At 42.0% G+C, this 185,094-nt stretch carries 171 protein-coding genes, 8 tRNA genes, 1 rRNA gene and 1 pseudogene (1 of these 181 cut by a window edge); 71 read left to right on the top strand and 110 right to left on the bottom strand.

Features of this window, described 5'->3' with window-relative positions; genetic code table 11:
- The 4 genes from E0H87_RS06195 to E0H87_RS06210 all read left to right on the top strand — a co-directional run.
- Nucleotides 1-847, top strand: the 3' portion of a protein-coding gene (locus tag E0H87_RS06195; RefSeq protein ID WP_131322797.1) for a long-chain-acyl-CoA synthetase. The gene continues 995 nt to the left of window position 1, outside the view; the window shows 847 of its 1,842 coding nt (coding positions 996-1,842); the start codon falls outside the window, past its left edge; its stop codon occupies nucleotides 845-847.
- A 133-nt stretch (nucleotides 848-980) separates the two neighbouring features.
- Nucleotides 981-1,056 (top strand) — tRNA-Lys (locus E0H87_RS06200).
- A gap of 18 nt (nucleotides 1,057-1,074) precedes the next feature.
- Nucleotides 1,075-1,150 (top strand) — tRNA-Lys (locus tag E0H87_RS06205).
- 48 nt (nucleotides 1,151-1,198) lie between these two features.
- Nucleotides 1,199-1,274, top strand: a tRNA-Lys gene (locus E0H87_RS06210).
- 102 nt (nucleotides 1,275-1,376) lie between these two features.
- On the opposite strand, the gene E0H87_RS06215 is transcribed toward E0H87_RS06210, so the two are convergent.
- On the bottom strand, nucleotides 1,377-2,030 hold the full coding sequence (locus E0H87_RS06215) for a hypothetical protein (RefSeq protein ID WP_131322798.1): 654 nt from the start codon (nucleotides 2,028-2,030) through the stop codon (nucleotides 1,377-1,379).
- 293 nt (nucleotides 2,031-2,323) lie between these two features.
- Here E0H87_RS06215 and E0H87_RS06220 point away from each other — a divergent pair, with 293 nt between their 5' ends.
- Nucleotides 2,324-2,590 (top strand): PspC domain-containing protein, encoded by a 267-nt coding sequence (locus E0H87_RS06220; RefSeq protein ID WP_131322799.1) that lies wholly within the window; start codon nucleotides 2,324-2,326, stop codon nucleotides 2,588-2,590.
- 86 nt (nucleotides 2,591-2,676) lie between these two features.
- Here the strand turns inward: E0H87_RS06220 and E0H87_RS06225 are convergent, their stop codons facing one another.
- Entirely contained in the window at nucleotides 2,677-3,786 is a 1,110-nt protein-coding gene (locus tag E0H87_RS06225; protein ID WP_131322800.1) for an HPP family protein, read from the bottom strand.
- A 118-nt stretch (nucleotides 3,787-3,904) separates the two neighbouring features.
- Nucleotides 3,905-4,318 carry a lysozyme inhibitor LprI family protein gene (locus E0H87_RS06230; protein WP_131322801.1) on the bottom strand — a complete coding sequence of 138 codons (414 nt, stop codon included), beginning with the start codon at nucleotides 4,316-4,318 and terminating at the stop codon, nucleotides 3,905-3,907.
- Between the two features lie 144 nt (nucleotides 4,319-4,462).
- Between E0H87_RS06230 and E0H87_RS16150 the strand changes: the two genes are divergently transcribed.
- From E0H87_RS16150 to E0H87_RS06265, 7 genes are all read left to right on the top strand, one after another.
- On the top strand, nucleotides 4,463-5,932 hold the full coding sequence (locus tag E0H87_RS16150) for a hypothetical protein (protein WP_227547316.1): 1,470 nt from the start codon (nucleotides 4,463-4,465) through the stop codon (nucleotides 5,930-5,932).
- A 128-nt stretch (nucleotides 5,933-6,060) separates the two neighbouring features.
- Nucleotides 6,061-7,050: a glycine--tRNA ligase subunit alpha gene (gene glyQ / locus E0H87_RS06240; protein WP_131322802.1), complete on the top strand. Its 990-nt coding sequence runs from the start codon at nucleotides 6,061-6,063 to the stop codon at nucleotides 7,048-7,050.
- Nucleotides 7,050-9,119, top strand: a complete 2,070-nt coding sequence (gene glyS / locus E0H87_RS06245) for a glycine--tRNA ligase subunit beta (RefSeq protein ID WP_131322803.1) — start codon at nucleotides 7,050-7,052, stop codon at nucleotides 9,117-9,119. The genes glyQ and glyS overlap by 1 nt, the downstream gene beginning before the upstream one ends.
- Nucleotides 9,120-9,193: 74 nt before the next feature.
- Complete coding sequence (locus E0H87_RS06250) at nucleotides 9,194-10,030, top strand: OST-HTH/LOTUS domain-containing protein (protein WP_131322804.1); 837 nt, start codon at nucleotides 9,194-9,196, stop codon at nucleotides 10,028-10,030.
- Between the two features lie 209 nt (nucleotides 10,031-10,239).
- The gene (locus E0H87_RS06255) at nucleotides 10,240-10,629 is read left to right on the top strand and encodes a hypothetical protein (protein WP_131322805.1); all 390 of its coding nucleotides are present in this window, start codon (nucleotides 10,240-10,242) and stop codon (nucleotides 10,627-10,629) included.
- Nucleotides 10,630-10,940: 311 nt separating this feature from the next.
- Nucleotides 10,941-11,549 (top strand): hypothetical protein, encoded by a 609-nt coding sequence (locus E0H87_RS06260; protein WP_131322806.1) that lies wholly within the window; start codon nucleotides 10,941-10,943, stop codon nucleotides 11,547-11,549.
- Between the two features lie 187 nt (nucleotides 11,550-11,736).
- Nucleotides 11,737-12,165, top strand: coding sequence for a hypothetical protein (locus tag E0H87_RS06265; RefSeq protein ID WP_131322807.1), 429 nt, complete (start codon nucleotides 11,737-11,739; stop codon nucleotides 12,163-12,165).
- A 90-nt stretch (nucleotides 12,166-12,255) separates the two neighbouring features.
- Here E0H87_RS06265 and E0H87_RS06270 read toward each other — a convergent pair whose 3' ends face one another.
- The 3 genes from E0H87_RS06270 to E0H87_RS06280 form a co-directional block, all read right to left on the bottom strand.
- Nucleotides 12,256-13,209: a 2-hydroxyacid dehydrogenase gene (locus E0H87_RS06270; RefSeq protein WP_131322808.1), complete on the bottom strand. Its 954-nt coding sequence runs from the start codon at nucleotides 13,207-13,209 to the stop codon at nucleotides 12,256-12,258.
- A 98-nt stretch (nucleotides 13,210-13,307) separates the two neighbouring features.
- Nucleotides 13,308-13,505: a hypothetical protein gene (locus E0H87_RS06275; RefSeq protein WP_131322809.1), complete on the bottom strand. Its 198-nt coding sequence runs from the start codon at nucleotides 13,503-13,505 to the stop codon at nucleotides 13,308-13,310.
- 124 nt (nucleotides 13,506-13,629) lie between these two features.
- Nucleotides 13,630-14,913 (bottom strand): hypothetical protein, encoded by a 1,284-nt coding sequence (locus E0H87_RS06280; protein WP_131322810.1) that lies wholly within the window; start codon nucleotides 14,911-14,913, stop codon nucleotides 13,630-13,632.
- Nucleotides 14,914-15,191: 278 nt separating this feature from the next.
- Between E0H87_RS06280 and E0H87_RS06285 the strand changes: the two genes are divergently transcribed.
- Both E0H87_RS06285 and E0H87_RS06290 read left to right on the top strand, forming a co-directional pair.
- Nucleotides 15,192-15,980: a class I SAM-dependent methyltransferase gene (locus E0H87_RS06285; RefSeq protein ID WP_131322811.1), complete on the top strand. Its 789-nt coding sequence runs from the start codon at nucleotides 15,192-15,194 to the stop codon at nucleotides 15,978-15,980.
- A gap of 10 nt (nucleotides 15,981-15,990) precedes the next feature.
- A complete protein-coding gene (locus tag E0H87_RS06290) occupies nucleotides 15,991-16,542 on the top strand; it encodes a hypothetical protein (RefSeq protein ID WP_131322812.1) in 552 nt (183 codons plus the stop codon).
- Between the two features lie 92 nt (nucleotides 16,543-16,634).
- On the opposite strand, the gene E0H87_RS06295 is transcribed toward E0H87_RS06290, so the two are convergent.
- From E0H87_RS06295 to E0H87_RS06305, 3 genes are read right to left on the bottom strand one after another with little or no spacing between them, the layout of a single operon-like run.
- Nucleotides 16,635-17,042, bottom strand: a complete 408-nt coding sequence (locus E0H87_RS06295) for a GFA family protein (RefSeq protein WP_131322813.1) — start codon at nucleotides 17,040-17,042, stop codon at nucleotides 16,635-16,637.
- Nucleotides 17,043-17,095: 53 nt separating this feature from the next.
- Nucleotides 17,096-18,295 carry a TIGR03862 family flavoprotein gene (locus tag E0H87_RS06300; protein ID WP_131322814.1) on the bottom strand — a complete coding sequence of 400 codons (1,200 nt, stop codon included), beginning with the start codon at nucleotides 18,293-18,295 and terminating at the stop codon, nucleotides 17,096-17,098.
- 3 nt (nucleotides 18,296-18,298) lie between these two features.
- Nucleotides 18,299-18,967: an SAM-dependent methyltransferase gene (locus E0H87_RS06305; protein ID WP_171458351.1), complete on the bottom strand. Its 669-nt coding sequence runs from the start codon at nucleotides 18,965-18,967 to the stop codon at nucleotides 18,299-18,301.
- A gap of 83 nt (nucleotides 18,968-19,050) precedes the next feature.
- Here E0H87_RS06305 and E0H87_RS06310 point away from each other — a divergent pair, with 83 nt between their 5' ends.
- The 3 genes from E0H87_RS06310 to E0H87_RS06320 all read left to right on the top strand — a co-directional run bounded on the left by E0H87_RS06310 (nucleotide 19,051) and on the right by E0H87_RS06320 (nucleotide 20,102).
- Entirely contained in the window at nucleotides 19,051-19,224 is a 174-nt protein-coding gene (locus E0H87_RS06310) for a DNA gyrase inhibitor YacG (RefSeq protein WP_131322816.1), read from the top strand.
- A 161-nt stretch (nucleotides 19,225-19,385) separates the two neighbouring features.
- Nucleotides 19,386-19,568, top strand: a complete 183-nt coding sequence (locus E0H87_RS06315) for a hypothetical protein (RefSeq protein ID WP_131322817.1) — start codon at nucleotides 19,386-19,388, stop codon at nucleotides 19,566-19,568.
- Between the two features lie 351 nt (nucleotides 19,569-19,919).
- Nucleotides 19,920-20,102 carry a hypothetical protein gene (locus E0H87_RS06320; RefSeq protein WP_131322818.1) on the top strand — a complete coding sequence of 61 codons (183 nt, stop codon included), beginning with the start codon at nucleotides 19,920-19,922 and terminating at the stop codon, nucleotides 20,100-20,102.
- A gap of 146 nt (nucleotides 20,103-20,248) precedes the next feature.
- Here the strand turns inward: E0H87_RS06320 and E0H87_RS06325 are convergent, their stop codons facing one another.
- The 5 genes from E0H87_RS06325 to E0H87_RS06345 all read right to left on the bottom strand — a co-directional run bounded on the left by E0H87_RS06325 (nucleotide 20,249) and on the right by E0H87_RS06345 (nucleotide 24,660).
- Nucleotides 20,249-20,893, bottom strand: a complete 645-nt coding sequence (locus E0H87_RS06325; RefSeq protein ID WP_131322819.1) for an MBL fold metallo-hydrolase — start codon at nucleotides 20,891-20,893, stop codon at nucleotides 20,249-20,251.
- A 15-nt stretch (nucleotides 20,894-20,908) separates the two neighbouring features.
- Complete coding sequence (gene hemH, locus E0H87_RS06330; protein WP_131322820.1) at nucleotides 20,909-21,922, bottom strand: ferrochelatase; 1,014 nt, start codon at nucleotides 21,920-21,922, stop codon at nucleotides 20,909-20,911.
- A gap of 81 nt (nucleotides 21,923-22,003) precedes the next feature.
- Entirely contained in the window at nucleotides 22,004-23,017 is a 1,014-nt protein-coding gene (locus tag E0H87_RS06335; RefSeq protein WP_131322821.1) for a DUF4062 domain-containing protein, read from the bottom strand.
- Nucleotides 23,018-23,126: 109 nt separating this feature from the next.
- Nucleotides 23,127-24,002, bottom strand: a complete 876-nt coding sequence (gene murI, locus E0H87_RS06340) for a glutamate racemase (RefSeq protein WP_131322822.1) — start codon at nucleotides 24,000-24,002, stop codon at nucleotides 23,127-23,129.
- Nucleotides 24,003-24,048: 46 nt separating this feature from the next.
- Nucleotides 24,049-24,660, bottom strand: coding sequence for a DUF1285 domain-containing protein (locus E0H87_RS06345; RefSeq protein ID WP_131322823.1), 612 nt, complete (start codon nucleotides 24,658-24,660; stop codon nucleotides 24,049-24,051).
- Nucleotides 24,661-24,848: 188 nt separating this feature from the next.
- Here E0H87_RS06345 and E0H87_RS06350 point away from each other — a divergent pair, with 188 nt between their 5' ends.
- Nucleotides 24,849-26,561 carry an electron transfer flavoprotein-ubiquinone oxidoreductase gene (locus tag E0H87_RS06350; RefSeq protein ID WP_131322824.1) on the top strand — a complete coding sequence of 571 codons (1,713 nt, stop codon included), beginning with the start codon at nucleotides 24,849-24,851 and terminating at the stop codon, nucleotides 26,559-26,561.
- Between the two features lie 44 nt (nucleotides 26,562-26,605).
- On the opposite strand, the gene E0H87_RS06355 is transcribed toward E0H87_RS06350, so the two are convergent.
- On the bottom strand, nucleotides 26,606-27,133 hold the full coding sequence (locus tag E0H87_RS06355) for a hypothetical protein (RefSeq protein ID WP_131322825.1): 528 nt from the start codon (nucleotides 27,131-27,133) through the stop codon (nucleotides 26,606-26,608).
- Between the two features lie 81 nt (nucleotides 27,134-27,214).
- A complete protein-coding gene (gene tusA, locus E0H87_RS06360) occupies nucleotides 27,215-27,472 on the bottom strand; it encodes a sulfurtransferase TusA (protein WP_131322826.1) in 258 nt (85 codons plus the stop codon).
- 245 nt (nucleotides 27,473-27,717) lie between these two features.
- Between tusA and E0H87_RS06365 the strand changes: the two genes are divergently transcribed.
- Entirely contained in the window at nucleotides 27,718-28,557 is an 840-nt protein-coding gene (locus E0H87_RS06365) for an HlyC/CorC family transporter (RefSeq protein ID WP_131264064.1), read from the top strand.
- Nucleotides 28,554-30,113: an apolipoprotein N-acyltransferase gene (gene lnt / locus E0H87_RS06370; RefSeq protein WP_131322827.1), complete on the top strand. Its 1,560-nt coding sequence runs from the start codon at nucleotides 28,554-28,556 to the stop codon at nucleotides 30,111-30,113. Before E0H87_RS06365 ends, lnt begins: the two co-directional genes overlap by 4 nt.
- Nucleotides 30,114-30,185: 72 nt before the next feature.
- On the opposite strand, the gene E0H87_RS06375 is transcribed toward lnt, so the two are convergent.
- From E0H87_RS06375 to gspF, 3 genes are all read right to left on the bottom strand, one after another.
- Nucleotides 30,186-30,530 (bottom strand): hypothetical protein, encoded by a 345-nt coding sequence (locus tag E0H87_RS06375; protein ID WP_131322828.1) that lies wholly within the window; start codon nucleotides 30,528-30,530, stop codon nucleotides 30,186-30,188.
- Between the two features lie 275 nt (nucleotides 30,531-30,805).
- Entirely contained in the window at nucleotides 30,806-31,243 is a 438-nt protein-coding gene (gene gspG / locus E0H87_RS06380; RefSeq protein ID WP_131322829.1) for a type II secretion system major pseudopilin GspG, read from the bottom strand.
- Between the two features lie 31 nt (nucleotides 31,244-31,274).
- A complete protein-coding gene (gspF, locus tag E0H87_RS06385) occupies nucleotides 31,275-32,480 on the bottom strand; it encodes a type II secretion system inner membrane protein GspF (RefSeq protein ID WP_131322830.1) in 1,206 nt (401 codons plus the stop codon).
- Nucleotides 32,481-32,631: 151 nt separating this feature from the next.
- On the opposite strand from gspF, the gene E0H87_RS06390 reads away from it, so the two are divergent.
- From E0H87_RS06390 to E0H87_RS06420, 7 genes are all read left to right on the top strand, one after another.
- Nucleotides 32,632-34,854, top strand: a complete 2,223-nt coding sequence (locus E0H87_RS06390) for a primosomal protein N' (protein ID WP_131322831.1) — start codon at nucleotides 32,632-32,634, stop codon at nucleotides 34,852-34,854.
- 55 nt (nucleotides 34,855-34,909) lie between these two features.
- On the top strand, nucleotides 34,910-36,751 hold the full coding sequence (locus E0H87_RS06395) for a monovalent cation:proton antiporter-2 (CPA2) family protein (protein WP_131322832.1): 1,842 nt from the start codon (nucleotides 34,910-34,912) through the stop codon (nucleotides 36,749-36,751).
- A gap of 50 nt (nucleotides 36,752-36,801) precedes the next feature.
- On the top strand, nucleotides 36,802-37,677 hold the full coding sequence (gene hslO, locus E0H87_RS06400) for an Hsp33 family molecular chaperone HslO (protein ID WP_131322833.1): 876 nt from the start codon (nucleotides 36,802-36,804) through the stop codon (nucleotides 37,675-37,677).
- Nucleotides 37,678-37,973: 296 nt separating this feature from the next.
- Entirely contained in the window at nucleotides 37,974-38,438 is a 465-nt protein-coding gene (locus E0H87_RS06405; RefSeq protein ID WP_131322834.1) for a DUF2147 domain-containing protein, read from the top strand.
- Between the two features lie 153 nt (nucleotides 38,439-38,591).
- The gene (locus E0H87_RS06410; RefSeq protein WP_131322835.1) at nucleotides 38,592-39,548 is read left to right on the top strand and encodes a DnaJ C-terminal domain-containing protein; all 957 of its coding nucleotides are present in this window, start codon (nucleotides 38,592-38,594) and stop codon (nucleotides 39,546-39,548) included.
- A gap of 10 nt (nucleotides 39,549-39,558) precedes the next feature.
- Nucleotides 39,559-39,897 (top strand): chaperone modulator CbpM, encoded by a 339-nt coding sequence (locus E0H87_RS06415; RefSeq protein ID WP_131322836.1) that lies wholly within the window; start codon nucleotides 39,559-39,561, stop codon nucleotides 39,895-39,897.
- 89 nt (nucleotides 39,898-39,986) lie between these two features.
- A complete protein-coding gene (locus E0H87_RS06420) occupies nucleotides 39,987-40,247 on the top strand; it encodes a YdcH family protein (RefSeq protein ID WP_131322837.1) in 261 nt (86 codons plus the stop codon).
- Nucleotides 40,248-40,354: 107 nt separating this feature from the next.
- On the opposite strand, the gene E0H87_RS06425 is transcribed toward E0H87_RS06420, so the two are convergent.
- The 6 genes from E0H87_RS06425 to E0H87_RS06450 all read right to left on the bottom strand — a co-directional run bounded on the left by E0H87_RS06425 (nucleotide 40,355) and on the right by E0H87_RS06450 (nucleotide 54,703).
- Nucleotides 40,355-41,590, bottom strand: a complete 1,236-nt coding sequence (locus E0H87_RS06425; RefSeq protein ID WP_131322838.1) for a magnesium transporter CorA family protein — start codon at nucleotides 41,588-41,590, stop codon at nucleotides 40,355-40,357.
- A gap of 197 nt (nucleotides 41,591-41,787) precedes the next feature.
- Entirely contained in the window at nucleotides 41,788-43,875 is a 2,088-nt protein-coding gene (gene pnp, locus E0H87_RS06430) for a polyribonucleotide nucleotidyltransferase (protein WP_171458352.1), read from the bottom strand.
- 255 nt (nucleotides 43,876-44,130) lie between these two features.
- Nucleotides 44,131-44,400: a 30S ribosomal protein S15 gene (gene rpsO / locus E0H87_RS06435; protein WP_004656162.1), complete on the bottom strand. Its 270-nt coding sequence runs from the start codon at nucleotides 44,398-44,400 to the stop codon at nucleotides 44,131-44,133.
- Nucleotides 44,401-45,486: 1,086 nt separating this feature from the next.
- Nucleotides 45,487-47,235 (bottom strand): exodeoxyribonuclease V subunit alpha, encoded by a 1,749-nt coding sequence (recD, locus tag E0H87_RS06440; RefSeq protein ID WP_205677741.1) that lies wholly within the window; start codon nucleotides 47,233-47,235, stop codon nucleotides 45,487-45,489.
- Between the two features lie 41 nt (nucleotides 47,236-47,276).
- Nucleotides 47,277-51,014: a UvrD-helicase domain-containing protein gene (locus E0H87_RS06445; RefSeq protein ID WP_131322841.1), complete on the bottom strand. Its 3,738-nt coding sequence runs from the start codon at nucleotides 51,012-51,014 to the stop codon at nucleotides 47,277-47,279.
- Entirely contained in the window at nucleotides 51,014-54,703 is a 3,690-nt protein-coding gene (locus E0H87_RS06450) for an exodeoxyribonuclease V subunit gamma (protein WP_131322842.1), read from the bottom strand. The genes E0H87_RS06445 and E0H87_RS06450 overlap by 1 nt, the downstream gene beginning before the upstream one ends.
- 178 nt (nucleotides 54,704-54,881) lie before the next feature.
- Here E0H87_RS06450 and E0H87_RS06455 point away from each other — a divergent pair, with 178 nt between their 5' ends.
- Nucleotides 54,882-55,388, top strand: coding sequence for a hypothetical protein (locus E0H87_RS06455; RefSeq protein WP_131322843.1), 507 nt, complete (start codon nucleotides 54,882-54,884; stop codon nucleotides 55,386-55,388).
- Nucleotides 55,389-55,427: 39 nt separating this feature from the next.
- Here E0H87_RS06455 and E0H87_RS06460 read toward each other — a convergent pair whose 3' ends face one another.
- Nucleotides 55,428-56,846: a phosphate--AMP phosphotransferase gene (locus E0H87_RS06460; protein WP_131322844.1), complete on the bottom strand. Its 1,419-nt coding sequence runs from the start codon at nucleotides 56,844-56,846 to the stop codon at nucleotides 55,428-55,430.
- Nucleotides 56,847-57,056: 210 nt separating this feature from the next.
- Here E0H87_RS06460 and E0H87_RS06465 point away from each other — a divergent pair, with 210 nt between their 5' ends.
- The 14 genes from E0H87_RS06465 (at nucleotide 57,057) to E0H87_RS06530 (ending at nucleotide 72,825) form a co-directional block, all read left to right on the top strand.
- Nucleotides 57,057-57,761, top strand: coding sequence for an FFLEELY motif protein (locus tag E0H87_RS06465; protein ID WP_131322845.1), 705 nt, complete (start codon nucleotides 57,057-57,059; stop codon nucleotides 57,759-57,761).
- Nucleotides 57,762-57,928: 167 nt separating this feature from the next.
- On the top strand, nucleotides 57,929-58,873 hold the full coding sequence (ubiE, locus tag E0H87_RS06470) for a bifunctional demethylmenaquinone methyltransferase/2-methoxy-6-polyprenyl-1,4-benzoquinol methylase UbiE (RefSeq protein ID WP_131322846.1): 945 nt from the start codon (nucleotides 57,929-57,931) through the stop codon (nucleotides 58,871-58,873).
- A 22-nt stretch (nucleotides 58,874-58,895) separates the two neighbouring features.
- A complete protein-coding gene (locus tag E0H87_RS06475) occupies nucleotides 58,896-59,564 on the top strand; it encodes an SCP2 domain-containing protein (RefSeq protein WP_131322847.1) in 669 nt (222 codons plus the stop codon).
- Nucleotides 59,565-59,582: 18 nt separating this feature from the next.
- Entirely contained in the window at nucleotides 59,583-61,202 is a 1,620-nt protein-coding gene (locus E0H87_RS06480) for an ABC1 kinase family protein (RefSeq protein ID WP_044740587.1), read from the top strand.
- Nucleotides 61,203-61,372: 170 nt separating this feature from the next.
- Nucleotides 61,373-62,455, top strand: coding sequence for a patatin-like phospholipase family protein (locus E0H87_RS06485; protein WP_131322848.1), 1,083 nt, complete (start codon nucleotides 61,373-61,375; stop codon nucleotides 62,453-62,455).
- 175 nt (nucleotides 62,456-62,630) lie between these two features.
- Nucleotides 62,631-63,416, top strand: a complete 786-nt coding sequence (gene hisIE, locus E0H87_RS06490; RefSeq protein ID WP_131322849.1) for a bifunctional phosphoribosyl-AMP cyclohydrolase/phosphoribosyl-ATP diphosphatase HisIE — start codon at nucleotides 62,631-62,633, stop codon at nucleotides 63,414-63,416.
- A gap of 14 nt (nucleotides 63,417-63,430) precedes the next feature.
- Complete coding sequence (locus E0H87_RS06495) at nucleotides 63,431-64,936, top strand: UvrD-helicase domain-containing protein (RefSeq protein ID WP_131322850.1); 1,506 nt, start codon at nucleotides 63,431-63,433, stop codon at nucleotides 64,934-64,936.
- A gap of 24 nt (nucleotides 64,937-64,960) precedes the next feature.
- Nucleotides 64,961-66,340, top strand: a complete 1,380-nt coding sequence (locus E0H87_RS06500; protein ID WP_131322851.1) for an AAA family ATPase — start codon at nucleotides 64,961-64,963, stop codon at nucleotides 66,338-66,340.
- A 295-nt stretch (nucleotides 66,341-66,635) separates the two neighbouring features.
- On the top strand, nucleotides 66,636-69,476 hold the full coding sequence (locus E0H87_RS06505; protein ID WP_131322852.1) for a monovalent cation/H+ antiporter subunit A: 2,841 nt from the start codon (nucleotides 66,636-66,638) through the stop codon (nucleotides 69,474-69,476).
- Nucleotide 69,477: 1 nt separating this feature from the next.
- Nucleotides 69,478-69,843, top strand: a complete 366-nt coding sequence (locus tag E0H87_RS06510) for a Na+/H+ antiporter subunit C (RefSeq protein WP_016168388.1) — start codon at nucleotides 69,478-69,480, stop codon at nucleotides 69,841-69,843.
- Nucleotides 69,843-71,654, top strand: a complete 1,812-nt coding sequence (locus tag E0H87_RS06515) for a monovalent cation/H+ antiporter subunit D (RefSeq protein ID WP_131322853.1) — start codon at nucleotides 69,843-69,845, stop codon at nucleotides 71,652-71,654. Before E0H87_RS06510 ends, E0H87_RS06515 begins: the two co-directional genes overlap by 1 nt.
- A 2-nt stretch (nucleotides 71,655-71,656) precedes the next feature.
- On the top strand, nucleotides 71,657-72,178 hold the full coding sequence (locus tag E0H87_RS06520; RefSeq protein ID WP_131322854.1) for a Na+/H+ antiporter subunit E: 522 nt from the start codon (nucleotides 71,657-71,659) through the stop codon (nucleotides 72,176-72,178).
- Complete coding sequence (locus E0H87_RS06525; protein WP_044740593.1) at nucleotides 72,175-72,450, top strand: monovalent cation/H+ antiporter subunit F; 276 nt, start codon at nucleotides 72,175-72,177, stop codon at nucleotides 72,448-72,450. The genes E0H87_RS06520 and E0H87_RS06525 overlap by 4 nt, the downstream gene beginning before the upstream one ends.
- Nucleotides 72,451-72,462: 12 nt before the next feature.
- Entirely contained in the window at nucleotides 72,463-72,825 is a 363-nt protein-coding gene (locus tag E0H87_RS06530; RefSeq protein ID WP_131322855.1) for a Na+/H+ antiporter subunit G, read from the top strand.
- 63 nt (nucleotides 72,826-72,888) lie between these two features.
- Here E0H87_RS06530 and E0H87_RS06535 read toward each other — a convergent pair whose 3' ends face one another.
- From E0H87_RS06535 to tpiA, 10 genes are all read right to left on the bottom strand, one after another.
- Nucleotides 72,889-73,293, bottom strand: a complete 405-nt coding sequence (locus tag E0H87_RS06535) for a ribosome-binding factor A (protein ID WP_116758767.1) — start codon at nucleotides 73,291-73,293, stop codon at nucleotides 72,889-72,891.
- Nucleotides 73,293-75,986: a translation initiation factor IF-2 gene (infB, locus tag E0H87_RS06540; RefSeq protein WP_131322856.1), complete on the bottom strand. Its 2,694-nt coding sequence runs from the start codon at nucleotides 75,984-75,986 to the stop codon at nucleotides 73,293-73,295. The genes E0H87_RS06535 and infB overlap by 1 nt, the downstream gene beginning before the upstream one ends.
- Nucleotides 75,987-75,996: 10 nt before the next feature.
- Nucleotides 75,997-77,481 carry a transcription termination factor NusA gene (gene nusA, locus E0H87_RS06545; RefSeq protein ID WP_131322857.1) on the bottom strand — a complete coding sequence of 495 codons (1,485 nt, stop codon included), beginning with the start codon at nucleotides 77,479-77,481 and terminating at the stop codon, nucleotides 75,997-75,999.
- 35 nt (nucleotides 77,482-77,516) lie between these two features.
- The gene (rimP, locus tag E0H87_RS06550; protein ID WP_131322858.1) at nucleotides 77,517-78,041 is read right to left on the bottom strand and encodes a ribosome maturation factor RimP; all 525 of its coding nucleotides are present in this window, start codon (nucleotides 78,039-78,041) and stop codon (nucleotides 77,517-77,519) included.
- 204 nt (nucleotides 78,042-78,245) lie between these two features.
- A tRNA-Met gene (locus E0H87_RS06555) sits at nucleotides 78,246-78,322 on the bottom strand.
- A gap of 89 nt (nucleotides 78,323-78,411) precedes the next feature.
- Nucleotides 78,412-78,488 (bottom strand) — tRNA-Met (locus E0H87_RS06560).
- A gap of 71 nt (nucleotides 78,489-78,559) precedes the next feature.
- Nucleotides 78,560-78,636: transfer RNA gene (locus E0H87_RS06565), tRNA-Met, on the bottom strand.
- Between the two features lie 48 nt (nucleotides 78,637-78,684).
- Nucleotides 78,685-78,769: transfer RNA gene (locus tag E0H87_RS06570), tRNA-Leu, on the bottom strand.
- A gap of 53 nt (nucleotides 78,770-78,822) precedes the next feature.
- On the bottom strand, nucleotides 78,823-79,152 hold the full coding sequence (gene secG / locus E0H87_RS06575; protein WP_016168397.1) for a preprotein translocase subunit SecG: 330 nt from the start codon (nucleotides 79,150-79,152) through the stop codon (nucleotides 78,823-78,825).
- Between the two features lie 13 nt (nucleotides 79,153-79,165).
- Nucleotides 79,166-79,957, bottom strand: coding sequence for a triose-phosphate isomerase (gene tpiA / locus E0H87_RS06580; protein ID WP_131322859.1), 792 nt, complete (start codon nucleotides 79,955-79,957; stop codon nucleotides 79,166-79,168).
- Between the two features lie 280 nt (nucleotides 79,958-80,237).
- On the opposite strand from tpiA, the gene pilB reads away from it, so the two are divergent.
- From pilB to coaE, 4 genes are read left to right on the top strand one after another with little or no spacing between them, the layout of a single operon-like run.
- Nucleotides 80,238-81,944: a type IV-A pilus assembly ATPase PilB gene (pilB, locus tag E0H87_RS06585; protein WP_131322860.1), complete on the top strand. Its 1,707-nt coding sequence runs from the start codon at nucleotides 80,238-80,240 to the stop codon at nucleotides 81,942-81,944.
- Between the two features lie 28 nt (nucleotides 81,945-81,972).
- The gene (locus E0H87_RS06590) at nucleotides 81,973-83,202 is read left to right on the top strand and encodes a type II secretion system F family protein (RefSeq protein WP_131322861.1); all 1,230 of its coding nucleotides are present in this window, start codon (nucleotides 81,973-81,975) and stop codon (nucleotides 83,200-83,202) included.
- 2 nt (nucleotides 83,203-83,204) lie between these two features.
- Nucleotides 83,205-84,080 (top strand): prepilin peptidase, encoded by an 876-nt coding sequence (locus tag E0H87_RS06595; protein WP_131322862.1) that lies wholly within the window; start codon nucleotides 83,205-83,207, stop codon nucleotides 84,078-84,080.
- A gap of 2 nt (nucleotides 84,081-84,082) precedes the next feature.
- Nucleotides 84,083-84,700, top strand: a complete 618-nt coding sequence (gene coaE, locus E0H87_RS06600) for a dephospho-CoA kinase (RefSeq protein WP_131322863.1) — start codon at nucleotides 84,083-84,085, stop codon at nucleotides 84,698-84,700.
- Here coaE and E0H87_RS06605 read toward each other — a convergent pair.
- The 3 genes from E0H87_RS06605 to E0H87_RS06615 all read right to left on the bottom strand — a co-directional run bounded on the left by E0H87_RS06605 (nucleotide 84,697) and on the right by E0H87_RS06615 (nucleotide 86,861).
- Nucleotides 84,697-85,611 carry a DMT family transporter gene (locus tag E0H87_RS06605; RefSeq protein ID WP_413773113.1) on the bottom strand — a complete coding sequence of 305 codons (915 nt, stop codon included), beginning with the start codon at nucleotides 85,609-85,611 and terminating at the stop codon, nucleotides 84,697-84,699. The two genes, coaE and E0H87_RS06605, sit on opposite strands and share 4 nt — an antisense overlap.
- 37 nt (nucleotides 85,612-85,648) lie before the next feature.
- On the bottom strand, nucleotides 85,649-86,401 hold the full coding sequence (rlmB, locus tag E0H87_RS06610; protein WP_131264103.1) for a 23S rRNA (guanosine(2251)-2'-O)-methyltransferase RlmB: 753 nt from the start codon (nucleotides 86,399-86,401) through the stop codon (nucleotides 85,649-85,651).
- 136 nt (nucleotides 86,402-86,537) lie between these two features.
- Entirely contained in the window at nucleotides 86,538-86,861 is a 324-nt protein-coding gene (locus tag E0H87_RS06615) for a pyrimidine/purine nucleoside phosphorylase (protein WP_016168405.1), read from the bottom strand.
- Between the two features lie 329 nt (nucleotides 86,862-87,190).
- Here E0H87_RS06615 and recN point away from each other — a divergent pair, with 329 nt between their 5' ends.
- From recN to ruvX, 3 genes are all read left to right on the top strand, one after another.
- Complete coding sequence (gene recN / locus E0H87_RS06620) at nucleotides 87,191-88,852, top strand: DNA repair protein RecN (protein WP_131322865.1); 1,662 nt, start codon at nucleotides 87,191-87,193, stop codon at nucleotides 88,850-88,852.
- Between the two features lie 112 nt (nucleotides 88,853-88,964).
- Nucleotides 88,965-89,519 carry a YqgE/AlgH family protein gene (locus E0H87_RS06625; protein WP_131322866.1) on the top strand — a complete coding sequence of 185 codons (555 nt, stop codon included), beginning with the start codon at nucleotides 88,965-88,967 and terminating at the stop codon, nucleotides 89,517-89,519.
- On the top strand, nucleotides 89,512-89,955 hold the full coding sequence (gene ruvX, locus E0H87_RS06630; protein ID WP_131264105.1) for a Holliday junction resolvase RuvX: 444 nt from the start codon (nucleotides 89,512-89,514) through the stop codon (nucleotides 89,953-89,955). Before E0H87_RS06625 ends, ruvX begins: the two co-directional genes overlap by 8 nt.
- Nucleotides 89,956-90,000: 45 nt before the next feature.
- Here ruvX and E0H87_RS06635 read toward each other — a convergent pair whose 3' ends face one another.
- From E0H87_RS06635 to E0H87_RS06645, 3 genes are read right to left on the bottom strand one after another with little or no spacing between them, the layout of a single operon-like run.
- A complete protein-coding gene (locus tag E0H87_RS06635; protein ID WP_131322867.1) occupies nucleotides 90,001-91,005 on the bottom strand; it encodes an HlyD family secretion protein in 1,005 nt (334 codons plus the stop codon).
- A gap of 38 nt (nucleotides 91,006-91,043) precedes the next feature.
- Nucleotides 91,044-91,253: a DUF1656 domain-containing protein gene (locus E0H87_RS06640; protein WP_131322868.1), complete on the bottom strand. Its 210-nt coding sequence runs from the start codon at nucleotides 91,251-91,253 to the stop codon at nucleotides 91,044-91,046.
- Between the two features lies 1 nt (nucleotide 91,254).
- A complete protein-coding gene (locus tag E0H87_RS06645; RefSeq protein ID WP_165493941.1) occupies nucleotides 91,255-93,342 on the bottom strand; it encodes an FUSC family protein in 2,088 nt (695 codons plus the stop codon).
- Between the two features lie 437 nt (nucleotides 93,343-93,779).
- Here E0H87_RS06645 and E0H87_RS06650 point away from each other — a divergent pair, with 437 nt between their 5' ends.
- Nucleotides 93,780-94,559 (top strand): IclR family transcriptional regulator, encoded by a 780-nt coding sequence (locus E0H87_RS06650; protein ID WP_131322869.1) that lies wholly within the window; start codon nucleotides 93,780-93,782, stop codon nucleotides 94,557-94,559.
- A gap of 258 nt (nucleotides 94,560-94,817) precedes the next feature.
- On the opposite strand, the gene pgsA is transcribed toward E0H87_RS06650, so the two are convergent.
- The 4 genes from pgsA to E0H87_RS06670 all read right to left on the bottom strand — a co-directional run bounded on the left by pgsA (nucleotide 94,818) and on the right by E0H87_RS06670 (nucleotide 98,735).
- Nucleotides 94,818-95,405 carry a CDP-diacylglycerol--glycerol-3-phosphate 3-phosphatidyltransferase gene (pgsA, locus tag E0H87_RS06655; RefSeq protein WP_131322870.1) on the bottom strand — a complete coding sequence of 196 codons (588 nt, stop codon included), beginning with the start codon at nucleotides 95,403-95,405 and terminating at the stop codon, nucleotides 94,818-94,820.
- A 108-nt stretch (nucleotides 95,406-95,513) separates the two neighbouring features.
- Entirely contained in the window at nucleotides 95,514-96,308 is a 795-nt protein-coding gene (locus E0H87_RS06660; RefSeq protein ID WP_131322871.1) for a thioesterase family protein, read from the bottom strand.
- Between the two features lie 107 nt (nucleotides 96,309-96,415).
- Complete coding sequence (uvrC, locus tag E0H87_RS06665) at nucleotides 96,416-98,215, bottom strand: excinuclease ABC subunit UvrC (protein ID WP_131322872.1); 1,800 nt, start codon at nucleotides 98,213-98,215, stop codon at nucleotides 96,416-96,418.
- A gap of 139 nt (nucleotides 98,216-98,354) precedes the next feature.
- Nucleotides 98,355-98,735 carry a winged helix-turn-helix transcriptional regulator gene (locus tag E0H87_RS06670; protein ID WP_131322873.1) on the bottom strand — a complete coding sequence of 127 codons (381 nt, stop codon included), beginning with the start codon at nucleotides 98,733-98,735 and terminating at the stop codon, nucleotides 98,355-98,357.
- 104 nt (nucleotides 98,736-98,839) lie between these two features.
- On the opposite strand from E0H87_RS06670, the gene E0H87_RS06675 reads away from it, so the two are divergent.
- Nucleotides 98,840-99,841: a zinc-binding alcohol dehydrogenase family protein gene (locus tag E0H87_RS06675; protein ID WP_131322874.1), complete on the top strand. Its 1,002-nt coding sequence runs from the start codon at nucleotides 98,840-98,842 to the stop codon at nucleotides 99,839-99,841.
- 67 nt (nucleotides 99,842-99,908) lie between these two features.
- On the opposite strand, the gene E0H87_RS06680 is transcribed toward E0H87_RS06675, so the two are convergent.
- From E0H87_RS06680 to E0H87_RS06690, 3 genes and pseudogenes are all read right to left on the bottom strand, one after another.
- Nucleotides 99,909-100,331 (bottom strand): PH domain-containing protein, encoded by a 423-nt coding sequence (locus E0H87_RS06680; protein WP_131322875.1) that lies wholly within the window; start codon nucleotides 100,329-100,331, stop codon nucleotides 99,909-99,911.
- A gap of 112 nt (nucleotides 100,332-100,443) precedes the next feature.
- Nucleotides 100,444-100,581: pseudogene (locus E0H87_RS06685) on the bottom strand (lipid A hydroxylase LpxO); the annotation flags it as partial.
- 226 nt (nucleotides 100,582-100,807) lie between these two features.
- The gene (locus tag E0H87_RS06690; RefSeq protein ID WP_131322876.1) at nucleotides 100,808-101,785 is read right to left on the bottom strand and encodes a hypothetical protein; all 978 of its coding nucleotides are present in this window, start codon (nucleotides 101,783-101,785) and stop codon (nucleotides 100,808-100,810) included.
- Nucleotides 101,786-102,235: 450 nt separating this feature from the next.
- Here E0H87_RS06690 and fadB point away from each other — a divergent pair, with 450 nt between their 5' ends.
- From fadB to E0H87_RS06710, 4 genes are all read left to right on the top strand, one after another.
- Nucleotides 102,236-104,389 (top strand): fatty acid oxidation complex subunit alpha FadB, encoded by a 2,154-nt coding sequence (fadB, locus tag E0H87_RS06695; RefSeq protein ID WP_131322877.1) that lies wholly within the window; start codon nucleotides 102,236-102,238, stop codon nucleotides 104,387-104,389.
- Nucleotides 104,390-104,401: 12 nt separating this feature from the next.
- Nucleotides 104,402-105,574, top strand: a complete 1,173-nt coding sequence (gene fadA, locus E0H87_RS06700; RefSeq protein ID WP_016168423.1) for an acetyl-CoA C-acyltransferase FadA — start codon at nucleotides 104,402-104,404, stop codon at nucleotides 105,572-105,574.
- Between the two features lie 116 nt (nucleotides 105,575-105,690).
- On the top strand, nucleotides 105,691-107,193 hold the full coding sequence (locus E0H87_RS06705; RefSeq protein WP_264757383.1) for an ATP-binding protein: 1,503 nt from the start codon (nucleotides 105,691-105,693) through the stop codon (nucleotides 107,191-107,193).
- Between the two features lie 409 nt (nucleotides 107,194-107,602).
- Nucleotides 107,603-108,301, top strand: a complete 699-nt coding sequence (locus tag E0H87_RS06710; RefSeq protein ID WP_131322878.1) for a hypothetical protein — start codon at nucleotides 107,603-107,605, stop codon at nucleotides 108,299-108,301.
- Nucleotides 108,302-108,360: 59 nt separating this feature from the next.
- On the opposite strand, the gene E0H87_RS06715 is transcribed toward E0H87_RS06710, so the two are convergent.
- The 3 genes from E0H87_RS06715 to E0H87_RS06725 all read right to left on the bottom strand — a co-directional run bounded on the left by E0H87_RS06715 (nucleotide 108,361) and on the right by E0H87_RS06725 (nucleotide 110,140).
- The gene (locus E0H87_RS06715) at nucleotides 108,361-108,633 is read right to left on the bottom strand and encodes a hypothetical protein (RefSeq protein ID WP_131322879.1); all 273 of its coding nucleotides are present in this window, start codon (nucleotides 108,631-108,633) and stop codon (nucleotides 108,361-108,363) included.
- 92 nt (nucleotides 108,634-108,725) lie between these two features.
- Nucleotides 108,726-109,478: a hypothetical protein gene (locus E0H87_RS06720; protein ID WP_131322880.1), complete on the bottom strand. Its 753-nt coding sequence runs from the start codon at nucleotides 109,476-109,478 to the stop codon at nucleotides 108,726-108,728.
- 146 nt (nucleotides 109,479-109,624) lie between these two features.
- The gene (locus tag E0H87_RS06725) at nucleotides 109,625-110,140 is read right to left on the bottom strand and encodes a hypothetical protein (protein WP_227547318.1); all 516 of its coding nucleotides are present in this window, start codon (nucleotides 110,138-110,140) and stop codon (nucleotides 109,625-109,627) included.
- 235 nt (nucleotides 110,141-110,375) lie between these two features.
- Here E0H87_RS06725 and E0H87_RS06730 point away from each other — a divergent pair, with 235 nt between their 5' ends.
- The 6 genes from E0H87_RS06730 (at nucleotide 110,376) to E0H87_RS06755 (ending at nucleotide 115,211) form a co-directional block, all read left to right on the top strand.
- On the top strand, nucleotides 110,376-111,086 hold the full coding sequence (locus E0H87_RS06730; protein ID WP_131322881.1) for a DsbA family oxidoreductase: 711 nt from the start codon (nucleotides 110,376-110,378) through the stop codon (nucleotides 111,084-111,086).
- 260 nt (nucleotides 111,087-111,346) lie between these two features.
- Nucleotides 111,347-111,580, top strand: coding sequence for a hypothetical protein (locus E0H87_RS06735; RefSeq protein ID WP_131322882.1), 234 nt, complete (start codon nucleotides 111,347-111,349; stop codon nucleotides 111,578-111,580).
- Between the two features lie 228 nt (nucleotides 111,581-111,808).
- Nucleotides 111,809-111,991 carry a hypothetical protein gene (locus tag E0H87_RS06740; protein ID WP_131322883.1) on the top strand — a complete coding sequence of 61 codons (183 nt, stop codon included), beginning with the start codon at nucleotides 111,809-111,811 and terminating at the stop codon, nucleotides 111,989-111,991.
- 304 nt (nucleotides 111,992-112,295) lie between these two features.
- Nucleotides 112,296-112,475: a hypothetical protein gene (locus E0H87_RS06745; RefSeq protein WP_116758830.1), complete on the top strand. Its 180-nt coding sequence runs from the start codon at nucleotides 112,296-112,298 to the stop codon at nucleotides 112,473-112,475.
- Nucleotides 112,476-112,484: 9 nt separating this feature from the next.
- Entirely contained in the window at nucleotides 112,485-113,987 is a 1,503-nt protein-coding gene (locus E0H87_RS06750) for a hypothetical protein (RefSeq protein WP_131322884.1), read from the top strand.
- An 87-nt stretch (nucleotides 113,988-114,074) separates the two neighbouring features.
- A complete protein-coding gene (locus E0H87_RS06755; RefSeq protein ID WP_413773109.1) occupies nucleotides 114,075-115,211 on the top strand; it encodes a hypothetical protein in 1,137 nt (378 codons plus the stop codon).
- A 92-nt stretch (nucleotides 115,212-115,303) separates the two neighbouring features.
- Here E0H87_RS06755 and htpG read toward each other — a convergent pair whose 3' ends face one another.
- From htpG to E0H87_RS06780, 5 genes are all read right to left on the bottom strand, one after another.
- A complete protein-coding gene (gene htpG / locus E0H87_RS06760; protein ID WP_131322885.1) occupies nucleotides 115,304-117,223 on the bottom strand; it encodes a molecular chaperone HtpG in 1,920 nt (639 codons plus the stop codon).
- 110 nt (nucleotides 117,224-117,333) lie between these two features.
- Nucleotides 117,334-117,678: a lysozyme inhibitor LprI family protein gene (locus E0H87_RS06765; protein ID WP_131322886.1), complete on the bottom strand. Its 345-nt coding sequence runs from the start codon at nucleotides 117,676-117,678 to the stop codon at nucleotides 117,334-117,336.
- A 174-nt stretch (nucleotides 117,679-117,852) separates the two neighbouring features.
- Entirely contained in the window at nucleotides 117,853-118,458 is a 606-nt protein-coding gene (locus E0H87_RS06770) for an OmpW/AlkL family protein (protein ID WP_131322887.1), read from the bottom strand.
- Nucleotides 118,459-118,763: 305 nt separating this feature from the next.
- A complete protein-coding gene (locus tag E0H87_RS06775; RefSeq protein ID WP_131322888.1) occupies nucleotides 118,764-120,131 on the bottom strand; it encodes a Na+/H+ antiporter family protein in 1,368 nt (455 codons plus the stop codon).
- Between the two features lie 108 nt (nucleotides 120,132-120,239).
- Nucleotides 120,240-121,118, bottom strand: a complete 879-nt coding sequence (locus tag E0H87_RS06780) for an alpha/beta fold hydrolase (RefSeq protein WP_131322889.1) — start codon at nucleotides 121,116-121,118, stop codon at nucleotides 120,240-120,242.
- Nucleotides 121,119-121,241: 123 nt separating this feature from the next.
- Here E0H87_RS06780 and E0H87_RS06785 point away from each other — a divergent pair, with 123 nt between their 5' ends.
- Nucleotides 121,242-121,727 (top strand): DUF4442 domain-containing protein, encoded by a 486-nt coding sequence (locus tag E0H87_RS06785; protein ID WP_131322890.1) that lies wholly within the window; start codon nucleotides 121,242-121,244, stop codon nucleotides 121,725-121,727.
- Between the two features lie 58 nt (nucleotides 121,728-121,785).
- Here the strand turns inward: E0H87_RS06785 and E0H87_RS06790 are convergent, their stop codons facing one another.
- The 18 genes from E0H87_RS06790 to E0H87_RS06870 form a co-directional block, all read right to left on the bottom strand.
- Complete coding sequence (locus E0H87_RS06790) at nucleotides 121,786-122,145, bottom strand: DNA transfer protein p32 (RefSeq protein ID WP_131322891.1); 360 nt, start codon at nucleotides 122,143-122,145, stop codon at nucleotides 121,786-121,788.
- A 137-nt stretch (nucleotides 122,146-122,282) separates the two neighbouring features.
- Nucleotides 122,283-122,555: a hypothetical protein gene (locus E0H87_RS16160; RefSeq protein WP_227547319.1), complete on the bottom strand. Its 273-nt coding sequence runs from the start codon at nucleotides 122,553-122,555 to the stop codon at nucleotides 122,283-122,285.
- Nucleotides 122,552-122,821 carry a hypothetical protein gene (locus E0H87_RS16165; protein WP_227547320.1) on the bottom strand — a complete coding sequence of 90 codons (270 nt, stop codon included), beginning with the start codon at nucleotides 122,819-122,821 and terminating at the stop codon, nucleotides 122,552-122,554. Before E0H87_RS16165 ends, E0H87_RS16160 begins: the two co-directional genes overlap by 4 nt.
- Before the next feature lie 126 nt (nucleotides 122,822-122,947).
- Nucleotides 122,948-123,415 carry a hypothetical protein gene (locus tag E0H87_RS06800; RefSeq protein WP_227547321.1) on the bottom strand — a complete coding sequence of 156 codons (468 nt, stop codon included), beginning with the start codon at nucleotides 123,413-123,415 and terminating at the stop codon, nucleotides 122,948-122,950.
- A gap of 175 nt (nucleotides 123,416-123,590) precedes the next feature.
- Nucleotides 123,591-127,790, bottom strand: coding sequence for a DNA-directed RNA polymerase subunit beta' (gene rpoC / locus E0H87_RS06805; protein WP_131322892.1), 4,200 nt, complete (start codon nucleotides 127,788-127,790; stop codon nucleotides 123,591-123,593).
- Between the two features lie 156 nt (nucleotides 127,791-127,946).
- Nucleotides 127,947-132,035 (bottom strand): DNA-directed RNA polymerase subunit beta, encoded by a 4,089-nt coding sequence (rpoB, locus tag E0H87_RS06810; RefSeq protein WP_131322893.1) that lies wholly within the window; start codon nucleotides 132,033-132,035, stop codon nucleotides 127,947-127,949.
- A gap of 306 nt (nucleotides 132,036-132,341) precedes the next feature.
- Entirely contained in the window at nucleotides 132,342-132,707 is a 366-nt protein-coding gene (rplL, locus tag E0H87_RS06815; RefSeq protein ID WP_131322894.1) for a 50S ribosomal protein L7/L12, read from the bottom strand.
- A gap of 42 nt (nucleotides 132,708-132,749) precedes the next feature.
- Nucleotides 132,750-133,256 carry a 50S ribosomal protein L10 gene (gene rplJ / locus E0H87_RS06820; protein ID WP_131322895.1) on the bottom strand — a complete coding sequence of 169 codons (507 nt, stop codon included), beginning with the start codon at nucleotides 133,254-133,256 and terminating at the stop codon, nucleotides 132,750-132,752.
- Nucleotides 133,257-133,556: 300 nt separating this feature from the next.
- Nucleotides 133,557-134,252 carry a 50S ribosomal protein L1 gene (gene rplA, locus E0H87_RS06825; protein WP_100242784.1) on the bottom strand — a complete coding sequence of 232 codons (696 nt, stop codon included), beginning with the start codon at nucleotides 134,250-134,252 and terminating at the stop codon, nucleotides 133,557-133,559.
- A gap of 3 nt (nucleotides 134,253-134,255) precedes the next feature.
- Entirely contained in the window at nucleotides 134,256-134,684 is a 429-nt protein-coding gene (rplK, locus tag E0H87_RS06830; RefSeq protein ID WP_004637639.1) for a 50S ribosomal protein L11, read from the bottom strand.
- Between the two features lie 116 nt (nucleotides 134,685-134,800).
- Nucleotides 134,801-135,334, bottom strand: a complete 534-nt coding sequence (gene nusG / locus E0H87_RS06835) for a transcription termination/antitermination protein NusG (RefSeq protein ID WP_116758815.1) — start codon at nucleotides 135,332-135,334, stop codon at nucleotides 134,801-134,803.
- Between the two features lie 7 nt (nucleotides 135,335-135,341).
- Complete coding sequence (gene secE / locus E0H87_RS06840; RefSeq protein ID WP_131322896.1) at nucleotides 135,342-135,782, bottom strand: preprotein translocase subunit SecE; 441 nt, start codon at nucleotides 135,780-135,782, stop codon at nucleotides 135,342-135,344.
- Between the two features lie 75 nt (nucleotides 135,783-135,857).
- Nucleotides 135,858-135,933 (bottom strand) — tRNA-Trp (locus E0H87_RS06845).
- A gap of 49 nt (nucleotides 135,934-135,982) precedes the next feature.
- Nucleotides 135,983-137,173 (bottom strand): elongation factor Tu, encoded by a 1,191-nt coding sequence (gene tuf / locus E0H87_RS06850; protein ID WP_131262925.1) that lies wholly within the window; start codon nucleotides 137,171-137,173, stop codon nucleotides 135,983-135,985.
- 94 nt (nucleotides 137,174-137,267) lie between these two features.
- Complete coding sequence (fusA, locus tag E0H87_RS06855) at nucleotides 137,268-139,406, bottom strand: elongation factor G (RefSeq protein WP_131322897.1); 2,139 nt, start codon at nucleotides 139,404-139,406, stop codon at nucleotides 137,268-137,270.
- 129 nt (nucleotides 139,407-139,535) lie between these two features.
- The gene (gene rpsG / locus E0H87_RS06860; protein ID WP_016167282.1) at nucleotides 139,536-140,006 is read right to left on the bottom strand and encodes a 30S ribosomal protein S7; all 471 of its coding nucleotides are present in this window, start codon (nucleotides 140,004-140,006) and stop codon (nucleotides 139,536-139,538) included.
- Between the two features lie 177 nt (nucleotides 140,007-140,183).
- Nucleotides 140,184-140,558 carry a 30S ribosomal protein S12 gene (gene rpsL / locus E0H87_RS06865; protein WP_002050319.1) on the bottom strand — a complete coding sequence of 125 codons (375 nt, stop codon included), beginning with the start codon at nucleotides 140,556-140,558 and terminating at the stop codon, nucleotides 140,184-140,186.
- A gap of 154 nt (nucleotides 140,559-140,712) precedes the next feature.
- Nucleotides 140,713-142,158, bottom strand: coding sequence for an EcsC family protein (locus E0H87_RS06870; RefSeq protein ID WP_131322898.1), 1,446 nt, complete (start codon nucleotides 142,156-142,158; stop codon nucleotides 140,713-140,715).
- Nucleotides 142,159-142,429: 271 nt separating this feature from the next.
- Here E0H87_RS06870 and E0H87_RS06875 point away from each other — a divergent pair, with 271 nt between their 5' ends.
- Nucleotides 142,430-143,659 carry a beta-ketoacyl synthase N-terminal-like domain-containing protein gene (locus E0H87_RS06875; protein ID WP_131322899.1) on the top strand — a complete coding sequence of 410 codons (1,230 nt, stop codon included), beginning with the start codon at nucleotides 142,430-142,432 and terminating at the stop codon, nucleotides 143,657-143,659.
- 76 nt (nucleotides 143,660-143,735) lie between these two features.
- On the top strand, nucleotides 143,736-144,188 hold the full coding sequence (gene hemJ / locus E0H87_RS06880) for a protoporphyrinogen oxidase HemJ (RefSeq protein WP_016167285.1): 453 nt from the start codon (nucleotides 143,736-143,738) through the stop codon (nucleotides 144,186-144,188).
- Between the two features lie 83 nt (nucleotides 144,189-144,271).
- Here hemJ and E0H87_RS06885 read toward each other — a convergent pair whose 3' ends face one another.
- The 5 genes from E0H87_RS06885 to E0H87_RS06905 form a co-directional block, all read right to left on the bottom strand.
- Nucleotides 144,272-145,375, bottom strand: coding sequence for an acyltransferase family protein (locus tag E0H87_RS06885; RefSeq protein ID WP_131322900.1), 1,104 nt, complete (start codon nucleotides 145,373-145,375; stop codon nucleotides 144,272-144,274).
- A gap of 193 nt (nucleotides 145,376-145,568) precedes the next feature.
- Nucleotides 145,569-146,999: an amino acid permease gene (locus E0H87_RS06890; protein ID WP_165493945.1), complete on the bottom strand. Its 1,431-nt coding sequence runs from the start codon at nucleotides 146,997-146,999 to the stop codon at nucleotides 145,569-145,571.
- 186 nt (nucleotides 147,000-147,185) lie between these two features.
- Complete coding sequence (locus E0H87_RS06895; RefSeq protein ID WP_131322902.1) at nucleotides 147,186-147,545, bottom strand: RidA family protein; 360 nt, start codon at nucleotides 147,543-147,545, stop codon at nucleotides 147,186-147,188.
- Between the two features lie 10 nt (nucleotides 147,546-147,555).
- Nucleotides 147,556-148,659, bottom strand: a complete 1,104-nt coding sequence (gene alr / locus E0H87_RS06900) for an alanine racemase (RefSeq protein WP_131322903.1) — start codon at nucleotides 148,657-148,659, stop codon at nucleotides 147,556-147,558.
- A 44-nt stretch (nucleotides 148,660-148,703) separates the two neighbouring features.
- Entirely contained in the window at nucleotides 148,704-149,963 is a 1,260-nt protein-coding gene (locus E0H87_RS06905) for a D-amino acid dehydrogenase (protein ID WP_131322904.1), read from the bottom strand.
- Between the two features lie 140 nt (nucleotides 149,964-150,103).
- Between E0H87_RS06905 and E0H87_RS06910 the strand changes: the two genes are divergently transcribed.
- Together E0H87_RS06910 and E0H87_RS06915 are read left to right on the top strand one after the other, a co-directional pair.
- Entirely contained in the window at nucleotides 150,104-150,568 is a 465-nt protein-coding gene (locus E0H87_RS06910) for an Lrp/AsnC ligand binding domain-containing protein (RefSeq protein ID WP_100242952.1), read from the top strand.
- Between the two features lie 86 nt (nucleotides 150,569-150,654).
- Complete coding sequence (locus E0H87_RS06915; RefSeq protein ID WP_131322905.1) at nucleotides 150,655-151,398, top strand: sporulation protein; 744 nt, start codon at nucleotides 150,655-150,657, stop codon at nucleotides 151,396-151,398.
- A gap of 59 nt (nucleotides 151,399-151,457) precedes the next feature.
- Here E0H87_RS06915 and E0H87_RS06920 read toward each other — a convergent pair whose 3' ends face one another.
- Entirely contained in the window at nucleotides 151,458-152,102 is a 645-nt protein-coding gene (locus E0H87_RS06920) for an HAD-IA family hydrolase (RefSeq protein WP_131322906.1), read from the bottom strand.
- Nucleotides 152,103-152,184: 82 nt separating this feature from the next.
- On the opposite strand from E0H87_RS06920, the gene E0H87_RS06925 reads away from it, so the two are divergent.
- Complete coding sequence (locus E0H87_RS06925) at nucleotides 152,185-152,952, top strand: hydroxymethylpyrimidine/phosphomethylpyrimidine kinase (RefSeq protein WP_131322907.1); 768 nt, start codon at nucleotides 152,185-152,187, stop codon at nucleotides 152,950-152,952.
- A 55-nt stretch (nucleotides 152,953-153,007) separates the two neighbouring features.
- Here the strand turns inward: E0H87_RS06925 and E0H87_RS06930 are convergent, their stop codons facing one another.
- From E0H87_RS06930 to rpe, 8 genes are all read right to left on the bottom strand, one after another.
- Nucleotides 153,008-153,661 (bottom strand): nuclease-related domain-containing protein, encoded by a 654-nt coding sequence (locus E0H87_RS06930; RefSeq protein ID WP_131322908.1) that lies wholly within the window; start codon nucleotides 153,659-153,661, stop codon nucleotides 153,008-153,010.
- Between the two features lie 37 nt (nucleotides 153,662-153,698).
- Nucleotides 153,699-154,181, bottom strand: a complete 483-nt coding sequence (locus E0H87_RS06935; RefSeq protein ID WP_131322909.1) for a methylated-DNA--[protein]-cysteine S-methyltransferase — start codon at nucleotides 154,179-154,181, stop codon at nucleotides 153,699-153,701.
- 40 nt (nucleotides 154,182-154,221) lie between these two features.
- Nucleotides 154,222-154,539 carry a DMT family transporter gene (locus E0H87_RS06940; protein WP_131322910.1) on the bottom strand — a complete coding sequence of 106 codons (318 nt, stop codon included), beginning with the start codon at nucleotides 154,537-154,539 and terminating at the stop codon, nucleotides 154,222-154,224.
- A gap of 253 nt (nucleotides 154,540-154,792) precedes the next feature.
- Entirely contained in the window at nucleotides 154,793-155,800 is a 1,008-nt protein-coding gene (locus E0H87_RS06945) for a copper resistance protein B (RefSeq protein WP_131322911.1), read from the bottom strand.
- Nucleotides 155,787-156,092, bottom strand: a complete 306-nt coding sequence (locus tag E0H87_RS06950) for a hypothetical protein (RefSeq protein ID WP_131322912.1) — start codon at nucleotides 156,090-156,092, stop codon at nucleotides 155,787-155,789. Before E0H87_RS06950 ends, E0H87_RS06945 begins: the two co-directional genes overlap by 14 nt.
- Nucleotides 156,079-158,217 carry a multicopper oxidase domain-containing protein gene (locus tag E0H87_RS06955; protein ID WP_131322913.1) on the bottom strand — a complete coding sequence of 713 codons (2,139 nt, stop codon included), beginning with the start codon at nucleotides 158,215-158,217 and terminating at the stop codon, nucleotides 156,079-156,081. Before E0H87_RS06955 ends, E0H87_RS06950 begins: the two co-directional genes overlap by 14 nt.
- A gap of 49 nt (nucleotides 158,218-158,266) precedes the next feature.
- A complete protein-coding gene (locus E0H87_RS06960) occupies nucleotides 158,267-158,668 on the bottom strand; it encodes a hypothetical protein (RefSeq protein WP_131322914.1) in 402 nt (133 codons plus the stop codon).
- Between the two features lie 453 nt (nucleotides 158,669-159,121).
- On the bottom strand, nucleotides 159,122-159,808 hold the full coding sequence (rpe, locus tag E0H87_RS06965; protein WP_131322915.1) for a ribulose-phosphate 3-epimerase: 687 nt from the start codon (nucleotides 159,806-159,808) through the stop codon (nucleotides 159,122-159,124).
- Nucleotides 159,809-159,965: 157 nt separating this feature from the next.
- Here rpe and E0H87_RS06970 point away from each other — a divergent pair, with 157 nt between their 5' ends.
- Nucleotides 159,966-160,241, top strand: coding sequence for a DUF2218 domain-containing protein (locus E0H87_RS06970; protein ID WP_131322916.1), 276 nt, complete (start codon nucleotides 159,966-159,968; stop codon nucleotides 160,239-160,241).
- Nucleotides 160,242-160,265: 24 nt separating this feature from the next.
- Here E0H87_RS06970 and fghA read toward each other — a convergent pair whose 3' ends face one another.
- From fghA to E0H87_RS07005, 7 genes are all read right to left on the bottom strand, one after another.
- Nucleotides 160,266-161,102, bottom strand: coding sequence for an S-formylglutathione hydrolase (gene fghA, locus E0H87_RS06975; RefSeq protein WP_131322917.1), 837 nt, complete (start codon nucleotides 161,100-161,102; stop codon nucleotides 160,266-160,268).
- 13 nt (nucleotides 161,103-161,115) lie between these two features.
- Nucleotides 161,116-162,525, bottom strand: coding sequence for a C13 family peptidase (locus E0H87_RS06980; protein ID WP_131322918.1), 1,410 nt, complete (start codon nucleotides 162,523-162,525; stop codon nucleotides 161,116-161,118).
- A gap of 117 nt (nucleotides 162,526-162,642) precedes the next feature.
- On the bottom strand, nucleotides 162,643-163,455 hold the full coding sequence (locus E0H87_RS06985; RefSeq protein WP_171458344.1) for a class I SAM-dependent methyltransferase: 813 nt from the start codon (nucleotides 163,453-163,455) through the stop codon (nucleotides 162,643-162,645).
- Nucleotides 163,455-164,276, bottom strand: a complete 822-nt coding sequence (locus E0H87_RS06990; RefSeq protein WP_131322920.1) for an undecaprenyl-diphosphate phosphatase — start codon at nucleotides 164,274-164,276, stop codon at nucleotides 163,455-163,457. Before E0H87_RS06990 ends, E0H87_RS06985 begins: the two co-directional genes overlap by 1 nt.
- Nucleotides 164,277-164,284: 8 nt before the next feature.
- On the bottom strand, nucleotides 164,285-164,953 hold the full coding sequence (gene tsaB, locus E0H87_RS06995; RefSeq protein ID WP_131322921.1) for a tRNA (adenosine(37)-N6)-threonylcarbamoyltransferase complex dimerization subunit type 1 TsaB: 669 nt from the start codon (nucleotides 164,951-164,953) through the stop codon (nucleotides 164,285-164,287).
- Nucleotides 164,954-165,086: 133 nt separating this feature from the next.
- A complete protein-coding gene (locus E0H87_RS07000; RefSeq protein WP_131322922.1) occupies nucleotides 165,087-165,617 on the bottom strand; it encodes a gamma carbonic anhydrase family protein in 531 nt (176 codons plus the stop codon).
- A 2-nt stretch (nucleotides 165,618-165,619) separates the two neighbouring features.
- Entirely contained in the window at nucleotides 165,620-166,249 is a 630-nt protein-coding gene (locus tag E0H87_RS07005; protein ID WP_131322923.1) for an NUDIX hydrolase, read from the bottom strand.
- Between the two features lie 122 nt (nucleotides 166,250-166,371).
- On the opposite strand from E0H87_RS07005, the gene E0H87_RS07010 reads away from it, so the two are divergent.
- The gene (locus E0H87_RS07010) at nucleotides 166,372-166,920 is read left to right on the top strand and encodes an NUDIX hydrolase (protein ID WP_131322952.1); all 549 of its coding nucleotides are present in this window, start codon (nucleotides 166,372-166,374) and stop codon (nucleotides 166,918-166,920) included.
- Between the two features lie 72 nt (nucleotides 166,921-166,992).
- Here the strand turns inward: E0H87_RS07010 and E0H87_RS07015 are convergent, their stop codons facing one another.
- From E0H87_RS07015 to E0H87_RS07040, 6 genes are all read right to left on the bottom strand, one after another.
- Nucleotides 166,993-168,921, bottom strand: a complete 1,929-nt coding sequence (locus E0H87_RS07015) for a hypothetical protein (RefSeq protein WP_131322924.1) — start codon at nucleotides 168,919-168,921, stop codon at nucleotides 166,993-166,995.
- A 22-nt stretch (nucleotides 168,922-168,943) separates the two neighbouring features.
- Nucleotides 168,944-170,302: a putative pilus assembly protein FilE gene (gene filE, locus E0H87_RS07020; protein ID WP_165493942.1), complete on the bottom strand. Its 1,359-nt coding sequence runs from the start codon at nucleotides 170,300-170,302 to the stop codon at nucleotides 168,944-168,946.
- A gap of 32 nt (nucleotides 170,303-170,334) precedes the next feature.
- Nucleotides 170,335-171,999 carry an OmpP1/FadL family transporter gene (locus E0H87_RS07025; RefSeq protein ID WP_131322926.1) on the bottom strand — a complete coding sequence of 555 codons (1,665 nt, stop codon included), beginning with the start codon at nucleotides 171,997-171,999 and terminating at the stop codon, nucleotides 170,335-170,337.
- A gap of 12 nt (nucleotides 172,000-172,011) precedes the next feature.
- Nucleotides 172,012-173,109, bottom strand: coding sequence for a hypothetical protein (locus tag E0H87_RS07030; protein ID WP_131322927.1), 1,098 nt, complete (start codon nucleotides 173,107-173,109; stop codon nucleotides 172,012-172,014).
- A 43-nt stretch (nucleotides 173,110-173,152) separates the two neighbouring features.
- Nucleotides 173,153-173,986 (bottom strand): C39 family peptidase, encoded by an 834-nt coding sequence (locus tag E0H87_RS07035; protein WP_131322953.1) that lies wholly within the window; start codon nucleotides 173,984-173,986, stop codon nucleotides 173,153-173,155.
- Nucleotides 173,987-174,186: 200 nt separating this feature from the next.
- Nucleotides 174,187-175,170, bottom strand: a complete 984-nt coding sequence (locus E0H87_RS07040) for a DUF6160 family protein (protein WP_131322928.1) — start codon at nucleotides 175,168-175,170, stop codon at nucleotides 174,187-174,189.
- Between the two features lie 258 nt (nucleotides 175,171-175,428).
- On the opposite strand from E0H87_RS07040, the gene pabB reads away from it, so the two are divergent.
- Entirely contained in the window at nucleotides 175,429-176,766 is a 1,338-nt protein-coding gene (pabB, locus tag E0H87_RS07045) for an aminodeoxychorismate synthase component I (RefSeq protein WP_131322929.1), read from the top strand.
- On the opposite strand, the gene hisC is transcribed toward pabB, so the two are convergent.
- The gene (hisC, locus tag E0H87_RS07050) at nucleotides 176,763-177,854 is read right to left on the bottom strand and encodes a histidinol-phosphate transaminase (RefSeq protein ID WP_131322930.1); all 1,092 of its coding nucleotides are present in this window, start codon (nucleotides 177,852-177,854) and stop codon (nucleotides 176,763-176,765) included. The genes pabB and hisC overlap by 4 nt on opposite strands.
- 154 nt (nucleotides 177,855-178,008) lie before the next feature.
- On the bottom strand, nucleotides 178,009-179,310 hold the full coding sequence (gene hisD, locus E0H87_RS07055) for a histidinol dehydrogenase (protein WP_165493946.1): 1,302 nt from the start codon (nucleotides 179,308-179,310) through the stop codon (nucleotides 178,009-178,011).
- Nucleotides 179,311-179,433: 123 nt separating this feature from the next.
- On the opposite strand from hisD, the gene E0H87_RS07060 reads away from it, so the two are divergent.
- A complete protein-coding gene (locus E0H87_RS07060; RefSeq protein ID WP_227547322.1) occupies nucleotides 179,434-179,829 on the top strand; it encodes a nuclear transport factor 2 family protein in 396 nt (131 codons plus the stop codon).
- 73 nt (nucleotides 179,830-179,902) lie between these two features.
- Here E0H87_RS07060 and hisG read toward each other — a convergent pair whose 3' ends face one another.
- From hisG to rrf, 6 genes are all read right to left on the bottom strand, one after another.
- Nucleotides 179,903-180,604 (bottom strand): ATP phosphoribosyltransferase, encoded by a 702-nt coding sequence (gene hisG, locus E0H87_RS07065; protein ID WP_131322932.1) that lies wholly within the window; start codon nucleotides 180,602-180,604, stop codon nucleotides 179,903-179,905.
- A complete protein-coding gene (gene murA / locus E0H87_RS07070) occupies nucleotides 180,601-181,860 on the bottom strand; it encodes a UDP-N-acetylglucosamine 1-carboxyvinyltransferase (RefSeq protein ID WP_131322933.1) in 1,260 nt (419 codons plus the stop codon). Before murA ends, hisG begins: the two co-directional genes overlap by 4 nt.
- A 6-nt stretch (nucleotides 181,861-181,866) precedes the next feature.
- Nucleotides 181,867-182,118: a BolA family iron metabolism protein IbaG gene (gene ibaG / locus E0H87_RS07075; protein ID WP_016167324.1), complete on the bottom strand. Its 252-nt coding sequence runs from the start codon at nucleotides 182,116-182,118 to the stop codon at nucleotides 181,867-181,869.
- 139 nt (nucleotides 182,119-182,257) lie between these two features.
- The gene (hpf, locus tag E0H87_RS07080) at nucleotides 182,258-182,590 is read right to left on the bottom strand and encodes a ribosome hibernation-promoting factor, HPF/YfiA family (protein WP_131322934.1); all 333 of its coding nucleotides are present in this window, start codon (nucleotides 182,588-182,590) and stop codon (nucleotides 182,258-182,260) included.
- Nucleotides 182,591-182,759: 169 nt separating this feature from the next.
- Nucleotides 182,760-184,211, bottom strand: coding sequence for an RNA polymerase factor sigma-54 (locus E0H87_RS07085; protein WP_131322935.1), 1,452 nt, complete (start codon nucleotides 184,209-184,211; stop codon nucleotides 182,760-182,762).
- A gap of 690 nt (nucleotides 184,212-184,901) precedes the next feature.
- A 5S ribosomal RNA gene (rrf, locus tag E0H87_RS07090) occupies nucleotides 184,902-185,016 on the bottom strand.
- Between the last annotated feature and the right edge of the window lie 78 nt (nucleotides 185,017-185,094).

Raw genomic sequence — 185,094 nt, forward strand, 5'->3', positions numbered from 1 at the left:
AATGATTGGCAATGGCATGCGCCCGAATATCTGGGACAAATTTAAACAACGTTTTGGTGTAGAAGAAGTGCTCGAACTCTATGCATCCAGTGAAGGTAACGTTGGCTTTAGCAATGTATTTAATTTCGACAACACCGTCGGATTTTCCCCAACACCGTATGCCATTGTTCAATTCGACAAAGAAAAGAATGAACCAATTCGTGATGCAAACGGTTGGTGTCAAAAAGTGAGTAAAGGCGAAGTCGGTCTATTGATCGGTAAAATTACCCGTCGCTCCCCTTTTGATGGCTATACCGACCCTGAAAAAAACAAGTCCGTAATTATGCCGAATGTGTTTAAACATGGTGATGCCTACTTTAACACGGGTGATTTAGTCCGTGATATTGGCTTCCGCCATGCACAGTTTGTGGACCGCCTTGGCGATACCTTCCGCTGGAAAGGAGAAAATGTCTCGACCACCGAAGTTGAGAACATGTTGTGCGAATATCCCAAAATTGCTGAAGCTGTGGTGTATGGCGTGGAAATTCCACACACCAACGGACGTGCAGGGATGGCTGCCATTACCTTGGCAGAACAAGCTCAACTGAATGAACAAGACTTACACGCCATGCTCAGTTGCTTCAAGAAGAGCTTACCAGCCTATGCCATCCCTGTGTTCTTACGTGTTCAAAAACAAGTAGAAACCACAGGCACCTTTAAATATCAGAAGAGCAAGCTGAAAGAGCAAGCCTTCAATCCAGAAAAAACCAATGAGCAAATTTTAGTCTTGCTGCCCAATAGCAACGCCTATTGCGATATGAGTACTGAAATTTACAGCAATATTCAACAGTACCAATATCGCTTCTAAACTGAAATTCTGGCAATTTTTTGCATAAAATCAGGCAAAGTTGTTGTATTTATAATCAAACATCAACAACTTTGCGATTTTTCTCTTGCGCTCGTTCGATATCTTGCTACAATACGCTCCATCAAAACGAGATGGGTCGTTAGCTCAGTTGGTAGAGCAGCGGACTTTTAATCCGTTGGTCCCGCGTTCGAGTCGCGGACGACCCACCACTTATTTTGATTCCTGATGGGTCGTTAGCTCAGTTGGTAGAGCAGCGGACTTTTAATCCGTTGGTCCCGCGTTCGAGTCGCGGACGACCCACCATCTTTAAGCTTTATCAAAAAGCTGTCATAATGTGAAAGCATTCTAAATGGGTCGTTAGCTCAGTTGGTAGAGCAGCGGACTTTTAATCCGTTGGTCCCGCGTTCGAGTCGCGGACGACCCACCATTTACTGCAAAATTTCTTATAATATCTCTTTCAATACACTTCTATTGAGCTGTTTCAGCTTTAGACTTTCTTCAGGTCTTCTCATCTCAACTTGATATCAAGTTATTTATCTCGAATTAAACGATACGCTTGTGTAGGCATCGGATAGCCCGCTGCAAATAAATGCTGATTCATTTGATTGTCCAAATCTAAAGTTTGATCCAAATCTAAAATAAGATGATGCTGCTCATCGACCCGATAATAAAATTCCGCCCCCTCTTCTAAATGCACCACCAATTCAGCATCTTCTGGGTTCACTGACCACGTATCACGTCGATAAGTCCGAATATTGCTGTCTTCAGCCATTTTTTCACTAAACAGCTTGCCCGTGTAAACAATACTCCGATAAGCAGAACCATCGGCAGCCAAAGTCAAAATATATTCCGCCGAACCTTCGGAACATTGCACGAAGTCATCTTTACAGGAAATCTTGACATGATAACGCCCGACATAAGGGGCTTGCTCATCGACTAAATTTTGTTGCACTGTTGATGCCGACTCGTTGGGCATACTGGCCTGCCCCGCCAGTTCTGTGAGTTTTTTGCCTGACTGTGGCGGCAAATTGGCAGCAGATGCGGACTGTCCTTCAGCAGCAGATGCCGTTTCATTTGGAGTAGTTGAGCGACCACACGCCGCCAAAATGAGACTGGCCCATAAACAACCCAATAGCACCCCACCGAACTTCGGATGAAGTCTTACACTTTTCCATTTCATCACGTTAATACACAATCCACATTCATTTGACCGAACACCCAGAGGGTAAAAAAATGTTATCGCGTCATTTATCCTTAAATTCAGCAATAGCATTGCAAGTGCCTGTATTTACTTATCAAAAATAAAAGCATCTGTAAATTTGATCACATTTTATGTAGTGCACGGCTGAACGCCTATGTTTATTTACATAACTTAACTATTTTGGTGCTGGCTTTGCTTTAAAAATTGAATTACATCACCATTTATTTAGTATGAGATTACAAAATATCTCTCATTCAATTTTTAAGGAGACCTGAATGGCCAATGTTGGTTTATATCGTTCGAATCGCCAAAATATAATTGCAGGTGTTATGGGCGGTATTGCTGAACGTTTTGGTTGGAACGCAAATTTATTAAGAATTATCTTCTTTTTAGTTTCCGTCATGAGCGCCGCCTTTCCAGGCATTCTGGTGTATTTGGTTTTATGGTTGGTCATTCCTAAACGTCAGGATGACAGTTATTCAAATACATCGAATTACCAGCGCCCTATGCGGACTGTGAATAACAACAAGACGCCATTATAGGTTTTAAGCAACATCATTTGACCTACCGTTTTGGTCGCTACGGCTTTTTCCCCAAAGAGTCGTAGCTTTTTTTATTTTTACTTCCTCTATTTTTGATTTTTCAATTGAATTAATTGCTGGTTCAATGCCGCAATCATATCTGCACGACTAATCATTCCCACCAGTTGTTGCTGCTCAACCACAGGAATATAGTTAAACGAACGCTCAACAAAATAGGGCACCAAATCCTGTATCGGCTGATTTGGCTGTACCGTCACCACTTGTCGGTTCATAATCTGTTTCACCTGATGTTCCCAACTGGCTTTTGGGTCGGCAGCACGTTTAAACCACTCCACCACTTCATACAGCGCTAAAGTACCTACCAACTGCCGAGCGTCATTGACCACAGGCAAACTCATCAAATTAATCTGCTTGAATTTATCTAAAGCCAGATGAATATCATCCTGCTCATTCAACATCAGTACATCTTTAGACATCAGGTCTTTGCAGGTTAGTTCATTCACTGCACGTGCATTGGCAATTTCTTGTGCCTTAAGAATAATCTTTTGTAAGTCATATTCACTGATGTCGAGTAATTGCGGCTGATGCTCCAATACATTGTGAATATCTTGCGGCTGAATGGTGACTTTTTGAGTCGGGGTCGGATCGGTGGAACGTGAGTTGAGCTGTGCTGTTTGCGGATATTTGCGTCCCAACATTCGGTTAAAGATAATCGCAATTACCAATAGCAATAATGAATTCAATAACACAGGATAAGCAATAAAAGCGTAACCTAGCTCATGCACACTTTTACCACCCAACACCGCAGTAATCGCGACTGCACCACTGGGTGGATGTAAGGAATCTGTAGTCATCATCAAAAAGATCGACAACGCTACAGCAATACTAAAAGCTTCGGTTAAATTCGGCAGATACAGGGCGCAAGTGACGCCTATAAAGCCCGCCAAAGTATTGCCAACAATCATATTCCATGGCTGCGCCAAAGGACTGGCAGGTACAGCAAACAGCAATACCGAAGAGGCACCCATTGGGGCGATATACCACGCATTGATATCTCCTAGTACCCACCAACTCATCAGGGAGGACAATGCCAGACCTAACAACGCCCCTAAGCCACAGAGCAATCGTTCCTTTAACGGTAACACTTTAAAATTCGGCTTTAAGGTATTTAACCACTCAAACTGGGTCTGAAACACGATTATCCTTCTTTCTTATATGTAGGCTGTGCAAAATTATACGCGGACTGACCTAATAAGGTGCATTTATTTTATATCTTATAATCATCAGCATTTCTGATTGCCACATTGGCCCAATTTAGTTGACGTAGTGCTGCAACTGTAGCACTCGATCGGCATATTGCTCCATCGGGCAATACGCATACATTGGTGAACCAATATACTGTCCTGCATTATCACACTCTTGATCGACATAGGCTTTCCACAAACGCTGTGATTTCAAAATCGCTTGATAGCGTTCAGGCTGCTGCCATTCAGCACTTTGCACCCGAATTTGATCGAGTAATGCCACAATTTGCTTTTCATAACCTTGCTTGGCTTGATCCGCGCAAATTTGTACTACGCTATTGTTAATCCCTGCCAGTTGCTGTTCTTGAATAGTTTGCTCAACACAATCGTTATATGGATCAGATTCAGTCATCGGTTGCTGGGCACATGCCAATCCTATAGAGCCAAGAACCAATAAACTGGTGGATAGAATAAATTTCAGCATACTGGGCTGCTTTTGTTGTTATGAATGGTTGTCAATATAACAAAGAAAAACTTAAGAATTGATTCAGTAAGTTAAAAATATAATTAGATGTAAATCTAAAAACTATAATCTAAAATATGCTCAACTTTACAACCAGAAACATCAATGAAAGAAAATCAACGCGAAGAGCTTTTAAAACATTTAGCTGCGTCTCTACAAGATGCAAAAAAGGAAGGTGGAGCAATTTTACTGGTTGGTGCAGGTATTTCTGTTTCCGCAGGTATTCCACCCGCACAAAAGCTCATGCAAATTGCGATTGAAAACTTTCCTAATTACTTTACAGAAGAAGAACAACGGCTTGCTCAAGAAGATTTAAGCCAACTTCAATACAATAGCATTATGACCAAGCTTTCTAATGTTAAAAGAAAAGAACTATTTAAATGGTTTATTGAAGGTAATAAAGATAAAGGCATTCAAAAAGCAAAACTCAATTTTGCTCATATCGCAATTGCCGAACTTTTAAAACAAGGCTATTTCAGTCGTATTCTCACGGTTAACTTTGACCCTTTACTTATCAATGCTTGCTATATGGTCGGGATGTATCCTCTTCCTGCAATCTATGATATTGGTTCTGTGGATCGTATTAATCCAGAGCTTTTTAACGATCCATGTATCATTTATCTTAATGGACAACATGTAGGGCAAGTACAAAGAAACACTACAAATCAATTAACGCAGCATGACCCCATTTTACAAAAAGTCGTACATTCAACGGGTTGCACCAAAACATGGATTGTTGCAGGTTATAGTGGTGAAAATGATCCTCTTATGACCGCTCTTAAGGAGCTACGCCCTTATAGTAATTGGTTATATTGGCTTGAATATAATGATCAAATTTTACAAAATGAAAGTCATCAATTTTTAGAGACTGATGAAGAGTGTAAAGTCATTTATGCATGTGATGCTGATGAAACTTTTATGGAGATTACTGAAAATTTAAAATGTAGTTTAGATTTCATAGAAAAACCTTATAAAGAATTAGAAATGTACCTAAAGGAAATTAATTTTAATTCTGCAACATATTCAAAAGGGAGAATTTATAAAATTTTGATAGGTAAATATATAGATATCCTATCCAATGATGAGAATATTAAAAAACTTCAAGACATAAAAAAAACAGAAATTATATTAAATAATACTATGGGGTTTATGGCGCAATTTGTGCTAGATGATGATTTAACAATAGAAGCTTTAGATGAAGGTATCGCCTTTTTAAAAACTCAATATTCAGAAAATCAAATTATTGATATTTTAGAAGCTTTTTGTATGGGGCTATGCAAAAAATTTGAAATTTTAAAAGATACTAACACCCTTAAAGAAGAGATCGCATTTGCACTATCTGAAGCGCAACTGCACAAAACTAAAAGTGCAACTTTACACGCTCAGATTATTCGATTGCATTCCATCGTTGGTGAATTCGATTCAGCAATAACTGAATTAACCTTATTTCCTGTTTCGGAAGCATTAGAGCGCAAACCTTTCTTTTTAAATAATAATGAAATGCGTCAACTGAGTGTATTTTCACAATTTAAGAGTTGGTATTCGTCTACATTTAATGAAATTTATCCACATTAAGAGGCGAAGGCTATCATGTATGCTCAAATTTCTACCTTAGAAAGGTAGTTGTGCTATACCCTTTGCCACTCCCCTGCAAAATCCTTATACTTAGGGGCAATTTTTCTCTAATTTTTAATGGATGCACCATGAGTCGCGCCATATCGCATATTGATACATTTCAAGGCTTAATTCTTGCCTTACAAAACTACTGGGCTGAACAGGGTTGTGTGATTTTACAACCCTATGACATGGAAATGGGTGCAGGGACATTCCACACAGCAACCTTCCTTCGCGCTTTAGGGCCAGAAACTTGGAACGCGGCTTATGTACAACCATCACGTCGCCCGAAAGATGGCCGTTATGGGGAAAACCCGAACCGTCTACAGCATTACTACCAGTTCCAAGTGGTGTTAAAACCAAACCCAGATAACATTCAACAACTTTACCTCGACTCGCTTAAAGCGATTGGGATTGACCCGCTGGTACATGACATTCGTTTTGTCGAAGACAACTGGGAATCTCCAACACTCGGCGCTTGGGGCTTAGGTTGGGAAGTTTGGCTCAACGGTATGGAAGTCACTCAGTTTACTTATTTCCAACAAGTCGGTGGTGTTGAATGTTACCCTGTAACAGGCGAAATCACTTACGGTCTTGAACGTTTGGCTATGTACCTACAAGGTGTCGATTCTGTTTACGATCTTGTTTGGACCAAAGGTCAATTCGGTACTGTGACTTATGGTGATGTATTCCATCAAAACGAAGTTGAGCAATCAACGTATAACTTTGAATATGCCAACGTTGAAAAAATGTTTGAATTGTTCGATTTCTATGAAGCGGAAGCAACGCGCTTAATGGAAGCGGAACTTCCACTTCCTGCCTACGAACAAGTGATTAAAGCATCACACAGCTTTAACTTGCTCGATGCGCGTGGCGCGATTTCTGTGACTGAACGTCAACGTTATATTTTACGTGTACGTACTTTGGCACGCTCAATTGCGCAAAGTTATGTGGCTGCACGTGCCAAGCTTGGCTTCCCGATGGCAGAACCACATTTACGTGATGAAGTTTTAGCTCAATTGAAAGCTCAGGTTGAAGCAGAAGCAGCTCAAGCAGAAAAAACAGCGGAGAACAAATAATGTCTAAACATACCGTTTTATTTGAACTTGGCTGTGAAGAACTTCCCCCAAAAAGCTTAAAAACTTTACGTGATGCCTTACAAGCTGAAACGATTAAAGGCTTAAAAGATGCAGGCTTAGCCTTCGATACGATTGAAGCTTATGCAGCACCGCGTCGTTTGGCATTGAAAATTATCAATGTCGATGGCGCTCAAGCTGATACTCAAAAACGTTTCGACGGCCCTGCGGTACAAGCTGCTTATGATGCTGAAGGTAAACCAACCAAAGCACTTGAAGGCTTTATGCGTGGTCAAGGCATTACAGCAGATCAAGTTTCAACTTTCCAAGCAGGTAAAGTTGAAAAAGTTTGCTATCTAAAAGATGTACAAGGTCAAAGCCTTGAAGCACTCTTGCCACAAATTTTACAAACTGCTTTAGACAATCTTCCAATTGCAAAACGTATGCGTTCTGCGGCGAGCCGTACTGAATTCGTTCGACCTGTAAAATGGGTAGTGTTGCTTAAAGACAACGAGGTTGTTGATGCAACCATTCAAGATCACAAAGCAAGCAATGTCACTTATGGTCACCGCTTCCATGCACCTGAAGCAATTACTTTAGCCAATGCCGATGCCTACTTAGATGCACTTCGCGCTGCAAAAGTTGTGGCGAATTTTGAAGAACGCCAGGCGATGATTGATCAACAAGTCAAAGCACTTGCAGATGAAGTGAATGCGATTGCGATCGTGCCTGCGGATCTTCGTGATGAAGTGACCGCATTGGTTGAATGGCCAGTTGCGCTTCGTGCCAGCTTTGAAGAACGCTTCCTTGCTGTGCCTCAAGAAGCTTTAATTACCACAATGCAGGACAACCAAAAGTATTTCTGCTTGGTAAATGCGGACAATAAATTACAACCTTACTTCATTACCGTTTCCAATATTGAGTCGAAAGATCCGACGCAAATTATTGAGGGTAATGAAAAAGTGGTACGTCCACGTTTGTCTGATGCTGAATTCTTCTTCTTACAAGACCAAAAGCAACCGCTTGCATCTCGTAAAGAAAAATTAGCAAACATGGTATTCCAAGCACAATTGGGTACGCTTTGGAACAAATCTGAACGTATTGCCAAATTGGCGGTAGCCCTTGCGCCAATTACAGGTGCAACCGTTGCCGATGCTGAAAAAGCTGCATTACTTGCTAAATGCGACTTAACCTCAGAGCTTGTAGGTGAATTCCCAGAACTTCAAGGTATTGCAGGGACTTACTATGCACGCATTGAAGGCGAAAACACTGAAGTTTCTGAAGCTTTAGGTGAGCAGTATCTTCCGAAATTCGCTGGTGATGTTTTACCAAAAACCAAAACAGGTACAACCATTGCCCTTGCAGATCGTTTAGACACGCTCACAGGTATTTTCGGTATTGGTCAAGCACCGACTGGTTCTAAAGACCCGTTTGCTTTACGTCGTTCTGCGATTGGTATTTTGCGTTTAGTGACTGAAAACAACCTTGATGTTTCAATTGAAGAACTGATTAAGTTGGCTTTGGCGGCTTATGGCGATGTGTTGAAAGATCACGACAAAACTTTGGCAGATGCTGTTGCGTTCCTTGAAGGTCGTTACCGTGCAAAATATGAAGACCAAGGCGTTGCTGTTGATGTGATTCAAGCCGTTCAAGCGCTTTCTCCTAAATCACCACTTGATTTTGATAAGCGTGTCAATGCAGTCAACCACTTCCGTAACTTGCCTGAAGCGGCTGCTTTGGCTGCCGCGAATAAGCGTGTTGCCAACATTCTTGCAAAAGAAGCAACTCCTGAAGGAAGCGTTGTTGAAGCGAAATTGGTTGAAGATGCGGAGAAAGCATTATTCGCAGAACTTCAAGCGATTACCCCAGTGGTTGAACCATTATTGGCTGCAAAAGACTACACCGAAGCACTGTCTAAATTGGCTGCCCTTCGTGCACCAATTGATGCCTTCTTTGATGGTGTGATGGTTATGGCGGATGATGCTGAATTGAAAGCCAACCGTTTACGTTTACTGGCGCAGTTACGTGGCTTGTTTACCAGTGTTGCAGATATTTCAGTGTTGCAGCATTAAGCTTTAATTGGTTGTAAATTAATGAGAACCCCGCTATAAATTAGTGGGGTTTTTATTATTCATTAGAAATAACAATGCAAAGTACTGAAGAATTAAGAGATAAAATATTTTTACTACTTGGGAAGCACTTAATTCGCTTTCAGACTGTAGAAATGAGATTAAAGTCTTTACTAAAGCTCAATCGTACTATCATCTTTGAAAATAAAAATTCCCCATTAGTTATCGAACCACCTGTTAGAAATCAAACTTTAGGTGGATTAAGCACAAAAGCTTTAAATTCTCTGTTTCTGCTTGATTCTGTTGAAGAAGATCAGCTTATTAAAGAAGAGGCAAATACATTACGTATTGATATGAAAGTTTCATTTAATTTATCTGAAAATAAACATCTAGAACTTAACTCCCAACTACAAGAGTTTGTAGCAGATCGCAATCTGCTAACACACCACTTTCAAGAAAAATTCAATTTATCCAAACTAGCTGAATGCCAACAAGCTATAGATTTTTTATTAGAATTAGAAAAAAAGCATAAACCATTTCTAGATCGATTTGAACAATATTTCTTGACGGCACAAAAAGGTATAGATACCCAAATATCTTTCATGCAATCTAATCTATTTAAAACTCATTTTATTTTTCCTAGTGATGAGATTTATAAAGAAATTCAAATATTAATCAATAACAATACAAAAAATAATGGATGGATTTCTCTTACAACAATAGCTTCATCAATTAGTAAAAAATTTCCAGATGCTAATAAAAAAATCAAAATTGAATACGGCTTTAAGAATCTTCATGATTTAGTACTAAATAGCGGTATATTTTTACTTAAAATTGAACCAACGACAAAAGGGGAAAAAATATTGATCCACTTAAATCATGGAGAAAAAACTTTCGAAGTGATTGAGAATTAATTTTCCAACTATTTCTTCACTTTCTAATTTATTAAACAAAGAAATTTTAAACTTCTCCCAAAGTGGAGTTTTTATATAACTAAACTTATTTAAATCCCTTATAAAACTTAGCTCTTCTGAGTTTATACATAAAATGGCAGAACTATAGCCAATCTAAATTCAATTCCCTATACTCAAACCAACAACACTCAACAAGAAAGAACGTTAATATGAAATTAAAAACACTTTTACTTACGGGCTTCACTTGCGCAGCACTTACAGCATGTACTTCATCTCCTAAAATTCCACAATTGGAAACAGGCGTACTACAAGAAGTTCAAAACTTAGATGTATATCCAAACACAACCGACAATAAAGCCAAACTGACCAAATTTGTAGACAAATGCATCATCGAATTTACGGGGAACTTAGACGGCAACAAAGTCGTCGAACAATGGTCATTTAGAGGCAATACCCTCATTACAGGTGGTACAGCAACCTTCGCCAAAGATGGCACCAGTCAAGCCAGCAATTTCGACCTGAACAATGCCCAAGTCCAACAAAACTTTATTAAATTACGTAAAAACTTCGCCAAAGATGCCGTTGCGCAATGTAACTAAGTGGCACGTAGGTTTTACGTCAAAAAGGCGTAAAACCTATAAAAAATACTGTAAAATACAGAATAATAAATTCATTTCCTACATCCTTCTCTACACTTGCATGATTTTGCCAATGTGAACAAAAGGCCGTATTTAGATACATCAATACTCTCTAGTAGGCTTCTATCTCTACAATCTTGTAGCAAGTGTTAAGCTGCTGTATTGAACTGTGTAAGTTTCATCTCAAACACCAAAATACCTATTGAATCTGTTTATGATGGCTCACATTCATTACCCGCAATATAGGGTATCGTCACAGAGGAATATCCAACATGAACATGATAAAAACAGCATTAATGACTACTGCATTTTTTGCTTCTGCTTCGGTCTTTGCCAACGTGGCAGTCAATGGACAGGTTAATACTTCCGCCGAAGCACAAGCTAATCCTCACGGCGTATTACACAATATTCATGAAGGAGTCACAACTTCTGCCAAAAAAGTTGGCAATGGTTTAAGTACAGCGACAGAAAACGTGGGACATGGCATTCAACATAGCTCAACCCAAGTTGGACAGGGACTGAATACAGCATCGCAACATGTAGGACAAGGCATAGAAAAAGGTGCCGAGCAAACCAAATCTGCCAGTAAAACTGCATGGAACAACACTAAACAGTTCAGCGCAAAACAAGTGAAAAATGCACATCAAACCACGCATAAAGCCAAAGACTACAGTACAGAAAAAGCCAAAAGAACCCAAAACTATGTAGGGCACAAAGTGCAGCAAGGCAAAGCTACGACTCAACACACTTTGAACAAGAGTAAAACAGCATTAACCACACCTGCACAGGCTGATGTGAATGCACAAGTGGGCGTACATACCCCGATTGCCAAAACACAGCTTGGCATTTCATCACAAACCACAGTGAACACAGCAAAATAATGCGATCCATCCGTTGATCTAGACACATTTTTAAACCAAGCTGTGCTTGAGCACGCAATGAAAATTCTTGACGTTCGCTGGGATACAGCAGAAGATGAAGTATCCCATCGAGAGTGGCACTATAGAAAACATCTCAGCCTACAGCGTGTTTTCTGCATCATAGTGAACAGCAATAGAGGACAAGTGCATGCAGTTGATGAAAGCAGTTTTAATTTCCAGTACAGTGTTTGTGGCTATGACTCTATCTGCCCATGCAGCAGAAAGCAGCAAGAAAAAAGGCTATGGAGATAACCCGAATATTTTTGAAGTACTGGGACAAAAAACCTTAGATACCGCCCAAGATGCTGCCAATGCAGTAGATCGCGGCACACAAAAAGGCATTGCCAAAGTCAAACCGAAAGTCGCTGAAACTTGGAATGAAACCAAAATCTATAGTGAAGAACAGACGGAAATCGCCAAAGAAAACTCTCAAAAAGCGGCTGCCACGGTCAATAAAAAATGGCATGAAGCCAAAGCCAGTGTTTTAGGTGATCCCAACAGTCCACCAGCACCGATCGAATCCCACCCATTGAGTCAATCCAGCACAACACCTGCTCAGAATGGACAACTGAACTAAAGCAGACCATTTTTTAACGATAAAAAAGCGCAGCCTACCAACTGCGCTTTTTTTCATCTTTCGAGTTGGATATGCATATCCAACTCATCTTCACGCCACCTGACGAATAGGCTGCCCTTGCTGAAAGGCTATAACATTTTCCACCATCTGCTGCACAATGCGCTGTCGTGCATCAACACTGCCCCATGCACTGTGCGGCGTGATAATTAAATTCGGAATATCTGCTGCCAATAGCACATTACCCTCTTTCGGTGGTTCTACCGTTAATACATCGGTTGCAGCACCTGCAATATATCCTTCACGCAAAGCTTGAGCCAATGCCGCTTCATCGACAATCCCCCCACGTGCGCAGTTAATTAGAAAGGCGCTGGCTTTCATCCGTTCAAATTCATCCGTACTGATTAAGTTACGGGTAGAATCGGTTAGTGGACAATGTAACGTGAGAAAATCGACTTGTGGCAATAATTCAGCCAAAGGCAAACGGCCTTCGCGTTGTGGGCGATCTGGCAACGCCGCAATCAAGACGCGCATATCAAAGGCGTGTGCCAATTTGGCCACGGCCTGCCCTAGCTCACCATAACCGACAATACCCAAGGTTTTACCCGCCAATTCCACAATCGGGAAATCCAACAGACAGAACTGTTTGGCGTTATTCCATACACCCTGCTTCACCGCATGGTCATATTTTAATAATGAAGTTGCCAATGCCAACATCAGCGCCAAGGTGTGTTGTGCTACCGCCGAAGTCCCATACCCCTGACAGTTACACACCACAACGCCTTGTGCTTTGGCTTGAACTAGATCGACATTATTGGTGCCCGTGGCGGAGATTAAAATCAGTTTTAACTGTGGGCATTGCTGCATCACTTGTGCAGAAATCTGTACTTTATTGGTGATAATGACCTGTGCATCTTGCACGCGTTGTAGTACCTGATCAGTTGATGTTGCAGGATATAAAATCAGCTCATCAAAAGCGGCAGTTAACAGTCTCAAATCCAAATCGTGCTGATCTAAAGATTCCACATCTAAAAATACTGCCCTCATTCCCTGCTCCTGCTGTGCTTGCTCATGAATTGTCTACAGTTCATTAAAAGTCAAAGCAGGTTTTGGTTCAAGACATACACCGTAAAAAGAAAAATCCACTATTTTGCGGATTCTTTTATACATTCACGGACAGACAATCGAATTTGCTGATAGACATAACTCGCAAGCATCATTAGCACCACTACACCACTGACAAAGATGATGGCTGCCAAATCAAAGCCTTGATTAATGAGATAAATCAAACTGAGAATCAGTGTGGTAGACAAAAGTACAGCAGGTATAAATATCCTATTCATACAACCTGACCTTAAGTGAGAAATAAAAAAGAGTGGATAATTTTTACCCACTCTTTCGATCTTAACGCAATCTGGTTAAAAATCAAGCCATGTAAATCAAATAAGATTCACCTAATTTTCAGGCTTATTCTGCCTCTTCCGATTCTTCGGGTTGAGTCATAAACTTGGCAGTTTCAGGCGTATCTTCCACAAAATCATTGCCGCCATATTCATCACTGCTAAGGTTAAACTGCTTGTAACTCAACAAATAATAATCACTATATTTTTTTAACACCAACGGATGCATTCCCGCAGACAATTCATCCTGCTCTTTGAACAGTTTCATCACATGGCGGTCGTTCATGGCAATCACATAGCGTTCATCGTTCAGGCTAATCTGTACCAGCCCTGTGCCTTTGGCAAAAATTGGAATCAGGAACTTATGGTTCAGGTTAATCGCATTTTGCGCATAGCTTTCAATTTTCTGGCTAATCATGTTAAACACCAGACCATGCCCAAAACTGTCGAGCAACTGACTGTTACTTTCCTGCGGCAGATTGACCTGAATACCCAGTTTCAACAGATCTTGTTCACTGACCTGACGGTTACTGAGTAACTGACGAATAATGCTTTGTTTTAGTTTGACATCAAAGAACTGGCTATCCAACTGCATATCATTATTTCTGAGAATTTTACCCAGTGAACGACGATGATGCGGCAACAGGGTTTCAATTACTTTACGGTAATAAAACTTACTGCCTTTTTTCACCTGACGAATTTTTTGATAGAAATAAACACTGTCAAATTCGCGGGTTAGAAAATCTTTCAACAGTTCGGAGCTTGCCAATACGGCAATCGCATCATGGCCTGTAAATGGCAAGTTCAGCACTTTAATTTCTGGAATAACCTGTTCCAATTCAACAAAGTGCGCGCGGTCTTCTGGGCAGTAAGGGTCATAGACCACAATATATTCACAATCCGCGGCAATATCCTGTGGCTGAACCTGCATATCGGCATTGAGTTCTGCATGGTAAAACATGTTATAGCGGCTGTCTTCAATCACCTCAGGGTCAATTGAATATTGCGGCACCAAAGACACCACACGGCTTAAACCCAAGAGCTTGGAATATTTAATCGCAGCATAACCGCCCATTGAACCGCCATAACCAATGCGTTTTTGAAACGGCGCAATCACGTCTTCAATGGCAAGTAACAGATTGTGCATGGACTCCGCAGGAAACCATGATTTTTCTTTAGGCATAATGCCAATGACATTAAACTCAAATTTGGCTAATGATTTTTCCGCATTGATTGCAAGTCCTTTGGCACGAGTAATTAAGTCACCAAAAGAAAAAACTAACTCGTCAGACGAACCTTTTAAAAAAATAGCGCGAATTTGTTCGTCTTCAAAAATAATGTGTTTATCCATGTCCACACCGAAACAAATCGGCCCTAATTTTTTGTATCAATAAAATTTCATAGACCAGCTATTTATTACGCTGTCTATGTAGGAGAATGTGTCGATCTCATCTGAATCACAATCAACAACAAAATAAATCTACGGCATCACAAATCCGTGGCAACATTTTAACGTATGCTTCAACAGATGTATGTATTAGAAAAACAAGTCCTGCCAACGCTTGCTAAGATCACTCGGAAAGGACTATGTTATTTTATAGATGCACAGCAGATAAAAAAGCGCAAAATATGACACAATCACTTCATCCTGCCGCACAACAAGGTTTCAGTTCTGCCGCTGAACTTTATCAACAAGTCCGTCCAAATTATCCACAACAAATCGTGACTTGGTTACAACAACAATTAAATTTAGATGCGCAATCAGCAGTGGTCGACTTGGGTTCAGGCACAGGAAAATTTCTCCCTTATCTGCAACAGGTGACACCCCATATCATTGCCGTCGAACCAATTGCAGAAATGCTGGCACAATTACAGCAAGCCTATCCCCAGATTTCTACCTTACACGCCAGCAGTGATCAGTTATCCATTGAATCAGAAAGTATCGATGCTGTTATTTGTGCGCAATCTTTTCACTGGTTTGCCAATATTGATAGCCTGAATGAAATTTATCGGATCTTAAAACCTAGAGGTCAACTGGGCTTGGTCTGGAACCAACGGGATATTCAAGTGGATTGGGTCAAAGCATTGGCAGATGTGCTCGAACCGCTCGAAGGCAATACACCTCGTTTTCATAGCGGACAATGGCAACACGCCTTTGAACAGCAATGTTTATTCGAGTTCGATCAAGTCAAAACATTTCAGCAACGCCACATTGGACGCGTCGAAGACGTTGTGTCTGGACGGTTGCTCTCGACCAGTTTTATTGCCGCAATGCCAATCAAGCAACAACAGCAATTAAAAATGCAGTTTGAACAGATTGTTGCCGATTACACAGGCAAGACCGCACAGGATGAAATTGCGTTTCCTTATTTAACCCACGCCTATAACTTTAAGAAAACAGCACCAAATACTCTTTAGGATAACTAACATGAAGCACTTTAAAGCTTATTTGCTCCCACTGCTCTGTAGCACCCTGCTATTCACCGCATGCAGCAAAAACAATGAAAATGATGCCCCTGATCCTTCAGAAGATCGGATGATGCAGGAACTGGAATCTTCACCGATTAAGGAGTTTCCAAAAACTGCGAATGATCAACATGACATTTCACTTCTGGTCGATTATGACCGTCGTTTTAGTGAGATGAGTGATGCCATGGAAGATGAACTGATTAAAATGCGCGACAATGGCAGCCTCACCGATGAATTTGCCCGTAGCCGCAAGCAGGACAATATCCAATCGGCATTAACCATGCTGAAAGCGCTAGATTTAAAAACCGAACAAGGTCGCTATATTCAAGGATTAATGGCGCAATATTGGGAAAACCAAGCCAAGTTAATCAATCAAAATAGCAAGGCTTCACAAGATATTCCCAACTCCACACCCGACAACATTAAAGGCTTGGGTGAATTCTTGCATGCACAAGAACAATTGGATCATTGGGAGGCGCAATATGAACCAGCCGAGAAAAGTAAGTCTTAACTGAGATTTTCTGTACAGCAAGTTAACTATTTAAACTAAAAAACCAGATGTAACGATGTTGTCATCTGGTTTTTTTAACACTACAAATGAATTTAAGGACGTTCACTGTATTGTGGCAATTCATCCTGAATGCTGTCCCATTCTGCTTTAGAATCGACAAAAATATGCATCGTCGGTTTTTGCGTTAATGTGGTATCCAACGTGCCAAGGCGTAAGCGATAATATTCAGGTGTATCCGTTTTAATACTCATAATCGGCGAACCGCACTCACTGCAAAAGCAACGCTGTGTGGTTGCAGTCGACTGATAAGCTTTCAGGAATTGTTCACCTTGCACAATCTGAAAATCTGTTTTCTTAATTGGGGCATTGGTGGCAAAAGCTGTACCATTGGCTTTACGGCAACGTTGGCAGTGACACTGGACAATATCGCCAATTTCACCTCTCACTTCATAACGAATTGCACCGCATAAACAGCTTCCAGCATAACAATGTTGTGACATCAGTTCAGCCCTCTGAATGAAAGAGTTTTAAACTAGCATGTCTATCTCTGGCTTTACATCGCTTTTTCATGTGAAGCCAAATATTCATGTACCCCTTCACCTGCGGCACGTCCTGTCGCGAAACACGCGGTTAAGAGATAGCCGCCTGTGGGTGCATCCCAATCTAGCATTTCACCACAACAAAAAATCTGTGGTTGTTGCTGTAACTGCAAATGACTGGTTAAAGCTTCACGTTTCACACCACCTGCACAACTAATAGCTTCTTCAATGGGACGAAAACGGGTTAAAGGAATCGGCAACTGCTTAATTTGCTGTGCCAATTTTTCAGGGTCATGCCAATCTGCTTTCTGCACCAACTCACGAACTAAACTGGCCTTTGCTGCGTCTAACCCCGCTTTACGCCAAACATTGCTTAAAGACTGTTTCTTGCTCGGTTGTAATTTTTTTACCAATTGTGCATGACTCAGCTCAGGCAATAAATCAAGCACCAACTGCATTTTAGATTGCTGTCTTAAAGCTCGCCCCAGTTTATAAATCAGCCCACTTTCCAAGCCATAATGAGTGATGACAATATCGCCCTGACTCTTTTCCGCAGCATCGACCCAAGCAATAACCCGCTTCAACGGTTGCCCAAACACAGTTTGCATAAAGGCAGACCATTCTCGTTCAACCCCAGCATTACTGGCTTGAAATGGATTTAATTGTTCTGGCGCGAGCCATTGCTGCCACTGTCCATCACTGCCCAGTTGCGGCCAGGAGACGGCGCCACACGCCAGCACAATGACATCAAAGTCTTCACTAAATTCACGTTGCTGGAGCAAATCTTTAATTTTTACCGTATGAGACTGTATCCCTAAACACGAATGTCGGTAATGAAATTGTACGCCCTGCTCGGTTAAACGTTTTAACCATGCTCGGAGTAAGGGCGCTGCTTTCATTTCCTTCGGAAAAATACGCCCTGAAGACCCGATATAGGATGCGACCCCTAAATCCTGCATCCAATTTTGAATCCAACTTGCATCCCAACGGCGGATCCAATTTTCAAGCCATTCGAACTGATCATAACGCTGAATAAATTGCTCAAACGGCTCAGCATGTGAAATATTCAGCCCTGTCTTCCCTGCCATTAAAAACTTGCGCGCAGCAGACGGTTTCTGTTCATAGACATGTACATCATAATCCCACTGGCTTAACACCTCGGCAGCCATTAGGCCCGCAGGACCTGCACCGATAATCGCAATTCTTTTTTTCATGACTTATGCATCACTTTGTGCATCGGCAGAATTTGGTTTAGGCATATTTACCCCTGCCAAAGCCTGAAAATCATCAAAGCGCGTGCGGTAATACTCGGGTTTTTGAATCAATAATTGCTGACATAATTCACCACGCTCCAAATATTTAATCTCAAAATGAGTCCGTGCTGAATCAGAAACAATGACCTCTTTCACATAAGGCAGTTTCCAAACCTCTTGTAGTTGTTGTTCTGCTTCGGCGATGTATTCTGGAATATTACTGGCTAAAGTAATCTGACCGCCCACTTGTAGTCGGGACAACAGTAATTCGAAAAATGGCATATTCAACCAGCGCTGCGCAGGGTTATGCGGCTCTGGATTCGGATATAAAATAAAGAATTGCTGAACTTGTTGTGGGGCTAAGGCATGCACAACCCAAGGTAAGGCATCGGCATGCACCGTCTGTAAATTTGTCTGCCCTTCCAGTTGATGCTGTTTTTGCATCGCCACAAACTTCTCACGCGTGCGTTCTATGGCAATCAACTTGCTTTCAGGATGCTCACGAGTAAACAACAAAGCATGCTTGCCTTTACCCGCACCAATTTCTACACAAATTGGTGCTGAATCAATCATGATAAAATCACGTGGGGCATGCATGTACTGTGCTTGAAATTGACGAATCGGCATAATCAGATCAAACTAAGGAAAATCTGCGCCAGTCTAACACTGCACAAAGTTTTGACCAAATCTTCCTACCTATTTCACTGGAGCCTCTTATGCCGAAGACCTTTGCTTGCCCGCGTTGTGGTAAACCTTCAACTTGGGAAGGCAATCCATATCGACCATTTTGCTCTGAGCGTTGCAAGCTGATTGATTTAGGTGCTTGGGCAAGTGACGAATATCAATTACCCACTGAAGATGCGCCACAGGCAGAAAACTCAGAAGAATAAGGTTTTATTTTTACAATTCATCATAACGACATACAAATCATTAATTATTTTATACATGATTATTATTTGCACAGGTGCCTTTTTGGCACCATAATATAAATAATGAGAATCATTCTATTCTTTTTTTTATATTGTGCTGTGTCCTATTTTGAGAATTTCCCATGAAAGAATTAGCCTTAAAAATATTCTTCTATCTTTCTATTGTCTTTACATTGTGTAGTTTTATACTGGCAATTTACGCACAAGATCTTATGTTTGTTGGAATTGGGGTTTTACTGGCAATTGCAGCCATTTTATTGGGTTTAGAAAGCAAGCAATTTTCTGCAAATCCATTTCGAAAATAGCCCTTATACAGTTCATTACTCACGGATGGTCTGATTCAATATTACAGCCTAATGTCCAATCAAAAATTTAGGCTGTATATCTCATTTTTAAAATTTAAGTCAATTTTCTTCATCTCAACAGGGTGATGATGCCATTTGATTGATCGTGCCACTTGATTGAGCAAAGACTATGCTTAGTTGAAGAATTCATCCTACTGCCTCAAAATTTAACAAATAAATGCATCACAGTTATCATTTTTTTAATATTTATCTAGATTTTCCCAAAAACTCTCCTATAATTCATAAACTTTTACGCATCAAGTAACAATTTGTTAAGTTTGCTGCATTTTTGAAACATTGTGGAATCCTCCCATGAAAGAATTGGCTTTAAAGTTTTTTTTCTATCTCCTTATCGTTTTAACTTTATGTGCAGTGACGCTAAGCCTATTCACTCATGACATGATGATCATGGGCGTGGGCATTCTACTGGCAATTGCAACCCTTCTACTTGGTCTCGAGAAAAAACAATACAAAATAGATCCGTTTAGAAATTAATGCGCTTCGATGTACCGAACATATAAAAAATGGGAGTAAATAACTCCCATTTTTTATCCATACAATTGAATCGATACACCATTCAACCACATTGCATTTTACGCGGATGTTCTCTTTGATTCGCCCATCATCCCCTGTGCAGAAAATTAGCCTGCTTGACTTGCCACAAAAGGATTATGTTGTTTTTCAAAACCAATTGTGCTGAGAGGACCATGCCCAGAAATAAATTGCGTTTCATCAGGTAAGCTAAAACATTCGCGCTGAATTGAATCGATTAACTGTTGGTGATTGCCGCGTGGGAAATCTGTACGCCCAATCGAGCCTTTAAACAATACATCCCCTGTCCACAACAAACCATAGTCTGCGTTATAGAACATGACATGCCCAGGCGTATGACCGGGTGCAAAACGGACTTCAAAGCTTTGCTCGCCCAAGTGCAATGTTTCTCCACCTTCTAGCCACTGTGTCACTTCAACTTTTTCGGGAATTGGAAAACCATAACGTTCGGAGACCTCTTGGAGCATATCTAGCCAAAATTGATCTTCCTTATGTGGACCAATGACCGGGACGCTCCAAATGCGACTCAAAGTACCCACTGCACCCGCATGGTCTAAATGCCCATGCGTTAACCACAACGCTTTTACCGTTAACCCCAATGCTTCAACTTCTGCCTGTAATTTCTCAGGTTCACCCCCTGCATCAATCAGGACGGCTTCTTTGCTTTCAGAATCCCAAAGAATAGAACAGTTCTGCTGAAATGCAGTCACAGGTACAATTTTTACTTGAAGCATAATCTCAGGTCTCTGTTAGGCAAATGCTAATGTTTGTTTTAAACCATCAAGATTAGCTTGCAATAAGCACAAGAGCAATTGTAGATGGTCTTCACGTGTATTCAAGGCAGGAATATACGCATATTGCTCACCACCCAATGATAAAAATAATTCAGCATTTTGAATGGCAAGTTCTTCTAAAGTTTCTAGGCAATCGGCAGAAAATGCAGGACTCATAATCTGTATTGACTTAATCCCTTGTGCAGCCCAATCTTGTAATAATTGATCCGTATACGGCTTGACCCATTCCTGCTTACCAAAACGTGACTGGAAACTAATGGCCCATTCTTCATCGGTTAAATCCAAAGCCTGAGCCAATAATTGGGCTGTTTTTCGACAACGGTCTGCATAAGGATCTCCCTTATCAGCATAAGGCTGCGGAATGCCATGGAATGACATCAAGAGCTTTTCCGCGCGACCATGTTCTGCCCAATATTCTTTCACACTTTGGGCTAAAGACTGGATATACAAAGGATGCTGATAATAATCACGCACAATCGAAAGACCGGGCAAATTACGCTGTTTCTGCATCCACTGAGCCAATAAATCATATAAAGGGGCTGTCGAAGTCGCAGAATACTGCGGAAAAAGTGGCAATAAAATAATATGATCTTGCGGATTTCGGGTCATTTCTTCAAGCACCGCGTCCATTCCAGGTTGACCATAGCTCATAGCAGGAACCACGTTTAACTCAAACTCTGGATACGCTTTCGTTAAGGTCGCTCGAACTTGTTCTACCTGCGCCAATAAAATTTCACGCATGGGAGAATCTGCGGACCACACACTGGCATAAGCGTGTGCGACACGTTTCGGACGAAACGGTAAAATAAATAACCGTAAAATGATTTGCCATAATGGCTTTGGAATTTCAATCACACGTGGATCAGAAAGAAACTGTTGTAAAAACTTTCTGACCGCAGGTGCAGTGGGTGCATCGGGAGTACCCAAATTGGCTAAAATAACGGTGATTTTTGCTTTTTCCGCAAGCATGAGTTGACCTTCATTTCCAATTCAACCCACCCACTTTAACAACTTTTCAATGAAATGAAATACGAATAAATACAATTATTTCTATAGAGAAACACGATTATCCGAAAGCAAATGACTTTCTATTAAATGATGCCCTTTCTGAGTTAATTTCCATAACATGCGTTGGCGATCATCTCGTCCAGCTGGACTAATCCATTCGTTTTGACGCATCTGTATTTTAATATTATGTAATGCACGAATATTGATTTGTGCACGTGCAACCGCATGTGCACGAGGCATTTCGATGCGTGCATCGGCCAATCCAATCTCATTTAAATATTCATTCATACGTTTAGAAAAATATTCTTCGGGTGTTGGATTTAAAAAGGTACTGCCCAATACTGCCAAGAGTTGTGCCCATGTGAGGGTTTTCTGAATCTTAAGCTCTTTAAAATTGCCATCCTGATAAGCATGGACACGATATTCAAAACTAAAGGCTTCATTCATTGCCACTTTCGGCAAGGTTAAAAATGGGTCAACTTCACGTGTGCCTAAATCGCGTTCTAGCTGACTAATTTTGGCTTTAAGACGATCAATTTCATCATGTAATTTTTGTGTATTTTGTGGTCGCACCCACCCCGTGGTTGGATAACGTTCCAACATTTGCGTCATATTCAAACGCACGGCCATTTCTAAGTCGCGCAAAGTCCGATACGTAAAGACCTGATCAACTTCTTGCTGTAACAGTTTACGAAACTCATTAAATTTTTCTTTTAGTTCTGGTTTTTGGTCATGTAAAACAGGATCACGCGAGGCAGGGTCTTCATGCATAAAGACAATAATAGGTTTTTGCTTGGTCACAGCATAAATATATTCCAGATGCATATAGCCCACACCAGAAACCGACTGTTCGCCATATTGGCTGCCCAAAAGTATAATCACATAATCACAATCATCAATTTGACGGCGTGCAAAAGCGGTGCTTAAGGGTGTTCTTTGCTCCAGTCCCCAAGAAAAAAAACCCATGCCCACTAAGGTTTGAGACAAAATCATGCGCTCTGGCTGCATATCTGCCCCAGAAGTCGAAATAAATACCTGATAACGCTTATCGATCATTGGTTATCCTCACCTTTTCTTCTGCATACCGCAATCAAAGTCTTACAGTATGACAACCCCAATTTTTAATATTGATACTCAAGTTCTAAAACGGATTATTGTTCTGCATTTATTTCATGACAATATTGGCAATGCTCCAACTCAAATCAGGTTGCATCAGATGTTGCACAATCGGTTCTAAATGCTTGGCATTATTTCCACTGACATAACATGCTATGCGTGGTAAACCATCCTTCCGTCTCTGTTCAAATAATAACTCATTTTTTAACAAAATACGGGATGTTTGACGAGCAACGGCATATCCAGAGTCAATTAATGTCATTTTTTGCCCAAAAATTGACTCAATTGCAGGCTTTAAGAACGGATAATGCGTACATCCCAATACCAAATAGTCCGCACCCTGATCGACTACGGGTTGTAAAATGCGTTTTAAGGTATCTAAGCAGGCAGAACTCATTTGCTGACCACTTTCAACAAAAGGCACTAGCTCTAAACACGTCACGGCTAAAACATTCACCTGAGAAGGGATAGCAAAGCGCTGTACTACCTCATTAATTAACTTGCCACGAAATGTCGCAGGTGTTGCCAACACTGCAACGGTTTTACTTTGGCTTTGCAGCACCGCAGGCTTTAACGCAGGAACCAAACCAATAATCGGGAAATCTTCCCCATAATGCTCACGTAAATAATCCAGACTAAAAGCCGAAGCGGTATTACAAGCAACCACAGCAATTTTACAGCCTTGTCGATACAACCACTCAATCGCACGTGCCGTCAGTTCACGAATTTCCTGATCCTCACGTGGACCATAAGGCACATTCGCGGTATCAGCAAAATAGACAATGCGTTCATTCGGTAAATAGCGTGCAATTTCCTGTGCCACCGATAAGCCACCAATACCTGAATCAAAAATTCCAATAGGGGCATCTGATTGCGCTTTTGGCATGGGATCAACTAAGGGGTAAATCGGATGAATGGCTGTCATAACACACTATTTACAAAGAAAGACCAGAATGAACAAAGCTTAAACCTCAGGTGCCCAATTGCAAGTGAAAATCGCCACTTTGTAGGCTTAAAATGGTATCACCTTGCTCATTTTCAAGCAGTTCCCCCATTTCAATGAGATGAAAAAAGGCTGAACGCTGAATTAAGGCATTGATTCCAAAGCGCACATGCACATATGGGCGCAAAGCACCTGCAAATTCACGCATAAAAATGGGATGTTCAGCATCCACAATAATCAGATCATCATTGGTTGTGGTGAATTGAATATATTTTTTGCCTGCAATGACTGTAGAGTCAACTTGATTGACGAACAAGGGCTCATCTTCAACCTCGATTTCAATTTGCTCTACAGGTGTCTTTAAATAAAACCGCCCCTCTTCTTTCCAAAGCACACTAGAGAACAAGTCTAGTAAGGACTGGCGCTTAATCAATTGACCTTCGTGCCACCATTCTCCGTTAGCTAAAACCTTCAAATCCATTCTGCCACAATGCTTTGGCTGCCATTGCGCTAAAGGAGGGATTGACCTTTTGTGACCGCCCTGTGCACTTTTTAAGTATTGTGCAATACTCATTAAGTTTTTATCATCATTTTTCGCTGTATTATTCGTCGGATTGTTGGAATTAGTTTGATTTACCATGAATTAATGCCTACATGACGTAAAAATATTATGATTCAGCCAATTGGCTAGACCACGGTTTAAAACTATACTAGCCCACAATATATAAAGGCATGATAATCCAGTTGTGCTGACTATTTAAGAACACTCATGGCAGCACTGTAAAGAGTCATACAGTTGCCACCTTTAAGTAATATGAGGAGTCCTACATGGAACACATCGAACGTGAATCGATGGAGTTTGACGTCGTTATCGTAGGCGCAGGCCCTGCAGGTCTTTCTGCTGCGATCAAAATTCGTCAACTTGCGATTGAAAACAACTTATCTGATTTATCCGTTTGTGTGGTAGAAAAGGGCTCCGAAGTCGGTGCGCATATTCTTTCAGGTGCTGTACTAGAACCACGTGCAATTAACGAATTATTCCCGAATTGGAAAGAAGAAGGTGCGCCTTTAAATGTTCCTGTAACGGAAGATAAAACCTATTTCTTGATGTCGCCTGAAAAAGCACAAGAAGCACCGCACTGGATGGTTCCTAAAACCATGCACAATGACGGCAACTATGTAATTTCACTGGGCAACGTCGTTCGCTGGTTAGGTCAAAAAGCCGAAGAACTTGAAGTTTCGATTTTCCCGGGCTTTGCCGCATCAGAAGTGCTTTACCATGCAGATGGTACGGTAAAAGGTATTCAAACCGGTGACATGGGCATTGGTAAAGATGGTGAACCTACCCATAACTTTACTCCAGGCTATGAACTGCATGCCAAATACACCATTTTTGCTGAAGGCTGTCGTGGTCATTTAGGTAAGCGTTTGATCGCCAAATTTGATTTGGACAAAGATGCAGACCCACAGCACTACGGTATCGGCATTAAAGAACTTTGGGAAATCGATCCTGCAAAACACAAACCTGGTTTGGTGATGCACGGTGCTGGTTGGCCTTTAAGTGAAACAGGTTCTTCTGGTGGTTGGTGGTTATACCACGCCGAAAACAACCAAGTGACTTTGGGCATGATCGTGGATTTATCTTACGAAAACCCACATATGTACCCATTTGCAGAAATGCAACGCTGGAAAACTCACCCACTGGTGAAACAGTATTTGGAAGGTGGCAAACGCATTTCTTATGGCGCACGTGCCGTGGTAAAAGGTGGTTTCAACTCTTTGCCTAAATTCACTTTCCCGGGTGGCTCTTTAATTGGTGATGATGCAGGCTTCCTCAACTTCGCCAAAATTAAAGGCTCACATACTGCCATGAAATCAGGTATGTTGTGTGGCGAAGCAGTATTTGAAGCAATTGCGGCTGGCGTTAAAAAAGGTGGTGATCTTGCGATTGCCCGTGTAACCGAAGGTGAAGACTTCTTCGCCAAAGAACTCACAGCTTATACTGAAAAATTCAACAACAGCTGGTTAAAAGAAGAGTTATACAACGCGCGTAACTTTGGTCCAGCGATGCATAAATTTGGCACGTTCGGCGGTGGTGCATTTAACTTCATCGACCAAAACGTATTTAAAGTGCCATTTACACTGCACGACTTAGTACCTGACTTCAGCACATTAAAAACCGTTGATGCAGCAACAGTTAAGCCTAACTATCCAAAACCAGATGGCAAATTGACTTTTGACCGTTTGTCATCAGTGTTCGTTTCAAACACTGTGCATGAAGAAAACCAGCCTGCACATTTGAAACTGACCGATGCATCAATTCCTGTGAACGTGAACTTACCTAAATGGGATGAGCCTGCTCAGCGCTACTGCCCTGCAGGTGTTTACGAAATCATGGAAAATGATGACGGTTCAAAACGTTTCCAAATTAACGCTGCGAACTGTGTTCATTGCAAAACTTGCGATATTAAAGATCCATCACAGAACATCACTTGGGTAACGCCAGAAGGTGGCGGTGGTCCGAACTATCCAAATATGTAATGTATAATCCATAAAAAATCCCCTCCCTATGAGGGGATTTTTTATTAAAACATATCCGATTTTTGACTCAACACCATAACTGTTGGCCCGATGGCTGTATGTTCCGCACCATAGTCCTGATGAATCTCTATTCGATAATCATCACATTGATAGGTGTATTTATTCTTTTCTTGCACCCAACCTTTTTGGGCAACTTTAAATTTTTTGAGAATTCTACTTTTAAAAAGTTCCAGATCGGTCGCATAGCTTGCGATTGGCCCGTCCAGAAAGCTTAAACTAAATGAAGTGATCATTTTCGTATCTGGATCATAACGAATATGCTGAACCCAACTCACGCCTGTTTTTTTAATCTGATCGTCAGTTCCATCGGCAAACTCTAATTGGTAATTATTTCCCCCTAACACCACGGGTTTGGCTGTAGGGTGGAGCTTTTGAAATGCACTGATGCTTTGCCCAACCTTTAAACCTGCAACATTCATGGTTTGTATAGGAATTTCACAGGGTTTTGCCCACACGATTGCGCCCGATAAGGCAAAAATAACAACTCCTAAGCATTGAAATATACTTTTCATTTTCATGTCCTAAAATGAGCTGTATTTATTGTTTTAAACTCATATTATTAGGCTCAATTTTAAGATTCTAATGCTTAAACCTTAGCCCTTTTTCACCAAATAATGAAACTCTTTATTGCCATTTTCGTCTAAGCGTTCTTCTTGCAACAACAGCTCATGCCCCAAATGCATACAAAATTTAGGAATATCCCACGAAGTCGAATTATCTGTTGCAAATACCTCTACCACATCCCCAGATTTAGATTTACGAATGGCTTGATGCAACATCATCACAGGTTCAGGACAACGTAATCCACGGGTATTTAATTGCAGGGTCGGGGTAACAGAGAATTCAGACATCTAGGCACTCTTCATAAATTTTCAGCGCTATTCTAACATAAACTCGAAATGACACAGCAGCGCCTCCCCCGCTTATCTGTTTAACAAGCTAAACATAAACGTGGAGTTTAAAGTTTAAACCGATTTAGTTCAGTAAAAGATGACGATAACATTCATATTTTGCAGTACTTTTTGCATAGACATCTGCATTTTCTAAGGTATGATGAAAATAATTTTTTTCATATCTAGAGTCTTTAGGAAAGATCATGCACGATGAATCCAGCCCGTCGTGGGGCATGCGTGGCTTAAGAAAGTGGTTAGGAACTGCACCAGAAACTCGCGACGAATTGCTCAAACTCGTACAAGATTCACGTCGTTTTTTAGAGCCAGATACGGTTGCGATGCTTGAAGGTGTATTCGATCTTCCTGCGACTAAAATCCGCGAAGTCATGACGCCGCGCACAGCCATGATCAGCCTGCAAGAAGATGATGAATTACTCGATATTTTGCATGTCTTGATTGAATCAGCGCACTCACGTTTTCCTGTGTTTTCGTCAGATCAACCCGATAATGTGGTCGGCATTTTGTTGGCGAAAGATTTACTGCCTTTTTTGACCGAAAAAGCCAGCAAAGTCGATATTCGTGTGTTGATGCGTCAGCCTTTGTTTGTGCCAGAAAGTGCACGCTCTGACCAAGTGTTACGTATGCTGAAAAACACCCAAACGCATATTGCTGTGGTGATTGATGAATATGGCACCACATCAGGTTTGGTTACACTCGAAGATATTCTGGAAGAGATTGTGGGTGAGATTGAAGATGAACACGACATGGTCGATGAAGAAGCTTCCTATATTGTGCCTGATGATGACCCGAAAACGGCTAATACGTGGTTAGTTCAAGCACTTACACCAATCGAACACTTTAACAATCTTTTAGATGCTGATTTTCCTGATGATGAAGTAGAAACTATGGGCGGTTTATTGCTTCAAGAAATTGGTTTAGTGAGCGATTTACAAGGTCAAGTGATTGAAATTGGCGATTGGGAATTTACCATTGTAGAAGCAGATGCACGTACTATTCATCTGATTCGAGCTGTCCTTAAATGAGAACATACTTTCATGCGCTGTTGACGTCTTCACAACAACAAAAACAGCTACCCATGATTTTACCTTTTATTATTTCCCTTTGCTCGGGTGCCATGTTGAGTTTTTCCTTGGCACCTTATTATTATTGGTGGATTGCCCTACTTTCCCCCGCCTTACTTTATGCCTGCTTGCGTCAGCGTTCAGCTAAACAAGCATTCTTCATTGGCTGGGGTTATGGTTTTGGGTTATGGTTTGTCGGCGCTTTTTGGCTCTACACCTCCATCCATGTCTACGGCGATACCAGTGCCGTGCTCAGTGTACTCATGATTGCCATCATGGCACTGGTCATGGGTCTCTTCACTGCACTACAAACTTGGATATATCGCAGATTTTTCCCTGAAACACCTTTAACCTTTGCCCCACTTTGGGTATTTTTTGAATGGGCGAAAACTTGGGTATTTACAGGTTTTCCTTGGTTGTTTGTCGGCTATGCGTTTACCGAACGCTTCCTCGACGGCTATGCTCCATTGTTTGGCGTATTCGGGGTATCTTTCGTCGTCATCATTCTGGCCTGTGCGCTAGTCGAGATCTTAAATAAACGCCTATTCTGGTTGGTTCCTTCTCTGATTTTACTGCTCGGGGCTTGGGGGGCTGCACAACTACAGTTTGTTCAACCCAAAAATGAAAAATCTCTTTCGGTTTCTCTGATTCAAGGCAATATTCCGCAAGACTTGAAATGGCTCACCGAATACCAAACCCAAACCTTAATGATTTATGCAGGACTCAGTCGTAGTGAATGGGGACGTGATTTAATCGTTTGGCCAGAATCATCTATTCCAATGTTCCAAACCGACATTCAGCCATTTTTGGATGCCATGAAAGTTCAAGCGCAAAAAACGGGCACGGGATGGGTCACAGGAATTCCTTATTGGGATTTAAAAGCATCTCAGCAACAAGGCAGCTCGATGTTTTATAACAGCATCATGGCTTTGGGCAGCCAATCCGAAGGACTCTATAAAAAGCAACGTCTGGTGCCTTTTGGTGAATATATTCCCTTATCAGGTATGTTGAGTTGGGTCTTACCTGCCTTACAAAATGACCCCGCTATGAGCGGTTTCTCACGTGGGGCATCCGATCAGCAACCCTTACACATTAAACAACATAACTTAGCGGCAGCAATTTGCTATGAAGTGGCGTATCCGAATCTGACGCGACGGAATGCCAGCAACAGTGACTTCCTTGTGACCGTTTCCAATGATGCATGGTTTACAGGTACGGCAGGCCCTTGGCAACATCTGCAAATGGTGCAAATGCGTGCCAAAGAGAATGGGCGTTGGTTTATTCGTGCCACCAATACGGGCATCACAGCTTTTATTGATCATCAAGGGCATATTGTACGCCAAGCACCGATTGATCAACGCACAGTACTACGCGGGGACTTACCTGCAATGCAAGGTCAGACACTCTACAATCGTCTAAGCGACTGGCCAATCCTCGGATTTTCAGCGCTACTTTTAATTATGGGTTGGTTTTTCCGACCACGAAAAGTTGATGTCTCATTTAAAAGCAGACGCTAATAAAAAGGGAGATTTTGAAATCTCCCTTTTTTTATTCTGAAGTTTAATCAAACTCCAGAAATCTAGAATCGATTAAAACATGGATGTAAACTGACTGGCGAAATAAGCCACCAAGCTAGATAAAAACAGCATCGGCACATAACGATAAACAGAAAATATTTTTTGTTCAATGACAGAATGGAGACTTTGAGACTGCCAGACGGTTGCTTTGAGCGCACTCATAAAACATACCACTAACCACGCACTCATAACACTCAAGGCAAAAAAGCCAATCATAATCTGGCTACTGCCTTCGGTACCTTGCCATAAAGTCACTGCCCCATTCATCATCGGCAATACTGTTAAAATCAATAGAACAGATTTCAGCATCGCCCAATGAAATTGGGTGATTTCATCTGATAAAACGAATGCTTTCATTCTATTCCCCATCACATTTTTGTTCTTAAAATCATTATGCTAGGTTTTTTTTAAATAAAAAGTTTATTTATCTACATACTTGACAAATTTTGTAAACATTACGGTTAGGAATAATTATTATTATAACTCTCAAAAACCATTTATTATATTTATTTGTTTCAATTCAAATACTTGTATTTAAATATATAAATAAGAAAGATTATCACTTTATCTTTAATTGAAGTACTCAATTATATAAAGTGATAATTTTCATCGATTAACTTAGGCGATATTGCTTAAGGCTGATAATAAATATCGGCATCAGTCCCTTCACCACCTTCTTTACCATCGGCACCAAATGAATATAAATCGAAAGCGCGCCCTTCAGCACCCGGGCTAATATACTGAATATCATTTTCCCAACTGTCTTTTGGATAGCCACCTTTAACATAGCCCCCTTGCATCCAGTTTTTTGCCGACGCAGGTTGATTCACTAATGCATCTAAACCGCCATCTTGCATTGATGGGTATTTACCGTTATCTAATTTATATTGATCCAGTGCACCCGCAACCCCTTTTAAGGTAATCACCGTGGTGTCCACTTTGGCTTTCTCACCACGTCCCATGACATTCGGTACAATCAGCGCAGCCAGCACCCCTAAAATAACAATCACTACCATCACTTCAATTAAAGTAAAACCCGATTGTTTGGTTTGATATTTATTCACTTGCATTCAACCACTCACTTTTCAATCTTTATATTCTTTAAATCATATTGTTCATATTAACGATCGGCAGCATCACTGCAATCACAATCACCAATACAATACTGGCCATTAACACCAACATGAGCGGTTCGAGTAATGCCAATAACGTCGAAATTAGGGTTGTGACTTCTCGATCTTGCATGGTAGCAGCACGCTCCAACATGCGATCTAACTCACCTGAGGCTTCGCCACTTTTGATCATTTGTACCATCATCGGGGGGAAATAACCACTGCGCTCCAGTTGGGTTGCCAAATTGCTCCCTTCTGTGACTTTTTCAGCCGCCAAATCCACCGAATCACGAATCACCCAGTTACTACTGACCGCAGCACCAATGCGCAATGCATCTACCAGTGGTACACCCGACTTGGTTAAAATAGATAACGTACTTGCAAGGCGTGCAGAATTAATACCACGCGATAACTTACCAAATAATGGCAATTTGAGTGTTAAACGATCAAAAGCATAATGTCCTGCTGTACTCTTTAAAAACCGTAAAAGAAATACAATCCCCAACACGATTACAATGATTAAAAAAGGCCAAGCCACACGAATAAAGGCACTGGCTTTCATCAAGGCAACTGTAATCCAAGGGAGAGCATCTTTATTTTGATCGAAGGTTTTGACAATATCGGGAACCACGTAGGTCATCAAGCCCATCACAATCGCAAAAGACATTAGCATTAAAATAATTGGGTAGATCATGGCACCTTGAATTTTCTTTTGCATAGCAAAGCGATTCTCGGTGTAATCTGCCAATTGCTCCAAAATCAAATCCAGATGTCCAGAACGCTCACCTGCCGCAATTGTTGCACGATAAAGTTCGGGAAAACGCCCAGATTGCTGCAAAGCATTGGCTAAAGAGTGTCCTTCTAAAACCTTGGAGCGAACCGACGCAATTAATTGTTGCACATGGGCTTTTTCACTTTGTTTGGCAACGGCTCGCAAAGCTTCTTCCAGTGGAATTGCCGCAGCCACCAACACTGACAATTGACGGGTAAAAAGAGCTAAATCATAGGCAGTAATATTTTTTTGAAACCAGCGCGATCCTTGCTGCTTGGCTTTATGTTCTACAGGATCGACGCTAATCGGGATAAGCGATTTCTCACGTAGCTGCTGACGTATTTGTCGTGCCGAATCACCTTCTAGCACGCCTTTTTGCTGCTTCCCTAAAGCATCAATGGCGGTAAATTGATATGCAGGCATTGTAATGCTCTAATTTTCCAAAATTTCCTTCAGCGCTGTTGCGTCTGACCCCTAAAATCATTCATATTCTTCAATATAAATTGATTTGCACACTCTAACATAACTCAAGACTTCACACGACGAACATTCAGCTGGAACCTTTGACCCTTTTATGCCAAATACAGTACCGCCCCCTTTCGTACCTTATCGGATTCGCGTAGCCGTTCCAGCCCATGTTTATGACTGTTTCGACTATCAGATTTCCGCAGAGGATTATGCGCAGGCGAAGGTCGGAGCACGTGTTGCTGTGCCCTTTGGATCACGAAGTCTGATTGGTGTGATCATAGAAAAGCTTACACCCGACACACCCGAGAACCCCAAGTTCAAGCTAAAACCCATTCAAGCTTTGCTAGATGACGATGCCATTCTAGACAGTAAAGTTTTAACTTTGTTGACATGGGCAGCACAATATTATCAATTTCCGATTGGTGAAGTGGTACAAAGCGCTTTACCCACCTTATTACGTCAAGGCAAACCATATGACCTGTTGGCCCACATGTGGCGACTACTTGACCCACATGCAGATGAAAAAGTTAAACGTTCTGAAAAACAACAACATGCCTATAAAATTTTAAAATTACACCCCGCGGGTACAGCAGAGAATATTCTGAATTTAGCGGGCATTGAAACCGCTACGTTAAAAGCTTTGGAAAAGAAAGGCATCTGTGAGGCTTATTTAGAACAAAAAGATTTTAGCCCGCAAGCCCTGAGTTTGGCGCAAATGCCTCTGACCGCCAACCCCGATCAAAAGCATGCCATTCAGCAGGTGCTGAAATCACTCTCGTCTTATCATGCCTATTTACTGGATGGTTTAACGGGCAGTGGCAAGACTGAAGTTTACTTGCAAATCATGTATGAGGTACTGAAACAAGGTAAACAAGTGTTGGTGTTGGTACCTGAAATTGGTTTGACCCCCCAAACGATTAGTCGCTTTCAATCGCGTTTTCACTGTCATATTGCCCTGCTGCATTCGGGACTGACGGATGCCAAACGCTTGCAAGCATGGCAAAGTGCGCAAATGGGCAAAGCCTCGATTATTTTAGGCACGCGTTCTGCCATTTATACCCCATTGCACAATTTAGGCTTAATCATTTTAGATGAAGAGCATGATCTGTCTTTTAAACAGCAAGAAGGTTTTCGCTATCATGCACGTGATGTAGCGCTCTATCGCGCGCATTTGGAAAACTGCCCGATTATTTTGGGTTCAGCAACGCCGAGCATGGAAAGCTATGCACTGGCCGACCAAGGCAAACTGACCCGACTAGAATTAAATGAACGTGCAGGCACGGCATTGTTGCCTAAGTTGCACATCTTAGATTTAAAAGTCGGGCGCAAACAGCATGGTTTTAGTCAGTTTCTGCTGGATGAAATGCACAAACGTCTGGCGCGCAAAGAACAGGTGCTGATTTTTCTTAATCGACGCGGTTATGCCCCTGTACTGATTTGTGAAAGTTGTGCTTGGCAAGCAAAATGTCCGCATTGTGATGCCAACTTTACCCTACATACTCAGCCCTATCAGCATTTGCATTGTCATCATTGTGGCACCATTCATCGCATGCCAGACCATTGCCCACAATGTCATCATACTGAACTCAAACCGATTGGTATGGGCACCGCCAAAGTTGAAGAAAGTCTAAACGAACTCTTTCCAGAATTTGAGGTCATTCGGGTCGATCGAGACTCTACCAGCCGTGTCGGTAGCTGGCAAAAAATTTATGATCGCATTCAAAAAAGCGAGCCGATTATTTTACTCGGCACGCAAATGCTCGCCAAAGGGCATCATTTTCCTTATGTGTCTTTGGTGGCGATTTTGGACATTGATTCAGGCTTACTCAGTGTCGATTTTCGTGCACCAGAACGTACCGCCCAACTCATTGTTCAAGTGGCGGGACGCGCAGGTCGTGGTGAGAAAAAAGGCGATGTCTATTTACAAACCCTACGCCCAGAACACCCGTTATTGCACACTTTAGTGGATGGTGATTATCGACAATTTGCTCGCCAGACCTTAAAGGAACGACAACAGGCATTGTTCCCACCCTATCGTTATGCTGCCCTAATTCGCTGCGAGTCGAAAAGTCAGGAACAAAATCAGCAGTATCTGACTGAACATGCACAACAACTTCGTCAGATTGCAGAACTCAACATCGATATCTGGGGGCCTATTCCCGCCCCGATGGAACGTAAAGCAGGTCGTTATCAAGCGCATATGGTGTTATTTTCCCAAGATCGAGCACGTTTGCACTATTATTTGAGGGCATGGTGGCAAAACATGTTGCAGCACAAACCTGCCAGCATGAAACTTAGTCTGGATATCGACCCTCAGGAATTGAGTTGAGTCTAAACCAGTACTTCAGCAATTCATCACAACTTTTTAATTTCAGGACAGATGCATGTCGTTATTGTTGCAAATCACGCTTTTTTTAGGTGCAGCGCTGATGGTGGTGCCACTACTGAAACGATTCGGCATTGCTACAGTCTTGGGTTATTTAATCACAGGGATTCTCTTGGGACCTCATGTGCTGAACATTGCCAATGATCCCGAAGCCATTCAACAACTCGCTGAATTTGGCGTCATTCTCTTGATGTTTTTAATTGGTTTAGAACTACGACCACAACGACTCTGGAATTTACGTCAATCTATTTTTGTGATGGGTAGCGCCCAAGTCGGCATCACGGCGCTCGTCATTGGCTGCATTCTCTTATTGGTGTTGCAACAAGGTATTGCTGCCAGTTTAGTGATTGGCAGTGCACTCGCCTTGTCGTCCACCGCCTTCGTATTACAGCTGCTCACAGAAAAGCAGCAACTGAATACCAGTTATGGACAGCAGTCTTTCTCAATTTTATTGTTTCAAGACATCGCGGCGATTCCTCTGATTGCTGTAATTCCGTTGCTGGCAGGTGTGGAATCAACGCATTATGGTATCGCTTATTTTGCTGCCATTGTGGCGGCATTTACAGGACTGTTCCTTTTTAGCCGTTATTTAATTCGACCATTTTTCCGCTTTGTAGCAAAAACAGGTGCGCATGAACTGATCACCGCAGTGGGCTTATTTATTGTTTTAGCCGTGGTGATGTTGATGGATCTACTCAATATCAGCACCACACTAGGTGCATTCTTAACGGGAGTATTATTGGCAGATTCTGAATTCCGACATGAACTGGAAGCCAGTATTGCACCGTTTAAAGGACTGCTACTGGGTCTATTTTTTATGACGGTGGGTATGCTGACCCCGATTCATATTTTATGGCAACAACCGCTCTTCATTTTGGCAGGCGCAGTGCTGTTATTGCTCATCAAATTTACACTTTTAACTGCTATCGCACGCTATTATCAGGTCTCTTGGCCCAATAGCTTGCTGCTTGCCAGTTGTTTGGCACAGGGCGGAGAATTTGCCTTCGTGGTGTTTAGCGTGGCGCAAAATGAACAGCTGATTACTGAAGCGATTATCGCACCTATCAGCCTGATCGTGATTATCTCCATGATGTTGACGCCGATTTTGTATTGGATTGTGCGTAAAGGCATTGTGCCGCGTCTTACGCCTGTTACAGTCCCTGAATATGATGACATTCCTGAACAACAACCCGCCATGATTATTGCGGGCTTTGGTCGGTTCGGACAAATTATTGCTCGTGTCGCGCATTTACAACATCAAAAATTTACCGCCATCGACAGTAATTTAGAAAAAGTCGATTTTGTGCGCAACTATGGTGGTCATTTGTATTATGGCGATGCCACCCACCCTGATATTTTAAGAGCCGCAGGGATTGAACAGGCCAAGGTGTTTATTTTAGCCATTGATGACATTGAAGACTCGATGAATGTGGCACGGCATATCCGCCTGAATTACCCTGAGTTACAGTTATTAGTCAGAGCACGAGATCGACATCATGTACACTTATTACGTGACTTGGGTGTGCAGCATATTTGGCGAGAAACCTATTTATCTTCACTCGGCATGGCATATAAAGCCTTGCGTGACTTAGGCATTAGCGAAAGCGATGCCCAAAAAAGTATTGAGTTATTTCGCGATTATGATGAACAGCTCTTGGCACAGCAACAACGCGTCTATACCGACGAACAAAAGGTATATGAATCGCACCGCAACGCCCTTGCTGAGCTGGAACATTTGTTTGAACGTGATACAGAAATTCGAACAGTCGAGACAGGCGTAAATTTACAACGTAGTTTAGATTCTACCCGAATAGATGTAACACGAGATGAAGCAAATTGACTTGTGTTTTACAATATTGCCACCATTAAAGCAGGGTTTTGGAGAAAATTATGTCTGATATACGTCAACGCTTTTATATTGAAGATTGCCCTGTTCGTGGTGAAGTCGTTCATCTGGAAGAAACCTTACAAACGATTCTTGCCCAACGTGACTATGCTCAAGCCGTACAAATTTTACTGGGTGAAATGCTCAGCGCAACCGCTTTGCTTGCCAGCACGCTGAAAATTAAAGGGCGTATCAGCTTACAAATTCAAGCCTCTGGAACATTTAAATGGGCCATGGCGGAATGTAACCATTTAGGTGAAGTTCGTGCCTTAGCCGATTATGAAGAAGACCCGCGCTTCCAAGCAGCCACTGACAGCAGTACAGTGCTGAAAGCGCTCAGTAACCCCATTCTTTTTATTAATATTGAACCTGAATTTGGTGAGCGTTATCAAGGGATTGTACCGCTGGATCAAACAACCCTAGCGGGCTGCTTAATGCAGTATTATGACCTTTCTGCTCAAATTCCTACTCGGATTGTTTTGGCCAGTACAGCACAACGTTCGGGTGGTTTACTCATTCAATTGTTACCGCGCATTAATGAAGAAGAACAGCAACGTGTCGATGAAGATTTATGGCCACGTCTGACCATGCTCACGGAAACATTAAAAGCGGATGAACTCACTCAATTAGCGGCCAATGAAATTTTGTATCGTTTGTACAATGAAGAAGACGTTCGCCTACCTGAGATTGAGCAACTCAAGTTTGGTTGTACCTGTTCTAAAGAACGCTGTGCCAATGCTTTACAACAAATTGGTGTAGAAGCAGTCCGCGAAACCCTAGAACACCAAAATCCAATTACCATGGATTGCCAATTCTGTAATACCCAATATCAGTTCACGGCCGAAGAAGCCCTTGGTTTATTTGGCGAACATTTAAGTTAAACCTTCATCAACCATCTCTCTGCCTGTGGTTATACCTCTTTGATAGCCAACAGGCAGTTGCTCCACTGTCTAATAAGAAAGCCCGAAGAACATTCCATGTCCACTTGCTATGCCAAAGCACCGATTTCCGTGCGCTTGGAATAAGATGACATATTCAACGTATAAAAAGATACGCTAAAATTGCGTGACGAAGATAACAATTTTTTTGTTGAACTGCGTCTCTTCATGATAATAAATCCATCATTTTAATATGTGATTCATTCCAACTTAACTGATATACACTGAGGTAATCTCTCATGGGAACTCGCTTTCTTTCCCGTACGGTTTTCATTACAACTTTGCTGTGCAGTACTTACAGCTTAGCAAACACTGACCCCCTGATTGGCAAATGGAAAACCGTGGATGATCGTACTGGCCACTCACTGGCAGATGTGATCATCAGTAAAAACCAGCACAATGTCTACAGCGCACAAGTGATCGAAATACGCCCATTGTCTGGCAAAGAGAAACTGATTACTTGCCAAAAATGTACAGGCCATTTAAAAAATCAACCAATGATTGGCTTAACCATTTTATCGGGGTTAAAGAAAAATCCTGAAAAACACAACGAATATATTGAAGGCAAATTTCTTGATCCACTTTCAGGACAGCACTATGTTTCGGAAGCACATTTAGTTCAGGAAGCCAGATATCTGCAAGTTCGTGCTCAAGAGACCGACTCCTCGAATGTGCGCCTGATGACATGGATTAAAGTCCAATAAAATTAAAGCCAAACGACGCCAAGCAAAAAGCCCTCTGTGGGCTTTTTCTTATTGTTATGATTTGAAACAAATACGAACAGTTCTACACTACTTCCCACTTTCCGAAAGACAGCATAATATTGATTAAAATATCAGCGATTTTATTCAACGCGTATGTCTAAAAACTATTATGAGATTCTGGGAGTTTCACGCGATGCTCCTTCTGACCAAATTAAAAAAGCCTATCGAAAGCTGGCGCGAAAGTACCATCCCGATCTGAGCAAAGAAAGCGATGCTGAAGCCCGTATGCAAGAAATCAACGTTGCATACGACACCCTGAGTAATGAAGAAAAGAAAAAAGAATATGACTTTATCTTAGATCATCCTGAAGGTTTTTCAGGATTTGGGGGACAGGCGGGTGCATCTGGATTTGATGATGCTCAATTTTATCGACAAGGATTTAACCAAGGCAATTCATCCGATTTTGCAGGCTTTGAAGACCTATTTGGTCGCTTTGGAACAGGTTTTGGAGGAGGAAATTATCAATACAAACAACGACAACAATCTTTTCGAGGTGAAGATCAACATGCCAAGCTGGAGATTGACTTAGCTGTTGCCTTTCATGGTACTTCTCAACAAATTACGCTGCAAATTCCAAGCATAAATGCCTATGGTGAACCTGAAGTCCAACGTAAAACCCTAGAAGTCAAAATTCCGAAAGGGATGAAAGAAGGACAACAAATTCGCTTGGCAGGTCAAGGACAAACAGGTGTTCGTGGTGGTGAAAATGGTGATTTGTATATCGAAATCTACTACAAGGATACCGCACAATACCGCGTTGAAGGGGCAGATATCTATTACACCCTGCCTGTGACCCCATGGGAAGCTGCATTAGGGCAACAAATTGAGTTACTCACACCTGCGGGCACGAAAGTGCAGGTGAACCTCCCAAAAAATGCCAAAACAGGACAACAATTGCGTTTAAAAAATCAAGGGATTCCCAATAAAACAGCAGGACATTTATTTTTAATTCTAAACATTGTGAATCCACCTGCACACAACGCTGAGCAAGAACAAGCTTACCGCGCTTTTGCTGAAGCCTTTAAGCAGTTTAAGCCTCGACAACTTTAAGGAGAACGCTATGACAACTATTCATTATCGAGAAATTATTTGCGACGGTTATAGCACCGCAGAGATCGTCGATGAACATCGTAGTTTCGATTTAAAACATTTTGCCGAAGCCTGTGGTCAAAGCCCAGAATGGGTTTTACAACTGTTGGAATACGATATTTTACCCACACGCCCAGAAGAGCGGATTCATCAATTCTTTGGTGAAGATGTCTCACGTGCGCGTAAAGCCTATCGTTTACAACGTGATTTTGATGCCAGTTTTTCGGCAGTCGCGATGATGCTGGATCTCATTGATGAAGTACAACAATTACGTCGCCAAGTTCGGCATGCGCATATACAAGAATCATAAACCCTTTATATAGCCCGTTCCTTGAGATTGAAACATCATAGAACGGGTTGCTGTTCTTTTATCATTAACTTGAGAGAAATACGGTTACTATGAACACAAAAGAATGTAATAAGAAAGTGAAACTCATGTTCCCTGAGCATCGTGAAATTATTCCTCAATTACGTCAGGATAATCCACATTTTGCGAAAATTTTCGAAGAACATGCGGTGCTGGATCAGGAAATTTGTCGACGCGAACTTAATCCTATATCTCGTATCAATGATGATATTGAAGCTTTAAAACGTAAAAAACTTCGTCTCAAGGATGAGATTTATCGTTTACTGCAATATCATGTGAACTCACAAGTCTAAGTGACTCATGACGCCATTAAAATAAAATCAGATCGCACTTTTTGGCTCTATAAAGCATATAAAATGAAGATGTCAGTTTCATGACATCTTCTTGTATTTTCTGGTGATTATTTTAATTTTGTCAGTTTTTCCACCTCTTTTAAGGTCACTTTAACGCCTTGCTTAATTGGCTCGTAATCCAAGAACCAGAGCAAGCCCACATGCTGGTCTTGATGTTGCTGTGCCAACATATCAATCACGCTTTTTTCTCCACGTCCCACCAAATGACGACGATAGAAATACAATATGAGCCAAACGGTCGTGATCAACATCACCATCAACATTAACCAGAATCCGATTGGAGATTTTAATCCTGGTATAAATTCAAAATTCATACCATATATCCCTGTCAGTAGCGTTAATGGTGCGAAAATTGCAGTAATAATTGCCAGAATTCGCATATTTTCATTGGTTTGGTTAGCAATCGCTGAAAAATGTAATTCTATTGCTGCCTGTACTGCACTGCGTAAACGTGTCGTATGCTTTTGAATCCGCTCCACATGACTGACCAAATCATCGGTACGCACCAACACAATATCGCGTTTTTCGGAGCGCTTTTTAGCTTTTAAGTGGGAATAATTTTCCACGATTTCATCGCGTAATTCTTGCAACACCTCTATTTGCTCTTCACACAAATTTTCAATTTGCTGAAATGCCATGTTTTCTTGCAGCAACTGATTCCATTTGGTAAAACGTCGGTGTCCTTGTAATAACTCTTGTTGCCAATATTCCACACGTCGGGTCAGCGGAACTCGCAAATCTAAATAACCATCGACCATGGCATTGAGTAAACGTAAAGCTAAATCTAAAGGGCTATGCGACAGTTTACGGGGTTTGTTTTGCTCATCCAAAGCACGTGCTGCAATTGAATCTATCCGTTCAATATACTGCTCGATAATTTGATTTCCTTGCTCCCGCACCGTAATCAAGACTTGTGATGTCAAGATAAAACTAATCGGAGTCGTAGATAGCCCAAAAAAACGCTCATGCTGCTCTAAAGCTTGTTCACCAGTCTGAATCTTGTCATCTGGCGTAATCAGTTTTCGAAAAATAAGCAGGTCATAATCTGCCATCGCATCGAAAGCACACGGATGCTCTAGATTCAAAATATCTTTGACATGGAATTCATTTAGACTCACCCCTGCCATTTCAAATATTTGACTTTGCCAGTGTTCGGCATGATTGACGACATCTTCGCGGGTACTATCAATCCAGATAAATTCAGGCTCAACATCATCCAATGCCTGCTGTTGTACGTAAATATAAGCATCCGTGGGATGTTGATAAAAATAGTAGCTTTGCATCTATCCTGTCACTCTATTCCGTCAATCTTGTTGTTAAATTCATGGGATTGAGTGTAATGCATTCTGCTTAGGATGTTCATTTTTATCGCAATTTCACCACAAACTTTATCTCTTTATACCGCTCTTAAATAAAAAGTGTACGCATAAAAAAAGCCCACTCAGTAGAGCAGGCTTTTTATTAAAAGATGATCAAAGCATTAAACTTGTTCAACATCTTTCATGGTTAACTTGATACGACCACGGTTGTCGACATCAGCAACTTGTACTCTTACTTCTTGACCTTCAGATAACACGTCTGCAACATTGGCAATACGCTCATTTGAAATTTGTGAAATGTGAAGTAAGCCATCAGTACCCGGTAAGATATTTACAAATGCACCGAATTCAACAATACGAATCACTTTACCTGTGTAAATTGTGCCTGGTTCAACTTCAGCAGTTAAGGCTTGGATTTTCGCAATTGCTGCTTGAGCTGCTGCTTTCGTTTCACCAAACACACGAACTGTACCGTTATCTTCGATATCAATTGCCGCTTTAGTTTCTTCAGTAATCGCACGGATGGTTGCACCACCTTTACCAATCACATCACGAATCTTGTCTGGATTGATGTTGATGACTTGGAACGTTGGTGCGTGCATTGAAATTTCAGGGCGAGCACGTGAAATCACTTGGTTCATTTCGTTCAAAATGTGCATACGACCAGCATAAGCTTGGTTCAATGCAGATTCCATGATCTCTTCAGTGATCCCTTCAATTTTGATGTCCATTTGAAGTGCAGTAATACCGTTGGCAGAACCCGCAACTTTAAAGTCCATATCACCAAGATGGTCTTCATCACCCAAGATGTCAGAAAGAACCGCGAAACGTTCGCCTTCTTTCACTAGACCCATCGCGATACCAGCAACTGGTGCTTTCAATGGAACACCTGCATCCATAAGTGATAATGAAGCACCACATACAGAAGCCATTGAAGATGAACCGTTCGATTCAGTAATATCCGATACAATACGAATCACGTACGGGAAGCGGTCAGCCGCTGGAAGAACAGCTTGTACACCACGACGCGCCAAACGACCGTGACCAATTTCACGACGCTTAGGACCAGATTCACGACCTGTTTCACCTACAGAGTATGCAGGGAAGTTATAGTGCAACATGAAGTTGTCAGTTTTAGTACCTGCAAGCGTATCAACCATCAACGCATCACGAGTATTACCCAAAGTTGTTGTTACCAACGCCTGAGTTTCACCACGTGTGAACAATGCAGAACCGTGTGCACGGCCTAATACGCCTACTTGTACATCAATGGCACGGACAGTTTTGGTGTCACGGCCATCAATACGCGGCTTACCAGACAAGATGTTGTCACGTACAGTACGGTATTTAAGATCTTCGAATAATTCGTTCACTTCGTCAGCAATGCCAGTTTCGTCATTTTCTGGAACGAATTGAGCAACAGCTTCTGCATAAAGTGCATCAAGCGCTGCATAACGGTCTTGCTTAACCGCAATTGTGTACGCTTCAGAGATTTTCGCTTCGAAAGCTTCTTTCAATTTACCCAGAAGTTCTTCGTTTTTAGCTGGAGCAACCCAAGTTGACTCAACCGCACCCGCAGCAGCAGCAAATTCTTTAATCGCTTGAATTGCAATTTGCATTTCGTCATGACCGAACAGCACTGCACCTAACATTTGGTCTTCTGAAAGTTCTTTCGCTTCAGACTCAACCATAAGAACAGCAGATTCTGTACCCGCAACAACAAGATCAAGATCACTTTCTTTCAACTGTTCGTTGTTTGGGTTAAGAATATATTCACCGTTGATTAAACCAACACGTGCGCCACCAATTGGACCACGGAACGGTGTGCCAGCAATAGACATCGCAGCAGATGTACCTAACATTGCCGCAATATCAGCTTCCATGGTTTTATCAGAAGAAATAACTGTTGCAGTTACTTGAATTTCGTTGAAATAACCTTCTGGGAACAATGGACGAATTGGACGGTCAATCAAACGTGAAATTAAAGTTTCAGCTTCAGACGCACGACCTTCACGCTTGCCATAACCACCTGGGATACGACCCGCAGCATATTGTTTTTCTTGATAGTTAACAGTTAGTGGGAAGAAATCTTGACCCGCTTTTGCTTTAGGCTGTGCAACAACTGCAACTAAAACAGTCACGCCACCCATTGTAACCACAACAGTGTTTGCTTGACGTGCAACACGACCCGTTTCAAGTACGACATTGTACTGACCGTATTGGAATTCTTTACGAATAATATTAAACATAGACATGTATTTTTTTCCTAGTTCTTGTGAACAGCTATTCTAGTGGAGACCCCTAAGGTTTGGCATTCACAACCAAAAGCTTGCGCAAATGACAAAGCTTAGAAGCCGACCTCACTAGACACACTATTTTCAAACACAAAGAAGGAGCGAAACATTCGCCCCTTCCCCATTATCTAGACATAGCTAGATATACTTTAGTTTTCAGTAATACAGCATTGAACATGCAATAATCCGAAAATAAAAGTTTCAATCGAATTAACGACGTAAACCTAAAGCACCGATCAAAGCAACATAACGGCCGTGATCTTTACCATTTAGGTAGTCAAGTAACTTACGACGTTGGTTAACCATACGGATCAGACCGCGACGGCTATGATGGTCGTGTTTGTGCTCTTTAAAGTGACCTTGTAAGTCATTAATTTGAGCAGTTAAAAGCGCTACTTGAACTTCTGGTGAACCAGTGTCGTTTTCAGCACGAGCAAATTTAGCGATGATTTCTGCGCGATCTGTGTTTGTTAAAGCCATTCGATTTCTCCGAGATGCTTATAAGTTACATTTGATACAAATCAAATTGATTCTTCAAAACCAATTTGACTGCCGTGCATCACTACAGCAAGTCCGATATTTTAAGGGAAAATGAGGATGATTGCAAAATATGCACACTATTTAAATTTACTAAACAAAAAAGAAGCTGATTTTGGGCTTCAAGCATTCAATCTGGTATGAAATGTCATTCCTCACCAGATTGAACCTTAAAAAATGAATATTGGATCACATTTTTAATAAGTTTTAACTGTGAAAGATACATTTACCGACTATATAAAATGCAAAATCTCAGCAATCCACTTTTTAAGCCACAATACACAGCCTCGTACCCATTCAATCATGCATATTTATTCAAATCATAAAATGCCATCAACAAGCTCTCCTCATTGTATGCAACAAGCGGCACATCGGGCTTCAACACATCTAATAATGTGATTTGATTCTCACTAAGCACAACTTAATACCTGTTGTGTCATGGTTTAAATATTCAAACTTTTGATACTTTTTGCAAACTATAAAACATGTTCCAACAGAAAGAAAAAAGCCCAAGCAAAACTTGGGCTTTTTTCATTGCGCTGTAGTTCTTATATTTATTGTTATATTTGTTTTAGTTATTGCGCATAATGCGCTTATTGTGACAAACAGTCCTTGTTTTCACTTGATGTCCTTATGTGTAATATTTTGCCACAATAAAATCAGAAGACTAGAGGTGTTTTTCCCAACACAGTGTACGTTTTTACGTACATGAGGTTACATCAGCAGAAATGAAGGCTATGAGAAAAAATGCATTGTCGAAAACAAAACGCTAGGCGATAAAAAAGCCCTGTAGTCTCTCCCAAAACTACAAGGCTTAGCGGCTGTAAGTTTCCTCTTTCACCTACTTCACTGTAAGTTCGCTGTCCTATTCCGACTTTGTTCTTATCCTTTTGCGATTATGGCTCAACGTTCCGTGTTGTGCTCTTTATGTGAACTCATCTTCTCAGAAACCATATGAAAGCTCTATGCGCAAATATCTTGAATCAATGTAAGCTTTTTCGTACAAAGCATCCCATTATGTAGTACAAGTTAATAATCCAGAATACCTTTTATTTTTTCTAAAACTCCACTCACTCGAGTCGTCCTTTTAGACAACGCTTGAGCCAAAGCCTGAGGGTCTGCTAATAAACTCACCACCGTTTTAGCACGCGTAATTGCGGTATACAGCAGTTCCTGACTCAATAAGTTTTGCGCTTGTGCATCCAAAACCACTGCCGTATGAGTAAACTCTGAACCTTGTGATTTATGAATAGTCAAGGCAAATGCCGTTTCTATACTTTTAGGCAAACGAGTTGCCAGTACCCATTTTTCTAAACTTGGGAAATAGACTTCAAATTGAGACTGCCCTTGACGTTGCCTTTTAAAACAAATGCCAATATCTCCGTTAGACAATCCTAATTGATAGTCATTGTAAGTCATCATCACGGGGCGCCCGACATACCAATCCCCTTGTTTGGTGGTATAGCGACTGAGTTCATTCAGTAAGCGTTGCTCCATCTGCTGATTAAGCTGCTTTAAACCAAATGCGCCATGTCGAATGGCGGTGAGAATACGGTAATCATCAAAAACCTGAATCACATGTTGAAGAGAAGCCTCTGGATCTTCCGCAATCAAATGCGTTTTCAATACTTCTATATAATGCTGATAGCCCAACATCAGTTGATCGTAATATTGCTCTGATGTGGGATGCACTTGAGCAAAGTACTCCAGTTGTAATACATTCGGCATCTTGGCTAAAAGTGGCACAGTTTGAATTTCAGTGGGTGATACTACCTGTTGGTGAAATTGTTCCAGCAATGCTTGGGAGGATATGCCTGCTGGTGGCTGCTGAATAAATGCTGCCATTTGCCCAATTAAGGCCTCACCATCAAAGCGTCGACTGGTCTTTAAATGTACCCGATTCTCTTGCAAAGCATTCACTTGCTGTAAATCTGCCAATACCGCCCCAACATCAACCGAAGCCAATTGATTGGCATCTCCCAGTAAAATCAGTCGAGCTTGGTTGGGCACGGCAGCAAGCAACATACTGGCAAGATTCAAATCCAACATCGAGGCTTCATCCACCACAATTACATCATAGGGTAATGGTTGTTCAGCATCATAGCGTGGACGTGCAGAATGCCCCAAACCTAACAAGCGATGCAGTGTGACGGGGTTTAATTGTTTTAAAGCGGGAGTAACCAGAGGCTGCAATATTTCATCATTTAAGGCATTTTGCAGCGCTTCTTTCATACGTTGTGCAGCCTTACCTGTTGGTGCTGCCATCGCAATGCGTAAATTTGGTAAGGACTGATTCAATGCGGCAATAATGCGTGCCAAAGTGTACGTTTTACCTGTACCTGGTCCGCCTGTAATAATATTTAAGGCTTGCTGACACACCATGCTTAATGCCTGCTGTTGATGTTCATCACTCAGCAAACTCAAGTAAGCCTGAGGATCAACTACGGGAACGGTTTGTTGTTTTAACCTCGCCACGTGCCGTGCCAAAGTATCTTCCTGTTTCCAGTAACGATACAGATATAAATACTGGGTGTCATAAATGAAAGGTGCAACTCGATGTGCCACCTCATTTTCACTGATGGCCAAATGACCCAAATTATGCACCGCATCAGATTCTAACAATACGCAACTGTTGCCCTGTAACATCGCTTCTAATACGGACTGTATAACGGCATCTGCCTGTGGGTTTGGCGTTGCACTAAAAGGAGGCTGCTGAAGATATTGGCTCCACGATTTAATCCATTCAGCATTCAATTGCTGTTCCTGCTTGTTTTCCACACAGTTATCCTCAAAGTTATCCACAGCTTAATTCATTGTTTTTACATCACAGCCAGAGGTGTTGCTGCACTTTTATAAACATGCTCTTCAGCAAAATAGCCCAATAATGCATCTAAACGCAGTATAAATTCTGCCTCAGGGCACCAATAGTTGACCCCATATTGTGCATTACCCCACATACCACGCAAATACAGATAACTTGCACCGCCTAAATGTTTTTCAATGTCGTAATCTTCTAACTGCACTTGTAAGTAACGATGTAATGCCACCAAATACAGCCCCGCCTGCAACCAGTAACTGGCATGGGACATGCTTTCTTGTAGCTTTGTCGGCGTGTAATCCTCCACATTGGCCCCCAAAAAATTACTCTTATAATCGGCAATCTGGTAACGCTGCCCATCGAAATAAACCAAATCGATAGAGCCTGTTAAATAGCGTGCCGAATTTGCCATATTCAGTTCTGGCATATAAATGCCATATTCGACATATAAATCCTGTATGCGTTTAATCGCCAAGACATGATTCGATAAGGCCAAATAAAAGGGAAATTCTGCCAGATGAGACTCTGCACTCAACTGATTTAGACAAAACTGTTGATGCAATGGTGTCGAGAGTACCTGTCCCAGCCATTCGGTCATCCATGCCAATAGCTGTTCTTCATCTAATTGCTGAAAATCTTGCTGATATTTGTCACACAACGCCTGCCACAAACTTGGATAATCATTTTTAAAGCGACGGCGCACTTCGATTTTCCAGTCCTGTTGCTGTTGAAAATCAATGTGTTCAAAGATTTCATGCAAAAAATTACCCGCCAAAGTCCCCATCGGAAATTGACGTTGAATCCAGTTTAATGATTGAGTAATTTCTTCAGTTGACTCAATCACATCCAGATTGATTTCATCTGCGGCACTTTGTCGTTGTTCACGCTGTACCGCGAGTGCATCGAGTGCCTGCTGCCGACTCAAATGCTGCGCCAATGCACTAAAACTGGTTTTTGCACGCGGATAAAAACGTTGCATTGGAAATTCTGCGGCATACAGTTCAGGAATGTGCTGATCTTGCGTACGTTTCAATACTGTAGGACATTCGGTTAATACTGCTTCATCGACACTGTGTGGATGCTGAAAAACCTGTGCAGCATGTCCACGCCAAAATGCCAAGCCCGTGGTCGATTTACTGGCCTGATCTTGCAATATGGCATAAACCCGATGACTGGCACGAGTCAGTGCCACATACCATAGCCGATGTTGTTCTGCTTCTGCCCGTGCATTGTGCTGTTGAACTGCAACTTCATCTAAAAGGTGCTTATCATTCACCGCAATCACGCGCTGTGTTTCGAGCTGGCCTGTCACGGGATCCGGCAACTGTTGCGTGGAGAAATTCAGGGTCTTGTTCATTTCCCGAAAATCTTTATCGGCTCCTAACAGGAACACCAGTTTAAACTCTAAGCCTTTGGATTGGTGAATGGTCATCAACTGTACGCCAGCTTCATTCGACAGTTTACGTTCCAGTTCCCATTCACGCTCACTCGGTGCTTGAATCTGTCTAAGATACCAGTGATATAACGCCTGTGGCCCCTGAAATTGCTCACTGTGCTGGCTCAGCAATTCGGTTAAATGGCGTAAGTTCACCACACAGCGTTCGTTGTCACGACTTTGGCTTGCCACTAGATTTGACCATGCTTTAAACAGGTTCAAGGCATATTGCCACGCACTCAAAAAGCCCGTGTTAAACCACATTTCCCGAATGTAATCAAAATCTTCAATAAACTGACTCAATCCTTCGGGGCGTTGTTCCAATTCTATCAATTGACTCAGTTGGAAGTTCAGTAAGCGAGTGAGCAATGCCCGTTTGACCTTGGCTTCATCATAAGGATGCATGATTGCGGTCAAAATGGCCGCCACGTCCTGAGCAATTGGACTATCAAATACGCTGCGTTTGGAAGGACGGTTGACGCGAATCCCCAAACATTCTAATTCATATTGCACCTTATCTAGTCCATCATGGCTTTTGGATAAAATTGCAATATCATTTTCATCAATGCCACGGTTGCCTGTGGCTTCTGCCAAATACAACTGCTGCTGAATGCCTTGATTCAGCAAATCACGGATTTTCCATGCCACTTGAATAAATTCATCTTTTTTGTCTTGCAGCATCAACCAGCGCAAAGGCTGATGATTGTTGCCTTGTGCATCGACCAAGATCGGATGCGGTCGTGGTCCTGCCTCAACGGTGCTATATTCAACCTCTTCGCCCAATTGGATTTGACGTTGGAATAAAGCATCGACCACCGTAACCAATTCAGGTACAGAACGATGATTGTATTTCAGACTGTACAGTCGGCCTTGCTTACTCAGTACATCGGCACGCGCTTTGTTATAGGTCAGCATATCGCCGCCACGGAAACCATAAATGGCCTGTTTCGGATCCCCCACCATAATCATGCAACCTTTGGCATAATGTCCTGCATCACGCCAGATGCGTGCCAGCATATTGTCCTGATCTTGATTGGTATCCTGAAACTCATCCACCAAAATTAGGGGATAACGGGCTTGAACAAAACGAGCAAAGCGTGCGCCTTGTGCATCTTGCAAGGCATCGGCCAAGGTACGAATTTGCTGTGCAAAGGTGGTTTGGCCCTTTTGCTGCAAGATTTGCGGCAAACGTTTTTTCACTTCCGAGGCCAAATAGAACTGCAAATAGCTGTCCAGTGTTTCTAGATCAAAACTGAGTTGATCTAGGCTTTGCATAAAAGCCGTCAATTCACAAATCAAGGGATGCTGTTGAAATCCCTGTAAGACCTCATCGGGGCATTTATTCAAAACTTTATGGGTCGCATCGCTCAGATTTTTCAGGGTTTCGGCATATAAAGGTGCGAATAAGGCATAAGTCCCTTGTTGCTTTAACACCTGTAACAGTTCAGGCAGCTTGATCGTCAAGAGTTGCTGTAATTTGTTGTCATCACGCCATTTCTTGGCCAGTAATTTAAAATGGGTTCCTTCGGCAGAATAATAGTCTGCCAATTCAGTGATACAACTCCAATCCAGTCCCAATAAATGTTCGACTTGACGATTAAAGCCCTCCACATCGACTTCTGGAGCAGCCACTGCCTGAAAATGTGCGGAAGCAAAATTTAGGCTGTTTTCCACCACCGCCACATAAGCCTGTTGCGACTTTAATTTTTTATTCAGCAGCAGATAGTCCAAAATATTTTGTGGTTGCTGCTGAATCCATTCACGCAGTACGTCGTGAATCAATTGCTGAGTGTATTGTTTGGCATCATCGGTAATTTCTACCCGCTCAATTTTGCCACTTTCAAAGGCAAATTCACGTAGCAACTTCTGGCTAAAACTATCTAAGGTTCCAACAAAGAGTTCATCCAGTTGATCAATCACCAATTTCAGTCGTTCACGTGCATAGTCCACACGTGGCGCATAATCCTGTAAAACTTTTTGATATAAAGGATCAGATTCTGCCGCGATTTTCTGTTGCAGCTCCGATTGCGTCAGGCTTTGACAGGTCTCAAAGTAACGCAAAGTATCGACCAAACGACTGCGAATCCGTCCCTTCAATTCTGCCGCTGCGGCACGGGTAAAGGTGGTCGCAATCACCTGATTCGGCAAATAATCCCCCAAGAAAATCCGTACCATTAAACTGGACAAGGTAAAGGTTTTACCTGTACCAGCCGAAGCTTCGATCCAGTGCAGCCCTTTAAACTGCATATCCACAATTGGATGATAAGAAATTGAAGCAGGCGGAGTTGAAGTGGTCATCTGCATTATTCCTTGATCAACTGTTGATATTGAAAAATGGGGGCATACAACGTATAGGCATATTGCTGGCAGGCTTGAGCCAGCAAAGCCGTGCTGTCTTGCTGTTGCAAAATAAACTGCCAATCGCGATGTTGAGCACTGGCTTCATTTTCTAACACGGAAAAACCTGCAAAACGCCCATCATCCTGCCAATCTTTTACCACGCTGTCCCAGTCTTTGATCTGCGGTCTACCCTGCTCATCGGGTTGCCATTCCAGTTGTTTGCCTTTTTCTGCGACTTTAAATAATAAAGCTGCGGGTAAAACCACGGGCTGCATCTGGCCGTGTTGCCACATTTCAAACCACGTGGCCAAATATTGCTGCGCTTGGTTAGAAGAAATCCCCTGACACAGCACGGTCTGATCACTAAACACCACCAAGCGTGTTAAGTCCTGCCCAGCATCACCTAAATTTTCATGTGCCAGCCAAAATAAATATTCCAACCAGAGCTGCACCCGTCGTTTGGCACGTGCACTTGACGCTTCTAAACTGACCCATTGCTGTGTAGGCTGAGTCGGAACAGTGATTTGGAACTGAATATTTGCACTCATATTCCAAAGCTGTTGGGTGATGGCGGTGGCTGTTTCTGCATAACGTTGCAAACGTGCTTGTAATTGCTGTTGTTCAATCACGCTGATTTGCCATGCAGCTTGCTGCATTTTCCCGACAGGCAACTGATCCAATAACAGTTCAGGCTGGGTTGTTTGCCCTTGCTGTTGTAAGAAATTTCGGACTGCATAACGCCCCAAACCGTCTAAAACCAAGGGTTCAACTTCATCGGGCAGGTTTTCAGGTTTTAAGTTTTCTACCCCAAGGTTTTTTAAATATAAACGTGCAGGGAAACAAACATCCTGAATCCATTGTCGACTTTGAATACTGACAAAATCATTGGATGCAGCCATATAAAGCGTATCTTGCCAAGCCTGACGCTGCCCCGTGGGAGCTGCAATCTGCTGCGCCACTCGATACCAATGATCCTGAAAACGCATAGGTTTTTCCTGAGTAAAACCTAAAACATCAAAAGGTTGTAAAGGATGAACTTGATACAAGGAATGCAATTGTGCAGGTATCTCTAAGCCCTGTAAATCTGGACGGGTCGCTTCTCCCCCATCGACTTTTTGGGTAATCAAAGCCAAATATTGAATCAACTCTTGCACGGCAGTGGAAGGTTCACGCACTTCGCCATCATTGACATCAAAACCTTTATAAAATAACCACAAGTTTTGCTGTGCCAATAACAACGCATCCAAGAAAGCCCCCTGATCATCTTCTAAACGAGAACGATCGCCCAATTGCGGTTTCAGGATATCCATCAAATCAAACGGTAAGTGCTGATTGCGACTTGGGAATTTACCGCTATCCAAATTCAACATCACAATTAGACGATAAGGAATCGGACGAATCTGCCCCAACTGGCTAAAAGTGATCTGTCCAGTGGGTTCCGCCTGATCGAGCTGTGCATCTAAAGTGGCTTGAATTTCATCCAATAAATACGTTAAGGGTAAGCTTAATTGATCTAGTCCATACTGGTCTTGCCCCTCATAGAAGTTGGACAAAGTCAGCATACGCTCTTGTTTTTTAATAATTTGTGCAACACTTGCCAACACATCTACACCAGCTTGCTCAAACTCTGCCACTTCCTGCATTAAAGTTTTGAGCCACTGTTCTACGCGCTTTGGCTGCTGCTGTTCATGTGCCAACAACCAGTCACGACGTGCATCTAAATCCTGATAAATCTGAATCAATTTGGCAATCAATTCAAAATCACTCGGCATGACTTCTGCAAAACTAAGGGTATGATCAAATAAGGTATGTTCAGGAATAGCAATACCAATGGCCAAGCGGTCTAAGGCAAATTTAAAGCTAAAGCGATAATCCTGATCACCTTTCGTTAGACTCAAAGCCAAATGTTGCGCATCCAAGCCTCGCTTAAAGCCTGCTTGCTCCAGCAGTTCCAACATGCGTTCGACCCTATTCATGTCTAAGCCATAGCATTGCTGTGTGGCTGCCAAGCTCAACCAGTCGGCAAAATCATCTAAGCGAAAACGCCCTTGCGTCAGTTGTATACGGCCCAATACCGCACGCCATGCATTGGCGGCATCCAATTGGGTCACGCCTGCAATTTTCACAGGCAGATAAATACTGTCTTGGCTAATCCGTGTTTGTGCATTCGGCATGATGCGCTCGGCCTCGCGCTCCCGTGCAGGTGGTGCAAAAATGCTCCGAATATGCGGCTCAATGTCTTTTAAATTGGGACTTAATACCAAAATATCGCTAGGGCGGCGTGGCTGCTCCTTGCTGCCTTGTGCCAACCATGCAATCAGTTGTTCTTTCAGCACTTCCAGTTGACGCAAAGTGGAATGACAGACATGCACCTGAATTGAATCATCTTGTGCATCCAACACAAATTGATGTTGTTCTGGCTCAACCAAATACAAAATATCAGATTGGACTTTGCCCAATAAAGTAGCTGGATATTCATCCACAAATACATCTGCCCAAACCCCATCTTCCCCCGAAGAAAGTCCAGATAACAACGAAAAATGATCTCGCGCTTGCTTACCAAAACGGGTTAATAATGGATGACGTGACTCACGAATTTCAGCATTAAAATGCAGGGTAAAATCCTGAAAGAATCGTTGAATTTCGGCATCACTGGCCTGCGGATTTTTTGCAATAAAACGTTCTTTCACCCGCAAGTCATACCGCGCTTTCCAGTTCGGATCGACACTATCTGCCCAGTATTCCTGCGACGGGTTATAGTGCAACAGATACACATCAATATATTGCCCTAAGCGCTGTAAAAACTGTAACTGACTCGGTGGTAAATCCAGCAAGGTAAACACCACCAAGGGCTGTGGCAGCTTTTTCAGTGCCGCTGCATTCGGTTCCTCCACATTGCCTAGCGTCTGCCAAAATGCCGCATCAATCTGCTGCATGTCCATAAAATCTTGATGAAACACCACCTGCCACAGCCAACGCTGCCATGCTTCCAATTCATACGCTTGATTCAGCGTAAATGCCGAAATTTCAGTATTGGTCTGGAAGAACATCTGCTCGATCGGCAATGCTTGATTATTGCCCCATCGTTGTAACCAGTTGGTCGGACAGGAACATTGGTTGCTTGGACAATTTTTCTGGCAATGCCCTCGGTATTCCATGTAATGACTAAATAATTTAGACACCTGCTCGGCAACCCAATACAACATGCGCTGCTTTTTCAGTTGTTTTTCAATGCCCTGTTCAAGTTGGTCGGCACTGGCATAAATGCGTTGCACAATAGGAGTTAGTGGATGTTTGGCGTCTAAAGAACAATGTTCAGGCTGGATATAACCGAGCAAAGCCTGATAGACCCGCCATTTAATAATCATGCGTGGAATATTGGCTTTACGTACCTGCTCTTTGTCTTGATCCAGCACCCACTGATAGGCTGACCATTGAAAACCACGAATTCGATGATGAAACTGAGTGTTGGCACTAATGCCTTTTTGCTCGGCCAATTGCTGGGTCAGCCAAACTTCAACCGCAGGTGATGGCACAATAAAATGCTGGGTTTTTAACACCTGTAAAGCATGACTGCTCTGCGATTTTACCGTTTTTAACATGGCCTGTAACAAAACATCAATCCGTTGACTCTGAATCACGTGAATGGCCATGAATATTTTTTCTCCAACGATAAATGAACGGCAATCTACAAAAGCATAAAGATTATTGACTATACTTCATGTACTGTCTATGTCACGTTATAATCGAACTTCGATTTAAAAATGACTTTGAAAATCGAAGCTTAAAGATGCTTCAATATAAAAATGGATACAAGGTTTAGAGTACACAATGAAAATAGACAACATTCCCGATTCAATTGATGCCTCGTTAAATCTAGAACAAATACGGGCTGAATGCTTAGAAATGGTACAAAAACGTGCCTATGTTTCTGCGGGTGCAGCTGTTATCCCCGTCCCTTTTTTGGATGTCGTGATTGATGTCGGAATTTTGTCACAACTGATTCCCGAAATTAGTGCTCGCTTTGGTTTGGCACCCGAACAAATCAGTGTTTTCGATTTAGAAACCAAACAGATTCACTGGCATGAACTGCGTAAACGTGGTTTTGAGTTTTCTGGTTTAGTCGTGGCACGTACTGCTGTGAAAAACTCAATACACAATGTCGCCTCCAAAATGATTACCAAACAAGTCAGTAAATATATTCCTCTGGGCGGTCAGTTGGTCGCGGCAAGTCTCGGCTATTTTGTCATGAAAAAAGTGGCTGAGGCGCATGTAGAAGACTGCTACAAATTGGCTAAATCTATTCAGCAAAAGCAAAACCTACAAGCACTTGCTTAAAGATAGGTTCCGCCTAAATCCGATTGCTCAAAGCCATTTTTAATCGGCTTTGAGTTGCTTCAAAATACTTCTTAAAATTTCCAGTCGCGCACTGTATTTGTCATCATTGGCAATAATGTACCACGGTGCATAATCGGTATTGGTACGTTCAAACATATCCGCAGCAGCATGCAAATATTCATCCCACTTTTCCCGATTTCGCCAATCCTCTGGGGTAATTTTAAAGCGCTTATGTGGCGTTTTTTCTCGTTCTTTAAAGCGCGCATATTGCTCATCTTTACTGATCGAGAGCCATATTTTTACCACCACAGTTTGACTATCACTTAAATCCTTTTCAAAACGGTTAATTTCTTCAAAAGCGCGCTGCCACTCCACATCACTGGCAAAGCCTTCAACCCGCTCCACCAAGACTCGTCCATACCAAGTCCGATCAAAAATACTAATCCGCTCATTGGGTTGTATTTTGTTCCAGAAACGCCACAAATATGGATGACGCAATTCATATTTTTCGGGCGCAGCAATACTATAAATTTCATATTCGCGCGGGTCTAAACTTTTGACAATCCGTTTAATCGCGCCGCCTTTACCTGCGGCATCCATCCCTTCTAAGGCAATAATCACATTGCGTTCTCCAAAACGTAACGCATCTGCCACTTTACGGGTCAGCTTATCCAGCTCGAGCTTATATTCATTCTTATCGATTTTTTCCACAGGCGGCTGTTCTAGCATCACGGGAATATCCGCTTGCTTCCATTTATGCTGTGCCGATTTCACATGCTCTGGGCAGTGTTCTAAGGCTCTTAAAACATGTTTGGCAAATTGTTGATCACGCGATTTTTCATCTTCACAATCAATAATGATCCAATCTTCGGTAAAGCGTTGCCGTAATTTTTGTAAGCGATCATATTGTTTTTTATTGCGCCAGTTTAAACCATGCAATTTATGCCAGTGCAATTCACTGGCATCCATGTCATCCAAACGCTTCTGCAAAGACTTCCAAGACAAATCAAACCAGATTTTAATCACATCCACATGGTTGTTTTTTAAGTCTTGCTCATAGGCACGCATATTGTCGACATATTCATCATAGAGCGTTTCATCTAAGGGCTGTGACACATGCAAAGCCGTCGTGAGTAAATCTCCGTACCAATTCCCAAACATCACGGCAATTTGCCCTTCGGCAGGAATAAAGCGTGCATAAGGCTGCCAAAACGGCTGAGTATTGTTAAACATCACAGGGGCATCCGCTTTCACCCGTAAATAACGCGGATCCATCCATTCGCGGAGTTGTTTTACCGCCTCGCCTTTACCCGCCAGCTCAATACCACTAACTAACACCAAAACACTTTTGGCATTCGGCTGATCTTGAGTATCTTTTAAGGCGTATTGTGCATCGATTAAATCAAGCGACAGTTGATCCTCATCAGCCAAGGCTGGTTCTAGTTGTTCTTTTACCATAAGTTTCCGCCTTAAATTTCACATTATTTTTTCAATATTTTAAGCCATCATTTTGTTTCAGTATAAAACAAGCGGAATAGGCATTTTGACAGATCTTTGTATAATTTCATGACAAATTGGCTGATTTTCATGCCATATTCGATCATTTTGTCATAGCGAGAACGTGCAACAAGCTCTAAGATTTGCACACGTTTCAAATCGAGATAGCACATGTCTAAACTTGCGGTACTAGATGAATTACTAGAGCAGTACGATCAATTGCAATATCACAATAATGCTGAGCTATTTCAACGTCTGCAAGATGTGCAAATGTGGCAAAAACATCGCATGCAACGTACTCATCAACAGCACTTTGCAGTAAAAAACAACCAATTGATGGCGCAGTACTTTTTGAACCGTTTGTACGGTGGCCCCGACTTTGATGCTTTGGCCAAACAAATTGCACGCATGATGAAATATGTGCATAAAGCAGAGAAACTCATTCCAGACAATGCAATTAAAACAGGAACCGCAGGGGTTGAATTGGCCATTCTCGCAGTCCAGTTAGATGAACATGTCGCACGACAACTGTTAGAAGACTATGCTCCGAATACACCACTCACTGATGAAATGATGCGTCTTAGCTACCTTAAACTCGATCAAGGACAACCACGTTTACATCAACTGGAACTGCTCGATCAACTGGGTGCCAGCCTCGACAAATATATGCGCTCATTTGTGGTCTATACTGCGTTCAAAATGTGTAAAGGTGTGGCTTACAAACACCATTTCGATGTGATGTATGAGTTTATGCAGGACGGTTTTTTGGCGATGAAACCCTTAAAATCAGCGGAACAATTTGTCAAAGATTTCACCAAAATCGAACGACAAATTATTGGTAAAGTGCACGCAGGTGATCTGCATCCCTTTCAGTAAAACTGTCTCTACAGCAGGCTAAAATCTTGCGCGAACATGCCGCGCAAGGGTTTTTTTCTGTATATTATTCATAACAATTGCATGATGATTACTGTACATCGGCTGAGAATCTGTCATCATGCTTGCACTGCAACATTAACCCTATTTTTATGTTAGGAGTGACTTGAATGTCTAATGAAAATCAAACGCCTACCCCTACACCTGAGTCGGCTCAACAAACAGACAAAGTCAGCCCCTTCCTAAACAGCCCACTTCCTGAGGGTATCCCTCAAGGGCAGCAACAATCATTACAACAACAATTAACGGATACACCAGTCAGCGGTACAGTACCAAAATACAATCTGCCACGCGGGGCCAACACAGGCAACGTCGGTGCAACCACCCATTTCGGTTATCAAACTGTCAGCAGTGAAGATAAAGCACAGAAAGTTGCAGAAGTATTCCATTCAGTGGCTAGCAAATACGACATTATGAATGACTTGATGTCATTCGGTATTCACCGCTTATGGAAGCGTTTTGCTATCAACATGTCAGGTGTGCGTCGTGGTCAACACGTGCTAGACATTGCTGGTGGTACAGGTGACTTGGCTAAAGTGTTTAGTCGTGAAGTAGGACCTACGGGCCATGTCGTGCTTTCAGATATTAATGAATCGATGTTGAACGTCGGTCGTGATCGTCTGATTGATGCAGGCTGTACCAATGTCGACTTCGTTTTGGCGAATGCTGAAACTCTAGAACCTTTTGCCGATAACAGCTTTGACCTGCTCACCATCAGCTTTGGTTTACGTAACGTAACGGATAAAGATGCTGCACTGGCAGCGATGTATCGTGTACTTAAGCCAGGTGGTCGCCTACTGGTCTTAGAATTCTCTAAACCTGTGTTTGAGCCATTCTCAAAACTCTACGATTTGTATTCTTTCACTGCATTGCCAATCATGGGCAAAATTATTGCCAATGACTCAGAAAGCTATAAATACTTGGCTGAATCGATCCGTATGCATCCTGACCAACGTACCCTGAAAGGTATGATGGAACAGGCTGGCTTCCAGAACTGTGATTACCATAACCTGACAGGCGGTATCGTGGCTGTACACCGTGGTTTTAAACTCTAAACGGACTGGTGAAGGTTAAGCTATGTGGTCAATTCTGGCACTTGGTGCAGTTGAACGCTTGATTCACCATGTGATTGATCTGGATGCCATCACGCGCATTCAGCTCAATCAACTGCAAGGTAAAATGTTGCGTGTGGTACTCGATTCTCCGCAACTCTCGGTCGATGTATTCTTTGATCAAGACAAAGTTCGGCTTGAACCGACTGTCACAGGTCAGGCTGAGCGTCCGTCCATTTTTGAACAACGCCCGTTTGATCCGCAACACACCACCACCGCAGCAACAGCAACCTTACAGGTTAAAAATGTGGTGGAATTGCTGAAGTTATTTTTGGCGGAAGATGTAGGCACCATTCCTGTACAAGGTGATTACCATTTACTGCAAGATATTCAAAAGATTATGCAACAGGCTGAACCTGATTTAGCTGCGCATCTCAGTCCTTGGATTGGCCCTGCCTTGGCACATGAACTGGGTAAAATTCAACTTGCGCCCAAACATCTTAAGCGCTCCTTACAAAGCCATTTATTCTTTGCCGAAGATGCACTCAAAGAAGATTCAGGCCTATTTGCTGCCCGTTGGCAAATGGATGACCTGCAACAAGACACCCGTCTTTTGAATCAAAACCTTGACCGTGCAGAAGCCAAAATCCAACAACTGCAACGTCAAATCGATGCACTTCCAGACTCTATTTAAATTTAGGTAATACACTTTATGATTCCGCACGTTTCACGTTTACTCGAACTTTGGCGTATTGCTGCGCACTATAGACTCGACACGTTGTTTCCTGCGGAAGAATTACCTGAGAAGGCACGTCATGCCTTAGCCTTTATTCGTATGCACCCTGCGGCATGGTCGAGTAAAGAACGTAAAAATCCACTTAAACTCAAGCAAGCCCTCGAAGACATGGGGCCGTTGGCGATTAAGCTCGGACAGTTACTCTCGACGCGTCGTGACTTGATTCCACCTGAAGTCTTGGCGCAACTGGTGTTATTACAAGATCGAGTGAAACCATTCAGCACCGATGTCGCAAAAACACGCATTCAGCAATCGCTGAAAGCCGATGTTGCCACTTTGTTCAGCCGTTTTGATGAACAGCCGCTTGCTGCTGCTTCAATTGCACAAGTCCATACTGCTGCCCTGCATGATGGGCGTGAGGTCGTGGTGAAAGTCACCCGTCCTGATATCCGCAGCCAAATTCTGCAAGATTTTGAAATTTTAGAATGGCTCGGTGCGACTTTAGAAAAACGCCTCGAAGCTGCACGTGCGCTACATTTATCTGAAATTATTCAGGATTATCGTCAAATTATCCTGAATGAACTGGATTTAACTCTAGAAGCAGACAATACCCGTCGTATGCGTCATTACTTCACGGGTTCAAGCATGATGTATGTGCCTGAAGTCTATATGGACAGCAAAGAAGTGATGGTGGCCGAACGCATTACAGGCGTGCCAATTTCTGACACGGCGACTTTTGACCGTCTGGGTATGGATCGTAAAGATTTGTCAGAGAAAGGTTTAACCATCTTCTTTACCCAAGTGTTCCGCGACAACTTTTTCCATGCGGATATGCATCCAGGCAACGTGTTTGTCGAGACCATCAACCCAAGCAATCCACGCTTTATTGCACTGGACTGTGCGATTATGGGCGAGCTGTCTAAACACGACCAAATGACCGTTGCGCGCATGTTACTGGCGGTCATGAACAGTGACTTCATGCAACTGATTCAAATTGTGCATCAAGCCGGCTGGATTCCACCGGGCACCGACCAAGATGCCTTGGCACGTGAAATGCGCCGCACGGTCGGACCTATGGTCTCGAAGCCGATGCATGAGTTAGACTTTGCGGGCATTCTGATTCAGGTCATGGATATTGCACGCCGTTTCCATTTAGAAATTCCACCGCAACTCATGCTCTTACTCAAAACATTGGTACACGTGGAAGGCTTAGGCACTGACCTGTACCCAGAATTAGACATTTGGAGCTTGGCAAAACCAATCCTCACCGATTGGATCAAAGCCCAAATGAATCCACAAAAAAATCTGAAAGAACTCGGACAGAAAATTCCTGATTTACTGTTAGGTGCACAGGATTTTCCAACGCTGTTGGTCGATAGCTTAAATGGCCTAAAAAATCAGTCGGCTTGGAATGCGAAACAGCTCAATGAACTGCAAAGCCTGCGCCTACAAATGGAACACCAACAAAAGCGTAGCTGGATTTTCGGCAGCTTGATGGCCATTTTCCTCTCGATTGCAATTATTGCCCCATGGTACATCTCGATTATCTTAATTGCCTGTGCCAGCCTATTGTCAATTTGGCGTCTGTTTAAATAATTTTGTCGATAAAACATACTGTGGATAGCCCAAGAGTTATCCACAGTTTTGTGCATTTTTAACTCACACCTCTAAAGTGACTACCAAGTCACCTAAAGTTTTTCCCCGCCATTGAGCCTACAGACAGAACTTTTAAACTGAATGCACATTTGTATATTTATGATTGCACCATGGTTCAAATTCTTGAAAAGCGCTCTCCCGCCCTGAATATTCGTGCTGGTCATCTTGCTCGCCAACTCATACAACAACAAGGCTTACATGCCCAACAGGTTGATATTCTACCGGGTGCTGCAGGCGGTCCCAAAGGTATAGGCTTGACAGGACTTGATCAGGCGATTTTTGGCAGTTTCTTACCACAAGCTCCACAACGCCGCTTTTTGGTCGGCTCTTCAGTCGGTGCATGGCGTTTTGCAGGGATTTTAGCGCAAGGTGAAAAGCTTGGGCCTGAGCAATTGGCAGAGCTTTACATTCATTTGCCTTTTCATCACAAAATGAAAATTGCCGATATCGAAAAAATTTCACGCGAGATGTTGGCTGGAATTTTAAATCAGCAAACGCAAAAATTGGTTGATCATCCCGATTATCACCTCACCATCATTGCCACGAAAGCCGAACATTTATTCCAAAGTGATCAACGACTGGCACTGTATGGCTCTTTACTGGGGATTGTCGGCAGTAATGCCATTGCACGTCAGCATTTAAATCTTTTTATGCAACGAGTCATCTGCCAACCGAAAAATTTCCCGCAATTTAAAATCAAAGACGATAGTTTTAAAACCCATTATCTCAACTTCAATCCAGACAATGTTGCCGACTGGCTCATGGCATCAGGTTCCATTCCCGGTGTTACGCCTGCAGTAAAAAATATCCGTGATGCGCCACAAGGGGCTTATCGTGATGGGGGGTTGATTGACTATCACATCGATTTACCCTTTGAAAGCCAAGGCATTGTGCTCTATCCGCATTTCAGTGACAGCATTACTCCGGGTTGGTTCGACAAGATGTTTAAATCGCGTAAATCCAATCCGACCCATCAAGCACGCACCCTGCTGATTTCTCCTTCACAGGAATATCTGGCACGTTTACCCTTAGGTCGTTTACCTGATCGTAAGGATTTCACCCTCAAAGGCATGGAGCCACAACGCCGTATTCAACTCTGGAAACAGTGTGTAGCGGAAAGCCAACGCTTGGGCGATGAGTTCTTGGAGTTGGTGGAAAAACAGCGCTTTGCTGAAGTGATGCAAGAGCTTTAATTAGCTTAGGATGCAGCATGAACCCAGCCTCCAAGTTCATGTTGCTGCACATCCACTGACTAAATTGCTGAAAGATAATTCACACAAATCCAGCCTGATCACCTACACTATAGCCTGATGTTTTTCGCATCAACTTGAATATTCTTTTCGATTAACTGATTTTGGTGAAGTCCCTATGAACAACGTGCGCTGGCTCGATGAAGTAAAATTTAACGAACAAGGTTTAGTCCCTGCCATTGCACAGCATCATCAAACAGGACGTGTGCTGATGGTCGCATGGATGAACCGCGAAGCCTTGGCACTCACTGCTGAAAAAAATCAGGCGGTTTATTTTTCCCGTTCACGCAATAAGCTGTGGCACAAAGGTGAAGAATCGGGACATTTTCAAACCGTGCATGAAATTCGCCTCGATTGCGATGCCGATGTCATTGTTTTGCAAATTGAACAACATGGCGGTATTGCCTGCCATACAGGTCGTGAATCGTGTTTTTACCGCAAACTCACCCCACAAGGCTGGGAAATTGTGGATGCGCAAATTAAAGATCCAAGCCAGATTTATGCGGCTGAAAAATCCAGCAATCCACATACCATTGCCATGAATGCATCCAATGCACAATCGGAGCAGGTTGAAGTGCTGTCTTACCTTGGTCAAATGATGACTGAGCGTAAAACTTCAGATCCAGACTCATCTTATGTGGCAAAGCTCTATCATAAAGGTCTCAATAAAATTCTAGAAAAAATCGGTGAAGAAGGCGTTGAAACAATTCTTGCCGCAAAAGAATTTCAATTGGTCGCCAATGAAGACAATAAAAATGATTTGATTTATGAAGTGGCAGATTTATGGTTCCATACCATTGTGATGTTGGGTCATTTTGACTTAGATCCACAACTGGTGTTGAATGAATTGGCACGACGCCAAGGACTCTCAGGTTTGGTCGAAAAAGCCAACCGTAGCCACTAAAGCGCTCTTTGCCTGTGTCAAATCAACATCAGAAACCGAGCGCAACCTATGAGCAGGCGACTGCCATTGATAACGCGCGTCTGGGGCAATCCTTTAAAGTGATTGCCTATGCCGGCACAGGTAAAACCACCACCTTACAAATGATCAGTGATGCCATGCCACACCGACGTGGCATGTATCTGGCGTTTAACAAAGCCATTGCCAGCGAAGCACAGCAGAAATTTCACTCCAATGTGGATTGCCGCACCTTCCATTCACTGGCATTTCGCAGTGTTCCACGTGGAATCACCGACAAACTGCGTTTACCCCGACTCAGCCCCAGCTTCATTGCCAAAGAGTATCGGCTAGAACCGATTACCTTAAGACGTATGATGGGCGGACGCTATGAAAAATACGTGCTGATGCCGAGTCGACTTGCCAGTTTAGTTGCCAATGCTGTGAGTTATTTCTGCTCCACCAGTTCGCAATACCCTGCACCGCGACATCTGCAGGCGCCCAACTGGCTTCATCCCGATGATATCGACAGCTTACAAAAGCATCTTTATCCTGCGGTAGAACGTCGTTGGCTAGAATCGATTGACCAAAATCATCAGGCTGGGATCGGACATGATGTTTATCTAAAACTGTGGGCCCTGTCTGAACCGAATATTCCTACCGACTACGTGCTATTCGACGAAGCACAAGATGCCGATCCGTTAATGTTAGGCATCTTATTACGTCAGAAAAATACGCAAGTGATTTATGTCGGTGATGCACATCAACAAATTTACGCTTGGCGCGGTGCGATCAACGCCATGCAACAACTTCCTTTACCCGAATCGCGCCTCACCACTTCATTTCGCTTTGGTGAGAGCATCGCCCACAATGCCAATGCGATTTTGGGTGCGCTCAATGAAAAAGTGCCGCTGTTGGGCAATCCACGACTGAATTCTCAAGTGGTGAATAAACCGCATACCAAAATGCGGGATGCCATTTTATGTCGGACCAATGCTCGTGCCATGGAACTGTTGCTTTCAGGGTTGGTACATGGCGATAAAGTCAGTCTACAAGCCGACCATGTCAAACTGAATCGTTTTGTCGATGCTGCCAGCATGTTGAAACAAGGCAAACGTGTCACTGATGTGCCTGAACTGGCTTGGTTTAACTCTTGGCACGATGTGCATGAATACTGCGAAACCAATGAAGGCAGTGACATCAAACCTTTGGTGAAATTGGTGGATGATCATGGCACCGATCCGCTTAAACGCGCTTTAGCCAAAATTACCCCCATTGAACAAGCCGACTATATTATTTCCACGGCGCACAAAGCCAAAGGGCTAGAATGGGACCGTGTGCACATCGAAGATGATTACCAATTTAAGCTGACTGAGCAAGATCATAAAATTAGTGACGAAGAGTTAAGATTGCTGTATGTCGCCTGCACTCGTGCTAAAGTAAGTCTAAATATTCACCATATTTACGACTTGATGCAACAACTGAAAAATAGGATGCCTGTCTCATTACGCCAATCGGCAGGCTAGCCATTGCTCGTATGCGGGGCTTATATGAAAATCGAATCGTTACAGCTCAAACACACCAATCTGTTTGCCAATTTACAGCTTCAGTTTCATTATCATGATCAACCGATCACCCTAATTTTAGGCGATCAAGCCACAGGCAAAACCAGCATTCTCAAACATGCTTATCAAGCCTTAACTTGGTTTTCTGCCCGTTACAAAGATTTGCGTAGTGCGGGTGTAGTGATGTTGGATCAAGATATCCTGCATAGTCGCCTACAGTCTAAGGTTCAGATTTGTGTCGAAATTCCTAGCGATATTGGCACCCTCGCAGAGTCTGAAACAGTACAACCTGAAATGTCCAACCGTTGTAGTTGGCAACTGTATAAAACGCTCAATCCACAAGGCATTGGACTGAGTAAAGCAGATACATTACAACTCGAACAATTGGTCCAGCTTTATCATCAAGCCCTACAACAAGATCCGATGCAAGGGTTGCCCTTAATTGCTTATTACCCTGCTGAACGCTTTGTCAATGAAATCAATTTACTGAGCAAGAACAATCCGATTGTATTTCAGGCCGGATATGCCTATGACGTAGCAGCCATTCCCTTTACCACCTTTAGCCGTTTCTTTGAATGGTTCCGTGAAATTAGTGATCTGGAAAATGCTCAGACGGCGCAATTGTTTCAACAGCTGATGCGCGATAAATTGCATTTAGGTCAACACTTACAACCCGAAAATATCCCGAATAGCTTATTTCAAGCCCATGCACAACTCCATGCCCCTTGCTTAAAAGCACTTAAAGAAAGTCTGAGTATTGTCTTACCTGAACTGAATGATATTTTCGTACAATATCAGCCCAAGCTACAATTGATGGTGACCTATCAAGGCAAGACCATGCAATTTCAACAGCTTTCCAGCAGTCAAAAAAACTGGATTGCATTGATTGGTGATATTGTGCGGCGCATGTGCTTACTCAATCCTTTAAGCCTCTATCCTTGCTTGGAAGGCGATGGCATCTTACTCATCGATGCGATTGATGAGCAGCTAGATCAGCAACATTGCAGTCAGATTTTGCAACAGTTACATCAGGCCTTTCCGCGACTACAAATTATCGCAACAGGGAACCGTACAGAACTCCTCGAAAATGCAGCTACCTATCAATGTCTGCAACTTTCTGCGCACGGTATACACGACATCGTACTGCAACCCTTCCAACAACAATTCGATCAGATTTATGCCGAACTGAGTCAAATCTCACTCTCGGGTTCAACTGAACTTGAGCCATTGTCTGACGAACCCGCAATCTCCGCAGCACAGCAGTTGTATACACAAATTCAACAACTCTCCCCAGAAGCACAAGCAGAGTTTCAACAACTTTGGCAACAAGAACATGACTCCTCTTTTCAGGATCCATCGTCCTAGTTTTCTGGCAACTGAATAGGTTATAAAGTTCAATTTCGCATTCAAAACGGATAATTCGATCGGTGTGTACGAAAAGGTTTGATGTTGTTTTGTTCATGTAATAAGATCAGATTTATTCAGCTTTTTTATAGTAAAATTTTGTTTTGCTATAGTTTTCAAGTTGCGCAACACAACTTGTTTTTCGCTTTTTTTATTTTCTTTACGGCTTTCAAGATTGAATTTTTTGGATATCTCTTTGCTGTCCTGTAATCCTTGAAAGATAAGATTCACCCATAGGTTTCGACCTATCACGACAATGGATACAAGTGTGCTACCAATTATTATCTTGTTACCGTTAGTACTGGGCACAACCCTTGTCTCGTGGCTGAAAAATTTTTCGCGCGGGGTAACGGCTTTCGGGGCTATCGGAGTCAGTCTAAGTAGTTTAATTCTGTTACTGACTCAAGCAAAGCAGGTCTTTCATGGCGAAGTCATTACTCAAAGTTGGTCTTGGTTACCACAACTGGGCATTGATCTCAGTTTCCGTCTGGACGCCTTAGGTCTACTTTTCTCTTTGCTGATCACTGGTATCGGCACGCTCATTTTTATTTACGCCTACTATTACCTTAGCCCTAAAAACTCATTGAGCAAACTCTATTTGTTGCTGATGTTGTTTATGGCGGCAATGTTGGGTATCTCTCTTTCCAATAATTTAATTTTGCTGTTAATTTTTTGGGAACTGACCAGCATCTCTTCTTTCCTCTTGGTCGGCTACTGGAGCAACTATGATGTTGCACAACGTGGCTCACGTATGGCACTCACCATTACGGGGATGGGGGGCTTAGCGATGCTGGGGGGCTTCATTTTACTGGGACAAATTACAGGGACTTATCAAATTGACCAGATTCTGACCATGTCAGAACATATTCAAAATCATGCCTTATTTACCCCGACCTTATTACTGATTTTACTCGGTGCCTTTACCAAAAGTGCGCAGTTCCCCTTCCACTTCTGGCTCCCGAATGCCATGGCTGCACCAACACCCGTGTCAGCTTATCTGCATTCGGCCACAATGGTGAAGGCGGGAATTTTCTTGCTGGCACGCTTACTCCCAATCTTTGCAGGTGCTGCGCTTTATCACAATATTGTGACCTTTGTTGGCTTATTTACTTTGTGTATGGCGGCATTCTTCGCCATTTTCAAAGAAGACCTGAAAGGGCTTCTGGCCTACTCGACCATCAGTCATCTGGGTTTAATCGTTTGCCTATTGGGTATTGGCTCGCCATTGGCTGTCGCTGCTGCAATTTTCCATATCATCAACCATGCCACCTTTAAGGCAGCGCTGTTTATGATTGCAGGTATTGTTGATCACGAAACAGGAACACGCGACTTACGTAAATTAAGTGGCGTATGGCAATTATTGCCGTTCTCAGCCACCCTTACTATGGTCACCGCAGCGGCTATGGCGGGTGTTCCACTGACCAATGGTTTCTTGTCTAAAGAAATGTTCTTTACTGAATTATTGGCAAACTTGAGTGGTCCAACACTGGTATTGTCGGCAATTGTTGCGACCTTGGCTGGTATTTTTGCAGTTGCTTATTCAGTACGTTTGGTACATGGCGTGTTTTTTGACGGTCCACTCGGTGAACAAGTTCCCAATAAAGATGGACATGAACCGCCTATCGGCATGCGTGCGCCAGCAATTCTCTTGGCCATTCTGTGTATTGTGGTGGGCATTTTCCCTGCGCTCACTGTTGAACAAATTGTTAATAGTACAGCGCGTGCGAGCACCCAGTTACATGACTTTTCAGGAACTCATTTAGCCATCTGGCATGGTTTTAATCTGCCTTTAGTGATGAGTTTAATTGCTCTAGTCGGTGGTTTAAGCTTTTACTTCGTTCTCGCAAAGAACCGTAAAATTCGCAGTATTGATTTAGATCTTGCCTTAGGCGCTTTTCAAGGCAAACTCTTGTTTGAATCTTTCCTCAAGCACTTGCTCCTTAAATCGCGCAAGATTAAACGCAAAACAGAAACAGGCTCCTTACAAACTTACCTGCTCTGGATTGTAGCGTTTAGTATTGTCTTAGTGGCTGTTCCTCTGATGGGGCAAGGGCTGACCACAGGTACCCGTGAGCTCACCCATGCGCCTATGCTGGCGATTGTACTGTGGCTATTATTGTTCTCTGCCTGTTGGATGATGCTTTGGTTCCACCATGAACGCATTAAAGCTGTGCTGATTAGTGGTGCCATCGGTTTAGTTGTCACCATGGTATTTGTCACTTTGTCTGCACCAGATTTGGCCCTAACGCAAATTACTGTGGATGTTGTGACCACTGTGTTGCTGCTCATGAGTTTATCGCTCTTACCTCAGCTTACACCTTATGAATCCAGTCAAGCACGTCGTTGGCGCGATGCCATTCTTTCTATTGTCGGTGGACTTGGCATTGGTTGGATCACTTGGCTGATTCTGACACGTGACCATAATTCGATTTCTTGGTTCTTCTTACAACAGTCTATTCCACTGGGTGGTGGTTCAAACGTCGTTAACGTAATTCTGGTCGATTTCCGTGGTTTCGATACCTTCGGTGAAATTACGGTATTGGGTATTGCTGGTATCGGCACACTCTGTCTAATGGATGGTATGCGTGCACATGGCACCAGCACCACCCAAGGCTTAACTTATCGCTTTAACCCCTCCCCTTTAATGCTTCGTATTGCATCTTCGTGGATTTTACCGCTGGCTTTGGTCATCAGTTTGTATATTTTCCTACGTGGACATAATGAACCGGGCGGTGGCTTTATTGCAGGCTTAATTACCGCATTGGCATTGATTATTCAATACATTGCCTTAGGTCAAGATCAAGCTGAACAACTGCTTCGCGCCAAATCTGGACGTTTATACGAAATCTGGATCGGTTCAGGTCTAAGCATTGCAGGATTAACCGCAATTGCTGCATGGTTCTGGGGACGTCCGTTCCTGACCAGTGCACACATCTACGTTTCACCGCCCTTTTTAGGTGAAATGCACTTGGCTTCTGCCGCTGCATTTGATGTTGGGGTCTATGTCACCGTGGTGGGCGCAACCATGCTGATGATTTCAGTTTTGGGTGACTCACGCCACTCAAGCATGTCTGGTCCATTACCAAAGGGGAAATAATATGATTAGTCTAGAATTTCTTATTGCCTCTGCGATTGGACTGTTAGTTTCAACGGGTATCTATCTGATTCTGCGTGCGCGTACCTTTCCTGTGGTACTTGGCCTAGCCATGATTGGCTATGCCGTAAACGTGTTCTTGTTTGCGATGGGGCGAGTCCAAATCAACTCGCCTGCGGTATTAACCGAAGCCTCCAAGTCCACGGACCCATTGCCACAAGCTCTGGTTTTAACAGCCATTGTGATTGGTTTTGCCACCACCGCCTTTATTGTACAACTGGCTTTACGCAGCCGTTATGAATCAGGGACCGACCACGTTGACTCAAAAGAAGAAATTAGTCTTGTTGACCCACGCGAGGATGAGCCTTAATGCATAACTTCATCCAATTTTGGGCAGAACATACACCAATTTTCAGCATCATTATTCCTGCATTTACCAGCTTTCTTCTGGTTTTACTGGGCAATCCGGGTTCAGGTTCACTTGCCTACGACTGGCGTCAACCTTGGCGTCGTGGCATCAGTCTCATTTCTGCTTTACTGGGATGTGCGACAGCAATCTGCTATTTAATGGTGGCCAGTCATGGTCAAATCAGTAGTTATAACCTGAGTGAGTGGACAGCACCCTTCGGGATCGTTTTGGTTTTAGACCAACTCTCGGCCTTAATGCTGGTATTAACCTATGCACTTGCAGTCCCCGTTTTGTGGTTTGCGAGCCGCGAATGGGATACCCGTGGTCGCTATTTCCATGCCATGTTCCATTTCTTATTGATGGGATTATGCGGAGCATTCCTCACAGGCGACTTATTTAACCTGTTTGTGTTCTTTGAAATTCTCCTGATGGCGTCTTATGTGTTGCTCTTGCATGGACAAGGTAAAGCACGCTTTCAGCTCGGCATTCACTACGTCACCATCAACCTATTGGCCTCTGCACTGTTCCTGATTGGTCTGGGCATGATTTATGGTAGCGTCGGCAGTTTGAATATGGCAGATGTCGCACGCTTGCTGCCAAGCTTACAACCTGATGAGCATAAATTGGCTGTAGCAGGTGGGCTATTGTTATTTGTGGTATTTGGCATTAAAGCCGCAATGTTACCTGTCGGCTTCTGGTTACCCAAAACCTATGCCGTAGCCACTACCCCTGTTGCCGCCATTTTCACCATCATGACCAAAGTCGGCATTTATGCGATTTTACGGGTCAATGGTACGGTGTTTGATGACGCCCTAAGTCAATCCATTCTACAAAATTGGTTATTGCCTATCGGTTTAATCACTTCGCTCTATGGTGCGATTGGTGCGATTGGTACGGAACGCCTACGCCGCTTTGTCGGTTTTATGGTGTTGTCTTCCATTGGAACCTTACTCATCGCGATTGCCATGTTTAATACCCAAGCGTGGTCAGCAACGCTTTATTATTTGGTACATAGCACGCTGATTGCAGCCGCTTTTTATCTGCTTTGTGGCTGGATTACCTCGCAACGTGGTGTTTACAAGGATCATTTAAAAATCGCACCACAGATGAAACAGCATCATGTGCTTTCGATTTGCTATTTCCTCATTGCCTTAATGATGGCGGGATTACCCCCATTCAGCGGCTTTCTTGGCAAGGTATTTATTCTTCAAGCCACGGCAAATGAACCTTATCAAGGTATTGTGATTACAGTGATTCTGGTTGTAAGTTTGCTCAGTATTCTCGCATTTACTCGTGTGGGTTTTATTCTGTTCTGGCGTGCCAGCAAGCCCGAAGAAATTGCACATATTGATGCCGAATATACAGCTTACCAAGCAACCCCAGAACAAGCGCCACCACGTAACGATCGCACCATCTATATCTTATTGGCAGGTCTGATTGGCTACATGGTCGCGGCAGGACCTATACAGCAATATACTCAGAATACTGCATTACAAATTCAAAATAATGCCTTGTATGAAGCGGCGATATTGAAGAAGGATGAGCTGAATCAAGTCATTAGTGTGCAACCATTTGATCCTGAAAATTTACCCGAAACCAAATATGGGGGGGAAGAACTCGATCCAAATGCACATCTCATTCCATATACCATCAGTGAAGATACTTTGTCTGGTGAGCACATTTCACCGTACAAGTTACGTCAGATTCAAGAACAACAGACCCATGAAGTGTTGATTCCTGATGATGCTCAACTTAAACCCGTGGAGCCGTAATGATGCAAAAAAAATCTTTTCTTCATCGCTGGCTCCCGCATCCGTTTGTTTCGGTTCTGGTTGCAATCACTTGGGTGATGCTGGCACATAGTTTCGATATCGCAACTTTAGTCATGGCAAGCTTGCTCGCTGTGTTTATTCCGCGCTTAGTACAACCCTTTATCCAGCAAACGCCCAATATCCACTGGAAGGCAGCCATTAAGCTATTTTTTGTTGTACTTTGGGATATTGTGATCTCCAATATTCGGATTGCCAAGTTGGTTTTGGGTCCAATGGATCAATTGCATCCTAAATGGTATCGCGTACCTTTAGACACCCAACATGATGAAGTCAATAGCTTACTGGCGATGATCATTACCACCACACCCGGTACAGTGTCAGCGGGCATCGATCAAGATCGTGGTGATATTTTGGTCCATGCATTAAGTTCGGATAATACCGAAATTGATATTCAAGACATCAAAAACCGTTATGAAAAACCATTAATGGAAATCTTCCACGTCAATTCAGGAGATGCCACATGACCGTTCTGCCCTATGCTTTAGGCATCTGTATGGTGGCGATCACACTTTCGATGATGATGTGCTTGGGTCGCCTGATTATTGGACCATCTATTGTGGATCGACTGTTGGCTTTAGATACCTTGTTCTTGAATGCAACTTGTCTCATTGTCGTACTTGGCATCTATTGGAGTACCACCTCTTTATTTGAAGGTGCACTACTGGTCGCTATGCTTGGGTTTGTATCTACTGTGGCCTTGGCACGCTACTTTACCTCTGGTCATGTCATCGATTAAGGAGCACATCACATGCAATTACTCATGGAAATACTGGTTTCTATTTTCTTGCTGATTGGTGCATTCTTCATGTTGGTCGGGGGAATAGGCATGATTCGCCTCCCCGATTTATTTATGCGTTTGCATGCACCGACCAAATCGAGCACTTTAGGTTTAGGAAGCTTTCTGATTGCCGCTATGATCTTCTCGGCTTTTCAGGGAAGAATTGGTTTTGCAGAAATTTTATTAACTCTTTTAGCATTCATTACCGCACCTGTATCGGCCAACTTGATGGCGCAAGCAGCACTTCATCTGCGCTTACGTTCAATGAGTGGTGATGTACCCGAAGCATTGAATCGACCGTTACCATGGCAACGACAACGTCGTCGTGAATAAATCATACGCATTAAAAAAGCCACCCTAAGGTGGCTTTTTTATCACTCAATGTAGACCTTGAGCTTATTCATCATCTTGTTTTGCTTCAGCAGCAGGTAAATCCTTCACTGCTTCTGCAATCAGACCAAACATATAGTTACCATAAGCATTGGTCTTGTCATAATGAAAACGCAAACGTGGCGTAATACGTGTCTTAATACGACGACCCAATTCATGGCGTAAGAAACCAGATGCCTTGTTTAGTACATCTAAAGTTTCTTTATTTGCCACTGCACTTTGCTCATCGCCAAGCTCACGTCCCATCACGGTGACATAGACTTCTGCATAGCCTAAATCTGGGCTGACCTTCACCGCTGAGATGGTCACAAGACCACCTAAGCGTGGATCTTTCAGCTCTTGGCGGATTAACTCAGACAACTCACGTTGTACGGTATCTGCCATTCGCTTAAGACGCTGACTACCCGCCATTAAAGACTCCGTTTAATCAGTTGAACATCATAGACTTCGATCTTATCTTTGACTTTGATGTCTTTATAACCTTTCACCGCAAGACCACATTCCATACCAGCACGAACGTCTTCAACCACTTCTTTATAACGACGAAGAGATTCGAGCTCGCCTTGGAACACAACCACGTCATCACGTAATACGCGAATCGGTTTATTACGGTGTAACATACCCTCAAGTACCATACAGCCTGCTGCTGCACCAAACTTACTTGAGTGGAACACTTCACGTACTTCAGCCACACCTAGAATCGTTTCACGGTGTTCTGGCGCAAGCTTACCGCTCATCGCTGCTTTCACATCATCAATCAATTGATAGATGATTGAGTAGTAACGAATATCGATACCATCTGCATCAGCTTTTTGACGCGCAGTGTTGTCTGCACGGACGTTAAAGCCAAGCAATACGGCTTCAGAAGATTCAGCCAATGTTACGTCAGACTCAGTGATTGCACCTACGCCTGAACCAATGATACGGACTTTCACTTCATCTGTTGCAAGTTCAGCAAGCGCAACATGTAATGCTTCCAACGTACCACGTACGTCAGTTTTCAATACCACATTAACGATAGGCACATCTTTCTTGCCCATAGACGCCATGATATTTTCAAGACGCATTGCACTTTGACGCTCAAGACGCTTTTGACGCTCACGATCCATACGCGCATCGGCAACTTCACGTGCTTTCTTCTCATCACTAACAACAAGAACTTCATCACCAGCCATTGGCGCTTCTGGTAGACCTAAGATTTCCACTGGAATCGAAGGACCTGCAGATTGAATACGTTTACCATTTTCATCCGTCATTGCACGAACGCGACCGTAAGATGCACCTGCAAGAACAAGGTCACCTACTTTCAATGTACCGTTTTGAACAAGGATAGACGTTACCGCACCACGGCTATTGTCAACACGTGCTTCAATAACAACACCTTGTGCAGCACCTTCTTCAGATGCTTTCAACTCAAGCAATTCAGCTTGGATTGAAATAAGATCTAGAAGCTCATCGATCCCTTGACCAGAATGTGCTGAAACCATTGCTACAGGTACATCACCGCCCCATTGTTCAGGCACGATTTCTTTTACTGTCAATTCGTTCAATACGCGATCTGGATCAGCAGATTCTTTATCCATCTTGTTGATTGCAACAATGATTGGTGTACCCGCTGCACGTGCATGATCAATTGCTTCCGCAGTTTGTGGCATTACACCATCATCTGCTGCTACAACAAGAACCACGATATCAGTCGCTTTCGCACCACGTGAACGCATTGCAGTAAATGCAGCATGTCCAGGAGTATCAAGGAAAGTGATCATACCTTTTTCAGTTGTAACGTGGTAAGCACCGATATGCTGTGTGATACCGCCCGCTTCGCCTTGAGCAACTTTTGCACGACGAATACGGTCAAGAAGCGATGTTTTACCATGGTCAACGTGACCCATGATTGTCACCACTGGTGCACGAGTAGATTGAACACCACGCGCGCCTTCAGCCGCTTCAAGTAAGTTATCTTCCGCTTGCGTATCAGATACAAGAACAGGGTTATGACCCATTTCTTCTACAATCAAGGCAGCAATTTCTTGCTCAATTGCTTGGTTCTGAGTAACCAGCTCACCCATTTTCATGAGTGACTTAATTACTTCACGTACTTTAATCGCCATTTTTGCTGCAAGATCTGCAACAACAATGGTTGAACCAATTTCAACATCATAAACTTGCTTTTTAACAGGTTTTTCAAAACCATGTTTATTTGCAGTACTGGTTTTCAAACCACGTTTATGCGAGTTATCACGGAAAGATTGCTCTTCGCCACGACGACCACCTTTCTTCGGTGCGCGCGCACCTGGTGTATTGGTTCCACGTTTGATATCGCGGTCTTCTTTCGCAAATGAGTCTTCATAAGCTTGACCAACGAGACCCGCAGCAAGTGGAGAATCATCCACTACACGAATGGTCGCTGTTGCATCTTCGTTTGAATACTTAGATGCCATTTGACGCATTTGTTCAAGTGTACGCTGCTGCGCTTCTTCAGCTGCTTTACGACGTGCAGCTTCTTCAGTCGCCTTAAGTTGTGCTGCCTGAGCTTCACGTGCTTTCTTTTGCTCAGGAGTTTCAATCACTTTAATTTGTGCTTTAACTACTGGCTTGTTGGTTGATTTACGCTTCACCACAACAGCCGCTTTAGCTGTTTCTTGCTTGGTGGTTTCTTGCTTTGCAGCAGCACGCATCGCTTCTAAGTTCGCAGCAGCTTTGTTTGCTACTGGACTTTCAGCTGTTGCTTTAGGTTCAGCAGTCGTACGTGTCTGTTGGCCAGCTTGTGCTTTCGCTAAAGCTTCTGCTTTGATTTGTTCAGGATCAGGCTTCGTAAATGTATGCTTCTTGCGAACTTCCACATTAATGGTTTTTGCCTTACCTGAGGTACTTGCTACTTTAGCAGTACCTGTAGTTTTACGTTTCAACGTGATTTGTCCTGCTTGCCCTACGTCCTGACCATGAACTTTCTTCAAATGGTTAACGAGGGTATCTTGTTGTTCAGTAGAAATAATGTCGTCAGCTTTACGTTGCGGTAAACCTGCATCGCGAACCTGCTCTAGGAGCTTGTCTACAGGACGTCCTACGCTGAGTGCTAACTCTTGAATCGACTTGTCCGTCATATATTACCTCCTAGTTAAACCATGATTCACGCGCTTTCATAATCAATTGACCCGCTTGTTCAGCCCCTAAACCTTCAATATCTGAGATATCGTCAGTCGCTTGGTCTGCCAAGTCATCAATAGTCACTACTCCGCGTGCAGCCAATGCATACGCGATTTCTTGTGTCATTCCTTCCATTGCAAGAAGTTCAGCACTTGGATCTTGGATGTTTTCTTGCTGTTGTAATGCATCTGCCAATGCCACTTCTTTGGCACGACTTTGCAACAATTCAACAGTTTCAGCATCCAACTCAATTTCATCAAATGTTTCAGCTGGGACATAAGCAATTTCTTCAAGAGAAGTAAAGCCCATCTCCACCAACGCCATTGCTAAATCTTCTTCAATATCTAGACGTGATACAAATAAGTCTAGGTATTGTTGTGCTTCATTTTGCTGACGTGCATGATACTCTTCTTCAAGCATCATGTTCAGTTTATAACCGGTCAGTTCAGAAGCCAAACGTACGTTTTGACCTTGAGAACCAATCGCACGCGCAAGTTGATCGCTGGTTGCGAAAATAATATCCGCAGTACGCTCTTCTTCATCAATCACGATACCAGATACATCCGCTGGCTCTAGTGCGCTTGCAATGTATTGTGCTGGATCATCAGACCACACCACCACATCAATGCGCTCACCATTCAATTCCTGCTGAACTGCTTGAATACGCGTACCACGCATACCAATACAAGCACCTACAGGATCAATACGATGGTCATTGGTTTTCACAGCGATTTTAGCACGAACACCTGGTTGACGCGCTGCAGCTTTAATCTCGATGATTTCTTCAGAAATTTCAGGAATTTCTTTTTTCATCAAAGCCATCAGCATTTCAGGCTTAGCACGTGACAATTGTAGTTGCGCACCACGGCCTTCACGATTTACGTTAAACAAAATCGCATTCACGCGTTGTTTTGGACGTAAAATTTCTTTTGCGATCATTTCTTCACGCGCAAGATATGCTTCAGCATTATCACCAAGGTCAATAATGAAACCATCTTTGGTTTGCTTTTTCACTTCACCGTAAATTAGCTCACCGACTTTAGATTCATAAGCATCAGCAACTAAAGCACGCTCAGCTTCACGAATCTTCTGTACGATTACTTGTTTGGCAATTTGCGCTGCAATACGACCGAAGTCAATTGAAGGCACTTCCAACTCACGAATGTCACCAATTGACCATTTCGCAGGATCGACATCTGAAATTGCATCTTGGCATGCTGGCATTTCATGATCTTCATCAGCAACCACTTCCCATTGACGGAAAGTACTATAGTCACCAGTTTTACGATCAATCTCTACACGAAGCTGAGCTTCTTCAGAGTTGGTTCCTTCGTAAAATTTCTTTTTCGTCGCAGCAACAAGCGCTTGTTCTAAGGCTTCGAAAATCGCTTCACGAGGTACACCTTTTTCATTACTAACCGTTTCAACGACGGTAAGAATTTCACGTGCCATAAGCCACCTATTCGTTCAGATTCTTATAAATTAAATTAATCTTGATAAACCAGATTTGCTTTGTCGATATTGTTGCTATCAATTTCAAGCACTTGTTGCTTTTCCACTTCAACCTGAATCATTTCATTTTCCAGATCTACAGCAACTAACTTGGCTTGGAATTTGCGACGATTTTCAACCGCACTGATCAGGCGTAATGCAACTAGTTGACCAATATATGCCGGCATCTGCTCCAATTGGAAAAATGGACGATCCCAACCTGGAGACGACACTTCAAGTGCATACTCGCCAGAAATTGGGTCATGAACATCAAGCATAGCACCCACTTGTTGAGTGACACGCACACAGTCTTGTACGCCAATACCACGGCCAAGCTCAAGCTCACCGTCTTCATTCATCATTGGTTCTACATTTTCATCAACAGTTTTGTCAATATAGATACGCAATAACGAACGTTTGCCCTGAGGGATAAATTCAATCCCCCATAAATCTACATTACAAGCTTGCACCGCAGGAGCGATTAAATCTTGGAGTGCTTGGGTTTTATTTGATAACTTCATTTACTCTCGTCATTTTGTGCGATTCAATGGCCGTGTTGACCGATAAAACAGACCTACTATAGTGAAGCATGACTATTTGACCAATTGATGTCGACACTACACGATAGCCAATAAAAAAGGGCGTAATCGCCCCAATTATTGCACAGAAAATTAATATCCACTGTGCAAAAAGGCCCACTTTGTTGTGAGCCTCTTTTAGAAACTTGGTAGCGGGAGCTGGATTTGAACCAACGACCTTCGGGTTATGAGCCCGACGAGCTACCAGACTGCTCCATCCCGCATCAACGTGCAAAAATTATATACAAATTTGAAATATTTTTCAATCTAAATACTTCACACTTGTTCTGATTTAGTTGCACCTAAATCAAATTGGTAGCGGGAGCTGGATTTGAACCAACGACCTTCGGGTTATGAGCCCGACGAGCTACCAGACTGCTCCATCCCGCAACAAAACGCAAAATTTCTTAATTTAACTACTTAAATTACTTATTTTAGTTTGCTTCTAAAATAAGGTTGATTGGTAGCGGGAGCTGGATTTGAACCAACGACCTTCGGGTTATGAGCCCGACGAGCTACCAGACTGCTCCATCCCGCATCAACAGATTTGCCGCATACACCAACTTAATCTTCTGGATTCATAAGTTGGTGCGGAAGGGGGGACTTGAACCCCCACGCCCGAAAGCACTACCACCTCAAGGTAGCGTGTCTACCAATTCCACCACCACCGCAGCTGTGACGCATTCTAGTAGCATCGCCACAAAAAAGAAAGGATTAATTCTAATTATTCGCTCGTTTTAGGTGCAGCTGGCGAAGTTTCACCCGAATTGGTTGTTGCGGGTGCTGTCGTCTGTACAGATTTCAAGCTATATGCTTCTGTAGTTTGCTGTTTTGCAAATACTGCCAGCGTTAAACTGGTAATAAAGAACAAGGCCGTCAAAATCGCAGTTAAACGTGTTAAGAAGTTACCTGAACCTGACGCACCAAAAACTGTTGCAGCACCGCCACCACCAAAAGAGGCACCCGCATCTGCGCCCTTACCATGCTGTACAAGAATCAAGCCGATCATTAACACGGCAAGAATAATATGCACCACCAGCACAAAAGTATGCATGATGAACTCCTCGTTATTTTGTATGCGCAAAGGCCTGAGCAATTTGATAAAAAGATGCAGCATTCAAAGATGCTCCACCCACTAAGGCGCCATTAATATCTGGACAGGCCGCTAACTCTACTGCATTTTCTGGCTTAACACTACCACCATATAAAATTGGCATTGTGCCACCTAATGTGGTGAGCTGTTTTAAACCTTCACGAATTTTAGCATGCATGTTTTGCGCATCTTCTGGTGATGCAGTCTTACCTGTACCAATGGCCCAAATTGGCTCATAAGCAATCACGATCTGCTGCCACTGTTCTGCTGTAACACAACTTGCAATATCACAAATCTGTTGTAATACCACTTGATCAGCTTGACCATTCTCTCGCTGCTCAAGGCTTTCGCCCACACAATAAATGACAGTCAAACCTTCAGCCAATGCGTGTTTTACTTTTTCGCGAATGACTGGTGGATGATCACCAAAAAATTCACGGCGCTCAGAGTGACCAATTAACACATGTTCAATCGCGCTATCTTTTAATAAAGTCGCACTCACTTCACCCGTATACGCCCCTGTTCCCGCCATACGAGAAACATCTTGCGCAACCACATGAACTGTACGGCTCGCTTGTTTTAATTCGTCTTTTACTAAATGGAGTGCGATTGAAATTGGTGCAACGGCTAAATGACATTGCGCTTGAGAAATTTCATTCTTATTCAATAATTCTTTAAATTCATTTATAAGTTGTTTGGCATTCACCTGCATTGGATTCATTTTCCAATTACCTACAACCCAAGGCGTGATCGTCGAATCCGACATACTTAACCCATTCACAAAACAATTGATTTAAACGGCGACATTCTACACGGAATTCCCGATTGAGAAGATAATTTTCTTGACAGTTTAGTATTAACTTCACTTTTTTATATTTTTTTCAGTCATTAAAATGGCAAAAAAAATCAGTTTCATTAGACTGGTTCATGCTTTTCATGAATAGTTGGCGAAACACAACACTTTCAGATATGGTATTTTTATACAACAAAAGTATAATTTTACAATACCAATTATAAACAATTTAATTGAAGTAGGCATTAAGCGAATGACAGCACTACAAGGTTCTCCACGATTTACAGGTTTTATTCGCCGTTTGGTCGAAGATGGGATCGTTTCTACTGAAAACATGCAGGCTGCAGTTAACAGTGCAAGAAAATCAAACCAAGATATTGTTCCTTATCTGATAGAAAACCTAAAACTCAAACCAATTGTCATTGCCGAAAAAATTTCTGAAGAGTTTGGTGAACCCTTATTTGATCTTTCGACTTATGACTCTGCCCATATTTTAAGAGATGTGGTTGAAGACAAACTGATTACCAAATTCCGCGTTTTACCGATTCTCCGACGTGGACATCAACTCTTTGTAGCCACCAGCAATCCAACCCATATGGATGCCATGGATGCTATGCGCTTCAACAGCAAGCTTAGTATTGAAGCGATTATTGTTGAACATGACAAATTAGAAAAAATTATTGAACAAAATTATGCCGAAGAAAGCACCTTCGAGTTTGATGATGACTTTGAATTGCACGTCCATGAAGAGCATACCGACCCAGAAGACAATGAGGATCAACCTCAAGAAGATGAAGCCCCGATTGTTAAATATATCAATAAATTATTGATTGATGCGATACGCATGGGAGCATCCGATTTACATTTCGAGCCATATGAAAAAGTCTATCGTGTACGCTACCGTGTGGATGGTGTTTTACGCCAGATTGCTACACCTCCATTACAGTTAGCCAACCGCCTTGCTTCGCGTTTAAAAGTCATGTCTCAAATGGACATTGCTGAAAAACGTGTTCCTCAAGATGGTCGTATTAAACTTAAAATATCAAAATCTAAAGCCATCGATTTTCGTGTCAACTCACTGCCAACCCTTTTTGGTGAAAAAATTGTACTGCGTATTTTAGATCCTTCGAGTGCAATGCTAGGGATTGATGCGCTAGGTTATGAACCTGAACAAAAAGCCTTATTTATGGAAGCGCTGGAAAAACCACAAGGGATGCTGCTCATCACAGGCCCCACAGGTTCAGGTAAAACGGTTTCTCTCTATACTGGTCTGAATATCCTGAACAAGGAAGATACCAATATTTCAACAGCCGAAGATCCCGTCGAAATTAACTTGGAAGGTATTAATCAGGTTAACGTGAACAATAAAGTCGGTCTGACTTTCTCCGCGGCATTAAAGTCTTTTTTACGACAAGATCCTGATATTGTCATGGTCGGTGAGATTCGAGACTTGGAAACGGCTGAAATTGCGATTAAAGCCGCGCAAACGGGTCATATGGTGATGTCTACCCTACATACCAATAGCGCACCAGAGACATTGACGCGTTTAAGAAATATGGGCGTCCCTTCCTTTAATATTGCAACCTCTGTAAACTTAGTGATTGCACAACGACTCGCTCGACGACTTTGTCCACAATGTAAAGTGCCTGCTGAAGTACCCAAAAATAGTTTGTTAGAAATGGGCTTTAGCGAACAACAGATACAGCAACCCGATTTTAAAATTTTTCAACCTGTGGGTTGTTCAGAATGTCGAGAAGGCTATAAAGGGCGTGTGGGCATCTATGAAGTAATGAAAGTTACATCTGAAATATCCAAAATTATTATGGAAGATGGTAATGCAATTCAAATTGCAGAAGCATCGGCAAAATTGGGGTTTAATAATTTACGTATTTCAGGTTTAAAGAAGGTCATGCAAGGGGTAACTTCACTACAAGAAGTCAATCGCGTGACCAGCGAATAAAGTATGTATTTAAAATAAGGATAAACGCATGGCTGTCAAAAAAGCACAGATGATGCCAACCTTCAGTTATGAAGGAGTTGACCGCAAAGGGGCAAAAATTAAAGGGGAACTCCCTGCACGGAATATGGCTTTGGCTAAAGTCACATTACGTAAGCAAGGGGTCGCAATTAAAACCATTCGGGAAAAGCGTAAGAATATTCTTGAAGGGTTATTAAAAAAGAAAGTCAGCACACTGGATATCACCATTTTCACCCGCCAATTGGCCACCATGATGAAAGCAGGTGTACCTTTGGTGCAAAGCTTTGAAATTGTGGCAGAGGGCTTGGAAAACCCGTCAATGCGAGAGGTGGTTTTGGGCATTAAAGGCGAAGTAGAAGGTGGGAATACCTTTGCTGGTGCGCTAAAAAAATACCCCCAGTACTTTGACAATTTATTTTGCTCTTTGGTCGAATCAGGTGAACAATCAGGTGCGCTTGAAACCATGCTGGATCGTGTCGCAATTTATAAAGAAAAAAGCGAACTCCTAAAACAGAAAATCAAAAAAGCCATGAAATATCCTATTGCTGTTATTGTCGTTGCAGTAATTGTGACTATAATTCTAATGGTCAAAGTAGTTCCAGTATTCCAAGATCTCTTTAGTTCATTTGGTGCCGACTTACCCGCTTTTACTAAAATGGTGGTGAATATGTCGGAATGGATGCAGAAATACTGGTTTATCTTCATTATTACTGTTGGTATCTTAATTTCACTATTTCTTGAAGTAAAAAAGCGGAGTAAAAAATTCCGCGACTTTTTAGATAAAGCGGCATTAAAGGCACCTATTTTTGGTGATCTGGTTTATAAAGCCATTATCGCGCGTTACAGCCGCACTTTGGCCACCACCTTTGCTGCCGGCGTTCCACTGATCGATGCTTTAGAATCGACTGCTGGAGCAACCAATAACGTGGTCTATGAGCAAGCAGTGCTTAAAATCCGAGATGATGTTGCGACTGGACAACAATTGCAGTTTGCTATGCGGGTCACGAATAAATTTCCTGCGATGGCGGTACAGATGGTTGCCATTGGTGAAGAATCAGGTGCACTAGATGCCATGCTAGATAAAGTCGCGACGCACTATGAAAATGAAGTCGATAATGCCGTCGATGGCTTAACCTCAATGATGGAACCCTTAATCATGGCGATTCTTGGGGTCCTTGTCGGTGGTCTGGTCATTGCTATGTATCTTCCAATCTTCCAAATGGGTTCTGTGGTCGGCTAAAAATGTTTTTAAATTTTCTCCAAGAATCAATAATCTATTTATATCAAAACTCAACTGCACTCTATGTCGCGGTTGGGATTTTTAGTTTATGTATTGGTAGTTTTTTAAATGTTGTCATCTACCGTACCCCAAAAATGATGGAACAAGAGTGGCGTCAAGACTGTCAACTACTCTTACATCCTGAACAAGCCATTTTGGATGAGAAAAAACTCAGTCTCAGCCAGCCCGCTTCAACCTGCCCAAAATGTAACAAATCCATTCATTGGTATCAGAATATCCCTATCATTAGCTGGTTAGCATTACGTGGAAAATGCGGCACCTGTAGCAACCCAATCAGTATTCGCTATCCTTTGGTTGAATTACTGACTGCCATTTGTGCTTTAACAGTGGTCGCGGTCTATGGTCCAACCCTTCAGATGCTGTTTGGTTTGATTCTCACCTATACTCTAATTGCACTGACTTTTATCGATTTTGATACCCAGCTTTTACCTGACCGTTACACGCTGCCATTGGCAGCTTTAGGGCTAGGCATTAACAGCTACTCCATTTATACCTCCCCAAGCGTTGCTATTTGGGGCTATATTATTGGTTTTCTTTGTCTTTGGATCGTGTATTACCTGTTTAAAATTATTACAGGTAAAGAAGGCATGGGCTATGGCGACTTTAAATTGCTAGCTGCTTTAGGGGCTTGGATGGGTCCTTTGATGCTGCCCTTAATCATACTGCTGTCTTCACTGGTCGGTGCAATCATCGGCATCATTCTTCTTAAAATTCGTAAAGAAAATCAACCTTTTGCTTTTGGCCCCTATATTGCGATTGCAGGCTGGGTTGCCTTTTTATGGGGTGAACAAATTATGAAAGTTTATTTAGGACAATAAGCATGCAAGACCCTTTTATTCTCGGTCTTACAGGTGGGATTGGCAGTGGAAAATCTGCTGCCAGCCATTGGTTTGAAACACAAGGTATTCAAGTGGTCGATGCCGATATTGTGGCCCGTGAAGTGGTCGAACCCGATCAGCCTGCCTTACATGCCATTCATGCCGCTTTTGGTGACTGGGTACTGGATAAAACAGGTGCACTGAATCGCAAAGCATTGCGTGAGCATATCTTTCAACATGCTGATGCACGTAAAATCCTAGAAAGCATTACCCACCCTGCTATTCGACAATCGATTCTTCAGCAATTGCAAGCGGCTACCAGTCCTTATGTAATTCTGGTCTCTCCTCTCTTGCTTGAAACCAATCAACATGAGTTGACTGATCATGTCTTGTTGATTGATGCTTCAGAAGACTTACAGATTGAACGTGCCAGCCAACGCGATCGACAAAGTATTCAGCAGATTCAACACATTATTCAAGCACAAATGCCACGAAAGCAAAAGCAACAGCTCGCCCATGATATTGTGCTCAATGATGGTCATCTCAACCATCTTTATGCACATCTTGAACCTTTACATCAAAAGTATTTAAGCATAGCACAGCAAAAGAAGTCGGTTTAAGATGACTTTTTTTGCTGATCAAGCTGCGCTTGTAATGAATCTTTACGCAACCAGCGCCACGGCTGCAAAGCCCCGATTCCCATGCCTAGCAAGCCACAGATAATCGCCAAACTTAATGATTCATGTAACAAAGGCACTGCCAAAATTGCCGCAATAAATGGCGCCAAAGTTACAATACTACCTGCCTTAAAAGCACCTAATCGCTTGATTGCTTCCACATAAGTTAACGTAGCAACAATCACCACAAAAATGCCATGAAAAAGCGTTTGTAATACCAAATGCATCGGCTCTGGTTGATCCAGATGTTTCGGTAAAAATAACAGATAAATGGGCAAATAGATGATGGCAGACCAAATCGCCACACTCGCCATAGAATGCCAAGCGGAAAGTTTCCACTGACGTAATAGAACAGTAAAAATTCCCCACCAGATTGCACTCAACAGAAACAGCAAGTCACCAAAACCAAAAGCAATTCCAGTTTCCTGATACATCAGATAAGACATTGAACCAATTGCGGTCAGCATAATAGCCAGACTCAACCACGTATGACGATCAAAAGGATGTTTAAACAGTACATACGCTGCGATTGCAGTACAGAGGGGTAAACAGCCATTCAAGAAAATGGCCGCATGTGCCGCAGGAACATAATGAAATGCGCTATACGATGTCAGGCAATACGCCACACCACCGATAAGTGCCAAAATGATCGGTTGTTTATGCCATAAAAAAGCCGTGTCTTTTTTATAAATGAGAATGGGCGTTAATATACAAAAAGCCAATGCAAAACGCAGTGCGGTGATATCCCACGCACTGATATGCCATTGTGCACTTAAGCGAGAAGTCAAAGTAAATCCGCCCCAAATGCACATGGTAATGGCAACAAACAAATAGCCTTGGGAGCGGTGTGAAATCATCTTTACAACAATATGTTCAGCAATAAAAAGTGAATTAAACGCTTTGGCGTTGACGGCATGCTTCGTAAAGCGCCATACCTGTCGCCACACTTACATTCAAGCTTTGTAAGTTACCCGCCATTGGAATATAGACAGTTTGATCACATTGAGACTGAGTAATTGGACGTAAGCCTGTATCTTCAGCCCCCATCACCACACATACTGCGGTTCCAGTAAAATCGAACTGCTGTAATGGCAAGGCTTTTTCATCCAACATGGTCCCCACTACACGCACGTTAAATTCATCTTTAATTTGCGCTAAAGTCCGTGCCAAATTGGTCACTTGGATAAATTTAACTTTTTCAGCACCACCCGCTGCAACTTTACGTGCGGTCGGGGTCAAACTTGCAGAACGATCACGCGGCACAATCACGGCTTCAACCCCCATGGCGGCCGCAGTACGGATACATGCGCCAAGATTATGCGGATCGGTGACTTGGTCTAAACCCAGCAATAAACAATTTGGTGATTGTTTCAGTAAGGCCTCTAGATCTTTTTCATTGAAAACTGGATTAGGACGGACAGCGGCCACTACCCCTTGGTGAAAGGGCAAGCCAGCCATTTTTTCTAACCGATCTCGACCCGTTTGTTGCACACTAATACCAAAAGGTTCAGCCAACTCAAGTACGCGCTTTAAACGCTGATCATCACGCCCTTTTAAGGTGAACAAAGTCAGAACACGTTCAGGCTCCAATTCTAAGAGCGACTCTACCGAATGAACGCCATAATAATATTCAGGTTTTGCCATGAACAACCTCGAGTAAGCAGAAAGACAGGAAAAAATACAAAAAAGAAAATCCTGCAAAGTTGCCTTTACAGGATTTTAACTTAAGCCATAGTTTAACTGATTTTGGTTAAAATAGCTTTGCTTATCCGTTCTAGACTTAGCCTTCTAAATGGCACACATAGTCTAAAACTTCATCTGTTTCGATTTTAAAACGGCTATTGCCAGGTACATAAAAAGATTGTCCTGCACGGAACAATTCACTTTCTTCGCTATCTGCAATTTTGACACGGCACTCACCCGAAATAATTTCCATACGCTCAGGCACATGTGTTTCAAACGTTAAGGCTTGTTCAGTTGGAAGAATAACGCCTAGGGTTTTTTTGGTTCCATCTTCAAATTGAACGGTATGACTAATACATAACCCACCAAAGTAAACGTTCGATTTTTTAATAACTGATACATGATCAAACTGAGCTGACATGCGTATTCTCCAGATGATGCGCATAAATATCTTAATGATTGATGTAGTTTAAATAGGCAATCGCAACTAATCAATCGGTGTTTATCTGTAAACAGCATTTTTCCTAGAAAACCTAGCGTCACACTTTTACAGCCCCATTTTTAACTGAAAAAGTGTATATGATTGGCGCTTGAGACTCAAATTGCTTTAGTCTTAAATCTTTACTATGCAATTGAAAAATTTACGCTAATATAGAATCCAACACAGTTTCAGCATCGTCTGTAACTTGTGATAATTAAAAAATTTGACTATCTTACAGAAACCAAACTTTTCGCAGCTTGGACGCGTTTATGCTGACACATTTAACTCTCATCAATTTTGCCTTAGCTGATCACTTAGCCATTGATATTGATCAAGGTTTTAATGTTCTTACGGGTGAAACTGGTGCAGGAAAATCATTATTACTAGATGCGCTTTCAGCCAGCTTAGGCGAGCGCACAGACACCAATTATGTACGCTATGGTGCAGATAAGGCCGATATTACTGCTGTGTTTAGTTATGCACAGCATAGTCCTGAAGCCGCTTGGTTACAGCAACATGAGTTAGATGATGATTCAGGTGAAATTCATTTAAGACGTGTCATCTTTGCTACAGGTCGCAGCAAAGCTTGGATTAATGGCCGCCCAAGTAGTTTGTCCGAACTCAAAGAGTTAGGGCGACTTCTGGTTCAACTCTATAGTCAGCATAGTCAACAGCAACTTTTAGAGCCGCCTTATCCTAAACACTGGCTCGATCGTTACAGTAATTTTGCTCAACCTGCACAGCAAGTTAAAGAAGCTTATTCAGATTGGCTCCACACGATTCGCCAGCATCAAGCGGCTCTCGATGCCCAAGCCAGCCGCAAACAACGCATTGGAACACTTGAATTACAACTCGAAGAATTAGAAGACGTGGTTCAATTGGCCTATAAAGAGATTGAACAGGAGTTCGATCGACTCAGTCATCATGAACACATCATGCAAGATTGCAGTTATGCCTTAAATGCACTGGATGAAGCCGAGCAGAATATTAATCAAGAGTTGTCTGGACTGATTCGTCGCTTAGAATCCCATGCAGGGCGTAGTGAACAATTGGCAGAAATACATAACTCTATTCTAAATGCGCAAAGTGAATTGGACGATGCAACCGCAAATTTACGCCAGTTCATAGACCGTCAAAGCTATGACCCTGAGCGCATGGAAGAATTAAATACCCAACTTGAAATGTTCCATCGTTTTTCCCGTAAATACCGTACACAACCTGAAGCCTTAAATCAGGAATACCAAAGCTGGCAGGCAGAATTAGCACAGTTACATGCCCTAGAAGACCCTGAAACTTTAGCGGAACAAGTCGAACTGGCACATCAAGACTTTTTAAATAAAGCCCAGCACTTAGATGAAATTCGTCGTGCGGCAGCAACACCATTGGCCAAACAATTAACCGAACAAGTCAAGCAACTGGCGCTGCCCGAGGCACATTTTGAGTTTAAATTTGAACCGCTAGAACACGCTTCTGCTGATGGATTGAGCTTTATCCAATTACTCTTCACTGCCAATAAAGGCATTCCTGCACAACCTCTGGCACGTGTGGCATCAGGCGGTGAACTCTCGCGTATTGCTCTCGTGATGCAAGTCATGAATGCCGAGAAAACCGAAGCTGAAGTTTTGGTCTTTGATGAAATTGATGTCGGAATTAGTGGTGGCACTGCGGAAATTGTGGGTCGCCTACTGGCTGATTTAGCCCAACATGTACAAATTCTCTGTATTACCCATCAAGCACAAGTAGCAGCACAATCGGATCAGCATTTACTCGTCAAAAAACAACAAACCGATCCTGCCAGCAGCACCATTATTTCACTAGAAGAACCGCAGCGAATTTTGGAATTGGCACGTATGACAGGTGGGGTTGAAATTAGTGAAACCACGCTACAACACGCCAAACAACTGCGACAATTAAAATTCCAGCCCGTATAAATTTAAGCTCGAAGCTGTAAAAAAAGATTGGTGAATAGCGCAAAGTCTTGTAAGTTGAACATATACGGACTGTAGTTGTCACATAGATGACTTTTTAAGGAGAAATGCTTAGGTGACCAAACAATATCTCACGCATCGTTGTCTGATTGCTCCGCCAGAAATGAACGATGAGCTTTTTGCTCATACCGTCATTTATTTGGCTCGACATGATGATGAAGGCGCGCAAGGCATTATTATCAATCGACCTTCTGGCATTTCCGTAAAAGAATTACTTAATGATCTAGAAATTGATGCTGATCATGTGCATCCGCATGATGTGCTACAGGGAGGTCCTTTACGCCCAGAAGCAGGTTTTGTGTTGCATACCGGACAACCGACTTGGCATTCATCTATTGCCGTGGGAGAAAACGTCTGTATCACGACGTCTAAAGATATTTTGGATGCGATTGCACATAACGAAGGTGTGGGACGTTATCAAATTGCCTTAGGGTATGCCAGTTGGGCAAAACACCAACTGGAAGATGAAATTGCGCGTGGTGACTGGCTCATTTGTGATGCTGATATGGATTTGATTTTTAACTTGCCTTATGGTGACCGTTGGGACGCAGCGTATAAAAAAATGGGCGTCGACCGTAATTGGTTATCTTCAGAGATTGGTCATGCCTGATTTATCTCAACCACAATTAATCATGGCTTTTGACTTCGGCACACAAAAAATGGGGATGGCTGTCGGACAGTCTATTATTTCCAGTGCCAATCCACTGGCTTTATTTCCCATGAAAGATGGTATTCCTCATTGGGACAATTTACTTAAATTGGTCAAACAGCATCAACCGAACTTATTTTTAGTCGGCTTGCCATTGAATATGGACGATAGTGAATCGGAGCTTTCAACCCGTGCACGCAAATTTGCTCGTCGTTTACGCCATCAAACCAATATTGAAACCTTGATGGTGGATGAGCGCCTGACCACCCGCGAAGCACGCGATGAATTGGATCATTATCAAGCACAAGGACGCGGAAAAAAACTTTCTGCCGATAGTCTTGCCGCTGCATTACTGATCGAAAGTTGGTATCGCCACCCTGAAGGGGTACAGCCTTAATACTTGATCTGGAAAAGGATAAATATCCTTTTCCATGCTCTTCTTCTATTGCTTGGTTTGAATATGAATGGTTGCGGTTCGACCTGCGACAAAAGCCAACTGGTTTTTCGGCATTTCATCTAACACAATTTTCACAGGTACCCGCTGCGCCAGACGCACCCAAGTAAAGGTTGGATTTACATTGGCCAACAAGGTCGAACTATTCGAACGCTCACGGTCTTCAATGCCCGAAGCAATCCCCTGCACATGACCTTTGATTTTCTGATCATCGCCCATTAACTGAATCGTGGCAGGATCGCCAATTTGAATATGGTTCAATTTGGTTTCTTCAAAATAACCCACCACATACAGTTGTTGACGATTCACTAGGGCAGCAACAGCATCCCCTGTTTTAACATAATTACCCACTTGTAAACTAAAGTTAGATAAGCTTCCATCGGCGGGAGCAAGCACCTCAGAACGGCTCAAATTGAGCTGTGCCAAATGTAAATTACTGTTGGCCACTTCAATTAATGCTTTTTGTTGCACAATATTGGCTTTGGCTTGTTCAATGGCGGCCAACATTTGCTCATGCTCGGCATGTGATTGATCACGCGCTGCAAACATTTGATCCTGTTCTTGTTTCGAAATTGCCCCTTCCATTAAATTGCCATAACGACTGGCATTTTTATCTGCCAAATTGGCATTGGCTTGCGACTTAATCACATTGGCTTTGGCTTGAGCCAATGCTGCTTCTGCCTCTGCCAAACTTGCATGGGCTTTTGCTAAATCTGATTTGGCTTGCTCTACATCCAGTGCCTGACGTGCGACATCAATTTTAAATAGCACCTGTCCTTTTTTAACGCTTTGATTATCTTCAACCAAAACCTGAGTCACTAAACCAGAAACGTCCGAAGATACTTGCATAACATCGCCTCTGACACGGCCATCACGTGTCCAAGGTGCTGAATTATAATAATTCCATAAATGCACCACCACGTAGATCGCTGCCAGCAACATCACGGCTGTAACGATGGGGCGTATTACTTTACGTGTATCCAAGGTATTCATTTCTGTTTCCTCTTAACTAATTCAATCATTTGTATGGCCTAAATACCCCAAAACACCAAAAACACTTCATGTACGCCCATTAACAAAATGATATAGAGGCAAATATTGAAGACACCTGGCAATGCGGCCCAACCTTTATCCAGCCATGGATTGGTAAAGATTGAAACGCATTTAAAAATTAAAAACGCAGCAATAGCTTGTATCAAGAACACTGGGATATAAATTCCATAAGCATTTAACTCACCCATCTCAAGCTCCTGTCACTGTCGCACGTGGCATTTTCGCTGAGGGTGGCTCATGGAAAATACTGCTGCGGATATTGTTGATATTCATTTTGACCCGCATACAAAAATCCGCATTCGCTTCATCTTGCAAACTTTGCTCTACTTTCAGCAAGTCATCAAAAACCTGCTGTTTTAATACTTCAGGTAAAATCTGTTGTTTTTCTTGCACCCAAAAGGCTTGTTCTAAGCTGTTCTGTAGGGCCATACAAGCCTGTTGTAGATTCACATTAATGTTTGGATTTTGAACGAATTCAGCCAGTCGACTCAAATTGATGGCGGCACTGGTTTCAATCAATGCCATATTCATGGCCTGTTTGAGCTGCTCGGACTGAACCAACTTAGTATTCAACACACCAATACGGTCGAGCATACTGCGCAAATGAATTCGGAATTCAACCCCATACGGAATAAACAAAGCTTCGCGCATAGCACGGTAATGTAAAGTCAAAATGCGGCTGGCGCTGGTCTCTGGCGACATGGCGCGAATAAAATAAATGGCAAAAATCGAGATAATGGGACCCATCACACCCGCCAAAGCTGTATCAATGAGTAAGACAGCATCGGTACTATAACGATTTTGCAAATTTAAACTCATAATGAAGTTAATCAACATTGGCAATGCCAACCCCATTAAAGGCGGATTTGGCAACATACTCAGCAAGTACAACGATAACGGCGCCAATACAAATGCCAACTGCCAGAATTCATGTACTTCGGGCATAATCACAAAAGCATAGAACATGGTAATGATTGCCGCATAGACTGAACCACGAATAAACAAGCGCAACGCAGGTACAGGGTTGTCTAAGCCTGACAAAATACACACCGTAACTGCGGTCAACTGCGCCATCATATAGCCCGCATGCCAACCGCTATAAATCCAAAGCAAAAATGAAATTATCGTGGCAATCACTGCCGCCACCGCACTACGTGCCGCGACACCATGATCCCGATGTAAACTTGGATACGATGTGGTTAAAGTGACAATTTGTTCTGGAATACGCTTATCACCTTGCTGAATCAACTCCCATAAACATTTGATGGTCACTACATTTTCTACAAAATGGCGAATGTCCATTTTCAAGGCATGTAAAATGATCTGCTGTTCAGCCGTCGCCAATGTTGATAAAGCAGAGAAATCTTGCTCAAAACTGTCTGGTAGTTTTTTGAGTTGATCCACTTGCACATGGTGCTGTGCCTGTAAAAACTGTAATACATGCTCATGTAGCAGCGGTAAAACTTGCCGATAACGGATATCTATTTGATCTAGCTGTGCAACCCGCTCAGACATGGCCACCAAGTTGGCAACCGTCATACTCACCTGATGCAATAATTCTTGTAATGATTTGGTCATGCCTTGTAGGGCACTCCGTTCATAACTTAGATGTACCGCCAGAGCATGAATATCCGAAGTATCACGGGTAATTGCCGCCAACAATTGGGTATAGCGATGGCTGTGTTCTGGATCGGTTAAAATACTGCGGAAAACTTGGCGGGTATCATCCAAAGTCTTTTGCACTCGCTTTTGCACCAAAGTACCTAAATGCACTGGAAATAAAGTACTCGATACCACCGCACTACATAAGACGGCAACTGAAATTTCCAATATTCGTCCCAAAGCCATATCAAACACGCTATGGGTACTAATACTATTAATGGAGCTACACACCACCATGACCGTGGTATAACCTGCCAACATAAACACATAGCTACGCGGCGTGCGGTCTAATAAGGAGATATACAGACATAACCCCACCCACCCTGCGAGAACCAGTGTAAAAAAGATCGGAAGATCAATAAATTGCGGCGTCAGCACAATGGCGACAATCCCGCCAATTAGCGTACCCAAAATGCGATAGACTGCCTTAGACGACACCATACCTGCATAGGGATGTGCCACAATAATCACGGTACCTGCTGCCCACATGGGATAGGTCAGGTCGAGTGAAAATGCAATAAAAAGTGCCAAGAGCATCGCAACAAATGTTTTAACGGCAAAAACCATATCCATACGACTTGGACGAAATGCCAAAATCGGCTTAATTAACAACATCGCCCCATCCTTTAGACGAAATTAAATGGATCATCTTTTTCAAAGTCACACCAATGTCGACAATATTAATATGCAAACGCTGTCCAATCCGCTGAATTACGGTAACAGAAGATATTCATGAAATGAGAGGGCAGGTTTTGACGCAGGAGAAACGTCACCGCTGCAATTCAAGCGTAAATTTTGAATCGCAAAATTTACAGTGAGAAATTCAATATGGCTATTTTGCTAACAACTTGACTAAAAGTCAAACAAAATATCTTATTATGATAATTTGATTTATTATTTTGAATTTTTTGTGGAGTTTAATTAACCAAATTATCGACTGATCTCTAATTTAGACTCTTCCGTCGTTTTATTACAAAAGCCCTGCATGCCTCACAACAATTTGTTATAACATTACTTTAAATGTCTTTTTCTTTTTGACGTTGTGGCTTCTTATGACACTTTCTAGTTTTGGTAAAATTCTTACCGTTTTAGATCTATTTTCAGTATCTCGCCCGATCATTAATGTCGATATCATTAGTGAAGAACTTGGCCTTTCCAAACCAACCAGCTATCGCTATTTAAAAGAATTGGTTTCTGCTGAACTGTTACAGCGCCTCAGTGGTACTTCTGGCGACTATACCCTCGGCTCAAAAATTGCCGTTTTAGATTATATCTCGCACAAATCTGATCCTTTAATTCAAATCAGTATTCCGTTCATGAAAGAAATTGCTGAACGAACAGAATTTTGCTGTCTATTGACGCATTTAAATCATGATTCTTGTATCGACTTGCATCATGAAGTCACCAAAGGAGTGACTTTATTGTCCTATGGTCGAGGCTGCCCTCGTCCTGTTTATGTCGGTTCTTCTCCAAAAACCATCATTTCGCATTTATCCAAGCAAGGCATTTTAGATTATTATCAACGTTTTTCTACACAACTGGCGGAAGTTGGATTTGCTCAGAATGACCAAGAATTTCTGAATAAAATGAAAAAAATCAAGAAACAAGGTTATTATTTCTCGAATGGTGAAGTCGATCCGAATGTATCGGGTCTGTCTGTTCCAATCAAGTTTTCCAGTAAAGAACCGCCGTTGGCTTTGACCGTACTCGGCTCCAGAAAACGGTTTGAATTTGTGAATTTAGACAAACTGATTGAAGTCTTACATAGCAATGCCGCCTTGATTGAACAACAATTCATTGCTTTATCGACTCAGACCGCATCTGAAGTGTAAGTTATGTCACGTATACAAGAATTGAACAAAGCAATTTAGCTTTTATGGTTGATAAAGCCAATCTATTCTCATAATATGATTATAGTTCTTCAGCGGCTTTATGTTTCCATGACGTATTGCATGCTCTATTCTCCTCAGTGTTAAAAAGCTCAAGTAATGTCTTGGGCTTTTTAATGCGTGAATCCTTCTGCGCTATACTCTTTTCCAATTTTCAGGCATAAAAAAACTCCACATTTGGAGTTTTTTGAATCTGACCGATTAAGGCTGCTTTAAATACGGCCACGCCGCTTTTAAATAAATGAACATTGACCATAAAGTCAGTCCGACAGCGGTATACAGTAGTAAATAAGCCAAGGTTTCTAAGGGTTGCCAATTGAGTAAAAACACTGAAATCGCAATCATTTGAAAGGCTGTTTTGTATTTTCCTACGGTCGAGACAGCCACATTGGTCCGTGCTCCAAGCTCCGCCATCCACTCTCTTAATGCAGACACCGTAATCTCACGTGAAATAATCACAATTGCCGCAAATGCCATTGAAATTGAGGGCTGCCATTGCACCAACACAATTAATGCCGCTGCAACCATCAGCTTATCTGCCACTGGATCAAGAAACCGACCAAATGCAGATGTCTGATTTAAAGTTCTTGCCAGATAACCATCAAACCAATCTGTTATCGCAGCAAGGACAAAAATTGCAGTCAGAATAATATGCCGTGTTAAGCCGCCATCATGGCCTGCCACACCAATGCTAGGTGGCCAATAGGCAATTAATAAAAATACAGGAATCAAGGCGATACGCGCCAAGGTCAAGATATTTGGAATATTCAGGATTCGACCTGCTGTCATAGACACCGCCAACTTTTCCCCTTTGAGAGCGATGATTCTATGGTTCAAACGAACACATTTAACTCATCGTATTTAGCGCCACTTTATACGAATTGAGGTACAGTGTCACTAGGCAAACACGGTAACTGTCTGTCTAGAAATCGCAATTAAGCGATTTTTTTCATCCCACAAATGTGCATATTCCGTGGCATAACCTTCTGCTGCATAGTCGGTGAATACTTTATATTTAAACCAATCATGCAAATTTTGCTGTAATGGATTGACATAAGTCACATGCCACGTCAAAGAACTGGCAGGTGCGAGTGTCTTAAACAGCGGTAAAACCCCAGGTGGCCAAATATCAAAAAGCGTCATTAGATCGGCTACTCCAAAAGCACGGTCTGTATGCTTTTCAGGATGAAACCGACACCAACCGCCAAAGTCGCTTTGTGCACTGTTGGTACAGGGTGTCTCCCCTTCCGCCCAACGTACATCAAACTGCTGATAACACTGCGGAAACTGAGCATTGAGTTGCATGCTTTGTAATTGTTGAGGAGCGATATAATTTGGTGCGGTGCGTTCTTGGCGCACATGAATTTCAGAAGATCGAGCTGCGCCAAAACTGGCAATTAAAATACTTTGTACTGCATCATCTTGCCATAAGCGGACTTCAATGGTGGTCACTGACTTACCCTGACGTAAAATCTCGGCGGTCAGTCGTGCTGTTCCTTGTTGTACAGGTCCAACAAAAGTAACACTGGTACTGAGCAAGCGTTTAGAACTATCGGCAATACTCACCAAGGCCTTTTGCATCATTAAGCCTGCAATGACTCCACCGTAAATGGTTCGCCCCTGTAACCAACCTGTCGGGATTTCAATCCATTCATTCTGCTCAAGTGCTTGATACACAGCTAACAGTGTCATGCCTGTCTCTTATTTTATCCTTAGGAAAATATTGTTCACCATGTATTCGCATTTGTGAATGCCTTATGACTCATGCGTCACTGAGCATTTTTGCTATTTACTGCGAGTTATTCATGCAGAATCTTATAAATGGTGCGTGCCATAACTTCCCCTAAACCGGGCACGAGCATCAGTTCATTTTCTGAAGCTTTCAGTACCCCTTGAATACCCCCAAAATGAGTCAGTAAGTCACGACGACGTTTTGGCCCCAACCCCGGAATAACCTCTAAGATAGAAGAACCCCGCTTCTTATCTCGTTTAGCACGATGTTTGGTAATGGCAAAACGATGGGCTTCATCACGCACTTGCTGAATTAAATGTAGAGCCTTGTGATCCTCGGGCAATTGGATTTTAGTGCCATCCGTAAAATGTAGAGTTTCCAGTCCGGGTTTTCGTCCCTCACCTTTCGATACCCCCACCATAAAGGCATCTAGCTCCAAGTCCTGCATCACTTGCATGGCCATATTTAATTGCCCTTTGCCCCCATCAATCAGCAATAAATCTGGAAGCATGGCTTTTTTATAACGGCGAGTCAGCGCTTGGCGCATTGCTGCATAATCATCGCCTTCGGTAATATCCTGAATCGAAAACTGACGGTAATCGCGTTTTCGCGCGCCACCCGCATCGAACACCACACAAGAAGCAACCGTCGCTTCACCCATGGTATGTGAAATATCAAAGCATTCAATCCGATCGACCGGGCGACCGACCACCTGCTCAAGTTGATGAAAACGCTCATTTAACTCTAAATGATTGGCAAGTTTGCCTTTAATGGCATGTTGCACATTCATCTGTGCCAGCTCTAACCATTCTGCACGCGTTTCCCGCACATTGTGTTTAACTTGAATTTTCTTTTCAAATTGCTGATGTAGTGCTTCTTCTAATTGTTTTCGATCAGGAACTTCAACATTTACAATCAATTCCGTTGGAACTTCATCCGCCACTTGGAAATAGAAGTTCGCCATAAAGTCTGACAACATTTGTCCTAGATCATCACCCAACATATCAGGAAAATAAGCTTTTCCGCCCAGCATTTTGCCGTTGCGGACATGCATAATCTGTACGCAAGTCACACCTGCTTGATAGGCAATAGCCAGAATATCGGCTTCGCCTTTGACTTTATAAATTGCTTGCTGTGCTTGAACATCACGTAAAAGTGCCATTCGATCACGATAAAATACGGCTTTTTCAAACTCCAAAGCTTCAGCCGCTGCTTCCATTTTCTGAATCAACTCCTGATTCAGTTCTTTGGTATCGCCTTGTAAAAAGCGAATCGAGTTTTGCACATCTTCCTGATAATCTTCAGGACTAATCAAACCGACACAGGGCGCAGTACAACGTTTAATTTGGTATTGCAAACATGGGCGCTTACGTTGTGAGAAATAGCTATTTTCACATTGGCGTACATTAAATAATTTTTGTAAAACCAGTAAGGTATCTCGCGCATTATATGCACTCGGATAAGGCCCAAAAAACTTGCCAATTTGATGCTTACCCTTACCACGTCCACTGGCAATGCGCGGATAAGGTTTGTCAGCCGAAATAAAGATATAGACATAGGATTTATCATCGCGCAGCATAATATTGTACGGCGGACGATGCAGTTTAATCAGGTTTTGCTCAAGCAATAAGGCTTCAGTTTCAGACCGAACCACCAAGGTTTCAATATCATAAATCCGCGCCACTAAAGCCTGCGTTTTAGGATGTTCAATAGTTTTAACGAAATAACTCGACACCCGATTCTTCAGATTTTTGGCTTTGCCGACATACAGCAATTCCCCCTCTTTACCCAACATCCGATAAACACCGGGCAAGGTGGTCATATTGGCCAGAATCTTTTCGATATGTTCGCGGGCGTTTTCGTTCACAGTGGGTTAAAACCTTGGAAAGTTATTCAATGATGTGGATGTGCGAAGGGGCTTTTTCAAGCCAGTCAATCAAATCGTTTGATCGACAATTTTATTCTGATGATTTTAGAGCAATACAGTGGGCTTAAAGTTACAAATCTCAAGTTGGCTCTACAGCTTGAGGTTGTAACATGACTTGTCCATACAAATCCATGTGCCCATCTCCCCAAGCTTTTAGCGCCAATAAAATCTCACGTAAGCTCATGCCTAAAGGCGTCAAACTATATTCCACTTTTGGCGGAACTTGTGGATAGACTTCACGATGAATAATTCCATCCTCTTCCAGCTCACGCAGTTGATTGGTCAGCATGCGTTGGGTGACATTGGGAATCCGTTTACGAATTTCACCAAAACGTAAGGTATGCTCGGTCAATAAATGCCATAGAATGATACTTTTCCACTTGCCATCTAAAATGCCAATTGCAGCCTCAACCGCACAGCCTGGACTGCAATTAAAGCGAGAGTGCTTTGCTTTACTCATTTCAATAGTATCCTTTTCTACACTATATGCAGAATTTAACCGTATATACCAAATTTAAAACTACGTTAAGATTTTAATCATAAACCCAATTTGAGATTAAAAATATGAAAGCTGTTGGATATTTACAGGCAGGTACTGCCGAGCAATTACAAGATATTGAACTCCCAACGCCCACTCCAAAAAACCGTGAAGTCTTGGTGGCAGTCAAAGCCGTTTCGGTGAATCCCGTCGATTGTAAAATCCGCACCCGCGTTGCACCCGAACAGGGACAATATAAAATTTTGGGTTGGGATGCCGCAGGCGAAGTGGTCGACGTTGGTCCAGAAGTAGAACACTTTAAAGTGGGCGATCAGGTTTGGTATGCAGGCGACTTGACCAAAGCAGGCACCAATGCGGAATTTCATGTGGTCGATGAACGAATTATCAGCTTAAAACCGCAGAACCTATCTTTTGCTGAAGCGGCAGCATTGCCACTGACCGCCATTACTGCTTGGGAAATGTTGTTCGACCGTCTACAAGTGCAACAGCATGATCACCCACATGAATCCATTTTGATTATTGGCGGTGCAGGAGGTGTCGGCTCCATGGCCATTCAACTGCTCAAAGCCAAAACCCAATTGCAAGTGATTGCCACGGCATCTCGTGCAGAAACACAGGCATGGGTAAAACAGTTAGGTGCGGATATCGTACTTGACCATCGTCAATCCTTGGTTGAGCAACTACAGGCACACAATATAACGGCGCCACGTTACGTATTTTCCACCACGCACACAGGCAGTTATCTTAGCCAGATTGCTGAACTGATTGCGCCACAAGGTCGGTTTGGTCTAATTGATGATCCTGAACAGTTGGATATTAACCTGTTTAAACGTAAATCAATTTCAGTACATTGGGAGTTTATGTTTACCCGCTCTATGTTCCAAACTGCGGATATGACAGCACAATCGCATCTGCTGCAACAGGTCGCGCAACTGATTGAAACAGGAAAAATCAAAACCACCCTCAATCAGGTCATGGGCAGTATCAATGCGGAGAGTATCCGTCAAGCCCACCATGCGATTGAATCAGAACGGACGCAAGGTAAATTGGTGCTTGAAGGTTTTTAAATACTAAAAAAGCCCGCTGTCTAGCTGATGAAAGCGGGCTTTTTATGCGATTCAACCAGAGACCGATTTAACTGATCGACTGCTGTGCCTGTTGCAAAGCAAGCGTAAAAGCCTGTTTATCTTTGGGTGAAATTAAAATGAATTTGGCTTTGCCCTGTTTTTGATAATCAATTCGAAGACGATCCAAAGAAAGTGCAGGTGAAGACACTGAATTATTGCTGGGACTAATTTTTTGAATGGCAGATAAGGGAATTTTCCAAGTCAAAAACATACTGGTAATGACCAATTGCTCCGCTTCAATCCGATACTGTGTATTCCACACAGGCCACCACAATACCGCAATGGTCAACACATAAGTGAACGTATGCACAGGATATTGTGCCATGTTTCCTTTGGCATACATGGTCAATAACAATTGAAGCAATAAGCCCGTCATGGCAATGATAAAGCCTAAAATCCACCAATCTTTTTTTGAACGAAATTTTTGCATAATATTCCCCATTTGTTCTTATCTTACACAAAAAATAGCAAACTGTAAGAGCAAGTGCCCACGACTTTCAGACCTGAAAAACGTCCCGCAGGACCTTCTGGTTTAGCAAGGTTTAGACTACGTAAGGACGTACAAAAATTAGGAAAAAAATACCGAGCATCAGGAACCATTTCAAGAAATAGTACAATTTGCGATGGGTTTTCTTTAAGGCTTTGGCCTTTAACCGAGCTTGATAGACTGTTCCAAGGCTGATGGATGTACAGCACCATCCCACTTCAGATAAAAGCGCTTCCAACCTGTTTTAAAAAACGAGTAAACCCAAGACCATCCACTTCATCATACAGCACTCATTTCATTGCTTTTGAGGGTCACATCTGACGACGTGCCCCCTGGGGCTAGACCTCAATTTGGCAAATTTAATCCAAAAATTCATGCCAGTATCTGATCAATGCCATCTGAACGGTCTCCCCCACACATTATCGAATGAAGTTGAAAGTCGCCAATTTGTCTGCTGCAACTTTGTTATAGATAAAACAGCCTCGTTCCAAACTGGCAATCGTGAGTTGGGATGTTCTGAGCTGTTCGGGATGATCTTGATAAACATCATAGGCAATGCTGTCTTTTTCAAATTGAATTTGATTCTTTGCCGTCCATTCATTGGCACTATTCAAATTGGCAGCATAAACCTGATCATTGAATTGCACTTTGCTTAAACCTGAAATTTCCTGTCCTGTCGCTGTACTGAAAAGCACGCTCCAATCTAAGTGAGTTGCCCATTGCCCTGTTGCGTGTTCTAGACCCAGCTTAGGCCAATTTTTTTGTGCAAAATTGGCGGTCGACTGGTTTTGCGCTTGAACCTGAGCAAAGGTTTGTGATTCTGCACGATCGGTTTGAAAGCTAAAATAAGGTTGATTATTCTTCGTGGAGATCAAACGGTAACAGGTACTGCCTTGTGGGAATTTTTCTGCACCATGTGAAGCTAAAAAGATTCTTGCATTGGCATATGGACTTTGAGTGTCAAAACGTAAGTCGCGATAGCCTGGCATGACTGTATCAAAGACGTTTTTTCCACTGAGTGCGACCTGTTCGAATTTCCAGTCTGTTTTCAAATTGGCAATTAAATTTAAAGTCCAGTGTGACATTGAATGCACATCAATATCCGCTTGATAGCGCTGAGATGGCTCATACACGGCTTGTTGAGTCACAATATATTGATTCAATGGCTGACGACTGTCAGCGGTGACAATTTTTCTATTTTGTAATTCAAAATGGGAAGCAGTAAACGCATCGCCTTTGTCATCAAAATAATACTGGATGCGATAGTATTTTGTGCCATTGGCAGTGTCTTCAGTTGCAGGTTTGAAGCTACCAGCGCCATCTCCACCCCCTCCACAAGCACTGAGCAACAATGCGATTAAAGATAACAGCAACAAATGTTTATTTTTTAAAGTCATAATATTTTCTTTTTTGAATGGTTGTTAAAATAAAACCCGAACAAATTTTAACTTTTCTTAACAGATAATCAAGTCATATAAAATAAAGTTCTCTTCTTTATCATTAGTGGAAACATCCAAAATACAATTGACTTTTTTGACACAAATAGCATAGTGATGGACGGTGGTTTTTTATTCTCCATCAAGTACAACAAAAGCATTAGCAGTACAATTTTTGTATAAAAAACAGATGCATTTTATTGAACAATTTTAAGTACGGTTTTCACCTCAATAATTTTTGCTGTAAATGAAATTAAAATTGATGACCATTGCGTCACTGCTTGATACAACTTGTTATGTTCTTTTTGGATATAGTTATCGTAAGATTAGCGAAGCATTTTCGTGCGCAGAACAAGCGAACACGCTTCAAAACATCAACTTAGAAGTCCTCCAAAATAAAGGAGATCAGGCATGATCCACGCTGGCAATGCCATTACCGTCCAAATGCTTTCGGACGGAATTGCAGAATTCCGCTTTGACTTACAAGGTGAGTCGGTCAACAAATTTAACCGTGCAACGATTGAAGATTTTAAAGCGGCTATTGCTGCTGTAAAAGCAGACAGTTCAGTAAAAGGTTTAGTTGTTACTTCAGGTAAATCGACATTCATCGTTGGCGCAGACATCACCGAGTTTGGTGAAAATTTCGCGCAAGGTGAACAAGCGATTATCGACTGGGCAATGCCTGTACATGACATCTTCAATAGCTTTGAAGATTTAGATATTCCTAAAGTTGCTGCAATCAATGGTATGGCATTGGGCGGTGGTTTTGAAATGTGTTTAGTCTGTGACTACCGTGTCATGTCTGAACAAGCACAAGTTGGCTTACCAGAAATCAAACTCGGGATCTTCCCTGGTTTCGGTGGTACAGTTCGTTTAAGCCGCGTGATTGGTATCGACAATGCGGTTGAATGGATGGCGATGGCTGCGCCGAAAAAACCTGCTGCTGCACTCAAAGATGGTGCTGTAGATGCGGTTGTAACGGCTGATAAACTTCAAGATGCTGCTGTTGATTTAGTTAAACAAGCACTTGCTGGTCGCGTAGACTGGAAAGCAAAACGTCAAGAAAAAATTGACCCAGTCAAGCTCAACCAACTTGAACAAATGATGGCGTTCAACTCGGCGAAAGGTGCGGTCCTTGCAAAAGCAAACCCTGCTCAATACCCTGCGCCTAAACTTCTACTTGACTCATTACAAGCAGGTGCAAGCCTTTCACGTAATGAAGCTCTTCAAGCTGAAGCAGCTGGTTTTGCAAAAGCAGCGATTACACCACAAGCAAATGCGTTAATTGGTCTATTCATTAATGACCAAGTGGTGAAGAAAACTTCGAAGAAATATGAAAAAGGTGCGCACCCTGTCAACCAAGCGGCTGTATTAGGCGCGGGTATCATGGGTGGTGGTATTGCTTACCAAGCGGCAAGCAAAGGCACACCTATTATCATGAAAGACATTGGTAATCCACAACTTGCTTTGGGTATGAAAGAAGCCAATGGCTTACTGACCAAACAAGTTGAACGTAAGAAGATGAAACCTGCGCAAATGGGTGAAACTCTTGCGCGCATCCGTCCAACTTTAAGCTATGACGAGTTTAAAGAAGTGGACATCGTGATTGAAGCGGTAACAGAGAACCCTAAAGTGAAGGGTATCGTACTGGCTGAAACTGAGAAACACGTTCGTGAAAACACGATCATTGCTTCAAATACTTCAACGATTTCAATCACACGTTTGGCTGAAAACCTACAACGTCCTGAAAACTTCGTGGGTATGCACTTCTTTAACCCAGTACACATGATGCCGTTGGTAGAAGTGATCCGTGGTGAGAAGACTTCTGCTGAAGCGATTGCGACCACTGTAGTTCTTGCTCAGAAAATGGGTAAAACTCCAATCGTTGTGAACGACTGCCCAGGTTTCCTTGTCAACCGCGTATTGTTCCCTTACTTCGGTGCATTCGACCTTCTATTGAAAGACGGTGCTGACTTCCAACAAGTCGACAAAGTGATGGAAAAATTCGGCTGGCCTATGGGTCCTGCTTACCTCATCGACGTTGTTGGTATCGACACGGGCGTTCACGGTGCAGAAGTGATGGCGGAAGGTTTCCCTGACCGTATGAAGCCAGATTTCAAAGGCGCGACTTTAACCATGTACGAAAACAAACGTCTTGGCCAAAAGAACGATGTTGGTTTCTACAAATACGAGCTTGACCGTAAAGGCAAAAAAGCCAAAGTGGTTGATCCAACTGCATACGAGCTGGTTGCTTCTGTTGCGACTGCGGAAAAACATGAATTTGATGCTCAAGAAATCATTGACCGTATGATGCTTGCTTTCTGTAACGAAACTGTTCGTTGCCTAGAAGACAACATCGTAGCGACTGCTTCTGAAGCAGACATGGCGATGATTATGGGTGTAGGTTTCCCTCCATTCCGTGGTGGTCCATGCCGTTACATCGACCAAACAGGTGTTGCTGAATACGTTGCACTTTGCGACAAATATGCACACTTAGGTAAGGCTTATGAAGCGCCACAAATGTTGCGTGACATGGCTGCTAACAACAAAAAATTCTACGGTTAAGGAGCAACGTGAATGGCTACTTTAAATCCACGTGACGTTGTCATCGTTGATGGCGTACGTTCAGCAATGGGTAAAACCAAAAACGGTATGTTCCGCAATGTACGTGCCGACAGCTTATCTGCTGAATTGGTTCGTGCACTCGTTGCTCGTAACCAGTTTGACACCAATGAAGTTGAAGACCTGATCTGGGGCTGTGTAAACCAGACTTTAGAACAAGGTATGAACATTGGCCGTAACATTGGTTTATTGGCTGACCTTCCAAAAACTGTGGCAGGTCAAACGGTTAACCGTCTTTGTGGTTCATCTATGCAAGCGCTTCACACGGCTGCTGCACAGATTGCTACCAACCAAGGTGATATCTTCATCATCGGTGGTGTAGAACACATGGGTCACGTAGGCATGATGCACGGCATCGACCTGAATCCAGAAGCATCTAAACACTATGCAAAAGCATCTAACATGATGGGCTTAACTGCCGAGATGTTAGGTCGTATGAATGGCATTAGCCGTGAAGAACAAGATGCGTTTGGTGTTGAATCTCACCGCCGCGCTTGGGCTGCAACGCAAGAAGGTCGTTTCAAAAACGAAATCGTGGGTGTTGAAGGTCACGATGCAAATGGTTTTAAAATCCTGTGCGACATCGACGAAGTGATTCGTCCAGATGCCAACCTTGAAGCATTCAAAGCATTGAAACCAGTTTTCGATCCTAAAGGTGGTTCAGTAACAGCAGCAACATCTTCAGCTTTGTCTGACGGTGCATCTGCAATGTTATTGATGTCTGCTGAACGTGCCCTTGCTTTAGGTCTTAAGCCACGTGCTGTAATTCGCTCTATGGCAGTTGCAGGTTGTGATGCTGCAATCATGGGTTATGGTCCTGTACCTGCGACTCAAAAAGCGTTGAAACGCGCTGGTTTAACGATGGCTGATATTCAAACCATCGAGTTAAACGAAGCATTTGCAGCTCAAGGCTTATCAGTAATGAAAGGCTTAGGCGTGTATGACAAGCAAGACATCATTAACTTAAATGGTGGTGCGATTGCATTGGGTCACCCATTGGGCTGTTCAGGTGCGCGTATTACCACGACGTTGTTAAACGTGATGGAACAACAAGATACACAAATTGGTCTTGCGACCATGTGTATTGGTCTTGGTCAAGGTATCGCGACAATTATCGAACGTGTTTAATGTTTAATTAAATACTGAGATGAGAAGAAACCCCGCTTATTGCGGGGTTTCTTTTAACAGAATAAAAAAAGTACAATGCAGTTAAATATCAAATTTTAAAATACAATATGACTTATATGGAAAAATCACAGGATTTTTTAATTAGCTTAGTAAATGAATTAAGAAAAATGCCTCGTGAAACTACATGGTTAGAATTCAAAGAGAATATTTCTGAACCTGAACGTATTGGCAAATATATTTCCGCTCTTTCTAATTCTGCTACTTTAGCGAACAAAAGTAATGGATATCTAATATGGGGAATTCACGATGAAAATCATGAAATAGTTGGTACTTCTTTTAAACCACATCTAGCCAAAAAAGGTAATCAAGATTTAGAAAGTTGGTTGATGCAACAATGTAGTCCAAAAATATATTTTAAGTTTTATGAAGTTAGTATCCCAGTTACACATGAACATGAACATGAACATGAACATGAAATTATCGAAAAAAAAGTAGTGATCCTAGAAATTCCTCAGGCACAAAATCAACCTACCTCATTCAATGGTCAACAGTACATCCGTATTTCATCAAATGTGAAACCACTAGATCAATATCCTGAACATGAAAAAAACTTATGGCTATGCTTTGATAAAACACCATTCGAACAGCAAATCGCAGCCCACGATTTAAGAGCTTCTGAATTATTCAATTTAATTGATTATGCTGGATTCTTTGATTTAATTTCATATCCATTACCAACTAATCATGACAGCATTCTGCACCAGTTGGAATCAGAAGGTTTAATTATCAAAAATGAAAGTGGAAATTGGGATATTAAAAATTTAGGTGCAATATTATTTGCCAAGTCATTAAACAAGTTCTCTCATCTAAAAAGGAAAGCTATCCGAGTAATTCAATATGCTGGAAACAACCGCATTCAAACAATTAAAGAGCAAAGTGGTGACAAAGGTTATGCCATAGGATTTGAGGGACTTATTTCATATGTAGATAACCTTTTACCTCAAAATGAAGTCATCGGAAAGGCTCTAAGACGCGAAGTAAGTATGTACCCTGAATTATCAATACGTGAGTTAATAGCTAATGCCATCATCCATCAGGATTTCACTATTTCAGGTATGGGTACGACAATTGAGATATTCAAAGATAGAATTGAAATTACCAATCCTGGAAATCCCCTTGTAAGTATTGATCGCCTGCTCGATAGTCCACCTCAATCGCGAAATGAAAACATTGCATCCTTAATGAGAAGAATTGGTATCTGTGAAGAACGTGGTAGTGGTATTGACAAAGTTGTACATGAAACAGAATTTTTTCAACTGCCACCGCCACTTTTCGAAAATTTTGACAATGCTACTAGGATCGTACTATTTGCACATAAAGAATTTAAAGAAATGGATACTCAAGAAAAAATTCGTGCATGCTACTTACATGCTTGTCTCAAATATGTTCAGAGAGACTATCTTACAAATGCAAGCTTACGGGATCGATTCAAAATTGAAGCTCAAAACAGTGCTATTGCATCTAGAATAATCAAAGATACCTTAGAAATAGGTCTTATTAAACCTTTCGATCCAGAGCAAGGAAGAAAACATGCTCGCTATATTCCCCATTGGGCGTAATCTAACTCAAAAAGTAGTGATTTTTATTTGATAGAAATCATCACCAACTCAAGTTTTTATTTTTTTACAATATAAATCATACACTTGCTTTTTGATGGTTATTTGATGAGTTAAACCGTCTTTTATTACAAATTGCTATTTATCTTTAGCATCTAAAAAAAATATTTGATGATTTTCTTATAGATGCTTTTTGATCGTTATTTGATAGATAGTTTCTAAAAGAAAAGAACCAACTTATTCTTACAGCCTACCTACTTAAAAATGTAAACTTATTTCTATCTATTTTTCTGTTAGATTAGTTTTCTCATTTTTTAGAAAAAAGCTTTTACAATCATTTGAATCTTTTAATGATAGGCTTAACAACAATAAAAAATTTGCTTTATAACTTCTTCATAATTCGGAGTGACGGATGTTTTCATCACCAGTAAAAACCATCATCAGTGCAGGCATCTTAGCGACACTTTTCACAGGTTGCGCCACCAAAACCCTGATGACCAAAGACAATAAAACCTATACCCGCTCCAACAAAGTCACTTTAGTTGAAGACCAAGTGGTTGCATTCGGTAAACCCGCTCAAGCACTCACCACCCTACCTGCCAACAGCTTGGTCATTGCGGGACAAAAAAATAGTTATATATTGACCCAAGGCGGGACTCAGTTTGTCGCACTGATCACGAAACTAGACCCCAAAAATATTCAAATGACCAAAGAACTCAGTTTCTATTCAGAGAAAAATGATGGTCATTTCACAGGTACACTGCCACTGTCTTATGTCAAACTCAAAGAAGACATCAGTAAAAAAGACCTCGAATTCTTTATCGAAAATGGCGCAAAGGAGTGTTCAACTTATAGTGATGAACGCATGAAGGCGCAACGCTTCTGTTTCGACGTTGCTTTGGCTGGTGTGGTCTACCCTGCTGCGAACAATTTGGCATCGTTAAAAGCCTTGAGTAAGCCTTATCAGGTCAGCATTTATAGCTATCAAGAGGAAAGCTACAAATCAAAATCGGGACTCAATCCTTTTGAAAAACTGGTGTTACTGCCTTTTGCTGTCGCAATCGATGTCGTCAGCCTGCCATTCCAAGCAGCCGAAAAAATCTTTGATTAGTGTTAGAAAAACTAGAAGTCCATATTCAATGGATGGACTTCTAAAATTGATGCCAGCGGCTAAGCCAGTAACTCTGCCATCAACCATGCCATGTATTTTTCTTGGTCCATAAAATCGGGAGCACTGCCCGTATCCAAACTGTAATACTGCCGATTAAACTCAATCACAATTTGTTCGGTATGGTGCCAGTCTTCAATTAAATGGAAATGTTGGCTAAAGAAAAAACGGTTTTTACCCCAGTTACTCAAACTTTCCAGTTTGGGATAGGCTTTATTTTGTAAAAATTCCACATATACCTGTTGAATATCATCAAAGACCTGAATGGTTTTCATTGCTGTACCTGCTTTAAATCTGATGCGTAAAGGTGTTCAACAGTTCTAACTTAACGCAATCATTTTAAAGTTATATGACACTGATCTCGTGTTTATTCATGCTTTTGTTCCAGCGCCTTTTGATTTTTCTGCTGGATCTGTTTCATCTGTGCATTCAGTTTTAACACCTCTTGATACAACGTATTAAATTGTTTTAATGCTGCATCATCATAAAACATGAAGGTATTATTTTTGCTCTGCCAACGGTTATTTTTTAACACCAAAAAAATCTGATCGGCTTTTTCAAGCACTTGTTTTTCTATTTCAAATAACGCTAAAGCCTCATTTTTCTTATCACTTTCCCGCAAATTTTCTGCCAGTTGATGGCGATAACGCGATTGAATCGGCAGTTGTTTCGCTTGCTCTAAGGCATTTTGTTGCGCTTGTTCAATCTTGACCTGATACTCTGTTGCCAAGGCGTGTGCTTGCTGCAACATCAAGTCGGTTTCTTGATAATTCTGTTTTTTGTCCTTATTCAAGCGCTCAATATTTAAAAATTCATCCCAATGAATCGCTTTTAACTCACGCAAATAAGCATTACGCGCTTCGGCACTTTGAATCATCTGGCTCAAAACAAAACTGGCCATCACCTCATAATCACCCTGTAAGCGTGTATCGGTCACATCGACGTCTATGGGCTTGTTCCAGTCTTTGGCTTGGGCGTAAATTAAATCGGTTTTTTCGTACAGCACCTTTTGATATTGTTCGAGTTGTATCGCTTCTTTTTGTTGCGCATGATATTGATAAAATAATCCACCAAATACAGCGGCAGTGGCTAATCCTAAAACCAGAAAGATACGTGGCATAGTCCGCTCCGACTCCCCTTTGCATCTATCATAGCAAACAACAGAACATGCTGAATATTTCATCATGTTATTACGCTTACAAAATCATGATGTACTGCAAATTCAAGTAACAATAACAATGCTTTAGCTTTAAAATATTGAAGGTTTTATTTTGTAGTGGGTGCTCGGGGTAACTGCGTATTCGGTTGATTCCCTTGCATAAAATTATAATCGACTTGCCCAATAGAAATTTGTTCACGCACAATTTGGACATTTTTCGCATTCCGATCAATCCCAAAAGGTTGCAACATAATATACAGCCCCTCAGTCGGGTCAGATGACTGTAAACCCGCGGCAATATTTAACACATGCTCGCGCAATAATGGGGGCAATGACCCTAAATCTGGTGTTGCAGCAGGGGCTAAAATATCTAGATTATGCACGAGAGTCGGATCCACCACAAAAGACTGCGTATCATCCTGTAATTGCATCATCCGATGCTGTAACGCCTTACGAATATTTTCATCTTGCTGATAAGGAATGACACCTGATTCTGCACGTAGTTCTGACTCCGCCATGACTTTAAATGTCGGTAAACTCACGATTTCACCGTTGGCTTGAACACCCGTCGGCATCAAAACCAAAGTCAAAGGAAGTGCAGTAAGATATTTCCACAAATTCATAAAACCATCCCAAAATTAGAGATATATCAGGATTATGTAATACATAACCCAGACCGTATTGTATATTTTCCAGCCACATCCAGTTTGGTTGTCAGATAAACGGTCATTTGTGAATGAAAGCGCACGATGCCCATTACATGTAACACAACGCTTTTTTTCATCTCATTTGCTTTAAATTCTAGGAATCATCCCCATCATTTTCTGAATTGCTACTGTTACTTTTTAGAGAAATTACATGCGTGTTGATATTTGGTCCGATGTCGTTTGTCCATTTTGCTATATCGGAAAAAAACGTTTAGAAGCTGCAGCGGAGCAAGCTGGTGTAGAACTGGAAGTGCATTGGCACAGTTTTGAACTTGATCCAGACGCCCCAACACGCCAAGAAATTTCAAATTCTGAGCGTTTGGCACAAAAATATGGTCGTACTCTTGCCGAAGTCGAAGACATGCAACGCAATATTGCCACTATGGCAGCAGCAGAAGGGATTGAGTTTAATTGGGAAAATGCCAATTCTGGCAATACCTTCAATGCACACCGTATTATCCACTTGGCGCAAAGCAAAGGTTTGGGTTCAGAAGCCAAAGAAGCCTTCTTCTACAGCTATATGACTCAAGGTTTGCCGATTGGTGAGCGTGAAACCATTGAAGATGTTGCTGCGCGTATCGGACTAAATCCTGTTGAAGTCGATGACGTACTCAATTCAGATGAATACGCCGACTTTGTTAAATTCGATCAAGAAGTGGCACGTGATCAACTCCAAGTGACGGGCGTACCTTTCTTTGTGTTTGATCAGCGCGTTGCTTTAGCTGGTGCACAACCACGCGAAGTTTTCTTACAAGTTTTAGAAAAAGCGATGGAAACAGCACATGATACAGATACAGCGCCTGACGCAAATCAATGTGATGTTAATGGACAATGTGATCCAGCATCAGAACAACCGAAATAAGTATTCCACAGTTTAACTGCTTCGGTTTTCAAAGCCTCCTGAGTGCAAACTTTGGAGGCTTTTTTTTGCCATAAATAAAGCGCCTTGCCTAAAAAAACGGATCCGACTGAATCCATACGCAGTACACATTTTCATCAACAATCAACACAATTCGCCTGCATAAAGCCAGCTATCAGTACACAGGAACATGACAATCCTTACAGAACACTGGGATAGGCTAGAACAGTAAGTGACTTATCCAACTTTGACATGAGGTTTATATGAATCATCAAGCTCCTCCAAATCAAATGATTGACTCCCCCGCTACACAAGATTTTTCCCGAGCCAGATCAACCCAGACAAAAAGAAAATCTCGCATCTCTCCCGCCTTTGCAGGTGCCGTGATGGGTGCAATTGCAGGACGATTTCTCCCCAAACTCAGCCCTTTTTCTGGTGCTGTTCTCGGTATTATGAGTGCAAAAATGTATCAAAAGCGGCAGTCTCAACACCGTTAAATGGTTTATTTTTCACCATTTTTTCACAAGCACAAGATTGTCTTAACCGTTAAGGCAATCTTAGAGTAATAACTCTATTACATTGATTTAGAACAATAATTTGACTGCACGTTCATCTTTTTTCTGGATAAAATACATCACTTTTTGATCATTTTTTGATATTATTAATTTGCTTATTTTTTCTCCTTATCCATTTTGGATATTCTCTCTGTTATCAAGGTGATTTTTATGTCAATCATGAAATCTATTTTGGCTATTGCCGCATTTGCTATTTCTGCTCAAGTTTCTGCTCAAGTGGTTTTTGTACCAAATTTCCCTGTGCAAGATGATGTAAAAACACAAACCTCAACAGCAACACCAACTGAACATATTGCTCAAGATGCCTCTGCGCCAGCAAAAGATGCTGCCTAAGACTGAGTTGTTTATATGCTAAAAAACAGCCCTCAAGCGGGCTGTTTTTTTATGGCTGAGATCTGCATAAACGTTTAAAACAACACGTAAAAATGTTCAAACCCTTCCTCTTTTTCAACAGCAGGTGTCGTTGTAGTGCGGTTAAAATGAATTGTTACGAATATTTTTAATCAAAAATTTTAAATAAATGTCATATTCGCCTAGAAATGCGTCAAAGATGACAAAAATTTTCATGTTTTTTTCTTATAAATCCATATAATCAAGTGATCTAGATGCATTAATCGAGGAATTTGATTTTATGTACATGCAAGATATTCAAGCCCTGATTCAAGGAACCGTTCCCCCTCAAGCAATTAATTTGGATGAATTGATTGCTATGGCAGAACGCTATCCTCAACACACGTCTACAGAATATAAATTATTAGAAATAGCGGCCAATATTGTTTTGGCAAGTTATTTGGAAAAGGCTCAACAGCATCTATAAAGACTGTCTATGAATGTTTTAGAAAAAGCCCATTTAGCCAAGGAATTACAAGGTCTTATTCATGGCTTAGACCAGCGGCCTTTGTCATTTTATGAAATTGCTAAATCAAAATGCCGTATTAAAGAAATCTTTTTACGTTGTGATGAGCCGATTTTTAAAAAGCAAATTCTGAATTTTAAATGCCATATGCATCCCGAGCATGCAGCAGATGAATTTGCTAAACATTCATTGTATAGACAAACCTTTCGAGGCGTATTTCTGCATGATCATGCCTTAGAGCACGCCCTTGAACAACATCCGAACATGGGATGGGCCATTTTATATCGCGCAAATATGGGCTTTCAACTCTGGTATATCCCAGCCCCACATCGTACCGCGCTCATCAGTGACTGGAGTGGGCTTGAACAAAATTATGCTTGGATGCTAGAACAACAAGAAATCTATGCGGCATTAAAAACGGATGCTGAGCTGAATCAACTGTCCGTTGAAACGGCTAAAAATTTTAAAACCAGTAAAAAAAGCGCTGTTTCATTTGCTAGTTCTAAAAAAGCGGAAAGCATAATTGCATCAAACACAGCCCCTAGCCCCTTTTCTTTTGAACCACTCACGCTACAGCAAAATTTGACCGTCTCAACCGACCCAATTCAAGCTCTGGAGTCAGATTCACCAAGTCTCACAATCAACATGCTTGAATTAAGCCCTAAAGAAGAGGATGCAGCGCCCTCGTTGCGTTCGACCAATGTAGCAGCAGTGACTTCACTCCCTAAAGCAGCCACTCTGCCGCTCAAATCCAATCATCTATTGCCACAAGTGGTTGAGCTTGGACAGTGGAAATGTCGTTTAAGCGCATTACAATTCCCTCAAGCACAAGAGTCAGAGCTTTGTAGTTTAACGCTAGAAAATATTCCTGAGATCATGCCTCTACTTGAGATTATTATCTCGGCTTCACAACTAGAACAGTATATCAATCAACCTGTTTATTTAGCCGAGCAAATCAATGCTCAAGGACGCTTTGTTAAATTTGTTGTGATTTTAGGCGCAGAAGATCAATTACATGCCATACGCCTCGGCAATATTGTCAGCCAGCATTATGCCTATGAGCTTACCGCACTCAAGCTTCTGCCAAATGAGCAATCCCTCAAACAATGTAAGAATGCAGAGCAATTTTTTGAACTGTATAGCGAACAAGCCGAATTAGTCTGGCGCACTGAAACCTATCAACCGTTTATTCCTGCAAAATGCATTCAAAAGCATAAATTAATTGCATTTGAAGAAACCTCAGCCAACTACACAACCCCGATTATCTTGCTGAAAGAACGTCAGAAAATTCGTGTCATTCATGGTCAGGCCCGACTACAACTATCACGTGAAGAACCCGCTTATCCTTATATTCTCTTAGATCGTAATCAGGGCGTGTCATGGCAATTAATCCAAAGGATTATTCAAACGCTACCACAACCCATTTCGGCTTCAAAATTGCATGATGCCATTCAAATCCATATTGGCCATTAATTTATTTTATTTTGTAGCAAAAGCTTGATTTTCATCCCTAAAATTTACCAAACTGGTGAAGTAAATTTAGAATAAAAGATCATGATAATGCCTACAATGAGAAAAACTTTTACCCAGCCACTTGTGTTGATGGTTGCCTTGGGGATGGGGCATACCTCAAGCTGGGCAAATACCAGTGACACACAAGAAATTTCCCCAGCGCCCCCTTATACCATCGAACAAGCACCTACCCCAGAAGATAGCGTGTTCTATACGATTCCACGTTGGGTCGATTCAGCCCCAACAGTGCTACCAGAACAATCCGATGAACAAATTGTGCCTTTAACGGTAGTCACAGAAAATCAGACTTGGGTCGATCGTCAACAGAAGCGCATTCGTAACTGGGCGGATGATACCTCTCAGAACATTGATGGTTGGTTTGGTGAGAAAAATACCGACACCCCAGCTTCTGCCACTTTAAGGGTACTGATTGATAACCGTTGGAACAGATATGATGAATACGACGTTAAACCTCGTATTCGCGGTAAGATCAATTTGCCCAACTTAGAAAAAAAACTCAGTCTGGTCTTTGGTGATGACTCACTCGATAACGAGTTGGCCAACAACGTGGCCATTACCAATGAAAACCCACCTAGCCCAGACAATGACAAAGCTTATGATCGTCGCCAAAACCGAGATGCCAATAGCTCATTGGCTTTACGTTGGTCGGATATTTCCAAACGACTGCCATTTGCAACCGATGTTGACGTCGGGGTACGTTCGGGAGATGACATTTATCTTCGTTTGAAAGCCAAAAAGGATTGGGCGCTAGAAAATGACTTTTTCTTCCATGCTGAACAGATTTACCGTTATGGCGTAGACAGTGAAAATTATTTAAGAACCAACTTAGAGCTGACCCATGCACGTCCTCATGAAGCTTTTTTAAGTGACCAGTTTAGCTTGACCTATGCCGATATGCAGAAAGATGACTTGAATTGGGACAACTATGCCTTCCGCCAACATCAATTCTTCCAAGGCAATCAGTTTAACTACGGGCTTTACACGGGTGGATATTTAGATAATTCAGATTTACGCTTAAATAGCTGGGGACCTTTTATTTCTTGGCGGCAACCCCTATGGCGTGAGTGGTTTTATGTGCAAACCGATATCAATTATTACAATGATCATCGTGCCGATCGTAGCCACTTTTTCAGTACCCTACTCCGTTTAGAAGCACTCTTTTAACCCCATTGTGGATAACTTCGCGTTTATCCACATCTGTTGATCAATAAAAAAGGCAACCTATAATAGGTTGCCTTTTTACATCAGCTCTTGCCTTATTTTAGTAACAACTGATTAATACGCTTCACATATTCCACTGGATTTTCAGGTAACCCACCTTCTGCAATCACGGCTTGATCAAAGATCACATTGGCAAGGTCTTCAAAATGGCTGGTGCCATCAAGTTTTTTCACCAATGGATGTTCAGGGTTAATTTCCAGAATTGGTTTACTTTCAGGGACGGTCTGACCCGCTTGTTTCAACATACGGATAAGTTGTGGTGAAAGCTCACCTTCACTGGTCACTAAACACGCTGGTGAATCAACTAAACGTGTGGTCACACGAACTTCTTTGGTTTTCGTTTTTAAGGCATCCGACAATTTATCCACGACAGGTTTAAATTGCTCAGCAGCCGCTTCAAGTGCTTTCTTCTCTTCGGCATCTTGCAAATCGCCTAAATCCACTGCACCTTTAGACACGTTTTGCATTGGCGTACCATCGAAGTCTTGGACAAAATTCATGGCCCATTCATCTACTCGGTCAGCCATCAATAATACTTCAATGCCTTTTTTCTTAAACAGCTCTAATTGTGGCGAGTTCTTCGCAGCATTTAAACTGTCCGCGGTCACATAGTAAATGGCTTTCTGCCCTTCTTTCATGCGTGCTTTATAGTCTGCTAAAGAGGTGCTAATGTCATCATTCGTTGAAGTCGCAAAACGTAATAACTTTAAGATACGCTCACGGTTACCAAAATCTTCACCCAAACCTTCTTTCAAAACTGAACCAAATTCAGCATAGAAAGTTTTGAATTTCTCTTGGTCTTGCTCATCTTCCGATTTCGCCAGAGCATCCAACACGGTCAAAATACGGCGCGCATTACCTTCACGAATGGTTCGAACATCACGGCTTTCTTGTAACAGTTCACGGCTGACATTCAGCGGTAAATCTGCACTATCCACCACACCTTGCACAAAGCGGAGATAATTTGGAATTAAATTATCTGCATCGTCCATAATAAAGACACGCTTCACATACAGCTTGATACCAGCTTTAGCCTCACGAGTGAAAATATCGTGCGGTGCCTTGCTTGGAATGTACAGTAATTGCGTATATTCGGTACTACCTTCGACACGGTTATGTGCCCATGCCAATGGAGCGTCAAAATCATGACTCAAGTTCTTATAAAACTCGATATATTGCTCTTCAGTGACTTCATTTTTACTGCGTGTCCATAAAGCACTGGCCGAGTTAATCGCTTCCCATTCATCCGTTTTGACCATCTGACCGCCTTTCGGTGTTTCACCTTCGGCTACTTCTTCTTCTTGCCAAACCTCTTTTTGCATTTCAATTGGCAAGCTAATATGGTCGGAATATTTGTTAATGATTTGCTTAACTTTATAGCTTTCTAAATAGTCTAAAGCATCTTCACGTAAGTGCAGAATAATGTCTGTACCACGAGTTGCTTTTTCAATTTGCTTAACTTCAAAGTCACCTGTACCACCACTGATCCAGCGTACCGCTTCTTGCTCAGGCGCACCCGCATGACGTGATTCAACTGTAATCTTATCCGCGACAATAAAGCCCGAATAAAAACCGACACCAAACTGACCAATTAACTGTGCATCGGCTTTTTGATCACCTGTCAGTTTTGACATAAAGTCCTTGGTACCCGACTTGGCAATCGTTCCAAGGTTATCAATTGCTTCTTGTTCAGTCAGACCAATACCATTATCAGAAATCGTCAGTGTTTTTTGTTCTTTATCTAAAATGACCCGCACATGTAAATTCGGGTCATTTTCATAAAACTCAGGGTGGTTAATACCTTCAAAACGCAGTTTATCGCAGGCATCAGACGCATTCGAAATTAACTCACGCAAAAAGATTTCTGGGTTTGAATAAAGTGAGTGGGTCACCAAATGGAGTAATTGCGCTACTTCCGCTTGAAAGCTATGTTTTTGTGTATTGTGTTCGCTCATATAACGTTCCTCGAATTCATGCACACAGTGTTTTTATCGGATGCTTAATGAATTGGAGTGACTCGATGATTTTTCAATAGCAATTGAATTTTTTTTCAACATTTGCGCATTTAGTAAGGTCCGCGTTGATAGATCTGCTGTAAATATAAATCCAAACGTTGCTGACGCATCGCATACACATCCGTTAAACAACGCAGGTTATCCCGACATTGGTCACGTAAACGCAGCCATTTCACCTGTTCATCCTGAATCACAGAACGGGTTCCCATGGGCACCAACCGCTTTAAAATATTATAGCTGGTCGCCATTTTCACATCGGCATCATTCAAGTTTAATTGATGGCAAATCTTATGCTCTGTCACGGTTTCAGCACGTGTACAATCAAAGCTAGCAGCATAACCAGCCACGTTAAACAATGCAGTCATCACCAATACTATTATTTTTAAAATCCGCATGTTGAATTACTCTATTTTTTATTCAATTTAAACAAAATCAGTAACATAAAGTGTAATCTTTTGCGTCTACATGGTGAAAGATTGTTGCTTGCTCTAGAGCCGAACAAAACAATAAAAAAACCCCATCAAATGATGAGGTTTTAGCGCTGTTATTATTCTTGTTATTTTTATTACTTAGAATTTATAGCTATAACCGATGGTATAAACTATTGGATCGATATTTAAATCAAATTTATTTTTCCCTACCGCCTGAGCAGTCGCATCGTCCAATGTAACTTCTGGGCTTAAATCAGCATAACGCACATCTAAATATACACCCCAATTTTTCGCATCTGCTGGTTGGAAATTAAAACCAATCTGACCTGCAAAGCCATAATCGTTTTTAACGTCTTTTGCGACACCTTCTTCATCCCAAGCAATAAATGCTGTTCCACCTACCCCAATATAGGGTGTGAAACGGGTTGAATTTTTAAAGTTATATTTTGCAGTAATGGTTGGTGGTAAGTGTTTTACACTCGCCACTTTGCTGCCATTTAAAAGCACATCATGATTAAATGGGGTTGCCAATAATAATTCAGCAGAAATAGGAGAATCACCAAAGAAATATTCAATAGAAGGCGTAAAACCAAACTCGTGATCTGCTTCCACTAAAAGACCTGGTGCTAAAGTTGAATCACCTGTTGGAGAAAGAACTGAAGCTCCTACTTTTGCCTGCCAGCCACCTGCCATCGCAGATGCCGAAATCCCCATTAATGCAATAAGAGCAGCTTGTTTTAACATAATAAACCAACCTTTTTATAATAAGAAACTTAACGCTTAATTAATATTAAACAAGACCATTATTAATATGCAAGACCCATTAATTAATATAAATTGAATTTATTTTTAAACACATGATTAATATAAATATTTATTTTAAATTGACCAATATGGTTGGTATTTAAAACCAACCATATTAATCAGATATTTATTATTATATTCAGAGTATATTACTCAAGTTTTTAATATAACCATATTTATTAATATATTTTAAATACACCTTTTAATCTATTAAAATAAAATAGATTAAAATACTCAGCATTTAATTAAAGTACCATTGCGGCAATCCAACCAAAGACCAATAAAGGAATATTAAAATGAATAAATGTTGGCACTACACTATCGCGCATGTGATCGTGTTGACCATCCATATTTAAACCTGAAGTTGGGCCTAGTGTTGAATCTGATGCGGGTGAGCCTGCATCACCAAGCGCAGCAGCAGTTCCAATAATCGCAATCGTCGCGGATGGACTGAAACCAAACTGAAGACATAATGGAACATAGATAATCGCTAAAATCGGCACAGTCGAGAAAGAGGAACCAATCCCCAAGGTAATCAACAAACCAATCAACAGCATAAGGAAGGCGGCAAGGGCTTTACTGTTACCAATCCATTCAACAGATGCTTCAACCAAGGCAGGAACCTGATTGGTCGCTTCAATCACTGCTGCAAAACCTTGTGCTGCAATCATAATAAAACCAATCAAAGCCATCATCCGCATACCGCTAATGATCACATCATCCGCTTCTTTCCACTTGAAAATGCCCGCGCAGCTTAAAATGGCTACCCCAACCAGACCCGCAAGGATCATAGAGTCTGAATATAACTGCACTGCTAGAGTCGCAAGCACGGCAAATGCTGCCATCCACAAGGTAAATTGAGCGATTTGTGGCTTACCATCATGGTTCTGATTTACATCAATTGAAATACGGTGAAGGGTATTGCCGACTTCTAAATCTTCATATACACGCGGTTTTCGATAGCTAAAAAAGACTGCGGTTAATAAGCCCAAGAACATACCTGCCACAGGAATAATCATCGCATGTGGAATTTGCTCATTGGTGATGGAAAAACCGTAAGGCTTACCAAAGGTATTGATGTTATGTGCCAAAATGTCATTTAAGAAAATAGCACCGAAGCCGACAGGCAAACACATATAAGTTGCCACGAGACCAAAAGTCAGCAAACAAGCGACTGCGCGACGGTCTAAATTTAAGTGGTTAAATACACTCAATAGCGGTGGAATCAATACTGGAATAAACGCGATATGTACAGGAATCAAGTTCTGTGAAAAAACTGCTGCTAAAGCCACGGTAAAAAAGATCACATATTTCACTTTGGTTTGTGCTTTGTGATCTGCTTCATTTTTCACCGTTTTAATTAATTTATAGGCCAGTAAATCAGGTAAACCTGAACGAGCCAAAGCCAATGCAAATGCCCCTAAGATGCCATAAGCCAAAGCAATTTTTGCCCCGCCTCCTAGCCCATTGTTAAAAGCATCCAGTGTACCTTGCAAGCCTAAACCAGCCAACAAACCTCCTGTAACTGCACCAGTAACCAATGCAAATACCACAGGAACACGAGCTAAAGACAGTCCGAACATGACTGTAATAGCAGCAATAATCGCGAACATAACACACAAGTATGAGAAAAAAAGAAGCATTCTATCAGAGTTAAAACTGAAAATTACTTCTCTTTCTTCTCTTGGTCTAGGAACACGCTTGGCAAAGCAAGTGACAGTTTAACTAGCGAGTTGATTACGTTCGATAAAGCGCTGAATATACGAAGCCACTTGTTCAGGCTGACTCAAAATCGCCCAATGGTTGGCATCTAAATCGACCCGTTGGAAATCTGGACTCCACTTTGGCATTTCATCAATCAGTGCTGGGCTGACAAAATTATCCTTCTTCAACACAATGGCTTGTACTGCACATTGAGCAAAGCGTTGTCGCGGCTGAGTCAGTCTGGGTAGAAAGTTCGCCCGATACAGCCCCACGCCATACTGACCATCTTTGGCAATATGCGTATTTAATGGCAAGTCCTGAGTATGTTCCAACTTTTGTAGCACGCGTCCCCAATACTGCGGTTTAAAGAAACGCCAAACCGTAGGCGCCACGAGTGGGAGATGAAATGCCATGATGTACCATGACTTGCCCAGTTGTTTCAAAAACTGTTGTGGTTGTGTCTTAAATTGCTCACGCATCCAAAATGCAGCGTGATCTAAACACGGACCAGAAATCGTGGTATAGGATAAAATCCGCGGCCCGAAGTGCTGATCCGTCACCGATTCCCAAGATTGTATAGAGCCCCAATCATGCGCCGCCAGATGAAAATCACGCTGAGGCAGTACACTGTCGACCACCGCCTGCAAATCTGCCGAGAGTTGTGGCAAAGCATAAGCCTGAATCGATTTGGGTACAGAAGATTGCCCTGCTCCACGCACATCATAGCTAATAATATAAAATTGGTTGACCAATAACTGGATTACAGGCTCCCATACTTCCTGATTATCAGGATAACCATGCACCAAAACCAAGGCTGGATTGTGTACTTCCCCCCATGCTTTTACATAAAGGCGCTGATGATCTGTGGTTGTTACCCATTGGGTTTGGACTTGCATATTGTCTTTCCTTTTTGTTTTATCGTAATTTTTCTACAATCAGACGAGCTACCGTCGCTTCATTTGCTTTTTTTGGATGTCAGGTTAAGATGAGATCAGACTCTAAGAAAAATATTTTGCATCATGAGTATTCTCAAAAGATTACAAGGCATTCCAGCCATCACTAAATTTATCCTGAATCATTACGCTCCTTATCGGGGTGCTGGCATTCAGGTCGAAAAGATCGATTTTCCGAACTACCATATTCGGGTCAAAATGCCCCTGACACGCAAGAACCAAAATATTGTTGGGGTACATTTTGGTGGCAGTCTTTATTCGATGATTGATCCATTCTACATGTTGTTGCTGATGCATCACCTTGGCTCAAAATACATCGTCTGGGACAAAGCTGCCAAGATTCAGTTTTTATCCCCTGGACGTGGTACAGTCTATGCCGATATCCGAATTGATGCAGCCGAAATTAAACACATTAAAACGCTGGCAGAGGACTATTCTCCAGTCAATCGTATTTATCAGTTAAGTATTTATGATGAAACTGGAGTGCGCATTGCTGAAGTCGAAAAAACGGTCTACATTCGCCGTAAAAAATCCAAACCCGATTTAAAATAAAAAAGGTGCCTCATTCAGCACCTTTTTTCAACGCTCAAAATTTCAAATCAAACATCGACTATCGCTTATTATTTTCTATTGCAGCGCCAGCACCACCGCCAATTGCCCCACCAATTGCAGCACCTGCATCACCACCAAATACCGACTTACCAATCACGGCACCGACACCTGCACCGACACCACTATAGGTTGCATTCTTGGTCGAACCATTTTGGGATTTACTTCCTACCGCGGCACCTGCACCTGCACCAAGAGCAGCACCCGTACTGCCACCTACACGACTACCAACACCACCACCCACAGCACCACCTAAGGCCGCTGCACCTACGCGCTGCTCTGATGTCGACATATTGCTACATCCTGTGAAAAAGAATGCAGAAACTGTTGCAATAATGGCTAAATTCATCAATTTTTTCATGAGTGTATCTCCATGTTCTATTTGTCCTAGCATTAACTGTATAAAAGTATTAAGGAGCGAAGATGAAGTTTTATGTAAAAATCCCCATAAAATTACGAAGATTTTGTAACCGCAGGACTAACAAAGTCTAGCTCATACTACTCATTCTTAATGACCACTACATCTTTAGTGGTTTTGCCATCATTTTGAATTACAGCATGGGTTGCACTCTTACTATGTTCAGGATTTTTAATTTGATTCATTTTCAAGTTCTTCTGTACAGGCGCTTGCCCTTTTTTAAACTCAACTCCAGAAGCATCTAGTTGCTTTCCTTCAGCAACCACTTCACCCTCTCTTATCACTTTTGAATCTACTTCAATTTTTGAAGTCGGCACAATGACACTGCCTTTTTGCACCATAGGTGCTTTCATTTTTCATCAGAAAATTCAGCCTTGTCATCCACAATCACCACATCGCGTGCAACAACATCTTTACCCTTATTCGTCACTTCAAAAATGGTGGCATTCACGGTACGAACAGGCGCTCTACCCGGCATGGTTCGAATCACTTGGGTTTTTACAATAGGGACTACCGCTTTATCTTCAATCACAATGGCATTGGGCATGGGTGCTGCAAATGATGAACTCGCTGCCATCACCCCAAATACGCTTAAAATCATTTTTTTATTAAAATTCATATTGTTAAACCTTGTACTTAATTATAGATTTACGTTTAAGCATAAAACTTTATGCCTTTTGTTATGTGATTTTTTTTAGTCATTCTGCTTCAAAGTGTAAAAGAGCCATCCAAAGATGCCCCATACTTATTCTGTTGGATCTCTATTTTTCTTTAATGAAATAATAAGCCCATACACTGCCATAAAAATCATTAACTGACTGAATAGCAAAAAAGAACTAAAAAATAACTCCCCAAAAACAATACCAAGTTTATATTGATACAAGTTTTGGAATAGATAACCATTTCGGCTCAAACCCACTGTCATATCTAGTTTCGAAAAATGCCATTGCATCATCAAAAAGCTAAAATAAATAAATCCAATGCTGAATGTGCTTAGGATTAGACCATCCCAAAACTTAAATTGTGTGATTTTGGGAATACGATCCCGTTCTTCTCGCCAAATCATCCAGAATAAAATGATGGCCCAAATTGTGCTAAATACAGAAAAATACGCAGCAACAGTTACCGTATAAAAAGGGAATGGTCCAGATGCTCCAGTCTGAATTTTTAGTTTTTGTGTGATGAATTCTAAAATAGCATGTTGCCAATGCATTTCAGGCTGTGGGGCCAAAAAGATCATGCCCAATACTGGAACAAACATCACGATCAATAAAATAATGAAAATCTGTCGAATTTGAATCACCATTTCTAATATGTATAGATTTGATTCTGATCAGTATATAAAAAAGCCACCCGAAGGTGGCTTTTTATGAGAGCTTAAGGACTAATTACAGACCGTTAAACTCATCGTTAAATGCTTGGCTAAGCGCTTGGTCTACGTCAGAGAAATCATTGTGAAGCTCAATCTCTGCAGCTTCTGCTTCTTGACGACGACGCTCTAAGTGATACGCCAAACCTGTACCTGCAGGGATCAAACGCCCCACAACAACGTTCTCTTTCAAACCACGTAAATCATCTTCTTTACCTGTTACAGCCGCTTCAGTTAACACACGTGTTGTTTCCTGGAACGATGCAGCAGAGATGAACGAGTCAGTAGAAAGCGATGCTTTGGTAATACCCATCAACTGGCGTTCAAACTTCGCTGGGAACTTATTCTGTGCAAGCACAGCTTGGTTTTCACCCATAACACGGATGTAATCCACTTGTTCGCCTTTGATGAAGCTCGTATCACCACCATCAGTGATATCAACTTTACGCAACATTTGACGTACGATGACTTCAATGTGCTTGTCGTTGATTTTTACACCTTGCAGACGGTAAACGTCTTGAACTTCGTTCACGATGTAGTTGGTCAACGCAACTTCGCCTTTCAAGCGTAAGATGTCATGTGGGTTTTGTGGACCGTCAGAAACAGTCTCACCACGGTTCACATGTTCACCTTCGAACACGTTCATGGTACGCCATTTTGGAATCAGTTCTTCGTAGATCTCAGAACCATCATCTGGTGTAATCACTAAACGGTTCTTACCTTTAGTCTCTTTACCAAAGCTTACAACACCTGAAATTTCAGCAAGAATTGCATGTTCTTTCGGTTTACGTGCTTCGAACAAGTCAGCTACACGCGGTAGACCACCGGTAATATCACGCGTACGTGAAGTTTCTTGAGGTACACGACCAATTACATCACCCACACCAATTGTTTCGCCATCACGGACAGAAAGAATGGTGTTTTGTGGTAGGAAGTAGAACTGCTCACCACCATCAGTCGTATCAAGAACAACCGCAGGACGTAAATCTTTACCAGACGCAGGACGTGCTGTAACAGGCAAGATTTCAACCGTCGTCATACCTGTTGCATCATCCGTCTTAGATGTTGCTGTTACACCGTCAGCGATTTGGCTGAAACGGATTTTACCTGCAACTTCTGTAACGAGTGGATGTGTATGTGGATCCCAAGTCGCTACGATACCACCCGCTTCAACAGCTTCGCCATCTTTCAACAAGATTGACGCACCGTATGGCAGTTTATAACGCTCACGCTCACGACCTAAGTCATCTGCAATACCGATTTCACCTGAACGTGAAACAGAGACCAAGTGACCTTTGGCATGTTGTACAGTTTTCACATTATGGAAACGTACAGTACCTTTGTTACGAACTTGTACACTGTTTGCCGCAGAAGTTCGGCTCGCTGCACCACCCACGTGGAAGGTACGCATCGTTAACTGTGTACCTGGCTCACCAATCGATTGAGCAGCCATTACACCTACAGATTCACCTGGGTTCACCAAGTGACCGCGTGCCAAGTCACGACCATAACATTTCGCACACACGCCAAATGTAGATTCACAGTTTACAACCGAACGAACTTTAACTTCATCGACACCCGCTTCTTCAAGGAAGTTCGCAAGTTTTTCGTCAATTAAAGTGTTACGTGGCAGGATAACGTCGTCAGAACCCGCTTTCTTCACGTCTTCTGCAACTACACGACCCAATACTCGAGTACCTAAGTTCTCGATTACGTCACCGCCTTGAATGAACGGAGTCATCACAAGACCGCCCAACGTACCACAATCAGGTTCAGTAATAACTAAATCTTGTGCTACATCTACCAGACGACGTGTTAAGTAACCAGAGTTCGCCGTTTTCAATGCTGTATCGGCCAAACCTTTACGTGCACCGTGCGTCGAAATAAAGTACTGAAGTACCGTTAAGCCTTCACGGAAGTTCGCCTTAATTGGCGTTTCAATGATCGAGCCATCCGGTTTTGCCATCAAACCACGCATACCCGCTAACTGACGAATCTGAGCTGCCGAACCACGGGCACCTGAGTCAGACATCATATAGATCGAGTTGAATGATTTTTGCTTCTCATCTTCACCCTGTTTATTTTTCACAGTGGTGTAAGACAAGTTGTCCATCATCGCTTTCGCAACTTGGTCATTGGTACGTGCCCAAATATCGACTACTTTGTTATAGCGCTCACCCGCTGTTACAAAGCCTTGTTCGAACTGTTGTTCGATTTCACGAACTTCAGTTTCCGCTTTATCGATAATCACTTGCTTCGTTGGTGGAATAACCATGTCTTCCATACCAACAGATACGCCTGAACGTGTCGCTTGACGGAAACCAAGGTACATCAACTGGTCAGCAAAGATAACAGTATCTTTTAGACCCAATTTACGGTAGCAAGAGTTGATTAACTTCGAGATGTTTTTCTTAGTCATCTCAACGTTAATTTGTTGGAAATCCATACCTTCAGGAACAACTTCCCAAAGTAAGCAACGACCCGGTGTTGTATCTACAACGATGGTTTGCTGTTCACGGTTACCATTTTCATCAATGACAGTTTGGTGTACACGTGCTTTAACGCGAGCGTGTAATGCAACCTGACCAGTCGCCAATGCACGGTTAACTTCATGCGTATCCGCAAACACCATGCCTTCACCTTTGGCATTGATTGCATCACGCGTGATGTAATACAAGCCCAAGACAACGTCCTGAGAAGGTACGATGATTGGCTCACCGTTTGCAGGTGACAAGATGTTGTTGGTTGACATCATTAACGCACGAGCTTCTAACTGAGCTTCAAGTGTTAATGGTACGTGTACCGCCATTTGGTCACCATCGAAGTCGGCGTTAAACGCAGCACAGACGAGCGGATGTAAACGGATTGCCTTACCTTCAATTAGGATCGGTTCAAATGCTTGAAGACCCAAACGGTGAAGTGTTGGTGCACGGTTCAACATCACTGGATGTTGACGAATTACCGATGCAAGAACGTCCCAAACTTCTGGAGTCTCGCGCTCAACCATTTTCTTCGCAGCTTTAATGGTGGTTGCTTGGCCAGATGCTTGTAATTTTGCGAAAATAAACGGCTTGAATAATTCTAGTGCCATTTTCTTCGGAAGACCACATTGGTGCAAACGTAAGTTAGGACCTACCGTAATTACCGAACGACCCGAGTAGTCAACACGCTTACCAAGTAAGTTTTGACGGAAACGACCTTGTTTACCTTTGATCATGTCTGCCAAAGATTTCAATGGGCGTTTGTTCGAACCTGTAATTGCACGACCACGACGACCGTTATCAAGCAACGCATCTACAGACTCTTGTAACATACGTTTTTCGTTACGTACGATGATGTCTGGTGCAGCAAGGTCAAGAAGACGCTTCAAACGGTTGTTACGGTTAATCACACGACGATAAAGATCGTTCAAATCAGAAGTCGCGAAACGGCCACCTTCAAGTGGAACCAACGGACGAAGATCTGGTGGAAGTACTGGAAGTACGTTCATCACCATCCATTCTGGTTTGTTGTTCGACTCTTTGAATGCTTCCATCAATTTCAAGCGTTTAGATGCTTTTTTCAACTTCGTTTCAGAAGTTGTTTGTGGAATTTCTTCACGAAGACGAGAAATCTCAGCTTCAAGATCGATGTCTTTCAACAAATCTTGAACCGCTTCCGCACCCATTTTTGCAGTGAATTCATCACCGTGTTCTTCTAACGCATTGAAGTATTCTTCATCGTTAAGAAGTTGGTATTTCTCAAATGGAGTCATACCTGGGTCAGTTACTACATAAGATTCGAAATACAATACACGTTCGATATCACGTAGCGTCATATCAAGAAGCAAACCGATACGGCTTGGTAATGATTTCAAGAACCAGATGTGTGCAACTGGAGAAGCCAATTCGATGTGACCCATACGCTCACGACGAACTTTCGCAGTTGTTACTTCAACGCCACATTTTTCACAAATGACGCCTTTGTATTTCATACGCTTGTATTTACCACACAAGCATTCGTAATCTTTGACTGGACCAAAGATTTTGGCACAGAATAAACCATCACGTTCTGGCTTGAACGTACGATAGTTAATTGTCTCAGGCTTTTTCACTTCACCGTGAGACCATGACTTAATCATTTCTGGTGACGCAAGACCAATACGGATGCGATCAAACTCAACTGGAGCATGACCGTCTGAGTCCGTCTTTTTGCGCATGATATCGAGCAAGTCTTTCAATTTTTTTCTCCGTGTGTCGAGGAGATTTTCACTTCTCGACTGGGTCACAAATATTGTTTTTTCACTGAATAGGGAATCTCAAAAAATCCCCCTAAGTCCCCCTTTACTAAGGGGGACTTCTCCCCTCTTTCTTAAAGAGGGGTCGGGGGAGATTTCTTAGTCACCATTTTTCAGTTCAATGTTGATACCTAAAGAACGGATCTCTTTGGTCAATACGTTGAACGATTCAGGCATACCTGGATCCATATAATGGTTACCATCTACAATGTTCTTATAGATACGAGTACGACCTTCAACGTCATCCGATTTCACAGTAAGCATTTCTTGTAGTGTATAAGCTGCGCCATACGCTTCAAGTGCCCAGACCTCCATCTCACCGAAACGCTGACCACCGAACTGAGCTTTACCGCCCAATGGCTGTTGCGTTACTAATGAGTAAGAACCTGTAGAACGTGCATGCATTTTGTCGTCAACCAAGTGGTTCAACTTGAGCATGTACATATAACCTACAGTAACAGGACGGTCGAAACGTTCACCTGTACGTCCATCATACAATACGGTTTGACCCGAGCGTGGAATTTCAGCCAGCTCTAGCAACTCTTTGATTTGGCTTTCTTCAGCACCATCAAATACAGGTGTTGCTAAAGGTACACCAGCACGTAAATTACCTGCCAATACCAAGATTTCATCATCAGTTAAGCTGTCTAAATCTTCTTGCTGACCGCCCACTTTGTTGTAGATCTTGTCAAGGAAAACACGTAGCTCTGCAATTTCACGCTGTTGTTTGAGCATCTTATCAATTTGCTCACCCAAACCTTTCGCAGCCATACCCAAGTGAGTTTCAAGAATCTGACCCACGTTCATACGTGACGGTACACCCAATGGGTTCAATACGATATCGACTGGTACACCATTGGCATCATGCGGCATGTCTTCAACTGGTAAGATGTTAGACACAACACCCTTGTTACCATGACGACCCGCCATCTTATCACCCGGCTGGATACGACGTTTAACCGCAAGGTAAACCTTCACAACTTTCAATACGCCAGTTGTAAGTTCATCACCTGTAGAAAGTTTGCGTTTTTTCTCAGCAAATTTCTCGTCAATTTCGAAGCTTTTCTCTTTCAAGAACACTTGAATTTGGGTTAAACGTTCAGCAATCGCTTCATCGCTTGGTTGGATTTCAAGTAAATCAACCAGCTCTAAACCAGACAACATATCTTCAGACAGTTTGTCGCCACGCTTAGTACCGCCACCGCCATTCGACTCTTGATTGCTTAACAAGCGAACAATACGTTCACGAGCTGCTTCTTCGAAGATTTTGTATTCTTCTTTCAAGTCTTTACGGTAAGCATCTAATTGCGCCTTTTCAATTGCTTGCGCACGTTCGTCTTTTTCAAGACCGTCACGTGTAAACACTTGAACGTCAATCACTGTACCTTTGGTACCAGATGGAACACGTAAAGAAGAGTCTTTAACGTCAGCCGCTTTTTCACCAAAAATTGCACGAAGCAGTTTTTCTTCTGGGGTTAATTGCGTTTCACCTTTAGGCGTTACTTTACCTACAAGGATGTCACCCGCAGCAACTTCAGCACCGATATATACGATACCTGATTCATCGAGCTTAGATAGTGCAGCTTCACCCACGTTCGGGATATCCGCAGTAATTTCTTCAGCACCCAATTTGGTATCACGTGCAACACACGATAATTCTTGGATATGAATCGAGGTTAAACGATCTTCTTGAAGGACACGCTCAGAAAGCAAGATCGAGTCTTCATAGTTATAACCGTTCCAGGTCATGAACGCGACGCGCATGTTTTGACCTAGCGCAAGTTCACCACCATCAGTCGATGGACCGTCAGCCAATACATCACCACGAGCAACTTTGTCACCCATGCGAACAACAACGTTTTGGTTGATACATGTATTTTGGTTAGAACGTGTATATTTGATCAGGTTGTAGATATCTACACCCGCTTCACCCGCGATCATCTCTTCTTCGTTTACACGAATCACGATACGAGAAGCATCAACGTATTCAATCGCACCACCACGGTTTGCGATAACACACACACCAGAATCACGCGCTACGTTTGCTTCCATCCCTGTACCAACAAGCGGTTTATCCGCCAATAATGTTGGAACAGCCTGACGTTGCATGTTCGAACCCATTAATGCACGGTTCGCATCATCGTGTTCAAGGAACGGAATCAATGACGCTGCAACAGATACAACCTGCTGAGCAGATACATCCATATGCGTCACTTTTTCAGGCGGCATACGCACGAAATCACCTTGGTGACGTACAGAAACAAATTCTTCAGTCAAGTGATTGTCTGCATCAACTGCAGAGTCGGCTTGTGCAATGACGGTGCCTACTTCTTCAATCGCAGATAAGTATTCAACTTCATCCGTTACGCGACCATCAACAACTTTACGGTATGGAGTTTCCAAGAAACCGAAGTTATTACATTTTGCATAAACAGATAGCGAGTTGATCAAACCAATGTTTGGACCTTCAGGCGTTTCAATCGGACATACACGACCATAGTGAGTTTGATGTACGTCACGTACTTCAAAGCCCGCACGTTCACGTGTCAAACCACCAGGACCAAGTGCAGATACACGACGTTTGTGTGTAATCTCAGACAATGGGTTGTTTTGATCCATGAACTGAGACAATTGGCTTGAACCAAAGAATTCTTTGATTGCTGCCGCAACTGGTTTCGCATTGATTAAATCTTGCGGAGACAAGTTGTCTGCTTCTGCTTGGCTTAAACGTTCTTTTACAGCACGTTCAACACGAACCAAACCAACACGGAATTGGTTTTCTGTCATTTCACCAACAGAACGAACACGACGGTTACCCAAGTGGTCAATATCATCCACTTCGCCTTTACCGTTACGAATTTCAACCAATGTTTTTAATACATCAGTGATATCGCTGTTCGAAAGAATACCTTCAACTTCACGTGACTTCTGGTCAGTTCCCACTTCGTAAGGACGACCCAAACGACGGTTGAACTTCATACGACCTACTGGCGATAAATCATAACGCTCAGAAGAGAAGAACAAGTTATTGAATAGATTTTCAGCTGCTTCTTTCGTTGGTGGCTCACCTGGACGCATAACTTTGTAGATTTCAACAAGCGCTTCTTCACGACCCGTTGTTGTATCTGCACGCAAAGAATCCGCAATGAATGAACCACGGTCGATGTCATTCGTGAACAGAATATTGAACTGTTTCACGCCGCCTTCAGCCAATTTCACCATGATTTCATGGCTTAATAAGGTGTTCGCAGCAATGACTTCGCCATCACGTAAAGTGATATCTTCAGCAGTGATACGCTCATACAAGTATTCATCTGGAACAGACAGCTTAGTTAAGCCTGAAGCTTCCATTTGACGTACATGACGTGCGTTAATACGTTTACCTTGCTCAACAATCACTTTACCTTCATTATCGGTAATGTCGAATTGTGCCATTTCGCCACGCAGACGTTCTGGAACAAGGTCAATTTGGTAGCTACCCATATCTAAATAGACAGGTACTTTCTCGTAGAACAAGTCTAGAATTTGTTCGTTGCTATAATCCAATGCACGAAGCACCACAGTCGCAAGCAATTTACGACGACGGTCAATACGTACATAGACTAAATCTTTCGCATCAAACTCAAAGTCTAACCATGAACCACGGTAAGGAATAATACGTGCTGAATAAAGCACTTTACCGCTAGAATGAGTTTTACCTTTATCATGATCAAAGAACACGCCAGGGGAACGGTGTAACTGAGATACGATTACACGCTCAGTACCATTAATAACGAATGTCCCGTTATCCGTCATGAGTGGCATTTCACCCATGTACACTTCTTGCTCACGCACGTCTTTGATTGATTTCGTTTCACGATCTTTAATGATCAAACGAATTTTTACACGCATTGGCGCCGCATAAGTTGAACCACGTAAAATACATTCACGCACGTCAAACTCTGGCTTACCAAGGCTATACTCAACAAATTCTAGAGCAGCATTGCCAGAATAACTTTCTATAGGAAAAACTGAACGAAATGCGGCTTGGAGACCGATATCTTCGCGGTTTTTTGGTGATTTGCCATCTTGCAAGAACGTTCTGTACGAGTCGACTTGAATCGCGAGCAAGTACGGAGCATCCATAACACTAGGCAATTTACCAAAATTCTTACGGATCCGTTTCTTTTCGGTATATGAGTATGCCATCTGGAGTCCTCGGAAAGTAAACTAAACCCGCCTGCAGAACGGGTTTAGAAGGAATTACGCAGGCCGATATGGCCACCACTGTTTACAAATGCTGCAATTTTTAGTGGTATTAAAACGCTTAACAATATTTTTTGAATGGAAAAATATTGGTAAGCGTTTAAAATTTGTCTTTATTGTTTAAATTCGATGATTTTTAAATCAATCAAATTAAAGTCGAGCCGATTATTGTAACGCAAAAAGGCTGATGACCCAAGAGCCATCAGCCATTTTGTGGAGCCGATTATAAAAAATCGACTCCTCTTAAGATTACTTAAGAGTAACTGTAGCACCAGCTTCTTCAAGTTTCTTCTTAAGTTCTTCGCCTTCTTCTTTAGACACGCCTTCTTTAAGAACAGCAGGAGCGCCTTCAACCATATCTTTAGCTTCTTTAAGACCAAGGCCAGTAGCTTCACGAACTGCTTTAATTACAGCAACTTTGTTAGCACCGAAAGAAGTCAACTCTACGTTGAATTCAGTTTGTTCTTCAACAGCAGCAGCAGCAGGACCTGCAGCTACAGCTACAGCAGCAGCAGACACGTTGAATTTTTCTTCGAAAGCAGAAATAAGTTCAACAAGTTCAAGAACAGTTTTTTCAGCAACTGCGTTTAAGATTTCTTCGTTTGTTAAAGCCATGAGAATAACTCCAAATGGATATTGAATGGTGTGGAAATAGGATTAAGCCGCTTCTGACTCGTTTTTCTCTTGAAGCGCTGTAAGTAAGCGACCCAATTTCGAAATAGGAGCTTGAAGAACAGACGCAAGCATAGTAAGCGCTTTTTCTTGGTTCGGAAGGTTTGCGATAACGCTAACTTCAGCACCTTGATAAACTTTGCCATCAAAGGCAGCAGCTTTAAGTTCAAATGCTTTATTAGTTTTTGCAAATTCTTCGAACAAGCGTGCAGCTGCACCCATGTCATCTTCAGAAGTTGAGAAACCGAGAATGGTTGGGCCAACAAGGTCGTCGTTCAAGATATCAAATTGAGTATCTTGAAGAGCGCGTTTAGCTAAAGTATTACGCACGATACGTGTAGTAACACCCAACTTACGAGCTTCAACACGAAGTTGTGTTAATTGCTCTACGCTTGAACCTTGATAGTTAGCCACAACAACAGAAAACGCTTTAGCAGCAACTTCGCTTACTTCAGCAACAATCTGTTTTTTGTCTTCGATAAGAAGAGCCATTGTAAAACCTCCTAACGGTGATTTATGCACCCATACAGGCACACCCCAATTCGTAAGCCCTTTCAGACTTACACGCGGAGGAGGAAATAAATCACACCACCGCGTCTACTCAGACTGGACTATTAAGAGAAAAGCATAAAACTCCCCTCGCCTGAGGTCTTTGACGCTGATAAATATACATTTATCAATTCAAAGTTTGCCTAAGTTCACAAGAACACCAAAACTGGTTTTTCTTGTGTAATATTTGAAGCAATGCTTCAAATATTACTCAGGGCTTTAAAATTCTGTCTAAGTAAAAACTTAGTTAGAAACGTTGTTTACATCAACAACAAGACCAGGACCCATAGTAGAGCTCAAAGTGATCTTTTTGATGTATACGCCTTTAGAAGTTGCAGGCTTTAACTTTTTCAAGTCTGCAATCAAAGTTTCAACGTTTTGGCGGACAGCTTCAGCAGAGAAATCTACTTGACCGATCGCAGCATGGATAATACCCGCTTTGTCAACACGGTAGCGTGCTTGACCAGCTTTCGCATTTTTAACTGCACCAGCAACGTCTGGAGTTACAGTACCCACTTTCGGGTTTGGCATCAAACCACGTGGACCAAGGATTGTACCTAACTTACCTACAACGCGCATTGCATCTGGAGCAGCAATTACTACGTCAAAGTCAAGGTTACCTTGTTGAATGCTTTCAGCCAAGTCATCAAAACCAACGATGTCAGCGCCTTCAGCTTTAGCAGCTTCAGCAGCAGCGCCTTGAGCAAACACAGCTACACGTACAGTTTTACCAGTACCTGCAGGAAGTGTAGTCGCACCACGAACAACTTGGTCAGATTTACGAGGGTCAACACCTAGGTTTACCGCAACATCCAAAGATTCTTTGAATTTCGCAGCAGGAAGACCAGCAAGAACTGCTACAGCTTCTTCCAAAGTGTAAACTTTGTTTGCTTCAATAGCAGCAGCAATGGCTTTTTGACGTTTAGTTAACTTTGCCATGTCTTATAGCTCCACTTCCAAGCCCATAGAACGTGCAGAACCAGCAATGGTACGAACACGTGCGTCTAAATCAGCACCAGTTAAATCTGGTTCTTTAGTAGTCGCAATTTCTTCTAATTGAGCACGAGTCAACTTACCAACTTTAGTTTTGTTAGGTACAGATGAACCCTTTTGAATACCAGCAGCTTTCTTAAGAAGAATAGATGCAGGTGGAGTTTTCATGATGAATGTGAACGACTTGTCGTTGTACACAGTGATCACGACTGGAATTGGTAAACCAACTTCAAGTTTTTGTGTCGCAGCATTGAATTCTTTACAGAATGCCATGATGTTAACACCACGTTGACCCAATGCAGGACCAATCGGTGGAGATGGATTCGCTTTACCAGCTGGAACTTGCAGCTTGATATAGCCGTCAATCTTCTTAGCCATTTCAAATTACCTCTGGGTACAAACGCCTTTGACAGCTCCCCAATATTTCATGCAGTGATAACCACTACAACAACAATGCCCGATTAAATAAATCGGGCGTTTTTAACCAATCCAGATTAAATTGTTTTTTCGACTTGGCGAAATTCCAATTCAACTTGCGTTGGTCGATTAAATACATTAATCGTCAACGTTAAACGTGACTTCTCGTATAGAACTTCTTCCACCACGCCTTTAAAATCGGTGAATGGACCGTCAATTACGAGTAATTCTTCACCTGGCTCAAACATCGTCTTAGGACGAGGTGCTTCACCAGTATTACGTACACGCGCAAGAATCGCGTCTGCTTCTTTTTGCGTAATTGGTGCAGGTTTTTCCGCCGTACCACCAATAAAACCTAAAACTTTAGGACATTCTTTAACAATGTGCCAAGTCTCATCATTCATTTCCATTTCAACTAACACATAGCCAGGAAAGAATTTACGCTCAGACTTACGTTTCTTACCATCCTTCATTTCTACCACTTCTTCGGTAGGAACAAGAACTTCACCAAAGCTATCGGCTACAGCGCTACGCTGGATTCGATCATTAAGTGAACGCATCACCTGTTTTTCATAGCCTGAGTAGGCATGAATAATGTACCAACGTTTCATAGCTCTCTTACCCGATAATAAACTTCATAAACCAGCCCAAAATATAGTCAAAACACCACAATAAAATGGATGCTACAACGACTACAGCAAGAACCTGCCACGATGTGGTCACCGTCTCTTGCTTGGTTGGCCATGTGACACGACGCAATTCAATGCGCGCATCTTTTAGCAAACGAACAAAGCCTTTGCCTTGATGGGTGGCGTATAATAAACCTAAAGCCACAATGATACAAGACAAAATTACACCAACACGCACCCAAATATTATTTGCTGGTGCCCAATATGCTGGCAAATGCTGATTCACCATGGTTGCACCAATAATTAAAATTAATGCAATAATCCATAGCACAACATCTAATGGTGAGCCAGAACTAACAACTTCAGCAGAATTATTTCTTTGAGGGATTGGCGCGTCGCTTAATGCGTCACGCGATTTATCATTCGACATTTTTTTACTCGTCGTAGAATTCGCGATTTATTATATGACTAGTTTAGCCAGCATCAAGCTCTTTTGCGAAAAAAGTGGCAGGCCAGGAGGGACTCGAACCCCCAACATTCGGTTTTGGAGACCGACGCTCTACCAATTGAACTACTAGCCTGCAGTGTAAGTCGAGAATCGAAATTCTCGACTTAAAACTTGTGTACCTATTATGCAGTTACTTTCGCAACAACACCAGCACCAACTGTACGACCACCTTCACGGATCGCAAAACGTAGACCTGGGTCCATTGCGATTGGGTGGATTAATTCTACTGACATTTCAACGTTGTCACCTGGCATTACCATTTCAACGCCGTCTTGTAATTGGATTGCGCCAGTTACGTCAGTCGTACGGAAATAGAATTGTGGACGGTAACCGTTAAGGAATGGAGTATGACGACCACCCTCTTCTTTAGAAAGTACGTATACTTCTGCGTCGAATTTAGTGTGCGGCTTGATTGTACCTGGTTTAGCAAGTACTTGACCACGTTGTACGTCTTCACGCTTAGTACCACGAAGAAGAACACCACAGTTCTCGCCCGCACGACCTTCGTCAAGAAGTTTACGGAACATTTCAACGCCAGTAACTGTAGTTGTTTGAGTATCACGGATACCAACGATTTCAACTGATTCGCCTACTTTCACAATACCAGCTTCTACACGACCAGTTACTACTGTACCACGGCCAGAAATAGAGAATACGTCTTCGATTGGCATTAAGAATGCTTTATCGATAGCACGTTCTGGTTCTGGAATGTAAGAGTCAAGCGCTTCAACAAGAGCAAGAACTGAAGACTCACCGTACTGACCAGCATCACCATTAAGCGCAGCAAGAGCAGAACCACGGATAACTGGAGTGTCATCACCTGGGAAGTCATAAGTAGAAAGAAGTTCACGAACTTCCATTTCTACTAATTCAAGTAATTCTTCGTCATCAACAAGGTCGCATTTGTTTAAGAATACGATGATGTAAGGTACACCAACCTGACGTGAAAGAAGGATGTGTTCACGAGTTTGTGGCATTGGACCATCAGTCGCAGCACACACAAGGATCGCGCCGTCCATCTGAGCAGCACCAGTAATCATGTTTTTAACATAATCGGCGTGGCCCGGGCAGTCTACGTGCGCGTAGTGACGGATTGGAGAATCGTATTCTACGTGTGAAGTATTAATTGTAATACCACGTGCTTTTTCTTCAGGAGCAGAGTCGATTTGTGAGTAATCTTTCGCTTCACCGCCGTAAGTTTTTGCACAAATAGTTGCAATCGCAGCAGTTAAAGTAGTTTTACCATGGTCAACGTGACCGATTGTGCCCACGTTCACGTGTGGCTTATTACGTTCAAACTTAGCCTTAGCCATTTGATTTTCCTTTTTAAACTACTCATGCAGGATCGCTGCATGAGCAACTGGTTATTAACTAAAAAATTAGTTTGGGCTTATAGTAATCGAAAGATTACTCGTCGTCACCTTTTTTACCGCCAGACTGGAATTTAGAAATAATGCCTTCCGCCACGTTACGTGGAGTTTCAGCATATTTAGCAAATTCCATAGAATATGTCGCACGACCTTGAGACATAGAACGCATTTGAGTCGCGTAACCAAACATCTCAGCAAGTGGTACTTCAGCTTTAATTGCTTTCGTTCCACCAGGAAGATCGTCCATACCTTGAACCATACCACGACGACGGTTTAAGTCACCCATGATATCGCCCATGTAGTCTTCTGGAGTTTCTACTTCAACTTTCATGATTGGTTCAAGCAAGATAGGATCTGCTTTCATGAAACCATCACGGAATGCGTAAGAACCCGCCATTTTGAACGATAATTCGTCAGAGTCGACATCGTGGTAAGAACCGTCGAATAATGTCGCTTTGATACCCACAACAGGGTAACCAGCCAATACACCATTCTTCATACGTTCTTGAATACCTTTATCAACTGCACCGAAGAATTCTTTAGGTACAGTACCACCTACAACTTCTTCAGCGAATTGGTATTCTTTACCAGCTTCTTCAACATCCATAGGCTCTAAACGAACATATACATGACCGAATTTACCTTTACCACCAGTTTGACGAACGAACTTACCTTCTTGCTCAACAGTCTTTTTGATTGTTTCGCGGTAAGCAACCATTGGTTTACCAATGTTCGCTTCAACACCGAATTCACGCTTCATACGGTCAACGATGATGTCAAGGTGAAGCTCACCCATACCAGCAATAATTGTTTGACCAGATTCTTCATCTGTACGAACGCGGAATGATGGATCTTCTTTTGCCAAACGACCTAAAGCAATTGACATTTTTTCTTGGTCAGCTTTAGTTTTTGGTTCAACAGCCAATGAAATTACTGGCTCTGGGAATTCCATACGCTCAAGTGTAATGATGTTTTTCTCATCACATAATGTATCACCCGTTGTAACGTCTTTAAGACCTACGCACGCTGCGATATCACCTGCACGGATTTCATCAAGATCTTGACGTTCGTTCGCATGCATTTGCACGATACGACCAATACGCTCACGCTTAGACTTCACTGGGTTATAAACTGGGTCACCTTGTTTAAGAACACCAGAGTAAACACGTACGAATGTTAAGTTACCTACGAATTTGTCGTTCATGATTTTGAACGCTAACGCAGAGAACGGTGCTTCGTCAGATGCTTCACGAGATGCTTTAGTTTCAGCTTTATCGTCAAGAACACCTTCAATCGCTTTAACTTCTGTAGGAGAAGGTAAGAATTGAATTACTGCATCCAACATACGTTGAACACCTTTGTTCTTGAATGCAGAACCACAAAGCATTACTTGAATTTCAGATGCTAGTGTACGAGCACGAAGACCAGCGATGATTTCTTCTTTAGAAAGATCACCTTCTTCTAGGTACTTGTCCATTAACTCTTCAGATGCTTCAGCCGCAGCTTCAACCATCTTAGTACGCCATTCGTTAGCAGTATCAACGAGGTCAGCTGGGATGTCGCCATATTCGAACTTCATACCTTGAGACGCTTCGTCCCAGATAATCGCTTTCATTTCGATAAGGTCTACAACACCTGCAAACGTATCTTCTGCACCAATTGGCACAACGATAGGTACAGGATTACCACCTAGACGAGTTTTAACTTGCTCAACAGCACGGAAGAAGTTTGCACCAGTACGGTCCATCTTGTTCACGAATGCTAAACGAGGCACTTTATATTTGTTTGCCTGACGCCATACAGTTTCAGACTGAGGTTGTACACCACCTACCGCACAGTAAACCATGCACGCACCGTCAAGAACACGCATAGAACGTTCAACTTCGATTGTGAAGTCTACGTGTCCCGGTGTATCGATTACGTTGATACGGTGTTGTGGGAATTGGCTACTCATACCTGACCAGAAACAAGTTGTCGCAGCAGAAGTAATGGTAATACCACGTTCTTGCTCTTGTTCCATCCAGTCCATTGTTGCTGCACCATCGTGTACTTCACCAATTTTGTGAGATACACCTGTGTAGAACAAAATACGTTCAGTCGTAGTTGTTTTACCTGCGTCAATGTGCGCAGAGATACCAATGTTACGGTAACGAGAAATTGGGGTTTGACGAGCCATGATTTCTAGCATTCCTAAATTTTGTTGTTAAAACAGGACGCTTTAAGCTGCTTAGCAACTTAAAGCGATTTGATGACAATTATGTGAAACATAATTGTCATTGTCCTGATTAAGGCCTGTTTTATCCGCTTAGAAACGGTAGTGAGAGAAGGCTTTGTTGGCTTCAGCCATACGGTGCACATCTTCACGTTTTTTAACAGCTGCGCCTTTACCTTCAGCTGCATCAAGCAACTCACCAGCAAGACGTAAAGCCATAGTTTTTTCAGAACGCTTAGCAGCAGCATCTACTAACCAACGCATAGCCAAGGCAGTACGACGGGATGGGCGCACTTCCATAGGTACTTGATAAGTAGCACCACCAACACGGCGTGCTTTTACTTCGACCATAGGACGAACTTTTTCAAGAGTAGTCTCGAAAAATTCAACTGGGTCTACTTTGTTTTTTTCTTGAACGCGGTCTAAAGCACCGTAAACGATACTTTCAGCAATAGATTTTTTACCATCTTGCATTACGTGGTTCATGAATTTAGCGATTGTTTGGCTACTGAACTTAGGATCCGGAAGGATTTCACGAGCAGCAACTACGCGACGTCTTGGCATTTTAAACTACCTATAGATATGACACTTCAGGTTAATCCAGCAGTGGTACAAAGTGTCGTGTACCTTCGCTGGCCTTACTACACGTCGCTTGAATTTCACAAAATAAATGCAGAAATCAGACAAGCGAGACGATAAAGGATTGCAGTTCTAATGAACTAAGATTTTAATCTCGAAAGATTATTTCTTAGGACGTTTAGTACCGTATTTAGAACGTGACTGGTTACGATCTTTCACACCAGCACAGTCTAAAGAACCACGAACGGTATGGTAACGTACACCTGGTAAGTCTTTAACACGACCACCACGGATAAGAACAACACTGTGCTCTTGTAAGTTATGACCTTCACCACCGATGTAGCTAGAAACTTCAAAACCTGAAGTTAAGCGAACACGGCAAACTTTACGCATTGCTGAGTTAGGTTTTTTAGGTGTAGTCGTGTAAACACGTGTACAAACACCACGACGTTGTGGACAAGCCTTCAACGCAGGAACTTTAGATTTTTCAACTAAAGTCGTACGACCCTTGCGGATCAACTGATTTGTTGTTGCCATATGGCAATTCTCCCGTTAATAAAAAGCCCCAAAAAATACTACTTTTTGAGGGCATGCAATTGTAAGTCAAGATGCAAAAATGGTCAACATTCGAGAACGCTCTATCCGCAAACCATCTTGCTTTTCTTGACGTTTTTTGAACAATTTTCGGGATTTATTTTTCATTGGGCGGAATTGGCTTTTTTGTAACCCTTTTGGTAGGGACCTTCCGTGGACGCTTTGCAGCCACTGTTGGCTCTGCCAAAGGGTTTTCAATTTGTTCCGAAACACCATCTACAATAACCTCTATAACATCACTATTTAAGGTTAATGCTGGCTGTTGAAGCTTTACTTCTGCCTGTGGTTCGACCAAATGATCCGCCAGTTTTTCTAAGCCCTGCTCAATTTGCTGTTGTTGCTCAGCTTCATGGTTTGGTTTTGGTGTGGTTTTTTTTCTTACGCTAACTTTGGTAATATTTTTATTATTTTCCAGTGTGGCCTCAGCAACAGCATTGATGGCCTCTGCCTCAAGCAAACTGGGTTGAACCGTTTCGGTAAAGAGTTTTGGTGTGGCTTGAGACAATAAAGCCAATGATCGCTCATAAGCAGTAACCACCGAGAGTTCGAGGTCTTTATGTTGCTGGATATATTGGCGTGCTTGAGCAAAAACCACTTGTGCTTTTTGATTGACATCTTCAATAAGCTTCCAACTATATACCGCACTTAAAGTCGCACTGGCCACAGGCGTCAATTTATCGAGGAAACTATAGTTCGGGACTTTATTCATCCAAGACCATTTATAATCGCCCTGTTCATTGTGCAGCCATTTTTTCAGCATTTCAATGTCATTGCTGGAGCCCAATAAATATTGCAACTGCCCAACGTCGTGTGTTTGCAACATTTTAGACACGGTTTTAATTGCCATTAATAAAGCTTGCTTCTCGGCAATCAGTCCTAAATCAATCTGTTTGAAAATAAATTGGATTATCTCTTGTTCAGTATCCTTATTCAGCTCAAAGCCATAAGATCGCCCGACCTGATAAATGGTTCTCAATGACAAAATTAAAGACAATGGAATATCTACACTGGAGCCGATGGTTCCCGTTGCCCCTGTAAGCAAGCCTTGTAAAGATGCAATCCATTTATTTTGCTCTGCTAAGGCTTGACTGATCCGTTTAGAACGATCGATATCTTGCGTTAAAGTTTCCAGATCACGTACACCAGCCTGATCTAAAACGTCATCGATAGAACTAATATCTGAACTAAAAGCATTCAGTTTTTCAAAAAAATAGTCAGTAATTTTGTCGGTATATTGTGGTGCAACTAAATTTGCCACATTATTCACTTTGGAATAATGTCGCCCTAAAAGTTGTCGGGAAACTTGCGGAAAATGTTCTCGTAAAATTTGCTGTGCATCTTGATATTTTTTGGTCTCAAAAGCTGATTTAGAATGCGCTTTCCCTTCAATAAACGCTGAATTTCCCGCACCTTGCGGATAAGCTGCAACAGAGCCTGGTGCAACATGTTGCAAAACATCTATTCTAGTTTGGCTGAGCTTTTTAGCCACTCCAAAGGCATTTGAGAGGAATCCTGTTGATTGTTTATTATTAGCTTCTGTCATTCTTGACCCTTCTTGTTCAATTCTTTCATTTCTCGCTAAATACTAGGTATAGTCTAAGTTTATCTCAACATCAAACTGTTTCTTTTAGTTAAGAACTTCGCCTAAATTCACTTTTTTCCTTTCTTCCAAATACGCATCATATTTGCCATAAGAATTCAAAAATCTTTCTGCTATCATGATTGCAAATCAAACATATGAAGACTTGTAGCATAAAGGCTCTCCCCTGACTGCATACAGTCATGCAAAATATCACCATATAAGGGATCTTTAGATGAAACGTGTTGTAATTACGGGTATGGGCATCAACTCATGTATCGGTAACACTTTAGAAGCTGTCACTCATTCATTGCAAAACGGGATTTCTGGAACACGTTTTAACCCAATTTATGCTGAACTTAATTTCAAAAGTCACATCAGCGCAGCAGCAGAGCAAGATTTCGATCACATTGACCGTAAATTAAAACGTTTTATGGGCGTATGTGCAATGTATGCATATAACGCCGCAGTTGCTGCGGTAGAAAATGCAGGTCTAACTGCTGAGCAAATTGGTGGCAATCCGCGCTACGGTATTGCAGGTGGTTCTGGTGGTGGTTCAACTGCTTCTGTGATTGAAATGAAAGAATTGCTCGACACCAAAGGTGCGCGTAAAGTTGGTCCTTTCTTCGTACCACGTAACATGTCGAACACCATCACTGCGAACGTCGGTGTTGCTTTTAAAATGCAAGGTGTTGCACACACGATTACTAGCGCATGCGCAACGTCTGCTGATGCAATTGGTTATGCCTACAACCTAATTCAATTGGGTAAACAAGACTTAATGCTTGCTGGTGGTGGTGAAGAAGATCACTGGTCACAAAGTTTATTGTTTGATGCGATGGGCGCACTGTGCTCAAAATATAACGACACACCTGAAACAGCTTCACGCCCATATTCAGCAGACCGTGATGGTTTTGTGATTGCAGGTGGTGGCGGTTTCGTGGTGCTTGAATCACTTGAACACGCTCAAGCACGTGGTGCCAACATTTTAGCTGAAGTGGTGGGCTATGCTGCAAACAGTGACGGTGCAGACATGGTTGCTCCATCAGGTGAAGGTGCAACACGTTGCGTACTCATGGCACTTGAAGAAGCGAAACAGCATGGCGTAGACAAGATTGACTATGTGAATACGCATGGTACGTCGACACCTGCGGGTGATGTGACTGAATTGTTGGCAATGGAACGCGCATTTGGTGAAGGTCAAGTCCCTCCTCTCAGCTCAACCAAGTCAATGACTGGTCACAGCTTAGGTGCTGCTGGCGTACAAGAAGCAATTTATTCTGTATTGATGATGCAAAATGACTTTATTGCACCAAACATCAACGTGACTGAACTGGATGAAGGCGCAAAACCATTTGATATCGTGCTTGAAAAACGTGACGCAAAATTGAATACTGTGATGAGTAACAGTTTCGGTTTTGGCGGTGTAAATGCTTGTCTCATTTTCAAAAAATGGGAAAGTTAATTTAAGAAATCTTGATCATTCATTGCTGATGCAGTGAATGATCAACTTTCCACACTGCCCTTAAAAGGGTGAATTGATGGATGCTCCTTCTGATGCTTTCCTTTGGGTAAAAGCATTACATATCATTGCAGTCGTTTGTTGGTTCGCTGCGCTCTTCTACCTCCCTCGTTTATATGTCTATCACGCCATGAGCGATGATGCAGTCAGTCATCAGCGTTTTGAAGTGATGGAACGCAAGTTGTACCGCGGCATTATGTGGCCCGCGATGATTGCTACGCTTATTACGGCACATTTTTTGGTGGATTGGGGCGATGCGACACGTCATTACCATGAAGCATTGTGGTTTTACCTGAAAGTCGGCTTAGTTGGTCTATTGGTGATTTACCATTTTGTCTGCGGTTATTACCGTAAAAAGCTTATTGGCAATGCACATTATAAATCCCACAAGTTCTGGCGCTTTTTTAATGAAATGCCGACTTTGATTTTATTTGCTGTGGTGATTTTAGTCGTGGTGAAACCGACGTTTTAAAATCCGTGAAATGAAAAGCCCTGATTAGTTCAGGGCTTTTTTATATCTATAAAAATCAACAGCACATCCAAAAATTAGAGCTATCAGCATATCCAAGCTTGACGTATTTTTATATTGAGCGGAGTCGAATAATATTTCTCAATCGCCCAACTTAAAATAAACACTGCGATAAAATAAACAGGCAACAGCATCAGCTTTTCAGCCGCTAAAGTTTCTTTTGGGAAATACACCACTTTCATTAAACCCAAAACAATTAGGTGAAACAAATACATTTCATAGCTACGCTGTCCAATCCAGACCAAACTCCGTGCAGCATATGAGAAAGGTTCACCTTTCGGGTCTTGGGTAAAACAAAATATGAGTAACGCCGTAAGTAGCGCAAAGATGCTGATACCCCATGTACTCACCTCTTTGATTGGTGCATAAAAATATAAAGCGGTCATCAAAAATACCGTCACTGCAACAATCACTTTTGGATTGTAAATGGCACCTTTAAAATGCTGTGCATACATTGCGGTGAGGCAGCCAATCGCAATTCCATCAAAACTAGAAAAGTAGTGATACAGATAAGCACCGCTTTCCTCTGCAAAATGTAGCGCGCGAAAATAAGGTGCATACGCGATGATAAGGAGCAGAAAAACAATAAACCCTTTACCTCGACCAAGCACTAAACACAGTATAGGAAAGGCTAAATAAAAGACCTCTTCTACGGATAAAGACCACAGAACACCCAAGGCATAATTGACCCAGCCGTATTCAATAATCAATATGTTCATCCAAAAACTAAAAGCAGAAAGGACGGTCACAGCATATGGTACGTCCACATCATTCGGTGCCTGATTCATGAATGGTCTGAGTCCCAAAGCCCCAAGTATCGTAACCATGAGCACCAGCAACACTAAGCACGGCATAATTCGGGCAATACGACGGATATAAAAATCTTTCAGATTAATCTGCGCCAAAGAACCACTGCGTTGCAAGGTATGCTGGGTAATCAAAAATCCTGAAATCACAAAAAATATGGTCACACCATAGTTGCCATTTCTTGCAATCAAAGTACTTAAGCTTTCGCCCGCGATCGGGATACCTAGAAACGTATCGTATAATTTATACGGAATATTGAAATGGTGAATCAGCACCAAAAGGATGGACACTCCGCGCAGGATGTCGATTTTATAATTACGCATAGACCGTTGTTAGAATTTTAAAGTGCCTTATTAAAAGTTAAACCCTCTGATTTAAATAGCTTTTATACATAAACTCATACAATTATATAACACTTCATTAGAATCCATTTATTTAGCTCAAACAAAAAGAAAGCCCTGCTGATCATGATGCGGGGCTTTCTCTCAAATATTGCCAGTGAAGGATGCGTTTTACTTAGCCATCGAGTTGCTGTTCTAACAGACGTTTTTTCGCACGCGGTAAATACAACACGCGATAAGTAATGGCCAAAATAATGAGCCAAATTGGACTAATGATTAAGGCACGTAAAGTATCCGGTTCTAAGCTTAAAATAACCAAAGTAAAGAATAAGAAAATCAATACCACATAGGACATCCACACCCCACCTGGCATTTTAAATTTCGATTGTGCATGTAATTCAGGGCGTAGTTTACGGTAGCGTAAGTAGCACACCATAATGAGTCCCCAAATACTGATAAATAGAATTACACACAACGAACTTGCCAAGGTGAATGCTTCTACAGTATTCGGAACGAAATACTGTAATGCTGCGCCTGCCATAATAAAGAGACATGAAAACAACAAGCCTTTGGCAGGTACAGCTCGGCTAGATAATTCACCCAATCCTTTTGGTGCCTGACCACCTTGAGATAAACCGTACAACATACGGCTGGTCGAGAACACGCCACTATTCATTGATGACATCACCGAAGATAACACCACCAAGTTCATAATCACTGCTGCACCGCCAATCCCTGCATGTAAAAACAGGCTGACGAATGGGCTTTGATCCGCTGGAATTTCATTCCATGGTGTTACTGACATGACAATAAATAACGCCAACACATAGAATAGAATGATTCGGGTTGGAATAGCATTCACGGCTTTGGGTAAGTTCTTTTCTGGATCTTTCGCTTCAGCAGCCATTGTTCCAATTAATTCCACCCCTACAAACGCAAAGAGTGCAATTTGGAAGCCTGCCAAGAAGCCACTGGCGCCTTTCGGGAACATACCACCATGTGCCCAGACATTGCTAAAGCTAGCAACTGAGCCTTGCGGTGCTTGGAAATGACTGAACACCATAAAGCCACCAATCACAATCAAGCCTAAAATGGCGAGAATTTTGATTAATGCAAACCAAAATTCAATTTCACCAAAGAGCTTGACGGTTAAAAGATTCAGTCCAAGGACAAACAATACGCAACCTGCACTAATCAGCGCCTGCCCTATGGGCGTAAACGCCATATCGGGCGGTAACCAGAAATTCAGATAATTGATAATCGCCGCAAGGTCAGCAATACCGACCAAGACCCAACCGAGCCAATACGACCAACCGATATAATAGCCTGCCGCAGGACCAATTAAATCGTGTGCCATATCGATGAAAGATTTGTAATGCAAATTGGACAGTAGAATTTCGCCTAATGCACGCATCAGGAAAAAGAACATACCACCAATAATCATGTAGATAATTAAAATTGAAGGTCCAGCGAGGGAGATAGTTTTCCCTGAACCCATAAATAAACCTGTACCAATAGCTCCGCCAATTGCAATCAATTGTAAATGACGATTAGAGAGCTTGCGTTGCAACTCATGGGTTGCTTGTTCAGCTTTTGGCTCACGCATTGTGGTCATAACTCAACATCCTTTTTTAATTCCTTTACATGACTTCACCCAGATCTAGCTCCTCTCGAGCAATAAGATTGATCTAGGGTCAAGCCCTTATCCTTAACAAAGTAATCCTTAACCTTCTTAGTTAATCAGTTGATCACTTTGCTCATGACTTACATCCTCCATTCCATGGATGAATACTTACTTTTGTGCCGCAATGACTGCAATTTCGATGAGCCATTTTGGATTGACCAAATCGGCTTGAATCGTGGCACGTGCAGGCGTTGCATGGTCTTTGAACCAATCAATCCAAATTTCATTCACCACTGAAAAATCCGATAAGTCTTTCAGAAAAAGCTGTGCTGAAAGAATACGACTTTTATCACTATTGGCTTGTGCCAAAAGTTGATCAATGGTGTTTAATACATCTTGAGTTTGTCCTGTAATATCCAAATCAGGATTTTTAGGCACCTGACCTGATAAATACACCACGTTGTTAAAAACTGTCACGGCGCTCATTACAGGGGTGGTATTGAAGCGTTGAATATCCTGTTGTGACATGATTAATTCCTTATTCCTGAATTGAAAAATTGACTCGTGCAGTCACTGCACACATCAGTTCATAACCAATCGTTCCCGAAGTGGCTGCAACCTCATCAATCGGTAACACAGTTCCAGAACTCGATTGACCCCATAACACCACTTCACTGCCTATTTGCGCATCGGGAATTGGATCAAGGTCAACGGCAAGCATGTCCATGCTGACACGGCCTAAAGTACGGGTACGAATGGAGTTCACCAACACAGGTGTGCCTGTCGGTGAGATGCGTTGATAACCATCGGCATAGCCACATGCCACAATACCCACACGCATAGGTCGGTCTGTGACAAAACTAGAGCCATAGCCAATACTGTCATTTGGATTTAACTGTTGAATCGAGATGATTTCACTGCGCAAACTCATACTCGGTTGTAGATTCCAGTCTTGAATGGTATGACTTGGAAAATCTGGAGAACTGCCATACAGCATGATGCCACTGCGCGCATAATCGGAACGCAACTGGGTAGAATATCTTAAAATTGCGGCACTATTACTGACCGAACAAGGCCCCGGATACTGTTGCAAAATTTGTTGGAACACTTGATGCTGATATTCAATCCCAGATTGCCCCTGACGCTCACCATCGGCATCAGAGAAATGCATCATGTGCACCAATTCTTTGACCGAAGCTAAATCCTTCAGTTTTTTCCACGCGCCGACATAGTGTTCTGGTGTGAACCCTAAACGATTCATGCCATTGTTCATTTTTAAGAACACTTTGAATTGTGCTGCAACGGGAAACTGTTGTAACCATTGAATTTGCAATTCATTATGCACGGTAAAATTCAATTGATACTGTGCACAATCATATAAATCTTGCGGCGAGAAAATACCTTCCAGTAACAGGATTTCCCCTGTCCAGCCCAAAGCACGAATACGCTTGGCTTCTTCAATATCAAGCAATGCAAAACCATCAGCAGATTTAAATGCCTGATATACGCGCTCAACGCCATGCCCGTAGGCATTGGCTTTGACCACAGCAAAAACTTGACTGTCTGGCATTGCGGCACGCGCAATCGCCAGATTATGTTTGAGTGCGGATAGATGAATCACCGCAGTAATTGGACGTGGCATAACCCTTCTTCCCTAAAGTTCAAACAACTCCCTAAATTCAGGAATTATGCTGCACTTAAATAACGTGCAATCGATAGTCCATCAATGCTGATGTCTGGTTTATGGTTCATCACCAAGTCACTGATTAGCTTGCCTGAACCACATGCCATGGTCCAACCTAAGGTGCCATGTCCTGTGTTCAAGAACAGATTTTTAAAGCGTGTTGCGCCAATAATTGGCGTACTGTCTGGAGTCATTGGGCGTAAGCCAGTCCAGAACGTTGCATTCGGTAAATCACCGCCTGGGAATAAATCTTTGGTGACCATTTCTAATGTGCCACGGCGGTCATCATTCAATTTCAAGTTGAAACCACTTAGCTCTGCCATACCACCCACACGGATACGTTGATCAAAACGGGTAATCGCAATTTTGTAAGTTTCATCGAGTACAGTTGATTGTGGTGCAAACGCAGGGTCAACAATTGGCACTGTCAGTGAATACCCTTTGACTGGATAAACAGGTAAATTCAATTCAAGTGGTTTTAAGAAATCACGTGAATAACTACCAAAAGCCAACACATAACGGTCAGCCGTCAACACTTGACCATTCACCACGACGCCTTTAATTTCGTCACCTTCAACCACTAAACGCTCGACATTTTGGTTAAACAGGAAATTCACACCCTTAGCTTTAGCAATCTCTGCAAGTGAATTGGTGAACTTATAGCAATCGCCCGTTTCGTCATTCGGCAAATGTAAACCACCGACCAATTTATCTTTGGCAAAACCTAACGCTGGCTCTACGCGAGCTAAGTCATCTTTCAATAACAATTCATGTGGCACGCCACACTCTTTTAAGACTTGAATATCACGTTGCACCGCTTCTAATTGCGCTTCATTACGGAATACCTGTAATGTACCTTTTGAGCGGTTTTCATAGCTAATACCCGTATCTTTACGTAATTCACGTAAACAATCACGGCTGTATTCCGCTACACGGGTCATACGTTCTTTGTTGACTGCATAACTTTGTGGATTACAGTTTTTCAGCATTTGTGCCATCCACTGTAACTGCCACATGCTGCCATCCATATTGATTGCTAATGGCGCATGATGCTGAAACATCCACTTGACCGCTTTAAACGGAATGCCAGGTGCTGCCCAAGGGGTCGAATACCCTGGCGAGATTTGCCCTGCATTACCAAAACTTGTTTCCTCTGCTGGACCTGCTTGGCGGTCCAATACAGTTACTTCTGCTCCCTGCTGCGCAAGATAATATGCACTTGCTACACCAATTACACCACTACCTAGAACGATTACGCGCATTTCCTTTCTCTCACTGCTTCACCAGTTTATTTAACTAGTATATTTCCACATCAATAGTGAATTTGACTGATTTAACAGGTATAGTTGAGATATATTCATGCCATTTTCACTAAATAAAGGCTAAAAACAGAGAAAAACATATGCGTAAATTAGACCGTGTAGATCGCCTGATTTTGGATATTCTGCAAATGGAAGGGCGAATTGCGATTAGTGAACTGGCTTCTCGGGTCAATTTATCTACCACGCCTTGTTCAGAACGAGTCAAGCGACTGGAACGCGACGGCATTATCACGGGCTATCACGCGCGGCTTAATCCTGCACTGGTCGATCGAAATTTACTGGTATTTTTAGAGATTAAACTCTCGGCCAAGTCGGGAGATGTTTTTGATCAAGTCGCACGAGATTTGGTCGAAATTCCTGAAGTTTTGGAATGTCACTTAATTTCGGGTGAGTTCGATTATTTGGTCAAAGCACGCTTAAAAGAAATGAGTGCTTACCGCCGTTTACTGGGTGATTTACTCAAAAAACTGCCCTCATCTGCTTCATCGCATAGTTATATTGTGATGGAAGAAATTAAGGAAACGTTGTATTTAGACATGCGTTAAATTTTCGCTAGACCATGCTACTCTCGAATGCATTTTGAATTACTGAACATCCTTCATCATTATTTATTTTTTGGAATTTTTACATCATGTTGAATAAACTTATGTCGAGCTTAGGTCTACAAGGCATTCAGGTAGATACCCGCATCCATAACAATCAACTAGAAGCAGGGCAAGTTCTGAATGGCGAAGTGATTTTTACTGGCGCATCTTCCAATAAAAACATTAATGGCATGTATTTAAAATTAATGACCACAGCCGAAGTCGAATCGAACGACTCAGAGTACAATACAAATCTGACGATTGCGGAATGGCATATTAGTGGCGCATTTGAATTACAAGCCAACCAGACCCACACCTTCCCGTTCTCAATTCAATTGCCCTTTGAAACACCGTTGACCGATCTGGCTTGTCGCAGCAATAAAACCAGAGTTTGGCTGCATACTTATTTAGATGTAGATTGGGGGCTGGATGCCACCGATAAAGACTATCTACAGATTAGCCCGACGCCAACCATGCATAGCTTTATTCAAGCCATGCAACAATGTGGTTTTCACTTGGTGACTGCCGATGTTGAAAAAGGGCAACTGCGTGGCAATGGGTTTTACTCGACCCTCGGCTGTTATCAAGAGCTAGAGTTTAAACCTGCGCAGTTCTTTAGTGGCATCAATGAAATTGAAGTGTCCTTTGTGGCAGAACAGCATCAAACTCACGTGTTATTAGAAGTGGATCGTAAATTTAGAGGCGATGGCTTTAAAAGTTTTAGCATTCCACATCAACATTCCAATCCCACAGCTTTAGCCAATGAAATCCGCAGAACATTAGGCATATAAAACCAAGCACTTCACTTTTCAACAAGGGAAAGTGAGGTGCTTAATGGATCAATGCTTGATTAAATCAGGTTCAGCAAATCGGCAAAACGTTGAATTCGAGCTTTAGGTTGAGCTGCATCAAGCTCAACCATAGAGCCATAACCATATTCTACGGCAATGGTTTCAATGCCATTGCTACGTGCGCCGAAAATATCATGTTCTCGGTCACCCACCATCAAACATTCTTCAGGCTGAAGCTGTTCTTGTTCAAGAATATAAGCAATTAAATCCCCTTTATTGGTTCGTTCGCCATTTAGCTCACTGCCATAGGGATATTCAAAATACTGTAATAAATCAAAATGATCTAAAATCTGACGTGCATAAACTTCAGGTTTTGCCGTTGCCAAAAACAATCGATAACCTTTATTTTTTAATGCATCTAAAGTTTGTGCAACATCTTCAAACACGTGATTTTCAAATAAACCTGTGACCGAGAAACGCTCGCGATAACCCAATAAGGCTTGATCCGCCAAAACATCATGTGGCTCAACATTTAAAATTTTAGCCAAGGATGCTTTCAGCGGTGGACCGATAATCCAGTCAATATTTTCTGACTCAGGAATGGGGTGCCCCACTTTTGCCAAACCATAACGTGCAGAAGTGGTAATCCCGACTTTGGGATCTGTCAGTGTTCCATCTAAATCAATCAAGATATTCTTAATCATTGTCCAACCCAATAAATTACGCTCGAGACTTCGCTCAAAGTTGCCTATACTATCGCAAATCTCATGAATGAAGGAAATGTACATGCGCCCGACTGTACTGTGCTTTTCGGGTTTAGACCCTTCTGGCGGTGCTGGCTTACAAGCGGATATTGAAGCGATTGGTCAAAGTGGTGCGCATGCCGCAATTGCATGTACCGCACTGACCATTCAAAACTCACAACAAGTCTTTGGCTTTGAGGCAACCTCCAAAGAGTTGCTTTTGGCTCAAGCACATGCCGTGGTGGGTGACCTCCCCATTCAGTGCGTGAAGTCTGGCATGCTCGGCACCACCGACAATATTGCAGCGCTAGCTGAGTTTTTACGTGAACATCCAGAATATCGTTATGTGCTTGACCCTGTTTTGGTTGCCAATAGCGGTGGTTCTTTGGGTGATCAAGCGACACTAGTCAAAGCCTTTGTTGAACTCATTCCATTGGCGACTATTCTTACCCCGAATACGGTTGAACTGCGTGCTTTAACGGGCGAACAAGACTTGGAAGCTGCCACGCAGAAATTGTTTGCCATGGGTGCAAAAGCGGTTTTGGTGAAAGGTGGGCATGAAGATACTGCCGACTATATTCGCAATGCCTTATATATTGATGGGGAATTTGTGGCTGAAAGCCATTGTCCTCGTTTGGCAGGTGAATATCATGGTTCGGGCTGTTCTCTCGCGAGTTTTATTGCTGGTCGTCTCGCGATGGGCGATGAGTTAAAAATTGCGGTGCAACATGCAGAAACGTGGTTATTTGGCGTATTAAAACAAGCTGAAACACCCGTGCCGAATGGACAGAAAATTCCAAAACGATTCTAAGTTTTCGCTTTAATCTATAAAACCCACAGTTCAAGCAAGCGCTGTGGGTTTATTTTTATTCACTGTGTTTGAGCTTTAAATTTTCAATATGTTGCCGATTGGTTTTCCACGACTTTTCGAGTACTTCTTTTTCAATCCGCAATTGAATCCGTTTTAACTTCATTGGCGGAATCGTTACTTCTTGAAAATTTTTCACATAATCCGTCCAACCTGCCCCACGAAAAACATGCTGTGGCATCTGGGTTTTAAATTCGCAATCTGGCATAAATACCACCAGAGAATGAATGAACTGAGGCTCAACAATATCCGATAACACCGCTTCTAACACCTTTTGGTGTTTATAGTTTTGATGTAATGGATTTTGAAACTTAAAACTCTTTTTATAAATTTTCTGTGTCCACATTTTTTGATGCTGACTTCCAAAAATCCAGCCTTTATAGTTTTTGGTTTCAATCACAAAAATACCAAAAGGACTCAGCAAAATATGATCAATTTGTGTGGTCTGGTTTTGCTCATCTGGTAAAGTACAATCATTAAGTAGTGTATAACGATCTTGATCTAAATAAAGTTTGGCATGAGCTGCAACGGCAAACTCCCCCATTTTTCCTTTTAAATAAGGTTTAAATGCTTTGATGATGCCTATAACGATAAATAGCAATAATATCCACCAAAATGTGGACAGTAGTGGCGCGAAAATCTGTGAAATCATTTTTGACTAAATATTATAAAGAATTAAGTCATCAAGTTTATTGAAGTTGTTCTATTTTTAAAAGAATCTCTTTATTGTCTAAACCACCTGCAAAGCCCACCAATTTACCGCTTGAACCAATGACCCGATGACACGGTGCAATAATGGAAATTGGATTTTTACCATTGGCTGCTCCCACAGCACGTACCGCTTTGGGATTGCCCAATTGTTCTGCAATGTCTTTATAACTGCGAGTTTCACCAAAGGGAATATTCAATAAAGCTTGCCAAACCTGCTTCTGAAATTCAGTGCCTTCAAAATCTAAAGGCAGATCAAACTGCTGTCGGGTACCTGCAAAATATTGCATTAATTGCTGTTGCGTTTGCAGCAAGATCGGGTGATCGAGCTGTTCCACCAATTCTGCCAAACGAACCCGTTTTGGATTTTCATTTTCCCAAAGTACTGCAACCAACGCGGTATCATGCGCAACTAATTTCAACTGCCCAACAGGAGAAGCCATATACATAAATGCAAGTTTCATTGTCTGCTCCTGCGGTATTTAGAAATAAAAAGAAGACTGATTATGAAGATGAAAGCTTCATTAATACAAGCCCTGAAATAATTAAGATGGCGGCAAGCATCCGCATAGCGGTTGCAGGCTCACCTAAAATAAAAATGCCCACCAGAAAAGAACCGATTGCACCAATTCCTGTCCAAATTGTATATGCCGTTCCCAAGGGTAAAGTGCGCATCGCATACGCCAATAATGCAAAGCTTAAGATCATAAAAATGAGGGTGATAATACTCGGACCAATTCGACTAAAGCCTTCTGACAGCTTCATGGAATATGCCCAGACGATTTCAAAAATACCCGCAAAAATAAGTACAATCCAAGCCATGACGACCTCCAAATTTAAATCAAAAATCAGGTCGTCCTGAGGAATTTTCTTGGTGCATCTTTAGAGTTTAAGCACCAAGGGAGGTCGTTCCTCCTTATATTTCTCCAAAATTATACTGGATGTAGCGCTTTTATGGTGCAAAACCATAATGCAATAACATTAAATACACCTATAAAAAATAAGGCTTTAAAACCGAAGTTTTAAAAGCCTTATGAATTTATTAAACTGAATAAAACGCGAGTAAACTCAAATCTTAGAACTTAAAACGAATGCCTGCACCATAGAGCCAGCCTTTTTCAGAGCCACTTTCAATTTGCCAAGGTGTTGCGTCTTTGCCTTTTGAATATTCATAAGCCATATCGATATAAGGCATGACCTTTTTGCTTATTTCATAACGGGTTTCCAAACCCGCCGTCACATTACTCAAGCCTGTTTTTTGGGCATATTTAGAATCATCACTAAACACAAGATCTACATCTAAGTAAGGTTTGAAAATCAGTTTTTGTGTCAGCAACAAATCTCGTTCTGTTTCCAGACTAAAGCCTGAATACTGGTCTGCACCTGCATATAAATAGGCATCTGTTTCAAAGAAATACGGCGCCAAACCATGTAAACCAATTACGGCATCCAGTTTTTCTTCCGTATCTTTACGATGCTGATCTAACTCGACCTTTTCTACACGGTAACGTGTACCGATTTGTGCATCCCAAAAGTCTGAAATCATACGACTATAGAGTGTCTTTACCTCATATTCAGCCGCATGTGACTCATGCTTATCCAAATGCGCTTTAATAAAGAGTTTATTTTCATCTGTACCAATACGGGTTTCAAATTCAGATTTTAAAGTGCCTTTCCCCTCTTCATTCAACAACCACTTATTATCCACAGTCGTGACTGCATAAATCTGAGCACCATGTTCTGCACGATGATCATGTCCTGAATGCTTGTTTTCAGATGGTTCTTCTTTCCCCTGAACTTGTTGATGGTGTGAATGATCTGTTGATTGTGACGCTTGTACTGGTTTGACAGAATCAGGAGCTGAAGTCATGCCAGAAGATGCCGTTTGCTGCATGCTGGAATGATCCATACTCGGCATATTATGCTGCATTTGAGAATGATCCATTTCAGCCTGCTGACCCTGTGATTCAGTTTGCTGCTGATGCACGGTAGGGTCTTGCTGTGCTTGTGCTAAGGTCAACTGACTCAGCAACAACAAAGAACCCGCCAGAACAGTCTGTGGAAATACATTAATGCTGCGCATGTTGATCTCCCTGCTGTTCAGTGTTGGCTTGTTTCTTTTTAGCATCGCGGGATTCTTTTTTTGAAGATGGTTCTTTCGAACTGACGGGCATTGCCATCTGCTGCATGTTGGAATGATCCATATTGTGCATTTCATGCTGCATTTGAGAATGATCCATCTCAGCGTGATGACCCTCTAATTCAGTCATGGACTGATGTGCAGCATGTGCCTGTTGTTCTTGTGCGAAAGCCACTTGGCTCAATAATAATGAACTGAGGAGAACAATTTTCGGCAATAAATTAGTGATGTGCATGTTGATCTCCTTGTTGTTCTGTATTTGAGTTTTGATCTTTAGAAAGGTTAGTTTTTGATATCGGCGTTGTTGATACTTTCCCATCTGTTACATTGGCAACAATTAATTTATTCATCATGCCTGCGCTCATGTGGTACAGCAAATGGCAATGAATCGCCCATTCGCCCAATTCATCGGCGGTTAAGAGTACCGTGACCGTTTTTGCGGGGGGCACAACAATAGTATGTTTATTTGGCATATCGACCGCTGCTTGCCCATTTTCTAATTGCATAAACATGCCATGCAAATGCATCGGGTGCGCCATCATACTGTCATTGATAAATTTAATTCGGATACGCTCGCCATACTTCACTTTCAGTGGCTCTGCATCACTAAATTTTTTCCCGTTGATTGTCCACATATAGCGTTCCATAGTGCCGCCTAAACGAATCACCAATTCACTGCTTGCTTCACGGGTATCTGGCTGTGGAGTTAATGATTTTAAATCACTATATTGCAAGGCCTTATCACCTGCTGGCGTAGAAGCATTTGCCCAACCGTCAACCACAGCATTATTTTGAGTCGATGTCATCTGTTGATGCTGTGAATGATCCATACCTTGCATTTCTGCTTGGTTCATTTTCGAATGATCCATACCTTGCATTTCTGCTTGATTCATCTTCGAATGATCCATACCTTGCATCTCGGCGTGATTCATCATTGAATGGTCCATGCCTTGCATCTCGGCGTGATTCATCATTGAATGATCCATACTTTGCATTTCCGTGTGGTTCATTTTCGAATGATCCATACCTTGCATCTCAGCATGATTCATCTCCGAATGATCCATACCTTGCATTTCCGTATGATTCATCTTTGAATGGTCCATACCTTGCATTTCTGCGTGATTCATCATCGAATGATCCATGCCCTGCATCTCTGCATGATTCATCATCGAATGATCCATACCTTGCATTTCTGCATGATTCATCATCGAATGATCCATGCTCTGCATTGCTGCATGATTCATCTTCGAATGATCCATACTGGAAGATTGATCACCACTACCATGTCCCATATCGGCCATATTCAACAAGGCGCGCGGTCGAGCTTGTGGCATCTGTATGGCTGGCTTCACAGCAGCAAGTTCATTCTGCAAGGTCCCAATGGCAAAACCAGAACGATCTATGGATTCAGCTTCAATTTGATAATGCGCTTGTTTTGGCTCAACAATTACATCGTAAGTTTCAGCCGTTCCAATACGAAATTCATCGACATTCACAGGCTGAACGGGTTGACCATCCGCACTGACTACCGTCATTTTTAAGTTCGGAATCCGCACGTCAAAAAAGGACATGGCAGAGGCATTAATGAAGCGTAAACGGACTTTTTCATTCGGCTTAAACAGTCCAGTCCAGTTTTGTTCAGGCGTTTTACCATTGACCAAAAAGGTATAACCCGTCACATCGGACAGATCTGTTTTCAACATCCGCATCTGATTCCACATTTTACGATCAGACCATGTGGCTTTCAGTCCATCACGTTGAGTTTGCTGCCAAACATTCCCCAAAGTCTCACGTTGGTTTTGATAATATTCAGCAGAAATTTTTAAATTTTTCTGAATTTGATCGCTTTTTTGTTCATGAAAATCTGACAGCATGACCACATAATCACGTTCAGCTTTTTCATGTGCTGCTAAGGGCTGTTTATTTTTCGGATAAATGACCAAAGCGCCATATAAACCATCTTGTTCCTGCCCTTTAGAATGGGCGTGATACCAATAAGTTCCATTCTGGCGAACTTTAAAACGGTAGACAAAATCTTGATTGGGTTTAATCCCTGTAAACCCGTTAAAACCAGGTACACCATCCATCAAACCAGGCAACAATAAACCATGCCAATGTAGGGAAGAATCCTGATTTTTTAAATTATTATGGACATGGATAACCGCTTCATCCCCCTCTTCAAATTCAAGTAAGGGGGCTGGAAACTTGCCATTTACGATAATACGTTTCAGCGGTTTACCAGTAACATTAACCAAACCTTCATCGATGGTTAAATGATATTCCTTGACCGCAGCCAAAGTCCAAGAAGATGAAAATACACATAGCCCAATCAAAAGGCTGTGACGAAATAAAATAGACATGACTTAACCTTTATTCGAAATTAATAAAAATTTTGTTTCTGGAATAAAGTTAAGCTTTGGGAGGACGTAAAATTTCTTGCCAATAACCAATTAAATGTTTAGCCGTGTAGCGGCTATGTAAATTGGTTAACGCATCTGGAGAAAGCTGTTGGAGTGATTCTGCAACTGAGGTATCTAGCCAAACGGTTAAAGTTTGGCAATGTAATTGAGCACAATCCGCACATTGTTTGACTGCGCTACTCTGCAAACCACTTTCGCAATGATTCTTTTGAGCATCCATATGTGCATTATGCTGCTGATGCTGGACGGCCATTGTTGAATGACAATCAGGATGTGTCTTAGCAACATGATGTTGCTTATGCTCAGGAATAACTACTGCTGCGACTTGCTGCCGATCCACCCATTGCTGTTGCAGCATTTTTGCATGCATAGGCATTGTGGATGCAAACACGAGACTACTCCACCCCATGACAAAAGCCATGAAGCAAACTAACCAAGACTGTCTGCGGAGAGTCGTTGACACTTTTAAAATCCTAAATGAGGAAGGTCATTACAGCAAAATTCGTCTATACAGCATACCCAACAAATGCGTGAGACACAATTTTTTCTCATTTTTTGCTTAGGTTTCATTGAGTATTTATTTTTAAAATTCGCTGATATTTATTATTTTTTAATCTGTATGCTTTTTAAGCTCAGCTGAATAAAACAACTATTTTTTCAAAGCTTAATAACAATAAAAAAGAGCACAAATGTGCTCTTTTTATACATATAAAGTCTAATCCATAAACACTTGATGCAAAATTGTTTATTGTTTAAACGAGATATCCATATGGTTATCTACATAGATATCTACAAGCTTACCCACAAAGTTATCCACAATTCACACCATATTTATTGATAAGACTTACACTGTAACCGAACCCACTTTCGCAAGTTCATCACGCATATCATCAATCACAGCTTTATAATCTGGTTTACCAAAAATGGCTGAACCCGCGACAAACATATCTGCGCCTGCTTCTGCAATTTCACGAATGTTTGCTGGACCAACACCACCATCGACTTCTAAACGAATGTCACGACCTGAGGCATCAATAATCTTGCGTGCCTGACGTAATTTTTCCAAGGTCATTGGAATAAATTTTTGTCCGCCAAAACCAGGGTTTACGCTCATTAATAAAATTTGATCAACTTTATCTAATACATAATCCAAATAATGTAATGGAGTTGCTGGGTTAAAGACTAAACCTGCTTTAGCGCCGCCTGCTTTAATCAACTGTAAAGAACGATCAATATGGTCAGTGGCTTCTGGGTGGAAAGTAATAATATCTGCCCCCGCCTCCAAGAAATCACCAATCATACGGTCTACAGGAGAAACCATTAAATGCACATCGATCGGTGCTTTAATGCCATAGTTTTTTAATGCCTTACATATCCCTGCACCGAAGGTTAAATTCGGTACATAGTGATTATCCATCACATCAAAATGCACCACGTCAGCGCCTGCTTCTAATACTTTTTCAACATCTTCACCTAGACGTGCAAAATCAGCAGATAAAATAGAAGGTGCAATTAAATAAGGCTTGGACATGGATTAACCTGGCTGTTCATTAATTTAATGGCATCATTATAGCAAACTGCGACCGAGGTCTGTGACATTTCATTTTTGCAACATTGCGTTGCAGTGATACGCTATGCAAGCCTGCTAGATTTGTTATGGTAAAGTTCCAACCTCATGATGAAAAAAAATGAAAAGCTCGAGCCAAATTGCCACACTAGAATCTGCCCGTATTGCCAAGCGTTTATATAATCACTGGAAACATAAATTTGAAGTGAAAGAAACTGAACAGCAATTTGAGATTCTTATGCCAGAAGCACAGGTTAGCCTTATCCCACACGCAGAATATTTAGCGGTTGAAATTACTACGTCCGCAGAAAAAATGGATCACTTGGAAAACGTGGTACTTGATCATTTAAGCCGTATGGCGCAGCAAGAATTTGAAACAGAATGGCAGCGGAGTTAAACTCCGCGCATTTGGAAAAGTGATTTAAGATTCAAGTTGTACGGCATGAAATTGCAGATGATCATCCATAAAACTTTGAATAAAATAATATCCATGATCATAGCCTGCATGCTCGCGTAAGGTCAGGGCTTGCCCAACTTGCGCACAGGCTTGTTGAAATAATGCAGGGTGCAACTGGCTATAAAATTGATCATCCAAACCTTGATCAATCAAAATTTCATTAAATAAAGCACCTTTTTCGCCCACCAATATTGTCGCATCGTGTTGCTTCCAAAGCGCTTGATGCTTACCTAAATAGGCAGAAAATGCTTTTTCTCCCCAAGGACATTGAGTCGGTGCACAGATAGGTGCAAAGGCTGACACTGATTTAAATTTTTCAGGATATTTAAATGCTAACGTTAATGCACCGTGCCCACCCATCGAATGACCAAAAATGCCGATGCGCTGTTTTTGAATCGGGAATTGTTGTGCTACTAGATCATAAAGCTCATCGACAATAAAGCTTTCCATTTGATAGTGTTCAGCCCACGGCGCTTGTGTCGCATTGATATAGAAACCCGCCCCTTGACCAATATCCCAATGATCACCTTGCGCGACTTGCTCACCACGCGGCGAAGTGTCAGGCATAATCAGAATCAAACCTAATTGTGCCGCCATACGCTGTGCATGTGCTTTAATGGCAAAAGTTTCTTCGGTACAGGTTAAGCCTGCAAGGTAAAACAAAGCTGGGCAAGCTTCACCCTCAAGCGCTTGTGGCGGTAAGTACACTGCAAAACGACTATCGCCTTTAAGAGTTTGGGAATTAAAACGATAAATGCGTTGCTCACCATCAAAACAGCGATTTTTTTGTAATAATTCCATCTTAAGTTCCTTTTTAAGGTGTATGCGCAACCGCTTGCGCTTGAACTGGTGCTGTGGTTGTTTCTGGTGGGAACAAACGCTGCTCTAATTGTGGCAACATCAATTCCATATTTTTACCAATCGACCATTGTGGTTCAGAAGGATCAAAGCCCTGAGCACTTTCCCATTGCGCAACGGTGCCTTTGGCTTGTGCAAAAGCATCTTTCATCGAATGTTGTTCACGCATGGCTTGATCAAAGAAAGCGCGACCAAAATAGGTATAATCAGCTTCATTAGAACAACCAAATGAAGCCCGATCTGCTGCTGAAGCCGTAATAATCAAAGTATTATCATTTTGTAATGCCGAGACAAAACTACCTGAATAACAGGCTGAAATCACAATAACGCGCCAACGAATACCCGAACGGTCTAGGGCATCTCGTAACCATTTTGGATCAACTTGTGCCAAATCGAGCGGTGCATTTTCCATTTCAAATTCATTTTGCAAACCATGCGAGGTCATATAAAGGAAAAGCACATCACTTTCACGGTTCATCTGCTGACCAATACGCTTTAATGACAGTTCCATACTGGTTCGTGAAGCAATTGGAATTTCAGTACGGGTCGCAGGATTATTCACCAAAATCATGGAACGACCAAAGGTGCCAAAACGGGTATCGAATTGTTCACGAATGCGTTTTACTTCAGACATAAAGACATCTTGGTAACTGGCACCTGCCACCCCTAAAAAGTACCAATGTGACTGAGCAAACTCTCCATATTCAATCGCTTGTAAATTCTTATTCAGTAGTCGACTTTGCGCGTAAAAGGCATCTTCTGCAAAAGTCGGCGGAACATCTTCAACTTTCCAAATGGGTTGGCTCTTCACTGACATCTGCCACACCACCAAAGTAAATAGTGTTGCTAACATAATCAGCGCACGTTCCCACCATGGCCATTTTAACTCACGGGCGAACACCCACACCACAGCCAGACTTTGCCAGACAAACAGCACCATAAAAATGGTCGGCAAATAATCATAAAAAGCATAAGGCAGAATATCGAGCATGCCCAAATATTGGATGAAACTTTGTAATAACGCGATATGGGTATCTAAAACCAACCACAATAAAGCGGGAACCAACATTAAACGTGGATTATTTACCCGTTGGGAGAGGAAAATACCGACAATCAGTGCAATGAAAGGCCATAGCGCATAACTGACCAAACCTTGCGAGTTAAATTCACCGACTTCGCCCGCACTGAGCCAGCTAAATAAGGTATTGGCACAACCGCCTAATATCCCCCAGAAAATCAACTGTAAAATTGAAGGATGGACAATTTGTAATGCACGTCGCGAACCCAAAAACAGCCACAATCCCGCCATTTGGTTGCTTTTAAAATCGTGCCAAAAATTAATGGAGGGCTTAAAATCAATCTTCATAAGGTTTTCAGGTGGCTAGTGCTACTCGCTTCATTGCATAGTTAGTTTATGCTTGATCAGGTTTTTATCAATATTATTTTTAACTATATAACAAATCTTTGCCCAATATTGAAGCAATTATCCTAAGGTCTGATGATCCAACTGAAAGTAGGCATCAAAACGGCAAGCATCACCCTGCCATTGCGTATCCGGTTGCTGGTCATTGAGACATACCGCCAAGCGAGGGCGTTTCACCACCACACGTTTTGCAATCTGCTGAGCCAAAGGCAACAGTTGATCCCCCAAATCCATTTCGCCATGCTCTGGCAGCAGTAAATGCAGCAATTGCATCTGCTTTTTGACCTGAGCTTGCTTTTTAATGGCTTGTTGATTCTGATCACGTTGCGGGAACATTGGATCTAAATACACCACATCACTGTGCTGCTGTCGTTCTGCACATTGCTTTAAATAGTCTGCCGAATCTGAAAAGACCAAATGAATTCGTGCTGCAATCGGGGCAAGATAAGGATGAGCCAGTGCTTGTCGCTGAGTGTCTTCAAGCAACGTAAATAAAATCGGGTGTCGCTCCACCAAAGTGACACTTGCACCCAGTGCCGCCAACAACAAACTGTCGTGCCCTAAACCCGCAGTAGCATCAATTAGACGTGGTTTTTCTGCCAACTGGCAAGCACGAGCAATCATTTCTGATTTAAGCGATGCACGTTTTAAACGTGGAATTTCTGCCTGCCAATCGGGCTGCATTTTCATGCCATTGGCGCATAGCCAAAGCCCTTGCTCATCGACACACAAGGCCAATTCAGGATTTAAACGTAAAAAACGCGCATTCAATTTTTCAATTGATTCAACCTGAACCTCAACGCCGCGGGACGCAAGCACAGCCGCATAGTGCTGTGCCTGAGCTTGAAACTGAGGTTCTGTAAATAAATGCATTACCAAGTGACCCAACCTGTCCACCAAGTTGCCAAAATAAATAAACCAAAGCCAATACGGTAATACGCAAATGCAGTAAAGTCGTGTTTAGACACATAACGAATTAAGGCACGGATGACGATAAGTGCAGAGATAAATGCGACAATAATCCCGACAGCCAGAACAGCCATATCATTACTGTGCAAATCAGCTCGCATTTTATACATATCTAGTAAGCCTGCACCCATTAAAACTGGGATGCCGAGGAAGAAAGAGAATTCCGCTGCTGCTTTACGCGATACACCTAAAAATAAAGAACCAATAATGGTTGAACCTGAACGTGATGTGCCTGGAAACAGGGCTAAACATTGAATTAAACCAATCAAAGTCGCTTGTTTATAAGTCAGATCATCAACTTCTTGTGTTTGAATGCTGTGCGGACGACGTTCGGCCCACAAAATAATAAAACCACCGATAATTAAAGCAATCGCAACGGTAATGGCATTAAATAAATAAGCCTTAATAACGTCGCCAAAGGTTAAGCCCACAATCACAATCGGTATAGAGGCAATAATTAAGTTAATACTTAAACGGCGACCTTGTTCTTGTCCTTTTAGACCACCAATTAAAGCGCCCCAAAGTTTACTCCAGTATTCATAAATTACGGCTGCAATGGCACCAATCTGGACTGCAACTGCAAACATATCTCTTTTTTCAAGTGTCCAGAAATCTAGAAGTTGACCTGCTAAGATTAAGTGTCCAGTACTTGAAATCGGTAGAAATTCAGTAATCCCCTCTACCAAGCCCATTATGGCTGCTTTAAATAATAATAAAAGATCCATATCTAACCTTAAGTTGCTTTAATTTGTTCTGGAATTTTTTTCCATGCGTTATCACGTAAATACACTGGTAGGGCTTCTTCTGCCTTGACCCATTGCGCTTTGAGCGCCGCTGCACGTGCAATTTGAGCAATATCTTGTGCCGTGGCGACCACATCTTTAAATTCTAAAGCATCAGGCTTAAGTAAAGCTGAACCCAGCCCCACTAAAGTAAATTGGGTAATACTGGCTGCCTGTTGATAGGCTAATAATTGTTCTTCATCAACCGCCTGCATAATGCCTTGATCATCCAGTTGAAAACTCGCGATATACACTTCATTCATGCGTGCATCAAGGACTGCGGTTACAGCCGTCAAACCATGTAGTCGATAAGCAGCTTGCGCCAAAGCTTGTAAAGTTGATACAGGAATCACAGGCAAATCATGTGACCAAGCGAGTGCTTGGGTCACGGCTGCATTAATACGCACACCACTGAATGAACCCGGACCCCGACTAAAAGCAATCGCTGTTAAATCTTCTGTCGTCACACCTAATTGAGCATAGCCCTGTTCAACCATAGGTAAAATGGTTTGCGTTTGAGCCTTTGCACGCGTATCTAATTGGAAAAACAGTTCTTGATTTTCATCTACGATAGAAACAGAACACTGTTCATTGGCTGTTTCTAATGCCAGCAATTTCATGCTCAACCTTGCTTCAACTTTATCTTAAAAAACGAGGGCTATCATACTCTACTCAATTCTTGGACGCGAGAATTTCCCAATCTAGATACAAAAAAACCAAGCATCGGCTTGGTTTAAAAAAACAACACTTTTCTTAGAACTCAAAAACTTCCAGTTGGGTAAATTTCTTATAATGTTCAGCATAATGTAAAGCACTCAGCTTTAATTTCGCTTCGACATCGGCATCCAGCGTTTTTACCACTTTCCCGGGCGATCCCATCACCAAAGAGTTATCAGGAATCACCTTTCCTTCCGGAATTAAGGCATTTGCTCCAATAATGCAATTTTTTCCAATCACTGCATTGTTCAAAATCACGGCGTTAATTCCAATTAAAGAATTATCACCCACCGTACAGCCATGTAGCATAGCTTGATGTCCAATGGTCACGTAATTTCCAATGTGCATCGGAATCCCTGCATCGGTATGCAAGACCGCATTTTCCTGTACATTGGTAAAATCGCCCAAGTGAATACTGCTATTATCTGCGCGAATCACTGCCCCAAACCAAACACTGACTTGTTGTCCCAATTCAACTTGACCAATTACGGTTGCGTTGTCCGCCACCCAACCATCAAAAGGAACATGCGTGGCTTTGGGTGCATGTCCGGCAAACTTGTACATCATGTTCAATTACGTCCTTTGGTTTTGAGTAATGCCTGCTGGGCATAGAATAATGGTGAATTTAATAAAAATGGCCATTCTTTTTGATAATTCAATCCATATTGAAACAGTGAAATGAGCATTCTTGCTGTAAGCCCCCAGACAATTTCATCTTCAACCCGCATACTGGGGAAATACAACGATTGTTGCGCATAACGAACTTCATGAGGCGTAGGTGGTGCTTCCATTAAATTTTGCAGGGAAGCAAAAAAGATTCGATCAATTTCTGAAGGTTGAGCAATCAATTCAACTTGTGGCGGAATTAAACCCACAATCGGTTTGACCAACATACCATTACGGGCTTTTTGCATGGGTAAATCACCCAATAACTGTACATCAAACGGATTTAAAGCGGTTTCTTCTTGGGCTTCTCTCAGCGCAACCACAATATTACTGGTGTCTTGCGGATCGCGTTTGCCTCCAGGAAAAGACACTTCGCCTGCATGATTGGACAAATACACTGAACGGCGGGTTAAGAGCACTTTGGGGTCAGCTTCATCAGTAATCGCAATTAACACGGCAGCTTCAGCTTCTCGCTTACGGGTCGAGAATCTTAAATGCTGTTGTAACACATGTGTTAATGAACGATCATCCATATCACTCACCTCTATTCTTCTTCATTTCATCATAGCTGAATTTTGATCGGTTTGGAGAGAATAGATGTCAAACTTGTTTTTTTCAGTTATGCTGAGTGGCAACTTTATCATTGATGATGAATATGGACTTCTGCGGAAATTGTGGACATAAAACGACTGAAAAAATTCCACTGGGCGATCATCAATTACGTCGCGTTTGTACAGAATGTGGTCATATTCATTATGTAAATCCCAAAGTCATTTGTGGTGCTTTGGCACTCTGGGACAATAAAGTTTTACTTTGCCGTCGTGCGATTGAACCACGTTACGGTTTATGGACTTTACCCGCAGGTTACATGGAACTTTTTGAAACCATGGAACAAGGTGCTGCACGTGAAACTCGTGAAGAAGCACAGGCAGAAGTCGAAATTGAGCAACTGTACTGCATGTACAATATTCCACGTATCGGGCAAATTTATGTGCTATTTAAAGCCCAACTGATCGATGGAACCTTTGGCGCAGGCGAAGAAAGTATTGAGTGCCGCCTGTTTGAAGAACATGAAATTCCGTGGACAGAATTAGCATTCCCAAGTGTAGAACAAACGCTAAAGCACTATTTTGCTGATCGGAAAACCAATGCGTTTATTACGCATTTAGAAACCTTAGGTACGCGTTTAGACCATACTGGTTAAACCCGTTTAACGCATTGATAAAAATAAAAGCCGATTCGTTTGAATCGGCTTTTTTATTCAGAATATCGAAATTTAGCTTTTGGCTTTAACGCTATAGCAAGGCGCTAAACTCATCTCTAAAGTTCCACCACTCAATTTCGCTAAAGCGGTGTCATCCGTCGTTTCATCGGTATTATTGGCATTATAAACCTTTTGGAAACTGGCATAACTGTTCGCCCATTTAACTGCACTGCCAGCAGAATCGGTAAAGGTGATACGTCCTGTACCTCCCGTTGATGCATTTAATAAATTCTGTAAGTGAACTAAAGCCCCACCCACCACGATTTTTTCACCTGTGGCAGATATTTGAATGGTTGAGTTTACCCCAACCAAAGCACCATTAACTGACTTTAATGCCTCATCGCCTAAAATCATACGAATAGAAATAGCGCGATCATCAATAAAGGCACGAGATGTTGTGCCTAAGCGATATTGCTGTACACCATTACTGTCTTTCAGATTACTACCTACTGTTGTATTACAGCTTCCTGTACTCATATCAGTATCGGTCGCAGCAGGCTTCATATTGGTTCGTATATCGCCTTTCTCATCAATCACAATACCCAATTTTAGACTTGGCACACTGCTATCAGTGAATTTGAACGTTAAATCTGCATATAATGGGAAAATGTAATTTTCACCTGCTGAGACATTATTACTCGATTTAAATACTTGTTTGTCTAAATAGGTAATTGGATAAACTTTAAAAAGATCTAAGGAACCTTTAAACGTATCTGAGATACCATAACGCTGTTGCCATTGTCCGAGGTCTTTCAAGTCCTCAGCAGTGACCGTGGTTTTTTGTGTCAGTAATTTATAGAATTTTTCCTTACCCGCAATCATATAATCGTTATACAACTTCCCTTGATTGATAATCAGATCTTCAGAATTCACGTCATCTACGCCAATATAATAATTTTGATCGATGCGTTTATTCAGCGGGTTAATCCAATGGTTTTGTGGCAATGCCGTCATACGGGTCGGTTTATAGCTGCGGAGTAATTCTGCATTTACTCCAGCAATCGAGGTCAGGCCTGATTTTGCCAAACCTCTCCATTGCAAACCACTGCCAAATGTATAGCCTTGGCGATCCGTCAACAACATAAAATGTCCAAACAAATGTTTGGTGGTCGTGTCATTTGCAGCACAAACGTCTTTATTACAGCCCGTTAAGCCATCCGACCCCGTTAAGCTACTCACCACACTGCCAGTAGTCGAGAATAAAGAAAACTCAGGCTGATACACCGCGGCATTGCTAATATTCAATAATTGACTGACCACCGCAAAAGCGTCTGCATCTGAAATGACAGAGACATCTAACCACGGTTTAATGATGGCGGCGTACTCTCCATTCACCATCTGTTGCGCGGTTACAGAACTGGTAATTTTATCTAAACTTTCACGGATCGAATCATTCATATACAGCGCTTGAATATCCGTTTTCGTGTTTATACTTTTTTGCTGTAGAGCCAATGCCTGAATAATTTTAACCAAGTTCATGGCAGTTTTGACTGTAGCATCACTTGAATCAAGTACGGTCGCATCACGGTTAGTCATCCCTCTGGCAATATCTAATACCGTCAAACGCGGAATTTGATCGGTACTGACCAAGGCAATATTACTGATTGGGAAAGACCCTAAAGCAATCCGTTTATCGGCTTTACCCAATAAGAATACATTGACTTTATCACTATAATTACAAGTGCCTGTGGCAACACCATTCTTCAAATCCATTAAAGTCACAAAGGTATTTTGTGTATCACTGCTACAGGAAAAATTTAAACCATCAAAAGGATAATCCAGTGCAAACTGAATGCAGTTGGTTGTGCCCGCAGTACAACTCCCATTTACCGTGCTGTTATTATTTTTCTCTGGAATAATATTGGCACTTTCCCCACCACAAGCAGTGAGTCCTGACATTAACGTTGAAAGTGCGATGGTTAATAAATATTTATTTTTCATTCCTATTACTCTATTTTTCTAACTAACGAACCGCGGTCAGTTTGATTTGTCCTTGATTGCTTAACGCTTGCTCTTCAACATCCACTGCTGAAAGTAAAGGGGTCATAAAAATATATCGGGTTTGCGTAGGCAGCTGTAACATGCCGTCAATCACAGCATGGCGGTATTTATTTTCGGCACGATCCTGATTTTTAAAACCCGTCACGCCTTCAATCACACAGCCTGAGTCATCTAAAAAAGCCACAAAAGGCCAGTAATAACTTGGTTGATTTTGACTCGAGGCATAAGAACTGAGTTGCACATTTTTAATGCCCGTCTGTACTTCCACGACTTCATAATCAAAATGATTTTTTAACGGTTGGCGAGGCCATAAATTGACGTCTTGCTGAGCTTTGAGTAATTTTGCTTTTTGTATTTTTTTATCGCGATAACAGCTTTGACCCAAGCTTTGTACCACTTGATCTTTTGCAATGGGATAATACTGAGTCGATAAAGCAATCACTGAGTTTTCAACTGGATTATTCTTCTTAAATAATCGGTCGAGTACGCCTTGATTCACCCCTTTTTCACGTTCAACCACTTGCAAACGAGGTGGACCTAACTCTTTATCCATCACACCTTCAGGCATGACATAAAAGCGTTTTTTATTTTCTAAATTAAATTCTTTCCCTTCTAAATATTCATTTTTCACATAACGATCACCATTAATTTCCAGAAATCCTTCTTGTGTAGATTGCGTGGAAACCGAACTGGTTTCATGTTTGCTTTTTAATTGTGTGGCTTTTTCAATGGCCACATTGGTTTCAATTTTATGAAGTGCTCGCTCAACCTGTGCAGAAGTTGCCTTCTGAGTTATAGATGGTTGAGCGAGTTCCAAGGGCGGCTTTTGAAATGTAGTAATTTGCTGACTGAGCTGCTCATTCACTTGTTTTGGAATTTCGGCAGATTTTGCTATGACAGCAACTTTCGACTCAACAGACGTGAGTTTTTTTTCATTATTTGCCGGTGGAATAGATTTACTTTGATCAACTATTTCAGGCTGTACCACGACAGGATTTTTTTGCACTTCAGTAAGTTGGGGTTTAGTTTTCACTTGAGATTCAACTTTTTCAGCGACACCAGTCGGTGGTACCACAACTTGTGCTTTTGGCATCGGTTGAACCACCTGAACAGACGGTACATCCTTTACTTTCGTTTTTTCTTGTTCTATTTTTGGCTTTGATGGAAGCGCAACCTGAGATTGAGCTTCCACTTTTTGGGTTTCAGCAGGCACACGAGGAATCACCATGGGACGACCATCTGGCCCAATGATGGTATAAAACTCACCCGCATTTGCAGACAGTGCCATCATCCCACATAAAACCCAAGTCGATGATGACACCCACGTAAACCGCTTAGCTTTATTGTTTTTTCTTACCATTTTGTACGATAACTCAAGCCTAAAATAGTGATATTGGTTTCGGTTTTTACGTTTAAGCCCGCATATGGGTTAAATACAATATTATTCACCCCAGTTTGGTTCAATAAAGTACTGGTATTGGCAGGAATACTGTCTTTACTGCGTAAATAACCAATGGATAAATCTAAGTCGGTATCGGCATCGAAGCGATAACCCACACCCAAACCAAATAATTGCGCATTATTAATAGGCACCATGGTATTTCGTTTGTCATCAGGGATGGCGCTGGTTCTTGGCTCATATCCAGCTCGTAACTTCAAACGATCAGTTGCAGAATATTCAATCCCGATGCCATAGTTCCAAGGGGAGTCAAACTTCAAAGGCAATGACAAACTGTTGTCAGTAATATCTGGTGAAAGGAGTTTGGCAATTTTTAATGCCGAGATAGAGCGGTCAAACTCAAATTTGAACTTGTCCCATGCACGATAATCTGTCCAGCCCACATCTACATTCACTTGTAAATCGGGCAGAAGCATATATTTGATCCCGGCCTGAATATGCTGTGGATACTCAAAATCCATCGACACCAGACCTGATTCGGTCGCAGGAATACTTTGTGGAAAACCTAAAATTGCCGCAAGAATCTGCCCTGTCGGTGAAGACATCAAACCATTGATCAACTCACGTGGCGCTTTTGAGTTATCAATCGTGTATTTGCCCTTCAAACGCATTTTTGAAGCACTTTGATACACCATACCAAAGCTAAATTCGTCGGTGGGTTCCCACATGACCCCAAGGTTAAAACTCGGACTCAATGATTGCTCCATCGCCACTTCCATCCGACCAAAACGACCAAATGGATTCATTCCTTCTTGAGCATTACAAATCCCGAGCAATAAAATATCGGTAATCACATCCGAGTTGTCTTTAAATGGGGTACAGACCACCTCATCAATCATGCGTAACATCCCAATCATTTCATTCGGGAAACGCAAATCTGTTTTTAAGGCAAAAGCTTGATAAGACATGCCCACCGAGGCGCCAATCGAAAGTTCATCATTGACTTCATAGGCGATAGACGGCGACAAATAGGTAAAGCGCTCCAATGCCACCTGTTGTCCCATAAAATTACTTGGATTGCCGTTTTCCGCACCAAATCCAGCCACTAAGGGTGCATAAAATGCTGTGGCAAAAGTAGTTTTAGAACCGGGTGGTTTATATGCTGCGCCCGCCGTTGGTGCAAGCATAGGCATCCCCTCACCTAAATCGACGACTTTCTTTAAAAATGGCACATACAGACTAATATATTCTACATCGCCATTTACAGGGCCTTTGTAATCTGTACAAATGTCTGAAGCCACTTCAGGACCATCATTACACACCAAAGGGTCATCTGAATAACCAAAAACGTTATAGCCTTCAGGTGCTGAATACTGACGTTTGATATTAAAGTTTGCCAGAATCCCTTGTACATCTGTTTGCAAACCCTCAATTTTCGTCAATGCGGCAGGGTTATAATGAACCGCACTTACCCCTGGAGGATCGGCTGTGACCGCATTCCCCATTGCAAGTGATCGAATATCTACTGACAAATTTTGCCCGAGTTGAGCAAAAGCCATACTTGAACAGCCCGATAAAATTATCGCTGAAACTAACGGGCTAAGTCGTACCTTGTACATGCGACTGCCCTCTTAGCTGATTTTTTTACCGAAACCTGCAATATCTAATGGGAAAGACAAACCTAAAGATACATCAGGTGCATCTTCGGTTAAGCCAATGCCTAAGGTGCCATTCACAATAGTTTCTGGTGAAACACGTACACCTAATGAAATAGCAAAGGTTGAACTGGTTTGATCGGCTGGTGAGTAACTTTCACCTGAGGTATATGTAAATTCTGCCCCCGTATTGAAACTTTGCTGGTATGACATGGTCATAGACACATCATAGTTAAATGAGTAAGCAAAACCGAATGAAAAACCTCCGCTAATGCCTGGGTCAAATTCTTCAATGACTCGTGGACCACGGCGCTGATCTAAACCCGACTCTTTGAAACCATAGTTGGCCGATACTGAAGCAAAAAGTACCACAGGATCAATATACTTACGTGTGCTCGCACCGACACCTGCTGAATAATAACCTTTACCAGTAGCCAAGTCGGTAGTTGGATTAATTTCATAAGGGCTATCGCCTGTTTTGGTCGAGATGTTTCCAAATAAAATTAAAGGTAAACGTCCCGTTTTAAGCGGGAACGGTTCCCAACGTGTACCTAAAGAAATATCGCCCAAACCTGCGGTAGAGGTGTCTTTTAAATTGTCTGTTTTAGCAACTAGAGGTAATGAAGCCGTGAAGGTTAAATTATCGAGTACCCCATACTGTACGGTAAAAGTATTGGTCAAAGTATGGCTGGCATTTTCCTGCACGCGTAATTGATACAGGCTACCTTGTGCCATTTCTAGATCTAATTGGGTATCGCGATAGTAGGTATAATCCACATCGTAAAATGCAGAAATATCGCCTTTTTTAATTAAAGAATATTGACGCTCGTTTGAGGTAAAAACTTCTTCAAGATTGGTTTGTTTAGTCGCATCACCCTCTTGTTGCTGTAATGCATTAGAAGCATCATGCGGTGGTGTTGTGGCATTGGTTTCTACACTTGATGCAACTGCTGTTTCTTGAGCTCCAACGGTTGTTCCCTGTGTTTCAGCTGTCGTATCGGCTGCATAAGCAGTCCCCATCAAAATTTGAATACTCAGCACCAATAAAGTTTTATTCATCCATTGATTTTTCATTTCCGTCCACTCTATTCTTTTTTTATTTGCTTTAAACCGCGTGCTATTTGCTCTTGTAATATAGGCGTAAATGTCGATCGACATATTGGCCGTTCATCTCCGATTCTGGGTTATTATTGACAATTCTTGAGATCGTCGCTCCCCGATCTGCCAGTTTTTCCATATAAAACTGTGGATATTGAATATCAACCAATGCATAACGGTTCACTGTTGCATCCTCAACATGACGCATATCACTATCCTGTAATGCCAATAAATTTTTACGTTGTTCTGGTGGAACACTAATTAGAAATAGGGTGTTATTTTCCCAAATTTCTTTAAAGCGTTCTTCATCAAAACTAATGTTTCCCAAAGCTGGATCAGCGACGTAAACACGCCTATCCTTATAGGCCTTAAACACCACAAAGTGTTTAAACCCCGCATAAGAGATTGGAACAATGGCAGGCTGACCTTGTGCAACTAAATCTGAGAATTCACCTTTATAGCCTCCACTCTCTAAACCGAGTGCAGCGACAAAACGCTTCATATCCAGTAATGAAAAGCTACGACGCTCAATAATCCGTTCTGACTCACCGAACTTGAGTAAGCCAGTCATGGTTTGTTGTTCCGTCAACTGCGTTCCCACATAACCATTGAGTAAAGTCGTTAATGCAGCGGAACCACAGCTATAGTCATAGGCTTGACGTACAATGCCACGAAATTGATCGATCAATGCAGGTTTAATTTGAACGGTTTCACGGTGCATGCGGGTAAAGGAATCTTGCCGTGAATCGAGTGTTTCAGTGTAATAGACTGCTTCAGGAGGTTTTTCTTTTATTTCAAAGGCTTGCGTGGCAAAATAGTACATCAATGCCGAGCCCAATGCGATCTCTAACATATTCCCTAACTTTCTGATGTTCGGCATGACGTGCCTGAAATTTATTATTTTTCTAGAGTAAAAACTCTATACTTCCTTGTATTTTGACAACATACCTGTTTTTTTAAAAAAGAAACAGCCTTTTCTTACATTTTTAGATGAACTGAATGGTTTTTTGTAAAAAAAAGCGCGTGAATTCACGCGCTTTTCCTAGGAAATGATTAGTGACCAGAAATCGTGATGACTGCACCTGGAGTGTAAACACCTAAAGATGGGCTGAAATAGGTTTGTAAACCTTGTACTTCTACATCACCAATTGATGAAGCAGCTTGACTACCTAAATGCACACCTTTCACATAGTTATCTACTGCACCGCTAGAGCTGATAATACGTAAATAGCCTTTGTTCGCACCTTCTGTACCAATCACACTGATTGATTGATTCAAGGTTAAATCTTTAGCATTTGCATCCGCTACTTTAATGCTATCTACGAAGATTTGACCTGCTGCACGGTTACCTGTAGTACCATCCCCAGTGCCTTGTTTAGTTGAGTTATCCAAAATACCAAGGTTGGTAATTTCTAGACCACCGATCATCTGTGCATTCAACTTAACCATAGCCCCTTGTGGTGCTGCACCCAGTTGAATATTGGCAGACATAGGACCTGTTTTTAAAGATAGACCTGATAAAATTGCATTGTAGTTGGTATCATCTCCACCACGACGAATACTGGTTGAAGCTGCTGTTGGAAGCGCGCCTGAACCTGTTACCCCAATTTCCCCAATTTTAATATCCAAACCAGAAACTTGCGCACCGATGTTCAGGAACGCACCACCTGTTCCTGAAGTACCTGCATCAGTATCAATGGTTAAATCTGCAAGGTTACGTGAAGCAAGTAAGTATGCACCCGCATTATCATAGTTTGCACCAATCACAATACCTTTGGTTGCAGTCGCACCGGTACCATTGCCCTTAATTACAATGGCACCCGCAGTTGAAGTACCGCCCAATCCAGCTGTTGCAAGACCGTCATTGTCGTGAATGAATAATTTCTCAATCTCGACTTTAGAAATGCCAATACCGATATTTAAACCATCTTGACCCGTTGTCGCGCTTAATGAAGCATCGTCCATTGCTTGCATAGCCATCGCATTCGCGCTAATAGCCATTGAAGAAACTAAAACAAGTTTAGTTAATTTTTTCATGTTCCACTCTCCCAAGAGTATTCTTTTTCTTTAAATGTCAACCACTCGATGCATCTGTTGTTTTATTTGTTTTTCGACAACAGTACATAGTTCCTTGAGTGATCCGTTGGCACCCATAACGTTATAGGTCTGTTATTTTTTGTTCAACTGCTGTTGGTCGTAATGTGAATCTTGCCGACAAACGGTATTTACTGTGTTGTTTCCTTCACATTCGAGTAAAATATAGAATATAGTTTTAATGCCAGCTTTATTAAGCATATGACCAGCCCTTCTCTTTTCCAAAATGTGATTTGTGATCAACCTGTTAATGTTCAAGAAATTCTTTCATGTCTCGATGATCTTCCACATTTAATTTATTTAAAAAACAATCAAAGCCCGGTCATTGCTTTTCTTCCATGTCAATTTGAATGTGTAAAAAATGGCGTCCGTCAAACTTACCAAAGAACACAGCTTGACCAATATATCCCCATTGAATCCAGTTTAAGGTTTAAACAGTCTGAAAATCTTCAATCCAATACTGATGGATTTCAGGGCGGCTTAATGGGCTTCATCAGTTATGATTTTGCCAGTGCACAACATGTGAAAGTTCACTCAAAAGATCAACCTAGTTTTTGGCTTGGTTTATTTCAAACTTATTTAAAATTTCAGGATGATGCTTGGTATTTTTATAGTGATGAGCCAGAAGCTGAACAAATTTTCGCATTCATTCAGAACAAATTAGAAGCTACATCCAAAGTCACTCCATTACAGCTCACTCAAACCTGTCACGCACGTTGGAATAAGCAACAATATCAAGCGGCTTTTGCACAAGTTCAAGAATATATTAAGGCAGGTGATTGTTATCAAATTAACCTGACCCAAGAATTTAAGGGACAAGCTGAAGGGCGTTTACTTTCCGTGGCACAAGCGTTCTGGCAACTGACTGATGCACCGTATTCTGGGTATTTAAAAACAGAAGAGTTTGAATTACTGAGCTGCTCGCCTGAACTTTTTATCGAATTTCTAGCAGGAAAAAAACTGGTCACTAAACCCATTAAGGGTACTATGCCACGTTATGCAGATGCAGAGCGCGATGCACAATCTAAACACCAATTACAACACTCTTCTAAAGATCAGGCTGAAAATGTCATGATCGTAGATTTGTTACGTAATGATTTAAGTGTTTATGCGGAAACAGGAACGGTTAAAACACCAAAATTATTTGAAATTGAATCATTTAATCAAGTTCATCACATGGTCAGTGAAGTCACAGCAACCCTGAAACCTGCTGTCAAAGCTTTAGATGTATTGTTGGCGGCTCTACCTGGTGGCTCAATTACAGGTGCGCCCAAAATTCGTGCCATGCAAATTATAGAAGAATTAGAAGGTGCGCCACGCGGTGCATATTGTGGATCATTAGGTTATTTTAATTTTGATGGTACAGGTTCATGGAATATTTTGATTCGCTCCATTCAGAAATATCAACAACATATTTCTCTTTGGGCAGGCGGCGGAATCACCATTGCGTCTGACTGCGATGCGGAATACCAAGAATGTTTTGATAAAGTTTCTGCCATGCTGGACTTACTCAACACATGGCAGAAGCCACAATCTTAAACCAAAATATCTTGCTTTAAGGTTTCAACCAAACGCTGATTTTGCTCATCTGTACCAATGGTAATACGCAAGAATTGATTAATGCGTGGCTTATTGAAATAACGCACAATAATGCCACACGCACGTAATTCAGCCGCCAATTCACCCGCATCTTTATTGGGTAAAGATGCAAAAATGAAGTTGGCTTTAGATGGCAATACCACAAAACCAATCGCTTGCAGTTCATTGACCAGTTTTTCACGGCTGCGAATGACTTTTTCACATTGCTGTTCAAAATACGCCTGATCTTCAAAAGAAGCTACGGCTGCAGCAATGGCAAAACGATCCATTGGATAAGAATTAAAACTATTTTTCACCGCTTCCAGTGCTGCAATTAAATGTGGCTGTGCAATCGCAAAACCAACACGTAAACCAGCCAATGAACGAGACTTGGATGTGGTTTGGCAAACCACCAAGTTCTCATACTTTTCCACTAATTTAACAGCAGATTCAGCACCAAAATCGACATAAGCTTCATCAATTACCACCACTGAATCAGGATTGGCTTGCAAAACTTCTTCAATGGCTTGCAGACCTAAAGCGATACTGGTTGGCGCATTCGGATTGGTGATAATAATGCCACCATTGGCTTGCTTATAATCATCTACCACAATTTCAAAAGCATCATTCAACGGTAAAACTTGTGTTTCAACCCCAAAGAATTGGCTATAAACAGGATAAAAACTGTAGGTAATATCTGGATAAAGGATGGGTTTATCTTGGACAAAAAAAGCCTTAAAGATATGTGCCAAAACCTCGTCTGAACCATTACCCACAAAAACATTCTCAAGCGCAACATTTTGTTGTTTGGCAATCGCCTGCTTTAAAGCGGAAGCATCAGGGTCAGGATATAAACGTAGGGCATCCGCAGAATCCACTAATACCGCTTGAACAGCTTCTACCACTTTTGGAGATGGCGGGTATGGGTTTTCATTGGTATTTAATTTTAATAAATTTTGAATTTTCGGTTGCTCACCTGGTACATACGGTTCTAATTCACGTACTTGAGGGCTCCAAAAACGCATTTGTGCTGGACTGATATTTGACATTTTATTTCTCTATATTTCCTCTCCTAACCTCTCTTGCACTTCGCCTTAAGGGAATCCTTAAAACTTGCTCAAGGAGAGGAATTACGCCTCAGATTGATTTCATCGATGCGTTCCCTCTCCGTTTAGGAGAGGTAGGGAGAGGTTTTAAAATAATTTATTGATAACGATAACGTGCTGAACGCGCATGCGCATCTAAGTTTTCTTGCTGCGCTAGAATATCCGCGGTTTTCGCCAAAGTTTTCACACCTTGCTCAGAGCACATAATCAAACTTGAACGCTTTTGAAAATCATATACACCCAGCGGCGAAGAAAAGCGTGCCGTACCAGAAGTTGGCAAAACGTGGTTTGGCCCTGCACAATAGTCACCGATTGCCTCTGGGGTATAACGCCCCATGAAGATTGCGCCTGCATGGCGAATATCTTCTGCCATTTCCTGCGCTTCATCTAGGCAAAGCTCTAAATGCTCTGGTGCAACCTGATTAATTAAATCAATGGCTTCTTGACGGTCTTTGACCAATACCAAAGCCCCACGATTTGCAATTGAAGTGCGCGCAATTTCAGCTTTTGGTAATACGGCTAAATGCTCTTCTACCGCTTGAGCAACATCATTCAGTAATTGCTCATCAGGTGTGATAAACACCGCTTGCGCTACAGTATCATGCTCGGCTTGGGACAATAAATCCATTGCCAACCATTGTGCATTATTCACGCCTTCAGCATAAACTAAAATTTCAGACGGCCCTGCAATCATATCGATACCGACTTGTCCGAATACTGCACGTTTCGCAGCCGCGACAAAACGGTTGCCCGGTCCTGTAATCTTATCCACTGCCGGAATCGTTTCTGTACCATAGGCTAAAGCCGCAACCGCTTGTGCCCCACCAATGGTGAAGACACGGCTGACACCAGCCAAATAAGCGGCTGCTAATACCAAAGGATTCAACTCACCGTTCGGTGCAGGCACGACCATAATAATTTCAGGCACACCCGCCACATGCGCAGGCACAGCATTCATTAACACAGAAGACGGATAAGATGCCAAACCACCAGGTACATAAATCCCAACGCGATCTAAAGGCGTTACTTTTTGCCCAAGTGTGTTCCCCAAGGCATCCACATAGGTCCAGCCTTCTTGTTTTTGCGCTTGGTGAAACTCACGAATACGGTTTGCAGCAAGCTCTAACGCCTCGCGGACTTCGATACTCAAACCATCAAAAGCGGTTTTTAATTGTTCTTGGGTCAGTTCTAAATCTGAAAATTGATGCGCTGGATGTCGATCGAACTGTTGAGTGAGTTTAAGAACATGAGCATTACCATGCTGACGAACATCAGCGATGATTTGATCTACGGTTTTTAAAAGTTCTGGGTCACTCACGGTTTCAAAAGCCAACAAATCAGCAAAGACTTGTTTAAAGTTCTGATCTTGAGTCGATAAACGTCGCATCAATTTATCCACAATGAAAATAAAGGGAAGCTTTAGTTTACCTTGTTTCCTGTATTTTGTGGGCAACAATCCTCCAGCTAAACACGGAGTGTAATGAAAAATTACTTTTAACTTCATCGGGAAATGAATGTGATCATGATTTTTAAACTAGAATTACCGAATCTAAATAAAAAAAGTCAAAAAAAGATGACCCTCACGGACATAGCCACATGCTTTTCAACGGGACAATTTAGCCCAATCCAACCCTATTTTTCAGAAACCATTACATGGGAAATTGTGGGTAAACAACAGATTTCAGGTTTTGATCAAGTGCTCAAACATTGCCAGTCTATCGAGCATTATTTTACGACCATCGCGTATGAGTTCCATATTCAAGCAATTCATCAAACGGGCCATCATGTGATTGTTCAAGGGGAAGCACAATTTCATGACACCAAGCAGACATCCCGAATTTCTGCTTGTGATATCTATACGTTTGATACTTTAAATCAACTGGTTCAGATTCAATCCTATTGTATTTCAATCCAATAAAAATATTAAAAAATGAGCAGGCACAAAAAAACCGCCATCATGGATGGCGGTTTCTTTAAACAAAAAAGATCAACTATTTGTTCTTTAATGCTTCACGTTCAGCGACTGCTGTTTCTAACTGTGCAAGAATTGGGTTTAACAACGCTTGCTTCCGCTTGAAGCTTGCCTTGTTCACGATCAAACGAGAAGATACTTTACAGATTTCTTCCAATGGTTCTAAACCGTTGGCACGTAGCGTATTCCCTGTATCAACCACATCGACAATGTAATCGCCCAAACCCACCAATGGTGCCAGTTCCATAGAGCCGTACAACTTAATCACATCGACTTGCTCACCTAAGCTAGCATAGTACTGACGGGTTAAGTTCACGTATTTGGTGGCAATTTTTAAACGCCCTTTTGGACGTTCCATGCCAACTTTGCCCGCGGTCATCAGTTTACATACTGCGATTTTGAGATCGAGTGGTTCATAAACGTTTTGCGCGCCATGTTCCATAAGCACGTCTTTGCCCGCAACACCAATATCTGCCGCACCATTTTCTACATAAGTCGGTACATCAGAAGCACGTAAAATTAAAATACGGACTTGCTTATGTGTGGTCGGAAAAATCAATTTACGTGATTTATCAGGATCTTCGAGTAAATTGATACCCGCTGTTTCAAGTAAGGGTAAAGTCTCCTTGAGAATACGCCCCTTACTCAATGCCAATGTTAAACCATGATCAAAATTACCCATTACATTGAAATTAGGATCATCGTTTCTCATGTCACTCATGCACTTACTCGCTTAATTTGAGCACCTAAACCTTGTAATTTTGCTTCTACATCTTCATAACCGCGATCAATATGATAAATACGGTCAATCAACGTTTCACCTTCAGCAGCCAAGGCAGCCAATACCAAAGAGAATGATGCACGTAAATCTGTTGCCATCACGGGTGCAGCAGAAAGCTTCTCGACACCGGTTACGATTGCATCATTTCCTTCAACTTCAATATTTGCCCCCATACGAGACAACTCAGGCACATGCATAAAACGGTTTTCAAAAATCGTTTCTGAAATGGTCGCAAAACCACGACCAATCACGTTTACAGCCATTAACTGAGCTTGCATATCAGTTGGAAACTCAGGATGAGGAAGCGTACGGAAGCTCACTGCTTTAGGACGTTTACCCAACATATCCAGTTCAATCCAATCGTCACCACGGGTCACTTCCGCACCCATTTCTTCAAACTTTTCCAGTACTGACTCCATTAAACTTGGGTCAGTATGCGTGGTCTTCACACGACCACCTGTAATCGCAGCAGCGGCTAAATATGAACCTGTTTCAATACGATCGGCTACAACGGCATATTCACAACCATGTAAGCTTTCAACACCCGTTACAACAAGCGTATCTGTGTCCAAGCCTTCAATTTTAGCCCCCATCTTGATCAACATTTTCGCAAGATCGGTAATTTCAGGTTCACGTGCAGCATTACGAATGGTCGTTACACCTTCCGCGAGCGCAGCTGCCATTAAAATATTTTCTGTTCCACCCACAGTCACCATGTCAAAAACGACTTCACCACCTTTTAGGCGACCATCGACTTTGGCATGTACATAACCATTTTCAACTTCAATTTCAGCACCTAATGCTTCAAGTGCTTTTAAATGTTGATCGACTGGACGCGAACCAATCGCACATCCACCAGGCAAAGACACTTTAGCACTGCCATAACGTGCAACCAAAGGACCAAGCACTAAAATTGAAGCCCGCATGGTTTTAACCAATTCATAAGGTGCAAATTGGTTATCTAAGGTTGACGTATCTGCAGTAACCGTATCGCCTTCATAGGTCATTTGAATGCCTAAACCCGCAATCAATTTCACTAAAGTATTGACGTCTTTTAAATGCGGTACATTGGTCAGTTTGATCGGTGAATCTGCCAAAATCATGGCAGCAAGCAACGGCAATGCCGCATTTTTTGCACCCGAAATTCGAACTTCACCTTCAAGCTTAACGCCACCTTCAATCAAAAATTTATCCATTAATTTTTAAGCTCCAAAAAGGCTAGCTTTGCGCCATTCTTCTTTTGTCATTGCGCGAATGGTCACAGCATGGACTTCACCACTTGCGATGTAAGAGTTCAACGGAGCATAAACAGTCTGTTGGCGTGCAACAGGACGTTTTCCTTCAAACTGATCATCAACAATTCGAAGATCAAACTTGCCCGCTTGCCCACTAACTGCAACTTCAGCTTCAGGAAAAGCAGTTTTTAAAATTTCAGTGAGCTGTTCACTATTCATGACAAAGACCTCTATACAGGACCAATGGTGTAAAACCCGCCATTTTACTATAAATCAGGAAAAATAATGCATTCATCGCACATTTTTTATATATAAAAAAAGGAGGTTTGTGATAAACCTCCCTCGATTGAAATTTAGATCAAACTAAAAGTGGAACATAATCCATCTGTAATTCTCGATGTTTGTGCAATTGTCGTTTTAATTTTTCTGTCAATTTTTTAATTGAAGTGTACATATCATCTGCCGTGGCCTGCGCAAACAATTCTATACCCGGTAAACGAATAATAGCTTCGGCTATATGATTCGCACTCCCTTTTTTAGAATGTTTATCAATTTGATGATCTTTAGAGAGTTTCACCTGCATACTATTGACTTGATCTAAGTGCTTCGTCATTTGGGCAAATTTTTCACGAATATTTTCTTCGATCGCAGGGGTGATAGTTAAATGATGACCACGAATTGTTATTTGCATAATTCTATCCCTCACCTTCTTTTAGGATTAGCAAAGGTACAGCCGAAATGTTTCACAGCCAGAAAAGAATCTGCGCAATCTGATCAAATCATTTCAACCGTCCTTTAAAATAAAAAAGAGATTCATTATTTCGTCATAATGAATCTCTAGAATAGTCATACTTTAAATTTTAGATCAAGACTTTTCGCTCGGAAGAAGACGGAATATGTAACGATTCACGATACTTTGCGACCGTACGACGTGCCACATCAATACCCTCATCCTTCAACATATTGGCAATCGCATTATCAGACAAAGGCTTACGTGTATTTTCTTCTGCAATCATTTTCTTAATTTTGGCACGAATCGCTGTAGAAGAGGCTTCACCACCCGACGTTGTCCCCACGTGACTTGAGAAAAAATACTTCAATTCAAACAACCCACGTGGCGTCAACATATACTTATTGGTTGTCACCCGCGAAACGGTTGACTCATGTAACTCAACTTCTTCTGCAATATCACGCAGCACCAAAGGCTTCATCCCTTCAGCACCAATCTCAAGAAATGCCTTTTGATGCTCGACAATACACGAAGCTACTTTCAATAAAGTTTTATGGCGTTCATCGACACTTTTAATAAAATTCTTGGCTTCCAACATTTGATTACGCAAATATTGATTTTCATCACTTTGATCTGCTCGACGAATCATGTTCGCATAAAATGAATTTACTCTTAATTTAGGCATTACATCAGGATTCAATTGAATTTGCCAATGATCATTGCGCTTCATGACCACAACATCTGGAATTTGGTAATCCGAATCTTTATCTTCAAACTCAAGTCCTGGATGTGCTTTTAATGTTTTTAATAAATTCACCGCAGATTTGAGTTGGTCTGTATTTAATCCTGTCTGTTTAAGCAACTTCGCAAGCTCATTAGAAATCAATAATTCATAATGTTTAAGCAAAATCATCGCTTCATGACGATAAGTCGTTTGAACGGGTAAACTTTCCAGTTGAACCATTAAGCATTCAGCCAGATTTCTAGACCCTATTCCAATTGGATCAAGACGTTGAATATGTTTTAAGACAACAATGACTTCATCATCTTCGATGACTTCATCATAATCCATAGATGCTAAAAGGTGTTGAACGGATGTTGTAATTTCTGAAATCTCGACATCCAAAAAGCCCTTATTATCTAATGAGTCAATAATACAGTAGGCAATTAAACGATCAATTTGAGAAAAATGAAGCAAGTTAATTTGTTCAAGCATATGCTCTTTTAAGCCTATGTGACCTTGGCGATTATCCTCTCGCTCCTCAAATTCGGCACTCCCCAAACTGGTTGATTGATGGGTATAAACATCATCCCAATCCGTATCTACAGGTAAGTCATCGGGTAGATGATCGGCATTTAATTCACTGGTTAAATCAGTATTATCATGTTCTTTTTCTAAGCTTGATAAACTTTCGACACTATTTTGTTCTTCTACTTTTTCTAATAATGGGTTACTGTCGAGTTGAATTTGAATTTCTTGTTCCAATTCCAAACTGGACAATTGAAGCAAACGAATGGCTTGTTGCAACTGAGGAGTCAACGACAATGAGTTCGCAACTTTGAGTCCAACCGATAACTTCATATAACCCTACTCATTATTAATCATTAAATACAAGCAATTTTTATGCCGCTTTATGTTTTTATAGCATAGTTTTAGTAAAAGTCATACAAAATTCTGCTGCACTTAAGCCCACCAATAATCTTCTGTTATTTCAAGCCTAATCCTTTATTTTCAAATTACCAATCATTTACTCGTATTCGCATCAACCACAAGGTCTCCAGTAACCAGTGTGATCAACAACTATCCAACCCTATTTTCATGCTTTTTAAATCCCCTATAAATTGCAGCGCTCAAATGAGCATGCAATATCTTTCCAATAAAAGATACGTCTTGCCAGTCCTCATGTAAAAAATTCTTATTCTTTAAAATTTTTTCAAGAATGACCTATATCTGAATACCTCTCACCCCATATACAGCACAATATATTGATTTTTATTAAAAAAATTTTAGACTCCTTATCTCAATACTAAATACAAAGGAATTGGATAAAAATCAAAACTTGCCTTAACCCAAATCTATAAAATGGAACTCGCTTTAAAATTTTTTGAATAGTTCTTTTTGTTAGCTTGGAAATTGAAATTTTTAAACCGAGTAGAACAACCATATTTTAATAATTTTCTATATTTATCAGGATCTGTGTGGAAATAAAGTATTATTTTCCAGATAGAGAAACACCCCCTGATCTGATGACCAGGGGGTGTTTGAATAATGAGCTGGCGATGACTTACTCTCACATGGGTAACCCCACACTACCATCAGCGCTAAGAGGTTTCACTTCTGAGTTCGGGAAGGGATCAGGTGGTTCACTCTTGCTATTGTCGCCAGCACAACTGTTTATGACTATTGGTTATGGTCTTATTTACACATTGTGTATGCCTAACTTTCGTCAAATGAGTTATTAACA

Origin of the sequence: Acinetobacter sp. ANC 4178, from assembly GCF_004331175.1 — a bacterium.
Taxonomy (GTDB): Bacteria; Pseudomonadota; Gammaproteobacteria; order Pseudomonadales; family Moraxellaceae; genus Acinetobacter.

Coding starts and splice junctions, on each gene's coding strand:
- E0H87_RS06220 (WP_131322799.1), top strand. CDS start 2,324: ATGGCCAATGTTGGTTTATATCGTTCGAATCGCCAAAATATAATTGCA.
- E0H87_RS06230 (WP_131322801.1), bottom strand. CDS start 4,318: ATGCTGAAATTTATTCTATCCACCAGTTTATTGGTTCTTGGCTCTATA.
- E0H87_RS16150 (WP_227547316.1), top strand. CDS start 4,463: ATGAAAGAAAATCAACGCGAAGAGCTTTTAAAACATTTAGCTGCGTCT.
- glyQ (WP_131322802.1), top strand. CDS start 6,061: ATGAGTCGCGCCATATCGCATATTGATACATTTCAAGGCTTAATTCTT.
- glyS (WP_131322803.1), top strand. CDS start 7,050: ATGTCTAAACATACCGTTTTATTTGAACTTGGCTGTGAAGAACTTCCC.
- E0H87_RS06250 (WP_131322804.1), top strand. CDS start 9,194: ATGCAAAGTACTGAAGAATTAAGAGATAAAATATTTTTACTACTTGGG.
- E0H87_RS06255 (WP_131322805.1), top strand. CDS start 10,240: ATGAAATTAAAAACACTTTTACTTACGGGCTTCACTTGCGCAGCACTT.
- E0H87_RS06260 (WP_131322806.1), top strand. CDS start 10,941: ATGAACATGATAAAAACAGCATTAATGACTACTGCATTTTTTGCTTCT.
- E0H87_RS06265 (WP_131322807.1), top strand. CDS start 11,737: ATGCAGTTGATGAAAGCAGTTTTAATTTCCAGTACAGTGTTTGTGGCT.
- E0H87_RS06270 (WP_131322808.1), bottom strand. CDS start 13,209: ATGAGGGCAGTATTTTTAGATGTGGAATCTTTAGATCAGCACGATTTG.
- E0H87_RS06275 (WP_131322809.1), bottom strand. CDS start 13,505: ATGAATAGGATATTTATACCTGCTGTACTTTTGTCTACCACACTGATT.
- E0H87_RS06280 (WP_131322810.1), bottom strand. CDS start 14,913: ATGGATAAACACATTATTTTTGAAGACGAACAAATTCGCGCTATTTTT.
- E0H87_RS06285 (WP_131322811.1), top strand. CDS start 15,192: ATGACACAATCACTTCATCCTGCCGCACAACAAGGTTTCAGTTCTGCC.
- E0H87_RS06290 (WP_131322812.1), top strand. CDS start 15,991: ATGAAGCACTTTAAAGCTTATTTGCTCCCACTGCTCTGTAGCACCCTG.
- E0H87_RS06295 (WP_131322813.1), bottom strand. CDS start 17,042: ATGTCACAACATTGTTATGCTGGAAGCTGTTTATGCGGTGCAATTCGT.
- E0H87_RS06300 (WP_131322814.1), bottom strand. CDS start 18,295: ATGAAAAAAAGAATTGCGATTATCGGTGCAGGTCCTGCGGGCCTAATG.
- E0H87_RS06310 (WP_131322816.1), top strand. CDS start 19,051: ATGCCGAAGACCTTTGCTTGCCCGCGTTGTGGTAAACCTTCAACTTGG.
- E0H87_RS06315 (WP_131322817.1), top strand. CDS start 19,386: ATGAAAGAATTAGCCTTAAAAATATTCTTCTATCTTTCTATTGTCTTT.
- E0H87_RS06320 (WP_131322818.1), top strand. CDS start 19,920: ATGAAAGAATTGGCTTTAAAGTTTTTTTTCTATCTCCTTATCGTTTTA.
- E0H87_RS06325 (WP_131322819.1), bottom strand. CDS start 20,893: ATGCTTCAAGTAAAAATTGTACCTGTGACTGCATTTCAGCAGAACTGT.
- hemH (WP_131322820.1), bottom strand. CDS start 21,922: ATGCTTGCGGAAAAAGCAAAAATCACCGTTATTTTAGCCAATTTGGGT.
- E0H87_RS06335 (WP_131322821.1), bottom strand. CDS start 23,017: ATGATCGATAAGCGTTATCAGGTATTTATTTCGACTTCTGGGGCAGAT.
- murI (WP_131322822.1), bottom strand. CDS start 24,002: ATGACAGCCATTCATCCGATTTACCCCTTAGTTGATCCCATGCCAAAA.
- E0H87_RS06345 (WP_131322823.1), bottom strand. CDS start 24,660: ATGGTAAATCAAACTAATTCCAACAATCCGACGAATAATACAGCGAAA.
- E0H87_RS06350 (WP_131322824.1), top strand. CDS start 24,849: ATGGAACACATCGAACGTGAATCGATGGAGTTTGACGTCGTTATCGTA.
- E0H87_RS06355 (WP_131322825.1), bottom strand. CDS start 27,133: ATGAAAAGTATATTTCAATGCTTAGGAGTTGTTATTTTTGCCTTATCG.
- tusA (WP_131322826.1), bottom strand. CDS start 27,472: ATGTCTGAATTCTCTGTTACCCCGACCCTGCAATTAAATACCCGTGGA.
- E0H87_RS06365 (WP_131264064.1), top strand. CDS start 27,718: ATGCACGATGAATCCAGCCCGTCGTGGGGCATGCGTGGCTTAAGAAAG.
- lnt (WP_131322827.1), top strand. CDS start 28,554: ATGAGAACATACTTTCATGCGCTGTTGACGTCTTCACAACAACAAAAA.
- E0H87_RS06375 (WP_131322828.1), bottom strand. CDS start 30,530: ATGAAAGCATTCGTTTTATCAGATGAAATCACCCAATTTCATTGGGCG.
- gspG (WP_131322829.1), bottom strand. CDS start 31,243: ATGCAAGTGAATAAATATCAAACCAAACAATCGGGTTTTACTTTAATT.
- gspF (WP_131322830.1), bottom strand. CDS start 32,480: ATGCCTGCATATCAATTTACCGCCATTGATGCTTTAGGGAAGCAGCAA.
- E0H87_RS06390 (WP_131322831.1), top strand. CDS start 32,632: ATGCCAAATACAGTACCGCCCCCTTTCGTACCTTATCGGATTCGCGTA.
- E0H87_RS06395 (WP_131322832.1), top strand. CDS start 34,910: ATGTCGTTATTGTTGCAAATCACGCTTTTTTTAGGTGCAGCGCTGATG.
- hslO (WP_131322833.1), top strand. CDS start 36,802: ATGTCTGATATACGTCAACGCTTTTATATTGAAGATTGCCCTGTTCGT.
- E0H87_RS06405 (WP_131322834.1), top strand. CDS start 37,974: ATGGGAACTCGCTTTCTTTCCCGTACGGTTTTCATTACAACTTTGCTG.
- E0H87_RS06410 (WP_131322835.1), top strand. CDS start 38,592: ATGTCTAAAAACTATTATGAGATTCTGGGAGTTTCACGCGATGCTCCT.
- E0H87_RS06415 (WP_131322836.1), top strand. CDS start 39,559: ATGACAACTATTCATTATCGAGAAATTATTTGCGACGGTTATAGCACC.
- E0H87_RS06420 (WP_131322837.1), top strand. CDS start 39,987: ATGAACACAAAAGAATGTAATAAGAAAGTGAAACTCATGTTCCCTGAG.
- E0H87_RS06425 (WP_131322838.1), bottom strand. CDS start 41,590: ATGCAAAGCTACTATTTTTATCAACATCCCACGGATGCTTATATTTAC.
- pnp (WP_171458352.1), bottom strand. CDS start 43,875: ATGTTTAATATTATTCGTAAAGAATTCCAATACGGTCAGTACAATGTC.
- rpsO (WP_004656162.1), bottom strand. CDS start 44,400: ATGGCTTTAACAAACACAGATCGCGCAGAAATCATCGCTAAATTTGCT.
- E0H87_RS06445 (WP_131322841.1), bottom strand. CDS start 51,014: ATGCAGATGACCACTTCAACTCCGCCTGCTTCAATTTCTTATCATCCA.
- E0H87_RS06450 (WP_131322842.1), bottom strand. CDS start 54,703: ATGGCCATTCACGTGATTCAGAGTCAACGGATTGATGTTTTGTTACAG.
- E0H87_RS06455 (WP_131322843.1), top strand. CDS start 54,882: ATGAAAATAGACAACATTCCCGATTCAATTGATGCCTCGTTAAATCTA.
- E0H87_RS06460 (WP_131322844.1), bottom strand. CDS start 56,846: ATGGTAAAAGAACAACTAGAACCAGCCTTGGCTGATGAGGATCAACTG.
- E0H87_RS06465 (WP_131322845.1), top strand. CDS start 57,057: ATGTCTAAACTTGCGGTACTAGATGAATTACTAGAGCAGTACGATCAA.
- ubiE (WP_131322846.1), top strand. CDS start 57,929: ATGTCTAATGAAAATCAAACGCCTACCCCTACACCTGAGTCGGCTCAA.
- E0H87_RS06475 (WP_131322847.1), top strand. CDS start 58,896: ATGTGGTCAATTCTGGCACTTGGTGCAGTTGAACGCTTGATTCACCAT.
- E0H87_RS06480 (WP_044740587.1), top strand. CDS start 59,583: ATGATTCCGCACGTTTCACGTTTACTCGAACTTTGGCGTATTGCTGCG.
- E0H87_RS06485 (WP_131322848.1), top strand. CDS start 61,373: ATGGTTCAAATTCTTGAAAAGCGCTCTCCCGCCCTGAATATTCGTGCT.
- hisIE (WP_131322849.1), top strand. CDS start 62,631: ATGAACAACGTGCGCTGGCTCGATGAAGTAAAATTTAACGAACAAGGT.
- E0H87_RS06500 (WP_131322851.1), top strand. CDS start 64,961: ATGAAAATCGAATCGTTACAGCTCAAACACACCAATCTGTTTGCCAAT.
- E0H87_RS06505 (WP_131322852.1), top strand. CDS start 66,636: ATGGATACAAGTGTGCTACCAATTATTATCTTGTTACCGTTAGTACTG.
- E0H87_RS06510 (WP_016168388.1), top strand. CDS start 69,478: ATGATTAGTCTAGAATTTCTTATTGCCTCTGCGATTGGACTGTTAGTT.
- E0H87_RS06515 (WP_131322853.1), top strand. CDS start 69,843: ATGCATAACTTCATCCAATTTTGGGCAGAACATACACCAATTTTCAGC.
- E0H87_RS06520 (WP_131322854.1), top strand. CDS start 71,657: ATGCAAAAAAAATCTTTTCTTCATCGCTGGCTCCCGCATCCGTTTGTT.
- E0H87_RS06525 (WP_044740593.1), top strand. CDS start 72,175: ATGACCGTTCTGCCCTATGCTTTAGGCATCTGTATGGTGGCGATCACA.
- E0H87_RS06530 (WP_131322855.1), top strand. CDS start 72,463: ATGCAATTACTCATGGAAATACTGGTTTCTATTTTCTTGCTGATTGGT.
- E0H87_RS06535 (WP_116758767.1), bottom strand. CDS start 73,293: ATGGCGGGTAGTCAGCGTCTTAAGCGAATGGCAGATACCGTACAACGT.
- infB (WP_131322856.1), bottom strand. CDS start 75,986: ATGACGGACAAGTCGATTCAAGAGTTAGCACTCAGCGTAGGACGTCCT.
- nusA (WP_131322857.1), bottom strand. CDS start 77,481: ATGGCACGTGAAATTCTTACCGTCGTTGAAACGGTTAGTAATGAAAAA.
- rimP (WP_131322858.1), bottom strand. CDS start 78,041: ATGAAGTTATCAAATAAAACCCAAGCACTCCAAGATTTAATCGCTCCT.
- secG (WP_016168397.1), bottom strand. CDS start 79,152: ATGCATACTTTTGTGCTGGTGGTGCATATTATTCTTGCCGTGTTAATG.
- tpiA (WP_131322859.1), bottom strand. CDS start 79,957: ATGTCGGATTCGACGATCACGCCTTGGGTTGTAGGTAATTGGAAAATG.
- pilB (WP_131322860.1), top strand. CDS start 80,238: ATGACAGCACTACAAGGTTCTCCACGATTTACAGGTTTTATTCGCCGT.
- E0H87_RS06590 (WP_131322861.1), top strand. CDS start 81,973: ATGGCTGTCAAAAAAGCACAGATGATGCCAACCTTCAGTTATGAAGGA.
- E0H87_RS06595 (WP_131322862.1), top strand. CDS start 83,205: ATGTTTTTAAATTTTCTCCAAGAATCAATAATCTATTTATATCAAAAC.
- coaE (WP_131322863.1), top strand. CDS start 84,083: ATGCAAGACCCTTTTATTCTCGGTCTTACAGGTGGGATTGGCAGTGGA.
- rlmB (WP_131264103.1), bottom strand. CDS start 86,401: ATGGCAAAACCTGAATATTATTATGGCGTTCATTCGGTAGAGTCGCTC.
- E0H87_RS06615 (WP_016168405.1), bottom strand. CDS start 86,861: ATGTCAGCTCAGTTTGATCATGTATCAGTTATTAAAAAATCGAACGTT.
- recN (WP_131322865.1), top strand. CDS start 87,191: ATGCTGACACATTTAACTCTCATCAATTTTGCCTTAGCTGATCACTTA.
- ruvX (WP_131264105.1), top strand. CDS start 89,512: ATGCCTGATTTATCTCAACCACAATTAATCATGGCTTTTGACTTCGGC.
- E0H87_RS06635 (WP_131322867.1), bottom strand. CDS start 91,005: ATGAATACCTTGGATACACGTAAAGTAATACGCCCCATCGTTACAGCC.
- E0H87_RS06640 (WP_131322868.1), bottom strand. CDS start 91,253: ATGGGTGAGTTAAATGCTTATGGAATTTATATCCCAGTGTTCTTGATA.
- E0H87_RS06645 (WP_165493941.1), bottom strand. CDS start 93,342: ATGTTGTTAATTAAGCCGATTTTGGCATTTCGTCCAAGTCGTATGGAT.
- E0H87_RS06650 (WP_131322869.1), top strand. CDS start 93,780: ATGACACTTTCTAGTTTTGGTAAAATTCTTACCGTTTTAGATCTATTT.
- pgsA (WP_131322870.1), bottom strand. CDS start 95,405: ATGACAGCAGGTCGAATCCTGAATATTCCAAATATCTTGACCTTGGCG.
- E0H87_RS06660 (WP_131322871.1), bottom strand. CDS start 96,308: ATGACACTGTTAGCTGTGTATCAAGCACTTGAGCAGAATGAATGGATT.
- E0H87_RS06670 (WP_131322873.1), bottom strand. CDS start 98,735: ATGAGTAAAGCAAAGCACTCTCGCTTTAATTGCAGTCCAGGCTGTGCG.
- E0H87_RS06675 (WP_131322874.1), top strand. CDS start 98,840: ATGAAAGCTGTTGGATATTTACAGGCAGGTACTGCCGAGCAATTACAA.
- E0H87_RS06680 (WP_131322875.1), bottom strand. CDS start 100,331: ATGCAAAAATTTCGTTCAAAAAAAGATTGGTGGATTTTAGGCTTTATC.
- E0H87_RS06690 (WP_131322876.1), bottom strand. CDS start 101,785: ATGACTTTAAAAAATAAACATTTGTTGCTGTTATCTTTAATCGCATTG.
- fadB (WP_131322877.1), top strand. CDS start 102,236: ATGATCCACGCTGGCAATGCCATTACCGTCCAAATGCTTTCGGACGGA.
- fadA (WP_016168423.1), top strand. CDS start 104,402: ATGGCTACTTTAAATCCACGTGACGTTGTCATCGTTGATGGCGTACGT.
- E0H87_RS06705 (WP_264757383.1), top strand. CDS start 105,691: ATGGAAAAATCACAGGATTTTTTAATTAGCTTAGTAAATGAATTAAGA.
- E0H87_RS06710 (WP_131322878.1), top strand. CDS start 107,603: ATGTTTTCATCACCAGTAAAAACCATCATCAGTGCAGGCATCTTAGCG.
- E0H87_RS06715 (WP_131322879.1), bottom strand. CDS start 108,633: ATGAAAACCATTCAGGTCTTTGATGATATTCAACAGGTATATGTGGAA.
- E0H87_RS06720 (WP_131322880.1), bottom strand. CDS start 109,478: ATGCCACGTATCTTTCTGGTTTTAGGATTAGCCACTGCCGCTGTATTT.
- E0H87_RS06725 (WP_227547318.1), bottom strand. CDS start 110,140: ATGAATTTGTGGAAATATCTTACTGCACTTCCTTTGACTTTGGTTTTG.
- E0H87_RS06730 (WP_131322881.1), top strand. CDS start 110,376: ATGCGTGTTGATATTTGGTCCGATGTCGTTTGTCCATTTTGCTATATC.
- E0H87_RS06735 (WP_131322882.1), top strand. CDS start 111,347: ATGAATCATCAAGCTCCTCCAAATCAAATGATTGACTCCCCCGCTACA.
- E0H87_RS06740 (WP_131322883.1), top strand. CDS start 111,809: ATGTCAATCATGAAATCTATTTTGGCTATTGCCGCATTTGCTATTTCT.
- E0H87_RS06745 (WP_116758830.1), top strand. CDS start 112,296: ATGCAAGATATTCAAGCCCTGATTCAAGGAACCGTTCCCCCTCAAGCA.
- E0H87_RS06750 (WP_131322884.1), top strand. CDS start 112,485: ATGAATGTTTTAGAAAAAGCCCATTTAGCCAAGGAATTACAAGGTCTT.
- E0H87_RS06755 (WP_413773109.1), top strand. CDS start 114,075: ATGCCTACAATGAGAAAAACTTTTACCCAGCCACTTGTGTTGATGGTT.
- htpG (WP_131322885.1), bottom strand. CDS start 117,223: ATGAGCGAACACAATACACAAAAACATAGCTTTCAAGCGGAAGTAGCG.
- E0H87_RS06765 (WP_131322886.1), bottom strand. CDS start 117,678: ATGCGGATTTTAAAAATAATAGTATTGGTGATGACTGCATTGTTTAAC.
- E0H87_RS06770 (WP_131322887.1), bottom strand. CDS start 118,458: ATGTTAAAACAAGCTGCTCTTATTGCATTAATGGGGATTTCGGCATCT.
- E0H87_RS06775 (WP_131322888.1), bottom strand. CDS start 120,131: ATGTTCGCGATTATTGCTGCTATTACAGTCATGTTCGGACTGTCTTTA.
- E0H87_RS06780 (WP_131322889.1), bottom strand. CDS start 121,118: ATGCAAGTCCAAACCCAATGGGTAACAACCACAGATCATCAGCGCCTT.
- E0H87_RS06785 (WP_131322890.1), top strand. CDS start 121,242: ATGAGTATTCTCAAAAGATTACAAGGCATTCCAGCCATCACTAAATTT.
- E0H87_RS06790 (WP_131322891.1), bottom strand. CDS start 122,145: ATGAAAAAATTGATGAATTTAGCCATTATTGCAACAGTTTCTGCATTC.
- E0H87_RS16160 (WP_227547319.1), bottom strand. CDS start 122,555: ATGAAAGCACCTATGGTGCAAAAAGGCAGTGTCATTGTGCCGACTTCA.
- E0H87_RS16165 (WP_227547320.1), bottom strand. CDS start 122,821: ATGAATTTTAATAAAAAAATGATTTTAAGCGTATTTGGGGTGATGGCA.
- E0H87_RS06800 (WP_227547321.1), bottom strand. CDS start 123,415: ATGCATTGGCAACATGCTATTTTAGAATTCATCACACAAAAACTAAAA.
- rpoB (WP_131322893.1), bottom strand. CDS start 132,035: ATGGCATACTCATATACCGAAAAGAAACGGATCCGTAAGAATTTTGGT.
- rplL (WP_131322894.1), bottom strand. CDS start 132,707: ATGGCTTTAACAAACGAAGAAATCTTAAACGCAGTTGCTGAAAAAACT.
- rplJ (WP_131322895.1), bottom strand. CDS start 133,256: ATGGCTCTTCTTATCGAAGACAAAAAACAGATTGTTGCTGAAGTAAGC.
- rplA (WP_100242784.1), bottom strand. CDS start 134,252: ATGGCAAAGTTAACTAAACGTCAAAAAGCCATTGCTGCTGCTATTGAA.
- rplK (WP_004637639.1), bottom strand. CDS start 134,684: ATGGCTAAGAAGATTGACGGCTATATCAAGCTGCAAGTTCCAGCTGGT.
- nusG (WP_116758815.1), bottom strand. CDS start 135,334: ATGAAACGTTGGTACATTATTCATGCCTACTCAGGCTATGAAAAACAG.
- secE (WP_131322896.1), bottom strand. CDS start 135,782: ATGTCGAATGATAAATCGCGTGACGCATTAAGCGACGCGCCAATCCCT.
- tuf (WP_131262925.1), bottom strand. CDS start 137,173: ATGGCTAAGGCTAAGTTTGAACGTAATAAGCCACACGTGAACGTGGGC.
- fusA (WP_131322897.1), bottom strand. CDS start 139,406: ATGGCTCGTCAAACCCCAATTTCTCGTTACCGTAACATTGGTATCTCT.
- rpsG (WP_016167282.1), bottom strand. CDS start 140,006: ATGCCAAGACGTCGCGTAGTTGCTGCTCGTGAAATCCTTCCGGATCCT.
- rpsL (WP_002050319.1), bottom strand. CDS start 140,558: ATGGCAACAACAAATCAGTTGATCCGCAAGGGTCGTACGACTTTAGTT.
- E0H87_RS06870 (WP_131322898.1), bottom strand. CDS start 142,158: ATGACAGAAGCTAATAATAAACAATCAACAGGATTCCTCTCAAATGCC.
- E0H87_RS06875 (WP_131322899.1), top strand. CDS start 142,430: ATGAAACGTGTTGTAATTACGGGTATGGGCATCAACTCATGTATCGGT.
- hemJ (WP_016167285.1), top strand. CDS start 143,736: ATGGATGCTCCTTCTGATGCTTTCCTTTGGGTAAAAGCATTACATATC.
- E0H87_RS06885 (WP_131322900.1), bottom strand. CDS start 145,375: ATGCGTAATTATAAAATCGACATCCTGCGCGGAGTGTCCATCCTTTTG.
- E0H87_RS06890 (WP_165493945.1), bottom strand. CDS start 146,999: ATGCGTGAGCCAAAAGCTGAACAAGCAACCCATGAGTTGCAACGCAAG.
- E0H87_RS06895 (WP_131322902.1), bottom strand. CDS start 147,545: ATGTCACAACAGGATATTCAACGCTTCAATACCACCCCTGTAATGAGC.
- alr (WP_131322903.1), bottom strand. CDS start 148,659: ATGCCACGTCCAATTACTGCGGTGATTCATCTATCCGCACTCAAACAT.
- E0H87_RS06905 (WP_131322904.1), bottom strand. CDS start 149,963: ATGCGCGTAATCGTTCTAGGTAGTGGTGTAATTGGTGTAGCAAGTGCA.
- E0H87_RS06910 (WP_100242952.1), top strand. CDS start 150,104: ATGCGTAAATTAGACCGTGTAGATCGCCTGATTTTGGATATTCTGCAA.
- E0H87_RS06915 (WP_131322905.1), top strand. CDS start 150,655: ATGTTGAATAAACTTATGTCGAGCTTAGGTCTACAAGGCATTCAGGTA.
- E0H87_RS06920 (WP_131322906.1), bottom strand. CDS start 152,102: ATGATTAAGAATATCTTGATTGATTTAGATGGAACACTGACAGATCCC.
- E0H87_RS06925 (WP_131322907.1), top strand. CDS start 152,185: ATGCGCCCGACTGTACTGTGCTTTTCGGGTTTAGACCCTTCTGGCGGT.
- E0H87_RS06930 (WP_131322908.1), bottom strand. CDS start 153,661: ATGATTTCACAGATTTTCGCGCCACTACTGTCCACATTTTGGTGGATA.
- E0H87_RS06935 (WP_131322909.1), bottom strand. CDS start 154,181: ATGAAACTTGCATTTATGTATATGGCTTCTCCTGTTGGGCAGTTGAAA.
- E0H87_RS06940 (WP_131322910.1), bottom strand. CDS start 154,539: ATGGCTTGGATTGTACTTATTTTTGCGGGTATTTTTGAAATCGTCTGG.
- E0H87_RS06945 (WP_131322911.1), bottom strand. CDS start 155,800: ATGCGCAGCATTAATGTATTTCCACAGACTGTTCTGGCGGGTTCTTTG.
- E0H87_RS06950 (WP_131322912.1), bottom strand. CDS start 156,092: ATGCACATCACTAATTTATTGCCGAAAATTGTTCTCCTCAGTTCATTA.
- E0H87_RS06955 (WP_131322913.1), bottom strand. CDS start 158,217: ATGTCTATTTTATTTCGTCACAGCCTTTTGATTGGGCTATGTGTATTT.
- rpe (WP_131322915.1), bottom strand. CDS start 159,808: ATGTCCAAGCCTTATTTAATTGCACCTTCTATTTTATCTGCTGATTTT.
- E0H87_RS06970 (WP_131322916.1), top strand. CDS start 159,966: ATGAAAAGCTCGAGCCAAATTGCCACACTAGAATCTGCCCGTATTGCC.
- fghA (WP_131322917.1), bottom strand. CDS start 161,102: ATGGAATTATTACAAAAAAATCGCTGTTTTGATGGTGAGCAACGCATT.
- E0H87_RS06980 (WP_131322918.1), bottom strand. CDS start 162,525: ATGAAGATTGATTTTAAGCCCTCCATTAATTTTTGGCACGATTTTAAA.
- E0H87_RS06985 (WP_171458344.1), bottom strand. CDS start 163,455: ATGCATTTATTTACAGAACCTCAGTTTCAAGCTCAGGCACAGCACTAT.
- E0H87_RS06990 (WP_131322920.1), bottom strand. CDS start 164,276: ATGGATCTTTTATTATTATTTAAAGCAGCCATAATGGGCTTGGTAGAG.
- tsaB (WP_131322921.1), bottom strand. CDS start 164,953: ATGAAATTGCTGGCATTAGAAACAGCCAATGAACAGTGTTCTGTTTCT.
- E0H87_RS07000 (WP_131322922.1), bottom strand. CDS start 165,617: ATGATGTACAAGTTTGCCGGACATGCACCCAAAGCCACGCATGTTCCT.
- E0H87_RS07005 (WP_131322923.1), bottom strand. CDS start 166,249: ATGGATGATCGTTCATTAACACATGTGTTACAACAGCATTTAAGATTC.
- E0H87_RS07010 (WP_131322952.1), top strand. CDS start 166,372: ATGGACTTCTGCGGAAATTGTGGACATAAAACGACTGAAAAAATTCCA.
- E0H87_RS07015 (WP_131322924.1), bottom strand. CDS start 168,921: ATGAAAAATAAATATTTATTAACCATCGCACTTTCAACGTTAATGTCA.
- E0H87_RS07025 (WP_131322926.1), bottom strand. CDS start 171,999: ATGTACAAGGTACGACTTAGCCCGTTAGTTTCAGCGATAATTTTATCG.
- E0H87_RS07030 (WP_131322927.1), bottom strand. CDS start 173,109: ATGAAAAATCAATGGATGAATAAAACTTTATTGGTGCTGAGTATTCAA.
- E0H87_RS07035 (WP_131322953.1), bottom strand. CDS start 173,986: ATGTTAGAGATCGCATTGGGCTCGGCATTGATGTACTATTTTGCCACG.
- E0H87_RS07040 (WP_131322928.1), bottom strand. CDS start 175,170: ATGAAAAAATTAACTAAACTTGTTTTAGTTTCTTCAATGGCTATTAGC.
- pabB (WP_131322929.1), top strand. CDS start 175,429: ATGACCAGCCCTTCTCTTTTCCAAAATGTGATTTGTGATCAACCTGTT.
- hisC (WP_131322930.1), bottom strand. CDS start 177,854: ATGTCAAATATCAGTCCAGCACAAATGCGTTTTTGGAGCCCTCAAGTA.
- E0H87_RS07060 (WP_227547322.1), top strand. CDS start 179,434: ATGATTTTTAAACTAGAATTACCGAATCTAAATAAAAAAAGTCAAAAA.
- hisG (WP_131322932.1), bottom strand. CDS start 180,604: ATGAGTGACATGAGAAACGATGATCCTAATTTCAATGTAATGGGTAAT.
- murA (WP_131322933.1), bottom strand. CDS start 181,860: ATGGATAAATTTTTGATTGAAGGTGGCGTTAAGCTTGAAGGTGAAGTT.
- ibaG (WP_016167324.1), bottom strand. CDS start 182,118: ATGAATAGTGAACAGCTCACTGAAATTTTAAAAACTGCTTTTCCTGAA.
- hpf (WP_131322934.1), bottom strand. CDS start 182,590: ATGCAAATAACAATTCGTGGTCATCATTTAACTATCACCCCTGCGATC.
- E0H87_RS07085 (WP_131322935.1), bottom strand. CDS start 184,211: ATGAAGTTATCGGTTGGACTCAAAGTTGCGAACTCATTGTCGTTGACT.